Raw genomic sequence first — 223709 nt, 5'->3', positions numbered from 1 at the left:
GCGCGCTGGGCACGACCTCCGGGAAGACGAAGTACCAGAGGAACATCTGCACCAGGACAGGGATGTTCCGGAATATCTCGACATAGAGCCGGGCCGGGACGGAGAAGAAGCGATTCTGGACCGTGCGGCCTACGCCGACGACCACACCGATGCCGAAGGCGATCCACCAACCGAAGAAGGCCAGGGCCAACGTCCAACCGAGACCCGACAGAAGCCAGTCGATATAGCGCTGGCCGTCCGCCGTCTGTTCAAAAAGCACTCCGAACATCGCGAGCCCTCAGGTTGCAGGTGCGAACGAGGATTTCCGTGCGGGACGGTCAGCTCCGTCAATCAGTCGACAGCATCGCTGGGATGCGCGATCCGCGCCATCAACTCGTCCGTGAGCGGGAATGCGAGGTTCTCACCCTTGGGCGGAATCGGCTTGGTGAACCATTTCGCGTAGGTCTTCTCGAACTGGCCGGATGCCATTTGCTTGGAGAGGACGTCGTCGACGAGGCCCTTGAAGCCGGCATCACCCTTCGTGAACATCAATCCATAGTAGATCTTTGCGTAGCCCTCGGGAAGGAACAGGAGCGCGTCCGGATTTGGCGCGGCAGCCTTGAGCCCGGCGAGGAGGATATCGTCCTCCATGAAGGCGGCCGCACGGCCGGTGTTCAACATCAGGAAGGATTCCGCATGGTCCTTGGCCTGGACGATGTTGAGGCCGAGTTGCTCCCTAGCGTTGACGCTCTGCGCGAAGCCGACTGCGTTGGAGCCTTGGGTGACGACAATCGTCTTGCCTTTCAGGTCGCCGGCGGTCTTCACGCCGCTGGTGGCCTTGACGAGCCATCGCGGTTGGCTGACGAACGTCGCGACCGAAAACGAGACCTGTTCCTGCCGCTTCTTGTCGTTCGCGGTGCCGCCGCACTCGATGTCGACGGTCCCGCTCTGGATCAGCGGGATCCGGTTCGAGGAGTTCACTGGCGTGTAGTTGACTTTGAGGTTGGGCAACTTCAGCTCCTCCTTGATGCGATCGACGATCGCCGCGCAGAGATCGAGCGAGAAGCCGATGGGCTTCTGATCGGGCCCGAGGTACGAGAACGGTATGGAAGCCTCGCGGTGACCGATCGTGATTACGCCGCTGGATTTGATCTTATCGAGCGTCGGGCTGTCGGCTGCCGCGGAGGGACTTGGGCTGGCGGCCAGGAGTACGGCCAGGAGTCCTGAGAGGCGTCCGAGCATCTGAACAAGCGTCTTCATGGTTTTTCCCTTCCCATCGGTTCTCGAGGTCAAGCTGCGGCGGACGGGCGTCCGAGCCCTCGCCGGCGAATGACGTCGATCAGGCGATCGATGTCGGTTGCGGTGTTGAACATGCCGAGTGAGACGCGAATGCCATCCCGTTCGGGCGACACGCGCACACCGTTCTCCTCGAAATGGCCAAGCCAGTCCGATGCCGGCAGGGCGATGACGTAGATGTGCGGAGCGCGATGCTTGCGCTCGCGCGGGCCAACGAGGCCGACGCCCAGCTCGTCCAGGCGCGTGATCAGGTGATCGCCGAGGTCAAAGCAGTGGTTCTGGATGTTCTGGACCCCGATCTGCTCGATCATGTCGAGCGAAGCACTCAGCGCATGGACCGCGGGCAGATTGAAGTTGCCGAGCTCAAAGCGCCTGGCGGCGGGCGAGGGCGCCATTCTGTCGGCACGCGCGATGAGATCATCAGGGACCTCGGCGAGGCTCGCGGCCGCCAGATAGGCCGGCTCCAGCTCTTTGAGCGTCTTGTCCCAATAGAGAAGCCCGAGTCCTTGCGGAACCAGCAATCCCTTATGGCTGCCGGAGCCGATGAAGCTGGCGCCAATCGCCGCCGCGTTGACCGGCACCACGCCGATTGCCTGCATCACGTCAACCACGAAGTAGAGCTTCTTCCTGGTGCACATCGCGCCGACGCTCTCGATGTCAAAGCGGTGACCGGCGTGGAAGGTCACGTGCGACATCGAGATCGCACGCGTGTTTTCGTCGATGAAAGGCGCAAAGCTGTCGGCATCGACGACGTCAGTCATCGGGATGAAGCGGACCTCGACGCCCTTCCGTTGCAGATGGAGGAATGCGTAGGCGTTGTTCGGATGATCGCCGTGGATCATCAGGACATTGTCGCCGGCCCGGAGCGGCAGTGCGTTTGCCGCGACGTTCATGCTTTCCGACGTGTTTTTCGTGAAGGCGATTTCATCCGCCGTCACGCCGAGAAAGCGAGCGACCTTGGCGCGGGTCTGCTCCACCCGGTCGAGCCAGACGCTCTTCGGTCCGGCCGTCTCGAAGCCCTCGCGAAGGAAGAGCTCGATCGCGGCCTTCACCGGGCGTGCAAGCGGGGTTTGAAACCCGGAGTCCAGATAGACCATCCGCTCGACAGCGGGGAATTCCTTCCTCACGGCGTCCACGTCGTAGTGACGAGACATGCACATCTCCTGTTGGCGCCCCGCCAGCGACTTGGCTCTCGGCCAAGCGGCGGAGCGAGATTCTGGGAACGGCGAGACTGCGTTGCACAATTTCTGGTCAGTCACCGGCCGCGCCGAGAATATGAGCTTTAGGAGTTTCGACAAACTTATTTTTCGATTTTCAATATCTTTCATTCCGAAAAATGATAATATTATGCGAAATCTTGATTTCGCTAGCTAATTTGGCCGGGGGCAATGACGAAGCGCATTCAGAAGGACGGGCCATTGGATCGTGCTTTCGCGATCGTTCGGCACGTCGCCGACCAGCGCAAAGCCGTCTCGGCGGCCGAGATCGCAAAGGCTCTCTCGCTGCCGCTGCCGACGGCGCACAGGTTGATCGGAAATCTCGAGGACCGCGGACTGCTTCAGAAGGCGTTGGGGACCAAGCGTTACGTTGTCGGAAACCAGCTCGTCACACTGTCCGCGTCCGTCATCGGAGCGGCCTTCCGCACCGCGCGACGGCACGCGGTGCTTCGGGCGGTTGCGGGAGAGATCGGCGAACAGTGCGAGATTGGCGTCGTCCGCGACAATGTCGTTGCCTATGTCGACAGCGTTCGCGTTTCGGAGCCGCAAGGCCTTCAGTTCAATCCGGGAGAAGCGGCGCCGCTACACTGCACGTCGACCGGAAAGATCTACATGAGCAGACTGCCTGAGCGGACGAGGGCGAATTTGTGCCGCGCACTCCCTCTGACCAGATACACGGACACGACGATCGTCGATGTCCACGGACTGATGAAGACCCTCGAGGACACGCGGCAGAAGGGCTGGGCCAAGACAAACGAAGAATACGTCAAGGGCGTTGTGGGGTGCGCCGTCCCCATTCTGTCACCCGATCGAGAATTGATCGCTTGCCTGGGCGTCTCGGTGCCGGTGGCGCGCGTGAGCTTCGTCGAACTGGACCGGTTCATCGCGCCGCTTCAAAAGGCAGCCGCCCTGTTGTCGGAGACCATTCTGCAGGTTGAGGACGACGATGGCGCAAGTGCCCAATGATGGCATCAGCGGTCTCGCTGGCGCGCTGGTTCTCCTCATGATCTGGCTGGGCCAGCACGAACGGCCGCGCGCCAATCGACCGCCTCGAGCAACGGGAGATTCGGCCCCTGTCTGAGCGCTAAAGCATGAGCCGGAAAAGTGCGCAGCGGTTTTCCGAAAAGATCATGCTCAAACAACAACCTAAAGCGCGATGACGATTCATCCTAATCGCATCTCGCTTTAGCGGCGACATCACCACGGTCGAGCACGTCACCACCGCCGGTTTCAGCGGCGGCAGCGACGTGAGTATTGATGATCAACGCTTGGGGAGCGACGCCATCACCTCGCCCGCGTCTCCGTCCTCAAGGCAGGGCGTGACGGTCAACGGGAGCAGGTCAGACCATTGCGCGAGCCAACGATACATGGCTTTTGGATCACTCGATTCAGAGATCGCAAATCCCTGTCCGTTCATGCCATGCCAGCGACCCAGCATCTTGACGCCCTCGGGTGGTGCGCCACCGGTCTCGAGAAAGCGGGCGACGGCTGCATTGAAGGTGCCTTGAGGTACGCTCCAGGTGGTTATGAATTTCATGCGATTCTCCCATGACTAGAATTATCGGATGAATGTCGCGGCTGCGCCGCATGCGCACGATAGCGCCTGCATATCGAATGACAACGCCGAATGAACGCGCGTCGGTTTGATCCCTCCTGCTTCCTGCGCAAGCACTGGTTTGGAGGTAAGACGGCTACTTGCCGTCGTTCCAGATGTCGGTGGCGAGCTTCCAGTCGTCTCCGACCTTCTCCCAGACGACGACATACTTTCCGGTCACTTCCTGCGGTGTCGATCCCTTGGTCTTCAGGACGAACGTGCCGATCTCACGGGCCGCGGAAGAACCGAGTGACTTGACATCCACCGTTGTGAGCTTCGGATCGCTCACTTGTTCAGCCATGCTTTTCCACATGACCTCGATGGCTGGTCGGCCCTGCACCATCGCGGATCCGGGCGGGAGCGCGGTCGCATCGGCGCTGTAGAGGGACGCAATCCCGGAAAAATCTCCCTTGTTGAACATCTCTATCCATTTCGCGTTGTTTGCTTCGATCTCGGCCTTCTGAGCCAAAGCCGGCGCGCTCAACGAGATCACGATTGCAATCGCCGATGCAATGTTGCGCATGATCATCTCCAGACTCAATGTACGATACAGATACAGGGGCAGTCGTCTGTCTCGAAGTGGATGCATTGAATGGTCCATCCCAGACCGAGGAAGACGCAACGGCAATTCCGGAGAATTACCGTCAGCACCGTTGACGAAGCTGCGCAGTGGAAATTGACGGGCAACTGACCTGACGAGCACTCCATGTCGCGGCTCGAACGCTTGACCAGGCGCGCTCTTCGTCCCCGACGGGCTCGGCCCGAAGGGGAGCGACTTGCTCGAAACGATCTGCTGTTGCTCCATTCCGGTGATTACGGGCCCGAACGCCCATTACGCTGTTGCATCGAATATTCAGTCACGGTGACACTCGCCCGCCGCCCGTCGGGCAAAACACCCTGTCAATCCCTCGACGCAAAAACATTCCTATTTACCGAATTTCGGATATGTCGTATCGATGGCCCATCCCGCCCGCCACAAGGGGCGTTTCGCGATCGTCACGAGACGCGGGCCGGGAGGCGGTGGCCGCGACGGCGTCGGCGCGCTGGGCTGGCTGCAGGGCGGGAATCCCGTGAGCAGCAGCACGCGCGATACGACACGGCGCTGACGGCGTCCTCGGTCCGGCCTCGATGGTGAGCGCACGCAAGCCATCGGGGACAGGAACGGGGATGTGCGCGGACGGCAAAATCGTGTGGTCCTGACGCCCGGGGTCTGTGCGTCAAGTGTTGCGGTGATGTTGCGGCCCAACCGGGTTCGTACATCAGTCATCCGCAAGGCGACGGGGGCAATAGTGCATCGCTCCCCGGGGAGAGCGCGACATAAGCCGTAAAGCCATTCGCGCAGGGAAGGCCGGTGGCCCGGCTACACCTGTAGTCCACCCCGTGCGCGTCTTGCTTGCACACGGGACCGCGGGTGCCAGCCGGCGCCCGGCCTTCCCTGCGCCCTTTCTGAACAAGAAGGGCAACAAAGAGAGTCAAAACTCGGGCGAAATGAGCCGCGAGAATGCGACGGTGTGTCTTCTGAATGGATCATGTTTTATGGGCAGTCTCGTGCCCCGGACGTAGCGCGGCGTCCCCCTGGCGAGGCAAAGCATCGTCCAGAAGGACGATGCGGCTGCAGAGCCGAGGCCTATGTTGCGACGGACCGCGCAGTGTCTGGGTCCCGGCTCTGCGCAGCAATGCTACGCATTGCAGCGCGTCCGGGACACGAGCGCTCCTACGCGCTCTCCGTCTCCCGGTGCACGTCGTGCACCACGAGGCCCATGCCTTCCTCCGGCATCTTGATCCAGTCGCGGCGCTTCAGGGTGCGCTTGGTGTCCTCGTAGCCGCTGGTCCAGTGCTCTCGCATCGAGGTGCCCGAGAATTCGTGGTCCTTGGCGTCGCCCTCATAGGCCTTCTGCTGGTAGATCAGATGCAGGATCGCGATCTCCGGCATGTGGCACAGGCTCGCCTTCAGCTTGCGCTCCTCGTCGGACAGCTGCTCGTCCGGCAGCTTCGCCAGCGCCTTGTGGAGCAGGACCTTGAGATTGTGGGTGCGGCGATAGACGTCCGTGTTGTGGCGCGTGCGCGAGGAATACATGATGTCCTTGTGGCGGGCCATCACGTCCTGGATCGAGCGCGGCAGCACGCCGCGCGCGCTGAACAGGTCGACCTGGAACACCAGCGAGTTGAGCGCATCCTCCTGGTCGAGCAGATGCTGCAGCGGTGTGTTGGAGACGATGCCGCCGTCCCAGAAATGATCGGTGCCGATCCGCACCATCGGCAGCGCCGGGGGCAGGGCGCCGGAGGCCATGATGTGCTCCGGCTCGATCTCGTCATGGGAATTGTCGAAATAGATGAAATTGCCCGAGAGCACGTTGACTGCGCCGACCGCGAAGCGAACCCTTTTCTCGTTGATGAGATCGAAGTCGACCAGCTCAAGCAAGCTCTCCTTCAGCGGCATCGTGTCGTAATAGCTGGTCGCGGTGCGCGCGCCGACCGGACTGAACCAGGGATTGACCTGGTGCGGGGTGAAGAAGCCGGGCTGGCCCATCGCCGAGGTCATCCAGGCGCTCGTGAGATTGCGCCACTGGCGGAAGACGTCGCCGTCAGGGGTGTAGTGCCAGATCTTGCGGTTGGTGATGCGCTCCCAGAAGATGCGCAGCGCCTCGAGCCGCTTCTCCGGCTTGTTGCCGGCGATGATGGCGGAGTTGATCGCGCCGATCGAGACGCCGCAGACCCAGTCGGGCTCGATGCCCGCCTCGTGCAGCGCCTGATAGACGCCGGCCTGGTAGGCGCCGAGCGCGCCGCCGCCCTGCAGCACCAGCGCGACGCGATCGCAGCGCTCGGGCCGCCAGCCCCGCGAGGGCGCCTGATGTGTCTGATATGTCGGTTGCGACGTGCGGGCGTCCATGGTGATGCCTCCTGCTTGCGCCAGACGATTGCGTCCCGTGGTGACGGCGTGATGACAAGCCGGCACCGATGCAGCGCCGGCAACGCAGACCGACCACGCTGCAACGGCAGGGGTCGTGCGGCTGACGGAAAAGCTTCACATCGCAGTCAATGAGGATCGCTAGCAATTGCCGCCGATCAGGATCACAGGAGACCTGCGATGCGTAGCGAAGACGTGCTGAGACTTCCGTCAATGCCGGCGGCGGGGCCGAGCTATCCGGCCGGGCCGTATCGGTTCGTCAACCGCGAATTCCTTGTCATCACCTACGAGACCGATCCGGAGCTGATCCGCGCCGGCCTGCCCGAGCCGCTGCAGCCGATCGACCAGCCGATCGTGCATTACGAATGGATCAAAATGCCTGACTCCTCCGGCTTCGGCAGCTACACCGAATCCGGCCTCGTCATCCCCGCGCGCCTCAACGGCGAGGACGTCAACTTCGTCTCGCAGATGTATCTGGACGACGATCCGCCGATCGCCGCCGGCCGCGAGATCTGGGGCTTTCCCAAGAAGTACGCACATCCCAAGCTCGAGATCGTCAAGGACACGCTGACGGGCACGCTGGAATATGCCGGCCAGCTCGTCGCCATGGGCACCATGGGCTACAAGCACGAGAGCATGGCCGGCAACGGCGATCTCACCCGCGCCACGCTGTCGAAGACGCAGATCAATCTGAAGATGATCCCGGGCGTCGACGGCCGTCTCGAGGTCTGCCAGCTGGTCGCGATCAACCTCGTCGACATCGTGCCGAAGGGCTCCTGGATGGGGCCGGGCCGGCTGCATCTGGTGCCGCATGTCAACGCGCCGGTCGCGGATTTCCCGGTGCGCCGCTGCCTCGGCGCGCATCACTACATCGCCGATCTGACGCTGCCGTTCGGCCGCGTCGTGCACGACTACATCAGGCAAGCCGAGGCGGCCGCGACCGGGCTGGCGGCGGAATAGGGCGGCATCATCAAACTGTAACACTGGCGTAATTGAGTACCGCCTGGGTCCGGAAGATGCCGTCAGCCATCGTCCGGAATGGGGCAGTTGCTGATGGTTGGGGTTGGCCATGGCTGAGCCGGCAAAGCTTGTCAGCGCCTTATCGAGCACTGATCCCGCCATTCCCGGCCTGGTCTGGGCCTTTCGCCTGCACAGCGACGGCAGTGCCGAGGCGCTGCCGATCGACCAGCCGATCGAGTTCAGCCATGACGGCCGGCTCTGGCTGCATTTCAACCTGACTGACGCGCGGGCACGGCCCTGGATCGGAGCGTCGCAGCTGCCGCCGCTGGCGCGCGAGCTGCTGCTGTCGAGCGACACCTTCCAGCAGCTTCACGTCATCGACCACTGCGTCTACGGCGTGTTCTCCGATCTCGTGCGCGAGATCGACAGCGCGACGGAGGAGACCGCGTTCCTCCGCTTTGCCATGACCGAGCGGCTGCTGGTCTCCGGCCGCCACCAGGCGCTGTGCTCGGCGGACGCCACGCGGCGGGTGCTCGAAGGCGGCTACCGCGTCGACAACGTCGCCCATCTGCTCGAAAAGATCGTCGACGAGGTCGCCGACACGCTGGACCGGATGGCCGACAAGCTCGGCCAGGAGATCGACGATATCGAGGAGCGCATCCTCGCCGATGACGCCAGGCCCGAGATGCGCCGCAACCTCGGCCGGCTCCGCCGCACCTGCGTGCGGCTGCATCGGCAGCTCACGGGATTGCGCACGCTGTTTCACCGTCTCGATCAGAAGAACACCGATCATTTGTCGCCGGCATTGCGGATCCAGGCCGGCAAGCTGGCGCAGCGGCTCGATGGCCTCGATCACGACATCGTCGAGCTCCGCGAGCGCAGCCGCCTGCTGGAGGAGGAGCTGCGGTTCAAGAACGAGGAGGAGAGCAATCGCCATCTCCACACCCTCTCGATCGTGACCTCGCTGTTGCTGCCGCCGACGCTGATCACCGGCATCTTCGGCATGAACACCAAGGGCCTGCCGTTGACCGACGTCGAGAGCGGATTCATCTGGGCAGCGGTGCTGATGGCCTCCTCGGTGGCAGCGGCCTATCTCTTCATGCGGCGCACCGGTATCTTCAAGTAGCGTGTGTCGATCGTGAGTTGGGCGACCCAAATATCCGTAGCGGCCGCGATTGCGATGGCCTGCACGGCGACGAGCGCGCGCGCCGGCGCCAAGGACGAGAGCGCGGCCGCATGGCTGTTTCCCAAATGGTTCAACGCGTGGCATGACGGCCTTGCCGGCAAGGGCCTGAATTTCGGCGCCACCTATATCGCAGACAATATCGCCAATGCCGCCGGCGGCGTGAAGCGCGGCGCCATCCATTTCGGCCGGCTCGATCTGTCGGTCGATGCCGACCTCGGCAAGCTGGTCGGCTGGACCGGCGGCCGCTTTTACGCCAATGCCTTCATCATCTACGGCCAGGGCCTTTCCCGCAACTACGTGATGAACCTCGCCACCATCAGCGAGATCGAGGCGCTGCCGGACCAGCGGCTCTACAATGCCTATTTCGAGCAGAGCTTTTTCAATGACCGCCTGAACATCCGGGCCGGCCAGCAGGCCGCCGATGTCGAGTTCTTCGACAGCCAGACCGACGACCTCTTCGTCAACGGCACCTTCGGCTGGCCCGCGATCAAGGCCAGCAACCTTCCGGCCGGCGGCCCGGCGCCGCCGATCGCCGTACCCGGCATTCGCATCAAGGCTGCGCTAACCGACAAGATCACCGCGTATGGTGCGGTGTTCAACGGCGATCCGTCAGGGCCCGGTGATGTCGATCCGCAACTGCGCGATCATCATGGCCTGGCATTCCGCATCAACGATCCGCCGTGGGTGATCGGGCAGGTTCGCTTCAACTACGCCATCGATATCGGCGGCCGCCCGCTCGCCGGCAATTTCACGCCGGGCGCGTGGAAGCATTATGGCTCGTTCGACAGCCAGCGCTTGACGGCGGAGGGGATGTCGATCGCCGATCCCGGCGGCAGCGGTATTCCTGCAAGGCTCAAAGGCAATTACGGCATCTTCGCCGTGATCGAACAGGTGCTCTATCGCCCGCCCGAGGTCACCGAGACCAGCACGTCGGCCTCGCTCCCCGGCATCACCGCGTTCGGCCGCATCGCCTACAGCCCGCCGGATCGCAATCTGATCGATCTCTATATGGACGGCGGTATCGGCTTCGTCGGCTTCACGCCGGGCCGTCCGCTCGACCGCTTCGGCGTGGCGATGGCCTACATGCGGATCTCTAACACCGCGCGCAATCTCGACGTCGATACGCAGGCCTTCACCGGCATCCGCAGTCCGGTGCGCAGCAACGAAACGCTGATCGAGATGATCTACGAGGCGCATATCAAGCCGGGCTGGCTGATCGCGCCATATTTCCAATATGTGTTCCGCCCCTCGGGCGGAATTCAGAACCCGAACGATTCCAGCGGCGTTTCGCGGATCGGTGACGCCGCGGTGTTCGGCGTCACCTCCACGATCCGGTACTAGGCCGAGGCCGCCGCCGGCTGTAGTTTCGGCTGCCGCGACAGCGCCAGCACGATCAGCGCGGCGAACACGCAGAGCGCGCCGGCGATGAAGAACGCGGGCAGGTAGCTCTCATAGACCGTCCGCGAGAGACCAGCGCCGAAGGCGGCGGTCCCGGCGCCGAGCTGGTGGCCTGCAAAGATCCAGCCGAACACCAGATTGGCGCGCTCGGGCCCGAACTTTTGCGCGGTGAGGCGCACCGTCGGCGGCACGGTTGCGATCCAGTCGAGACCGTAGAACATCGCGAAGATTGACAGGCCGTAGAACGAGAAATCGCTGAAGGGCAGGAAGATCAGCGAGAGCCCGCGCAGGCCGTAATACCAGAACAGAAGATAGCGATTGTCATAGCGGTCCGACAGCCAGCCCGACATGATGGTGCCGAAGAAGTCGAAGATGCCCATGGCCGCAAGCAGGCTCGCGGCCTGCACCTGCGGGATGCCGAAATCGAGGCACATCGGGATCAGGTGCACCTGGACGAGGCCATTGGTCGAGGCGCCGCAGACGAAGAAGGTCGCAAACAGGATCCAGAATGCAGTCGACTTCGAGGCGTCGCGCAGCGTGCCGAGCGCCACGCCCGTGATCGAGCCGTGGCTCACGGGCGGGGCGGGCAGGGGCTCGGTGCCCTCATCGCCGAACGGACGCAGACCGACATCGCTCGGCCGGTCGCGCATCGCGAGCAGGACGGCCAGCGCGGAGACGGCGAGCATGATGCAGACGAACCCGAGCGCGAGCCGCCAGCCATAGCGTTCGGTGAGGCTTGCGAGCAGCGGCAGGAACACGAGCTGGCCGGTGGCGACGCTCGCGGTCATGATGCCGACGACGAGGCCGCGTCTTGCTGCGAACCAGCGCGTGGCAATGGTTGCGCCGAGCACCAGCGCGGTCATGCCGGTGCCGATGCCGATCACCACGCCCCACAGCGCGACGAGCTGCCAGACCTCGGTCATGCCGAGCGAGAGCACGAGCGCCGAGACAACGATGAGCTGTGCCGCCAGCGTGACGTTGCGCAGGCCGTAGCGGTTGAGCAGGGCGGCCGCGAATGGCGCCATCAGTCCGAACAGAATGAAACGGATCGACAGTGCGGAGGAGATCTGCGCCGTGCTCCAGCCGAACTCCTTTTGAAGCGGAACGATGAACACCCCGGGCGCGCCGACTGTGCCGGCGCTGATCAGCGCGGCGAGGAAGGTCACGCCGACCATCACCCAGCCGTAATGAATGTTGCGGCGGGACAATGCTGCCGCGAGCCAGTTCGAGATCATTGGGCCTCAATGTGGTTTGGCGAGCCCGGTGGGACTCGCGTCATGGTTCCAGTCTGGCACGGGGAAGGGAAGTCTGAAATGACAGACTTCCCTCTATTTCGGACACCCGCGCGTCAGCGCGCCAGCCGCTCCACCGCGATCGCCGTGGCTTCGCCGCCGCCGATGCAGAGCGCGGCGATACCGCGCTTGAGGTTGTTCGCCTCGAGCGCATGCAGCAGGGTCACGATCAGCCGCGCGCCGGTGGCGCCGATGGGATGCCCGAGCGCGCAGGCGCCGCCATTGATGTTCAGCTTATCTCGGGGAATGCCGAGATCGCGCTGTGCCGCCATCGCCACCACGGCAAAGGCCTCGTTGATCTCGAACAGATCGACGTCGGAGGCAGCCCAGCCGACCTTGTCGAGCAGCTTGCGGATCGCGGGGATCGGCGCCGTGGTGAACCATTGCGGCTCCTGGCTGTGGGTGGCGTGGCCCTTGATCTCCGCGAGAACAGGCAGGCCGCCCCGATCGGCGAGCGAGCGCTTCGTCAGCACCAGCGCCGCGGCGCCGTCGGCATTGGCGGAGGAGGCGGCCGGCGTGATGGTGCCGTTGGCACGGAATGCCGGCTTCAGGCCTGGGATCTTGGCCGGATCGACCTTCAGCGGATGCTCATCATTGGCGACGATGCGGGGACCGGCCTTTTCCGCGAGCGTGATCGGCGCAATCTCAGCCTTGAACGCGCCGCCCTCGACCGCCTTGCGGGCGCGGCTCAGCGTCTCCATCGCATAGGCGTCCTGGTCCTTGCGGGTGAACTGGTACGTCTCCGCGGTGGCCTCGCCGAAATCGCCCATGGAACGGCCGGTTTCGTAGGCGTCCTCAAGGCCATCCATCATCATGTGGTCGATGATGCGGTCATGGCCGACGCGATAGCCGCCCCGTGCCTTGGCCAGCAGATAGGGCGCGTTGCTCATGCTCTCCATGCCGCCGGAGATGACGATATCGGCCGAGCCGGCGCGAATGATGTCGTGCGCCAGCATGGTTGCCTTCATGCCGGAACCGCAGACCTTGTTGACCGTGGTCGCGCCGGTGGCGTCGGGCAGCCCGGCCGCGCGCGCCGCCTGCCGCGCGGGTGCCTGGCCCTGGCCGGCCGGCAGCACGCAGCCCATGAAGACCTCGTCGACTTTCTCGGGCGCGAGTCTTGCGCGCTCCAGCGCCGCGCCGATCACGTGTGACCCGAGCTTGTGCGCGGGAAGAGGCGAGAGCTCGCCCATGAAGCGGCCGAGCGGGGTGCGGGCGGCGGAGACGATGACGACGGGATCGGCGGCTTCGGCCATGATGGGACTCCCTGGCGATGATGTGTAGGATTATGATCATCATATGATGCGCCGCAAAAAATGCAACCGCGACAGGGATGAGAAAATCTTGCGGTTCGCATGAGATTTGGTCGTGTGAGACGGGCAGGGAGGTTGGGCCGGGTGGGGATGAAGCTTGGTCGTTCCACACACACCGCTGTCATCGCCCGGCTTGACCGGGCGATCCAGTATTCCACAGGCGGCTATGATTGAGCCGAGAGGCTGCGGCGTACTGGATGCCCCGGTCAAGCCGGGGCATGACGCCTTTAAAATGGAGAGAGTCTAACCCATCACAGCGCGCCTACCGCTTCCTGTTGACGAACGCCTGCATCAGCCGCGTCGGCTCGTCCGTGAGGAACGACTCGCCGAACACCTTCACGCTCAAATTCACCGACTCCGTTAGCGGCAGCTCCTCCCGTTGCCGAAGCAGCGCCTTCTGCGACCGCAGTGCCTCGGGGCCGCATGCGAGCAGTGCGTTCACGAGATGCTCGATCTCGGCATCCAGTCCGCCCTCAAGTGCCACCTTGTCGACCAGCCCCCAGGCGAGCGCGGTGGCTGCGTCGATGTTCTCCGCCGTCATCACCAGCCAGCGCGCCCGGGCCCAGCCGATCAGGCGCGGCAAGAGCGCTGCGTGGATCACCGAGGGGATGCCGACGCGCACCTCCGGCATGCCGAAATGCGCATCATGCGCGGCAATCCGGAAATCGCAGGCGGCCGCCACTTCGAGGCCGCCGCCCAGGCACCAGCCGGGCATGCGGGCGATCACCGGTGCCGGGAATTGGCGCACCGCTTCGCAGAGATCGCGCAGGCGGCTGATGAAAGCCTCCGCCGATTTCTGCTCGAGCTTGGCCATCTCCTTGATGTCGGCGCCGCCGATCATGCTCTTCTCGCTCTGGCCGCGCAGCACCACGACGCGGATGCTGCGGTCGGATGCAAGCCGCTGCAGGCCTTCGCGCACGGCGTCGGTCACCGGCGAGCCGAGAATATTGAGCGGGCCGGCGTTGCAGATCGTGACATGAACGACCCCGCGCGTATCGCGCGTCACGCCGCAGTGGTGGTTGAGCATTTCCATCGTGGCATCTCGAAGGTTTCGTGGACCGGCGCGAGGCGCGCGGGTCGGTGCCACTTCCGGGCCGAAACGTCCTTGTTGTCAAGCGGGGGTGGGGGCGAGTTGCAAGTGCGAAGTCCGTCGCATAGTATGACATATATCATACAAAAGGGATCCCATGACTGAAGCCGACCAACTCGAACTGTTTTCGCCCGCGCAGCGGCGCGAGCGCGTGGTGGACTGGCAAGTGCCGGCGCCGGTCGCGAAAGTCGCGATGGGCCTGTCGGGCATGGACGCCATGCTGGGCATTCGCGACGGCCGGCTGCCGCCGCCGCCTTTTGCAAAACTGATCGGCTTCAATGTGGGGGTGGTCGAGCCGGGTCGGATCGTCATGGAACTGGAGCCGCGCGAGGATCTCGAAAACACCATCGGCCTCATTCACGGCGCGACCGCAGCTGCTCTGCTCGATACCGCGATGGGATGCGCGATCTCGACCCGGTTGGAAGCCGGGCAGAGCTCCGTGACGCTCGACCTGAAAATGACCTTCCTGCGTCCGCTCTCGGTTCGCTCGGGCCTGATCTCGGCCGAAGGCAGGGTGATCAAGCTGGGGCGGCAGACTAGCTACACCGAAGGCTTCGTCCGGGACGGCAAGGGCGCCCTTGCGGTGCACGCAACTGCAACGTTTTCCATGATCGGAAGCAACTTAACATGAATTAATGCACCCTTTTCGTCATTTGCGTGTTATGAGATGACCATCGACATTCAATGAGAACCGCATGCGCTACTCCCGGGAACACAAGCAGGAAACCCACGACCGCATCGTGAGGAAGGCCTCCGTGCGACTGCGCGAAAAGGGCGCCCATGGCATCGGCGTCGCCGACCTCATGAAGGAGGCGGGCCTGACCCATGGCGGCTTCTACGCGCATTTCGATTCCCGCGAGGCGCTGGTGATCGAGGCGTTCGGTTATGCGATGGACCGCTCGATGGAGCACTGGCGCAAGATCACCGACGAGGTTTCGCCGGACAAGCAGCTGGCGATAATCGCGGAGGCCTACCTGTCGGCGCTGCATCGCGACAATCCCGGCCATGGCTGCTCGATTCCCGCTCTCGGTGCCGAGATCGCCCGCGAGAGCCCGAAGGCGCGAAAGGCATTTGCCGGCAAGCTTGACGAGATGATCGAGCAGCTGGCGGACAACATCCCGAACGTGCCGCGCAAGGCCGCACGCAAGCAGGCGGTCGCGACGCTGGCGACGATGGCCGGCACCATGCTGCTGGCCCGCATTGCCGGGTCGAGCGAGCTGTCCGACGAGGTGTTGAAGGTGGGCCGGGACAGTGCGCTGGAGGGCACGAAGCGCGAGCCGAAGGCGGCGGCGGTGAAGAAGGTGAAGACCTAGGCGAGGTGCCGTAGGGTGGGCAAAGCGAAGCGTGCCCACGACTTCGTCGCTATCGAAGAGAGATGATGGGCACGGCGCTTTGCGCCTTTGCCCACCCTACGGGATCGTCGCTACCGCCCCGCAAACAGCGCCCGTTCGCGCTCGACGATCTCGCCGATGTAATCCGCCACCGCTCTGATCCGCGCCAGATCCTTGCTGTCGGCGTGCATCAGCATCCAGAACGTCCGCGTGATCGAGATCTCCTCGGGCAGCACCGGCACGAGTTGCGGATAATCGCTCGCCATGAAATGCGGCAGCACTGCGATGCCGAAGCCAGAGAGCGTGGCGTTGAGCTGCGCGATCAGATTGGCGCTGCGGAAGCGCGCGGAGATCCGTGGCGACACCTGCGGCAGATAATCGAGTTCCGGCGTGAACAAGAGCTCTTCGATGTAGCCGACGAAGCGGTGCTGCGGCAGATCCTGCCGCGAGGTGATCGCGGGGAAGCGGTCGAGATAGGCGGGTGCGGCGTAGAGGCCGAGGCGGTAGTCGAGCAGCTTGCGGCCGACGATGCGGCCTTCCTTCGGCATCGTCAGGCTGATGGCGATGTCGGCCTCGCGCTTGGAGAGACTGAACAGCCGCGCGGTGGCCACAAGTTGCAGATCGAGATCGGGATACCGGTCGGCGAAGGGGGCCAGCCGCGGTGCCAGGAAGGCCGTGCCGAACCCGTCGGGCGCGCCGATCCGCACCGTCCCCGTCAGACGCGCCACGGAGCCGCCGACCTGCTCCTGGTTGGCGACGATGGTCGATTCCATCGCTTCCGCGCTGTCGGCGACGCGCTGGCCGGCCTCGGTGAGGAGGTAGCCGGTCTTGCGCCGGTCGAACAGCTTAGCCGAGAGGTGCTTTTCCAGCCGGTCGACGCGGCGGATCACCGTGGCGTGGTCCACTCCGAGCTGTTTTGCCGCAGCCGAGACCGAGCCGCCCCGCACGATGGCCAGCACGAAGCGAAAGTCGTCCCAATCGATAGCGCCTTGATCCAGCATTTTCGCACATCTATGGTGCATTATCTCAGACTTGAATCCTATAAAATGCAGGTCGATAGGATTTGTCAAAGCGTTCAAGCTCGGCCTCAAGGAGATCATTCCATGCGTTCAGTCGGACATTTCATCGGTGGCAAGGAAGTAAAGGGCACCTCTGGCCGCACCGCCGACGTTTTCGAGCCGATGACCGGTGACGTCCAGGCCAAGGTGTCGCTGGCGTCCAAGGCGGAGGTCCGCGCCGCCGTCGAGAACGCCCGCGCGGCACAGCCCGAATGGGCTGCGACCAACCCGCAGCGCCGCGCCCGCGTCATGATGAGATTCGTCGAGCTGGTGCAGCGCGACTACGACAAGCTGGCCGAGCTGCTGGCCCGCGAGCACGGCAAGACCGTTCCCGATGCGAAGGGCGATATCCAGCGCGGCCTCGAGGTCGCCGAGTTCGCCTGCGGCATCCCGCATCTGATGAAGGGCGAATACACCGAAGGCGCCGGCCCCGGCATCGACATCTATTCGATGCGCCAGGCACTCGGTGTCGTCGCCGGTATCACGCCGTTCAATTTCCCGGCGATGATCCCGATGTGGAAGTTCGCGCCCGCGATCGCCTGCGGCAACGCCTTCATCCTCAAGCCGTCGGAGCGCGATCCCGGCGTGCCGATGCTGCTTGCCGAACTCATGATCGAGGCAGGCCTGCCGGCCGGCATCCTCAACGTCGTCAACGGCGACAAGGAGGCGGTCGACGCCATCCTCGACGATCCCGATATCAAAGCCGTCGGCTTCGTCGGCTCCACGCCGATCGCGCAGTACATCTACGAGCGTGCCGCCCAAACCGGCAAGCGCTGCCAGTGCTTTGGCGGCGCCAAGAACCACGCCATCATCATGCCGGATGCCGACATGGACCAGGCGGTCGACGCGCTGATCGGTGCGGGCTATGGCTCGGCGGGCGAGCGCTGCATGGCCGTCTCGGTCGCGGTCCCCGTCGGCAAGTCCACCGCCGACCGTCTCATGGAAAAGCTGATCCCGCGGGTCGAGAGCCTCAAGATCGGCACCTCGATCGATCCGTCCGCCGATTACGGCCCGCTGGTCACGCGTGAGGCGGTCGAGAAGGTCAAGGGCTACATCGACATCGGCATCAAGGAAGGCGCGACGCTCGCAGTCGATGGCCGCGGCTTCAAGATGCAGGGCTACGAGAACGGCTTTTATCTCGGCGGCTCGCTGTTCGACAACGTCACCAAGGACATGCGGATCTACAAGGAAGAGATCTTCGGCCCCGTGCTCTCGGTCGTGCGTGCGCACGACTACAAGGAGGCGCTGGCGCTGCCTTCGGATCACGACTACGGCAACGGCGTTGCGATCTTCACCCGCGACGGCGACGCCGCCCGCGACTTCGCGGCCAAGGTCAATGTCGGCATGGTCGGCATCAACGTGCCGATCCCGGTGCCGATCGCCTATTACACCTTTGGTGGCTGGAAGAAGTCGGGTTTTGGCGATCTCAACCAGCACGGTCCGGACTCGGTCCGCTTCTACACCAAGACCAAGACGGTGACCTCGCGCTGGCCGTCCGGCGTCAAGGAAGGCGCGGAGTTCTCGATCCCGCTGATGAAGTGATCCCCTTGAGAGCGAGGCTCATATGCAGTTCGCTCTGAACGAGGATCAGATCGCGGTTCGCGACATGGCGTTGGCGTTTGCGGCGGAGAAGATCGCGCCGCACGCGCTGCGCTGGGACGAGGAGAAGCATTTCCCCGTCGACGTGATGCGCGAGGCCGCGACGCTGGGCATGGGCGGCATCTACATCCGCGAGGATGTCGGGGGATCCGCGATGACACGGTTCGACGCGGCGCTGATCTTCGAGGCGCTGGCGACGGGCTGTCCGACCACCTCCGCCTTCATCTCGATCCACAACATGGCGAGCTGGATGATCGATGCCTTCGGCAGCGACACCCAGCGCCACACATGGCTGCCAAAACTCTGCACCATGGAGCTGATCGCCAGCTACTGCCTGACCGAGCCGGGCGCGGGCTCGGATGCCGCGGCGCTGCGTACGCGCGCCGTGCGCGATGGCGATCATTACGTTCTCAACGGCCAGAAGCAGTTCATCTCCGGCGCCGGCGGCACCGATCTCCTGGTCGCGATGGTGCGCACCGGCGGCGATGGCCCGGGCGGCATCTCGACCCTCGTCATCGACGGCAAGACGCCGGGCGTCTCCTTCGGCGCCAATGAGCGCAAGATGGGGTGGAACGCGCAGCCGACCCGCGCCGTGATGTTCGAGGACGCGCGCGTGCCAGTCGCCAATCGCCTCGGCGAGGAGGGCATCGGCTTCAAGATCGCGATGGCGGGCCTCGATGGCGGCCGCCTCAACATCACCGCGTGCTCGCTGGGTGGTGCGCAGACCGCGCTCGACAAGGCGCGGGCCTACATGAAGGAGCGCAAGGCGTTCGGAAAGCGTCTCGACGAATTCCAGGCGCTGCAGTTTCGCCTCGCCGACATGGCGATCGAACTGGAAGCCGCGCGTACCTTCCTGTGGCGCGCCGCTGCGGCGCTGGACCGCAAGGACCCTGATGCCACGATGCTGTGTGCGATGGCAAAACGCTTCGGCACCGACGTCGGCTTCGAGGTCGCCAACCATGCGCTGCAGCTTCACGGCGGCTACGGGTACTTGAGCGAATATGGGATCGAGAAGATCGTGCGCGATCTGCGTGTGCATCAGATCCTCGAAGGCACCAATGAAATCATGCGGCTCATCGTGGCGCGCAAACTGATCGAGGGCGCGCGATGAGTTCAGTGGAAGAGGGCGATCTCGTTGCCCGCGTCGAGGGCGCAGCCGGCGTGATTAGGCTCAATCGTCCGAAGGCCATCAACGCCGTCACGCTGGAGATGTTTCGCGACATCGACAAGGCGCTCGACCGCTTCGAGGCCGATCCGGCCGTCGCGGTGATCGTGCTGGAAGGCTCCGGCGAGCGCGGCCTCTGTGCCGGCGGCGACATCCGCACGCTCTGGGAGAGCTCGAAGGTCAACGGCGACCTCGGCAAGATCCTCTGGCGCGAGGAATACATCCTCAACGCCCGGATCAAGAAATTCCCAAAACCATATATCGCCTTCATGGACGGCATCGTGATGGGCGGCGGTGTCGGGCTCTCCGCCCATGCCAGCCATCGCATCGTCACCGATCGCACGAAGCTGGCGATGCCCGAAGTCGGGCTCGGCTTCTTCCCCGACGTTGGCGGCACCTATCTGTTGTCGCGCTCGCCGGGCGAGGTCGGCACTTACTTCGGCCTGACCGGCCAGACCATGAACGGGCCCGACGCGATCCACGCGAAATTCGCCGACGCCGTGGTGCCGGCGGCCAAATGGCCGGCGCTGCGCGAGACGCTGACCATGCTCCGTCAGGGCGTGACCGCGGCTGAGGTGACCAAGCTCATCAACAGTTTTGCGACCGGTGAGAGTGCGGGCCCGGTCGCTGCAAAAGAGCCTGCTATCGACGCATTGTTCGGTTTCGACCGGATGGAAGATATCTTTGCTGCCCTGAAACGCGACGGCTCCGAATTCGCGCTGGCGACGCTGAAGACGCTCAACGAGAAATCGCCGCGCGGCATGGTGGTGACGCTGAAACTGTTGCGACTGGCGCGCACCGCGTCGAGCCTGGAGGAATGCCTGGTGCGTGAATACCGCGCCGCGCTGGAGGTGTTCCGCAGCGATGATTTTCGCGAGGGCGTGCGCGCGGCCGTGATCGACAAAGACCGCAATCCGATCTGGTCGCCGCCACGAATTGAGGATGTGACGCCGCAAATGCTTGCACCGTATCTCGCCGAGATCGGCGCCGACGAGCTGAAGTTCAACTAATCAACGATTGAAGCGGAGGAAACGACAATGGCCACGATCGCATTCATCGGTCTCGGCAACATGGGCGGCCCTATGGCGGCCAACCTCGTCAAGGCCGGCCACAAGGTCGTCGCGTTCGACCTCGTCGAAGCCTCGCGCAATCAGGCCAAGGCCGACGGCGCCGGCATCGCCGACAGCGCCGCGGGCGCGGTGAAGGGCGCCGATGTCGTCGTCACCATGCTGCCGGCCGGCAAGCATGTGCTCGGCGTCTGGAACGAAGTCCTTCCCGCGATGACCAAGGGCGCGCTGGTCATCGACAGCTCCACCATCGACGTCGAGAGTGCGCGGCAGGCGCATGCGCTCGCCGGCAGGCACGGCGTGCTCTCGGTGGATGCGCCGGTCTCCGGCGGCACCGGCGGCGCCAAGGGCGCGACGCTCACCTTCATGTGCGGCGGCGAGGAGAGCGCATTCGCGGCGGCAAAGCCCGTGCTGGAGAACATGGGCAAGAAGATCGTGCATTGCGGCGGCGCCGGCGCAGGGCAGGCGGCCAAGATCTGCAACAACATGATCCTCGGCATTTCCATGATCGCGGTGAGCGAAGCTTTCGCGCTCGGCGAGAAGCTCGGCCTCTCGCACCAGGCGCTGTTCGACGTCGCCTCGACCTCGTCGGGCCAGTGCTGGTCGCTGACGACCTATTGCCCGGTGCCGGGTCCGGTGCCGACCTCGCCGGCCAACAACGACTACAAGCCGGGATTCGCCTCGGCGCTGATGGTGAAGGATCTGACGCTGGCGCAGGACGCCGCGAAGGCTGCGGGCGCGGCCACCCCGCTCGGCAAGCATGCACAGGAGATCTATCAGTCTTTCGACGCAGCCGGGCAAGGCGGGGTGGATTTTTCCGGAATTATCAAGCACGTTCGCAGCCTCGCTGGAAAATAGCGAGGCTTCGTAGCCCGGATGGAGCGAAGCGAAATCCGGGACAGCTGCTTCCAATGGCGTAGCCGGCCCCCGATTGCGCTTCGCTCCATCCGGGCTACGTTCGAAGATCAATTCGACGGGCCCGGAACATGACGACATTTCAGGACGCGCGCGCGTTTCTGCTCAAGCACCGCACGGATTACGAGGCCGCGGTCAAAGGATTCCGCTGGCCGGATCCGGTTCCCTTCAACTGGGCGCTCGACTGGTTCGACGAGCTGGCAAAGGACGCCGAAGCCAAGGACCGGCCCGCGCTCTGGATCGTCGATGCCGCGCAGGATCGCCAGACAAAACTGTCCTTTGCGGCGCTCTCGAAGCGCTCGAACCAGGTCGCGAATTTCCTCCGCGCGCAGGGCCTGAAGCGCGGCGATCATCTCCTGTTGCTGCTCGGCAATGTGGTTCCGCTGTGGGAGACGATGCTGGCGGCGATGAAGCTCGGCGTCGTCGTAATCCCCGCGACCACACTGCTCACCGCAGATGAGCTGCGCGATCGCCTCGATCGCGGCAAGGCGAGGGCGGTGGTGGCCGCCGAGGACCAGGTCGCGAAGTTCGCAAGTCTTGGTGCCGAGAACATCGTTCGCATCGTGGTCGGCACGGCTCACGACGGATGGCTCTCCTATGATGAGGCCGCAAAGGCCCCGGAGAGTTTTAGCGCCGATGGGCCGACTAATGCCGACGACCCGATGCTGCTCTATTTCACCTCGGGGACCACTGCAAAACCAAAACTTGTCCGGCACAGCCAGCGCAGCTATCCGGTCGGGCATCTGTCGACCATGTACTGGATCGGGCTGCAGCCCGGTGACGTCCATCTCAACATCTCCTCGCCCGGCTGGGCCAAGCATGCCTGGAGCTGTTTCTTCGCGCCGTGGAACGCGGGCGCCACCGTGTTCGTGGTCAACCAGCCGCGCTTCGACGCCAAGAGCCTGCTTGCCACCATCGGCCGCTGCGGCGTCACCACGCTGTGCGCGCCGCCGACGGTGTGGCGGCTGTTCATCCAGGAGGACCTGGCGTCCTTCAAGGTGAGCTTGCGCGAGGTCTGCGGCGCCGGCGAGCCGCTCAATCCTGAAGTGATCGACCAGGTGCGGGCGGCCTGGGGTCTCACCATCCGTGACGGATACGGCCAGACCGAAACCACGGCGCTCGCCGGCAACTCGCCGGGCCAGAACATCAAGATCGGCTCGATGGGCCGGCCGCTGCCTGGCTATCGCGTGCAGATCAGCGATGCCGACGGCAACAAGGCGAAGGAAGGCGAGGTCACGCTGGTGCTCGGCGCCGAGCGGCCCGCCGGCCTGATGCAGGGTTATCAGAGCGACGACGGCAAGCTCGCCGGTGCCGAAGGCGAGCTCTATCGCAGCGGCGATGTCGTGTTCGAAGACGACGAGGGCTACCTTACCTTTGTCGGCCGCTCCGACGACGTGTTCAAGTCGTCGGATTACCGCATCAGCCCGTTCGAGCTGGAGAGCGTGCTGCTCGAGCACGAGCTGGTGGCCGAAGCCGCGGTGGTGCCGAGCCCGGACCCGATCCGGCTCGCGATCCCCAAGGCGTTCGTCCTGCTGACCTCGGGCGCGGAGCGGACGCCTGAGACCGCGCTGTCGATCTTCCAGCACCTGCACACGCGGCTCGCCCCGTTCAAGCGCATCCGTCGCCTCGAAATCGTCACCGAGCTGCCGAAGACGATCTCTGGCAAAATCCGCCGGGTGCAGCTACGCAGGCTGGAGCGGGACGATGATCGCAACGATCCGCTGCGCGGCCGGGAATTCCGTGAGGAGGATTTTCCGGAACTGCCGAAAACACGGAGTGAGACCTAAGTGAACGAAGTCTGGAAGAAGCCGCCGATTTCCTTGGAAGCTTATCAGGCCATGGTCGGCAAGGAGATCGGCGTGTCGTCGTGGCACCTGATCGATCAGCCGCGCATCGACACCTACGCCGACGTGATCGAGGATCACCAGTTTATCCACGTCGATCCTGAACGTGCCAAGAAGGAGACCGCCTTCGGCACCACCATCGCGCACGGCTTCCTGACGATGTCGCTGCTGTCGATCATGTCCTATGAGGTGATGCCCGTGATCTCGGGGACCACGATGGGCGTCAATTATGGCTTCGACAAGCTGCGCTTCATCTCGCCGGTCCGCTCGGGCAAGCGCGTCCGCGGCCGTTTCGTGCTGGCCGAAGCCAAGCTCCGTAAGGCCAATGAATTGCAGTCCCGCACCAATGTCACCGTGGAGATCGAGGGCGAGGACAAGCCGGCGCTGGTCGCGGAGTGGCTGGGTCTGATCTATTTCGCGTAGGCCGGGCCGGGCTTGACCCGGCCAGCCATCGCTGCTCAAAAAGGCAACCCAGAGCGGGGTTTTACCCTCTCCCCTTGTGGGAGAGGGTGCCTCGCGGAACGCGAGGCGGGTGAGGGGTCTCTCTCCGCGAGCGCATATGTCGAGAGAGACCCCTCATCCGGCGCTGCGCGCCACCTTCTCCCACAAGGGGAGAAGGGAAGAAGAAATAGAGACCTTCACTCATGGCAATCAGGTTCGACGGACGCGTCGCCATCGTCACCGGCGCGGGCAATGGTCTGGGGCGCGCGCATGCGCTGGGGCTGGCCAGCCGCGGCGCCAAGGTCGTGGTCAACGATTTCGGCGGCGCGCGTGACGGCACCGGTGGCTCGCTGTCGCCGGCCGAGACCGTGGTCGAGGAAATCCGCAAGGCCGGCGGCACCGCGATGGCGGATGGCGCCGACGTCTCCAATTTCGAACAGGTCACCGCCATGGTCGAGCGCGCCACCAAGGAGTGGGGTAGCGTCGACCTCTTGTGCGCCAATGCGGGCATTTTGCGCGACAAGTCGTTCGGCAAGATGGAAGCGGCCGACTTCCAGAAGGTGCTCGACGTGCATCTCGTCGGCACCTTCTATTGCTGCAAGGCGGCCTGGGCCGGCATGCGCGACCGCAACTATGGCCGCATCGTGCTGACGACGTCGTCCTCCGGCCTCTACGGCAATTTCGGCCAGGCCAATTACGGCGCGGCCAAGTCCGGCATGGTCGGCCTGATGAACGTGCTCGCCGAAGAAGGCCGCAAGTCCGACATCCGCGTCAACATCATCTCGCCGACGGCCGCTACCCGCATGACGGAAGAGCTGTTGCCGCCGCAGGCGCTGCAACTGATGAAGCCGAACGCGATCACGCCCGCGGTCGAGTACATGCTCAGCGAGGACGCGCCGACCCGCACCATCATGGGCGCCGGTGCAGGATCGTTCGCCGTGATCAAGATCGTGGAGAGCGAGGGCATCAACCTGCCGGAATCCGAATGGACGCCGGACGCGGTCGCCGCGCATTTCGCCGAGATCAGCGACATGTCGAAAGCCAAGGCGCTGACCGGGGCGTTCGAGCAGACGCAGAAATACGTGGCGCAGGCCGCGGCGCGGGCGGGGATCAAGCTCTGACCGATGTCGCCGTCATCGGGGCCGGTCCCGCCGGGTTGATGGCGGCGGAGATGCTGGCGCGGGGCGGCGCGCGCGTCACCGTGTACGACGCGATGCCGTCCGCGGGCCGAAAATTCCTGATGGCCGGCCGCGGCGGACTCAACCTCACCCACAGTGAGCCGCTACCGCAATTCATGGCGCGCTATCGCGAGGCGGCCCCGAAGCTGCAGGCGGCGATCGAAGCGTTTTCGCCGGACGCGCTCCGTGCGTGGAGCGACGCGCTGGGCGAGCCGACCTTCGTCGGCACCAGCGGGCGCGTCTTTCCGAAGGCCTTCAAGGCCTCGCCCTTGCTGCGCGCGTGGCTCCGGCGGCTCGATGCCAGCGGCGTGCGATTTGCGTTTCGTCATCGCTGGACCGGCTGGGACGGCGAGGGGCTGCTGCTGTTTCGAGCGCGCGATGGCGCAGCGGCCGTCACTGCCAGCGCCACCGTGCTCGCGCTTGGCGGCGCCAGCTGGCCGCGGCTGGGGTCGGATGGCAGCTGGGCCGACATCCTTGCCGCGAAGGGCGTTGCCATCTCAAAGCTGCGGCCAGCCAATTCCGGCTTCACGGTCGCTTGGTCCGATGTGTTCCGCGATCGTTTCGAGGGCCAGCCGCTCAAGGGCGTGGCGCTGACGATCGGCGCGCATACGGTGCGCGGCGAAGCCATGATCACGCGTATCGGCATCGAAGGCGGCGCGATCTACGCGCTGTCGGCGGAGTTACGAGAGGCGGTGCTCAGTCTCGGGCAGGCGACGCTTTCGATCGCATTGCGGCCCGACCTCGACGCCGCCGCTCTGACCACGCGGCTGTCAGGGACACGCGGCAAGCAATCGCTCGCGAACTTCCTGCGCAAGGCGGCGCAATTGTCGCCGGTCGGAATCGGCCTGATGCAGGAGGCCGCCATCGTGTCCGGCCGGCCACTGGCCTCGTTCTCGCCGGCCGAGCTTGCGCATCTGATCAACGCCATTCCGGTTCAGCTCACCGGCGTTGCCCCGATCGATCGCGCGATCTCGACTGCGGGCGGTATCACCTTCGACGAGATCGACGACCACTTCATGCTGCGCAAGCTGCCGGGCGTGTTTGCCGCCGGCGAGATGCTGGACTGGGAGGCGCCCACGGGCGGATATCTGCTGCAGGCGTCGTTCGCCACCGGCGCTGCGGCGGGCAGGGGCGTGCTTAGCTGGCTCAAGAAATCGTAGGGTGGGCAAAGGCGCGAAGCGCCGTGCCCACGATCTTTCGCAGTTACGACGAGAAGTCGTGGGCACGCTTCGCTTTGCCCACCCTACGGCAGTTCGCCTACCGCAGCTTGCCCCGCGCCGCCACCGGCAGTGTGCCGATGATCTCCTCGCCGCGGACCATCACCACTTCGTCCATCATGTTGACGACGACGCAGACATGGTTCGGCACGATGCGGACGACGTCGCCGACATTGGGCCGCGTGTTGCTGCGGGAGAGATCGAGGAAGCCGTGCTCCTCGGCGAATTTTGCGATCTTGGCTTCGGGATGCTCCAGGATCAGGCCGTGACCGTCGAGACCGCCGGTATCAGTGGTCAGCGTCTTCGAGCCGGCATCGAGGATGCCGCGCTCGGGCGCGGCGCGGCTCACCACGGTCGAATAGATGTGCAGCGCGCAGTCGTCCCAGGTGGCGGAGCCCGCCGCGACCTGCATGCGGTCGTTGTAGATGTAGGTGCCGAAGCGATGCTCGGTGCCGCCCTTGAGCTTGCCGATATTCTTCAGGTTCGGCGTGCCGCCGGTCGAGACGATTTTTGCGTCCAGCCCGTGCGCGCGCACGCCGACCAGCGCCTCGTCGTAGAATTTCTGCGCGTCCGCCCAGCCGGTCTCGGTCGGATACAGCATGAAGCCGGCGAACTGCAGCCCCTTGGATGCGGCGATCTCGCGCGCCAGCGCGATCGCCTCCGCCGGGGTCTCGACGCCGGCGCGCTTGCGCCCCGTATCGCATTCGACCACGACCGAGAGCGGACGGCCCGACGCCGCAGCAGCCTTGGGCAGGCCGGCGACGACGGTCGAATTGTCGGCGGCCACCGTCATGTTGGCCTTCGCCTGCAGCGCGCCGAGCCGCGCCATCTTCTCTTCGCCGAGGAGGTTGTAGCTGATCAGGATGTCGTCGATGCCGGCGTTGGCCATGATCTCGGCTTCGCCGAGCTTCTGGCAGGTGATGCCTTTGGCGCCGGCCGCAACCTGCATCTTGGCGATGGTCGGGTTCTTGTGGGTCTTGATGTGCGGACGGTTGGCGACACCGGCCTCGTCGCAGGCTTTCTGGATCCGCGCGATGTTGCGCTCGACCCTGTCCATGTCGATGACGGCGCAGGGCGTGCCGTATTCGCGGGCGATTTTTGCAGCGAGGGGAGTTGTCATGGGAGTCGTCTCTTAGTTGGCGCGCATTCTGGTCGCAAAACTGGTGCCCACTTTTGCGGAATGCGCGCTAGGCCTGCTCAATTTCTTCCCGAAGCATTTCAAGTTCGAGCCAGCGCTCTTCAGCGGCAGACAGTTCATCATGCGCCTTGGCGATAGCGGCGGAGGTGTCGTCGAATTTCTTGCGATCTTTCGCATAGAGATTTGGATCGTCGAGCACGCGCTGCAGTTTTGCAATGTCGGCCTGCAGCGTCTCCATTTTCTTCGGCAGCGTTTCCAGCGCATGCTTCTCGTTGAAGCTCAGCTTGCGCTTCGGTGCGGAGGCGGGAGCAGCGGCGCGCTCCTCTCTCTTCTCCGCAACCGGCTGGGCCTTCGCCGTCTCGCGCTTCAGGTCCGCACCGCGCTGGGTCAGCATGTCGCTGTAGCCACCGGCATATTCGGTCCACTTGCCGTTGCCCTCAGGTGCGATCACGGAGGTGACGACGCGGTCGAGGAAGTCGCGGTCATGGCTGATCAGGATGACGGTGCCCTCGTAGTCGCCGAGCATGTCTTCGAGGACGTCGAGCGTTTCGAGATCGAGGTCGTTGGTCGGCTCGTCCAGCACCAGGAGGTTCGAGGGTTTTGCCAGCGCGCGCGCCAGCATCAGCCGACCGCGCTCACCGCCCGAGAGCACTTCCACCGGCGTGCCGCGCTGCTCCTGCGCGAACAGAAAGTCCTTCATGTAGCCGACGACGTGCTTCGGCTTGCCGCCGACCATGATCTGGTCGCCACGACCGCCGGTCAGTGCTTCGGCCAGCGTCGATTTGGGATCGAGGCTTTCGCGGTGCTGATCGAGCGTCGCTATCTCCAAATTGGCCCCGAGGCGCACCGTTCCGGAATCCGGCTCTGCGCCGCCGGTGAGCAGATTGACCAGCGTGGTCTTGCCGGCGCCATTGGGGCCGATGATGCCGAGCCGGTCGCCGCGCTGGATGCGGGTCGAGAAATTCTCGACGATCTTGCGCTCGCCATAGGCCTTGGTGACGCCCTTGGCCTCGATCACCAGCTTGCCCGACTGCTCCGCTTCGGCCGCCGCGAGGCTGGCGGTGCCGGCCGTGCCGCGGTAGTTGCGGCGCTGGTCGCGCAGCGTGTGCAGATTGGCGAGGCGCTTGACGTTGCGCTTGCGGCGGCCGGAGACGCCGTGGCGCAGCCAGTGCTCTTCGTCGACGATCTTGCGGTCGAGCTTGTGCTGGTCGCGCTCTTCTTCCGCCAGCACCTCGTCGCGCCAGCTCTCGAACGAGGCAAAGCCGCGGTCGATCTGCTTGATCTTGCCGCGGTCGAGCCACGCGGTGGCGCGCGAGAGATTGGTGAGGAAGCGGCGGTCGTGGCTGATGATCACCAGTGCGCCGCGCCTGGAGTCGAGCTCCTGCTCCAGCCATTCGATGGTGGCGAGATCGAGATGGTTGGTCGGCTCGTCCAGCAGCAAAATGTCCGGCGAGGGCGCCAGCACATACGCCAGCGCCGCGCGGCGGGCCTCGCCGCCGGAGAGATTGTGCGGGTTGTCGTCACCGGTCAGTCCGAGCTGCTCCAGCAGGTAGCGCGCCTGGTGCTGATCGTCGCCGGGCGCGAGACCGGACTCGACATAGGCAAGCGTGGTCTTGTGCTCGCCGAAGTCGGGCTCCTGCGGCAGGTAACGCACGGTCGCGCCCGGCTGCACGAAGCGCGTGCCGCCATCGGGTTCGACAAGGCCGGCCGCGATCTTCAGCAGCGTCGATTTGCCCGAGCCGTTGCGGCCGATCAGGCAGACGCGCTCGGATGGCGCGACGTTGAGCTCGACGCCTGACAACAGTGGCGTGCCGCCAAAGGTCAGCCTGATGTCTTTCAGTTGGATCAGCGGCGGCGCCATGTCAGCCCTGACTCAAATTCTGGCTCGTTGCGGCCTGATCGGCGCGGCGGCGCTGGATCCGGCGCAGCGTCTGGTCGAGCGCCGAGAGGAAGGCGGAGCGGTCGCGGGGCGCGAATGATCGCGGGCCGCCGGTGACTTCGCCGGCCGAGCGCAGATCCGTCATCAGGTTGCGCACCGCCAGCGTCATCCCGATCGACTCCTCCGTGAACGGCTTGCCGTTCGGCGCGATCACGTCGGCGCCGGCCTTGACGCCGCGGCTCGCGAGCGGAATGTCCGATGTCACGACGACGTCGCCGGGCTTGACGCGTTCGACGATCCAGTCGTCTGCGGCGTCCATGCCGGCGCCTGCGGCGATGCGCTCGATCAGCGGATCGTGCGGCACGCGGATGAAATTGCCGGCGACCACGCTCACGGGCACGCCGTGCCGGAGCGCGACGCGATAGATCTCGTCCTTTACCGGGCAGGCGTCGGCGTCGACATAGATGCGGGTGGGGGTGTCAGTCATTCGCCGCGTGGTACCCCATTCGGGCCGCAAAGGCGAGGGGATTGACCGGTGTTCCCTGGGGCCTACGATCCGTCCGAAACAACAAGAACGGGGAAGATGACCCCATGCCGAACCGGCTCGAAACCTGGCGCGTCGAGGCCTACAACACCGCCAAGCAATCCGAAAACAAGATGCATGACGACACGGTGGCGCGCCGCTTCGGCTTTTCCGGCGGGCTGGTCCCGGGCGTCGATGTCTTCGCCTACATGATGCACGTGCCGGTGGCGCGCTGGGGCCGCGATTTCCTGTCCCGCGGGCTGGTCGAGGCCCGCTTCATCAAGCCGGTCTATGATGGCGAGACCGCCGATGTCGATGCGACCGAGCACAACGGCTTGCTGACGATCGAGGTGTTCAGCCGCACCGAGCTCTGCGCGACAGGCACGGCCTGGCTGCCGGCGGCCGCGCCTGTGGTGTTGCTGAGCGACTATGTCGCCGTGCCCGCGGTGGCCGAGCGCAAGCCGGTCAGTCCCGCGACGTTCGAGATGGGCAAATGGCTGGGCACCACGCCCCGGCGCTGGGCCGGGCAGGATGCGGCTGACTATCTCGCCGACATCAGGGAAACCGATCCGATCTTTGCGCGCGAAGGACTCGGCCATCCCGGGCTGATCCAGCGCGTCATGAACCGCGTGCTGGTCGACAACACCATTCTCGGCCCGTGGATCCATGTCGGCAGCCGCATGCAATTGCTGTCGGCGGTACGCACCGGCGACGAGATCACCGCGCGGGCGAAGGTCACGGCCAATTACGAGAAGAAGGGCCACCGCTTCGTCGAGCTCGACGCGCTCGTCGTCGCCAACGGCACCACGCCGCTCGCCCACTGCCAGCACATTGCGATCTACCAGCCGCGCGAGCAGGCGGTGTAGGGCGGGAAGGGCGAAGCTGCCGCTCCGAAAATGCTGTCATGCCCCGCGGAGGCGGGGCATCCAGTACGCCGCGGCCTCTCGGTCGACAACTACTGTCTCGGAGTACTGGATCACCCGCTTTCGCGGGTGATGACAGTTGTATGTGGAGAAGCAGTGTGTACCCCTTACGCCGCCTTCGCCTTACCATCCTGGATTGCCCGCCACACGCGCTCCGGCGTCAGCGGCATGTCGATGTGCTTGACGCCGTAATCCGAGAGCGCGTCGAGCACCGCGTTCACCACCGTCGACAGGCTGCCGGCGCATCCCGCTTCGCCGCAGCCCTTGCTGCCGAGCGGATTGGTCGTGGCAGGCACCGGGTGATCGCCAACCGTCATGTTGGGAACGTCCTCGGCGCGGGGCAGGGCGTAGTCCATCAGCGAGCCCGTGATCGGCTGGCCGCTCTCGTCGTAGCGGATGTGCTCCATCAGGGCTTGCCCGATGCCCTGGACGACGCCGCCATGGAGCTGGCCTGCGACCAGCAGCGGGTTGATCACCGTGCCGAAATCGTTGACCGCGCTGTAGCGCACGATCTGCACCACGCCAGTCTCAGGATCGATCTCGACCTCGGCGACGTGACAGCCGTTCGGAAACGCCGAGGCGACCGGTTCGCTGGTGTGATCGACGTCGAGGCTATCGGGCACGCCTTCCGGCGTCTTGCCGTCGTGCAGCTTCTTGGCGAGCTCCATGATGTCGATGCTGCGGTCGGTGCCGGCGATGGTGAAGCTGCCGCCTTCGAATTCGATGTCAGCTTCGGACGCCTCCAGCATATGCGCCGCTGCGCGCTTGCCTTTCTCGATGACGAGCTTGGCAGCCCCCACGATGGCCTGGCCGGTTGCCGTGATCGAGCGCGAGCCGCCGGTGCCGTTGCCGGTATGGACGATGTCGCTGTCGCCCTGCACCAGCTTGATGCTCTCGAAGGGAACCCCAAGCTGCTCGCTCAGCACCTGCGCGAATGGCGTGGCATGGCCCTGGCCGTAATCGAGCGTGCCGGTGATGAGCTGCACGGTGCCGTCAGCGTCGAACACGATCTTGCCGAGCTCGGGGCTCGGCGGCGCGGTGACCTCGAGATAGGAGCCGACCGCGATGCCGCGCAGCTTGCCGGCCTTCTTGCTCTCCTTCTTGCGCTTGGCGAAATTCTCGTGGTCGGAGATCTCGAGCGCCTTGTTGAACACGGCCTGGAAGTCGCCGCTGTCATAGGTGACGCCGGAGGAGGCCGCGAACGGGATCTGGTTCGGCTTAATGAAGTTGCGCTTGCGCAAGGTCAGCCGGTTGACGCCCATCTCGTCGGCGGCGCGGTCGATCAACCGCTCCATGTAATAGTTTGCCTCGGGCCGGCCGGCGCCGCGATAGGCGCCCATCAGCGTGGTGTTGGTCAGCACCACCTTGATGTCGACGGCCATCAGCGGCGTGCGGTAGACGCTGGAAAAATTCTTGCCGGTGTTGAGCGAGAGCGGCCCCGGCGCGACGCCGGTGATGTAGGCGCCGAGATTGCCGTAGCCGGACAGCTTGGCCGCGAGGAAATGCCCCTCGGCATCGAGCGCGAGCTCGGCATGGATCTTTTGCGCGCGGCCGTGGCTGTCGGAGAGGAAGGCGGTCGAGCGCTCGTCGAGCCATTTCACTGGGCGGCCCAGCACTTTCGCCGCGTACAGGATGCACATGTACTCGGGATAGTTGATGTTCTTCATGCCGAAGGAGCCGCCGACATTGGCGGTGAGGATGCGCACCTTCTCGTTCGGCACTTTCAGGTTCTTGGCGAGGTTGGCGCGGTTGCCGGCGACGCCTTGCGTCGGTACCTGAAGCGTGTAGCGCTCGGTTGTCTTGTCGTAGGAGGCAAGGCCGACGCGCGGCTCCATCGAGACCACGGCGACGCGGGTGTTCTCGATGTCCATCCTGGTGACATGGGCGGCGCTGGCAAAGGCCGCGTTGACCTTGTCCATGTCGCCGTAATGGTAGTCGAGCGCGACGTTGTGGGGAATGTGCTCATAGAGCTGCGGTGCGCCGGGCTTGGCAGCTTCTTCAGGGTCGGTCACAGCCGGCAGCGGCTCGATGTCGAGCTCGACCGCCTCAGCGGCATCGCGCGCCTGCGCCAGCGTCTCGGCCACGACGAAGGCGACGGGATCGCCGACGAAGCGGACCTTGTCGGTCGCCAGCGGCTGGCGGTTGGTCTGGAGCAAAGGCGAGCCGTCGCGGCTCTTCAGCGGCAGGCCGCAGGTGAAGGGGCCATAGCCGGCGGCATCGAGATCCCTGCCGGTCCACACGCCGAGCACGCCCGGCATCGCCTTGGCGGCATCAATGCCGATGCCGCGGATGGTGCCATGGGCGTGGGTGGAACGGATGACCACGGCATAGGCCTGGCCGGGCAGGTTGAAATCGTCGGTATAGCGGCCCTTGCCGCGCACAAGCGTGTCGTCCTCCTTGCGGCGGACGGGCTGTCCGACGCCATATTTTTGCAGTGCAATAGCGTTTTCGAGCGTGGACGATTTGGTGTGTTCTTGCATGGGAAATGACCTGAAAAGCCGGCATTTGCGCATTTTCGCGGCAGCGGGGCACCGGACCCCATTGAGATAACCCACCACCCCGTTCACGACAACGCACGAATGGGCATGGTCCCATGTGATGCGTTGTTGCGCAGGCCGGCTGCGCTGCTAATGTTTCAGGCGAAAAATCAATTCCAGACCGGCCCGACCGGCCGCGGAAAGACAGTTTGTATGAATGACCACACGCGGCTCCGCGACGGCCATGCGCTGCACGGTGAGCTGGAGGGGTCGATGGCGGCGGTGGCGTTGGCCACCGAACCGGCTGTCGGCGCGCAGGCGTCGGGAACCGGCGTCTATGCGGCGCTGGACCTCGGCACCAACAATTGCAGGCTGCTGATCGCCTGTCCGACCCAGGACGGCTTTCGCGTCGTCGATTCCTTCTCGCGCATCATCCGGCTCGGGGAGGGGGTCTCGGCGACCGGCTGTATCAGCGAGGCCGCGATCGAGCGCGCCATCGCCGCGCTCAGCATCTGCCGTGACAAGATCAATTTGCGCAAGGCGCGCCGGTTGCGGCTGATCGCGACCGAAGCCTGCCGCGCGGCTTCGAATGCGGAGGGGTTCCGCAGCCGCGTCGCGGCTGAGACCGGCATCGAGCTCGAAGTGATCGACCGCGAGACCGAGGCCGCGCTCGCCGTGCTCGGCTGCTCGCCGCTGGTCGACCCGCGGGGACGCGGCGCGATCCTGTTCGACATCGGTGGCGGCTCGACCGAGCTGGTGCGGATCGAGCGCGACGCGGACAATCCGGAGCCGCGGATCAAAGCCTGGATGTCGATCCCCTACGGGGTGGTCACGCTCGCCGAGCAGTTCGGCGGCCGTGACGTGACGCCGGAGATCTACGCCGCCATGGAGCAGGAGGTCGCGAACCACGTCGCGCCGTTCGCCGAGGTCCACGGCGGCGATCTCGCCGACATGCACCTGCTCGGCACGTCAGGCACGGTGACGACGCTCGCCGGCATCCATCTCAACCTCGCGCGCTATGACCGCCGCCGCATCGACAGCATCTGGATGAACGATTCCGACATCACCGCGACGATCAACAAGCTGCTCGGCATGAGCTATGAGGAGCGCGCCGGCAACAGCTGCATCAGCGTCGAGCGCGCCGATCTCGTGCTCGCCGGCTGCGCCATCCTCGATGCTATCAGGCGCGCCTTTCCGCTGCCGCGCCTGCGCGTCGCCGACCGGGGCCTGCGCGAGGGCATGCTGGTCGAGATGATGCGCGAGGACGGCGCGCTCAGGAGCTGGTGAGATGGCCAAGGACACCACCGGCCGCTTGCACGTCCAGGTCAAGACCGGCGGCAAGCGTAAATTGTCGTCGAAGCTGTGGCTGGAGCGGCAGCTCAACGATCCCTATGTGGCGAAAGCCAAGGCGGCGGGCTATCGCTCGCGCGCGGCGTTCAAGCTGCTCGAGATCGACGACAAATTCCGGCTCTTGAAGCCCGGCATGGCCGTGGTCGACCTTGGCGCGGCGCCCGGCGGCTGGAGCCAGATCGCGGCCAAGCGCGTCGGATCGGTAGAGGGCAAGGGCAAGGTCGTCGCCATCGATCTGTTGGAAATGCCCGAGATTCCCGGCGTCGATTTCGCGCAGCTCGACTTCATGGCCAACGATGCGCCGGACAAGCTGACCGCGATGCTGGGCGGCGGCGCCGATTTCGTGATGTCCGACATGGCCGCCAACACCACCGGCCACCGCAAGACTGACCAGCTCCGTATCGTCGGCCTGGTCGAGACCGCAGCCGCGTTTGCCTGCGACGTGCTCAAGCCCGGCGGCGCGTTTCTCGCAAAAACGTTCCAGAGCGGCGCCGACGCCGATCTGCTCGCCCAGCTCAAGCGCGATTTCGCGACGGTGCGCCATGTGAAGCCCGCGGCGAGCCGGCAGGATTCCTCGGAGCGCTACGTGCTGGCGACGGGATTTCGGGGCGGGGCTGCCTGAGCCAATCTCCACTGTCGTCCCGGACAAGCGAAGCTCCCGACAACGCGTAGCGTTGTCTGGAGCGGAGCGCCGATCCGGGACCCATACCCACAGGGAGAAGTTTGGCGAAGACTCTGGGTGAGAGCTTCACGCAACGTCTCCTCCCTGTGGTTATGGGTCCCTGCGTTCGCAGGGACGACAGCGAGTGCGTTCAGTCCGCTCGCCCAGCTCACCCCAGCCTTTGATCCCGCACGTCCTGCGTATCTTCCGTTGCCGCCTTGACCGCCGCCTTCTCCGCACCCTTGCCGGCGCCCTTGCGGCTTGCGATCTCAACCGCCTTGCGGCCGGAGATCTCGTGGCCGGCGTCAACGGGCATCTGCCAGAAGAACCAGCTCGATGCCGCCGAGGTCAGCGCGACCACGAGGAAGGCGGGGGCGAACACGGTGGCGTCGATTTCGCTGACATGGTTGAACCACATCGTCGTTTCCACGCAGGCCGCGCCGACGGCGACGCCGGCGGAGACCGCGAGCTGCTGGTTGACGCTGACGAGGGTGGTGGCGCGGCTCATCTGCGCGGTCTCGACGTCGGCATAGGCGACGGTGTTGATCGCGGTGAACTCGAGCGAGCGGAAGAAGCCGCCGACGACCAGGATGACCATGATGATGAGCAGCGGCGTCGTCACCGTGAACAGCGCGCAGACGGCCAGGAAGAACGCGCTGACGATCGCGTTCACCGTCATCAGGTTGCGAAAGCCGAAGGTGCGGATGATGCGCGCGGCAAGCGTCTTCATGCCCATGGCGCCGAGCGAGGAGGCGAAGGTGACGAGGCCGGAATGGAACGGCGACAGGCCGAAGCCGATCTGCATCAAGAGGGGTAGCAGGAACGGCAGCGCGCCGATGCCGAGCCGGAACAGGAAGCCGCCGAACACGGCCGCGCGCAGCGTCGGCAGCTTCAGGAGCGAGAAATCGAGCACCGGCGAGCCCGTGCGCCGGGCGTGAATGACGTAGAGCGACATCGAGATCGCGCCGCCCGCGATCAGTGCGGCGACGGTGCTCCACGGCAGGAGGTTGAGACCGGCAACCGACAGGCCGAAGGCGATGCCGGCAAGGCCAATGCCCGCCAGCACCATGCCGTAGAGGTCGAACGGCTCGCGTTCCTCGCTCTTGATCGGGTCAATGAACTTCAGCGCCATGAAGATGCCGAGCAGCCCGATCGGAATGTTGATCAGGAAGATCCAGTGCCACGACGCGTAGGTGGTGATGAAGCCGCCGAGCGGTGGTCCGATCACAGGACCTATGAGGGCAGGGACCGTTACCCACGCCATGGCGTTGACCAGAGCGCTCTTGTCCACTGACCGCAGCAGCACGAGGCGCCCGACCGGTGTCATCATCGCCCCGCCCATGCCTTGCAGGATGCGCGCGAACACGAAATCGGTGACCGAGGAGGAGAGCGCGCAGCCGACCGAGCCCACCATGAACACGCCGACCGCGATCGCAAACACCATTCGCGCGCCGAACCGGTCAGCGGTCCAGCCGCTCGCCGGGATGAACACCGCCAGCGACAGCAGGTAGGACGTGATCGCGAGCTTCAGCGTCAGCGGGCTGGTGCCGATGTCGGCCGCGATCGCCGGCAGCGAGGTGGCGATCACCGTCGAGTCCATGTTCTCCATGAAGAGAGCAGTGGCCACGATCAGCGGAATGATGCGTTGCTTGTCGACCATGACGGATTGGTAATGAAAATCGGAAGTGGGTGGAGTTGCGGCTTATCATCGCCACTGGTCCCCGACCATTGCGGATCGACGCATAGCACCTAAGTCCCGCGTAACAACGGTGTGACCCTCCGCCACCGTCATTCCGCGGCGCGCCCCTTGGCGCGAACCCGGAAACCATTGGGCCGCAGGGCCCGCCGCGCGATGGATTCCGGGTTCGCGACTTCGTCGCGCCCCGGGAATGACAGTGGGTGGGTGGGCTGCCGCTCGGCTGAATCGGCCAAAAAAGCCTGTGCATGGCTGGCCAGCGGTCCGAATTGCTTTGATTCGTCACGCGGCCGTGCTATCGACCCGCGTCAACCCCACCGATGGGCTCCGATTCTCAAGGCGATGCCGCAAGGTACGCCGAGGGCGGCGCTCATCCATTAGCATTTGCGGCAAGGCCGCAGGAAGGAGTTGGCAAATGGCCACGGTGCAACTTCAGGGCATCCGCGAAGCCTTTACGTTCGACGACGTGTTGCTGAAGCCGGGCCTGTCGGACGTCATGCCGGGCGAGGTCGACATCCGCTCGCGCGTCACCCGCGCCATTCCGCTCAACATCCCGATCATGGCCTCCGCCATGGACACCGTCACCGAGGCCCGCATGGCGATCGCCATGGCGCAGGCCGGCGGCCTCGGCGTCATCCACCGTAATTTCGACCCCGAAGGGCAGGCCGCCCAGGTGCGGCAGGTCAAGCGCTACGAGTCGGGCATGGTGGTGAACCCGCTCACCATCAGCCCCGAGGCCACGCTCGACGACGCGCTCAAGCTGATGAGCGATCACGGCATCTCCGGCATTCCCGTCGTCACCGGCGCCGGCAAGAATACACCGGGCAAGCTGGTCGGCATCCTCACCAACCGCGACGTGCGCTTTGCCACCGACCGCCGGCAAAAAGTCTCCGAGCTGATGACGCATGAAGGCCTCGTCACGGTGCGCGAGAATGTCAGCCAGGACGAGGCGCGGCGGATGCTGCATCAGCATCGCATCGAGAAGCTGCTCGTGGTCGACGAGCAATATCGCTGCGTCGGCCTCATCACCGTCAAGGACATGGAGAAGGCGGTCGCCCATCCGCTCGCCTGCAAGGATGCGCAGGGGCGCCTGCGCGTTGCCGCCGCCACCACGGTCGGCGACACCGGCTTCGAGCGCACCGAGCGGCTGATCGATGCTGGCGTCGATCTCGTCGTCGTCGATACCGCGCACGGCCATTCCCGTCACGTGCTGCACGCCGTCAACCGCATCAAGCGACTGTCCAACTCCGTGCAGGTCGTCGCGGGCAACGTCGCCACCACCGAGGGCACGCAGGCTTTGATCGACGCGGGCGCGGACTGCATCAAGGTCGGCATTGGCCCGGGCTCGATCTGCACCACGCGCATCGTCGCCGGCGTCGGCGTGCCCCAGCTCACCGCGATCATGGATGCGGTGGAAGCTGCAAAGAAGGCCGACATCCCCGTCATCGCCGACGGCGGCATCAAGTTCTCCGGCGACCTCGCCAAGGCGCTCGCCGCCGGCGCCGACATCGCGATGGTCGGCTCGCTGCTCGCCGGCACCGACGAGACACCAGGCGAAGTGTTCCTGTGGCAGGGCCGTTCCTACAAGGCCTATCGCGGCATGGGCTCGGTCGGCGCGATGGCGCGCGGCTCGGCCGATCGCTACTTCCAGCAGGACATCAAGGATACGCTCAAGCTCGTGCCTGAGGGCATCGAGGGCCAGGTGCCCTACAAGGGCCCGGTCGGCAACGTCATGCACCAGCTCGCCGGCGGCCTTCGCGCCGCGATGGGCTATGTCGGCGCACGCGACATGAAGGAACTGCACGACAAGGCCCAGTTCGTCCGCATCACCGGTGCAGGCCTGCGCGAAAGCCACGTCCACGACGTCACCATTACGCGCGAGAGCCCGAACTATCCGGGCGGAGGTTAGTCTCGCTCCGATCTCGCGAGCGCGTGAGTTTCGACGCGCTTGCCTCAACGACGGTGTCATGCCCCGGCTTGACCGGGGCATCCAGTACGCCGCGGCTTCTCGGCTCAATTACGACCGTCTCTGGAATACTGGATCGCCCGATCAAGTCGGGCGATGACAGCGAGTGTGTGGCTCCGCCGCTTTTGTATTGACGCGCCTCGCTCCCTCCGCTTCCGTTCATGTCGAAAAACAATCGGAGGAAGCCATGTCCCAAGCCAAGCGCATCGTTCTCGCCGCGCGTCCCGTCGGCGAACCCAAAGCATCTGATTTTCGCCTGGAGGAATTCGCGGTCCCGACGCCTGCGGCAGGCGAGGTCCTGCTGCGCACGATCTGGCTGTCGCTCGATCCCTATATGCGCGGGCGCATGAGTGATGGTCCGTCTTATGCCGCGCCGGTACCGGTTGGCGGCGTGATGGAAGGCGAGGCGGTCAGCGAGGTCGCGGTCTCCAACAATCCGGATTTCGCCAAGGGCGACATCGTCCGTGCACGAACCGGTTGGCAGTCTCACGCGATCTCGAACGGCAAGGGCCTGATCAAGGTCGATCCGAAGCTCGGTCCGATCTCGACCTCGATCGGCGTGCTCGGCATGCCCGGCATGACGGCGTATACGGGCCTCCTCGACATCGGCAAGCCGCAAGCAGGCGAGACCGTCGTCGTTGCCGGCGCCTCCGGTGCGGTCGGCTCGGCGGTGGGGCAGATCGCCAAGATCAAGGGCGCACGCGCGGTCGGCATCGCCGGAGGCAAGGACAAGTGCGCCTACGTGGTGAAGGAGCTCGGCTTTGACGAGTGTCTCGATCATCGCGAAACTGATTTTCCGGCCAAGCTAAAATTCGCCTGCCCGAAGGGAATCGACGTGTATTTCGAGAATGTCGGCGGCGCCGTGTTCGAGGCGGTGTTCCCGCTACTCAACCCGTTCGCGCGCGTGCCGGTCTGCGGCCTGATCGCGCACTACAACGACACCGAAGCCAAGGCGCCGAAATGGGCGGCCAGCATGATGCGCGCGACCCTGACCAAGCGGCTGACCTTCCGCGGCTTCATCGTCTCCGACTTCGCCTCCCGCCATGGCGACTTCCTGCGCGACATGTCGGGATGGGTCCGCGACGGCAAGGTCAAATACAAGGAGTTCGTTACCGAAGGGCTGGACAGCGCGCCCGGCGCCTTCATGGGCCTCTTGAAGGGCGCCAATTTCGGCAAGCAGCTGGTCCGCGTCGGGCCGGACAAGGCCTAGCGCGACAGAGACTTGGACTCACGTGGTTACAGAGCCACAGGCCTCGTGGGGATAGTTAAGAAAGAGTCACCAAATGGTCACACCTGCCCGCAAAAGCCGCAGGTGTGACCGGCTGTTCATTGACGGGATCGCGAAGGCATTGAATCATCGGGCATATTTTAGGTGCTGCGATGTTAGAGATCAGTGTTTTCTGCGTTATCCTGCTTGCTGCCGGCTATTGGCTGGCCATGTTCGTCATGGGCCGCCACGACGACGTCATCCATGGCAAGTTCGTCCATGTCGACGAGGAGGGCGATCTTGCTCGCCCCTCGATGCCGGCGCCGCCCCCGCCGTTCCCGAAGCGCCCGGTCAAGGCCGCGCAGCCTGTCAGGCAGCCGCCTGCCAATGATCTCGCGGCCAAGCCGGTGAACAGCGAGGCGCTGCAATCCTTGCTCGCCGCGATCCAGCAGGACCTCAAGAGCGTCGCCTGATCGGCGCGCCTTAATGCTCGCCGCCCATCTGGGCGAGCAACTCCTCAATGTCGACATCGACCTGGCCCGCGGCCCTGACGTGGCGGACTTCAAAACTGTCGGGCCGGAAGCGGTATTCCACCAGCCCGACCTCCTTGATCGCGATCCGGTCCTGGCGCTGATCGTTGATGACGAAGCCGGCCGACGGCGCCCAGACATGGCGGGTATGGCAATAGGTGAAGTCGCGCCGCTGGTGCACGTGGCCACTGGCGATGAGGCGCAGATCGATCGTCCCGAGCATCTCGATCAGCCGGGCCCGGGCCGGCTGCGGCACGTAGCGGATCGCGGTCTCCGGCGTTTCGGGATCGTCAGGCAGGTTGAGAAATAGCGGCTTGTGCAGGAACAGCGCGACCGGCCTGCCCTTCGTGCGCGATATCTCCTGCGACAGCCAGTCGAACTGCTCGGCCTCGAAGGCGAGCCCCGAGTTCATCACCAGCGAGTTGAGGCCAATGAAGCGCCAGCCGGCAGCCTCGAACGCCCAATGGTCTTCGCCGATCAGGTCGCAGAATTGCCGGCGATGCGCTTCCGTGACCGGCGGCTTCGGCGCCGGGCCGACCGCGGTCGGATTATCGCCGATGTCGTGATTGCCGGGGAGGTAACGGCAGGCGACGGGCAGGGCGTCGTGCAGGTCTTTTGCGAAGACGACATCGTCGCGGCCGGTCGGCCCGTCGAAGGCGACATCGCCGGTGTTGATCACGAGATCGGGCCGGTTGCCGGCGATATGTTCGCTGATTGCCTGGAAGTTGGCGATCAGGCCGGGGAAGCGCCGGCCGAGATGGGTGTCGGAAATCTGTGTCAGGCGAAATTCGGGCATGCGATCATCGTACCCGTGCTCGCGCGTCGGAACGATGACGGCGCGGTCATGGATCGCAACGAACAAAGTTTAAAGCACGCGGTAGCGGATCGTGTAGGCGTCCTGCGGCGCGACGGTGTCGGCGAGCGGCGAGGCGATGCGGTCGGCGAGGTGCCAGGGGCCGAACTCTTGGGAGCGATGCGGCTCGGCGGGCAGACGGAGGCGGAACTCGAAAATGCCCTTGCCGGGCAGGTTCACGACCAGCACGCGATCCGCGGTGCGGTGGTTGAGCGCGACCGCGCCGCGCAGCAGCGCGCGGCCGTCCGAGAGGTCGCGCACGCCCTCGACCAGCGCCAGCGTCTGGTTGCGGTCGGTATGCAGCTCGATCTGGCTGTCGGTCACCGCCGTCAGCATCGCCCGGGGCATGCGGATTTCGAACTCGACGGCGGGCTTGGACGGGTTGAGACCGAGATAGGCGAGCGCGGCGTGGCGCATGTCGTAGGCGGCAAAGGCGAACAAGGCCGTCGCGGCCAGAGCGGCGAGGCCATGCCTGACGACATCGTGCCAGGTTCGGTAGCTCAGGCGAAAGTAAACCGTCATCGCCAGCGCGACCGCAAGCGCCATCGCGATACCTGAGAGGGCCGACATCAGGATACCGAGCCGGCCGTCGGCGGATTCGCTCCAAAGGCTGGACAGGGTGGTCATGGCGCCATCTCGCCTCGATCTCGCCTTGGGCCCGAAAAGGGGCCGAAATCGCTTTAACTATCGGTGGTTGGTCGCGAGAGCGGGAACGCCGGTTCAACTCGTTGATTGTCAGGACGAGGTGCGGCAGCTAATGGACGGTCCGGCGCCGCCCGCCGGATGGGAAAGTTCCGATGTCCGTTCAAATGGTCTTGCTGCCGGTCTTCGTCCAGATCGGCCTCACCTTCGCGCTGCTGATCGGCATGGTTTTCGCGCGCCGCAAGACGCTGATCTCCGGCGAGACCAAGATCCGCGACATTGCGCTCGGCGAGCCGAACTGGCCGAAGGGCGCCACGCAGATCGCCAATTGCTACCGCAACCAGTTCGAGCTGCCGGTCCTGCTCTACGTCCTGATCGCGCTGGCGCTGCCCCTGCGCCATGCCGATCTCTTCATCGTGCTGATGTCCTGGGTGTTCGTGGTGACGCGCTTTGTCCATGCCGGCGTGTTCGTCTCCTCGAACGATCTCGGCCGGCGCTCCACGGTCTGGCTCGCCGGCGTGCTGGTGCTCTTGGCGATGTGGATCTACTTCGCGCTGAAGATGCTGTTGCTGATCTAGGCGCGCCCGCCAATGCCATCTGAAAGATTCAAATGACCCCCGCTGCCCGGCTCTCCGCAGCCATCGAATTGATCGACACCATCGAGAAAGACCGCGTGCCCGCGGCCAAGGCGCTGAAGGAGTGGGGTACCGCGCACCGCTTTGCCGGCTCGGGCGACCGCGCCGCCATCGCCGGCCTCGTCTGGGACGTGCTGCGCCGCTACGCCTCGAGCGCGTTCCTGATGGATTCCGATACCGCGCGTGCCAGGCTGATCGGCATGCTCCGGCTCGAGCGCGACATGGACGCGGCCACTATGGGCGCCTTGTTCGACGGCAGCCGCTTTGCGCCGGCGCCGCTGACCGAGGCTGAGCAGGCGGCGCTCAGCCAGCGGTCCCTGAAGGACGGGCCGGCCGCGATCGCGGGCGACTATCCCGAATGGCTGGATCCGCACCTGGCCAAAGTGTTCGGCGAGGACCGCGCCGCGGAGGCCGCCGCAATGGCGAGCCGGGCGCCGCTCGACCTGCGCGTCAACACGCTAAAGTCCAATCGCGACAAGGCGCTGCAGTCGCTTGCTCATCTTCATGCGAAACCGACGCCTTGGTCGGCAACCGGCCTGCGCATCGCGCTTTCGGCCGATGCGCGCAACCCCGGGATCCAGGCCGAAGAAGACTTCATCAAGGGCGGGATTGAAGTGCAGGATGAGGGTTCGCAGCTTGCGGCCCAATTCACCGCGGCAAAACCCGGCGAGCAGGTGATCGACCTCTGCGCCGGCGCCGGCGGCAAGACCCTGGCGCTCGCCGCCCTGATGCAGGGCAAGGGCCGGCTGATCGCGACCGACAGCGACAAGCGCCAGCTCGCGCCGATCCACGAACGGCTGTCGCGCGCGGGCGTGCACAATGCCGATGTCCGCACGCCCAAGGGCGAGGCCGATCCGCTGGCCGATATCCGCAACACCGCCGACCTCGTCGTGATCGATGCGCCCTGCACGGGAACCGGAACCTGGCGCCGCAACCCCGACGCCAAATGGCGGATGCGGCCGGGCGCGCTGGAGATTCGCCTGCGCGACCAGGCCGAGGTGCTGGAGCGCGCGGTGCCGCTGGTGAAGCCGGGCGGCCGCATCGCCTACATCACCTGCTCGGTGCTGTCGGAAGAAAACGGCGAACAGGTGAGGGCGTTCGTCGCGCGCCACCCCGAGTTCGCGCCCGTGCCACCCGAGCAGACCGCGAGCGTGCTGTGGGACAAGGCGGAGGCGTTTGGCGAGGCCGCGCTGCAATCGCCCGAGGGCTTGCTGATGACGCCGCGGCGGACCGGGACGGATGGGTTCTTCGTCTCGATCCTGAAAAAGGTCTCGTAGGGTGGGCAAAGGCGCGAAAGCGCCGTGCCCACGACCTCTCCGTGGTTGCGATTGAAATGGTGGGCACGCTTCGCTTTGCCCACCCTACGGCATCATGCTAGCCGACGGGGTTCCACCCCCAAAACAAAAACCCCGCAGACCGGATCCCGGTCGCGGGGTTTTCTAACTTGACGTTCTGCCGGTACGTCCGTGGTCAGAACGGTGCGCGGGCGTTAGCCGACGCGGAGATTGTCAGCCGAGGACTTGCCGCTGCGACGATCGGCGACGATGTCGAACGAGACCTTCTGACCCTCGTTGAGGGAAGAGAGGCCAGCGCGCTCGACGGCGCTGATGTGCACGAACACGTCCTTCTGGCCGTCATCCGGCTGGATGAAACCATAACCCTTTTGGGTGTTGAACCACTTCACGGTGCCCATAGCCATGGGAATTTCCTTTAGTTAGTTAGATTGAGTACGCACGCGGACCGGTACGCAGCATTGCGCCCATAGTCCCTGATGAGTCGATGTTTGGAGAATTCATCTGAAGCGTGCGCGCCCGTCAGCAACGAAGCGAAGCGGCCCAGTCGTTCGGCCAAGTATCGATGATCACAATATAGCGAGAATTTGGGGCCAGTTCAAGGCACCACCCGTGACCCGGCGCGTCGCGCGACTTTGCTATTTTGCGGTGCAAATTAACCGCCCGGCCGATCTCAGTCCACGATGAAAAGCGTCGCCCCGGTCGCGGTCGAGGACCGGTGCGCGGCGTCGCCGTAGTCCGAGACCTGGTAGCTCATCCCTGCCGTGAGCTTGAATTTGCGCCCGTCGCGCAGCTCGCTGTCGAGCTCGCCCTTGAGCACGTAGAGCACGTGGCCGCGATCGCACCAATGGTCGGCCAAATAGCCCGGCGAATACTCGACCATCCGCACCCGGAGCTCGCCGATATCGAGCGTGCGCCACTTGGCTTGGCCGGTCTCGCCGGGATGCGTGGTGGCCTCGACCTTGCTCCAGTCGGTGACGGTAAAGGGGGAGGCGGGGAGTTTCATGGGGGAGGTCCTGTTTCAGAGCCGGCAGTCTCGTAGGCTGGGCAAAGCTTCCGTTTCGCTCGAAGAGCGAAGCGGATGCGTGCCCACCATATCTCGCGATCTTGAAAGAGATCGTGGGCACGGCGCAAGCGCGCCTTTGCCCACCCTACGAGAGCTGCGCTCGCAATGACGAGGATGGGCTAGTGGGGCAAATGGTTCGCCGAGCCCTGCACGATCAGGCCCGCGTCATTCACCCGCAGATATTCGCAGATCTTCTTGCCGCGCTCGTTCGCGTAGAACACCACGACGCTATCAGGGCTGACGAACAATTCGATCAGCGAAAAATGCAGCTCCGGCACCAGCCCGAGCGCCTTCCCCCAATAGGCGCGCAAAGCGTCCTTGCCGCGCACGGTGCCGCTGGCATCGAACCCCAGCGCCGGAATGCGGTCCGAGGTCATCAATGCGGCCTCGTCATAGAGCGCGAGCACGCGCTCGAGATCGCGCGCGTTCCAGGCCTCGACCCAGGTCCGGCCGAGGGCGGCAAGCGTTGATGGCTGATGATGCTGTGACATGGCGTTCTCCCTGATCGGGCCCCGTTTGAGGACTGGGGCAAATTAGGTCAATGATACTTACCTATATCGGTCTTGTCCATGCCCAAAGAAGAATGTGGGCGCGCGGCCCGCGTGGTTGCGGGAAAAGCCCCCGTCGCGTATCTGCTGGCCATGACAGCAGCACAGAACGACCGCTCCGCGTCGACGCCCTCGGTGGCCTCGGCGCACGACAAGATTCTCATCGTCGACTTCGGCAGCCAGGTGACGCAGCTGATCGCGCGTCGCGTGCGCGAGGACGGCGTCTATTGCGAGATCGTCCCGTTCAACAAGGCCGAAGCCGCCTTCAATGAGATGAAGCCGAAGGCGGTGATCCTCTCGGGCGGCCCCGAGTCGGTCCACGAGGCCGGCTCGCCTCGCGCCCCGCAAGCGATCTTCGATTCCGGCGTGCCCGTGATGGGCATCTGCTACGGCCAGATGACCATGGCGGCGCAGCTCGGGGGTGAGGTCGAGGGCGGCCATCACCGCGAATTCGGCCGCGCCGATGTCGAGGTGAAGGCGCCGAGCAAGCTGTTCGAGGACGTCTGGTCATCAGGCGGCAAGAACCAAGTCTGGATGAGCCATGGCGACCGCATCACCAAGATGCCGCCGGGCTTCTCGGTCGCGGGCACCTCGCCGAACGCGCCGTTCGCGATCATCCAGGACGAGAAGCGTAAATATTACGGCCTGATGTTCCACCCCGAAGTGGTGCACACGCCCGACGGCGCAAAACTCATCCGCAACTTCGTGCGCAAGATCGCCGGGCTCACCGGCGACTGGACCATGCGCGCCTTCCGCGAGGAGGAGATTGCCAAGATCCGCCAGCAGGTCGGCAAGGGCAAGGTGATCTGCGGCCTCTCCGGCGGCGTCGATTCCGCCGTCGCGGCCGTGCTGATCCACGAAGCCATCGGCGACCAGCTGACCTGCGTCTTCGTCGATCACGGCCTGCTCCGCCTCGACGAAGCCAAGACCGTGGTCGACCTGTTCCGCCACCACTACAACATCCCGCTCGTGCACGTGGATGCCTCGAAGCAATTCCTCGGCGAGCTCGAAGGCGTCACCGATCCCGAAACCAAGCGCAAGACCATCGGCCGCCTCTTCATCGAGGTGTTCGAGCAGGAAGCCAAGAAGATCGGCGGCGCCGACTTCCTCGCGCAAGGCACGCTCTATCCTGATGTGATCGAAAGCGTCTCCTTCACCGGCGGACCTTCAGTCACCATCAAGTCGCACCACAATGTCGGCGGTCTGCCCGAGCGCATGAACATGAAGCTCGTCGAGCCGCTGCGTGAGCTTTTCAAGGACGAGGTGCGCAAGCTCGGCCGCGAGCTCGGCCTGCCCGAAATCTTCGTCGGCCGCCACCCGTTCCCGGGTCCGGGCCTCGCCATCCGCTGCCCCGGCGACATCACCCGCGACAAGCTCGACATCCTGCGCAAGGCCGACGCCGTCTACATCGACCAGATCCGCAAGCACGGCCTCTACGACGAAATCTGGCAGGCCTTTGCCGTGCTGCTCCCGGTGAAGACGGTCGGCGTCATGGGCGACGGCCGCACCTACGACTACGTCGTGGGCCTCCGCGCCGTCACATCCACCGACGGCATGACCGCGGACTTCTACCAGTTCGACATGAAGTTTTTGGGCGAGACCGCGACGCGCATCATCAACGAGGTGAAGGGCGTGAATAGGGTGGTGTATGATGTGACGAGCAAACCGCCTGGGACGATTGAGTGGGAGTAGGAAGGGTCATCTGCGCTCGTGAATTTGTCCTCGTATCTCTAGCTAGTTATTTCCTTCCCGCCCTGAGCCTGTCGCCAGCATTGAATGAGCACCACTATGGATCAATTTCTATTGGTCGGTTTGGGAGCTGTTGTGGGGGCAGTTCTGAGCAGTGGGGGGTACGTGTTAAAAAGATGGTGGGAAGGGCAGTCAACTAGAGACGATATTCAGGACTTCGAGCGGCTTGCTAAGCTTCAGAAGGATATGAAAGGTGACAATATTTCTCTGCAAGCATTGCAGAATTTGAAGAACCAGATTTCGGATAGAAGCGCTCGCCGAGCGAAGGACGAGGCTGAGGTAATTGATAGCATCGAAGGAAGTGCACTCAGAGGGGATGGTGACGAATTTCGTATTGAGGACACGCTTCTTAATCAGCGCGAGATGAATCGTTACGCTTTCCACTTGACTGACCTTGCGGAAAAGGAGTTGGAGTTCCTTGTTGGCGCGCTTGAGGGGGTGCTCGACGAAAAGGAGATAAATCGCTTCGAAAAAGCACAGCGAGCATGGCGCCTCTATTCAAAGCGGCAAGCCGATTTTTCAGCGGGGATGTTCGAGGGAGGGTCAATGAGGCCGTTGGTATATTCCTCGGAGCTTCGTGCCTTGACGATCGAGCGCGCGGCTAAAATCAAAGCGGAGATCCGCGACCGGCATAGGTTGAATTCCAACTGATCAACTGGGCGGTCGTTAGCATCCAAATTCTAGGGCCCGTAGGATGGGTAGAGCGCAGCGAAACCCATCTCCCGTCATCTACTCCGTCTCCTTGAACTGTAAGCCGTCTTCCTATATGACCACAGTAGTCACATAGGTGTCCCATGCGCGAAATCCAGCTTCGTGATGCTAAGGCCAATCTCTCCGCGGTCGTCGATGAAGCCATTGACGGCAAGCCTGCGGTGATCACGCGTCACGGCAAGAAGCAGGCGGTGGTCGTGAGCTACGAAGAGTGGCAGCGGCTGTCGCAGGTGCCGAGCTTCGGTCGTCTGCTGATGGCGGCTCCCGTGATGGCGGGCGATTTGCCGGCGCGAAATCGGTCCAAGCTGCGCAAGACTGATTTCTGAGACGTGTACCTCGTCGACACTAACGTCATCTCCGCCGCATCACCGAACCGGCCGGTGTCCGCGGCGGTCGTCGCGTGGATGGATGCGCAATCCGGTTCCCTATTCTTGTCCGCTGTGACCGTCGCAGAAATCGAGGACGGAATAGCCAAACTCCGGCGCGAGAAGGCGACGCGCAAGAGCAGGGACCTATCCCATTGGCTCGACGCCGTGCTGCATCTCTATGGAGATCGAATCCTGGCATTCGATGTACCAACGGCGCGGATCGCCGGGCAGCTGTCAGACCGCGCACGTGGGCAGGGTCACTCGCCGGGCTTTGCCGACATCATCATTGCTGCCACCGCGCGTCAGCACGCGTTGACGGTCCTCTCACGCAACGCGAGGCATTTTTTGCCGCTCGGCGTGCCCGTGCTTGATCCCTTCGGCGAGTTGCCGCCGTCCTGATTATTGCGCTGCTCGCAGGACGGACATCGCTTCGCTCCACCGATCCCGACGGACTGTGCCAGCTTTTCTCAAACAGGTCTCAAGCGTCGCACCTATCTTGGCGCCAACCCCGCGCCGTTCTGGAACGCCAGCAGCCCGACACAGAAAATCGCTGCACCGACCAACAGCACCACCGGGACCAGGTATGGCGACGAGATGACTTCGAGCGCCGGAAATGCCTTGTCCGAAACGAACCGCCTGTAAGCCACCCATGCGGTTGCGATGAGGGGCGTCAGGGCGACGATGATGTAGAGAGCCCCGAGGATCCAGCCGAAGGCCGTCAGGTCCCTGGATCGGGTGGCCTCTCCTGCAAAGCCAAGCGCGGCAATTGAGATGAAGGCACTCAGCGCGCTGACGACAAGCTCGGCAGCCACGACGACGATCGAGACAGTTACATTCATTCCTGGATTCCGTCGAGAATGGACTTCCTTGAGAAGTCATCCATGATTCATCCTGTGCGTGCAGCCTCGTAGCATCGGTGCTGGGGGTAACGCCAGCGCAAGCGCGTCCGGCCGGCCGGCGGCCGCATCAACGCCGGTTGAACTCCTTGAGATCGACGATGACGCGCGCGAAGTCCGGCGGGCGCTCGTGCGCTCAAAGTGTCGGCGGAACCCATCGTGCTCAACGGCGAGTGAGGGTCGCACGCTATAATATAAGTATTGACTTATATAAGCCTATGCCGATATTCCGTCCCGAAACCAAACGGGAGGTCCGGGATGGAGATCGACGTTGCCAGGGTGTTGGGACTTGTCACGCGTTCGGTGCGCAATTTCGAGAAGGACGGGAAGGCGGCCAGTACGGTCACCTTGACGCGGCTCTACGACACCAGCGTCGACGACCTCTGGGATGCGGTGACGAGCAGGGAACGCATCCCGCGCTGGTTTCTGCCGGTGGAGGGAGATCTCCAGCTCGGCGGAAGATATCAGCTCAAGGGAAATGCGGGCGGCACCATCACGGCCTGCGCGCCGCCGACTCATTTCGCGGCGACGTGGGAATTTGCAGGCGCGGTCAGCTGGATCGACGTCACGCTGGCGGCAGAACGGAGCCAGGCGCGCTTGACGCTTGAGCACAGCGCGATCATCGAGGATCATTGGAATCAGTTCGGTCCGGGTGCGGTCGGCATCGGTTGGGACCTCGCCATTGCCGGGCTCGAGCGATACGTTGCGACGGGGGCATCGGTCGACCACGAGACGGCCGAGGCGTGGATGGGCTCGGCCGAGGGCAAGGAATTCATGACCGGGAGCGGTGAGTTGTGGCGCGCTGCGCATGTCGCGAGCGGGGTGGATGCGGCCTCGGCGAAGCAGCGCTCGGACCGCACCATTGCCTTTTATCGCGGCGAGATGCCGCCTGACACCGCTCACCCCGGCACAGGAAGCTGATGCACGTCTTCGAAGTCCTCGCCGATCCCGTGCGCCGACGCATCCTCGAACTGCTCGCCCCGGGAGAGATGGCCTCCGGGGAAGTCGTGGAGGCGATCGGCGCCGAATTCGGCATCACGCAAGCCGCCGTGTCGCAGCATCTGAAGGTGCTGCGCGAGAGCGGCTTTGCGATCGTTCGGGCGGAAGCGCAACGACGCCTCTACTCGGTCGACGTCGCCGGACTTCAGGCGGTGGATGCGTGGGTCGGTCGGTTCAGGACTTTCTGGGAGCCGAAGCTGGACGCGCTGGCGACGGAGATCGCGCGCGGCAAGCGGGAGCGGCGCAATGCACCGCTGACAAAGCGGAGCGGCAAGAGGGCCTGAGAGCTGTGCCGAACCCGAAGCGCCTCACTCATGCGCCTCCTGCCAATGTGGATAGGTGACATAGGCCGTGACGGCGCCTTGCTCATGCGAGCGGATGGTGACCTTCTCGCCCTTGGGCATGTAGATGATCTCGCCGGGTCCGGCCGTGACGGTGCCGGCTGCGCTCGACACCGACAGCTTGCCCTTCAGCACGAGCATGACGTCGTCTACGGCGAGCTTTTCATCGAGGCTCTGGTTCGGCGCATAGCGGCCGAATCCGATGGTGATCGGGCCGCCGTGGCGCTGGTCGATCACATTGCCTGCGAAAATGTCTCCGTCCTGCCCGGGCGAGCGTTCGAACGACGCATCCGCCGCGGCAAACTTGCGAACCTTCATGGGATCCTTCCGTTCTGCGCCTGACTTGACAGGGTGGGACGGTAGACGCCTGAAGCCGGTGTTTGTTCAACATCGCCGCGGGGCGGTTTGACGCAGCGCCATGCATCAGGAGATCCTTGCCGCACCTCTGGCGGTGAACGATTGCCTGATCGGCGCGCAGGGACCCGGCGGAAACGTCGGATCTCCGTCACGTTCTGCCGTGATACGACATCCGCATCGTCCTCTCCGGAGCCAGCTTGCATGTCCCCTGCGATCGCCCCCAGCCAACAGCCCGCAACCGCCGCCGAGACCGACCCCGAGATCGTCGGCTGGATGAAGGGTTTCCCGCCAGCGCCGGACCGCACCATTACCTTCCAGAACGGCTCGTTCCGCAGTTTTCCCGAGCTGCGCTGGGCGTGGAGCAATGTCCGGCAGCTGGTACCGACGGTGAACGTCTGGCGCGGGGCGGGGCCGGCCTCGCCGCTGCCGCGTGAGGATCACGACATCGGCGCGGTCGCCTCGACCACGATGGACGGCCGGCCCATGACCTTCGCAAAGATGCTGGAGGAGACCTATGCGGACGGCATCGCCGTGCTGCATCGGGGCAAGCTGATCTATGAGCGCTATTTCGGCGCGTTGAAGCCGCACAAGCCGCATATTGGAATGTCGGTAACGAAGTCCTTCACCGGCGTGCTCGCCGGCATCCTGGTCGCCGAGGGCAGGATCGATCCACAGGCGCAGGTCACGGACTACGTGCCGGAGCTGAAGGCCAGCGCGTTCGGAGATGCGCGCGTGCACGAGGTCATGGATATGACCACGGGGCTCGCCTACACCGAAGTCTACACCGACAAGAATTCCGCCGTGTGGGGATTGCGGCGGGCCAACGGCATGGCGCCGATCGAGCCTGGTTATGATGGCCCGACCACCATTTTCGATTTCCTCATGGCGCAGAATAAGCAGGGCGAGCACGGCAAGGTCTTTGCGTACAAGACCGTCAACACCGACGTGCTGGCCTGGATCATCAGGCGCGCCAGCGGCATGACGCTGTCCGATTTTCTGTCCGAGCGCATCTGGCAGCCGATGGGTGCGGAGGAGGATGCATATTATCACGTCGACCGCATCGGCACCGAAAGCGGCGGCGGCGGTCTTTCCACGACACTGCGCGATCTTGCCCGCTTCGGCGAGACCATGCGCAACCATGGCCGCTTCAACGGTCGCCAAATCGTGCCTTCATCCGTGGTCGAGGACATCGCTCGCGGCGGCGACCCCGAAAAGTTCAAGCCCGCCGCCTACACCACGCTGCCCGGCGCCTCCTATCGCAACCAATGGTGGGTCAGCCACAACGCCCACGGCGCCTACATGGCACGCGGCGTTTACGGCCAGGGCATCTATGTCGATCCCAAGGCCGAGATGGTGATCGCGCGTTACGCCTCGCACCCCGTTGCGGGCAACGCCGCTAACGATCCCGTGACGCTGCCGGCCTATATGGCGCTGGCGAAGGCGCTGATGGCGGGATAGGTGGTAGGGCGGATTAGCCGCAAGGCGTAATCCGCCGCTCTCGTTCAGATGGCGGATTACGCTTCGCTAATCCGCCCTACGGGGCCGGCGAATGCCGCGATATCCTCTCAAACCGCAAGATCGGTCGAGCGCGTTATCGCCGTCTGCGACCAGATGGAGCCGCCACGGAGGAGGGACGATGAAGGCGGCGCTGCAAAACTATCAGGACCGGATGCGACGGGTGCTGGATCATATCGACCGGCATCTCGACGATGATCTGGACCTCGACGGGTTAAGCGCTGTTGCCGCGTTCTCGAAGTTTCATTTCCACCGGCAATTCACCGCGACCTTCGGGTTGTCAGTGCATCGCTATGTCCAGTTGGCCCGCATGAAGCGCGCTTCGCATCAACTGGCCTACGGCAACGCCCAAAGCGTCACTGATATTGCGATGGATGCCGGTTACGACACGCCAGACGCCTTCGCCCGCGCCTTTCGGCAACGGTTCGGGCAATCGCCGTCGTCGTTCCGGAAGTCTCCCGACTGGGAGCCGTGGCTTGCGGCCTTCGGGCCTCTCGATAACGCGAGGAACAAGCTCATGAAGACTTTTAGCAGTGACGATGTGACGATACGCGACGTGCCCACCACGCGGGTGGCGATCATGGAGCATCGGGGCGACCCGGCGACGCTCGGCGCCACCATCCAGCGCTTCATCGCTTGGCGCAGGGCCGCCGGCCTGCACCCCAGGACAAGCCCGACCTTCAACGTCTGGCGATCCGAGCGGCGTCCTGCGTCGTCGGCCGACTATAGCACGGACCTTTGTGTCGGGACCGATCAGCCGATTGAGGCGAATGGCGAAGAGATCAAGGCTGGCGAGATCCCCGGCGGACGCTGCGCCGTGCTGCGGATCGTCGGCTACACCGACAATCTGGAGCCCGCCGCGCTCTATCTCTATCGCGACTGGCTTCCGGCCAGCGGCGAGGAGGCACGCGACTTCCCGATCTATTGCCAGCGGCTGAGCTTCTTCCCGGAAGTGCCCGAGCATGAAACGGTCGCGGATTTGTTTTTGCCGCTGAAATAGCGCTGCTAGGACCCCAGCGTGCCGCGACAGCCGCTGGATCCAGCAACGACCGTCAGTCGTCGCCTTCGTGATCCAGATCAGAAGACCACGCCGGCGGAGGAGGTCACGCAGGATGCGGAGCGGGCTCACAATACTCGATCAGCAATTCTGTGAGCACCCGTATCTTCCGTGCGGGATGCTGGCCCGGCGGGCGGATCACATATGCACCCGCGGGAGGCGGGGGATATCGTGGCATCACGGGCACGAGCGCTCCGGAAGCGACATATTCATGGGTGAGACTGTCGGGAAGATAGGCGATCCCGAGTCCTGCCGTTGCTGCGAAGAGGAGAGCTGTGCCGTTGTCGGCCTTGAAGCGCCCCTGCGGACGAACCGTGATGATCTTGTCGCCATCCATGAGCTGCCACGCTTCGGTACTTTGCATGAGGGCCTCGTGGGCGAGGAGTTCCTCCGGCGACTTGGGCGACCCATGGGCCTTGATGTAGTCCGGGCTCGCGACAAGCTTTCCATAGACGGCGCCGACGCGTCTTGCGATCAAATTGGAGTCCTGAAGATAACCAACCCGTATCGCACAATCATATCCTTCTGCGATGAGATCGACGAAGCGATCACTATAGCAGGTGTGGATCTGGAGCTGGGGATGGCGCCGAGCCATTTCCGCCAGGATGGGAGCGAAGTGGGTCGGGCCGAAGGAAAACGGCACTGCAACCCGCAAGCGGCCGCGCAGCTCTCCAGCGGGTAGGATCGCCTCCCTCGCTGCATCGATCTCGGCGCTGACTCTGGCTGCATAATCGCGGAAGGTAACGCCAGCTTCCGTGAGCGCAGCCCCACGGGTCGTTCGTGCAAGGAGCTGGACGCCAAGTTCCTCTTCAAGCCGGAGGAGCCGACGACTGACGATCGATTTGGCGACGCCCAGCCGAAGCGCGGCGGATGAAATTCCCCCGGCATCAGCGACTTCGACGAACGTCTGTATCTCTTCGATATCCAATTCAGCGTTCCTCATTCGGCGACACAGCGTTCCGCAATGCGACACTACCGCATCGCATTCGGGAACACCAATCTCGGCGTTGGCTACGTCGCTGCTGGCGTACGTCTTTAAAAACCAGTGCCGCTCACAACGGCAATAGGGGATGCAACGATGAACTTTCGTAACGGCCTTGCTTCGCTTCTTCGTCCCGAAGACTCGGTACTCGTTCTGATTGACCACCAGCCTTACCAGCTCGCGAACGTGAACAGCCACGAACCGCAGATGGTGATCAACAATACGACGGGTCTGGCCAAGGCCGCGAAGGCCTTCGGTGTCCCCACGATCCTGACCACGGTGATCGCTGAGCGGGGTGGTCTTCTGTTCCCTCAGATCACGGATGTCTTTCCTGGCCAGGACGTGATCGACCGGACGTTCATCAACACCTGGCAGGACCGAAAGGTGGTGGACGCGGTCAAGGCCACGGGCCGCAAGCAGCTCATCATCGCCGGCCTGTGGACCGAAATTTGCGTTGCGATGCCGGCGATTCAGGCCCTCGGCGAAGGTTGGGATGTAACGGTGATCACTGATGCCTCTGGCGCCGTGTCAGTGGAGGCCCACGAGGTCGCAATCCAGCGGATGATTGCGGCGGGGGCGAATATGATGACCTGGTTGGCGCTGGCTGCCGAATGGCAGCGCGACTGGGCTCGGACCGATCAAGCTGCCGCGCTGACGGAGGTGATCACGCAGCATGCCGGCGGTAGCGGCATTGCGTACCTGTGGGAGCAGCAGCTGCTCAACACGCCGGTACCCGGCAACGCAGGATGATCTGAGCGAGGGTGCGAAGGACTCGCCAGCGGCTGCGCGAAAGCAAAGGCCGCTGGCGTCATCCAGCAGCTCTTGCCCGTCACGGCGGGGCGGGTGGATTGCACTTCCGCCAGTCCTCTACGAGCCGCGCGACATCTTCTCGAACTTCTTCACCAGCCGCTCGCGCTTCAGCCGCGACAGCCGCTGGATCCAGAACATGCCGTCGAGCTGGTCGATCTCGTGCTGGTGGCACACGGCGCGCAAGGCTTCCGACTCCTCGCTCTGCAATTGGCCGTCGAGATCGTGGTAGCTGATCCGCACCCGGGCGTGGCGCTGTACCTCGTCATTGACGCCGGGCATCGAGACGCTGCCTTCGCGGTGCAGGATCATCTCGGGTGACGTCCATTCAATGACTGGATTGACGTAGGTGAGGGGGCCATCCTTGGCGTCGAGCTCGAGCACGACGACGCGCAAGGGCACGCCGATATGCGGCGCGGTGATGCCGATGCCGGGCGCGGCGCGCATGGTGTCGAGCAGGTCCTGCGCGAGCTCACGCAAACCGTCGTCGAATGCGGTAACCGGTCGTGCCGGCATCGCGAGCCGGCGATCGGGGTAGCGGACGATGGGGCGGATGGTCATGCAGGGCTCCTACCACTCACGGAGGGTTGAAGCACGCCGTTCTTGACGACCTACCAACTGGAAGGTAGCTAACTGCCATGACCAAGATTTCCTCGACCGCCGACGACATTCTGGACTGCGCCCGTACGCTGATCATTGCAGGCGGCTACAACGGCTTCAGTTACGCCGATGTGGCCGAGATCGTCGGCATCCGCAAACCGAGCATTCATCACCATTTCGCCAGCAAGGTCGATCTGGTCCGCACCCTCGTGTCGCGATATCGCGAGGAGGCCCAGGCGGGGCTGGCGGCCATGGAGCGCAACGTCCCGGACCCCGGCGAGCAGCTCAAGAGCTACGTCGCGTATTGGGAAGCGTGCATCAAGGACGCGACGGCTCCGTTCTGCGTTTGCGCGCTGCTCGCCAGCGAGCTTCCGATCCTGCCTGAGGAGGTCGCGCTCGAGGTCCGGGCTCACTTCCGCTCGCTGGCGTCGTGGCTGACATCGGTGATGGAGCGCGGCAAGCGGCAGGGGCGGCTCCAGCTCTCCGGTACGGCTCGGGTCGAGGCTGAAGGCTTCATGGCGACGGTTCACGGCGCGATGCTGTCGGCGCGGGCCTATGGCGATCCGAAGATGTTCGGGATCATCTCCCGGCCGCTGCTGGATCGGCTTTCCCCCAGGCACTGACGCAACCGGCACCGCTGCAATCGACCTAATGGCGAGGCGATCTCGTTTCGCAAGTAAACTACCAACTAGTTGGTAAGGAAGGGAAAATGAGAGATCTTGAGATGGCTTCCGATACGTCCGAGCGTGCGCAATGGCTGAAGCAATACTATTTCCTTCGCGCCGCGTTTTCCGTGGCCTGGGTCGTTGCCGCCTTTGCCGTCGCGCCGTCGTCTGCGGCAATCGCGGCAACTTTGCTCGTCGCCTATCCGGCATGGGACGCCGCGGCCAATTATCTCGACGCGTTCTGCAGCGGCGGATTGAACCAAAACCGCACCCAAGTCCTGAACGTGCTGGTCAGCCTGGCGACCACCCTTGCGGTCATCCTCGCCTTGCGTGTGAGCATGAACTGGGTGCTCGGGATCTTCGGTGCGTGGGCGATCCTTGCCGGATTGCTTCAGCTCGGCACGGCGGTCCGGCGCTGGAGGAGCTACGGCGCGCAATGGGCCATGGTGCTCAGCGGAGGCCAGTCGGCGCTGGCGGGCGGCTTCTTCATCTTTCAGGCTACGATGCCCGCAATCCCGTCGATCGCGAACGTCGCGGGCTACGCTGCGGTCGGCGCACTGTACTTCCTTGTCTCGGCGGTCTGGCTCACCGTCAGCACGTGGCGCCGTGGCGTGGCGCTGTGAGACGTCACGCCGGATAGGGCGTGCCGTCCTCGTGCAGGAAGCGGCCGTCGGACGCCGGGCTCATCATGTCGATGTCGGAGCAGGTGATGAGGTCGTCGGGTGAGCGCGAGCCGATTTCGAGATAGACGGCCGTTGCATCCGACCGGTTGACCATGTGATGGCCGTTGCCGCTAGCCTTGGGGAAGGCGGCGCAGTCGCCCGCACGCAGCACGGTTTCGCCGCCGTCCTCGATCAGCGTCAGTTCGCCTTCGAGCACATAGACGAACTCGTCCTCGTGCGAATGCCAGTGCCGCTGGCTCGACCAATTGCCCGGCGGCAGGCGCATCAGGTTGATCCCGAAATCCCTCAGGCCCCCGGCATCGCCGAGCCGCTGGCGGATGCGATCAGTGCAAGGCGCATTGAAGGGCGCCGGATAACCGGAGCCTTTTCGCGTTGGCACGGCGGCGATGTCGATCTTCGGCATGGATGCGTCCCTGGAGTTGGCGATATGGGATGGGGCGTGCGCGCTGCGATGAAGAGGGAATACGGCCGCAGACCTCGCCGCTATCGCGCGGCGAACCCTGGATCGCGACGTCACGATCGCGGGGGTAGGCGGGATCTGGAAGAGCGGGATGATGGCATGGTGCCGGTGTTTTGCCCGACGAGTCAAATGGCGGCATGGTTGTCGCAAATCATCTGCCTCGTAAGTCATTGATTCGACAGCCGCCGGCTACTGTGCATGGGGTTGTTTTTCGACTTTTCTGTTGGCAGCTCACAAAAGCGTGCGGCAAAAATGACGTTCCATTGTCGGCCGGCACTGTTCCCATTCGTCTTCCACGTGAGACAGACCTGACGGGAGACCGAAATGACTTCTTCCCACTATCGCTGGGTGATCGTCGCCGCCGGCGGCCTGCTCGGCTGCGTCGCGATCGGCGGCATGTTCTCGCTGCCGGTGTTCCTGCAGCCGATCGCCAAGGACACCGGCTGGTCGGTGACCGGCATCTCCAGCGCGATGACGATCGGCTTTCTGGCAATGGCCTTCACCAGCATGGTCTGGGGCACGCTGTCCGACAGGTTCGGGCCGCTGCCGGTGGTGCTGACGGGATCGACGGTGCTGGCGCTCAGCCTGTTCGCGGCGAGCCATGCGACCTCCCTGATCGTGTTCCAGTTCGTGTTCGGCCTTCTGGTCGGCGCCTCCTGTGCGGCGATCTTCGCGCCGATGATGGCGACCGTCACCGGCTGGTTCGATACCCATCGCAGCCTTGCCGTCTCGTTGGTGTCGGCCGGCATGGGCGTGGCGCCGATGACGATGGCGCCGCTCGCCGCCTGGCTCGTCTCGAACCATGACTGGCGCACCTCGATGCAGATCATCGCGCTCGTCGTCGCCGCCATCATGATTCCGGTCTCGTTCCTGGTGCGCCGCCCGCCAGCGCTCACCAATGCGGCGGTCGCGCCAACGGGCGAGGGGACCGCTCAGAGCGAGATGTCGATGGGCGAGGCGCTGCGCTCGCCGCAATTCCTGATCCTGCTCGCGACCAACTTCTTCTGCTGCGCCACCCATTCCGGTCCGATCATCCACACCGTCAGCTATGCCGTGAGCTGCGGCATCCCGCTGGTCGCGGCTGTGACGATCTACAGCATCGAGGGTTTTGCCGGTCTCGGCGGGCGCATCGCCTTCGGCCTGATGGGCGACCGCTTCGGGGCCAAGCGCGTGCTGGTCTCGGGGCTGCTGCTCCAGTCGTTCGGCGCGCTCGCCTACGTCTTCGCCCATCAGCTCGCGACCTTCTACGCCGTCGGCGCCGTGTTCGGCTTCATCTATGCCGGCACCATGCCGCTCTATGCCGTGCTGATCCGCGAAAACTTTCCGCTGCGGATGATGGGCACGGTGATCGGCGGCACGGCGATGGCCGGCAGCCTCGGCATGGCGACGGGCCCGCTCGCCGGCGGCCTGATCTACGACGCCTTCTCCAGCTACGCCTGGCTCTACATCGCTTCCTGGGCGATGGGCCTGGGTGCCTTCCTGATGGCGATGAATTTCAGGCCGTTTGCGAAGCCGCAAGGGGAGGTGGCGCCGGCGGCAGCGTAGGTTCGACATCGAGGCGCAAGGTCAGAGCTGCGCCTCGATCGCGGTCTTGTCGATCACCGACCAGACCTGCCGGATCTTGTCGTTGCCGAATTCGTAGAACACGTTCTCGCAAAACGACACGCGCCTTCCGTTGACGGCAAGCCCAAGGAACGTCCCGACCGGCGTGCAATCGAACTTCAGTCGTGTCGCGATGCGGGGTGGATCGATGATGAGCATCTCGATGTGGAATTGCAGGTCGGGTATCTCCCGAAAATCCTGCTCCAGCATCGCGCGATAGCCGGAGAGCCCGAGCGGCCACGCATTGTGGGCGACCTCATCATGCACGAACTGGCCGAGCGCCGGCCAATCCTGCCGGTTCAGGCAGGCGATGTAGGCACGGTAGATGCCGGCGAGCTCTTCTCTCTCCATGCGGGCTCCTTCCAGTTCACGCGCGCCGCCGCAGATGCTCGATCAGCGCGCGCAGCTTCGGTGCGACGTTGCGGCGGCTCGGGTAGTAGAGATAGAATCCGGCGAAGCGGGGGCAATAGTCCTCCAGGATCGGCACCAGCTCGCCGCGCGCGATCGCGGGGCGAAAGCTCGCCTCCATGCCGAAGGTGATGCCGGCGCCGGCCACCGCCAGCTTGATCATCAGCGCCATGTCGTTGGTCGTCATCTCGGGCGCGACCGCGACGCTGAACTCCTTGCCGCCGTCGGCAAACTCCCAGCGATAGGGCGGGGCGTTTGGCGCCGGACGCCAGCCGATACAGCGAAAGGACGCCAACTCGGACGGATGCGCGGGCACGCCGAAGCGGTCGCGGAAGTCCGGCGCGCAGACGGCGAGCTGGCGTTCCTCGCCGGCGATCGGCACCGCAATCATGTCCTGCTCGATGACCTCGCCAAGGCGGACGCCGGCGTCATAGCCGGCGGCGACGATGTCGAATTCCGCATCCGTCACGGTGATGTCGAGCTGCACTTCCGGGTTGGCCTCGGTGAAGGTCGCAAGGAAGTGCCCCGAGAGAAAATGCTCGGCGATCGAGGAGACGGCGAGGCGCAGCAATCCGCGCGGCCGCCCGCGCAGCGCCTCGGTACCGTCGAGCGCGGCGCGCATGTCCGCGATCGCGGGCGCGACCTCCGCATGCAGCCGCTCGCCGGCTTCGGTCAGGCTGACGCTGCGCGTGGTGCGCTGGACCAGCGCGATGCCGAGCGTTTCCTCCAGCCGCCGGATCGTCTGGCTCACCGCCGAGCGTGTCACGCCGAGACGGTCGGCGGCAGCGCGGAAATTCCGCTCTTCGGCGACCAGCGCGAAGACCGCCAGGGCGTTGAGGTCTGGTTCCATCGGTTAGCATAGCTTGTCAGTGTGGTTAGGGATCGTCGTCTTATCACAGCGATGGCGCCGGTCCATCTTCCCGCAATCACTCCGAAAGCAACGGGAAGAATCTCATGCCAATCGACAAAGTCATTCTCATCACCGGTGCCTCCAGCGGTATCGGCGCAGGCATTGCCCGCGAGCTGGCCGCGGCCGGCGCGAAGGTTCTGCTCGGCGCGCGGCGCACCGACCATTTGAACGCGCTCGCGGCCGAGTTGAACGGTCGGGGCGGAACGGCGCTCGCGCATCCGCTCGACGTCACCGACCGCGCCAGCGTTGCCGCCTTTGCGGATGCCGCGCGCGGGGTCTGGGGCCGTGTCGACGTCATCGTCAACAATGCCGGCGTGATGCCGCTGTCGCTGATGGCCTCGCTCAAGGTCGAGGAGTGGGACCGGATGGTCGACGTCAACATCAAGGGCGTGCTCTACGGCATCGCCGCCGTGCTGCCGGAGATGGTGGCGCGCGGCTCCGGCCAGATCATCAACATCGCCTCGATCGGTGCGCTGAGCGTGTCGCCGACGGCTGCGGTCTACTGCGCCACCAAATATGCTGTGCGGGCGATCTCGGATGGCCTGCGCCAGGAGCACGACAATATCCGCGTCACCTGCATCCATCCCGGCGTGGTCGAAAGCGAGCTTGCCGGCACTATCACCGATCCCGTGGCCGCCGAGGCGATGAAGACGTATCGGGCGATTGCGCTTCAGCCAGACGCCATCGCCCGCGCGGTGCGCTTCGCCATCGAGCAGCCCGATGACGTCGACGTCAACGAGATCGTCGTGCGCCCGACGCGGACGAGGTGACGATACCCGTCCGCATCAGATGCGCTTCTCGAAAAACAGGTCCGGGTAGGGATCGTCATTGTAGCGTGGGATCTCGCGCCAGCCCGTGGTGCGGTAGAGCTGGCCGGCCTCGGGCAGCGCGCTGTTGGTGTCGAGCCGCAGCAGCGTGATGCCGAGCTCGCGCGCGGCGCTCTCGGCCGCGTCCATCAGGCGCCGGCCGAGCCGCAACCCGCGCGCGGCGGGCGCCACCCACAGCCGCTTGATCTCGGCGTAACCGTGATCGGTTCCCTTCAGGCCCACGCAGCCGATCGGCAGCGTGTCCGACATCGCGACGATGAAGCTGCCGCGCGGGCGGCGCATGTCCTTGGCGTCAGGGTCGCGCGACAGCGAGACGTCGAAGCCTTGGCTGAAGCGGCGGCCGAGCTCGGCATAATACTCGCCGAGGCAGTAACGCGCTTGCTCGCTTCGCGGATCCATCTCCTCCAGCGCAACGCGCTCGCGCGTCAATGCGGACGCGATCAGGTCCATCGCCGCCAGCAGGACGTCAGCCTGCGAATGCTGCGCGAGCAAGCCCTCGGCCTGCGTGTTCGACAGCGCCTCATAGGCCGCGAACTCGCGCCGGCCCGCACGCGTCAATGTCGCGACCCGGCGGCGGGCATCGTCCTCATGCGCGGCGGTCTCGACCAGACCGTCCTCTTCCAGGCTGCGCAGCAGCCGGCTCATCAGACCGGAATCCAGGCCGAGATAGTCGCGGATATCGGCCACGTCCGAACGCCCGTGCCCGATCGCATTGAGCACACGCGCCGCGCCGAGCGGGCGGCCGCGCCCAAGAAACGAGGTATCGAGCGCGCCGACGGCGGAGGTGACGGCACGGTTGAAGCGGCGAACGCGGGAAACGGGGTCGAGCATGATGTCTGACTTTAGTCAGATATCATGCTCTGTCAATCGGGCGGGGAGCTGATAGGGCTTGGATGCTAGGTTTCCGGCCGGATCAGCTTGATGTCCTGGTCGGCGGCCCAACCGGCAACATCCTCGCGCTTCAGCGCGGTTGCCATTAGATCCGGAAACTGATCCGGCGTGCAGGCGAACACGGGAATGCCGAGACTTGCGACCTTCGCAGACAGCGCGGGATTGTATGAGGGGTGGCCGGTGTCGGTCAGCGCCAGCAGCACGATCACGTTGATGCCGCGCGTTGCGAGCCGCGCCAGCCGGTCGACCAGCGCGTCCGCATCGCCGCCCTCATAGAGGTCGGTGATCAGGATCAGATGCGCTTTCGCCGGCCGTTCGATGCGCTCCTCGCAATAGGCGACGGCGCGGTTGATGTCGGTGCCACCGCCGAGCTGGACGCCGAACAGCACCTCGACGGGATCGGCGAGCTCTTCGGTGAGGTCGACGATCGCGGTGTCGAAACAGACGAGCTTGGTCGCGACCACCGGCAGCGAGGCCATCACCGCCGCGAAGATCGAGGCATAGACGACCGAGGTTGCCATCGAGCCCGACTGGTCGACGCACAGGGTGACCTCGTCGAGATCAACGATGCGACGCTGATGGCGCAGGAAGCCGATCAGTCGCTCGGGCACGACCGTGCGATGTTCCGCCTGATAATGGCGCAGATTGGCCTTGATGGTGCGGGGCCAGTCGATGTCGGCAAAGCGCGGGCGGTGGGTGCGCAGCGAGCGATTCAACGCGCCGCGGACCGCGTCCGCGGTGCGCCGCTCCAGCCGCTCCATCAGCTCGGCCACCACCTTGGCGATCACGATGCGGGCGGTATCCTTGGTCTTCTCCGGCATCACGCCGCGCAGCGCGACCAGATCGGCGATCAGGCCCACATCCGCCTCGACGGTCGCGAGGAATTCGGGCTCGAGCAGCATCTGGCGCAGGCCCTTGCGCTCGAAGGCGTCTTTCTGGATCACCTGCACCACGGGTGCGGGGAAGAACTCCCTGATGTCGCCGAGCCATTTTGCGACACGCGGCGCCGAGCCTCCGAGCCCGCCGCGGCCCTTCTTCGGTGCCTCCTCGCCGTTGCCATAGAGCGCCGTCAACGCCTCGGACATGCGGCGGTCGCTGGCGGACAGGGCAGGGCCGCCCTCGGCGCCTTCGGCGTCAACGCCGAGGGCGAGCGTCCAGCGGCGGCTGCGTTCATCGGCTTCACTCATCGCGCAGCTCCCGGGATAAGAAGCTCGAGCACGCGGGCCTGATGCGCGGGCCAGATATCGCCTGCGCCGGCGAGCAGCCGATATCCCTTGGCGGCATCAGTGCGGCGCGCGAACAGCGCGTCCATCAATCGCCTGCGCTCGGTCCGGTCCAGCACCGAGAAGACGCGGCGGAACAGCGGCAGGCTGGCGGCGAAGGCTTCCTCGTCCAGCGTCATCAACCAGGCGTCGACGGCGCCGCGCAGCGTGGCATCGTGGATCAATCGCTGGCCGGCACCCTCGAAAAAGCCCTCGAAGAAGCCGGCGGCTTCCGCGACGGGCGTGCCGGGCGAGAGCATCCGCGTCAGCAGGTCGGCCGCGTGATCGGCCGTCAAGAGCTCGGCCTCGTAGAGCAACCGCGCCGCGGTGCCGGCGATCAACCGCGTCGCCAGATCATCGTCCAGCAGCGCGCTCAACGCGTCGCGCCAGTTGGCTACGATTTCGGGCTCGATCTGGGCAAGCTGGATCGCGGCGTCGGCTGCGAGCAGCGCGCCGCGCAGCTTGGCCGCCGCGGGCCCGTCCAGATTGCGCGCGGCATAAGGCAAGGCCAGTGCGGCCTGCACCACGATGCGCGGCATCAGCGCCGCCAGATGCTCCACCGTGCCGGCGCGTGCCTCGCCATAGCGCAGGATGTCGGCCATCGGCGGCAGCGCACCGAGCAGAGACTGTCCGTCGCTGGTCAGCGCCGCCTTGGTCTCCAGGGCCGCGATGCCGAACGCGGTGGCACGGGACAGGTCGGCGATCATGGCGTTGCGCACCAGCGTCGCGAGCGGAGCAAGCTCGGCCTCCTTGCCCATCGCTTCGATCAGGCGTCCCCCGGCAGCCTCGGCGATGGTCGATCCATAGAGCAGATTCTCCACGAGCCTGACTGCGAATTCCGGCTCCCAGCGCAGCTGCCAGTTCTCGCGAAACGTCCCGCGGCTGCGGCCCGCATCGGTCAGCCGTCCCCAGGGCACGTCGAGCGCGTTCAGCCGGTGCAGCAGCGTGGAGCGCATCAGCCCGCTTTCGCTGCGCAGATCGAGCGTCAGCGGTCGATCGAGCGCCTCCGGCTTGAGCCGCGTCGCCTTCTGCTGGCGCTGGAGATCTTCGAGCAGCGGCGCGAGCGGTGTCGCCGCCGGGATCGCGCCGACACCTGCGCCGATCAGCAACTCGGTCGAAATGTCGTCCCACATGGCGCGTTCGCCGTTGCACAGGCAGGCGATCGCCGCCTCGCGCAGCTCCGCGAAACCCGCTGCCGGGCGGCCGCGCAGCGCCGCAAGCGCCGTGCCCAGCCGCTGCGCCTCGATCACCGAAGCGGTCGAGACGAAGTGACCGCGATCGCGCAGCACGCGCGTCGCCTTGGCAAGCCACTCCGCGGCACGATCGCGCTCGCGCGTGTCCCAGACATGTGCGCACCATCCCGGCGCCACCACGCCCGCGCCATAGCCGCTCGCGCGCGCCAGGCGTGGCGCGGTCCAAGGCGCCCAGGTCGCCTTGATCTTCGTCTTGGGCCGGCCCTTGAGCAATTCGCGATCCGCGGCGAGGCTGCGACGTTCGGCGAGCGCCGGCACGTGCCAGGCGCCGCAGACGACCGCGATGGCGCCGTCGTATTCCTTTGCCGCCTTCGCGATCTCGATCCGCATATGCGCCTCGCGCGCGGCCTCGCGGGCCGACAGCGATTTTTCGTCCGCGCGCAGCGCCGTCATCGCGTCGGCGACGGCTGCGAACACCGGCCCCGTCGCGGGGTTCTCCTCGATGACGTCGGACCACCAGGACTCGCCGTCATCATAGCCTGCGGCGGTCGCGAGCGCCCCGATCGGGTCGTGGCTGATTGGATCGGCCTCGGCCCTTGCCGCAATTTCCTCCGCAATGTCACCGTCGGTGGTACCCAGCCGGTCCGACGCCGGCAGGTCGATGAAGCGCAGGGTCGCGCCGTGGCGCACTGCCCAGCGTGCGGCCTGGTATTCCGGTGAATAGTCGGCAAAGGGAAAGAAGCTGGCGTTGGCCGGATTGTCCTCGGCGTAGGTGAGCAAGGCCACCGGCGTCACCATGTCAGGGTCGGCGAGCATCGGCAGCAGCTCGGATGCATCCGCCGGGCCCTCGATCAGCACTGCGGCGGGCTTCAGCGCGTCGAGCGCTTCCACCAGCCGCCGCGCCGATCCGGGGCCGTGATGCCGGATGCCGAACAGAGAGACCTGGCCTGCCATCGGACGCGCCGTGCCGTCAGATCAGGTCGGTCAGCGAAGCATAATAGCCTTCGAAACCGCGCCGCTTCTTCAGCACGGTTTCGAGATATTCGCCGAGCACGGCCGTATCCTGCACCGGATCCTTCACGACCGCGCCGATCATGTTGCTGGCGAGCGTTTCCGGTGTCAGCTTGCCGTCGTTGAAGAAGGTCGCCTGGCTGATGCCGCCGACCATCACCGCGATCGCTTCGGCTGTCGACAGCCCGCCCGAGGGCGACTTCAGCGCGACCTTGCCGTCCTCGGTCGAACCCGAACGCAGCTCACGGAAGATCGAGACCACGCGCGCGACCTCGTCGGCGACGTTCTTCGGTGCCGGCAAATCGAGGTTCTGCGCCATCTCGCCGACCCGCTTGACGATGATCGCCACTTCCTCCTCGGCGCTGTCGGGCAGGGGCAGCACGACGACGTTGAAGCGGCGCTTGAGCGCGGAGGACAATTCGTTGACGCCCTTGTCGCGGTTGTTGGCGGTGGCGATAATGTTGAAGCCGCGCTGGGCGTAGATGGCGGTGTTGAGCTCCGGGACCGGCATCATCTTTTCGGACAGCACGGTGATCAGCGTGTCCTGCACGTCGCTGCCCATCCGCGTCAGTTCCTCGAAACGGCAGAGCTTGCCGCTCTCCATGGCACGCATCAGCGGGGTGGGGACCAGCGCCTCGCGGCTCGGCCCGTGTGCGAGCAATTGGGCATAGTTCCAGCCGTAGCGGATCTGGTTCTCGTCGGTCCCCGCCGTGCACTGGATCACGAGTGTGGAGTCGCCGGTGATGCCCGCGGCGAGATGCTCGGACACCCACGATTTGGCGGTGCCCGGCACGCCCAGCAGCAATAATGCGCGATCGGTCGCAAGGGTCGCAACCGCGGTCTCGATCAGCCGCTTGTCTCCGACATATTTCGGAGTGATCACCGTCCCGTCGGTTGCCTTGCCGCCCATGAGGTAGGTCACGACCTGCCGCGGCGAGAGTGCCCAGCCCGGCGGACGATGCCCGTCGCCCGCGGCAAGCGCCTTCAGCTCGGCAGCATAGCTGTCCTCGGCGGGCAAGCGCAGTTTCTCGCTCATGGTTTCGCTCCGTTGTCGTCCAACGCGGCGTTGAGCCGCAGCATGTCGAGGCGCGGGTCGCCCTGCAGCAGGCCCGCAGCCGTCAGTCGTTGCAGTGATCGTTGCGCGCCGTCGCGCGAGGCGATGAGGCCCAGCGCGTGAAGCTCCGAGACCTGATCGCCGGGCCTCGCGTCATCGCGCTGAAGCTCGGCGAGCAGGGTCTTGCCGGCGGGCGCGGAGAGCGGATCGTCCAGCCGTGCCGCTGCGCCTGCTAATTGTTGGGCCAGTTCGAAGCTGATGCCGTGGGTGCGCAGCGCCGCCTCGGCATGCCCTGTGCGTGCGGCGGGCGCAAGGCGCGGCGCGAGCGCGGTAACGAGGCCGGCGGCATCGCGTTCGCCGATGGTATCCGCCGCTTGCGTGACCAGCGCATCCGTCCCGGTTGCGACGATCAGGTTGATCAGTGACATGTCGGCGGCGTGGTCCACGGTCCAGTCCCAGGCGGCGATCAGATCCTGCGGCGCAAGCCCCAGCGCTGCGGAAAACGAGGCGAGGTCGGCGCCGTCGAACAGCGCCTTGCGGCGTTGCACTTGCGCTGGTGTCTTGAGTGGTTCGGCCTGGATCACGCGGGAGCGGCGCAGAATCCCCTTGGTCTTGACCGAAAAGAAGCGGGCAAGTTCGGCGACGTCCTCGCCGGCCGCAGGGCCTCGGCCAAGACGCGCGAGCAGCGAGGCCGCAAGCGCCTTGACCTTGGAGGCGCGATCATCAGTCGCGATGCGTTCGAGAAAGGCGACGTCGTCGTCGGATAGCCGCTCCGACAGCAGCAACAGCAGGCGCAAGCGAGCGTCGGCAGTCTCGCTCGCGAGCTTGGCCTCGAGCACCGCGCGTGCAGCGGACGGGTCGCGCCGCCTAAGTTCGGCCAGTGCCGCCTTTCGCGCAGCGGGCCAGAAATCGTCCCAGTTCTCGGCGGTGAGATCGTCGCCGGTTTGCTGCCGCGCGGCGCCGTCGGAGTTTGCAAGCGCTGCCCAGTCGCGCCAGGTGGCATAGATATCGGGTGCGTCATCGTCGTCAGCGGCGGGCATCCAGTCGGCTGGATGGGTTGTCCAGCCGCGCGCCGCGAGGAAGTGGACGAGTTCGGTCCCGGCCTGCGCCTGCTTCTTCGCCGCGAGGATCCGGCGCACGAGTGGACGCAGCTGTTCGGGCACCGTCGGCAATGCAAGCGTCGGGATATCGGGCAGGACGCGGAGCACCGAGGCCGGCTCCATTGTCACCGAGGTGCCGAGAAACTGGCCTGAAAGCGCAAGCAGTCGCAATTCCGCTTCGGCGGGATCATTGCCGAGTTCGGTACGCCAGAAATTGGCTGCGGGCGCGGCCGCCGATCCCATGGTCCAGCGCGTCAGGACTGCGCTCATGGCATCAAAGATTGCTTCGGCCCCTGTCGCCTCAGTCATGGCCGCCGATCCGCCCCCAAGGGGTCTGCGCGGCGAGGATCGCGAGCCGATTGCCCGACCAGATCGCAGCGGTGCGCGTGAGATCGGTGCCGCACAGAATGCCGTTGACTTCGGAGGCGACCGGCAGCGTCGCGAGGCCATCGGCCGATCGCCACCATGTGTGTCCGGCAGCGTCGCGCGCGATGCGCCCCTGCGGCAGCAGCAGCGGAATGTCGATCATCCAGGGCTCTGCCAGCAACGGTCGCGTCAACGCCTCGGAGAGTGTGTCATCCGGCGCGGGCCATGCCGGCGGCGGCATCTCGTGCGCGGCGTCGCGCCGGACGAGCAAAGCGCGAAGCGGCTGCGCCGACGGATAGAAGACGAGCTCGCCGTGAAAGCGCTCGCCGGGCGTGAAGACTGAACCGCGCCTTCCCGCGCTGGCCGGGAAAAAATCCAGCAGCATTGCGAAGCGTGGACCGGCCGCGGCGAGGTTGAGCAGCCATGTTGTCTGCGATACCAAGCTGTCGCGGCGCGTCTGCACCTGCTCGGCAAGAACCTCCCAATCCGCATCGACCCGCAGCGCATCTGGATCGACCAGCACCGTCTCGCGGGTCTCCGAGGCGGCGACCGCGCGCCGGATCTCTGTATTGCGCGGGGTGGCGCGGAAGGCGCGCGCGAGCAGAACAAGTTTGCCGAGCTCGACCACGGCGCCGCGCGGACGGTCGCCTGCGGAGAGCGCGAGGAGGCGGGACGGCAGCTCGTCGATCCGGCCGGCGAGCACCGCGGCCTTGCCATCGACAAGCCGCGCCGCGATCCGCCGGCATCGCGCCGTGGCATCATCGATGAAGCCTGACAATCCCATGCGAAGCTGGTCGCCGATCCATTGCTCGAGCGCATCCAGCGCATCGAAAATGGCGCGCTCGGTCTCTTCGTTACGTTTGGCTGCCTGGGCCTCGCGCCGCGCCACGTCCTTCGGGTCGTCTGCGACCCCAGGCTCGGCGGCGCGCGCGGCACCCAGATCCTTGTCGCCGCCGGGCGGCGCATTGGTCGCAGGCTTTGCCGTGGACGGGCCGCGCCGGCGGCCGAGCCAATCGCTGACCCAGGCCGGCGTGTCGGCGGGCGTGAATGGCACCACCGCTTCCGCATTCAGCCACAACAGGCCGAGCACGTGCTTGCAGGGGAATTTGCGTGAGGGGCAGGTGCACTTGTTGCCGAGGTCGCGCAGATCGGCCATCACGCGGTACGGATTGGCGCCGGAGCCCGCGCATTCGCCCCAGATCAGCGCGGCATCACGGCTCATGCCGACACCGGACCATTTGGCGGGCTTGGCGAGGCCGGCGGCGGCCTTAAGCGAGGATTGATCGGTAGCGAGTTGCTCGACCGCCTTCAGATCAATCGCCACGCCGATGCCCTAAATCGAATCCAGAACCGGCAGTATAACGGGGAACAATGAAAGCTCAATGTCGCCGCGAGCGATCCGTGTGCTGCACGCGGGAATGGTCATCATTGCCCTGGTGAGGCGAGGCCGAGTTCCTTGCGTGCCTTCCGCGTCAGCTTTGCCGCGATCAGCGCGTGCGCCTGCGCCAGATACAGAGTGAGCTCAGCATCGGGTAGGGCGTTGTTGCTGACGAGTTGCACCCATTTGGCGCGCGCCAAATACGGCGCAGGCCGGGCCAGGCCGTGCTCGATCAGCATGGCATAGGCCATGTTCGCGGTCTTGAACATGTAGCCGCCGGAGCGCGCGGCAAAGCCGCCGCCGAGCGCGAACATCTTGCCGCCGACCTTGAAGACGGAGGTGCCCTCCCACTGCACCACCTTGGTGACGGCGGGCAGGCGCAGGCAGCGGGTTTCGAAGGATTTGGGTGTCATTGCCGGAGCGATAGCAGGTTGCGCGCGGCTTGCAACGTGCATGCTGGCGGCCGCGCGGAAGAAGTTCGATTGTTTCGCTCGGTTCGCACGGTGATGGCGAAGTTGATGCCGTGTGCCGCCCTTTGTGAGTTGTGCCGGCGCCACAGGCCGCTACCATGTGCCAACTGCCGTGGAACACGGGAGCGAGCACAAGCGGAGGCGACATGAGCGGACAGGAGCGCAAGGTGAAGGGATCGGATCTGTTTGTCGCGGCGCTTGAGAACGAAGGCGTCGACCGCATCTTCGGCGTTCCCGGCGAGGAGAATCTCGATCTCGTGGAATCGCTCCGCACCTCCAAGATCGAGCTGGTCCTGACCCGTCACGAGCAGGCCGCCGCCTTCATGGCGGCCACGCATGGGCGGTTGACCGGCAAGCCCGGCGTTTGCCTCTCGACGCTCGGGCCCGGCGCGCTCAATCTGTCAACGGGCGCGGCCTATGCACATCTCGGCGCGATGCCGATGATCCTGATCACCGGCCAGAAGCCGATCATGAGCAGCCGCCAGGCGCGCTTCCAGATTGTGGACGTGGTCGCGACCATGAAGCCGCTGACCAAACTGTCGCGGCAGATCGTCAGCGCCTCCAGCATTCCGACCGTGGTGCGCGATGCCTTTCGCGTCGCGATGGAGGAGCGGCCGGGGCCGGTGCATCTCGAATTGCCCGAGGACATCGCGGGTGACGAAGTGCCTGATGTCCCCGTGATCCCGGTCCATCCGATCGAAATCCCGGTCGCCCATCGCGCCGCGCTCGACCGTGCCGCCGAGATGATTCTGTCGGCGAGACATCCGCTGGTCATGATGGGCGCTGCGACCAGCCGGCCGCGCGCGACCCACGGTATCGCGAGCTTCGTGCGGCGGACCGGCATTCCGTTCTTCACCACGCAGATGGGCAAGGGCACCGTGCCCGGTGGCACCAATCTCTACATGGGGACCGCCGCGCTGTCCGAACGCGACTACGTTCATGACGCGATCGATGCCGCCGACCTGATCATTGCGATCGGTCACGACCCGATCGAGAAGCCGCCCTTCATCATGGGGCCGGCAGGCCCGAAGGTCATTCACGTCAGCTATACGTCGGCCAGTGTCGAGCTGGTCTATTTTCCCGACGCGGAGGTCATTGGCGACGTCGGGCCGAGCCTGGAGCTGCTCGCTGACCGGCTCGAAGGCAAGCTGCCGCAGGCTGCGGCGCTGCTGCCGTTGCGCGAGAAGATTCTCGGCCACATCGCCGACCGCGCCACCGAGGCGCGCTGGCCGCCGACGCCGCAGCGGATCGTACACGACATCCGGCAGGTGATCCCGGAGAACGGCATCGTCGCGCTCGACAACGGCATGTACAAGATCTGGTTCGCGCGCAACTACCGGACCCGCGTCGCCAACACGCTGCTGCTCGACAATGCGTTGGCGACGATGGGCGCCGGCCTGCCGTCGGCGATGATGGCCGCGATGCTCTATCCCGATCGTCGCGTGCTCGCGGTCGCCGGCGACGGCGGCTTCATGATGAACAGCCAGGAGATGGAGACGGCTGTCCGCCTCAAGCTCAATCTGGTCGTGCTGGTGCTGGAGGACAAGGCCTACGGCATGATCCGCTGGAAGCAGGCCGTCGACCATTTCGCCGACTACGGCATGACCTTTGGCAATCCCGATTTCGTCCTCTACGCGAAGGCCTATGGCGCGAAGGGGCATCGGATCGAGAGCATCGACAGCTTTGGCCCGACGCTGAATACCGCTTTCAAAGAGGGCGGCGTGCATCTGGTCGTGATCCCGATCGACTATTCGGAGAACGTGCGGGTGCTCGTAGACGAGCTGCGGGCGCGCGAGAGGTAGCGCTCCGGCCGACATTTGCCCGGAGGATCATACCAGCCATTCCTTGATATATATCGTGACACGATATATTGGCAGGCGCCAAGAACCCTCCCGTCAAAATCTCCCGACAAGAGCTATCCATGCGCCAGACCCTGGACATCACCGGCGGCCTCCCGCGTCCTCGCGGCAAGCCCGGAGACTTCACCGCCGACCGCCGCGTATTGATCCTGATCGGCATGGCCCTGCTGGTCGGCAGCCTCGGGGCGGGCGCCGCATGGGTGCTGCTGAAGCTCATCGCGCTCGTCACCAATCTGGTCTGGTTCGGTCATTTCAGCACCGAGAACGTTTCGCTGGCGAATGCCCGTCCCGGGATCTGGATGGTGCTGGCGCCGGCGCTCGGTGGTCTCGTGATCGGGCTGATGGCGCGCTTCGGCTCGGAGAAGATCCGGGGACATGGCATCCCCGAGGCGATCGAGGCGATCATGATCGGCGGCAGCCGCATGCAGCCGAAGGTTGCGGTCCTGAAGCCGCTGTCCTCGGCGGTGTCGATCGGCAGCGGCGGTCCGTTCGGCGCCGAGGGGCCGATCATCATGACCGGCGGCGCGATCGGGTCGATCTTCGCCCAGTGCTTTCATCTCACCGCCGCCGAGCGCAAGACCCTGCTGGTCGCGGGTGCTGCGGCCGGCATGACCGCGATCTTCGGCACGCCGATCGCGGCCGTCCTGCTCGCGATCGAACTGCTGCTGTTCGAATGGAAACCGCGCAGCTTCCTGCCCGTGGTGACCGGGGCGGTGATCTCGGCGGCGTGGCGGCCGTTGCTGTTCGGGACCGGACCCTTGTTTCCGTTTGCCGAGCGGCCAGACCTGCCGTGGTGGGGGCTGGCGGCAGCGATCGGCGTCGGCATCGTCGCCGGCCTGCAATCCGGGCTGATGACGCGGCTGCTCTACGCGATCGAAGACCTGTTCGACCGCTTGCCGGTGCACTGGATGTGGTGGCCGATGCTTGGCGGTCTGATTGTCGGCCTCGGCGGCCTCGTCGATCCGCGCGCGCTTGGCGTCGGCTACGACGTCATCGCCGATCTCTTGTCCGGCCACATGGCGCGCGATGAGGCGATCCGGCTGCTGCTGGTGAAGTCCGCGGTCTGGGTGATTGCGCTCGGCTCAGGCACGTCGGGCGGCGTGCTGGCGCCGCTGCTGATCCTCGGCGGCACGGCTGGCTGGATGGAGGGGCTGGCGCTGCCCGGTGGCGCGTCATTCTGGGCGCTGGTCGGCATGGCCGCGATGATGGGCGGCACGATGCGCTCGCCGCTGACAGGCGTGATGTTCGCCATCGAGCTGACAGGCAATATCGATATGCTGCTGCCGCTGCTGGCGGCGACCGGCGCAGCGCATGCCGTCACGGTGCTGCTGCTGAAGCGCTCGATCCTGACCGAGAAGATCGCGCGCCGCGGCCAGCATATCACGCGCGAATACGCGATCGATCCGTTCGAGTTGCTCCGCGCCGCCGATGTCATGGTCACTGATGTCGACACGCTGCCGGTCGGAATGCCCATCGACGAAGCGGTCGCGTTCTTCACCTCGGACCAGCGCCGTCACAAATCCTATCCCGTCGTCACTGCCGATGGACGGCTGACCGGCATGGTCACGCGCGCCGATGTGCTGCGCTGGCGCACCGAGGGCGATCATCAGGCCGCAACGCTGGACGACGTGGTCTCGGACTCATCGGCCGTGATGGCGCATCCCGACGACGTGCTGGGGCGTGTCGCCGATCTCATGGTCGCCTCCGATCTCGGGCGCCTGCCGGTGGTCGAACGCAGCACTCATCGCGTGGTGGGCCTGGTTGCGCGCAAGGATTTGCTGCGAATTCGCGCGGTCGTGAACGCGCAGGAGGAAGACCGCAACGCATATTTCCTGCGCGAAAAGGCGCTTGTGCCGGAGGCGTAGATCGCGGAAGGTCGGGCCTCTAGAACTCCAGCACTGATGGGAATGAACATGACTCGTGTTCGCTGCGTCACCGAGATGGGTATGGGCGTCGATGTCCACGGCCGGGACGCCACCAAGGCGGCCAAGCGCGCCGTGTCGGATGCCATCAGGCATTCGAGCCTCGGCTTCTTCCGGATGATCGGCAAGACTGCGAACGACATGTTCGTCGATGTCACGATCGCGGTGCCCAATCCGGAAGCCGTCGACAAGGAGGCTGTGGCCAAGGAGCTTCCTTACGGCACCGTCACCGTCACCGCCGTCAAGGGGGGGCTGGAGATTCCCTCGGCAACCGAAGTGGCCAACGATCCCATCCTGATCGCCAATGCTGCCGTCATCGTCAGCTTCGACAAGGACTAGGCCGGTGTCAGACAGCGATGAGGCGCTGCTGGATCGTCCGATCTGGAGCGCGCTGACGACGAGCCACAAGCATCTGGCCGAAGGCGGCCCTCGGGCGCTGCGCTATCCCGTCGACATGACGCCGTTCGCCGACATGGTCGACATGTCCGCGGCGAGCTTTGCCGCGCTCGGTGATCTGCTGTCAGGCACGCAGGTCGCCGCGCTGTTCACGCCGGATCCGGTCGAGGTACCCGCCGGCTTCAAGGTCGTGATCGCCGGGCCTTGCGAGCAGATGATTGGCTCGCCCGCCGACAGTCCGCTCCGCGATGCCGAGATCGTCACTCTGGGTGCCGACGACGTTCCGGCGATGATGGCGCTGACGGAGCTGACGAAGCCCGGTCCGTTCGCGCGGCGGACCCATGAGCTCGGCACGTTCCTCGGCATCCGCGCCGGGGATCAATTGGTCGCGATGACGGGCGAGCGCATGAAGCCGGGTAAGTTCGTGGAGATGACGGCCGTGTGCGTGCATCCCGACTATCGCGGCCGCGGCTATGCGCAGGCGCTGCTTGCGGCCGTCGCCCGCGGGATCGAGGCGCGCGGGGAAATTCCGTTCCTGCACGTGTTTTCCAGCAACGTCTCGGCGATCGCGCTGTACCAACGGCAGGGCATGCGCATCCGTCGCTGCTTGCACGTCACCGCGTTCATGAAGCAGCAATAGGCGCTGCGGCCTTCATTTCCCGCGAAAGCGCGCTATATCCGTCCGAACCACAATTGGGGGAGACTCATGGACGCCAAGGTTACGGAATTTTCCGCCGCACGGACGGCGATGCAGCGCTACGTCGATCAGGAGATCATTCCGGGCGCATCCTGGGCCGTGCTGCGCGGGGGCGAGGTGGTCGACCAGCAATGCGTCGGCTTTGCCGACCGCGAAGCCAAGACCGCGCTTCGTCCCGACCATATCTTCCGCGCGTTCTCCAACACCAAGATCTTCGTCACCTGCGCGATCATGCTGCTGGTCGAGGAGGGCCGCATCGGGCTCGATGACCCGATCGAGAAATTCCTGCCGCAGCTCGCTGGTCGCAAGGTGCTGAAGCCGGACGCTTCGAGCCTTGCCGATGTCGAGCCGGCGAAGAACCCGATCACGATCCGCCAGCTCCTGACCCACACCTCCGGCCTCAGCTATGGCATCTTTGATCCCGGCACGGTGCTGTTCAAAGCCTACAACGAGGCGCGCGTGCTCAATCCGCTGACGCCACTGGCCGACATGATCGACCAGCTCGCCAGCCTGCCGCTGTCCTATCACCCGGGGACGTCCTGGGAATATTCGGTGGCCACCGACGTGCTCGGCCGTATCGTGGAGGTCGTCTCCGGCCAGGCGCTCGATACCTTCCTGAAGGCGCGCATCTTCGATCCGCTCGGCATGACCGATACCGGCTTCCATGTTCCGGAAGCGCAGCAGGGCAGGCTGGTTGCGCTCTACAATGGCGCTGATGTGCTCGATCCGATGAAGCCCGGCCTCACGCGGGCCGACAATCTGCCGTTTCCGCAAGCCTATCGGCGGCCGTTCCCGCGGCTCTCGGGCGGTGGTGGTCTGGTCTCGACCCTGCCAGACATGCTCGCACTGGTCCGCGCGCTGCTGCCCGGTTCGGATGCGCTGTTGAAGCCGGAGACGCTGCGGCAGATGATGACGAACCAGCTCCCGGCAGGGCAGACCATCCGCTTCGCCAATCTCGGCCCGATCCCCGGCAAGGGCTTTGGCCTCGGCGGCGCCGTCACCTTCGCGCCGACGCCGTTCGATCCGCCGAACTCCACCGGGGAATTCCAGTGGGGCGGGCTCGCCGGCACCCATTGGTGGATCTGCCCTGAGGCCAATACCGCGGGGGTCCTGATGGCCCAGCGTTACATGGGCTTCTGGAATCCATACTTCTTCGAGTTCAAGCGCCTGGCCTATCAGGCCGTCGGAGGCTGACCCGCGAAAAAATTGCACGCGCCCGCGAATCCTTTTCGGCCGGGGCGTCCTCTTAGTGGTCGAGGCATTTTGCCGCGGCCTAACTCGGAGGATGAGATGGCGTTTTACAGGAAGAACATCGGCGGCCTGCATCAGGCAGTGCGGATCGCCTTGGGCGTCGCGGTGATGGTCGCGGCATTCGTCTATCTGGCGGGTACGACGGCGTGGCTGGTCGCGCTGGGCGGCGCCGGCTTCGCGCTGACCGGCTTCGTCGGCTATTGCCCGATGTGCGCGATGGCGGGGATCGGGCGAAAGGGCGTCTCGTGAGTGCGGCTGCGATCTCGCCAAACCTGTTCGAAGCCGCGCGACTCGGCGATCCCCACGCGATCGCCTCGCTGCTCGAGACGGCGCAGCCGGATATCCGCCGCTACGCGCGCGCCACCTGTCGCAGCTCGGCGGATGCCGAGGATGCGACGCAGGAGGCGCTGTGGATCCTGTTCCGCCATGTCGGCACGATCCGCTCGCTGCTGGCGTTTTCGGCCTGGCTGTTCAGCGTCGTTCGCCGCGAATGCCTGCGGCTGGCGCGTCGGGCCGGTGTCGTCGCCGCCATCGACGACGGCGAGGCGGAGGCGCTGCTGCTGGCTCGCCCCGAAGCCGATCTGCGGCTCGATGTGGCCGCGGCGTTCGAGGCGCTGCCGCCGTACTACCGCGATGTCGCCCTGATGCGCGACGTCAAGGAAATGACCATCGACGAAATCTCCACGGCGCTCGGTGCATCCAGGCAGACCGTGAAGGCGCGACTGCACCGCGCCCGCGCCTTGATGCGCGAGTATCTGACGAGATGAGACATGAGTGAATACCGGAGGAGGAGAATCGAATGATGCGGGCGGGAGGTGGTGCCTCCCGCCCGCTGCTTGTGTCAGTCCTTCCACGGATCGAACTCGCCTTCGCCGGCCATGGCGACGGCGAACGGCCGCAGTGTGTGCAGCACCTTCACGGTGCCGGCGTGCTGCGCCAGCACGTCCGGCAGGCGACGATAGGCCATCGGGCTCTCGTCGAGGTCGGCACCGATCAAGGTGACGCAGCGCTCGTTGAGCCAATGGTCCATTTCCGCGCGCGAGAAGCGCCGCTTCGCCTCCTTGCGTCCGAACAGCCGGCCGGCGCCGTGCACGGTCGAATAGAGCGAAGCCTTGGCCTCCGGACTGTCGACGCCTTCGAGAATGACGGCGTCGTCGCCCATCGAGCCGCCGACGAATCCCTTCTGGCCGGGAAACGCCGGCGTCGCGCCCTTGCGCACCACCCACAGATCCTTGCCGTCGTGGGTCTCACGCCAGGCATAGTTGTGGTGGTTGTGCACGCTCTCAGTGACGCTGCCGCCGATGATCTGGCGGACGCGCTCGACGACCCACTCGCGGCCCGCATAGGCATAACGCCCGGCGAGCTGCATCGCCGCGATGTAGCGGCGGCCGAGCTCGGAATCCTCGTCGACGACCGCGGGCGGGACGTTCATACCGTCCTTGCCCCCGGCGGCCTTGAGGTAGCGCGTCGCGGAGGTGTGTCCGAGACCGCGGCTTCCGAAGTGGACGCCGATCCAGACAAAGCCTTCCTCGTCGCGCATGAGGTCGACATAGTGGTTGCCCGATCCGACCGTGCCGAGCTGGCTCACCGCCTTCTGACGGTAGGCCTCCATGTCGCTTTCGCGCCAGGCATCTGCGTCGTCGAACAGGTCGTGCTCGGCCCGCTCGGCATTGGCGCGGCCGACCCCGAACGAGATCACCTTGGCGACGTCGCGGATGATCGTGGGGACGAGGCCTGCAATGTCGTCGAAGCGCGTGTCGAGCCGGGCGGCCATGTTGCCGCAGCCGATGTCGAAGCCGACGCCGGAGATGCTGATCTGCTTCTCATAGGCGATGACCCCGCCGACCGGCTGGGCGTAGCCGAGATGGCCGTCGGCGCAAATCACGCCGGATACCACGTTGCCGACCGCCATGCAGTTGCGCATCTGCGCGATCGTCGCGTCCTCGTGCGGGCCGAAAACCTTCAGCGGCGCATTCTGGAAGCGGGCGTCCTGCATCCGGAACTCGGCGATCGAGTTCGCGGTCGCATTGGCCTCGCGGGCAAGATGCTCCTTGCGCGCGGCGTCCTTGTACAAGCACCAGGCCGGCTGGCCGCGTCCTTCGCCGACGCGCGAGTCGGGATCGATGCCGGCGGCGAGGCAGAGCTCGCGGGCGCGTTCCATGTAGGGATCGGATCGTCGCATGGTCGTGTGTCCTGCTTTGCATTCCGCACGCACCATAGCCGGGCGGACGGATCATTTCAGAGATTTTGAAAGCCCCGGGCGCAGTACCCTGCGTCCGGGGCCGTTGTCGTTGCGCATCAGTTCAACGCCGTTTCCGACGCCGCGATCCACGCGACCACGGCCTCAGAGAAGCCGTTGACGCGGGTCCAGGCGCCGTGGCCGACACCGTGCTGATACGAGGCCACGTTCACGATGGTGCCGCGCGCCCTGGGCTCGGGCACCTGGTCGTGGCTCTGCTCGTCGGTGAAGACGATGAGGCGATCGCCCTTGCGGTCGATCTCCGCCACCGCCTTGCCGAGCCAGGTTCCGCTATGCGGCTGCGAGTTGATGATCGCATCTCGAAGCGCGAAGCCGCGGCGGGGAGGGACCTTCACCACCCTGTCGGAGAAGGTGAAGATCTCGACCTCGTCGCAGATCTCGCGGGCGAGGATGGCCAGGCCACACGCCGCCTCCGCGCGCGTCATTTCCGACTGCGCGGAGAGCGTCGCGAACATCGAGCCCGACACGTCGATCAGGAGCCGGGAGCGGCCCGGGAGCCGCACATGATCCTTGACCGACTTGAGCATCGCAGCCTCGAGCTCGGGCTCGAAGTCCGGCGCATAGCGCGCCGCCGTGATGAAGCGATAGGGAAGGATACGATCCGTCCGCATCGCGTCGATCGCGCCTGCGATGGTCTCGCGCGGGACCTGCGCGTTCTGCATCAGCCGCAGATTGCGCATGAGCGCCAGCCCGCCGAGCTTGCGCTCGGCGATCAACCGCTCGAAGGTCTCGCGCTTGTTCTTGCCGGCCGAGAGCGAAACCTCCCAGGTGTCGGGGGAGGCGAGCTCGCCATCGACGAGCTGCTTCCACACCTTGGCCTGGTCGGCGTCCTTCGGCTTGGCGTGCACCAGGAACAGCACGTCCCTGATCCGCACCGCGCCGTCGCGGTCCCACTTGGCGAGCTGGTACGCGTCGAACTTGGTCAGCGCGCGGGCAAGGCCCTTCTTGACCTGCGCCGAGACCGGCTGACGCTTGCGCTGCTGCTGAGGGCCGAGCGCATCCGCCCAGTAGATCGCAAGCAGCTCCGTCATCTCGTCGGGACGCTGGATCACCCGGTGAAGTGTGTCGGCCACGAGGGCGCGGTGCTTCTCGCTCCGCGCCATCTCGCGGATGACGAGCAGCGGCGCGTGCCGCAGCTTCATCACCTCGCGCGCCTCGATCGCAAGCTGTGCCACGCGCGCCGGAGCAACCTTCGGCACCAGGGCCCTGATGCGATCGGCGATCGCGACGCCGTCCTCGTAGAACTGGTCCTCCCACAGGAGGCAGTTCATCAGCGCGCGCTTCAGCTCCATCTCGGGCGTGAAGCGCACGGCACGGGCGCCCTGACGCGTGAAGGCGCGAACGATCTTGTTGAGCCTGACCATGACGGCCTCCTCTTGGGTTGGTGATGGAATGGAAGCGGGTGCCGGGGAACAAGCGAGGCTGAACGTGCTCTACCAACTGAGCTACGGACTGATGTCCGGGAGGGCTCGAACCTCCGACCGCGAAGTAACAGCGCTCTTCACCACCGGCGGTGGCGACGAAGGGACACGATCCGGGAACAGGCGATTCTGTGACCCGGCGAGCGAAAGCCCGCCGGAAAGCGCTCTGGCCACTGAGCTACCGGTGCATCGTACACCGGGCGGGATTCGAACCCGCGACCTCTCGCGTGATAGGCGAAGTAACAGAAATCTTCACCACGGACCGTGATGGTTTGGCGGGGAACGAGCGATGCTGTTGCTGCCCTTGCGGGCGATCCGCCCCTTGCTCTTGCAGGAGTCGAACCTGCGCGGTCCGAAGTAACAGACATCTTCACCACCGCCAGGCCGACGCTCTCGCGTCGGCCGTTGATGGGTACGCTGGGGAACGGGCGATCTCGGCTTTCAGTGACGACAACACAGGACCCTTCTTGCGAACGGATCCTGCGCCGGGCCGCGTGCGAACCTTTTCCGAGGCCGCATCCCGGTGCGTGTGTCAAAGGCGGGAGGCATACCCGCTTTGCCGTGTGGAGAAGTATCCGAGATCTTCACCACCAGCGTCGGTTGAGCCGCGACGACAGCGGCAAACCGAACTACAAAAATTCTATCGCGGCGCTGTCGACGCGCCGCATGTTGCGAACCATCAGGGTTCGCTCTGCCATCGGTGTCCGGCTCATCGCCTCGTTCCCTCCGGCAGGCCCCGCGCGCTTGGGCACGCGCCTCTCCAGCGCGAGCCCCGAGATCCGGGTCTCTCGTTCCGGCGATTGCCGGGATGTTCGGTTGGGCCGCGCGGCGAGCAATAAAAAACCCTCCGGAGCGGCGGGCTCGGGAGGGTCCGTGAGAAGCGGACTGTCGATCTTGCGGTCAGGCAAGATCGCTCCCATGAGCCGGGCATGCGACGTCGAATAGCTTTGAGCTATTCGGCATGCGGACAATTCTTTCGTAGCGGTGTGACATCGCTCGGTTCATGGTGTGCTTGTCGCAAACGGAAGCGTCTGCGAGGGCGCGGGACATACGCCCGCAACTTGCGGATGTCAAGCGACGCGCGCGTGGAAAAACGAAAATGACGGACGCATGACGTGCCAAACTATCTCGGCCTCGACGGATTTCGTTTCGGCTGGGTCGCGGCCTGGATCGACGAGCGCGACAATCATGGCTTCGATTATTCGCCGGGCCTGATACGCTTGCTCGCGTTGCCGCATGCGCGCGCGATGATCGACATGCCGATCGGATTGAATCCGGCCGGCTATCGCCTGTGCGACCTGCATGCGCGCGAGCTGATTGGCCCCGCCGTGTTTCTCGGTGCGCGCCGCGATCTCTGGACATTTCCCGATATGGCGGCGGCCAATCGTCACTACTGGACGCATGAAGGCAAGGGCAGGGGCGTGTCGGCGCAGCTCTGGAATATCAGGGAGAAGATCAGGGACGTCGATGAGATCATGACTCCGGCACGGCAGTCGACGATCGGCGAAGCGCATCCGGAATTGGTGTTCTGGAATCTCGCAGGGCGAGTGCGGCTTGAACCGAAGACGTCGGCGCAAGGCCGCGAGCAGCGCGTCGCGCTGCTGAGAGCTCGGGGTTTCACCAAGGTCGAAAGATGGCTGACGCTTCGCCACGGTACCGGCATCGGTCGCGACGATCTCATCGACGCCTGTGCCTGCGCGGTGGCGGCGCGTGACAGCACGCAGCGTGTCGGGGGCGAAGAGGTCGATCCGCGCGGACTGCGGATGGAGATCAACTACTGACCAGATCAACTCTGCCGATCGCTTGTACCGGCAAGGTGACCACGATCACAACGGCTCGGCTTCAAGGAGCCACCCTCATCGCCCAGCCTTGCTGCTCGCGCGTCGTACACATCGGCCATTGCTCGCAGCCTTCGTGCGGCTTCGCGATGGGCGAGATCGTCCGCGACGCGGCGACAGCGCTGAGCGTGATCGAGCAGGGCGCGCTTCTCAATGTTCATCCCGTCACAACGCGCAAGTTGCTCGATGGTCCCTCGAAACAACGCAACGTCTCGTCTGAGAAAACGGGAAAAACCGGCAAAATTTTCCTGCCGAGTTGGAACACGGCATGTCAGCGGGCGTTTAAGCCACAGGAGTTGAGGGACAAATACCATGCACGATGTCTGCCAATGGGCGACCGCGACCCTCGCGATTGCCTTCACGGCTGCGCTGCTGATCACGGGTCAATGGTTCATCCAGTATCGACTGCAGCATGAAACCATGACGCCGGTCGTCAAGATCGCGACGCTGCCTCTCTAGTCGCTTCAAGGGCGTCAATTGCTAATCCACGCCTTCCCCTGATCTTCCAGATAATCGGCTGGCCTTGCGCCGTTCGCTTGCTCGCCTAGATTAGGCGGCATCTCACCAACGCAGCGGGAGTGCCGATGTCTGATCTGTCCGCCTTTCCCATCACCAAACGCTGGCCGGCCAAGCATCCCGAACTGCTTCAGCTCTATTCGCTGCCGACGCCGAACGGCGTCAAGGTCTCGATCATGCTGGAGGAGATCGGACTTCCCTACGAGGTCCATCTCGTCGATTTCGGCAAGGGCGATCAGAAGACGGCTGAATTCCTCTCGCTCAATCCGAACGGCAAGATCCCGGCGATCCTCGATCCCAATGGTCCGGGCGGCAGGCCGCTGCCACTGTTCGAGTCCGGGGCGATCCTGCAATACCTCGCCGAGAAGACCGGCAAGCTGCTGCCCGAGGATGCCGCGCGCCGCTACCAGACCATCCAGTGGGTGCACTTCCAGATGGGCGGCATCGGGCCGATGTTCGGCCAGGTCGGCTTCTTCCATAAATTCGCCGGCAAGGATTTTGAGGACAAGCGGCCACGTGACCGCTACGTCGCCGAGGCCAAGCGCCTGCTCGGCGTGATGGAGACGCATCTTTCGGGGCGGCAATGGTTCATGGATGACGACTACACCATCGCCGACATCTCGATGCTCGGCTGGGTGCGCAATCTCATCGGCTTCTACGGTGCCGGCGATCTCGTCGAATTCACCCAGTTCAAATCGGTCGGTGCCTGGCTCGAACGCGGCCTCGCGCGTCCGGCGGTGCAGCGCGGGCTGAACATTCCGCCGCGGCCGTAAGATCAGGTTAGCGCCTTGTGGGTCATGTAGAGCGCCATCAGGGAGACGAAGGCGATCATGACCCGGCGCAGCACCGATTTGCTGACGCCATTGGCCAGGCGTGCGCCGAGATCGGTGCCGATCCAGAGGCCGGCCAGAATGCCTGTGATGGCCGGCCAGCCGACCAGCAGGCCCTTGCTCCAGTAGATCCAGGCCGCCGGAAGGTTGGTCGGGAGGATCGAGAAGACGAGGCTGACAAGCTGCGCCTGATGCTGCGGCACGCGCAGGCCTGCAGCAAGGCCGACGGTGATCGCAAGGCCGCCGCCGATGCCCATGAAGCCGGAGGAAAATCCGGCAAGCAGGCCGATGAGCAGCAGCGGTAACCGGGGCAGTTGGTCCTGGTCGCCGGGCTCACGGCCGCCGTCCTTGCGATCGCGACGCAGGATCAGCAGGACGATCAGCGCGACGAGATAGACGACATAAGTCCATTGCAAGACCTGGTCGGAAACCGCCGCCGCGGCGTAACCGCCACCGGCGCCGCCGACGAGAAATCCGATGCCGATCCAGATAATCCACGGCAAGGGGCTGCGATTGCCGCTCTGCCAATAGCGGCGCGCGCCGGCAAGGCCCGTCGGCGGGACCTGTGTGATCAGTGACGTCCCTTGTGCGACGTGTTGTTCCGCGCCGAGCAGCAGCACGCTGAAGATCACGAGCCCGCCCCCCGGGCTCGTCCCCGTGAAGCCCGATGCCAGGCCGCTGATCAGGCCGACGCCGGCGCCAGCAAGCAGGTCGTGGATCCCTGACATCGCTTACGTCCTGGTTCGCCGCTTGATGTCGGGCCTGGTCGTGCGAAAGCCGTCGATCACCCCGGCCACGGCCGCCATGCAGGCCTCGACGTCGAATGCGTCGCCCCAGCATTTTTGCAGCACAAAACCCTGGAAGATCGCGATCAGCACGCGTGCGATCGCTTCCGCACCGAGGTCGCGTCTGATCAGGCCGTCATGCTGGCCGCGCTCGATCAGCGCCACGATCAAGGCGCGCGGCATGTCGATGCCCTCGACGACGCTGGCGCGGACGCGGCGGTTGCGCAGGGCTTCGGCCCAGCCGTGAATGCCGACACGGCGGCGCGCTTCGCCGGCGGGGTCGGTCAGCCATTGCGCGTAAACGCGGATCAGCGCGTGAAGCCCTTCGATCGGATCGCCGGATCCTTGCGCGACCGAATTGAGCACGGCTTCGCGGCGATGCCGGTCGTCGGCGAGCGCCTCGATCAGATCGTCCTTGCTCTGGAAGTAGAGATAGACCGCGCCGTGGCTCAGTCCGGACCGTTTCACGATGTCGGCCATGCCGGTCTGGTGAAAACCGTCTTCGGAGAAGCAGGCGAGGGCAGCTTCGAGAATTTGCTGCCGCCGGCTTTCGCGCTGCTTGTCGCTGATCTTGGGCATCTCGCCGTCCTTAAATAACTGACAGGTCGATCGTTTTATCCTCGATCCCTATTGGGCCGAGAACGAACCGATCGCGATAAAAAACGATCAGTCAGTCATTTTTATTGTAGAAGAGGATTTTGATCAAGTCTGGCCGGTCTCGGGCCGGGAAGGAGGAGATGATGTCCGTTGCGAATGCGTCGACAGAGGCGACGCTGCACTCGATCGCGCCCGGCTAGAACAGCCGTCCGCCGTTCGGCACTGGCCTGCTCGGCTGCACCAGCACGACCTTGCCGTCGGCATCGGGGAAGCCGAGCGTCAGCACCTCCGAGATGACGGGTCCGATCTGGCGCGGCGGGAAATTGACGACGGCCGCGACCTGTTGTCCCACCAAAGTCTCGAGCGGATGGTTTTCGGTGATCTGGGCCGAGCTCTTCCGCACGCCGATCACCGGGCCGAAGTCGATCCACAGTCGAAAGGCCGGCTTGCGCGCTTCCGGAAACGGTTTTGCCTCGACGATGGTCCCGACACGGATATCGACCGCGAGGAAGCTGTTGAAGTCGATGGCCGGCGTGGCGGTGGCTGCGGGATCGTGAGTGACGTGCATAAAGCGTCCGTTCGGAGAGTTGGCTTCGTTCGCAATATTGTCGCGCGAAGCGGAGTTTCGTACAACGCTGCGAACATCACGATACGCCATGCGCGAGGAACATCTTGCCCAACACCATCTACGGCATCAAGAACTGCGACACCATGAAGAAGGCGCGCGCCTGGCTCGATACCCATGGCGTCGCGTATGAATTCCACGACTACAAGGCGGCGGGCGTCGAGAAGGACAAGCTCAAGCAGTGGAGCGACAAGGTCGGCTGGGACACGCTGCTCAATCGCGCCGGCACGACCTTCAAGAAGCTGCCCGATTCCGACAAGGAAGGCGTCACCGAGAAGAAGGCGCTGGCGCTGATGCTAGCGCAACCATCGATGATCAAGCGGCCGGTGCTGGAAATCGGCGGCAAGCTGCTGGTCGGCTTCAAGCCGGACATCTATGCCAAGGAAGTCGGCGCCAAGACGCGTTAGAGATTAGTTCAGCTCGATGATCTCGTTGGTGACGCCGGGAGCCGGCTGGTCCGCGAATTCGACCACGTCGGCCGTCGCGATGCGGCCAGGCGCGCGATGGAAGAGATCGCGATCGATCACGGCGCGCAGTTTCGGGCGCGGCAGCGCGTCATTTCCGCGCATCAGATTCTTGATCTCGAAGCCGCCGTCCTCGCAGAAGGTCTTGACCGAGGCGATGACGTGGCAGACTTGGCCGCCGGTCTGGAAAGGCAGCAGCAGCCGTTCATACGCGACGATGCGTCCGTAGATGTCGTCGACATCGGCAACGCTGTAGACGGGCAGCCCGCGTGCCACGCATTCATAGTAAACCGGCATCACGAAGGGGGCGAGCCGCGGCCCGAGATAATCGTCGAGCAGAACACCCTTGCCGGTATGCCCATAAGCACGGGAGATGCGCGTGCCTTCGCTCTGGATGGTGAGGCGTGGCGCCGGCGTCGAAGCGTCCACCGTATAATAGATGAGATCGGACAGCTCTTCCTCGAGCCGCGCAGGCTGATATTCCCAAACCGCCGGCGCGATCTGCTGGCTCGCGTAAAGTCGCAGCCACGTGTTCAGGAGGTCACGCTGCCTGATCGACTTGACGACGGACGGAGCGGCGCTGGCGAAATCCAAAACGATAATCCCGGAACGTCAAAACCCGCACATGATGCCGTGTGCGGGAAAATTTTCTATGAAGGCTGGCGTGCCGGACGAAAGACCGTTAACGACGGCTTGATGACCGGTGCCTTGCGAACCGGGAGGCCGGGCAGGCACGACATCAAAACATCTCCGACTAAGGGAGCATTTGTATCCCAGCCGGAGACCTGATCTGCTCAGCTTTCCGCCTTGCCTAACCCCCGTCACCTCCGGCATATTCCGCGCCCGGAGGCGGCGTTCCGGATGGGCTCCAAGGATAGGCTCCAAGGCCCCCGGAAAGCCGAAGCAACAAGGATAGCCACGCGGCTCGCGCGGGCAGGGGGAAATCTGTTTGGCCGATGAGTTTATTCTCGAAACGGAAGGCTTGACCAAGGAGTTCGCGGGCTTCTTCGCCGTTCGCGACGTTGCGCTCAAGGTTCGCCGTGGGAGCATTCATGCGTTGATCGGCCCGAACGGGGCCGGCAAGACGACCTGCTTCAATCTTCTGACCAAGTTCCTGAAACCGTCCGCCGGAAAAATCCTCTACAAGGGGCAGGACATCACCGCGATGGCGCCGGCCGACGTGGCCCGCATGGGGCTGGTTCGCTCGTTCCAGATTTCGGCGGTGTTTCCGCATCTCACGGCGCTGGAAAACGTCCGTGTCGCGCTTCAACGCCAGCACGGCTCTTCGTTCGATTTCTGGCGCTCCAAGTCGGTGCTCAACCGTTTCAACGATCGCGCGCGCGAATTGTTGAACGATGTCGGCCTGAACGAGTTTGCCAACACGCCCGCGGTCGAGATGCCCTACGGGCGCAAGCGTGCACTGGAGATCGCAACCACGCTCGCGCTCGACCCGGAGATGATGCTGCTGGACGAGCCGATGGCCGGCATGGGCCACGAGGACATCGACAAGATCGCGGCGCTGATCAAGCGCATCTCGGCGAAATACACCATCCTGATGGTGGAGCATAATTTAAGCGTCGTGGCCAACCTGTCCGACATCATCACCGTGCTGACGCGCGGCCAGGTGCTCGCGCAGGGCCATTACTCGGAGCTCACCAAGGACGAGCGCGTCAAGGAAGCCTATCTGGGAGCCGGTCATGCCTGACACTGCGATCGCCGAGGCTCCGGCCAAGGCTGCGACCGGCGGAAACATCCTTCAAATCCGCAACCTGGAAGCCTGGTACGGCGAGTCTCACATCCTGCACGGGATCAACTTCGACGTGAACGCGGGCGAGGTCGTCACCCTGCTCGGGCGTAACGGCGCCGGCAAGACGACCACGCTGAAGTCGATCATGGGCATCATCGGCAAGCGTACCGGCTCGGTGAAGTTCAACAACCAGGAGATCATCCGCGCGACCTCCGACAAGATCGCGCGCATGGGCATCGCATTCTGCCCGGAAGAGCGGGGCATATTCTCCAGTCTCGACGTGCGGGAGAATTTGATGCTGCCGCCGGTGGTCCGCGAAGGCGGGCTGCCGCTCGATCAGATCTTCGAGCTGTTTCCGAACCTGAAGGAGCGGCTCAACAGCCAGGGCACCAAGCTGTCCGGTGGCGAGCAGCAAATGCTCGCGATCGCGCGCATCCTGCGCACCGGTGCGAGCTTCCTGATGCTGGACGAGCCGACCGAGGGCCTTGCGCCGGTCATCATCCAGCAGATCGGCCACACCATTGCGCGGCTCAAGAAGGAGGGTTTCACGATCCTCCTGGTCGAGCAGAATTTCCGCTTCGCATCCACCGTCGCCGACCGTTACTACGTGGTCGAGCACGGCAAGATCATTGACGGATTTTCCAATGCGGATCTTGCCGCCAACATGGACAAGCTCCACACCTATCTCGGTGTGTAGCCGAGCAGACCGGACGTGCAAGAGTAACTATCAAAGGAATATTGGGAGGCGGATTATGAAGCACAGCATTTCGGCAATGTTGCTCGGGACGGCCCTGGCGCTCGGCGCGGCAGGTGGCGCAGTCGCGCAGGACAAGAACATCAAGATCGGCGTGCTGACCGACAATTCGGGACTCTATGCCGATCTCGGTGGCTCTGGCTCGACCGTCGCCGCACAGATGGCGATCGAGGATTCCGGGCTCGCTGCCAAGGGCTGGAAGCTCGACCTGATCTCCGCCGACCATCAGAACAAGCCCGACATCGGCTCCACGATTGCTCGGCAATGGATCGACGTCGAGAAGGTCGACATCTTCATGGATGTCCTGAACTCCGGCGTTGCGCTGGCGGTCAACAATGTCGTCAAGGAGAAGAATTCGATCCTGATCGACACGGGTGCGGCGACGTCGGATCTCACCAACGCGCAATGCTCACCGAACACGATCCACTGGGTCTATGATACCTATATGCTGGCCAACAGTACCGGGCAGGCGCTGGTGAAGGCGGGCGGCGACACATGGTATTTTCTCACCGCGGACTACGCCTTTGGCCATGCCCTCGAGCGCGACACCGCCGCGGTTGTGGTGAAGTCGGGCGGCAAGGTGATCGGCAATGTCAAGCATCCCCTGAATACTGCCGACTTCTCGTCGTTCCTGCTTCAGGCGCAAGCCTCCAAAGCCAAGATCATCGGCATGGCGAATGCCGGCGGCGACACCACCAACACCATCAAGCAGGCGGCGGAGTTCGGCATCGTCTCGGGCGGCCAGAAGCTTGCGGGCCTGCTGCTCTTCATCACCGACGTGCACTCGCTCGGTCTGAAGGTGGCGCAGGGCCTGAATTTCACTGAGACCTTCTATTGGGACATGAACGACGGTACGCGCGCGTTCTCCAAGCGCTTCTCCGAGCGCATGAAGAACAAGGCGATGCCCTCGATGGTGCAGGCCGGCGTCTACTCGGGTCTGCTGCACTATTTCAAGGCGCTGGAGGCGATGGGCGGCAATCCGCATGACGGGGCCAAGGTGGTCGCCAAGATGAAGGAGATGCCGACGGACGATCCGCTGTTCGGCAAGGGAACGATCCGCGGGGACGGTCGCAAGCTGCATCCCGCCTATCTATTCGAGGTCAAGAAGCCCGAGGAATCCAAAGGGCCCTGGGACTATTACAAGCTGATCGGCACGACGGCCGCGGATCAGGCGTTCCGGCCGCTGTCCGAGAGCGTCTGTCCGCTCGTGAAGAAGTAAGTGTGATGATGCGAGCCGGCGCTACGGCGCCGGCTTGCTCTTGGGGAACGACGAGAAGGGACCGGGTGCGGGATCGATGCAGGCTCTATACGCTCAGCTACTGGTGGGACTGATCAACGGCTCGTTCTACGCGCTGCTCAGTCTCGGGCTTGCCGTGATTTTCGGCATGCTGAACATCATCAATTTCGCCCATGGCGCGCTCTACATGATGGGCGCCTTCGTTGCCTATTTCCTGTTGAGCCTCGGTGGCATCAACTACTGGTGGGCACTGCTGATCGCACCCGTGATCGTCGGCATCTTCGGCATGATCCTGGAAAGGACCATGCTGCAATGGCTGACCGGGCTCGACCATCTCTACGGCCTGCTCCTGACCTTCGGCATCGCGCTGATCGTGCAGGGCGTGTTCCAGAACTATTTCGGCTCCTCCGGTCTGCCTTACGCCATTCCGGACCAGCTCAAGGGCGGCATGAATCTGGGCTTCATGTTCTTGCCGATCTATCGCGGCTGGGTGGTCGTGTTCTCGCTGGTCGTATGTCTGGCGACATGGTTCCTGATCGAGAAGACCCAGCTCGGCGCTTACCTGCGCGCCGCCACCGAAAATCCGACGCTGGTGCGTGCCTTCGGCATCAACGTGCCGCGCATGATCACGCTGACCTATGGTCTCGGCGTCGGCCTTGCCGCGCTCGCGGGCGTGCTGTCGGCGCCGATCAATCAGGTGCGACCGCTGATGGGCGCCGACCTGATTATCGTGGTGTTCGCGGTGGTCGTGATCGGCGGCATGGGTTCGATCATGGGCTCCATCATCACCGGCTTCGCGCTCGGCGTGATCGAGGGTCTGACCAAGTATTTCTATCCCGAGGCCTCCAACACCGTCGTGTTCGTGCTGATGGTGCTGGTGCTCTTGGTGAAGCCAACGGGATTGACGGGAAGGGCGGCCTGATATGACAACCCTGACGGACGACACGCTGCCGGTGACCCCTCGCGCGATGCGCGACGAGATGATCGCTTTCGTAGTGATGGCGCTGCTGCTGGCGTCGGTACCATTCACGGGCGTCTACCCGTTCTTCGTGATGCAGGCGCTGTGCTTTGCGCTGCTCGCCTGCGCCTTCAATCTGCTGGTCGGCTATGGCGGCCTGCTGTCGTTCGGCCACGCCATGTTCCTGGGGACCGCCGGCTATTGCTGCGCGCATGCGCTGAAAGTGTGGGCGTTGCCGCCTGAGCTCGGCATCCTCGTCGGCATCGCCGCGGCTTTCGTGCTCTCGATCATCACCGGCTACATCTCGATCCGCCGCCAGGGCATCTATTTCTCGATGATCACCCTGGCTCTGTCACAACTCCTGTACTTCATCTACCTCCAGGCCCCGTTCACCCACGGTGAGGACGGCATCCAGGGCATCCCGCAGGGACGCATGTTCGGCGTCTTCGATCTCTCCAAGCCGACGGTGCTCTATTACGTCGTGCTGGTCGGGTTCCTTGCCGGCTTCCTGTTGATCTACCGCATCATCAACTCGCCGTTCGGCGAGGTGCTGAAGTCGATCCGGGAGAACGAGCAGCGCGCGATTTCGCTCGGCTACCGCACCGACCAGTACAAGTTCCTGGCCTTCGTGCTGTCGGGAACGCTGGCCGGTTTTGCCGGTGCGCTGAAGGTCTTTGTGGCGCAGAACGCCTCGCTCACCGACGTCCATTGGTCGATGTCGGGCGAGGTCGTGCTGATGACGCTGGTTGGCGGCCTCGGAACCATCTTCGGCCCCGTGGTCGGTGCTTTCGCGATCATCGCCATGCAGCAATATCTCGCCGGCTTCGGCCAATGGGTGACGGTGATCCAGGGCTCGATCTTCGTGGTCTGCGTGCTCACCTTCCGCCGCGGCGTCATCGGCGAAATCGCGCATTACTTCCGGAGATCGCTCTAACTGGTTGATTTGAAATCGGTTTGCCGGCCGCTTGAAAGCGGTGGATGATCCGGCTCCGCGGGCGTGAGATGACACGCGCGCGGATCGAAAATGGTCTATGACAGTTTCATGACGGCCTGACAGGGCCGGGCCATTTCCAACCGGTAGCCTACCCCCATGATGCGATGGTTTCGTGCTTTCCTTCCCAAGGAAGAACGGTTCTTTGACCTGTTCGACCGGCATGCCCAGACGGTGATCCAGGGCTCCATCGCGCTCCAGGGCATGCTGAACGGGGGCGAGGAGACGCCGGTCTATTGCCAGCGCGTCAACCAGTTCGAGAATGATGCCGACAACATCACCCGCGAGGTGCTGACGGCGGTGCGCCGCACCTTCATCACCCCGTTCGACCGCGGCGACATCAAGAACCTGATCACGTCGATGGACGACGCCATCGACCAGATGCAGCAGACCGCCAAGGCGGTGATGCTGTTCGAGGTCCGCACCTTCGAGCCGCCCATGCGCGAGATCGGCGGGCTATTGATCGAATGCGCCAATCTGGTCGGCCGCGCGCTGCCGCTCATGCAATCAATCGGCCCGAACGTCGCCATGCTGACCGCGATCACGGAGGAGCTCGGCAAGCTCGAGGGCCGCGTCGACGATCTCCACGACATCGGTCTGAAGGAGCTGTTCCTCAAGCATCGCGACGGCAATGCGATGGACTTCATCGTCGGCGTCGAGATCTACGACCACCTCGAGAAGGTGGCGGATCGCTTCGACGACGTCGCGAACGAGATCAACAGCATCGTCATCGAGCAAGTTTAGGGCAGGCCGCTGTGGATGCCGCGTTGGGTCTTCCCGTCCTGGTCGGCTTGATCGCCGTCGCGCTGCTGTTCGATTTCCTGAACGGCCTGCACGACGCCGCCAATTCGATCGCGACCATCGTCTCGACCCGCGTGCTGCGGCCGCAATTCGCGGTGTTCTGGGCCGCGTTCTTCAATTTCGTCGCCTTCATGGTGTTCGGACTGCACGTCGCCCAGACCATCGGCACCGGTATCATCGATCCCTCGATCGTCGATGCCCAGGTGATCTTCGCGGCCCTGGTCGGCGCCATCGTCTGGAACCTCGTGACCTGGGCGCTCGGCATCCCGTCCTCGTCGTCGCATGCGCTGATCGGCGGGCTCGTCGGCGGCGGCATGGCCAAAGCCGGGATCTCGGCTGCGGTGTGGAGCGGATTGAGCAAGACGGTGCTGGCGATCGTGCTGTCGCCGCTGATCGGCTTCCTGCTGGCGATGATGCTGGTGGCGATCGTGTCCTGGGCCTCGGTGCGCTCGACGCCGTTCGCGGTCGATCGCGCCTTCCGCATCCTGCAATTCGCCTCCGCCTCGCTCTATTCGCTCGGCCATGGCGGCAACGACGCGCAGAAGACCATGGGCATCATCGCGGTGTTGCTCTATTCGCAGGGCCATCTCGGCAGCGACTTCTCGGTGCCGTTCTGGGTGGTGCTGTCCTGCCAGGCGGCGATGGCGCTGGGCACGCTGATGGGCGGCTGGCGCATCGTCCGCACCATGGGCCTGCGCATCACCAAATTGACTCCCATGCAGGGCTTTTGCGCCGAGACCGGCGGGGCCGCGACTTTGTTCATGGCGACCTATCTCGGGGTTCCGGTCTCCACCACGCACACCATCACCGGCGCCATCGTCGGCGTCGGCGCCGCCCGCCGCGTCTCGGCGGTGCGCTGGAACGTTGCCAGCTCGATCGTCTACGCCTGGGTGATCACGATCCCGGCCTCGGCCATCGTGGCGGCGCTGACCTGGTGGGCGGTCAAGATCTTCGTCAAGTAACCAGCTTCAGCCCGACGATCCCGGCAACGATCAGGGCGATGCTGGCAAGACGAAGGGCGGTGGCCGGCTCCCCGAACAGGACAATGCCCAGCGTTGCGGTGCCGACCGCGCCGATGCCGGTCCATACCGCATAGGCGGTTCCGACGGGCAGCGATTTGAGGGCGAGGCCGAGCAGGATGACGCTGCCCGCCATGGCCGCGAGCGTGACGACGGACGGAACAAGTCTGCTAAAACCCTCGGTGTATTTCAGGCCGATCGCCCAGGTGATCTCGAGAAGACCCGCGACGAACAGGATGCTCCAGGCCATGACGACCCTCCCTTCAAGGCAGGGTCGTCCCCGCGGCTGATGGGCGGGGAGGCCGTCCTCCCCCCAAGGCCAGTATGGCCAAGGCCGATATGGGGCTGGCCGGAAGGCTCCGCAATCACCAAATGAGGCTTGATCAGGCCCGTTTTCCCTGCCACACGCTCCCGCCATGTCCGACATCGCCACCACCACAGCCGAATCGCCGGCCCGTTCCCCGCTTGCCGCCGAAGTGGCGCGGCGGCGCACGTTTGCGATCATCTCCCATCCCGACGCCGGCAAGACCACGCTGACCGAAAAGCTGCTGCTGTTCGGCGGCGCCATCAACCTGGCCGGCCAGGTCAAGGCCAAGGGCGAGCGGCGCAACACGCGCTCGGACTGGATGAAGATCGAGCGCGAGCGCGGTATCTCTGTCGTGACCTCGGTGATGACCTTCGAGTTCGAAGGGCTCGTGTTCAACCTGCTGGACACGCCGGGCCACGAGGACTTTTCGGAAGACACCTATCGCACGCTGACCGCGGTCGATTCCGCCGTGATGGTGATCGACGCCGCCAAGGGCATCGAGGCGCGCACTCGAAAGCTGTTCGAGGTGTGTCGTCTTCGGGATATCCCGATCATCACCTTCATCAACAAGATGGACCGCGAGAGCCGCGACGTGTTCGAGCTGCTCGACGAGATCGAGAAGACGCTGGCGCTCGACACCACGCCGATGACCTGGCCGGTCGGCCGCGGCCGCGACTTCCTCGGCACTTACGACGTCGCCAATGGCGGCGTGCGCCTGCTCGAAGGCGGCGGTGCCAAGACCGGCGCGGCGCAGCAGATCGACATCGCCGAACTCGCCAAGCTCAATGCCAATCTCGATGTCTCCGCGGTCAAGGACGAGCTCGAGCTCGTCACCGAAGCGTCAAAACCGTTCGAGCTCGACGCGTTCCGCGAGGGCCATCTGACGCCGGTCTATTTCGGCAGCGCGCTGCGCAATTTCGGCGTCGGCGACCTGCTGGAAGGCCTCGGCAAGTTCGCGCCCGAGCCGCGCGCGCAGGACAGCGACCAGCGCAAGGTCGAGGCCACCGATCCGCGCATGAGCGCCTTCGTGTTCAAGATCCAGGCCAACATGGATCCCAACCACCGCGACCGCATCGCGTTTGCGCGTCTCTGCTCGGGCAAGCTCAGCCGCGGCATGAAGGCCAAGCTGGTGCGCACCGGCAAGAGCATGCCGCTGTCGAGCCCGCAATTCTTCTTCGCCCAGGACCGTTCGGTCGCGGATGAAGCCTTCGCCGGCGACGTCGTCGGCATTCCCAATCACGGCACGCTGCGCATCGGCGACACGCTGACCGAGGGCGAGGATTTCAACTTCGTCGGCGTGCCGAGTTTCGCGCCGGAAATCGTCCGCCGCGTCCGTCTCACCGACGCGATGAAGGCCAAGAAGCTGAAGGAAGCGCTGCAGCAGATGTCGGAAGAGGGCGTGGTGCAGGTGTTCCGCCCGCGCGACGGAGCGCCGGCGCTGGTGGGTGTCGTCGGCGCGCTCCAGCTCGACGTGCTGAAGGCACGGCTGGAGGCGGAATATTCACTGCCGGTCGAGTTCGAGGTCAGCGAATTCCAGCTCGCGCGCTGGGTCTCCTCGGAGGACCGCAAGAAGCTCGACACCTTCATCGCCGCCAACACCTCCAGCATCGCCGACGACGTCGACGGCGATCCCGTGTATCTGGCGCGGAACGAATTCTATCTCGGCTACACCAAGGAACGCGCCGAGGGCATCGAATTCACCAACGTCAAGGACGTCAAGAAGAAGGGGTAGGGTGGGCGCTCCGCCAGCTTTGCAGGCGCCCTCCGCTGTCATTCCCCGCGAAGGCGGGGAATCCAGTACGCCGCAGCCTCTCGATTCCATCACCGCCGTCACGGAGTACTGGGTCGCCCGGTCAAGCCGGGCGACGACACCGGTGTTGAACGCGCGCATGTGAATGCGCTCGGACTTGACGCGTTGATGGGCAACGCCACTTTTATCGCATGGCATTGCGAGCTCACTCCATGTGGCGCGGCTTCCTTGTTTTTCTCCTGCTGACGATCTCGACGATCGCCGCCGACGCGCAGCGACGCCAGATCAATCCAATCCCGTTTGCGCACGAGCCGTGCAGCGTGCTCGACTATCGGCCCTGCACGCCGTCCTATTGCAGTCCCCTCGAGCCCGGCCCCTGCATTCCCGAGATCGACTATCCCTATGGGCAAAATCTTCAGCTGACGATCGAGAGCGTGCCCTCCGAAGCCGATCGCGCCAAGTATCGGAAGCCGGATCACGATCTCGACACGATCGGCGATCTCTTCGCCGAGCTACGCACCTGCTGGTCGCCGCCATCAGACGGTGCGCGCGCGGGCATGCAGATGTCGGTGCGCTTCAGTTTCAACAAGGCGGGCGGCCTGATCGGTCCGCCGCGCCTGACATTCGCAACCACCGGCGTTCCGGCCGACACCCGCGCGACCTATCTGAAGGCGATCAACGCCTCGCTGAACGCCTGCCTGCCGCTGAAATTCACTGGCGGACTCGCCGGTGCCCTGGCCGGGCGGCCGATCGCGATCCGATATGTCGACAATCGGCAGATCGGCCAGTAGCGCACGAGTTGCGAGCAGCCGCCAATCGATGATACCTCAGAGGCGGGGGCTGCATTGCGGGGAGGATGTCGTGGGTCTGCTGGTCATGATCCTGGGGCTGGTGCTGTTCTTCGCCACCCATGTTTTCACCACCAAACGTGAGGCGCGTGCGCAGGCAATCGCAAGGCTGGGCGAGGGGACCTACAAGATCCTCTATACCGTGGTCTCGCTCGCGGGTCTCGCGTTGATCATCTGGGGCTTTGCGCATTACCGCAGCTCCGGCTGGATCGACGTCTGGTATCCGCCGAAGGCGATGAAGCACATCACGCTCGCGCTGATGCTGCCCGCGGTCATCCTGGTGGTCGCCTCTTATCTGCGCGGCCGCATCTACGCGACGCTGAAGCATCCGATGCTGGCCGGCATCAAGCTGTGGGCGGCGGCGCATCTTTTGGCCAACGGCGATCTCGGCTCCATCATTCTGTTCGGCTCGTTCCTGGGCTGGGCGGTGTATGACCGCATTTCGCTCAAGCATCGCACCGACGCCGGCGGCCCCCCGATCCCGGTGGGCGGCGTCAGCAATGATCTGATTGCGGTCGTCGTCGGCGTCGTCGCCTATCTCGCGCTGGCCTTCGCGTTCCATCCGGTCGTGATCGGTGTTCCCGTGATCGGGGGCTAGCCGGTCAGCACAAGACGAAACCCCGATGTCCATGCGCGGAAGCTGATAAGAGCAACAAACCGAGGGCCCTTCGATGGACTGGTCGCAATCTCAGATCCCGCCGATGCGGTTCGAGGCGCGCTTCGGCGATCGGGTGGTGCCGGCATTTTCGGATCGGCCGGCGAGCGTGTGGGCGATGATCGCGGAGGCGCGCGATCGCAATGCCGAAGGCGAGGCACTGATCGCAGGCAATGTCCGGCTGAGCTGGCGGCAGGCCGTGGAGCAGGCTGCGCGGATCGCCGCGGGCTTCCGCAAGCTTGGCCTGCAACGGGGCGACCGCGTCGCGATCCTGCTCGGTAACCGCATCGAATTCCCGCTGCTGCTGTTTGCCGCCGCGCATGAGGGGCTGGTGACGGTGCTGCTCAGCACGCGCCAGCAGAAGCCGGAGATCGCCTATGTCCTCGCCGATTGCGGCGCCAAGATCCTGATCCACGAAGCAGGCCTCGCAGAGCGGCTGCCCGATGCGGAGGAGGTGCCCGATGTGATCCATCGCATCGCCGTCGACGACGATCCGGCTCGCTCGCGCTTCGCCGCGCTCGCCGACAACCCGCCGGCGCCTGCGCCGATCGAGGTGAGCGAAGAGGACACCGCGATGATCCTCTACACCTCGGGCACGACAGGCAGGCCGAAGGGCGCGATGCTGGCCCATTGCAACATCGTCCATTCCTCGATGGTGTTCGTGTCCTGCCTGCAATTGACGCAAACCGATCGCTCGATCGCGGCGGTGCCGCTCGGTCATGTCACGGGTGTCGTCGCCAACATCACGACGATGATCCGCTGCGGCGGGGCGCTGATCATCATGCCCGAGTTCAAGGCCGCCGATTACCTCAAGCTCGCCGCGCGCGAGCGCGTCACCTACACGGTGATGGTGCCGGCGATGTACAATCTCTGCCTGCTGCAGCCGGATTTCGACAGCTACGATCTGTCGAGCTGGCGCATCGGCGGCTTTGGCGGGGCGCCGATGCCGGTCGCGACCATCGAGAAGCTCAAGGCGACAATTCCCGGCCTGAAGCTGATGAACTGCTACGGCGCGACCGAGACGACGTCGCCCTCGACGATCATGCCGGGCGAGCTGACCGAGAGCCATATCGACAGCGTCGGCCTGCCGTGCCCCGGCGCGCGCATCGTCGCGATGGATCCGGACGGGCGCGAGCTGCCCCACGGGGAGATCGGCGAGCTCTGGATCCAGAGCGCCTCCGTCATCAAGGGCTATTGGAATAACCCCAAAGCCACCGCCGAGAGCTTCACCAGCGGGTTCTGGCACTCCGGCGATCTCGGCTCGGTCGATGCGGAAGGGTTCGTCCGCGTGTTCGACCGCCAGAAGGACATGATCAATCGCGGCGGCCTGAAGATCTATTCGGCCGAGGTGGAATCCGTGCTGGCCGGCCATCCCGCCGTGATCGAGAGCGCGATCATCGCCAAGGCGTGCCCGGTGCTGGGCGAGCGCGTCCACGCCGTGGTGGTGACGCGCGCGCCGGTCGCCGGCGAGGCCCTGCGCGCCTGGTGCGCGGAGCGTCTGTCCGACTACAAGGTTCCCGAGACCCTGGCGATCACACCTGAGCCGCTGCCGCGCAACGCCAACGGCAAGGTGCTGAAGCGGCAGCTCCGGGAGCTCCTGGGCGCTTGAGCCGGGCAGGGCCATCCGGGCTCTCCCGGGTGGTTAACGCCTTGATCGGGCTCGCTTTGCCTTGCCACCGCCATATCGTTAGGGTACCTCGCCGCCACGTGGGGGACGGGGATTCCTGACGCGAACGCTTCGGCGCGCGTACCCGGACGGGCATGGGATTAGCATAAGTGTCTGAATTATTTGACGAAGTCGACGAGGAAGTACGTCGCGAACAGCTCAAGAAGCTGTGGGATAGATATTCGGTTTACTTCATCGCCCTGATGGTGCTGGTCGTTGCCGGCGTCGGCGGCTGGCGCGGTTATCAATATCTGGAGGCCAAGAAGGCCGCCGAGGCCGGCGCCGCCTTCGAGAAGGCGGCGGAGCTGTCCGACCAGGACAAGCATGCCGAAGCCGAGGCCGCCTTCACCGAGCTCGCCGCCAAGGCGCCCTCGGGTTATCGCACCCTGGCGCGGCTGCGCGCCGCAGCCGAGGCGGCGCCCCGCGACGCCAAGGCTGCTGCCAAGATGTACGACGACATCGCTGCCGACCGCAGCGTCGGTGGTGAGTGGCAGGACCTGGCCAAGATCCGCGCCGCCGGTCTGCTGCTCGACAGCGCCAGCTATGCCGACATGCAGCAGCGGCTGGAGCCTTCCGCCGCCCCCAAATCGACCTTCCGCCATACCGCCCGCGAGATGCTGGCGCTGTCGGCCTGGCGCAACAACGACATGACGGCGGCCCGCAAATGGCTCGACGCGATTGGTGAAGACGGCGAAACGCCGCCCGGCCTGCGCTCGCGCGCCGAGGCGCTCCAGGCCCTGCTGCCGCCCGTCGCCAAGAGCTGAGCAAAAAGAGCTGAGCAAGAAGAGCTGACGACGGCTCCCTGACCTAGACGAGACACGATATGCGCCGCACGCCACGCTTGATCGCAGCCGCCGTCCTGATCGCCTTTACGGGCGTCCTGGGCGGCTGCTCCAGCTTCGATCCAAGCGACATGCTCGACTTCCTCGACACCAAGAAGAAGCTGCCGGGCGACCGCAAGCCAGTCTTCCCGGAGGGCGTGCCGGGTCTCGAGCAGGGCGTCCCGAAGGACCTGTACAAGGGCGCGCAGCAGCAGCCCGATCCGAACGCGCCTGCCGTCGCGGCCTTGCCCGCCGAGCCGCCGCCCGAGGCCAAGCCGGCGAAGGGAGCCAAGGCGAAGCACACGAGGCAGCCGGCCGCCGCAGCGGCAGCGCCGACTGAAGCGCCCGCCGGCGAAGTCGACGGCGAGGCTCAGCCGGAGGCGGCGCCGGCCACGGCCGCTCCGCCGCCCAAGCACAAGATTGTCCGCAAGCGCACCACTGCGCCGCCGCCGGATCAGCCGGTCCAGCAGGCGCAACCGACCCAGACCACGCAGCAGCAGACGCAGGGCGGCTTCCCGGCGCCGCTGCCGAGCGGCAGCTTCTCGCGCTAATTTTTTCCTTTGATTGACAGGCGCAGCCCCGGCAGCGCACGAATGACCGATGTCCTTCACGATCGCCATCATCGGCCGGCCCAATGTCGGCAAATCGACGCTGTTCAACCGCCTGGTCGGACAGAAGCTCGCGCTCGTCGACGATCTGCCGGGCGTCACCCGCGACCGCCGCGAGGGTGAGGCGAGGCTCGGCGATCTCGAATTCACCATCATCGATACCGCAGGCCTCGACGAGGGCGCCAAGGGCTCGCTGACAGCCCGCATGCAGGAGCAGACCGAGACTGCGATCGCGCAGGCGGATGCGCTGTTCTTCGTCATCGATGCCCGCGTCGGCCTCACGCCCACCGACCGCGCCTTCGCCGATTTCGCCCGCAAGGCCAACAAGCCCGTGCTGCTGGTCGCCAACAAGAGCGAGGGCAAGCACGGCGATGCCGGCGCGATGGAATCCTTTGCGCTCGGCCTTGGCGATCCCATCCAGATCTCGGCCGAGCATGGCGAGGGCATGGGCGAGCTCTACGATGAGCTCGCCAAGCTGATGCCGGAGCCCGTCGACGACGACGAGACCGAGGACGACGAGCCGCTCACCGAGGAAGAGGCCGCGACGCGCCCGATCCGGGTCGCCATCGTCGGCCGGCCCAATGCCGGCAAGTCGACGCTGATCAACCATCTGCTCGGCGAGGAACGCCTGCTGACGAGCCCGGAGGCCGGCACGACGCGCGATTCCATCGCGGTCGAGATCAACTGGAAGGGCCGCGAGTTTCGCGTGTTCGACACAGCAGGTCTCCGCCGGCGCTCCCGCATCGAGGAGAAGCTGGAAAAGCTCTCGGTCGCCGACGCCCTGCGCGCGGTCCGTTTTGCCGAAGTCGTCGTGATGATGATGGATTCGCAGAACCGCTTCGAGGAGCAGGATTTGCGCATCGCCGATCTGATCGAGCGCGAGGGCCGCGCGGTGGTGCTCGCCGTCAACAAATGGGACCTGATGGAGAGCAAGGGGGGCGGTGCGATCTCGGGTCTGCGTCGCGATGCCGACCATTGGCTGCCGCAGATCAAGGGCGTGCCGATCGTCGCGGTCTCGGGCCTGATGGGCGAGGGCATCGATCGGCTGATGCAGGCGATCCAGGACGCCTACGCGCTTTGGAACCGGCGCGTGTCGACGTCGGCATTGAACCGCTGGTTCGAGCAGGCGGTTCAGGCCAATCCGCCGCCGGCCGTGTCCGGCCGACGGCTCAAGCTCAATTACATCACGCAGACCAAGGCGCGCCCGCCGAGCTTCGTGCTGTTCTGCTCGCGTGCTGACGCGGTGCCGCAGTCTTATTTGCGCTACCTCATCAATTCCATGCGCGAGACCTTCGAGCTGCCGGGCACGCCGGTGCGCATCACCTTGCGCGAGAAGGCCAATCCCTTCGCGCACAAGCGCAAGCGCCCGTCGTGAGTGACGGCGCCGGCGAGGCGGCGGCGCAAGGCGCCGTGCCCGCGAGGCGCGGCGCGGTCGCCTTCATCTTCGTCACTATCCTCTTGGACATGCTCGCGCTCGGCGTCATCATGCCGATCCTGCCGAAGCTGATCGAGAGCTTCGTCGATAACGATACCGCGCACGCCGCCCGCATCTTCGGCCTGTTCGGTACCGCCTGGGCGCTGATGCAGTTCGTGTTCTCGCCGTTGCTCGGCGCGCTGTCGGATCGTTTCGGGCGGCGGCCGGTGGTATTGCTGTCGAATTTCGGGCTCGCGGCCGACTACGTGCTGATGGCGCTGGCGCCGTCCCTGGTGTGGTTGTTCGTCGGCCGCGTCATCTCGGGGATCACTTCGGCCAGCATCTCGACGGCGTTTGCCTATATCGCCGACATCACGCCGCCGGAGCGGCGCGCGGCGGTCTTCGGCCGGATTGGAGCGGCGTTCGGCGCCGGCTTCATCCTGGGGCCAGCGCTCGGCGGTCTGCTCGGCGACATCGATCCGCGCCTGCCGTTCTGGGCGTCGGCGGCCCTCAGCTTCGCCAATGCCCTCTACGGTCTGTTCGTCCTGCCGGAATCGCTCGCGCCCGACAAGCGCGCGCCGTTCCGCTGGCGAAGTGCCAGTCCGCTCGGCGCGCTCCGCCTGCTGCGCTCCAATGCGGTGCTCGCTGCGTTGTCCGTCGTCAATTTCATCGCGCAGGTCGCGCATGTCGTGCTGCCCTCGACCTTCGTGCTCTATGCGACCTATCGCTACGGCTGGGATTCCAAGACCGTGGGACTGACGCTGGCGATGGTCGGCATCTGCGCCATGGTGGTGCAGGGGCTTGCGATCGGCCCGATCGTGCGCGTGCTCGGCGAGCGGAACGCGCTGTTGCTGGGCCTGTGTTGTGGCGCGCTCGGCTTCGTCGTCCTGGGCGCTGCGCCGACCGGGCCGCTGTCCTGGATCGGGATTCCCATTCTGGCGCTGTGGGGCATCTCGGGTGCCGCGTCGCAAGGATTGATGACGCGGCTGGTCTCAGCCGATCAGCAGGGCCAGCTCCAGGGCGCGACCGCGAGCGTGCAGAGCGTGTCGCAGCTCGTCGGCCCGTTCCTGTTCACGCTGACCTTTTCCTATTTCATCAGCGCCGGCGCGCCGCTGCATCTGCCCGGCGCACCGTTCCTGCTCGCGGCAGCGCTCATGGTGGTCTGCGTAGCGATCGCGGTGCGGACGCTCGGGGCGGCGAAGACGGCATCGTAGGGTGGGCAAAGGCGCGCAGCGCCGTGCCCACCATCTGTTCGTGATAGCAAGAAGTCGTGGGCACGCTTCGCTTTGCCCACCCTACGGCAGCGGAGAATGCCGCGCGAGATCCCGGGTTCGATGCTTCGCATCGCCCCGGGATGACCGCTACACTCTTACTTTTTCACCAGCGGACAATCGCTGTCCTTGAGCGGCTTTGCTGCGTCTTCGGCGGAGATCGTGGCGATCTGCTTGTAATAGTCCCACGGCCCCTTCGACTCCTCGGGCTTCTTCACCTCGAACAGGTAGGCCGGGATGAGGCGGCGGCCGTCCTGGCGCAGCGGGCCGTTGCCGAACAGCGGATCGTCGGTCGGCAGCTCCTTCATCTTGGCGACGACCTTGGCGCCGTCATGCGGATTGCCGCCGAGCGCGTCCATCGCCTTGAGATAGTGCAGCACCATCGCGTAGTTGCCGGCCTGCGTCATCGACGGCATCGCGTTCTTGCTGGCCAGCGCCGAGAAGCGCTTGGACCATTCGCGGGTCTTGTCGTTCAGGTCCCAGTAGAACGATTCGGTGAAGGTCAGGCCCTGCGCGGTCTTGAGCCCCAGCGAGTGCACGTCGTTGATGAACAGCAGCAGCGCCGCGAGCTTCTGGCCGCCCTGGACGATGCCGAACTCGGCCGCCTGCTTGATGGCATTGGTGGTGTCGCCGCCGGCGTTGGCGAGGCCGATGATCTTGGCCTTCGACGATTGCGCCTGGAGCAGGAAGGAGGAGAAGTCCGCGGTGTTGAGCGGGTGCTTGACGCCGCCGAGCAGCTTGCCGCCATTGGCGGTGACGACGGCGCTGGTGTCGCGCTCCAGCGCGTGACCGAACGCGTAGTCGGCGGTGAGGAAGAACCAGCTGTCGCCGCCGGCCTTGGTCAGCGCCTTGCCGGTGCCGTTGGCGAGCATGTAGGTGTCATAGGTGTAGGAGACCGTGTTGGGCGTGCAGGCCTTGCCGGTGAGATCCGCGGTGGCAGCGCCCGAATTGAGCAGCACTGCATTCTTTTCCTTGACGAGGTTGCTGACCGCCAGCGCGACGCCGGAGCTCGGCGTGTCCGCGATCGCATCGACCTTGTCGTTGTCGATCCACTGCCGGGCGATGTTGACGCCGACGTCGGGCTTGTTCTGGTGATCGCCGCTCAGCACCTCGATCTTCCAGCCCTTCTTGAGCAAGCCGGAATCCTCGACCGCCATCTTGATCGCAACCACGGAGTTGGGGCCGCCGATGTCGGCATAGAGGCTCGACATGTCGTTGAGCACGCCGATCTTGACGGTCTTGTCCTGCGCGTAGGCGGATGTTGCAAAACCGAAGGCGGCACAGGCCAGAAGGGCGGCGGAGCGGCGCGCGAACGTCGTCGTCATAAAAGGTTTCCTCCATTGTCAAATATGCGGACGGCTCTCTTGCGGAGCCTTGTTCCGGCTGATTGGCTCTAGCCTGTCCCAGGGCCGGCGGCAATGCGCCTAAAGCCGGATGACGCTGCGTCGTAGCGTCATCCGTCGGTTAACTTTTTGGGAAAAATGCGTTGAGACGCTATTTGAGCGCGTCCGATGTCAGCTTGAATTTCTGGATGCGCTTTCCGGTATCGACCTCGGCGGTATAGACGTTACCCCCGGCGTCGATCGCCATGGCGTGCACCCAGTGGAATTGACCGGCGTTGCGGCCGTTATGCCCGAAGCTGCCGACCACGCTGCCGTCCTCGCGCTTGATGACCCGGATCTCGTTGTTCTCGCCGTCGGCGCTGAGCAGATAGGTTTGCTTCGGATCGGGCCAGATCGCGATGTCCCAAACCGCGCCGTTGCCGAGCGTGTTCTTCTCGAAGAAGAACTCTTTCACGAAGCTGCCGTCCTTCTTGAACACCTGGATACGGTTGTTGATGCGATCGCAGACATAGACGAGGCCGTCATTGGCGAGCTTCACGCAGTGGACGGGGTTGCCGAATTGCTGCGACGCCGGCGCCTTGGGATCGTAGGGCGCCTGCTTGTTGTCATCGGGCTTGTTGCCGTAGGCCCCCCAGTGCCGCTTGTAGGCGAGCGTCGTCGCATCGAACACGATGACGCGGCGGTTGCCATAGCCGTCGGCGATGTAGATTTCGTTGGCCTCCTTGTCGAGCGCGGTCTCGGCGGGTTTGCCGAGCTGCGTCGTATCGTTGCTGCCGAGGCTCGGGGCGAACTTGCCGATCTGGGCGACGAATTTGCCGTCGAGCGTGAACTTCACGATGGCGTTGTCGTTGTCGGCATTGCCGCCGACCCAGACGAAGCCGCGCTCGTCGACCTCGATGCCGTGCTCGCGGCCGACCCATTCATAGCCCTGCCCGGGACCGCCCCATGAGCGCAGCAGATTGCCGTCGACGTCGAACTCGAGCACGGGCGGCGCCGACACGCAGCATTTCGAGCGCGGCGGATTGAGGCTTGCGCCTTTCTCGTCGTCGGTAAGCGAGCGCGGGCGATGGATCACCCAGATATGGCCCTGCCAGTCGACGGTGATGCCGCCGACCTGGCCGAGGATCCAGTTGTTCGGCAGCTGCTTTGGCCAGGAGGGATCGACCGCAAAAGTCGGGACGTCGCCGGCATTCGACGCAACCGGAAGAGCGAAGGCGACGGCTGCGATCAGAATGGAGAGAGCGTGACGTGCGAGCGCGGACGCAGGGCCGGCGCGATCGTGCCATGGCGCCATGGCAACCTCCCTTTTGTTGGCGTGCGGCTTGCTGCCGCTTGCGCGCGGGCAGTCAATCGCGGGGAGGCAGTCGAGTCAATCAGGCTGGGGAGCGGAAGCTCATCAGGCTGCGGGTCTTGTAATCGTAGAACTTGCCGGTCTCGGTCCAGTCAGGCGCGCACATCGGCACGATGAATTCGGCGACCTGCTCGGCGGTGTCGAGCGTCGCCGGGTCTTCGCCCGGCATCAGCGTCGCGCGCATGCGGGTGCGGACCGGTCCCGGGTTGAACAGATTGACGCGCAGCTTCGTGTTGGCGGTCTCCTGCGCCCAGGCGCGAGCCAGCGTCTCCAGCGCGGCCTTGGACGCCGCGTAGGGGCTGACATAGGCGGTCGCCTTGTTGGCGGCGCCCGAGGTGATGAACACGGCGCGGCCGGCATCGGATTGCCTGAGCAGCGGCTCCATGCAGCGGATCAGCTGGAAGTTCGCGGAGACGTTGAGGGCCATCACGTCGGTGAAGGTCTTCAGCTCGATATGGCCGATCGGCGAGGAGGGGCCGAGCACGCCGGCATTGCCGACGAGGATGTCGAGCTTGCCGTAGCGTTCGTGCAGGCCGGCGCCCAGCCGCGCGATGCCGTCGGAATCGGTGAGGTTGAGCGGCACCAGCGTGGCGCTGCCGCCGATCTTGCGGATTTCATCGTCGAGCTCTTCGAGCCCGCCTTGCGTGCGCGCCACCGCCACGATATGCGCGCCGGCCTTAGCGAGCGCGATGGCGGTGGCATAGCCGATGCCGCGCGAGGCGCCGGTGACGAGAGCGATGCGGTCAGCGAGGGGATTTGTCATGGCGGGGTTTTACAGGGGTGGATGGCCGGGACAAGCCCCCATCACGCCGTCATTCCGGGGCGATGCGAAGCATCGAACCCGGAATCCAGAGCTTACAGGACTACGTCGAGATTCCGGGATCGCGCTGCGCACGCCCCGGAATGACAGCCGAGGGTCAGCTCGCCTCCGCCAGCAGAGACAGCTGCCGGGGCTGCTGCTCGGTCTGGGTCTGGTCGGTGAGGTGGGTCGGATAGGCCCCGGTAAAGCAGTGATCCGAGAATTTTGGATTGGCAGGATCGCGGCCGGGTTCGCCCATGGCGCGGTACATGCCGTCGATCGACAGGAAGGCGAGCGAGTCGGCGCCGATGATCTCGCGCATCTCCTCCAGCGAATGCGTCGCCGCGAGAAGACCGCCGCGATCGGGCAGGTCGATGCCGTAATAATCGGGATAGAGGATCGGCGGTGAGGCGAGACGGAAGTGCACTTCCTTGGCGCCGGCATCGCGCATCATGCGCACGATCTTCTTCGAGGTGGTGCCGCGCACCAGCGAGTCGTCGATCAGGATGATGCGCTTGCCTTCGATCGCGGCACGGTTGGCCGAATGCTTCATGCGCACGCCGGATTCGCGGATCGCCTGCGTCGGCTGGATGAAGGTGCGGCCGACATAGTGGTTGCGGATGATGCCGAGCTCGAACGGCACACCGGAATACTGGCTGTAGCCGACCGCGGCGGGGACGCCGGAATCCGGCACCGGCACGACGACGTCGATCGGCACGTGGCTCTCGCGCGCGAGCTGCGCACCGAAGGCCTTGCGCACCTCGTAGACCGAACGGCCGTGGACGATGGAATCCGGGCGGGCGAAATAGATGTATTCGAAGATGCAGGGACGCGGCGCCATCGGCGGGAACGGCTTGTGGATGTCCTGGCCGTTCTCGTCGAACACGATGACTTCACCCGGCTCGATGTCGCGGATGAAGCGCGCGCCGATGATGTCGAGCGCGCAGGTCTCCGAGGTCAGGATCGGGCAGCCGTCGAGCTCGCCGAGCACCAGGGGACGGATGCCGCGCGGATCGCGCGCGCCGACCAGCTTCTTGTTGGTGAGCGAGACCAGCGCATAGGCGCCCTCGATCTCGCGCAACGCGTCGATATAGCGCTCGATGAAGCGGGCGCGCCTGGAGCGCGCGACCAGGTGCAGGATCACCTCGGTGTCGGTGGTCGACTGCATCATCGCGCCGTGCTTCACGAGCTCGCGGCGCAGCGTCAGGCCGTTGGTGAGATTGCCGTTATGGGCGACCGCGAGACCGCCGGCATTGAGCTCGGCGAACAGCGGCTGCACGTTGCGCAGGATGGTGGCGCCGGTGGTGGAGTAGCGGACATGGCCGACGGCCATATTGCCGGGGAGGCGGTCGATCACCTCGCGGCGGGAGAAGGTGTCGCCGACGAGGCCGAGGCGGCGTTCACTGTGGAATCGGCTGCCGTCGTAGGAGACGATGCCGGCGGCTTCCTGGCCGCGGTGCTGAAGGGCGTGGAGACCGAGCGCGGTGATGGCGGCGGCGTCGGGGTGGCCATAGATGCCGAAGACGCCGCATTCCTCGCGCAGCGTATCTCCTTCCAGGTCGTCCTGAACCTCTAGTGCGGCCGGGCCGGGACCGGCGTTTGGATCGAGATCAAGTTGGGCGTCCTGGTCAGGGTGTCGCATCTCGTCCGCGCCTCTCTTTAAGGGCAATCAACGCGCCGCAGGTTTCTCGATCAGTTTCTTCAAACTGTCACGAGCAGGTTTACTGTATCCGTCACCACTGCCCGAAGGCTGCTGCTCGGATTCAGCTTGATCATCATCTGGTTTGTTTTTCTTGAATCTCTTCAAGATGGTGTTCTCGGGGTCGTCAGGCAAGAGGGCCATCAGCCAATCCCCGGTTCCCTGGAGCACGACGCGGGATTTGGCCCCCGTCACCCAGTCCGGGCGTTGCTTGTCCGGAACCAGCCAGGTGAAGAACAGGAAGGCGACCACGACGATCAAAAGCCCGCGAGCCAGGCCAAACAGGAAGCCGAGGGTGCGGTCCAGCGCGCCGATCCTGGAATCCAGGATCATGTCGGAGATCCGGACCGTGATCACGGAGACCACGACCAGGGTGCCCACGAACACGCCGGCGACCACGACCACGCTCGCGACGGTGTCGTTGTTGAAATAGGTCTTGGCGGTCGGCAGCAGCTTCGAGAAGGAGTACAGCGTCACGATCGCCGCGGCGCCCCAGGCCGCGATCGACAGGATTTCGCGCATGAAGCCGCGGACCATGGCAAGCAGGCCCGAGATCAGCATCACACCGAGCAGGATCAGGTCGAGGAGTGTTACTGGCATCGGCTGGTCTGGTCCGCTCGTACGTCGAAGGTGCTCTAGCGAATCGGTGTTTGGCCGCTGCCCTAAAAGAGGGGCAGACGGCGTTCCCGGCAAGGCCGCAACCACGCAATCCCATGCTGCTTTTGTGACGGCTGTATAGCGGCGGGGGCCTCCGACGTCACCTCCACCTAACCCTCTCCACGGCGGAATCTTGCCGGTGTGGCATTTTTCTCTGCCGGCGCGTTCGATTCGCCCCGGCGGGAGCCCTTGGCGGCAATCTCTGCGACCAATGTCGTCAGGCTGTTGACCGCATTCAGGGACAGTCCGGCGTCGCCGCCGGCATCCCCGCCTCGGGCCGATTCGGGCAGCACGGCGCGCTTGAAGCCCAGCTTGACCGCCTCCTTGAGCCGGGCCGGGGTCTGCGCCACCGGCCGGATCACGCCAGAAAGTGAAATCTCGCCGAAATAGACCGCATCGGTGGGTAACTGCGCATTAACCAGGGAGGACACCAGCGCGGCCGCGGCGGCCATGTCGGCCGCGGGCTCGTGGATGCGCAGGCCTCCCGCCACGTTCAGATAGACGTCGTGGCCCGACAGCTTGACCCCGCAATGGGCCTCCAGCACCGCCAGCACCATCGAGAGCCGACTCTGATCCCAGCCCACCACGGCCCGTCGCGGCGTGCCCAGCGAGGTCGGCGCCACCAGTGCCTGCAATTCGACCAGGACGGGCCGCGTGCCCTCGATTCCCGCGAACACTGCGGTGCCGGGCGTGCCGAGATCGCGCTCGGACAGGAACAACTCGGAGGGATTGGTGACCTCGCGCAGGCCAAGGCCCGTCATCTCGAACACGCCGATCTCGTCGGTCGGGCCGAAACGGTTCTTCACGGCGCGCAGGATGCGGAATTGCTGCGAGCCTTCGCCCTCGAACGACAGCACGGCATCGACCATGTGCTCGACCACGCGGGGGCCGGCGATCTGGCCGTCCTTGGTGACATGGCCAACCAGGATGATGGCAGCGCCCGTCTTCTTGGCGAAACGTATCAGCGCCTGTGCCGAGGCGCGCACCTGGGTCACCGTGCCGGGCGCGGATTCCACCGTGTCGGTCCACATCGTCTGGATCGAATCGATCACGATCAGCCGCGGGACCGCGCCCTCCGACAGCGTCGAGACGATGTCCTCGACCGAGGTTTCGGCGGCGAGCTGCACCGGCGCATCCGACAGCCCCAGCCGTTCGGCGCGCAGCCGCACCTGCGCGACCGCCTCTTCGCCGGAGATGTAGACGATGCGGTGGCCGGCGCGTGCCATCATGCTGGTGGCCTGCGTCAGCAATGTCGACTTGCCGATGCCGGGATCGCCGCCGACCAGCAGCACCGAGCCGCGGACGAAGCCGCCGCCGGTGACGCGGTCGAGCTCGGTCATCCCTGAGGACAGGCGAGGCGCATCCTGGGTTTTCCCCGACAGGCTCTCCAGCGCAAACGTTCGTCCCTTGCGCTTGGAGCGGATCGAGACCGGCACGCTGCCGCTGGTGTCTTCTTCCGCGAGCGTATTCCACTCGCCGCAGGATTCGCACTTGCCCTGCCAGCGGTTATAGGCCGCGCCGCAGTTCTGGCAGACGAAGGAAAGGGTGTTCTTGGCCATGGGGCGTCAATCGTGCTCAGGGAGATTGCGTCGCGTTCCATAGCATGGAGAGCCCGGCCGCGACCATGATCGCGTCCATCAGCAGGCGGAACACGTCCGGCTTCAGGTGCAGCACGAAGCGTTTTGCGATGAAGGCGCCCGACATCAGCGAGGCGCCCGCGATCAGCCCCTTGATGAAGACATCGCCGGTCAACGCGCCGAAGCGCTCGAAGGTCACGGATTTCGCGAAGTAGAGGCCGAGCGAGGAGGCCGCCTCGGTGGCGAGGAAAGCGCCCTTGCTGAGTCCGTAGAACAGGAACAGCGGCACGCTGAGCGGGCCGGTCGAGACCACGATGCCGGTGAGATAGCCGATCACGGCGCCGCCGACGGCGAGATGCCAGAGATTGGCCTTGAGGTCGTGCCGCGCCAGCCAGTGCCGCACCGGCACCATCGCGATCAGGAACATGCCGATGGCGAGGTCCACCGCATGCGAAGGCAGCGCCAGCAGCGTCCGTGCGCCGAGCACGGCCGCCGGAATGCCCGTGACCGAGTAGGCCGCACAGGCCCGCCAGTCGACCTCGCGCCACCAGGCCAGGATCCGCGAAAAGTTCGCCATCACGGACGCCACCGCCATGATCGGCACCGCCTCCTTCGGCCCATAGGCGTAGACCAGCACCGGCATCAGCATGATCGACGAGCCGGTGCCGACGATGCCTGAGATGGTGCCGGCGACGAGGCCGACGGTGAGGACGAAGAGGAAGGCCAAAACGCTCTCCACGAATCGGGAGAGTTTAGCCGCGGGCAGCGATATGGGCGATTCGTGCTAGGCGAGGGAACCTATTGCGCTGCGCATCGGCATGCCGGTCTGGGCGCCGGCTTTGAGGCATTTCAATGCGGCGGCTTCGCAGCTCACATCGAGCGCAATCTGCAGCGACACGCCTTCGCTCAGCATGGCCGCAAACGCGCCGACAAAGGTGTCGCCAGCGCCGGTCGTGTCCACCGGCGTGATGCGCGGGGCGGGCGCTCGCAGGCGGGTGCCGTCGGCCGTCACGGCCAGCGCGCCTTGCGCACCGGCGGTCACGATGCAGGTGAGGTCGCCGGCCCTGGCGAGGTCCGCGGCAGCGGCCTCGTAACTGGACGTAGCGAGGTCGATGGCTGCGGCGGCGTCCAGCGCCTCGTGCTCGTTGACGAGGAGATGGTCGGTCACGGCAAGAAGCTTTGTCACCATCTCGCGGGTCATCCTCTCCGGGACGGGCGCGAGATTCCAGACGACGGTGCCGGCGGCCAATGTCGTCCTGCGCGCAGCCTCGAGCGCCTGCGCGAAGGGCACTTCCATCTGAAGCACCAGCACCGTGTCGGGCGTGAAGAGTGCGGCACCAAGATCTCCGGCACTCGCGGCCATGTTGGCGCCGCTCGCCACCGTGATCGCATTCTCGCCGGCCTGATCGACCGTGATGAAGGCGCAGCCGGTCGGCTCGTCGGCCGCGACGACGAGACCGGTGTCGACACCGTTTGTCCGGAGGTTCTCGATCGCGCTGTCGCCAAACCCGTCCCGGCCGACGCGGCCCGCCATCCGGACTTGTCCCGGTCGCGCGATCCGCGCGGCGGCGACAGCCTGGTTGGCGCCCTTGCCGCCGAAATGAATCTGGTAGGACGGCGCGAGCACCGTCCGGCCGGGGCCGGGAATGATCGGGACCTTCGCGACGAGATCGATGTTGAGCGATCCGAACACCAGGATCATGGCGGAGAGGCCTTCAGCCTTGCTCGTCCATGACGCGCAGTTTCTCGACCCGGCGGCGGAAATCCTCGTCGGTCGAGAATTCCGCGGAGAGGTAGGACGAGACGAGATCCACGGCGAGCCAGGCGCCGACGATCTGCGCGCCGATGCACATCACGTTGACGTCGTCGTGCTCGACGCTCTGATGGGCGGAATGAACGTCGTGGCAGACCGCGGCGCGGATGCCCTTCATCTTGTTGGCCGCGATCGAGGCTCCGACCCCGGTGCCGCAGACCATGATGCCCCGCGCGGCTTCGCCCGACGTCACCTTCTGCGCCACGGCCCGCGCGATGTCGGGGAAGTCCACCGGCTTGTCGTCATGGGAGCCGACATCGACGATGTCGTGGCCGAGCTTGCGGATGTGGTCGATGACGGTCTGCTTGAGCGGCCAGCCGGCGTGGTCGGATCCGATGACGAGACGCATGTGGTGTCCTTCTTGATTTTGCATTGACCGTGACAGCCGGAAAGCGGCTGTCACGGCTTCTCTTCGTTCAGCTACGCATGTCGGGCGGCAGCTCGACCCCGTGGAATTTCTTGTAGATCGCGTTGAGCTTGCCGTTCTTGACGTTCTCGGTGATCCAGCCGTTGAGCTTGTCCATCAGGCGCTGCTCGCCCTTCTTCAGGCCGATGGCGAGGTCGAAGGTTGCGAGCGGAATCTTCGACTCGAAGATGCGGGCGGGATTCTTGACGCCGATCTGGTTGATGATCGTGGCCGATGTGCCGACGCAATCGACCTGACCGGAGACGGCCGCCGTGACTTCCGTGGCGTCGTCGTCATAGCGGGCGATCGTCAGCTCCTTGTCCTTCATGTTGGACAGGGTGGTATCCTGCGTGGTCCCGCGCGAAACGCCGATGGTCTTGCCTTTCAGGTCGGGCCAGTCCTTGACGTTCATCGACTTGAGGCAGCCGACGTCGGACTGCAGCGTCGCATAGCGCTTGGTGAAGTCGATGACCTTGGCGCGCTCGGGCGTCACCGACAGGGTCGAGATGATGATGTCGGCCTTGCCGGTCAGGACGTTCGGGATGCGGGTCGCGCCGGTGGTCTGGATGAATTCGAGCTCGAGGCCCCAGTCCTTGGCGAGCAGCTGAGCCACCTCGACGTCGGAGCCGGTCGGCTTCATGCCGGAATCCATCATGCCCGAGGGCGGAATCGCAAGGTCGGTTGAAATGCGAATCTTCTTGGCCTTCATCACGTCGTCGAGCAGGTCGGCCGATGCCGGCGTGGTGGACAAAATGACGAGGCCGAGCAGCGCGGCGGCGGTCCCAAGCAGTGTCTTGTTGGTCATTCCTAGTTCTCCTCTCCCTGTTATGATTTTAGATTTCCGGTGCCCACGAATTGCGTGAGTTCCGGCGTCGTCGGCGATGTCAGGATCGAGGCGGGGCCGGTCTCGTGAACCTTGCCGCGATGCATGAACACGATCCGGTCGGCGATCCCTTTGGCAAAGCCCATCTCGTGCGTGACCATCACCATGGTCATGCCGTCCGCCGCCAGCTGCTCGATCACCTTCAGCACTTCGGCGGTGAGCTCGGGGTCGAGCGCAGAGGTGACCTCGTCGAACAGCATCACCTTCGGCTGCATGGCGAGCGAGCGCGCGATCGCGGCGCGCTGCTGCTGGCCGCCCGACAATTGCTCGGGATAGGCGTGCAGCTTCTCTTCGAGCCCGACCTGCGCCAGCACCTTTCGTGCGAGGTCCTTGGCCTGCGAGTTCGCCAGGCTCTTCACGGCGCACGGCGCCAGCGTGATGTTCTGCTCGATTGTCAGGTGTGGAAACAGGTTATAGCTCTGGAACACGATGCCGACGTCCTGGCGTAGCGCGCGCAGATCGACGTCGGGACGGTCGACCCGATGCCCGCAAACGACGATCTCGCCGCCGTCGACCTTCTCGAAACGGTCGATGCAGCGCAGCGCTGTGCTTTTGCCGGAGCCTGAGCGGCCGATCAGCGCCAGCACTTCGCCGCGCTCGACTGCGAAGCTGACGCCATCGAGGACCCGGAGCGAGCCAAAGCTCTTTTGCACGTCGCGGAGCGACACGATTGAATCAGAGGAGGGGTTCTGTTGCATGTCAGGCTGGCGCGAGGTTGGATCTGCCACGCCCCATCCGCCGTTCCAGCCTCTGGCTGAACAGCGACAGCGGATAGCACATGGCGAAATAGATGACGGCGATGATGGCGTAGATGGCGAACGGCTCGAACAGCGAGTTGTTGACGATCTGGCCCGAGCGCATCAGCTCGACGAAGCCGACGACGGAGGCGAGCGAGGTGTTCTTGACGATCTGCACCATGAAGCCGACGGTGGGCGGCGTCGCGATGCGAATGGCTTGTGGCAGGATAACTTTCATCATGCGCTGGGTCCGGCTCAGCGCCAGGCCTTCGGCGGCCTCCCATTGCGGCTTCGGCACGGACTGGATGCAGCCGCGCCAGATCTCGCCGAGATAAGCGGCGACGTACAGCGTCAGCGAGGCGCCGGCCGCAGCGAGCGGCGACACCTTGAGGCCGATCGCGGCGAGACCGAAATAGCCCAGGAACAGGATGACGAGCAGCGGCGTGCCCTGAATGAGCTGGACATAGACGGCGCTGGCAATCCGCACCGATTTCAGCGGCGATATCCGCGCGAGCGCGATCACGAAGCCGACAATTCCGCCGCCGATCAGCGCGATCACCGATAGGCCAATGGTCCACAGCGCGCCCTGGCCAAGGAACATCAGATGATTGATGTTGAGATGTCCGCCCATGATCATCTCACAATGGCGTGCCGAGCCGGCGACGGCGCGGAAACAGCACGAGGCCGAGGCCCCAGAAGCCGGCGCGCATCACCAGCGACAGGATGACGTAGAGCACGGCGACGATGATGTAGGTCTCGAACGCGCGATAAGTATCCGACTGGATGTAGTTGGCGACCGCGGTGAGCTCCTCGGCCGAGATCTGCGAGCAGACCGAAGAGGCCAGCATCAGCAGCACGAACTGGCTGGTCAGCGCCGGATAGACCTTCTCGATCGCCGGCAACAGGATGATGTGCCAGTAGATCTGGAGGCGCGACAGCGCCAGGCCCTCGGCCGCCTCGATCTGTCCGCGCGGGATCGCCTCGAAGCCGGCGCGCATGATCTCGGCGGTGTAGGCACCGACATTGATCGTCAGCGCGGCCACGGCCACTGCGAAAGCGGAGAATTTCAGCCCCAGACTGGCAAGGCCGAAATAGACCAGGAAGATCTGCACCAAGAGCGGCGTGTTGCGGATGGTCTCGACATAGACCTTGCAGGCGCCTGATATCAGCGCGTTGTGCGTTCCGCGCCCGACCGCCGCGAGCGTGCCGAGGAGGGCGCCGAGCACCGTCGCGAAGGCGGCAAGCTCCAGCGTGAGGACGGCGCCGGCGAGAAAACTCGGCCAACGCTCCAGCACTGCGGGAAAGTCGAGTTGCAGGCTCATCGTATCAGGTTCAGCCGGTGGTCTGGTTGGTCATGCGGTCGTAGACGCGGAACAGCGCCTGGTTGCCGTTGCTTCCTTCGCCATGCGCGCGCGCATCGACATACTGGCTGGTCACGAGCGCGGTGCCGGGGAGCGGCACGCTGAGCGCCTGCGCATGCTCCTGGACCAGACGAAGGTCCTTGAGCTGGAGATCGATCCGGAAGCCGGCGGAGACGTCGCCGGCGATCATCTGGGGGCCGAGCTTGTCGAGCATCCAGGAGGCGGCGGAGCCACCGAGCAGCACCCGGCGCAGCAGATTGAGATCGAGGCCCGAGGCGCGGCCAAGCGCCAGCGCCTCGCAGATCGCCTGGATGTTGATGCCGCAGATCAGCTGGTTGCAGAGCTTGACGGTCTGGCCGGCGCCCGATGCGCCGACATGCGTGATGGTGGTGCCCATCGCACGAAAGAACGGCTCGGCCTTGGCGAACGCGTCGGCGTCGCCGCCGGCCATGATCGAGAGCGCGGCATTCTTGGCGCCCACCGGCCCGCCCGAGACCGGCGCGTCGACGAAGCTGACGCCGCCCTTTTGCAGGTCGGCGTGGATCTTGCGGACCGCGACCGGCGAAATCGTGCTCATATCGACGATGAGCTTGCCTGATGGCGGCGACTTCAGCAGGCCGTGCTCGCCGTAGATGGTCGCCTCGACATGGGGCGTGTCGGGCAGCATGGTGATGACGATGTCGGCGCCTTGCGCGGCATCGGCAGGGCTGTTGGCGCGAGTCGCGCCTTCCCTGGCGCTGTCGGCAAGTGCCGCCTCATTGAGATCGAACACGCGAACTGCGTGGCCGGCCCTCAGCAAGTTGCGCACCATCTCTCGGCCCATCGTGCCGATGCCGATGAAGCCGACATTGCCCTTGTCGTTCCGTCCCATGTGATCAGTCCGTTTCTTGGTTGATTGGCTTCTTGGTTGACCGCGCTGCCGCGATCATCCCGAGGCGCTGGTCTTGTCGATGTCGCCGACGATGGCGCGCCGCCGGTACTCGTCGCCGATGGCAAAATGCTTGCGCAAGGTCGCGTCCGCCCGCTCCGGGTCGCGCGCAATCACGGCCTCGAAGATGCGGCGGTGATCGTCGATCAGATAGGTCTTCATCGACGGGAAGGCCTGCACCAGCTCACGGCGGCTGCGATGCGAATGGGTCAACAGGCCGGCCAACGAACCATGCAGGACCGTCAGCGTCTCCGAATGCGAGGCGACGACGATGGCACGGTGGAAGTCGAAGTCGGCCATGCCGCCGGCATCGGCCTCGTCGATCGTCTCGCCGATCTTCGCGAGCGCGCGCTGCAGGCGTTCGAAATCGGCAATGTTGGCGCGCTCGCAGGCGAGGCGGATCGCCTGGCATTCGATCGCGACGCGCGCCTGCATGACGTCGTCGAGCATGTCGGCCTGCTGGGCCAGCGCGAAGGTGAAGAAGTCGTTCAGCACCGAGACATCCGGCCGGGTCACCACGGTGCCGATGCGGTCGCGGATCTCGACGATGCCGAGCACGGTGAGGGCGCGCAGCGCCTCGCGCACGATCGGCCGGCTGACGCCCAGGAGAGTTGCCAGCTCGCGTTCCGAGATGAGGCGGTCGCCGGGCTTGAGCGAGCCCGCAAGCAGGCGTTCGCGCAGGAAGGCGAACACCTTCTCGAACCCTTTTTCGCCTTCGGTGGCCCGCTTCAGCTCCATTTCCGTCCCACTGGTCTGATCTTGGTCAGACCAGTATGCTGACCAATGGGCTGAGGTCAAGAGGTTCAGCTCTCAAGCCGGCCTCGGTTCCGGCCTTGGTCCACCGGCGGAGCGGCTTTTGGCCGTCGATGTCGATATCGCCCAGTCCGTGATCGGGTCGTCGGGGCGGCATCGAGGCGGCGCTCGCGGCAAACTGGACGGCGAAGCTCGACTATCTCCACATCGACCTTGGCAGCACCTATTCGACGAAGACGTTCATTCTCGACAACGACGAGTTACCGATCCGAATCCGCAGCAATGTCGATCGCGTCGGCTTCAACTCAGCGGACGATCCTCGCAGCGATACTGACACCCATTGCGGGTCGGAGTTTCGGAAAACGCATCTTGAAGAAATGGTCATGGTCACGTTGCGGCGCGCTCTCCGGGTTGCCATCATCCGTGCGAACCGCGATCATGATGCCGTGACCCTCAATTCTCTCAGAAGCAATGTTCGTCGCCTCTACGAGGGCGCAACGCCGAGCGGTGTTCGCTTCCGCTACGCGCTGCTCGCCTTCGACATCGTGACGGTGCTGTTCATCATCGCAACCTCGTTCCTGCCTCCCAGTGAGATCGTTGAAACGCTCGACGTCCTGTTCGGCGTCACGTTACTTGCCGACTTCTCGGCGCGGCTTCTGGTCGATCGGCATCCGTTTCGAAAATTCAGTCAACTTGCGACTTGGGCTGACATGGTTGCGATCGTGTCGTTCCTGGCACCGCTTGCCGGCGAGGCGGGCGGCTTTTTCCGGATCCTGCGAACGTTGGGCCTGCTTCGCGACTACCAGATGCTGGTGAGATTGCGCATCGATTCTCCGTTCTTCCGTCGCAACGAAGACGTCATCTTCGCCGTCACGAACCTGGCCGTTTTCATCTTCGTCATGACCGGGATCGTTTACGAGACTCAGAAGTTTCGCAACGATGAGATCCGGAACTATGCCGATGCCCTGTATTTCACCGTCACGGCGCTGACAACGACCGGCTTTGGCGACATTACCCTGCCGGGCACGCTCGGTCGTCTCATCACCGTCGTGATCATGATCTTCGGCGTGACGCTGTTCTTCAATCTCGCACGCGCTCTCCTCAGTCCCCACAAGGTGCGATTTCCGTGCCCGGCTTGCGGGCTCCAGAGGCACGATGCCGACGCCGTGCATTGCAAGGCCTGTGGCGTTGTTCTCAATATTCCCGACGAAGGCGCCACCTGAATCCCCGACAGAGGCATCGTGCCGGTGTTTTGCCCGACGGCAGGCAGGTCGAATTGCGGAATCAGTAACTCATTGATCCGACAGCGGTCGGCTACTGTGCATGGGGTTGTTTTTCATATTTTGGTTGAGGCGTCCTGCTGCTGACAGCATGTTGGCAGCAGGAGCTGGCTATGTCCCAGCTCTGACACAACGGGGAGCGGGTCATGCCGATCGAGGCAAGTTGTCATTGCGGTGAGACGGTGTTCGAGGTGACGGAGGTGCCTTCGAGCGTGACGCGCTGCACCTGCTCGCTCTGTGCCAAGCGCGGCGCGCTGTGGGCCTATTACACGCCGGCGCAGTTTCGTCTGCTGTCACCGCCGGACAATGTCGCGACCTATCTCTGGGGTAGCCGCACCGTCAAACATCATTTCTGTGCAAGCTGCGGCTGCGGCACCTATTCGGAGTCGCCGGACTGGTCGACCGGCAAGCCGGATTTCGACAATCCCAAGGTCGCGGTGAACGCGCGCCTGTTCGACGATTTCGATCTGGAGGCGGTGCCGGTCAACATGATCGACGGCAAGAACTTGTGGTGAGCATGCATGCGCGCCGATGTCCGCAGCACGTTCGTGCTCTTGTCGACAGTTCCTACACCATGGGGCTGGATGCGGGGACGGCGCAGCTTCTGCAAAAGGCGGCGTGGGAGACGGTGCAGGACTATTACGGGCGCTGAACTCGCGTGATCTCGTAGGGTGGGCAAAGGCGCACTTGCGCCGTGTCCACCATCTGTCTCCGTAAGCCGGGATTGCGTGGGCACGCTTCCGCCTTCGTTCGTCGAGCTACGGCGGACAAGTCGCTTTGCCCACCATTGAGGTTACTTCAACACCACCCATGCCGGCGCGTGATCGCTGGCGCCATCCTCGCCGCGGATCTTCTTGTCGACGCCGGACTTGGCCAGGCGCGGGGCGAGGGCAGGGCTGAGCAGGAGATGATCGAGCCGCAGCCCGGCATCGCGCGGCCAGCGGTTCCGCTTGTAGTCCCAGAACGTGTAGATGCGCTGGTCCGGATGCAGCTCGCGGATCGCATCGCACCAGCCTTGCTCGACCAGCGAAGCAAAGGCTGCGCGGCTCTTTGGCTGGATCAGCGCATCCTTGTCCCATGAGCGCGTCGGATAGATGTCGATCTCTGTAGGCGCGACGTTGTAGTCGCCGGCGAGCACGACCGGCAGATCCTGCTTGATGAAGCTCTTGGCGTGGCGCCTGAGGCGCGCGAACCAGTCCAGCTTGTAGTCGAATTTCGGTCCCGGCTGCGGATTGCCGTTCGGCAGGTAGATGCTCGTGACGATGATCCCGCGCACGGCGGCTTCGATGTAGCGGGCTTCGAGATCGCTCGGTTTTCCCGGCAGGCGGTCACGGGTCAGAATGGGCTCTGCATTGCGGGCGAGGATGGCGACACCGTTCCAGGCCTTCTGTCCGCGCCACACTGCGCCATAGCCGGCCTTTTCGATCGCAGCCGCCGGAAATTCGCCATCACTTGCCTTCAATTCCTGAAGCGCGACGACATCGGGCTTTGCGGCGCGCAGCCATGCCAACAGATTGGGCAGGCGGCGGTTGACGTTGTTGATGTTGAATGTCGCGATCTTCATGTAGAGCTACCGGCTCCTGCCTTCCGTACCCGGAGATACAATGTCCAAGTTGAACTTTGCCGCCATCATCGTCGCCCTCGCGTTCTCCGGGGCCGCGTCGGCACAATCGTCCGACCCGCGCGGCGCGTGCAAGGCAGACTATGACAAATTCTGCGCCGGCATCGCGCCGGGTGGAGGGCGCGTCGTCGCCTGCCTCACCGACAAGCGCGACCAGCTCAGCGCGACCTGCAAGGCGGCGCTGGACAACAGGAAGAAGAAGTAAGCGATCCCTTCCGTGTCCCGGACGCGCGCAGCGCGAGCCGGGACCTAGAAGGCGACACGGTCAGATGTAGAGAGATAGGCCCCGGCTCTGCAGTGCATGTGAAGTGCGGCGCGCGCGCCGCGTCCGGGGCACGAGAGTTCAGCCCGGCAGCGGCGGCGGGGCCGCCGGCTGCTCTACCGGCGGCGGGGAGGGCGGCTGCTCGGCGGTCTGCGCGGCCGCCGGCTTCACCAGCGGCTCCTCCACATTGCCGCCCTTGTAGAGGCGGGCGTAGCGGTGGCCGAGGCTGGTCAGCACCTCATAACCGATGGTGCCGAAATGATGCGCGAGCTCGTCGACGGTGATGCCCTCGCCGAGCAGCGTCACCATGTGGCCGCGCCGCGCTGCATTCGGCGGCAGATCAGTGATGTCGATCGCGATCAGATCCATGGAGACGCGGCCTGCGACCGGGCAGCGCTTGCCGGCGACGATAACCTCGGCGCCGCGGGTGCCGTCATTGGAGCTGGCGGCGCGGAAATAGCCGTCGGCATAACCGACAGCGATGATCGCCAGTTTCGTCGGCCGCCGCGCGGTCCAGGTGCCGCCATACCCGACGGTCTCGCCGCGTTCGATGGTGCGGATCTGCACGATGCGCGCCTTGAGGTCGACCACCGGCTGCATCGGATTGTCGGCCTCCGGCGTCGGGTTGACGCCATAGAGCGCAGCGCCCGGCCGCACCATATCGAACTGGAAGGGCGCGCCGAGGAAGATGCCGGAGGAATTGGCGAGCGCCGCGGGCACGCCGGAGAATTCGCTGGCGATGCCGCGGAAGGCTGCCAGCTGCTTGGCGTTCACCGGGCTGTTGAGCTGCTCGGCCGAGACCAGATGGCTCATCACCAGCGTGATGCCGTGATCGCCGGCATTGATGCGGGGGATGATGGCCTGCGCTTCCGATAGCGTCAGGCCGAGCCGGTTCATGCCGGTGTCGATGTGAACGGCCGTACCCCCGGTCCAGCCGGTGCGGCGGCAGAACACGTCCCATTCGGCGAGCTCGTTGAGATCGCCGATGACAGGACGGCAATTGATCTTGGCGTAGTGCTCGCCGGTGTTCTGGAAATAGCCGCCGAGCACGTAGATCGTGGGTTCCGGCACGGCTGCGCGCACCTTGCGCGCTTCCTCGATGGTGGCGACGAAAAAGGTCTTGCAGCCGGCCTTGCTCAGCGCGCGCGCGACCTCGGCGGCGCCGCAGCCATAGGCATCGGCCTTGATCACCGCCGAGCATTCGGCCGGCACCGCTGTCTTCTCGAGCTTGCGCCAATTGGCAATGATGGCGTCGAGGTCGACGGTCAGCACGCCGCCATAGGCAGCGAGCGCGGCAGCCTGGTTGGCCTCCGCGGAGAGAAGGCCGGATTGTGAGATGGTTTTCGGGTCGGACGCCATTGTCATGACGCCGTTTTACGCAAGAGGCAGGTCCTGTTCAAGGAACTCAGTAGTCGTTGCCGCTGCGAACCGGAAGCTGACTGTCAGGGGCGAGGTCGCCAAACCGCGTGACCGAGGCTTCGAAGGCCAGGTCGACGGTGCCTGTCGGCCCGTGACGCTGCTTGCCGATGATGACCTCGGCCTTTCCGTGCGCAAGACTCATGTCAAGCTGCCACTTCTCGTGCTCAGGCGTGCCCGGGCGCGGCTCCTTCATGGCGAGGTAATATTCCTCACGATACACGAACAGCACGACGTCGGCGTCCTGCTCGATCGAGCCGGATTCACGAAGGTCCGAGAGTTGCGGCCGCTTGTCGTCGCGGGATTCGACCTGTCGTGAAAGCTGCGACAGCGCGATGACGGGAACGTTGAGTTCCTTCGCCAGCGCCTTCAGGCTGGTCGTGATCTCCGTGATTTCCTGCACGCGATTATCGCTCCGCTTGCCTGAGCCCGACAGCAGCTGGATGTAGTCGATCACGAGCAGGTCGAGGCCCTTCTGCCGTTTCAGCCGGCGCGCGCGCGCCATCAGCTGCGCGATCGAAAGGCCGCCGGTCGCGTCGACATAGAACGGCAGCGATTGCAGCTCGATCGAGACCTCCCGGATCTTTTCGAAATCGGCTTCCGAGATGCCGCCGCGGCGGATGTGCGAGGAGGGAACGCCGGTGCGCTCGGCCACGATACGGGTCGCGAGCTGGTCGGCCGACATTTCACAGGAGAAGAAGCCGATCACACCGCCATTGGCGGCCTTCGTGGTGCCGTCGGCCTGGAGTTCCGGCACATAGGCTTGCGCGACATTGTAGGCGATGTTGGTCGCCAGCGAAGTCTTGCCCATGCCGGGACGGCCCGCGACGATGATGAGGTCGGAGTGCTGCAGGCCGCCCATCTTGGTGTCGAGGTCGCGCATGCCCGTCGAGATGCCGGACAGCTTGCCGTCGCGCTGGAACGCCTTTGCAGCGAGATCGACAGCGACCGCCAGCGCCTGCGAGAATTTCTGGAATCCGCCGTCATAGCGGCCGGATTCGGCGAGTTCGTAGAGACGGCGCTCGGCGTCCTCGATCTGCGCTCGCGGCGCGAAATCGACCGGGGCGTCATAGGCGACATTGACCATGTCCTCGCCGATGCCGATGAGGTCGCGTCGCAGCGCGAGGTCATAGATGGTGCGGCCGTAGTCCTGGGCATTGATGATGGTGGTCGCTTCGGCCGCGAGGCGCGCCAGATACTGCCCGATGGTCATACCGCCGACATCGGTGTCGGCGGGCAGGAACGTCTTCAGCGTCACGGGCGTGGCGATCTTGCCCATCCGGATCAGGCTGCCGGCGGTCTCGTAGATGGTCTGGTGCAGCGGCTCGAAATAATGCTTCGGCTCGAGGAAGTCGGAGACACGGTAGAACGCATCGTTGTTGACCAGGATCGCGCCCAGAAGGCTCTGTTCCGCTTCGATATTATGCGGCGCGCTCCGATAGGCGGGAGTTCCGGGCTCGGGTGCGAGTTTGAGGACGTTCGAATCAGTCAGGGCCATGGTCGGACGTGCTTAGCAATTTTCTTGGGCGGATGCGGGGCCGGGATAAAGCGCCGCCTCGGTGCAAAGCGGAAGCGAAAGCTGACCGCTATCAACCGCTCAGTTAAAATGGTGGATGATTAGCGCTCGCAGCACGCGTCGCGCTTGACGGATTTTTGCGGAACTCGTCCCGGCCAGGATGCGGCCGCGACCGCGGGAAAAATCCTGAACCATGAACCTTATGGCGTGAACCTGATGGATTGGAGCGCAGACGAATCCAGAGGCGCGCGAAATGACGCACGCTGGCGGCCTTGGGCTCGCCTTCAGACCAGCAGGAGGTAGACCAGCGCAGCCAGAGCCGCCCCGACGCCGGTAACGATCAGGGCGTAATCGGTGCGGAGGTCGTCCTGCACGTCGAATGAGGTTTGGGTCTCTTTGCTCATGGCGACGGTCTAGGCCAGGCCCGACCAGACTTATGTGAATTGGATCACATCTCCCCGGAATCTTTCGGGGGTAAGACGGGAACAGGCAGGCGGGGGAGGGAATTGTCTCCCGCGATCCGTCAACAGGGAACGAGGCAGGCGATGCGGCCAGAACGGCAGCACCAGATTTGGCGGAGCGAGGCAGGTAGCCGGCTTTGGCTCTCAGGGCTGATTGCGGCCATGGAGCACGCGGAACGGCCGGAAATACGTCGCCAGCCTGTCGCCCCGGAAATCCTGGTTGAGCTGAAGGCGCAACTGGCGTTAACGGCCAGTTTCCGCTCCTCCCAAATTTCGACCCTGCGTCACTAGGACCTGTTCACCAGACCAGGACCTATTCACCAGCCAATTTCAGCCTGGGCTTGCTCGTGCGTTCGCGAGCTCGCAGCCGGGCTTCTTCACGCGGCATGTAGTCGCGGGTCATCGGCACCACGCCCTGGCGCCGGGTGAGCTGGATCTGGAAGTTCATCATGGCTTGCTTGCGGAACGTCATCTCGCAGGCCGCCAGATAGAATTCCCACATCAGCGCGAAGCGCTCGTCGTAGAGCTGCACGGCCTCCTCGCGCCGCGCCATGAAACGTTCCCGCCAGGCCTTCAGCGTCTCCGCGTAATGCAGGCGCAGGATCTCGATATCGCAGACCAGGAGGCCGGCGCGCTCGATCGCCGGCAGCACCTCCGACAGCGCCGGGATGTAGCCGCCAGGGAAGATGTATTTGGCGATCCAGGGATTGGTCGAGTCCGGGCCCTGTGAACGGCCGATCGCGTGTAGCAGCATGATGCCGTTTTCGCTCAACAGCTCGGCGCAGCGTTGGAAGTAGGTGTCGTAGAAGCGGGCGCCGACATGCTCGAGCATGCCGACCGAGACGATGCGGTCGAACGGGCCTTCGACGTCGCGATAGTCCTGGAGCAGGAATCTGGCCGAGCCGGTGAGGCGCTTTTCGGCCGCGCGCGCGTTGGCGAGCTGCAACTGCTCGCTCGACAGCGTCACGCCGGTGACGTCGGCGCCGGCGATCTCGGCGAGGTAGAGCCCGAGCCCGCCCCAGCCGGAGCCGATGTCGAGGACGCGCTGGCCGGGCCTGACCAGCAGCTTTGCGGCGATGTGCCGTTTCTTGGCGAGCTGCGCGTCGTCGAGCGTCGCGTCCTGCGTCTCGAAATAGGCGCAGCTATATTGCTTGTCGGCGTCCAGGAAGAGCGAATAGAGCCGGGCATCGAGATCATAGTGATGCGCGACGTTGTGGCGGGAGCGCGAGCGCGGATTGAATTGCTTCAGATGCCGCGTCAGGTAGCGCAGGCGCCACCAGGGTTTTGCCCACTGCGGCAATAGGTCGGGTTGATCGAGCAGGATCGCGAGGGCATCAGCTATGGTGCCGCGCTCGACGACGAACTCGCCGTCCATATAGGCCTCGCCAAGCCCGAGCTCGGGATTGACGAGGATCTTCCGCTCCGCCTCCGCGGTGACGAAGCGCACCGCGACCGGCTCGCCAGTGCCGTCGCCGACGGTGAACTTCGATCCGCGCGAGGCGGTCACCGTCATCGTGCCGCGGCGGATGAATTGAGACAGAAATCTACGCAACAAGAGGTCCATCGACACCTTCCTCTCGAGCGAACCCGAAGGGATGCGACTAACCCGGCCTTCACTTCTGACGCCCAGGTGACGCAGCGGTTCCTATGCGCTTGCATCCAAATTTAGGGAGGCAGGATCGGCTACGCTAATGCGCTGAGTTCACAGCCGATATTCGCAAACCGCTTAATCACATCCTTGCGCGTGGTGCCTGCTTCCATTCGTGGCTCAATCGGATAAAAGGTGACCGCTGCCGCGCCGGACGCCGGCTGCACCTCTCGGAATTCAATGGAGATGATGGGAATGTCGAGCCGAGCGCTCAGCCTCGCGACGGTATTGCTTCTGATCGGCTTCGGCGCGGCCGATACCGCTTTTGCGCAGGTGACCAACCTCGAGGCCGGCAAAACCCCGTCCCAGCTTTTCGCGCAGACCTGCAATGCGTGCCACAAGAGCCCGCGCGGACTTCTGAAGTCCGTCGCGCCGGGCTCGCTGCCGGGCTTCCTGCGCCAGCACTACACCACGAGCTCGGACATGGCGGGCATCCTCGCCTCCTATCTCGTCTCCAACGGTGCCACCGACACCCGCTACCAGGCCAAGGACGGCAAGAAGGACGGCGCCAGGGAGAAGGACGCCAGCACCAATCCCGAGCATCAGGGCCGCCGCCCGCGCGCCCAGGACGCGGCCAAGCCGGACGGCGAGGCTGCTGCTCCCGCAGCCGAGGGTGCGCGCCAGAAGCGCGCCGCACGCCCGGCCGAGGAGGGCACGAAGCCCGAGGGACAGGCTGCGCCCGAGGGACGCAAGAGCAAGCGCCGCGCCAAGCCCGGTACCGAGGAGGCGCCGAAGGTCGATGCCGCCGCGCCAGCCACTGACGAGAAGAAGAGCGAGCCCAAGCTTGAATCCAAGTCCGAATCCAAGCCTGAGTCCAAGCCCGACACGGCCAAGGTCGAGCCCGGTCGCGACGAGGCCAAGCCCGACAGCGGCAAGGCATCCGAGAAGCCCGTTGAGACCAGGCCCGATAGCGCCAGGGTCGAGCCCCGCGGCAGTGACGCTCCGGCGCTGCGGCCCGATCCGGTCCCGGCGGTAACGCCGGCTGCGAAGCCTGCCGAGCCAGTCGCGCCCAAACCGGCGGAAGAGGCCGCTCCCAAGCCGGCCCCGCCTGCGGCCAGCTCCGAACCGGCGACCAAGCCGCAGCAGCCGGCACCGCCCGCGACCGCTGCAGCCCCGCCTGCCGCGCCGGCCGAGCAGTCCGGTCCGCCAACGCCGCCCATCTCGCGCTAAGCCAGCGACGTTTTTGATCGACATGCGGCGGCCGCGTTCATCGCGGCCTCCGCATTGCATTGACCGCGCTTAGAGTATTGCTCTAGAGTGCTACTCTAGGAGGCGTCCATGACGGCGAGCGTGCGGAACGACCTGTTGGCAGCCGGGCTGATCGTGTTCGACCGCGTCGGCTTCGAAGCCGCGACGGTGGCCGCGATCCGCACCCGGGCGCGCGCCTCCAATGGCAGCTTCTTTCACGCCTTCGGCTCGAAGAAGGAGCTTGCCGGTGCGCTGTTTCTTGAGGTCTTGCGGCACTATCACGCCGCGGTGCTGGCGGCGCTCGATCCCGTGCCCGATGCGGAGCAGGGCATCGACCGACTGATCCGGGCACATCTTGAGTGGGTCGTGACCAGCCGGCGCGAGGCGCGCTACCTGTTCGAGATTTCGCGAAGCGAGTGGGGGGAGGAAGTTCGCGACGCCCAGCGCGCGCAGAATGCGCGGCTCGCCGACGGCATCGAGCGCTGGCGCGCGCCGCTGGTTGCAAATGGCGAGCTCTTGCCGATGACGCCGGTGATGTTCGTCAGCCAGCTCATCGGTCCCGCGCAGATCTTCTGCCGTGCGTTCCTGTCGGGACGCGACCGCGCCGATCCGCGCGTCGAGGCCGATACGCTGATCGCCTGCGCAATCCGCGCGCTGGTCCCGCCCGATCGCATCAACAAACAATAAGGAGAGGCTGCATGCGCAACGACGCAGATCCTGAATTTGCACCGATCGCCGAGCACATCCATGCCAATGTCGGCCGGCAGGGTTTCATGAACCTGGTCGGCGCCGAGCTCTCGGAATTGTCGCGCGGCACCTGCACGATCGCCGTGGACCGCCGGCCGGAGTTGCTGCAGCAGCACGGCTTCTTCCACGGCGGGGTCACCGCCTTCCTGGTCGACAACGCCACGACGATCGCAGCCGCGACCTCGCGCGGCCAGCCGGCGCTGACGGCGGAATACAAGCTCAACCTGCTGTCGCCCGCGGTCGGCGAGAAGCTGATCTGCCGCGCGAGGGTGATCAAGCCGGGCCGCCAGGTGTCGGTGGTCGCGGCCGACGTGTTCTGTGTCAGCGGCGGTGTCGAGAAGCACACGGCAACGGCGCTGGCCTCGATCGCGATGTTGAGCGAGGACGTCGCCGCCAAAACGAAAAGCCCGGCCGCCTGAGGCGACCGGGCCTTAGTCGTGCCCGTCATTCCGGGATGGGCGCAAGCGCCAGACCCGGAATCTCGAGATTCCGGGTCTAGTCCTTCGGACCATCCCGGAATGACGAGTTGAGCCGCTTACTTCTCTTCCGCGGCCGGCGCCGGCGCGACGTCGTCGTGCTCGGCTTCCGGATCGAAGAACTCGCCGGCGGCGGCGATCGCCTCGGCGGCTGCGTCGCGGTCCTCGTTGCGGGTCGAGATGTCCTCGCCGCGGTTGATGCGCTCGGCCTCGTCCTGGCTGCGCGCGACCGTCACGGTGATCTCGACCTCGACCTCGGGGTGGACGGCGACGGTGATCGCGTGCTTGCCGATGGTCTTGATCGGCGCGTCGAGCTGGATCTGCGGGCGGGCGAGCGAAACGCCATCGGCCTCGAACGCGATGACGATGTCACGCACGTTGACCGAGCCGAACAGCTGGCCGGCTTCCGAGGCCTGACGGATCACGATGATGTTCTTGCCTTCGATCTTCTCGGCGACCTTGGCAGCTTCGCCCTTCGAGGCGAGGTTGCGGGCCTCGAGCTCGGCCTTCATGCCGTCATACTTGGCACGGTTGTCGGCGGTGGCGCGCAACGCCTTGCCGCGCTTGAGCAGGAAATTGCGGGCATAGCCGTCGCGAACCTTCACGACTTCGCCCATCTGGCCGAGCTTGTTGACGCGTTCCAGCAAAATGACTTCCATATTCGTTCTCCTTTTGAAGTGCTCTGTAAGGTTTCGGTTTCGGGTTGAACTCAAGGGGTCGGCAACGGCGGCGGTTGCCGGCTGCGCAGGAAGCGTTCGCGGAAGCCGAACACGGCATCCGCAAGGCCGAGGATTACCATCGCGATCACGGGCCATCCGAACACGACCACGGCGGCATAGGCCGAGCCGAGCCAGAAGGTGCGGCTCTTCAGTGCCAGCGTGAGCGTATGCAGCACGGCAAAGCCGGTTACCGCATAGCCCATCATGAGCGCGGCCGCGGTGATCTGGGCGACGATCGCGAGCAGCCCGCCGGTGAAGCAGAAGGCGAGCGCGATGCACAGCGCCACCAACGTCATCGGCGGCAGCTCGGCCGTCCTCATATCCGGCCACGGGCGTCGCAACCGGCCCGACGTCGCCGTGACCTTGGCGCTGAGCCAGAGGTTGAGGGTCAGCGTCATCATCGCGATGATGGTAGCCCCGGCTGGTGCGATCCGCACCAGCGCGTCGACGAACTGTCCGGCTTCGCCGGAGGTTTGCGGGTCGGTGGCCCGGAGCAGGCGCATCAGGCCGCGTCTGAGCGTACCAATGATGGTCTCGGCGTCGGTCCCGAGCGTGAGCAGGGCGGCGATCGTGGTCAGCGTGGCGAAGCCCGCGAGCCACAGCAGGATGCGGCCGACCGGATACCATTCGAGCTCGGGCTCGGCGGGCGCGGTGGCGTCAGGCGCGACATGTCCCACGGCAACCTTTCCCACAGGACGGCTGAGCAGCACGAGATGGCCGAGCCACCACGCCGGCAGCGCGACGGTGAGGGCGAACGCGATGCAATAGGGCAGGCCGAACAGGGCACCGAGGCCGATCGCAGCAGCGATGCCGCCGAGGCTTGCGCAAAGCGGTCCCCAGCCGATCGCGGCGACCATCAGCGGCAGCGGTGCGAGATAGAACAGGACGAGCGAGATCAGCGCGCCCGAAATGATCGAGGCGAACATCAGGGCCGACGCAGCGCCGGCGATCAAGGCTATCAGCACAAAGGCCATCATCAGCTGTCCCGCTCCCTTCGAGCGGTTAGAGGCATCTCGCCCCAACCATCGGCGACCGGACGATCCGGAAGCCTTATGAGTTCAGAAAAGTCGCGACCGGCGGCTTGGCGCCGCCGGTCGAATTGGTCGTATCAGCGAATGACGTAGGGCAACAGGCCCAGGAACCGCGCGCGCTTGATGGCGCGGGCGAGCTCACGCTGCTTCTTCGCGGACACCGCGGTGATGCGGCTCGGCACGATCTTGCCGCGCTCGGAGACGTAACGCATCAAGAGCTTGGAGTCCTTGTAGTCGATCTTGGGAGCATTGGCGCCCGTGAACGGGCAGCTCTTGCGACGACGGAAAAACGGGCGGCGTGCACCAGCTTCAGCCATTGTTCTTACTCCCCATCCGTCGCGGTGGTTTCAGCTTCTTCGCGTGGACGGCGCGGGCCGCGGTCGCCACGGAAGCCACCGCCTTCACGATCGCCACCACGGAAACCACCCTCGCGGTCACCGCGGAAGCCGCCTTCACGCTCGCCGCGGAAGCCGCCGCCACGATCGTCACGCTCGCGGTCACGGTCGGCCTTGCGCATCATCGCAGACGGGCCTTCCTCGAGTTCCTCGACGCGGACGCTGAGATAGCGGATGACGTCTTCGCTGATGCGCTCCTGGCGCTCGATCTCGGCGATCGCCGCGGACGGCGCGTCGATGTTGAGCAGCACGAAGTGCGCCTTGCGGTTCTTGTTCATGCGGTAGGTGAGGGAGCGTACGCCCCAATTCTCGGTCTTGGTGACCTTGCCGCCGAGACCCTCGACGATACCGGTCATCTGCGCAGTCAGCTCTTCGACCTGCTGCGTGCTCGCGTCCTGACGCGCGAGAAAGACATGCTCATAAAGAGCCATGGTGGTCCTTTCCTCATGTTGGCGCATCGCCCGGCGTCAAGCCCTTAAGAGGCCTTCGGAAAGGACTCTGGGATTAAGCTCAGAAGGCGGAAACACGGGACGACGGGCCGACTGGCCCTGCCACACCAAAATCACGAATGACTTGCTGAGACCGTCCGTTCAGCTCCCGGCCGGGGTCTGCGGATGCGCGCCTTATACGGATTTTGGCTGACTTGGCAAGGAGCGCCTCGTTTTCGGCCAGACGGTGCTGACAGGCGCGTCCAAACCACCCTCCCGTACCAGCTTGACCTATTTGTTTGTATGTCATACAAATAATGGATCGGGAGGTGCTAATGGCGGGTGAATCGGTCCAGGCTCCGCTTGAGGCGTCGGCGGGTGATCCGAAGCACGCTGCGCGGGCCACACGGTCGGCCGGCCGCAAGATGCGCTCGCTGCTGCTGGATGCAGCAAGTCCGCTGTTCCGGGAGCGCGGGCTGTCGGGCACGGCGATCACCGACATCGCGGCCGCCGCGGACGCCTTCCCAAGCCAGATCACCTACTACTTCCGCACCAAGGAGGCGCTGTTCGTCGAATGCGCCTGCCGCGACCTCTTGTATCTGGCGCGTGCGACCGAGCAGGCGGCGCTGAAGGCGCGCACGCCACGCGAATACACGCATGCGCTGGCGGAGACCGTGACGGCGAGCGATTCAGTGGCTTTCTTCGCCGAGGCGCTGACATTGACGCGGCGCCGCCAGGATCTCGCACCGCTCGTCGAGCGCACGATCGAGCGCCTGCACGGCGAAGGCGCGCGCGCCTATGCGAGCCAGGTGGCGCGGCACGGCTGGCGCTCCCTGCGCGCGCCCGACGAAAGCTCGCGGCGGTTCTGGGCCGTCGCTATCGGCGTCATTCTCGAAGGCTACGCCATGGGCCGTTCGCCCGAGGCGCTCTGTGCCGAGATGCTGCGCGTGCTGGGCGAGCAAGCGAAATCTGATGACGCAGCGCGCCTGCGTCTTGTCGAGGGCCGCGAGGCATCAAGCAATTCGAACGAGGAAGGCTAGGCCATGACCGCTCTTCGCATGCGTGCCCGCGATTTCCTGACCGACGACCAGCTTGCCGACGTGCGAGAGCGTGTGACCTGGAAAGGTGTTGCTCTGATCGTGCACGCCTGGGCGCTGATCATTGGCGCGATCGCCCTGGTCGCGTGGTGGCCCAATCCGGTCACCTATGTCCTCGCCGTTGCAATCATCGGCTCGCGCCAGCTGGGCCTTGCGATCCTGATGCATGATGGCGCGCATGGCTGCCTGTCCGCCGACGAGAAAACCAATCTGGCCCTGAGCCAGTGGCTCTGTGCCTATCCGCTGTTTGCGGAGACGCGCAGCTACCGGCGTTACCACCTGCAGCACCATGCGCGCACGCAGCAGGAGGATGATCCCGATCTCGTGCTGTCGGCACCGTTTCCGATTACGAAGCTGAGCTATCGCCGCAAGTTCATTCGCGACATCACCGGACAGACCGGCTACCAGCAGCGCAAGGCGCAGCTGCTCAATGCGCTCGGTCCGAAGGACTGGCCGTGGCGGCAGCGTCTGGCGTATTTCTGGGACAAGCTCGGCCCGCAATGCCTCCTCAACGCCGCGATGTTCGCCGCGCTCGCGGCGGCCGGCATATGGTGGGCCTATCCGCTGCTCTGGCTGGTGCCGCTCCTGACCTGGATGATGGTCATCACCCGCATCCGCAACATTGCAGAGCATGCCGTCGTCCCCGACAGCAGCGATCCCCTGCGCAACACCCGCACCACGCATGCCAATGTTCTCGAGCGCCTGTTCATCGCGCCGTACTACGTCAATTTTCACCTCGAGCATCATCTGCTGTTCTACGTGCCCTGTTACAATCTGCCGAAGGTCCATCGCCTGCTGAGCGAGAGCCGGCATGCCGGCCGCATGGAGGTGCAGCCGAACTACGCGGCGGTGTTGCGGCTGGCGACGGGAAAGCCTGACAGGGAGGATCGGCCGGGGCAGTTGGCGAGCAGCGCGCGCCGTGCGCAGGCCGGAGCGGAGGTCGATGCCAACCAGACCGCCGGTGGGTTTTGAGGGGGCGCATCCCCAGTTGAGTGCTGCTCGAAGTTCCCATCTCGGCTTGACAGTCCGGCCCCGGACAGTGTCTACGGCCCCCTTTGGAGCACGATCCGGAACCATGGCCTAACGCCGTGCGTAATCGGCTGCCGGTTCTCGCGGGGATCGTGTCCGACAAGCAGGGAGCGCCGATGACGGCTGCATTCACATTTCCTGGGCAGGGTTCCCAGGCGGTCGGCATGGGCAAGGCCCTGGCCGATGCCTTTCCGGTGGCGCGCGCCGTGTTCGACGAGGTCGATGCCGCGCTCGGGGAGAAGCTGACGGCGATCATCTGGGATGGTCCGGCCGAAACCCTCCAGCTCACCGAAAACGCCCAGCCGGCGCTGATGGCGGTGTCCGTCGCCACCCTGCGCGTGCTGGAGGCTGAGGCTGGATTTTCCGTGGGACGAGATGCGGCCTTCGTCGCCGGCCACTCGCTCGGTGAATATTCGGCGCTGGCCGCGGCCGGCAGCCTGACGGTCTCGGATACCGCCCGCCTGCTTCGCACCCGCGGTCTCGCAATGCAAAAGGCCGTCCCGGTCGGCGCCGGCGCGATGGCCGCACTGCTCGGTCTCGACTACGAGGCCGCCATGGAGGTCGCCAAGGAGGCGGCGCAGGGGCAGGTCTGCCAGGCCGCCAACGACAATGGCGGCGGGCAGGTTGTCGTCTCGGGCGACAAGGCCGCGGTCGATCGCGCCGTCGAGATCGCCAAGACCAAGGGCGCCAAGCGCGCGATGCTGCTGCCGGTGTCCGCCCCGTTCCATTGCAAGCTGATGCAGCCCGCTGCCGACGCCATGGCCGAAGCGCTGTCGAAGGTCACGATCAAGGCCCCGGCTTCGCCGCTGGTGTCGAACGTGCTGGCGAGCGCCATCACCGATCCCGACGAGATCCGTCGCCGCCTGGTCGAGCAGGTCACCGGCACCGTGCGCTGGCGCGAGTCGGTTGCCTATATGGCGGGGCAGGGCGTCACCCGGTTCTTCGAGATCGGCGCCGGCAAGGTGCTATCCGGTCTCGTCAAGCGCATCGCGGACGGCGCCGTCGGCGTTTCGGTCGGTGGACCGAACGACATTGCCGCCGCCAAGGATGCATTGGCCGCTGCCAAGCAGGGCTAAAGCGCGATTTCTCGTCGCGCTTGAGTTTTTCAGTTTACGCACGATCTTCGGAAAACCGCTGCGCACTTTTCCGGATCGTGCTTTGGAGGAGTTTTCGATGTTCGATCTGACTGGCAAAAAGGCGCTCGTCACCGGCGCGACCGGCGGTATCGGCGGCGCGATCGCGCAGGCGCTGCATGCGCAGGGCGCGACCGTTGCGATATCAGGAACGCGCAAGGAGGTGCTGGACGAGCTTGCCGGCAAGCTCGGCGAGCGCACCCATGTGCTGCCCTGCAATCTCTCCAAGTCCGACGAGGTCGAGGCGCTGGTGCCCGCTGCGGAAGCGGCAATGGGCCAGGTCGACATCCTCATCGCCAATGCCGGCATCACCCGCGACAATCTCTTCGTGCAGCTCCGTGACGAGGATTGGGAGGAGGTCATCAACGTCAATCTGACCGCGACCTTCCGCCTGGCACGCGCCGCCACCAAGCTGATGATGCGCAAGCGCTTCGGCCGCATCATCGCCATCACCTCGGTGGTCGGCGTCACCGGCAATCCCGGGCAGGGCAATTACACGGCGTCGAAAGCGGGCCTGATCGGCATGATCAAGACGCTTGGTGCCGAATACGCCAAGCGCGGCGTCACCGCCAACTGCATCGCACCGGGCTTCATCAAGACGCCGATGACCGATGCGCTCAACGACAAGCAGCGCGAAACGATTCTGACCAAGGTTCCGGCCGCCCGCCTGGGGACGCCCGAGGATATCGCGGCGGCCGCCGTCTACCTGAGTTCGAACGAAGCAGCCTACGTCACCGGCCAGACCATTCACGTCAACGGCGGCATGGCCATGATCTGAAGCGCTCGTTCCGCACTGCCCACATGGGCTGTGCGGATGCGGCAAACGGCCGTTTCCGGAGGGAAATGAGGCTTATAGTCAAGGCAGTTGAAGTATGATAACCGGACGCTCAACGGATGGGCAAAGAACGCCATTGCAGGTTTTTGAAACCCTGTATATTGGCGATGCGGAGCCTTGGCCGTCGTTCGCCGGGCCCTGTATCGGTTAGGATGGGGCCAAATCAAAGTTCGTAAGCGAAGGCAAGTAACACGACCACGACGGCTCGTATCGTCCCGGGGGGTCGGGTCTACAGGGAACAACACGAGGTTATGCAATGAGTGACATTGGCGAACGGGTTAAGAAGATCGTGGTCGAACACCTTGGTGTTGAACCCGAGAAGGTTGTCGACGCCGCGAGCTTCATCGACGACCTCGGCGCCGACAGTCTGGACACCGTCGAGCTGGTGATGGCGTTCGAAGAAGAATTCGGTTGCGAGATTCCGGACGACGCTGCGGAAACGATTCTCACCGTCGGCGACGCCACGAAGTTTCTCGAGAAGAACGCGAAGAGCTAAGGCTCTTCATTTTCGCGGGGACAACATTGAAACCGGACGGGCCGCTTCCCAGCGGTCAGCCGGTTTCTTGTTATTGGCCGTGAATCTTTCGATGCGGAGTTTTCGGATATGAGGCGGGTTGTCGTCACTGGTCTCGGCATGGTGTCGCCACTCGGCTGCGGCGTCGAGCCAACCTGGAAGCGCATCCTCAACGGCGAGAGTGGTGCGCGCAGGATCGAGAGCTTTGATGTCTCCGATCTTCAGACCAAATACGCCTGCACGGTCGTGCGCGGCGACGGCAGCAACGACACCTTCAATCCCGACAAGTGGATGGAGCCGAAGGACCAGCGCAAGGTCGACGACTTCATCATCTTCGGCATGGCCGCCGCCGGCCAGGCGCTCGACGATGCCAACTGGCATCCCGAGACCGAAGAGGACAAATGCGCGACCGGCACCATGATCGGATCGGGCATCGGCGGCCTCAACGGCATTGCCGAGACCGCGATCCTGCTCAAGGAGCGCGGACCGCGCCGGGTGTCGCCGTTCTTCATTCCGGGCCGCCTGATCAACCTGGCTTCCGGCTACGTCTCGATCGCGCACGGGCTGAAGGGACCGAACCATTCGGTGGTCACGGCCTGCTCGACCGGTGCGCACGCCGTCGGCGATGCCGCCCGCCTGATCGCGCTGGGCGATGCCGACGTGATGGTCGCAGGCGGCGCCGAATCGCCGATCAGCCGCATCGGCATTGCCGGCTTCAACGCCGCGCGCGCGCTGTCGACCGGTTTCAACGAGACACCCGAAAAGGCCTCGCGTCCCTACGACAAGGACCGCGACGGTTTCGTGATGGGCGAGGGCGCCGGCGTCCTCGTGCTGGAAGAGCTCGAGCACGCCCGGCGCCGTGGCGCCAGGATCTACGCCGAGGTGATCGGTTACGGTCTTTCGGGTGATGCCTATCACATTACCTCGCCGTCGCCCGATGGCGATGGCGGCTTCCGCAGCATGTCGGCCGCGCTCAAGCGCGCTGGCCTCACCGCCTCCGATCTCGACTACATCAACGCGCACGGCACCTCGACGCCGCTCGGCGACGAGATCGAGCTCGGTGCCGTCGAACGTCTGCTCGGCAATGCTGCCTCCAAGGTTGCGATGTCCTCGACCAAATCGTCGACGGGCCATCTCCTGGGTGCGGCGGGTGCGATCGAGGCGATTTTCGCCATTCTCGCGATTCGCGATAATGTCGTGCCGCCGACGATCAACCTCGACAATCCGTCGGTGGAGACTGCGATCGATCTCGTGCCGCATACGGCGAAGAAGCGAGAGGTCAACGTCGCCTTGTCGAACTCGTTTGGTTTTGGCGGTACCAATGCGTCGGTGATCGTGCGGCGCCTCGCCAGTTAGTTTAAGTTTGAGACGAATCCACCGTTTTGCCGTATTCGGCGATAGTCATGGAAGTGGGCGCGTGTTTGGCAGGGCAAGCGATTGTCGGGCCGCGATTGAACCGGCAGGATTCAGGTTGTTTCGATGAGTGAAAGGCCGCCCATTTCGCCCCGGAGTCCGCGGGCAGCGCTCGAGCCCGAGCAGGTCCCGCCGCCGCCGAAGCGATCGGACCGTGCGCGCAATCCCTTCGTGATCGTCGGCAACGCCATCATCACCCTCCTGCTGATCGCCATGCTCGGCGCCGGCGGCGTCTATTATTACGGCCGGCAGGTGCTCGAGGCGCCCGGGCCGCTCAAGGATGACAAGATCGTCAACATCCCCCAGCGTGCGGGCAAGCGCGACATCGCCGAGACGCTGAACCGGGAAGGCGTGACCGACATCAACCCATGGGTGTTCATCGCCAGCGTTGCCGCGTTGAAGGCGAGCTCGGACCTCAAGCCGGGTGAATATTCGTTCCAGAAGAACGCCTCGCTCCGCGACGTCATCGCCACCATCGTCGAGGGCAAGGTGGTGCAGCACGCCGTCACGATTCCGGAAGGGCTCACCTCCGAGCAGATCGTGGCGCGCCTGTCCGACAACGACATCTTCACCGGCAGCGTGCGCGAGCTGCCGCGTGAGGGCACGCTGCTGCCCGAGACCTACAAATTCCCGCGCGGGACCCCGCGCGAGCAGGTGGTCCAGCGCATGCAGCAGGCGCACAAGCGCGTGCTCGCCGAGATCTGGGAACGCCGCAATCAGGACATTCCGGTCAAGTCGCCGGAGCAGCTGGTGACGCTCGCCTCCATCGTCGAGAAAGAAACCGGCAAGCCCGACGAGCGCAGCCGCGTCGCCGCCGTGTTCGTCAACCGCCTGAAGCAGCGGATCAAGCTGCAGTCGGATCCGACCATCATCTACGGCCTCGTCGGCGGCAAGGGCACGCTGGGCCGGCCGATCAAGCGCAGCGAGATCACGCAGCCATCGCCCTACAACACCTATGTGATCGAAGGCCTGCCGCCGGGCCCGATCTCCAACCCCGGCCGCGCCTCGCTGGAGGCCGCCGCCAATCCGGCCCGCACCCGCGACCTCTATTTCGTCGCCGACGGCACCGGCGGGCACGCCTTCACCGAGACTTACGACGCCCATCAGAAGAACGTCGCCAAGCTCCGCGCCATGGAAAAGCAGATCCAGAACGACACGGTGGAGCCGGCCGAGGATGCGCCGCCGCCCGCCGCCGTCGCGCCCGGAGCCGCCGATACGCCGACGGCGACCACGCCGGCCCGGCCCAACCAGCAGAAAAAGCCGCCGGCGGCACGCCCCGCCGCTCCAGCACCGGCGCGGCAGGGCGCGGTGCAACCCTCGCCGCCGGTGGTCCAGCGCTAGGCGCGTTGCAGACCTGCTTGCCGGCTTTGCGGATTCCACTTTCCTGCAAAATAGTCTTAAGATTCGCGTGGCTTGATGCCTCGCGAATCCCGTGTTTCTGGAGAATTTGACCTGATGGCGCTGTCGTCCATGACCGGCTTTGCGAGATGCCACGGCGCAAGCGGGCCGTATACGTTCGAATGGGAATTGAAATCGGTCAACGCCAAGGGCTTTGACCTCAGGGTGCGGCTGCCGCAGGGGTTTGACGAGCTCGAGGCCCACGCCAAGAAACGCGCCGGCGAGCTGCTGTCGCGCGGCACCGTCTATGCCAATCTCACCGTCAAGCGCGCCAACGCTGCGGCCACCGTTCGCGTCAACGAGGACGTGCTCAACGCCGTGCTCAAGGCCGCCGCGGTCATCGCCGGCAAGGTCGACGCGGTGGCGCCGAGCATCGACGGCCTGCTCGCCATCAAGGGCGTCGTCGAGGTCGCCGAGCCCGAGGGCGACGAGGAGGAGGACAAGGCCGCGCGCGCTGCCGCAGCCGAAGCCTTCGACAAGGCGCTCGCCGATCTCGTCGAGATGCGCAAGCGCGAGGGCACTTCGCTCGGGCAGATCCTGACCCAGCGGGTCGACGAGGTCGAGCAACTCGCGAAGAAAGCCGAAGTCGCACCGGGGCGCAAGCCGGAGGCGATCAAGGCGAGGCTCGCCGAGCAGATCGCGAGCCTGCTCGACACCTCCGACCGTTTCGATTCCGACCGCCTGATGCAGGAGGCGATCCTGATCGCCACCAGGGCCGACATCCGCGAGGAGCTCGACCGCATTGCTTCCCACATCGCGCAGGCGCGCGAGCTGATCGGCAAGGGCGGCCCGATCGGCCGCAAGCTCGACTTCCTGGCGCAGGAGTTTCACCGCGAGGTCAACACCTGCTGCTCGAAGTCGAACGACATCGAGCTGACCAATACGGGCCTCGCCATGAAGAACGTGGTCGAGCAGTTCCGCGAGCAGGTCCAGAATCTGGAGTGATCGATGACGAGCGGCGGTCACGGAACTGACGGTGTCGAGCGGCGCGGATTGATGTTCGTGCTGTCCTCGCCCTCGGGTGCGGGCAAGACGACGCTGTCGCGTCTTTTGATCGACCGGATGTCCGGCCTGAAAATGTCGGTATCCGCGACCACGCGGCCGATGCGGCCGGGCGAGGTCAACGGCAAGGATTATCTGTTCGTCGACAAGCCGCGCTTCGAGGCGATGGTGAAGGGTGACGAGCTGTTGGAATGGGCGACCGTGTTCGATAACAGTTATGGCACACCGCGCAGCCCCGTCGAAGCCGCGCTATCGTCCGGGCAGGACGTGCTGTTCGACATCGACTGGCAGGGCACGCAGCAGCTGCGCGAAAAAGCCCGCGCCGACGTCGTCAGCGTCTTTATCCTGCCGCCCTCGGCGGCGGATCTCGAAAAGCGTCTGCACTCGCGCGCGCAGGATTCCGACGAGGTGATCCGCAAGCGCATGAGCCGCGCCAGCCACGAGATGAGTCACTGGGCCGAGTACGACTACATCGTGATCAACCACGACGTCGACGAGGCGTTTGCCGAGGTGCAGTCGATCCTGAAAGCCGAGCGCCTCAAGCGCGAGCGGCGGATTGGCCTCGTTGGCTTCGTGCGAGGTTTGCAAGGGCAGCTGCAGGGCTAGGCTGCGGCAGCCGCGGCCCTTGCTTCGCCAGCCGTTCCAGCATCGCGGTGATCACGTCGACGTCGACGGCATCTCCGGCCTGCGCATCTACCGGCGCATCTTCATGGTGATCGACGGCCTTTTCGTCGCCGATGTCCTTGGCCGCGAGCCGCGGGGGCGATGCCTCGATCTCGAACTTTCCGTTGAAAATGTCGGCCTTGTCGAGTTCGGCGGCCTTGTTGCGAATGGACGCGGATTGCGCCGCGATCCTGCCGATCTCCCTGGTGAAGGCTGCGATTTGCGCGGTCTGCGGCGGCCGAACTTCATCGAAGTCGACGGGGCCCTGCTGTGCGCGCGGCGTGACGGCGGGCTCCGCACCGAGCCAGGGTGCGCGGCTTCCGTCCTGGTCCTGAGGCGCCCAATCGTCCCAATGCCCGCGACGGTCGGCGGCGGCCTGGACGCGTACGCGTCCGCCGGCGAAGCGGTAGATGACGCTGGCGAGGATGCCGGCGAGCGCCAGCGCGCCGCCGATCACGAGCAGCAGCATCTGCACCGAGCCGGCCGGCTTGTCGGCGGTGCCGTCTGCCCCGGCCAGCGCCATCGGCGCGGGAGGCTTTGCCGGCTTCGCGCTTGGTGGCGCGGTGGCCGCAACGGGAGCTGGCCGCGGGGCGGGCGCGGCGGACGCCGGGGAGGCCTCGGGCCAGCGCGCGGTCACGGCCGGCTGCTGCGCGTTGGTCTCGGGCGCGCCGCTTGGTGGTTGCTGGGCGACCGGCTGCGCATTGGTTGCGGCGGGCGCGGGCGCGCTCGTGTTAGGCATGCCTGGTGCGGCACTCGTCTGCGGAGCGATGTATTCGGCGCGCGCGTTCTGCATTGCTTGCGGCGCGGCTGAATCCGCCTCGGGTGCGTCGGTCGTCGCCTGCGCGGTCTGGGAGGATTTGCCGCCTGCGGCGCGCAGATACCAGCATTGCCGCTTGGTGGTGCGGTCGAGACGATAGTACCAGTGTTGCCCCTGCGGCGCGGCACCCTTCGGGGAGGCGAGGCAGTCGGCGGCCGCGTTGGCTGTGCTCGATGGCGCCGGCGCATTCTGCGACACGGCGGCCAGTGGCGCGCCGGCAATGATGCTGCCGACTAGCGCGGATACGAATTTTGCGGTGCGGTTGCCCATCCTGGTCTCCCGGTTACGCATGACGCAACTCTCAACCAGCCCTTTGTCATCAAAGACTTGGGTGGCAATGAGCCGCAAATCCGGAGAGGATGTGGCTTGAATTGGGCTTGCGGCGCGTTCGTTCCGCCGCGAGATCAGGTATTTCCCGGGCGTTACTGCTTCGCCGAGCTCCAGGTTCCGCCGCAACCATCGGAGCGCCCCCCGGTTCCGGAGCCGCTGCGGGCGCCGAGACAGCCGGAGCCGGTGAAGGTCACACCGTCGCCTTCACCGACCGTGCGAGCCGCTCGGGCTGACGGTTCCAGTGACGGGGCGAAAGGTGCGTGAGAGAGGGGCGGCGCAGACCGGGCGGTGGAGGGGCACGAGAGCCGACTTCGGTAGGATGGGTAGAGCGAAGCGAAACCCATCGTGCTCTTGCTTGCGCCGATACATGATGGGTTTCGCAAATGCTCTACCCATCTTACGGCTCTTCCTCATCAGCACACACGCCTTCCCGTTCTCGCGGCGCATCTCGCCCGAGGCTTGCTGTCGTCGCGCCCCATGAAGACCAAAGGGCGCAGGGAAGGCCGGGCGCCGGCGGCACCCGCAAGTCCGTGCGCGACGAAGATGCACACGGGGTGGACCACAGGTGATGCCGGTCGCCCGGCCTTCCCTGCGCGGATGGTTTTAACGGTGTCCTTCGTGCTCTCCTCGGGGAGCGATGCACTATTGCCCCCGTCGCCTTGCGGGAATGATCGATGCACGTGCCCGGTCGGGCCGCCGCATCACCGCAAGCCTTGACGCACAGACCCCGGGCGTCAGGACCACACGACTTCTCCGTCCGCGGACGATCCCGCCGGAATATCCGGAGGCTTGCGTGTGCTCGCCCCCAGGCATCGACGAAACCGCTGTGACCGCGCCGGGTCGTATCGCGTCCCCTGAAGACTCACGGTTGCCCGCCCTGTCATCAGGCTGATCGCGCCGGCGCTACCGCGTCCACCGCCACCCGGCCCGCATCTCGTGATGATCGCGAAGCGCCCCTTTGGCAGGGCCGGGATGAGGCGCTTATGCCACAAATCCGAAATTCGGGAAAGTGGAATATTTTTGCGCGGTGGGCTTGACCGGGTGTTTTGCCCGACGCCTCTCAAGGAACCGCCGTCAGCTCCGTTTGTCGTGTACATCGCGGAAACGCGCCCCATCACCGCAAATGACCCAAGCGGCCTAGCGGACCAGCGTTCCCTAGTTCCAAACCTTTACCTCTGCGACTGCCCAAGGGAAACCTGAATTTCAAGCCTTGCAGTCACCGACTGTTAGGAAGGCTAAGATAAACCGCAGGATGTGGGAATGGACCCCGGCAAGGCGTCAATCGTGATCGAGCGACTGACAGGGGAGTGTGATGGCTGTCGTCGATCAATGCGATTGCCCCGACAAGACAGGCAGGGCGTCGTCGGGACAATTGGGTGCCGATACCTGGATTCAACCCTCAACTGCAGCCATACTCGTTTGGCTGGGATTGCTTGCGATGGAGATCATCGCAGTCCTGGCGCTGTGCGACTTCAGGCTCTTCTTCACGCTCGACGATGCGTATATCCACCTTGCGGTCGCCGACCAGATCCTGTCCGGCGGATATGGGGTCAACGCCGGGGAATATTCATCGCCTAGCTCATCGATCATCTGGCCATATTGTCTGGCTCTGACCGAAGCGCTTCATCTCGGTGCATTTGGTCCATTGTTGATCAACGCTGCAGCCGCAGGTGCGACAATCTTGGCTATCATACGCCTCTTGGAGGCGAATGCCCTGTTCGATGGTGTGGGCGAGCTTCCGTTCGCTTGCGTGATCGCGCTGCTCCTCATCTTCAGTGTCAGCGCCGTCGCGCTGCCCATGACCGGCATGGAGCACAGTATTCACGTCTGGGCCTCAATCGTGACCTTTGCTGGTCTCGTGGCGGCTGCGCGCGGGTTCGCACCAACATCACTCCATTTCCTCGCCCTGGTGCTGCTTCCGCTCATCCGCTTCGAAGGGATCGCATTCGCCGGTGCCGCAATCGCGGCGTTCACGCTGCTGGACCAGCGCCGCTTCGCGGCCGGCGCAGCGCTAGTCATTGTCGTCACTCTATCGGGCTATGCCGTTCTCATGGCCTCGCGTGGCCTGCCGTTGCTGCCGAGCTCCGTCTTGTTGAAGGGCTATCTGACGACTCTTGATCAGCCCGCGAGCGAGCTACCCGCTATCGTCAGAAACATGCTGCGGAGCGTGATGACGTCGTATGGATTGCGGCTCATCGCACTCGGTCTCGCTGTTGCCTGGTGCGCCAGTCTGCTACGCGCCGATCGCAAGGTACTGATCGTTCTTCTGGCCGTTCTTGTTGCCGTCGGAGCCCATCTGGTGTGCGGTCAATACGGTTGGTTCAATCGGTATGAGGTATACATCATGGCTCTCGCGGCAGCCGCGCTGCTGTGGGGCATCGCACAACTCAAGCCACGGCTCTCTGCGCTGCAATGGTCTCGTGTGAAGGTCGGCGTGGTCTTCGGGCTCGGCACCGCGGCGATTCCCTACATGACAGCGGCAGTGGTCTCGCCGCTAGGCGCAAGCGATATCTACGAGCAGCAATACCAGATGGCTCGTTTCGCCCAATCGTTTTACAGAGATGCGGTTGGGGTCAACGATCTCGGCTTGGTTGCATATCGCAATACCAACTATACGCTCGATCTCTGGGGCCTTGGTTCGGAGCAGGTGCGCAAGGCGAGAATGGCGGGAGATTATGGGCCGGCAGAGATGGCGGCCCTTGCCCACGATCACGACGTCGGTCTCGTCATGATTTACGAGGGCTGGTTCGAGAAAGGCGTGCCATCGAGCTGGACGAAGGTCGCCGTGCTCCAAACGAGAAGCGTAACCTTGTCGCGGCAGAACGTCGATTTCTACCGCACGCCGCTGGCCGATGCGGCGGCGGTTGACACCGCGCTTCGGGCCTTCAAGGCAACGCTCCCGTCGCGGGACAGGCTGGATATCATCACGCCGTAGCGCGATCTCAGGAGGTGCGAGGCATCGCTAGAGAGATCAGAGTGGGGCCTGCTGCCGATCAAGCCCGTTCGCCTGGAAACTTCTCACCTCCGCCGTCGTTGAATCGTGGCTGAGGACAGGCCATGCCGATCAAGGACCAGATCAAGAATCTCGCCAAGAAGCTCGTGGAGGAGCATCCCGATGCGGCAACGCTGCGGGCGCTGGTGCGGGCCCGGAAGCCGGCAGCCATCCGTTTTCGCGACGATGGCATCGTGCCGAACAATCCGCGTTTTCCGGTGTTGCTCTATCGCGGCGCGGTCAATCTGAAGTCCAGGCGCTATCCCCCTGAGGTCATCATCGACACGCTGTTCGATACAAACGGCTGGGGCCGGTCGTGGCGGGACACCGTGTATTACTTCGTCCACTATCATTCGCAGGTCCACGAAGTGATGGGCGTGGCGCGCGGCACGGCCAGGCTCGAGTGCGGCGGCGTCAAGGGACGCGTCCTCCGCGTGAAAGCCGGCGACGTTCTGGTGCTGCCCGCCGGTACCGGACACAGGATGATCGAGTCCAGCCGGGACTTTGGGGTCGTCGGAGCGTATCCGCACGACGGAACGTACGACGAGTGCACCGACACGCGCGAGCGTCCCGATGCCGTCAAGCGCATCGCCAAGGTCCGCAGGCCGAAAACGGATCCCGTCCTCGGCCGCGGTGGTCCGCTGCTCACATCATGGCGGACCGCGCGGCCGCGATCGTGACGCGAGGGAGAGCGGTCCGCTCACCCATTCCTCTGCGCTCGCCCTCCGCGCTCAGGTCAGATAGTCGGGCGTGAAATCGGCAAGCCTGCGCAATTCTTCAGGCTGCAGCAGCTCGATCTCGCTGCCCTCCCATGCGATCAACCCGCGATGCCGTAGTTCCTGAATGGTGCGGTTGACGTGCACGATCGACAGGCCACAGGCATCGGCGACGTGCCGCTGCGTCATCGGCATCTGGAAGCAGGCGTCCTTGAGAAGGCCGACGATCTCCAGCCGCGCCGCGAGCTCGCAGATCAGATGCGCGACCTTCGGCAGGGCCGCCTGCGCGCCGAGGCGGGCGATCCATTGCCGCGAGATCGCCGCATCGATCAGCGTCTCGCGCCAGAACGCGCGGGTCAGATGGATCGAGCCGTCGAGCAGCTGGCGGAGCTGGCTGTGTGCGACGTAGCCGACGATGGTCGGGCCGAGGCCGACGAGATCCGCATCCATCGGCGTGACCAGGAGCGTGTGCAGGCAGGGCATGTCGCCGGGAACGTGGAACGCGAGGATCTGGCTGCGGTCGCCGACGATGCGGGCCTGGTAGAGAAAGCCGCTGACGACGAAGACGCAGCGCGAGGCGGCCTCGCCCTGACGCAGCACGATCTCGCCGTCCGCGACCTGGCGTAGCGTGGACGGCAGGCCCGCGATCTGCTGGCGTTCGTCCTCGGACAGGCCTTCGATGGCCTGGAGACGCGCGATGAACTTCGGATGCGGCATGAGTCTCGTGGCGCGCTTCAGCCCTCTCGCGGCGCGTCGATGAAGCGCCGCGAAAGCTTTGCGATGGTCCAGTCGGAGACCTCAGTGCTGCGGAACTCGCGGATGGCGTGGGCGAGTTCCTGATCCGACATCGGATGCGCCGGCTCGCGCAGCGTGCCGTTCTTGAAAGCATCGCTGATGCAGTCGAGGTGTTCGCTGGTATCGGATGCGAACAGGCCGCGGATGCGCTCCAGGATCGTCGTAGGACTCATGAGAAGGGCGGGCTCGGTTGGTGGTCGAGGTGATGGTGTGGGTGCGACCCGAATGATCGCAAACGGATTAGCAACCAGTGCGTCCGTCTCGCGTTCTAGTCCGCTGAACCAGGGCCAGAAGTATCATTTGATAGATCCGGCGCGATTTTTGGTGGTCTCATGGAAAAAGCCCACGACGTGCTGATCCGGAACCTGAGCGAGCACACCGCGCTCACCGGGGAGGATCTCGACGAGATCCGCGCGCTCACCTTCACGCAGCGCGATGTCGCGCCCAACGAGGATTTCATCCGCCAGGGCGAGGAGCCTGAACATTCGGCGCTGGTCGTCTCCGGCATGGTGGCGCGTTACCATCTGCTCGGCAGCGGGGGACGGCAATATCTCGCGTTCCATATCTCCGGTGACCTCCCGGACTCCCAGGGCCTGTTCATCGACCAGATGGACCATGGGCTCTCGGCGCTCGGGCACGCCTCGGTTGCCTTCATCCCGCATCGCGAATTGTTCATAGCCTTCCGGCGCCGTCCCACTTTCGCGCTCTCGGTCTGGCGCGAGACGTTGCTCGATGCCTCGATCTTTCGCGAGGCCATCACCAACAACAGCGCCCGGCCGATGCAGGCGCGCATGGCGCACCTGTTCTGCGAGCTGTTCTACCGCGCCCGCGCCGCGCAGCTCGTCCGCGGCAATCGCTTCCGCCTGCCCATCAGCCTGGTGCAGCTCGGCGAGACGCTCGGCATGGCGATCGCGACCGTGAACCGGACGCTCGCTGACCTCAGGCGGGGCGGCACCATGGATCTGCGCGACGGGGAGCTCATCGTCCTGAAATGGCGCGAGCTGCAGCGGCTCGGCGATTTCAGCCCGGCCTATCTGCATCTGAAACGCCAGTCGCCACCGGAGGGGTGAGGCCGCAAAGATGCTAAAGCATGATCCGGAAAAGTGCGCAGCGGTTTTCCGAAAAGATCATGCTTGAACAACAAGCTAAAGCGGGATGACGATGCATCCTGATCGCATCGCGCTTTAGCCATCGGCAGGTGACGCTCCGCCCAGCACCTCGTCAAAGTGCTTCCTCACCCAATCATTGCAGCAGCAGGCTCTGGCTTCGAGCGCTGTCCCGTCGAGGATCAGGATGGCGCCGCGGCGGGTCGCGAGGATGCGCCTTGCCTTGAACATCTGGATGACGCGGCTGGCATAGCTGCGGGAGACGCCGAGCATGCCGGCGAGCTGCTCGTGGGTGAGGGGGATCTCGGCGCCGCCGATACTCTCCTTCGCGGAGATGATCCATTTGGCGGCGCGCTGCTCGATCGAATGCGCCGCGTTGCAGGCCGCCGTCTGCAGCAGCTGCGCGAATTGGCAGTCGGCGTAGCGCGAAAAGACCTCGTGGAGCGTGGCTGATCGCTGCTGTGCCTGCTCGAGCGCGCGCAGCGGCAGACGGACGAGGCTGCCGCCCAGCTTCACGACGATGCGCGAATAAGCCAGCGAAGGGTTGCGGCCTGCGGCAATGCCCACCGCGCCCTCGCGGCCCACCAGCAGGCTTTCGACCTCGCGATCGTCCTCGACCGGCACGGCGAACGACACGAGTGCGGGACCGCAGGGAAAATGCACCGCCGCCACGTCGTCGCCGGCGTGATGCAGAACGTGGCTCGCCGCGAGTTCGACCGGCTGAAGGTGAGGCGCGAGCAGTTCGAAATCCTGGTGGGTGAGCTGCCGGAGCAGATCGTTCGGGGGCCGACCGGTCACAGTTGCGTCTCTGGGCTGGCCGGGAATCGGCGCCAACCCGACCCTACGTTTCCGTGGCGGAACCGACGGTTCCAAAGTGCACACAAGCGGCCGTTGCATAGTTGAGATGCTGGCGCGCGGGCTTTGCGGACTTCCGGAAAGTTGGGAGCGAGGCTGCATGCGTGCGCTGCCCGGCAGCGTTGATCTGGCGAGGTCTGTTCAGGAGTGAACATAGCGGGCTTGTGGATTGGCGTAGCGTGTGGCGCGGAGCGCCGTACTCCGTGCGCTTTGCCCGAGGACCGCCGGCCTCAATCCGCCAGAACGCCGCTGGGCCGGCGGCCCGAGGGGCGGCGAAGATCATCAGCCGAAGCGTGCTTCGCGATCCCACGAGGATCGGCGCAGCGCCGCGTGCGCGCGATAGGCGTCGATCGCCTTGTTGGCGAGCATCAGCTGCCGGCGTTCGCCGGTTTTGAGCTGACCTTCGATGGCGTCGAGAATGACGTTGGCGCTCTCGTCCGGCGGGCCGAGCTCGCCGCTCTGCTCCAGGCAGCTCCAGGCGATGAAGAATGCGCTTTCGACGGTGCAGCGAATGGACATGCGCTGCCAACGCGGCGGGGCCGCAGGCGTTCCGTCACGCGGGCCCAACTTGGGACCCGCGCGCGCGGCTCAGTTCTTCAGCACGATGCGGCCGACGACCTTGCCGGCGCGAAGCTCGTCGATCCATTTCTGGACGTCGCCCATCGGCTCCTCGCGCATCGGCGTCGGCTTGATCTTGCCGGCGCGCGCCAGCGCCATCAGCTCCTGCGCCTCGTTGAGCGTTCCGACCATGAAACCCTCGATGGTCATACGCTTGTAGACCCATTGCACCATCGGCAATGTGAACTGGCCGCCCATCAGGCCGGAGACCACGATCTTGCCGCCGCGCGCGGCGACCGCGACCGCAAAGGCCATCGACTTCTCGTTGCCGGCGAAATCGACGATCTCGTCGAAGCCGCCTTCGGTCTCCTTCAGGATGCGCTTGATCACGTCGGGCTCGGACGGATCATAGGCATTGGCGGCGCCGTTGTTCAGCGCGGTCTCGCGCGCGGCTGGCGACAGGTCGGCGACCGCGATCGGCTGCTTGAACATCGCCTGCGCGAACGACAGGCCCATCATGCCGACGCCGCCGAGACCGATCAGCAGCAGGTTGCGCTGGCGCGGGCGGTCGACCAGGCGCTTGAGCGCGCCATAGGCGGTGACGCCGGAGCACATCAAGGTCGCGGCCTGGTTGACGGGCAGGGGATCGTAGTCGAGCAGATATTTCGCGTCGGGCACCAGCACGTGGGTGGCGAAGCCGCCGTCGATGGAGACGCCGAGGAAGCGCTGCTTGACACAGAGATTCTCGTCGCCATTGGCGCAGTCGCGGCACTGGCCGCAGCCGATCCAGGGGAAGACGGCCTTCTTCGCGCCAATGAGGCCGGCCGGCACGTCGGGGCCGACTTCGTCGACGACGCCGGCGATCTCGTGGCCGAGCGTGAAGGGCAGCGTCATGCCGCGCGTGGTGTCGAGCTTCTTGCCGCCGCCGAGATCGGCATAGCCGTCCTGGATGTGCAGATCGGAATGGCAGAGGCCGCAGCGCTCGATGCGCACCAGGACTTCGCGTCCTTGCGGCTTGGGCGTGTCGACGATGGTCTCGCACAGCGGCGCATCGAACTTGACCAGGGACTGCCGACGCATCAACGCCATATTTCTTCCTCCGAAATTATCTCATTGTTTGAGCATGATCTCGTTCGGAAAACCGCTTCACACTTTTCCGGATCATGCTTCTTCGGTTCGTATATTGGCCAATTCACGGGCCATGGCAACAAAGCCGGATATCGGAATGGTCTCGGCGCGCCGCGTCGCATCGACGCCGGCGGCGGCGGCGAGCCGCGCCGGATCGACGCCGAGCGATTTCAGGCTCTGCCGCAACATTTTCCGGCGCTGACCGAAGGCGGCGGCGGCGACCTGTTCGAGCAGCCTGCGATCGCAAGGGAGAGGCTCGGCGCGCGGCGTGAGGCGCACGACGGAGGAGGTGACCTTCGGCGGCGGCACGAAGGCGGACGGCGCAATGTCGAACAGGATCTTGGTCTCGCAGCGCCAATTGGCGAGCACGCCGAGCCGGCCATAGGCTTCCTCGTCCTCGCGCGCGACGATGCGCTCGCCGACCTCGCGCTGGAACATCAGCACCATCATGTCGTACCAGGGCGGCCAGGGCTCGGTGGTGAGCCAGCCGATCAGGAGCTGGGTCGCGATATTGTAGGGCAGGTTGGCGACGATCTTCGCGCGTTCGCCATTGAGCAGCGGGCGGGGATCGAAGGTCATGGCATCGCCATGCACGATCTCGAGCCTGTCAGGATAGCGCGCGGAAATATCCTGCAAGGCCGGGATCGCCCGCTCGTCATGCTCGATGGCGATGACGCGCTTCGCGCCGAGCGCAAGCAGCGCGCGTGTCAGCCCGCCCGGGCCGGGGCCGATCTCGACGATGGTGGAATCGTCGAGCGGCGCTGCGGCGCGCGCGATGCGGGCGGTGAGATTGAGGTCGAGCAGGAAATTCTGGCCGAGCGATTTGCGCGCCGACAGCGCGTGCTGGCGAATGACCTCGCGGAGCGGCGGGAGGTCGTCGATCGCGCTCATCGGCTTTGCGAAGCCGCCATGCGGCTGGCCAGCTGAAGCGCCGCGATCAGGCTGGCCGGATTGGCCTTGCCGGTGCCGGCGATGTCGAAGGCGGTGCCGTGATCGGGTGAGGTGCGGATGAAGGGCAGGCCGAGCGTGACGTTGACGGCGTCGTCGAAGGCGACGGTCTTGATCGGGATCAGCGCCTGGTCGTGATACATGCAGATTGCGCAGTCATAGGTGCTGCGCGCGGCCTCGTGGAACATGGTGTCGGCGGGCAGCGGCCCCCTGGTCTCGATGCCGTCGCCACGCAACACCTTAAGCGCAGGGGCGATGATCGTCTGCTCCTCGTGGCCGAGCGAGCCGTCCTCGCCGGCATGCGGATTGAGGCCGGAGACCGCGATACGCGGCTGCGCGATGCCGAAGCGCGATTTCAGCTCGGCTGCGACGATGCGCACGGTCGAGACGATCAGCTCGCTGGTGAGCTCTGCCAGCGCATCGCGGATCGAGACGTGGATGGTCACGGGCACCACGGCAAGCCGGGGCGACCACAGCATCATCACCGGCTGCGGCACGCGGCCGGCTTCCGCGGCGAGCTCGGCGAGGAATTCGGTGTGGCCGGGATGACGGAAGCCTGAGCGGTAGAGCACGCTCTTGGCGATCGGATTGGTGACGACGGCGCCGGCGCGGCCCTCGCGGACATCGGTGACCGCCTGCCGGATCGAGGCGAGCGCGGCCGGCGCGCTCGATGCGTCGGGCTTGCCGGGCTCGGCGGTCGCGCGCTCGCCGGTGGCGACCACGGGGAGGGCATCAGCGAAGGCGGAAGCGGCCTCGCCCGGGCTCACCGCCGCGGTCCTGACGTCGGCCCCCAGCGCGGCGGCGAGCGCCTTGGCGCGCCGGGCGATCAGCGCCTCGTCGCCGAGCAGATAGAACGCGGGCAGGTTCAGTTCACGGCGCCGGAGCCAGGCTGCGATCGTGATGTCGGGGCCGATGCCGGCGGGCTCTCCCAGGGTCAGGGCAAGGGGAAGGCTATGCGGTTGGGCTGCGCGATTGGCCATCAGCGGTTGCGATATTCGATCATCGCCGCCTTGCGGAGCTCGTCGAGATAGGCCTTCTGGGTCTTCTCGTACTTCTCCTGATACATCTTCTCGCGGACCTCGCGCTTCTTCGGCGTGTCGATCATTGTCGGCTTGCGCGAGCACAGCACCACCATCTCGATGCCATTCTTGGTCATCTCGGGCGCGGTCAAATGGCCGATCGGGGTGTCGTCGAGCACCTTGCGCAGCGCTTCCGGCAGCTCCGCGGTGGTCTTGGTGACGCTGTCGCGGATGGTGGCGTTCGGCGTCGAGCGGAACAGCGAGTTGGCCTCCTCGCAGCTTCCGACGCGCGCGCGATAGCTCTCGGCTTCCTTCTTGCGTGTTTCCAGGAACGCCGCGGACGAGCCGCGCGGCACGATCAGCACGATCGGCTGCATCTTGTATTCGGTGCCCTCGATCTGGAGCTTGTCGCCGGTCTGGGCCTGCACGGCCTGCGCGACGTCGCGCTCGCCGACCAGCAGCTTCTCCTTGAAGCGGCCGCGCACCAGGCTGGTCCAGACCATCTCGGCCTTCATGCGGCCCTTCAGCGTTTCGGGGCGGACGCCTTTGGATTCGAGCGACTTGGTCAGCTGGTCCGGCGTGATGCGCATGCGCTGCGCCATGCCTTCGTAGGACTGGTTGATGTCGGAGATGCCGGGGTCGACCCCGTACTTCTTGCCCTCCTTCATCTTCACCTTGTCGTCGATCAGCTCGTTGATGACCTCCTGCCGGCTCGGGGTCTTCTGCGTCGTCAGCTGGTCGAGCTTGGAGCGCTGCTCGATGTCGAAATCGGTGATCGGGTCGCCGTTGACCATGACGACGATGTTCTGCGCGCGCGACGGCGAGGGCAGTCCGGTCAGGACCAGTCCGGCAGCGATGGCGAGGAGGAGGCGGAAGACGGGCAATGGGGTCGTCATGATTGTCGCTCGCATGTCAGCCGCGTCGAGCCTGTGATGGGGGCAAGCGCGGCCGGCACTTCAAACCGTTCACTGGAGGCCGGCGGAACTGCTGGTCGTCGACGAGGTCGCCAGCGTGCGCAGGCCGATCTGGAACATGAACGCATGGCTCAGCACGGGCGGCGCGGTGCCCGCCGAATAGCTATACGAAGTTACGTAGTTCGCCGCCAGCACGAAGCAATCGTCGACATAGCCGGCACCGAGCACATACTGGTTGATCTTGTTGGCTTCGAGGTCCCACCGCGCCGAGCCCGACACCACCCAGTTGGTCGCGACCTTTATGGAGCCCGAGGTCAGGATGCCCTCGCGGCGGGTCAGATAGCCAAGCTCCGGCTGCGCTGCGTAACTGCCGTACAGTACGCTGACCGCCCAGCGATTGAAGTTGGCGCGGCCTTCCGCCTCGAAGCGCTGCACGTTCCAGGTCTGCTCGTCCATGCGGGAGCGGACGCTGAACGTGTAGGTGCTGTTGGGCGAGTAGCTGGCGCTCGCGACGTAATCGGAACGCGGCTTGTCCAGGCCGGAATTGAGGCCGGTATTGATCGGGTCCTGGACCGCGAAGGAGTTCATGCCGAACAGCTGGTAGGACTGGCCGAACAGGGCCTTGACGGCGCCGCCCTTGTCGAACTGCGTGGTGGACTGCACGCCGACATTGGCGCGGCCGCCGCCCTCGACGCGGTCGTAGCCGGAGAACTTGTCGACGCTGAACAGGTTCGAGGCGTCGAACACCATGCTCTGGGCGTCCTCGTTCGGGAGCTTGCCGGCATAGGTCTCGTTCGGCCGGATGATGATCTGCGCGATCGGCTCGACGGTGGTCGAGCCCCAGGGCTGAACGTTGATGAAGGGGTAGCGGTATTCCAGGCCCACGGTCGGCATCAGGCGGAACGCCTGGGTGTCGCCGATGGGAAGATAGTTCGACACGCCCGGCTGGTTGGAGACCGAGGAGTTGATCGCGTCGGCGCGCAGGCTGGCGAACGGCGTCCAGATCTGGCCGAGCGGATCGGTAAAGGATTTGCGCCACTGCGCCTCGGCCGTGAGGCGGGTGTAGGTGCCGGGGAAGCCGCGCAGCAGGCACTGTGACGGCGTGCGGGCGAGCGGATCGGCCGACGCCGTCGTGCACAGGCTGTTGGTGTTCGCGATCGTGGTGATCGGATCGAACACCGCCTGGTCACGCGACAGGTTCACGAAATTGGTCTTGTAGCTGAACTCGCCGCCGAACACCGGATAGTTGAGCACGTTGGAGTAGTCGATCACCGGATAGACGATCGGCACCTGGCTCTGGTTACCCGAATAGCTCAGCCAGTACATCGTGCGCGCGTCGAAGAAGCTGCGGTTGCCGACGCCGGTCAGATAGAGCTGCGACAGCGCCTCCGTCGGCAGCAGCAGAAACGAGCCGAGCGGATCGCGGTACTGGTAGAGCCGGTAGTCCGAGAAGAAATAGTAGTCGGACATCAGGACGCCGTCCCAACCCCAGACCCATTTGTCGTTCAGCGCGAACTGACCCTTGGTGTCGACGGCGCCGCGGAACTGCTTGTCGCCGGGCTGCCCGGCAAACGCGCCGGGATCGAGCTGGTCGATGCCATAGGCGCGGATCTGGTAGGCGCCGTCGATCAGGCGCTGCCGGAATTCTCCCTGCAGCAGCACGCCTTGCCGCGACAAGAAGCGGGGGTTGATGGTCGCGTCCATGTCGGGCGCGATCGCCCAATAATAGGGAACCTCGACGCCGTAACCCGTGTTCGACGTGCCGGAAACATAGCCCGGCATCAGGAAGCCGCTCTTGCGCTTCACGGTCGGGTCGGGCGTCGAGAAATAGGGCATGTAGGCGAGCGGCACACCGAAGAATTCGATCTGCGCCGTCTCGAAATACAGCATCTTCTCCTGCTGGTCGTGGATGATGCGGGCACCCTTGACCTGCCACAGCGGCGGCTTCTTCGGATCGTCCTTACACGGCGCGCAGGCCGTGTAGACGCCGTTCTCGAACACCGTGTAATTGCCGCTGGAGCGGTCGGCGCGGCTCGCGGCCATGCGGGTCTGGTCGGCGGTGTCCACACGCAGCGAATCGACGAAGCCGTCGCGGTAATCGTCGGAGAGATCCATGATCTCGGCATAGGTGATCTTGCCGTCGGCATCCGTCATGCGGATGTTGCCTTCGGCATGCAGCCGCTTGGTCTTCTGGTCGTAGATGACCTTGTCGGCCTCGACGCTGGTGCCGTTGTAGAACAGCTGGACGTTACCGACCGCGGAGACGCGCGAATTGTTGTAGTCGTAGTCGACCTCGGTCGCCTGAACCAGCATCTGGTTGTCGTTGGCTGCTTTCGGCGGCTTCGGACGCGGCGGCAGCGGATTATAGGTGAAGCTCTGGGCCGAGGCGGGGGCCACGGCGGCAACATCGATCAGCGCGCCGAGCGATGCCACGGCAGCGACAGCCATCATGAGCCTGCGAAGAGACAAGCCGGACCCGTTCGCGCGCATCACGATGCGGCGCGTCAAACGAGACACGGGTCCTCGATGGACGGCAGTCACTAACCGTCCTCCTGGTACAACAAGGCCAAAAAGCCGGTGAGGCCGCCCACCACCACGGGCAACCACGCCGCAGCGATCGGATGCATCAACTCAGCCTTGCTCAAGTCTTCAGTCACTTTCGACAGAACGTAGAGCAGAAAGCCTGCGCCCACGCCACTCAAAACCATCTTCTGCACGCCGCCCATCCGGAAGAAGCGCAACGACACGGAGGCCGCGAGCATCACCATTGCCGCAAGCAAAAACGGCTGTGCCAGAAGCTTCTGATACTGGAGTCGGTATCCGGCTGTCGCGAAGCCTGAGCTTTCGGATGAGCGGATGTAGCTCGGTAGTTGCCAAAAGGACACAGTCTCGGGGGTGGAAAAGCTGTTGCGGACCTGCGCCTCGGTGAGCGTCGTTGGAATCTCCAAGGTGGCCTGGTCGATCGGCGGGGAGTCCAGCGAGAAGCGGCGAACGGATTTGAACAGCCAATGGCCGGACTCCAGTGTCGCCTCGCGCGCCTCGATCCGCTCCTTGAAGTGACTGTCTGTGTCAAAGCGGAAAAGCGTCAGGCCGGTGAGTCGGACGCCCTGCTGCTCGCTGCGCGCGGCGTTGATGATGGTCTGGCCGTCGCTGGTCACCTGATTGAGCCAGAAGCCGGAGGCGTCCTGGATGCCGCCGCCGGGCGCCGAGCCGAACAGCTCGGCTTCCATGCGCTTGGAGAGCTCACGCAGATTCGCCGACATCGGATTGTAGGCGACGGTTGCGATCACCCCGATCAGGAGCGCGCTGCCGAGCGCCGGTGAGATGAACTGCCATGCGGAGATGCCGGCGGCGCGCGCAACCACGAGCTCGAGCCGGCGGGAGAGGGCGAGATAGCAGGTCATGGCGCCGATCAGCATGCAGAACGGCGTCAGCTTCTCCAGCAGTTGTGGCACCCTGAACAGCGAGGTCTCGGCCACCATGAGCGCCGAGGCGGACGCCAGCCCCGAGGTCTTGCGCACCATCTCGATGTAGTCGACCAGCACCAGCAGCAGGAAAATGCCCAAGAACACGCCGAGCGCCGCGACCACGAAGCGGCCGGCGAAATAGCGTCCGAGTGTGTTGGTGAGCATGCTCATGCGGTGGCCGGCCGTCCGAACAGCCGCGCGATGCGCGCGTTCGACCTGTTGATGGCCTCCATGAGGCCAGGGGGCGGCTCGACCACAACGCCGCGGATGATCATCCACAGCCCGATGCCGATGGCGCCCATGACCATCGCATATTGCACCAGCACCGGGCTCGGCGATTTCACCGCCATCACCGAGCAGGCAAAGCCGGCCATGCGCAGGCCGAACACCGCAACGACCGAAGTGCCGATCGAGAAATTACGGCTCTGGCGGGTGGTGCGGGGCGCACCGAGGAAGGCGAAGGTCAGCACGGCAAAGGCGAAGGGATAGATCGGGGCGAGCAGGCTGTCATGCAGGGCCGAGCGGAACTGGCCGGGAATCTGCTTGTAGACGGGGTCGTTATCGGACGGCGCAAGCAGCTCCCAGAGATAGCGCTCGCGGATGCCGAGGGTGACGTCGCGGCCCTGGTTGGAGAACTTCGACATGTCGAAGCCGTAGCGGCCGAAGGCCACCAGCGCGGGATCGCGCTTGCCCGCCTCGAAGCGCTGAAGATTGCCGGTCTCCAGCACGAGGAACGAGCCGGTCTCGTTCTTAACGACCTCGCCGTGCTCGGCGACGATCGAGACGCGCTCGTTCGGATCGCGGCGGTCGTCGATGAAGATGCCGGCAAGGATGCCGCCGGGCTGGCGTTCGCGAATCCGGATCGTGAGGTTCTTGTCGAGCTGGGCGAAGCGGCCGGGCTGCAGGATGTTGGTGAGCACGTCCGCGGTGATCTCGGCATCCCACTGCTTGATCCGCCGCATGCCGTCGGGGGCGAGATAGGCCGCTATGAACGCAACCAGCAGCGCCACCACGCAGGTGGCATAAAAGAACGGATAGAACAGCCGGAACGGCGACAGGCCGGCGGCATTCATCACGATGATTTCGGAATCGGTCGCGAGCTTGTTCAGCGTGTGCGAGATCGCGATCATCAGCGCGATCGGCGAGATGATCAGGACCAGGGCCGGCACGACGAGGCTGGTGATGCCCAGGAAGGTGAGGATGGTCTGACCCTGGCTCGTCATCAGGTCGATGCCGCGCAACGCCTGCGTAATCCAGATCACGCCAGTGAGGCTGACCAGGATCAGCGCAAACGACGCCAGCGTCGTGCGGAAGATATACCTATCGATCGACCCCATGCGCTACCGCACGAATCCCACCAAGTCCCCAATGTCGGCCGAAACTCCGCTGTCCAACCAATCCCCGATCAGGGGATCCCCAAGGTTGGCCAGCGCCTCTTCCGCCAGCTCACTCTCTCACTACCATCCCTTTGATCCGTCAACAAAATGGCTGCCCCGTGGCACCCTCAATATATGGTTAATATTTCGCTCGTTGTGACCTTGAGGCCACGGGGGGTGCTTGGCATCTGCCGGGGCGCTGGCCCATAGTGCAGATGGCTCAGTGAATCGCCGTTCATGTCCGGCCCTGGCCAGGGACCGTGAGCAGCAAAAAGACCAAGTTTTTTGAAGGAGTTACCCATGTCCGATGCCATCAAGGTCGGCTTTGTCCCGTTGTCTGCCGCCGCCCGTGGCATCATGGTCGTGTTCTGCGACGATAGTCTGAAGGTTGGTCCGGCGACGGCCAAGGCGCTGGGCGGCGCTATCGAACTCGTGAAGCGAGCGGCCGCCGCCGCCGCCTTCAAGGGCAAGAGCGGGGCAGCGCTCGACATCCTGGCGCCGGAAGGGGTCAAGGCCACCCGTCTGCTCGTGATCGGCGCCGGCAAGGCGGCCGGCCTGAAGGCGAACGATTTCCTCAAATTCGGTGGTGTGGCGGCGGGCAAGCTTGCCGCCGGGGCGGCCGCCATGACGATCATGGCGGAACTGCCCAGTGGCGCGATGACGAGCGAGCAGGCGGTCGCGATCGCCTCGGGCCTGCGCCTGCGCGCCTACAAGTTCGACCGCTACAAGACGAAGAAGAAGGACGGCGAGGAGGGCGGCTCGCGCGCCGACATCTCGCTGGCGGTCGGCGATGCCGCTGCCGCGAAGAAGGCGTTTGCCTCGGCCGGCCACGTCGTCGACGGCGTGATCATCGCGCGCGACCTCGTCAACGAGCCGCCGAACGTGCTCTTCCCCGAGGAATTCGCTCGCCGCGCCAGTCAGCTCCGCAAGCTCGGCGTCAAGGTCGAGGTGCTCGACGTCAGGGCGATGCAGAAGCTCGGCATGGGCGCGCTGCTCGGCGTCGGCCAGGGCTCGGCGCGGCCGAGCCGCACCGTGATCATGCGCTGGGACGGCGGCAAGAAGGGCGAGGCGCCCGTGAGCTTCGTCGGCAAGGGCGTCTGCTTCGACACCGGCGGCATCTCGATCAAGCCAGCCGGCAGCATGGAGGACATGAAGGGCGACATGGGAGGGGCGGCCTGCGTCGTCGGCCTGATGCACGCGCTTGCCGCGCGCAAGGCCAAGGTCAATGTGGTCGGCGCCATCGGCCTCGTCGAGAACATGCCCGACGGCAATGCGCAGCGGCCGGGCGACATCGTCACCTCGATGTCGGGCCAGACCATCGAGATCATCAACACCGACGCGGAAGGCCGCCTCGTGCTGGCCGACGTGCTCTGGTACGTCGCCAAGAAGGTGAAGCCGAAATTCATGGTGGATCTGGCGACACTGACCGGCGCGATCGTGGTCGCGCTCGGCACCGAGCATGCCGGCATGTTCTCCAACAATGACGAGCTCGCCGAACGCCTGCTGGCGGCCGGCATCGAGAGCGGCGACAAGGTCTGGCGCATGCCGCTCGGTCCCGAATACGACAAGCTGATCGATTCCCAGTTCGCCGACATGAAGAACACCGGCGGTCGCCACGGCGGCTCGATCACCGCCGCGCAGTTCCTGCAGCGTTTCGTCGATGGCACGCCCTGGGCCCATCTCGACATCGCCGGCACCGCCATGGGCGCGCCGAAGACCGACATCAACCAGAGCTGGGCAAGCGGCTATGGCGTCCGCCTGCTCGACCGTCTCGTCGCCGACCATTACGAGCGTAAATGATCTGAGATGACCGAAGTCCTGTTCTATCATCTGCAAAACATGACGGTGGAGAACGTGTTGCCGCCGCTTCTCGAGAAATCGCTCGAGCGCGGATGGCGCGTCGTGGTGCAGTCGACCTCGGAAGAGCGCGCCGATGCGCTCGACGCGCATCTATGGACCTATCGCGACGATTCCTTCCTGCCGCACGCGACATGGCGCGTGAACGATGCCGCCGATCAGCCGATCGTGCTGGCGATCGAGGAGGGCAATCCCAACGGCGCCCATGTCCGATTCCTGGTCGACAATGCCGCCCTGCCGCAGGACGCGCAGGGCTATGCACGCATGGTGCTGCTGTTCAACGGCGACGATCCGGATGCACTCGCGCTCGCCCGTAGCGCCTGGACGGATTGCAAGGAGCGGGGATTTGATGTCACCTATTGGCAGGCCGACGAGCGGGGCCGGTGGCAGCGCCGGAATTAGGGGTCCTTCGCAATTAATGATAATTTGCACTTTTCGGGCGATGCTGGCTTTTGTCACCTTCGTGCCGCAAAGTGATGTTGGGACAATCGCTTAGGGCTGGTCCTTCACGCGGGGAATTTGGTTTATCGTGCGACATCAAAAGCTTCCCAGGTCGCTTCTTGTTGCTTTGGCTGCCGCGGCTCCGCTGCTCGCCGGCTGCTCGGGCGCGTCCGATCTGCTGTCGAAGGACGCACAATGGTTCAACACGCCGAGCCGGCTGTTCATCAAGAACATCTCGATCGAATCCCCGCCGCTGACCCCCGACAAGCCGGTCGGAGCTGAGGATCTCGTCAGCGCTGACGGCGCCTGTCCCGGCATGGCGCCGCCTCCCGGGCCGGCCGATGCCAACGCATCGACGACGGCTCCGGCGCCGATGGGCGGTACGGTCGCGCTGGGCCATACCGAATGCGACGTGGTGCGCGGCATCGGCGCGCCATCGAACATCAATCTCTCCAATGACGCCGCCGGTCGCCGCGTTGCCGTCGTCACTTGGGCCACGGGACCGCGCGCCGGCATCTACACCTTCACGGCTGGACGTCTGTCGTCAATCGAGGGCAATCCCGATCCGCAGCCAGCGCCGAGGGCGGTGAAGCCGAAGAAGAAGCACGCGTAGGCGGGACCGCCTGCGAGCGTGGCGGACCCAATCGAAAGCCGGGTTCGCGCGCGCCGTCAGAGCACCGGCAAGCGATCGGGCTGGCGAACGCGGAACCGGCTCTTCATCTTGAAGCCGTCGCGCATATTGAGGCCGAGAAGAGCGATGTTCATCGCGCCGGCCAACAATTCGAGAGTCTGTACCGCATAGAACGTGGTGCGAACTCCGCGGCCTTCGCCTTGAACGCAAGAAACAACGCGGCAGGAATGAGAAGCAGGATGCCGTTGCCGGCGATGAACGGCATGCGCTTGATCTTCGCGCCGATCACGCCACCACGTCGTCCCTTTGCCAGGAAAAATCCTGAGCCTCCCGTCACCGCCAACGCCGGAACCAGCAACAGGAAGCCCCAGGGTATGGCCATTTTCACCGTGGCTATGCTCGCGTGCGACGCAAATAGCTCGGTGAGAGCCGTGGAGAGCCAGAAGGTCGCAATCGTCGTCAGCGCGACCGCGCCCGCGACTGGGTGGATGATCCTGGTCATCGGGGTCCTGCCGTTTCGAAGCGCGCTACGCCACACAGATGCCGGGCACGGCGACCTTTTCGAACAGGTGCGGAGAGGCGACGGCAGATGAGGGATAGGCTGCGATCTTCGATCTGAACTCAGGATGCGTGAATGCAGCCCGGAAGTGGGCCGTCGATTCCCAGACGGCATAGTTCAGATATGTCGGGCTATCGCCGATCGCGCGGTGAAGCTGGGTGGCAATGAAGCCCGGCTGCCGCTTCATGAAGGCTGCATCGTCCTGCCAAACCTGGAGGAAGCTCTGCTCGTCGGTCTTGTCGAGCATGAACACATTCACCAGCACCGCAGGGCTGGTGTCGATGCCAAGCTGACGTTCGATGGGAAAGTTAGGGTCCAAAGGACGTAGGTGCGCCATGGCAGGCTCCATTCGATATGGCAATATGGTGTCAATGTGGTACTATACACACCTTAGATATTTGACATCATGATGTCAATAACAGTTTATGGTGACGGATGCCGAAATCCTTGCGAACGCCGGCCGGTGATGCGCTGTCGAACCTCGTGCTCGACCTGTTCCGGCTGAATAGCCTGCTCTTGACCGCAGGGGACCGCTTGGTCGCCCGGCTCGGGCTCACGAGCGCTCGCTGGCAGATTCTCGGCGCCATCGTGCACGCGGAGCGCCCCCAGCCGGTGGCTTGGCTTGCCCGCGATCTGGGGGCCAATCGCCAGAACGTGCAGCGGATCGTCAATGACCTGCACGCGGAAGGCCTCGTTGCTTTCGAGGCGAACCCGCATCACCGCCGGGCGCAGCTTGTCGTCCTGACCGACAAGGGGCGGCGCGCTTTCGAGGCCGCCATGGCTTTGCAGGCGCCGTGGGTCAACGGCCTTTCGGAGGGGCTTCTGGTCAAGGACCTGCAAACCGTTCATCGCGTCGTTGCAGACCTGCGGACGAAGCTCGAGAACGAGACAGAGAGCCAGACCTAGCGCAAGGCGAGCGGGCGGAATTGACGGCAGCTCTTAGCGACATGTTCCCGGAACGCCGCTGCGGCCGAACACTTGCAGCACGCTTCTGATGAGTCGCTTTCCTGATGGTCTTGCGGCCAGGAATGCGCTCATATGGAGCCATAAAAATCTGGAGGAGACTATGCGGTTCTCGATTGCCCTCGTATCGGCTCTGCTTCTGCCGCTCGGCGCGGCCGTTGCCCAGGATTATCCGACGAGGCCCATCACCATGCTGGTTCCATTCGCGGCGGGCGGGCCGACCGACACCATCGCGCGCCTGACGGCCGCAGGCATGGGGAAGTCGCTGGGACAGCAAATCGTTGTCGAGAACGCGACCGGCGCCGGCGGTACCATCGGCACGACCCGCGCCGCGCGCGCCCAGCCCGACGGCTACACGCTGCTGATCCATCACGTCGGCATCTCGACCGCAGCGACGCTGTACCGCAATCTCAGCTACGACACGAAGACGGCGTTTGCGCCGATCGGCCTCGTGACCAACGCGCCGATGACGATCATTGCGCGTCCGGATTTTCCGGCCAACACGCTCAAGGAACTGGTCGCCTACGCCCAGCAGCAGGGCGACAAGCTGACCTACGCCAATGCCGGGTTAGGTGCGGCATCGCATCTCTGCGGCATGCTGTTCATGACCGCGATCCAGAAGCAGCTCACCACGGTGCCCTATAAGGGCAACGGCCCGATCATGAACGATCTGCTCGGCAAGCAGATCGATCTCACCTGCGACCAGGCGACCAACACCACCGGGCCGATCACGGCCAAGCAGGTCAAGGCCTATGCGATCACCACCAAGGAGCGGCTGAAGAGTCTGCCCGATCTGCCGACGGCCGATGAGGCCGGCCTCAAAGGATTCGAGCTCGGCGTCTGGCACGGCCTCTATGCTCCCAAGGGCACTCCGCCCGCGGTCGTGCAGAAGCTGACGGCCGCGCTGCAGACGGCGCTCAAGGATCCGGCGCTGATCGCCCGGTTCAACGACATCAACACCGAGCCCGTGCCGCAGGACAAGGCGACGCCCGAGGCGCTGGGCGCGATGCTGACGAGCGAAGTCGACCGCTGGGCCCCGATCATCAAGGCGGCCGGGCAGTTCGCGGACTGAGCGGACAATCCCATGAAGAGTAGCTTGGCCAGCTACTTGATGCAGGGTGATTTATTACCGCTACTGTGCATGGGGTTGTTTTCCCAGATTCGGATTCAGCCCGCAGCCTCGTCGAACTGCGTGCTCGCCTCGAGCCACTGCTCCTCCGCGCGCGCCAGCGCGTCGGCGGCATTGGCGCGTGCCTTTGACAGCTGCGCGGCCTGCTTGGGATCGCGCGTAAAAATGTCGGGCAAGGCGAGGGCTGTGTCGATCTTGGTGATGATGTCGCTGACGCGGGCGATCTCGGCTTCGGCTTCGGTGATGCGTTTCTTCAGCGAGCCGCGATTGTCGGGCCGCGCGCGCTGCGGTTTCTCGCTCGCGACACTGCGCTCGCGTGGGGCGGGCTCGCCGTTGCGCGTTGACAGCACCAGGCGGCGATATTCGTCGAGGTCGCCGTCGTAATTGGTGACGGTGCGGTCGGCGACGATCCAGAGCCGGTCGGCGCAGGCCTCGATCAGATAGCGATCGTGCGAGACCATGATCACTGCGCCGGGAAACTCGTTGATTGCTTCGGCAAGCGCGGCACGGCTGTCGATGTCGAGATGGTTGGTCGGCTCGTCCAGGATGATCATGTTGGGGCCGAAGAAGGTCGCAAGGCCCAGCAGCAGCCGCGCCTTCTCGCCGCCCGACAATTTGCCGGCCTTGGTGTCGGCCGCCTTGCCGGAAAAACCGATTGCGCCGGCGCGGGCCCGCACTTTTGCTTCGGGCGCATCGCCCATCAGCTTGCGGACGTGGTCATAGGCCGAGGCGTCCTCGTTCAGCTCGTCGAGCTGATGCTGCGCGAAATAGGCGATCGAGAGCTTGTCCGCGCGCGTCACCTTGCCGGAGAACGGCGCGAGCCTTCCGGCGAGCAGCTTGACGAGCGTCGACTTGCCGTTGCCGTTGGCACCCAGCAGCGCGATGCGATCGTCATTGTCGATGCGCAGCGTGACGCGGCCGAGCACGGGCGCCGCGGGATCGTAGCCGACGGAAGCGTTGTCCACCGCGATGATCGGCGGGGACAGGATCTTCTCCGGCGCCGGAAAGCTGATTTCGCGCACGTCCTCGGTGACCAGCGCCGTGATCGGCTTCAGCCGCTCCAGCATTTTCACGCGAGACTGTGCCTGGCGGGCTTTCGAAGCCTTGGCCTTGAAGCGATCGACGAAAGCCTGCAGCCGGGCGCGCTCCGCTTCCTGGCGCTTGACCTGCTTGGCATCGAGCAGCTCGCGCGCGGCGCGCTGCTCCTCGAACGAGGAATAGGTGCCTTTGTAGAGCGTGAGCTTGCCGCGCTCCAGATGCAGGATCTGGTCGACCGAGCTTTCGAGGAGATCGCGGTCGTGGCTGATCACGATCACCGTGCGCGGATAATGCGCGAGATGATCCTCCAGCCACAACGTTCCCTCGAGGTCGAGATAGTTGGTGGGCTCGTCGAGCAGCAACAAATCGGGGGCTGCGAACAGCGTCGCGGCGAGCGCGACGCGCATGCGCCAGCCGCCGGAGAACTCGGCGCAGGGGCGGAGCTGATCGGCGGCGGAGAAGCCGAGGCCGGAGAGGATCGCGGCGGCGCGGCTCGGCGCCGAATGCGCGTCGATGTCGACCAGCCGGGTCTGGATCTCGGCGATCCGGTGCGGGTCGGTCGCGCTCTCGGCTTCCGCGAGCAGCGCGTCGCGTTCGAGGTCGGCCTTGAGCACGACGGAGATCAGGCTGTCGGGTCCGTTCGGGGCTTCCTGGGCGAGGCTGCCGACGCTCCAGCGCGGCGGCAGGGTCACCGAGCCGTGCTCGGCCGCGAGCTCACCGCGGATCACCTTGAACAGCGTCGACTTGCCGGTGCCGTTGCGTCCGACCAGGCCGACGCGCGATCCGGGCGTGATCTGCACGGAACTCTGGTCAATCAGAAGGCGTCCGGCGAGGCGGAGGGAGAGGTCGGTGATGACAAGCATGCGGCCTTGTCACCGCAAGGCGCGTCGAACGCAACCCGTTTTTCTTAGCCGCTCAATGCGAGTCGCGGTCGCGCTGCCTCAGCTCGTTCATGAGCTGCTCGAGGTGGGTCGGGAGCTGAGGTTCGGGACGCAGGCTCTGCTGAAGCCGTTCGCCCACCGCATCGCAAATCGAGCGGCTGGTCCGCCGATCGATCTGTTCGCTGTCATTGGCAAAAAGGCCAGCCATCGCGCAGGTTCCGTGTGCTCAAAGTAAGGACACGGTACCAAGTCATTGGCCCCCAAAATGGTTTCGCGGTTTTTGGGGGAATGCCGGCATTCTCGTCAAAATTGTATGAATCCCGCAATATCCGCCCAAAATGCGAAGCCCCGGCGGGGGGATCGCCGGGGCTTCTCTTGGAAGGCAACCGTGGGGGGCGGTAGCCTTTAAGTCAAGGTGCTGTCGGGCTCAGTAGCAGCGGTTGATCATCCGCCAGCGGGGTCCCCAGGGGGTCGGGACCAGCCGGCGCACATAGCAGCCGCCATAACCGTAGGAGACGGGGGCATAGAAGCGCGGTCCGCCCCAGCCGTGGCCGCGGTGCCAGCCTCCGCCGCCGCCGTGCCAGCCCGGGCCGCCACCGTGCCAGTGGGCGGAAGCCGAGGTCGGCGCCAGCGCGGCACCCAGCGCAACCGCAGCGACAGCGGCAAGCGAAAGTTTCCTCAACATGGTGATCTCCTCAAAACTGCCGGCGCGGGGGCATCCGCGTCGATGGAAAGGCCGCCGAAACGGTCCGCCCAGTGATCGGGCTCGGTTTCGATGGGGCCAACCCTACGCCGGCGAGGCTGAACCGAATCCTGACAGGGGCTTCAGATTGGGTTCATCTGGGTGAAATTGTTGTAATCCAGATTGAAACTGCAGGGGTCCGGTCCTGCGGCGAAGCGTCTGTGACGTCATACCGGCGGTCGCTTGCCGGATGGCAAAGGCGCCGATATAAGCCCCGCAACTCGACAACCACCGCTTTTCTTCCAAGGACAAGATTATGGCCATCGAACGCACTTTCTCGATCATCAAGCCCGACGCGACCGCGCGTAACCTGACCGGCGCCGTCAACGCCGTGATCGAAAAGGCGGGCCTGCGCATCGTCGCGCAGAAGCGCATCCGCATGACCAAGGAACAGGCCGAGACCTTCTATGCCGTCCACAAGGCGCGGCCGTTCTTCGGCGAGCTCGTCGAGTTCATGACCTCGGGCCCGGTCGTCGTCCAGGTGCTGGAAGCCGAGAACGCCATCGCCAAGTACCGCGACGCGATGGGCGCGACCGATCCGTCCAAGGCCGCCGACGGCACCATCCGCAAGCTCTACGCCAAGTCGATCGGCGAGAATTCCGCACACGGCTCGGATGCGCCGGAGACCGCCGCGATCGAGATCGCGCAGTTCTTCTCGGGCAACGAGATCGTCGGCTGATAAGCCGGCCGTAATTTAGAGACTGGGCGAGGGGACCTATTGTGAGCTGGCTCTGGCAGATCTTCGATCCCGCGACGATCGGGGCATTCTTCACCCAGTTTCGCAACGAGATGGCCGAACCGACCTTCTGGATTGCGGTCGGCAAGATCATCTGGATCAACATCCTTCTGTCCGGCGACAACGCGCTGGTGATCGCGCTGGCTTGCCGCGGCCTCTCGCCGCGACACCGGCTGTGGGGCATGATCTTCGGTGCCGGCGCAGCCGTGATGCTGCGGATCATCTTCACCGGCATCGTCGCGACACTGATGGAGTTGCCCTATCTCAAGCTGATCGGCGGTCTCGCCCTGATCGTGATCGCGGCCAAGCTCCTCGTGCCGGAGCACGACGAGGACGACGACGTCGACGCGGCCTCGCATCTGTGGCAGGCCATCCAGATCGTCGTGGTCGCCGACATCGTCATGTCGCTCGACAACGTCATTGCGGTCGCAGCCGCCGCCAATGGCAGCGTGCCGCTCCTGATCCTCGGCCTTGCCATCAGCGTGCCGCTGATCGTCGCCGGTGCGGCGCTGATCATGGCGCTGCTCGAAAAGCTGCCGGTGCTGGTCTGGGCCGGTGCTGCGCTGCTCGGCTGGATCGCGGGCGAGGTGATGGCGACCGATCCCGGTGTCGCGCCGAAGCTGCACACGCTGTTCGACGGTCCGTTCGGTGCCTCTCTCGACAGCATGCTCGGTGCCTTGCGCATCCCGCCGCAATTCGGCCATGGCGGGGCGGGCGGCGAATATTTCTGCGCCGCGCTCGGCGTCATCGTCGTGCTGGTGGTCGGCACCATCTGGCGCCGCCGCAAGCTGACCGCAGCGGCGCTGGAATCGTCCGAGCGCCACGCCCGGGCGTCGGCGGAGTAGGCCCGCTCAGTCGATCGTGCCGAGTTCCGTCACGGGTATCGTCCAGTAGACCAGCTTGGTTCCGGCGAACGAAACCCGCAGACGGTCGAGCAAGCGGCCGGCATCACTGCTCGACAGAACCACTTGCACGACGGCCTGATCGGCGTGGCCCTTCACGCGTTCGGCGGCCGTTTGCAAACGGATCTCAGTGCCGTGACCGGCTCCGTGCGATGCCGTGAATCCCGAAACCAGGTCGGTCTGCTCAGCGAGATAGTCGAGCACCTCCTCGCGCAGGAGATGCGGCACAATCAGCGTCAGACAGACCGGCTGCTCAATCATTTGGCCACCTTCGACGATCCGCCATAGCGGCGATACAGGATCGGCAGGAGAATCAGGGTGAGCAGGGTGGAGGACAGCAGTCCTCCGATTACGACGATTGCGAGCGGTCGCTGCACCTCGGATCCCGGGCCGGTGGCGAACAGCAGCGGGATCAAGCCGAGCGCCGTGATGCTCGCGGTCATCAGCACGGGGCGAAGCCTGCGCATGGCGCCCTCGACGACGATGCGATCCTCGGGAAGGCCGTGGGCGCGGAGTTGATTGAAGTAGGAGACCAGCACGACGCCGTTGAGCACGGCGATGCCGAGCAGCGCGATGAATCCGACCGAAGCCGGCACCGACAGGTACTCGCCCGTCACGACCAGGGCGAAGACGCCACCGATCAGGGCGAAGGGAATGTTGACGAGCACCAGCAGGGCCTGGCGGATGGCACCGAATGTTGTGAAGAGCAGCACGAAGATCAGGCCGATCGCGACGGGGACCACGACGGATAGGCGCGCGGCGGCGCGTTGCTGGTTCTCGAACTGCCCGCCCCAGGTCAGCCGGTAACCGCTGGGCAGCCGGAGTTCGGTCGCGACCTTCTGGCGGGCCGCTTCGACGAAGCCGACCATGTCGCGACCGCGGATGTTGGCGCGCACCACACTCATGCGGGCGCCGTCCTCGCGGTCGATCTTCACCGGGCCGTCCACGCGCTGGATGCGGGCGACCTGCGACAGCGCGACGTGCCGTCCGGAGGCGAGCGTGAGCGGCAGGCTCGCCAGCAGCGTCGGCGCTTCCCGCGTCGTCTCGCTGCCCCGGATGAGGATCGGCGTGCGGCGTCCGTCCTCGAGCGCGGTCCCGATGGTCCGGCCCTCGATCTGCGTCCGCAGCGAGTTGACGATGGAATCCACCGTCAGGCCGAGGCGGCCGGCCTCCATGCGGTTGACCGCAACCGTGTAGTATTGAGCGCCTTCGTTCAGCGTGGTGTAGACATCCTCGGCACCGTCGATGCTGGACAGGATCGCCGACAGCTTTGCCGCGGTTTCGTTCAGCTTGGCGATGTCGGGGCCGAAGATCTTGACGGCGACGTCACCGCGCACGCCGCTGATCATCTCCTGCACACGCATGTCGATGGGCTGGGTGAAGCTGAGCGAAATGCCGGGGAAGCCGGTGAGGACCTCGCGAAGCTTCTGCAGCAGGGCCTCGCGATTGTCGGTCGCGCGCTCGGCTGCCGGCTTGAGCACGAGGAACGTGTCGGTCTGGTTGGGGCCCATGGGGTCGAGGCCGAGCTCGTCCGACCCGGTTCGCGCGACGATGCCGGCAATATCAGGCACGGCCAGAAGCGCGGTCTGCAGCCTTGCATTCATCGCTAGCGACTCGTCGAGGTTGACGGACGGAAGCGTCTCCACGCTGACGATGACGTCGCCTTCGTCCATGGTCGGCATGAAGGTCTTGCCGAGCTTGGTATAGGCGAAGCCCGCCGCGACGAGGCCGATCAGTGCCACAGTCATCACCTTGCGCTCGTTGTTGAGCGCCCAGGTCAATGCCGGCGCGTAGACCCGTTGGGCCGCGCGTACCAGCAGGGGATCGCGATGCGATGCAGATTTGAGCACGAAGGAGGTCGCGACCGGGATCACTGTGAGCGCCAGAAGCAGCGACCCGCCCAGCGCGAAAATGATGGCCAGCGCGACGGGGATGAACAGCTTCCCCTCCAACCCCTGCAGCGTCAGCAGGGGGACGAACACGATGATGATGATGAGCACGCCCGAGGCGACCGGTTCCAGGACTTCGCAGACCGACCGGTAGATCAGGTGGATCAGCGGAGTGGCCTTGCCCGGCTCGTGCTTGCCGAGGTTCCCGACGATGTTCTCGACCACGACCACCAGCGCGTCGATCAGCATGCCGATCGCGATCGCAAGTCCGCCGAGGCTCATCAGGTTGGCCGACATTCCCACCACGCGCATGACGATCAAGGCGATGACGATGGCAAGCGGCAGGCTGAGAGCGATCACCAGCGAGGCCCGCCAGTTGCCGAGGAAGAGCAGCAGAAGGACGATGACGAGGGCGGTGGCCTCGCCGAGGGCCCGCACCACGGTGCCGACGGCGCGGTTGACCAGGCGGCTGCGGTCATAGAACACGTTGATCGACACGCTCTTCGGCAGCGAGGGTTGCAGTTCCGCGAGCCGAGCACGCACGTCACGGATGAGCTGACCCGCGTTGGCGCCGCGCAAGCCGAGGACCAGTCCCTCGACGGTTTCGCCGCGGCCGTCCGCCGTGACGGCGCCATAGCGGGTCAGCGTCCCGACTTTGACGCTCGCGACGTCGTTGACCAGGATCGGTACGCCCTCGCGGGTGTCGACGACGATCGCCTTGATGTCCTCGATCGAGCGGATGCTGCCTTCGATCCGGACCAGGGCGCTGTCCTCGCCTTGGTTCACCCGCCCGGCGCCGTCGTTGCGGCTGTTGGCTTCGATGGCCCGGCGAAACACATCGTAGGTGATGCCGCGCGCGGCCAGCGCGTCGTTGCGCGGCACGATCTCGAAGGCGCGGACATAGCCGCCGAGCGCATTGACGTCCGCAACGCCGGGGACGGTCCGCAAGGCCGGGCGGATCACCCAATCGAGCAGGGTGCGGCGTTCCGCGAGCGACAGCTCGGGACTGTCGATCGTGAACATGAACATCTCGCCGAGAGGGCTCGTGATCGGCGCCAGACCGCCGCTCACCCCGTCGGGGAAATCGCGCGAGATGTTCGACAGCCGCTCCGAGACCTGGTTGCGCGCCCAGTAGATGTCGGTGCCGTCCTCGAAATCGACGGTGATGTCTGCCAGCGCGTATTTCGTGGTCGAACGAAGCACCTTCTTGTTCGGCAATCCGAGCAGTTCGAGCTCGACGGGAACGGTGATGCGCTGCTCGACCTCTTCGGGAGTGAGGCCCGCCGCCTTCATGATGACCTTGACCTGAACCGGCGAAACGTCAGGAAAGGCATCGATCGGTAAGCCGGGCAGGAGGACAGCGCCGGCGCCGATCACCAGCAGCACGCCGAGCATGACGAACAGTCGCTGCGACAGTGCGAACGCAACCAGGCGCCGGGGCATTTACTGCCCCAGTCCGGAGAGGATGCCGCGAAGCGCCGAGATGCCGCCGATCGCGATCTCATCCCGGTCCGAGACGGCGCCCGCTACGACCACATGGTCCTGATCTTCCGCAAGCAGCTTGACCGGCACCAGCCGGAAGCCGCCGTCAAAGCCGACGAAGACCGACGTTTGCTCGCCCCGCCGGACCAGCCCGCTGTAAGGGATCTCCCAGGCGCTTTCGCCGGTCGAGAGAAATCCGATGCGGGCCGCGGTGGTCTGGCCGGGATGCAGCTCGCCGTCGTTGGGGACTTCCGCGCGAACCAGAATAGTCTGGGTGGCAGGATCGATGGTCTCTGAGACCAACACCACCTTGCCCGGGGTGGAATAGCCCTCGATCTCGACTTTCGCGCCGATACGGATCGCTCGAATATTGGCGGCAGGGACCGCGATTTCCGCCCATAGCGGCGAGAGCCGCGCCAACTTGACAAGCGGTGCGGATTGTTCGAGCCGCTGCCCTGGTGACACCGCGAGCTCGACCACGGACGCGGCTTGCGGGGCATTGACCGTGAGCGTCCCGCTGATCGCCGCTTGCTGGGCCAGCCGGGAGATTGCATCGTCGGACATCCCGCTCAGATGCAGCATCTGACGCCGTTCGGCGACGACGAGGGCGGCCTGGCGCGCTTCGGCCTGGCTGGCTTCGAGCACGCGTTGCGGCACGGCCTTGCCTTCGAACAGATCCACGTTGCGATTGAGCTGCTGGCTGGCGAGGTGCTCCTGCGCGATCGCGTGCAGATAGTCGCGCTGCTGGGAGACGAAGCTCGGACTCTCCAGCGTGACCAGCGGCTGACCGGCCGTGACGCGGTCACCGCGCCCCACCAGGAGCTTGGCGACCATGCCGGCCACCGGCGCGCTGACGACCCACAATTGCTGCGTCGGGATGACGATCTGGACGGGATAGGGCAGCGTCAGATCGGTCCGGCTCGCGACAGGATGGGTGACGCGGACGCCGAGATTGCGCGCCTGCGCATCGCTGAGCTTCACCTCGTCCTGTGCATTCGGCGCGGAGGGCCAAAGACTCAATACAAGCGCTAGGAGAGCACGGGCAGTCGCGCTCCGAGCGGGGCTCAGACGGAAAATCCCATGGGGCAGTTGCATGGCGGAAGTCGTCCGGAGCGCAGCATTTGTATCTCGCTAACGCCGGCGCGACGGTGGTGGGTTGATGTGCATCAAGCGCGCTTGGCCTGCGCAGGATATTTTTGCACGAGGCGCGCCGGAGATGGCATCGATCCGGCTGTGGGCCGAGGTGGGCTCCGGGTGGTTTGCTTATCGCGGGGCGCAACAGCCAAGGCTGTTCTGAACTACGCAGGAGCAAAGTCGTGAAATTGAGCAGACTCTTGTGCACACTGCTGGGCAGTGTCATTGCGGCGCTTGCTCTCGTGCAGCCCGCGCTTTCCCACAGTGGAACGGCGCAGGATCCTTGGAGTCCCGCGCACATTGACATGCTCCCGGACGAAATCCGCGCAGACGTGCAGAAATGGAACGCTACGTGCGGGGGCTCGATAGCGGCCGCCCAACATTTTGCGCTCTATCTGACCGTGCCAGGCGCCGAGTTCGTGGCCCTTCACTTCGACGATTTTCAATGCCGCAGCAGAGCCGTTCTTTGCAATTCCGCGGGATGTCTTCACGAAGTGTATGTCGCGACGGCCGGCCGATACCGCCGCGTGCTCACGGTGCGCACCTATGACATCCGACTATCATCCGTCAACAACCAGGCCTTCGTCGAGCTCCTCGACCGCAACGGAACCAGCCGGAAGCTGCGCTGGAATGGCAGCCGATTCGTCGCGAAGTAGATGTCGGTGCAGATGCCTGTCGCTTGCACCTGTCTCGTTGCGCTTTAGTCTATGGTTAGAGCATGATCTTTTCGGAGAACCGCTACGCACTTTTCCGGATCATGCGCTAGCGCCGCACGATCGAGCCGGCGCGGCTGACCAGGCGGGCGAGTGCGCGGAAGCGGCTGCCGACGCGGTCGGCGACGAGGTCGCCGAGGCGATGCTCGAACACCAGCATCAGCTTGCGGCCCTGGCTGCGGAAATGCGTGGCCGGCAGCACGCCCGGGCGCGCCGCCGAGATCAGATGCGCGACGCGGAACGCAGCGCCCAAGAGGCGCGCGCGTTCGAGCTGCGCCGGCGTCAGCAGCTCCTGCATGGTAACCGGCGGCTGGTTTTCCTCGCTCAGGCCCGCATAGCGATAGAACACCGACAGGCCGACGAAGGCGCGCTCGGTGTGGGTGATCGCGCCGAAATTGCCGTTGACGACAAGGCTCAGCGTCTGCTCGCCGCGGTGATCGGGATGCACGCGCCAGCCGATATCGGACAGCAGGCACGCGGTGTGGCGCAAGCGGCGGTCCTCCTCGGTCTCGCGCAGCTTCACCACGCGCGCGAGGCGGTCGGTCCAGGCGATCAGCTCGTGGGCGTGCTTGGCCGAGCGCGACAGCAGCTGGTTCAGCTCTTCCGCGGCGCAGATCAGGCCGTCCTTGTTGCGTTCCGGCTCCGACAGCTTCTCGTGCAGCAGGCCCTCGCGCACGCCGAAGGTCGAGAACACGATGGTCTTGGGTTTTGCGACGCGGATGATGTGCTCGAGCACCAACGCCGCATAGGTGAGGAGCGGGCGCCGCGCATCGGCGACGATCTCGATGTCGGCGAGCATGTCCGCGGCCGCAAGCCGACGCAGACGGCGCGAAAAGTCGAGCGCTTCAGCCGCGGACAGCGAATAGCCGTGCATCACCTGGAGCGGATAGCCGCTCTGGATGATGTGGATGCGCGCCAGCGCACGCCAGGTGCCGCCGACCGCATAGAAAGTGCGGCCGCGGCCCGCAGTGAGCTGTGGCACCTCGTCGATCGCCTCGCGCACGATGCGGTCGGCGCGCTTGAGCGATTTGTGCGCGAGGTCCTGGAGCGCGAGCCCGCCGAGCGGCAGCGTCACGCCGCTACGCACGCTGTTCCTGCGCACGTCGATCAGTTCGAGCGAGCCGCCGCCGAGATCGCCGACGATGCCGTCGGGATGATGGATGCCGGAGATCACGCCGAGCGCCGACAGCCGCGCCTCGCGCGGGCCCGACAGGATCTCGATCTTCACCGCGCAAATGCGCTCGGCCTTCGCGATGAAGTCGGGGCCGTTGGAGGCGTCGCGGCAGGCCGCGGTCGCGATCGCGAACACGCGCCCGACCTGCATCACGCGGCACAACGCGCGAAAGCGCCTCAACGAGGTCAGCGCCTTGTCGACGGCGTCGGGCGCGAGCAGGCCGGTGCTCTGCACCTCGCGTCCGAGGCCGCACAGCGTCTTCTCGTTGAAGATCGGAATGAGGCTCCGCGTCAGCCCCTCGTAGACGACGAGACGGACCGAGTTGGAACCGATATCGATGACCGCGACGCTCGAGCCGCGCTTGCGCGGCCGCTTCACGCCGAACATCCCCGATCAGGATTGATGGCGTTCGTTCCGGCGCGTGAGACGACGCGGCGAGGATTCCTTGAGCGACTTTCCACGGCCAGACAGACTCGGATTTGTCATGAAGTAGTTGTGGACGTTGAAAGGCTCTTCGCCCTTCGCGGTCTTCATACGCGTTGAGGACCCGTCCGGCAACAATTGCCAGCTCTGCTCATTGTCCTTGAGATTCGCGACCATGATCTGTTCGAGAACCTGCTGATGCACCGTGGGATTCTGCAGCGGACACAGCACCTCGACGCGGCGGTCGAGGTTGCGCGGCATCATGTCGGCGGAGGAGATATACACAGCCGCTTTGGCGCTCGGCAGACCCTGGCCCATGCCGAAGCAGTAGATTCGGCCGTGTTCCAGGAAGCGTCCGATGATCGACTTGACGCGGATGTTCTCGGACAGGCCGGGAATGCCGGGGCGCAGGCAACAGATACCGCGCACCACGAGCTCGACCTGCACGCCGGCCTGGGAGGCCTCGTAGAGCGCGTCGATGATGTCGGGGTCGACCAGCGCATTCATCTTCATCCAGACCGCGCCGTGGCGGCCGTGGCGCGCATGCGCGGTCTCGCCCTGGATGTGCTCGATGATGCGCTTGCGCAAGGTCAGCGGCGACACCGCCATTTTTTCCAGATCGCTCGGCGCGGCGTAGCCGGTGATGAAATTGAACACGCGCGCGGCATCGCGGCCGATGGTCGGATCGGAGGTGAAGTAGGAGAGGTCGGTGTAGATGCGCGCGGTGACCGGATGATAATTGCCGGTGCCGGTATGGACGTAAGTCGTGAGGCTGCCGCCCTCGCGACGCACCACCATCGAGAGTTTTGCGTGCGTCTTCAGTTCGAGGAAGCCGTAGACGACCTGCACGCCGGCGCGTTCGAGATCGCGTGCCCAGCGGATGTTGGCTTCCTCGTCGAAGCGCGCCTTCAGCTCGATCAGCGCGGTGACGGATTTGCCGGCCTCGGCGGCTTCCGCCAGCGCGCGCACGATCGGCGAGTTGTTGGAGGTGCGGTAGAGCGTCTGCTTGATCGCGACGACATCGGGGTCGCGCGTCGCCTGCTGCAGGAACTGCACCACCACGTCGAAGGATTCGTAGGGGTGATGGACGACGAGGTCCTTCTGCCGGATCGCGGCGAAGATGTCGCCGCCATGCTCGCGCACGCGCTCGGGATGACGCGGCACGTAAGGGGTGAATTCGAGGTCGGGCCGATCGAGGCGCGTGAGCTGCGAGAGCTCGTTCATCGCCTGCACGCCGTCGACCAGGAACACCTCGTCGTCGGCGGCCGACAGCGCGTGCTGCACGAAGCTGCGCAGCTCCTCCGGCATCTTGGCATCGATCTCGAGTCGGATCACCGACCCGCGGCGGCGGCGCTTCAGCGCGGTCTCGAACAGGCGGACGAGGTCTTCGGCCTCTTCCTCGATTTCGAGCTCGGAGTCGCGGATGATGCGGAAGGCGCCTTGGCCGTGCAGATTGTAGCCGGGGAACAGGCGGTTGATGAACAGGGCGGTCGCCTGCTCCAGCGAGATCAGCCGGACCACCTTGCCGTCGGCCGGCAGGCGGATGAAGCGGTCGATCTTGCCGGGCATGCGGATCAACGCGTTCATCTGCTTGCCGTCGGCGGCGCGCGTGAGCTGGAGCGCGATGGTGAAGCCGAGGCTCGGGATGAACGGGAAGGGGTGGGCCGGGTCGATCGCCAGCGGCGTCAGCAGCGGGAACACGTTGCTGAGGAAATAGTCCTCGATCCAGGTCCGTTCCGCCTTGGTGACGTCCTTGCCGTCGACCAGGACGATGCCGACATCGGCCAGAGTGCCGCGCAAATCGCGCCAGATCGCCTGCTGGTCGGAGGCGAGTTCGGAGACGGTGCGGTTGATCAGGGCGAGCTGCTCGGATGGCGTCAGGCCGTCGGGGCTGCGTTCGGCAATGCCCTCGCGCACCTGCGCCTTGATTCCGGCGACGCGAACCATGAAGAACTCGTCGAGGTTATTTGCGGAAATCGACAGGAATCGCACCCGCTCCAGCATGGGATGGCTGGGATTGACCGATTCCTCCAGGACGCGGCGGTTGAAATGCAGCCAGGAAAGCTCGCGGTTGATGAATCGCTCGGGACTCGATGCGATCGCCGGCAGGCTTTCGGTCTCTGGGGCTTTTTCTTTAGTTTCAACAGCTTGCGCAGAGTCCATCAGAAGTCGGTCCATCCAGTTCGCCCCAATTTGCGACTTATGCGCAAAACCGGCCGGAGCATGTGTTAGAGCGATGACGTTTCGATGACATTGATGTTCCGCCGCTTCGCCGCGTCAAGCGGGCTCGCGTAGGCCTTGGGCGCGGCCGCGCGACCGATCAAGCGTCCCGCAGCAGCTCGGCGGCCAGCGCCCGGGTGACCGGGCGGCCAAGTCGCAGGGCTTCGCTGTCGAGCAATTCCACGGCTTGGCGGGCGGCGGCCGAGGACCGCTCCAGGCGCGTGGCGAGGTAGCCGACTACGCTCTCGTCCACGGTGAGCTGGCGGTCGGCGCAGAATTTGACGATCAGGCCGCGGAAGAGCTGGTCGTCGGGCGGCAGCAGCGCGACCACCGGAACGGCGCGCAGACGCGAGCGCAGGTCGCGAAGCTCTATCTCCAGCGAGGCCGGCACCTCGCGTCCGGTGAACAGAATGTAGGCGCCATCCTCGCGGGCGAGGTTCATCAGGTGGAAGAGGGCGCGTTCGTCAAATTCCCTGGCCTTGAGATCCTCGACCACGAGCGCACCGGTGGCGAGCGTGCCCGGAACGCCCGCAGCGGTCAGCGCATTGGCCGTGGTGGAGCGGGCGCCGGCCTCCTCGGCCCAGATCGCGGCGAGATGGCTCTTGCCGCTTCCTTCCGGGCCGGCCAGCCACATGATCCGGTTCGGCCATTCCGGCCAGCTGTCGATCAGGCCGAGGCCGGCTGCATTGGCCGGTCCCTCAAGGAAATTGTCCCGGCTGAGGCTCTCCGCATGCGGAAGTGAAAACGCCAATTGTCGGGGGTGAACGCGGCCTGGCACGCTTGCTTTGCTCCATGCCGGCGCGCCGGCGTCATTTGAAGAGGTCGGACGTATCGAGCGGGAGTTGGCCTTTTACGGGGCCGCATCCCCTCTCATTTGGCCTCGATCGTACTCATGTGCCGCAGCCACTCGACCAGATAGAGCGACACGGAGGAGAGCGTGAAGACCGTGACGAGGCCCATCAGGATGATATCATACGGGGCCGGCTTGAAGCCGAAGGCAAGCGCCGCCAGCACGAGCGCCGCGAACGCCACTTGTGCCACCGTATTGAGCTTGGACACTTTCGACGGCTTCATCTCGACGGGCCGGTCGAACAGCCAGGACACGATCACGGCGGCGACGATCATGATGTCGCGCGAGACCACCAGGATCACGATCCAGCGCGGAATTGCGCCCCAGATGCCGAGCGCCATGTAGATCGAGACGAGCAGCGCCTTGTCTGCGAGCGGGTCGAGCAGGGCGCCGAGCTCGCTCGTCATGTTGAAGCGCTTGGCAAGGAAGCCGTCCACGGCGTCGCTGATACCGGCGATCAGGAAGACGGCGAACGCGACCTCCATTTGGCTCGACACGATGGCCCAGACGATGATCGGGACCAACATGATGCGGCCCAGGGTAATGATGTTCGGAATACTCACGAAAGCGCTTCCCGGCACCCGGTCTGACCTCGAATCCGGCCTCTCGGGAGGCTGAACCGGTTGATATCTCTACATAGTATACGGCGGTGCGCCATGCGAGCCATTGCGCGTCCCCGGAATTCGACGTAACCAGCCGCGAACCCACTGGAAATCGGGCATGACCGACCGCAAAAACGGCCTCACTTACGCCGATTCAGGCGTCGATATCGATGCGGGCAACCGCCTGGTCGACCTGATCAAGCCGATGGTGCGCGCCACCGCACGGCCGGGCGCCGACGCCGAGATCGGCGGTTTCGGCGGCCTGTTCGACCTCAAGGCGGCCGGTTTCAAGGACCCGGTCCTCGTGGCCGCGACCGACGGCGTCGGCACCAAGGTCAAGATCGCGATCGAGACCGGCCTGCATGGCGGGATCGGCATCGACCTCGTCGCCATGAGCGTCAACGACCTCGTGGTGCAGGGCGCCGAGCCGCTGTTCTTCCTGGACTATTTCGCTTGCGGCAAGCTCGATCCGGAGGCGACGGCTTCGATCGTCGCGGGCGTCGCGGAGGGCTGCCGCGAATCCGGCTGCGCCCTGATCGGCGGCGAGACCGCCGAGATGCCCGGCCTCTACAAGGACGGCGATTACGACCTCGGCGGGTTTGCCGTCGGTGCCGCGGAGCGAGGGACGTTGCTGCCGCGCAAGGACATCGCGGCCGGCGACGCCGTCATTGGCCTCGCCTCATCAGGGGTGCATTCGAACGGCTTCTCGCTGGTGCGCAAGATCGTGGAACAATCGGGCCTCGGCTTCGAGGCGCCAGCGCCGTTCGCCCCGGTCATGACCCTTGGCGGCGCGCTGCTGACGCCGACGAAGCTCTACGTCAAATCCTGCCTGCGCGCGATCCGCGAGACCGGCGCGGTGAAGGGCCTTGCCCACATCACCGGCGGCGGCTTCACCGACAACATTCCGCGCGTGCTGCCGAGCAACCTCGGCGTCGGCATCGATCTGGCCCGCCTGCCGGTGCTGCCGGTGTTCAAATGGCTGGCGGCGCAGGCCGGCATCGCCGAGCTGGAGATGCTGCGCACCTTCAACTGCGGCATCGGCATGATCGCGATCGTCGAGCCCGACAAGGTCGACCAGGTCATGCAGGTCTTCACCGACGCCGGCGAGACCGTGGCGCAGCTCGGCACGGTGATCCCGGCCGAGGGCGAGCACCGCGTCGTCTATAACGGCCATCTCGACATGGCGCTGTGATGACTGGCGCTGCGATGAAGCGCCGCGTCGCCATCCTGATCTCCGGCCGCGGCTCCAACATGTCCGCGCTGATCAGGGCCGCCACTGCTGCGGATTTCCCGGCGGAGATCTCGCTCGTCATTTCGAACAAGGCCGATGCGCTCGGGCTCGAGCGGGCCAAGGCAGCCGGCGTGAACACGCTGGTGATCGAGAGCAAGCCGTTCGGCAAGGACCGCGCCGGCTTCGAAAAGGTGCTGCAGGCGGCGCTCGACCAGCATGGTATCGAGCTGATTTGTCTCGGCGGCTTCATGCGCCTGTTCACGGCCGAGTTCACCAGGGCCTGGTACGGGCGGATGCTCAACATCCATCCCTCGCTGCTGCCGTCCTTCCCCGGCCTCGACCCGCACGGCCAGGCCTTGCGCGCCGGCGTCAAGCTATCGGGCGCGACAGTGCACTTCGTCATCCCCGAGACCGATGCCGGTCCGATCGTGATGCAGGGCGCGGTTCCCGTCAGCGATCACGACACGGGGGATACGCTGTCGGAGCGCATCCTCGAAGTCGAGCACCGCATCTATCCCGAAGCGCTGCGGCTGCTCGCGACCGGCAAGGTCCGGATCGAGGGCGATGTGTGCAAGACGGACGGAAGCTCCGCGTCGGAGAATTTTTTGGTTGCGCCGGTGGTGAGCTGAAGACAGTCTAGGGCTCACGAACCACGAAACGACAAATTGACTGGATCGCAAATCTGCCGTGGCTGATCGAAGACACCTTGGAATGCCTCGTCCGGAAGCTCCGAGCCGAAAACATCGAAAGACGTCGTCACCCCGACGTCTGGGCGTGCAGCGTCGCTCTTCGAAGCTGGGCGCTGGTGCTCGACACTCGTCATCTGTGGTCGTTTGACGGTGATATTCGTTGCTCCAGTTAAGGTAGCTTATCCGCTGGGTCACCTATTTTAAACAAAATCCCCCGGCAGAGCCGGGGGCAACGTCATGGTCTCTCGCGTGAAGCCTTGAGAGAATTCAGGAGACCTTGAGGTTCTCCGCGGATGCCTTGCCGCGGTTCTCCACGAGGTCGTATTCAACCACCTGGTTCTCGTTGAGGGTCGAAAGTCCGGCACGCTCGACGGCGGAGATGTGGACGAACACGTCCTTGTCGCTGCCGTTCGGCTTGATGAACCCATAGCCCTTGGTCGGGTTGAACCATTTGACGGTGCCCTTTTGCGGCATCCTCAGTCTCCTCCACTAGATATAAAAAAGACGCGGCCGCTTTTCGCGTGCCACGCCACAAACGGGCTTCCGGGAGTCTGTTCGAGTCTTGAATCTCAATGTCGCGAAACGCACAGCAGAGCGGCCAATTCCGATTGTGTCCAACATTGCAACATGAAAATCGCCCGTTAGCAAGCTGCGGTTAAATTTCAAGGGCAGACGGATTGTGCCGTTCTGCAATTTCCGACCTGTGGCCGCGGAACCACAATCGAGGGCAATAGCCTTGGTGACCGCAGGCTAAGCGGTTGACCCTCCGTGGCAGTTCGGCACAAATCGCGACATGCGTGCGCCGCGCGTGTTGCATTTTTGCGCGCCGCCATTTGCTTCGGGATTTGTCGTCATGTGCTGCACATCGCAGCCCTCCGGGACACGGCAGACGATCGGGCTGGACCGCGTCCGCAGGGTCGCGGCAGCGATCGCGGCGGCGTTTGCGATCGTCGTGATGATGTCGGCCACGTCGCCGGTCTTCGCGCAAAGCCCGACGCCTACGCCGACCCCGACCCCGACGCCCACGCCGTCACCCACCCCGATCCCGTCCCCGTCGGCCGGCAACGCTGCGCTCGATCTCGGCTCGAACTTCCTGGAGCGGCTCGGCAACCAGGCGTCGAACGGTTTCAACCGGACATTCCGCACCAATCCCGGCGGCGGCGGCGCGTCCGCCAGTACTGAAGATCCGCGCTACCGCACCTGGTTCGAGGGCTACGGCATCTCGGTCCGGACCGATGCGCAAGGCGACTTCGTCGGCGACCGGCGCAAGACGGTTGGCGGCGTCGCCGGCTTCGGCGCGCGCGTGGCCCCGGGCGTCAATCTCGGCTTTTCCGTCGACCAGAGCCATACCGACATCGACGTGCCGCTGGCGCTGCAATCGGCCACGCTCGACCTGACGCAAATCGGCTTCAACGGCTCGGTCGACAAGGGGCCATGGACCTGGGCTTTTGCCGTGGTGCACGGTTTCGGCAAGGTCCGTTCCAGCCGCGACACCGGCCTTGGCCTTGCGACCGCGGGCTATCGCGCCGCGGTCGACGGCGCGCTGACCGAGATCAGCTATTACTGGACCAAGGACCAGATGCGCATCGTGCCCAAAGGCGCACTGGAATATGTGCGCGCCACCAGTGCGGCGTTCCAGGAGGTCGGCGGCCTCGATCCGCTCAACGTCGGCTCGACGGCGCTCTCACGCGCACGCATCATGATCGGGGCCGAGATCGGCCGCTACTTCATCATCGACCAGAAGATCCTGGACCTGTCCGGCTACGGCAAGTTCGTCGACAATTTCCACCAGGATCTGGGATCGGTCCAGGTCAGCCTCGGCGCTCAGAACATCGTCGTTCCCGGCATCGGCGAGAGCCGTTACGGCGTGGATGCCGGTGCCTCGGCTTCGCTCAGCTTGACCAGCGTGGCGCGGCTTTACATCAATTACGACGGCAAGTTCCGCAACGAGCTGACCTCGCACCAGGGCACGGTCGGCTTCGAATATCGCTGGTAGGCGCAGCCTCCTAAAGCGCGATGCGATTAGGATGAATCGCCATCGCGCTTTAGGTTGTTGTTTGAGCATGATCTTTTCGGAAAACCGCTGCGCACTTTTCCGGATCATGCTTTAGGTCGGCGTCGCCGCGACATATCCCGTCAATCCAAAACCCTCGCGCGCCGCCGTCATCATCGGCACCAGCGCGTTCGGATGGATGAACTCGTCGCGGAAGCAGGGATAGGTCTTGGGATCGAAGATCTTCTTCAGCCAGTCGACCACGATCTTGTGGCGCTCGGAGGTGCGGAATTCCCGGTGATAGGTGAGCCAGAGATCGGCGTGGTGGCTGACGCCGAGATCGACGGCGATCAGCGGCGCGCCGAGCGCGGTCGAGACCGTTGGCAGGAAGCCGATGCCGGCGCCGCGCTCGACTGCATAGAGCACGCCGACCGAGGAATTGGTCTTGATCCCAACGATGCCCTCGAGCGACTTCAGTCCGAGCACGCGCGCGTAGGCGCCGTCGTCGACCTGCGGCGCGCTCTGCTTGATGATGCGGTGGTTCTTCAGGTCGGCCAGGGTCGCCGGCACGCCGTAGAGATTTTCGTACTCCTTGGAGACGAAGGGATAGATGTGCAGACGGCCTAGCTTGGCGACGATCAGATCCGGATTGGTCGGCGGCTCGAGCTGGATCGCGATGTCCGATTCAAGCCGTGCGACGTCGGCCTGCTCCATCGCGCAGCGCAGATCGACGGTGATCCTGCGGTAGGTCTTCTGGAAGTCGATCAGTCGCGGCAGGATCCAGAAATTGCCCGGGCCTTCCGTCACCGCGACGCGCACTGTGCCTGAGGTGTCGTTCGACGATCGCGCGGCGCGCCGGAAGACGTTGAAGGCATGACGCTCCATATGCGCAACGTCGGCGATCATCGCGGTGCCTTCATCGCTGAGCGTGAGCCCGCTCTGGTCGCGCAGGAACAGCTTGCAGCCGATGCTCTCTTCCAGCCGGTCGACGCGGCGCATCAGCGTGGTCGAGGTGAGCCCGAGCTCCTCGGCGGCATTGCGAAAACTTTTATACTTTGCGCACGCTAAAAACAGTTTCAAATCGTCCCAGGACGCGCCCAGGACTTCTTCACGGTGCTGCGTCATCGCAGCACCCCGGTGCAATAACTGCTGCATACTCCTGATCCCCAGCCGCTAAGCTCGTCGGCGTAGCGGGGCACGAAAGTCTCGAACGATAGAGGCGTGACATGGGTATGGAAAGGGGCTCGTTTGCCGCAAGGCATGATTTCGACGCCTTGCCGCTGAGCCCGGATGTGGATGTCCGCTGCGCGCAATTGTCCGAAATTGCACCGCTTTCGCAGATGGCGCACCGGCTGGTGCCGGGCGTGCGGATCGGGACAGCCGAGCTTGCGCATTACTTCACGTTCGATCCCCAGAGCATCCTGACGTTCAGCCGGAAGGGCGATCTCGTCGGCGGCATGGCCTTCCTGTTTCTCAATGACCGCGGGCACGATGCGTTGCTCCTCGACGAGATCTGCCTCACCGCGCCCGAGACGCGCTATCTCGCTTCCGCGAACGAAGAGGTCGCTGCCATCTATATTTGGGCGATCGCGGCGACGGGACGCGGTATCGCCGGTCTCGGCAAGGCTGCAGCACATCTACGACAGCTAAGGTTCCGCAGCGCCGATTGCTATGCGCAGCCGTCAACCGTGGCCGGACGCGATATCATGAAGGCGACCGGCTTTGCGCCGGTCCCGAGCTTCCAGCCCGACCTCTGGTGCTACGAGCGGCCCTGGCATCGCCAGCCGCTGCGCATGCCGGGCGCGATCATCCAAGCAAGGAGTTTTGCAGATGCACGGTACTAGGATCCCTGTCGCCCAGCCCTGTTCCCGCGCCATCACCATCCGCCTTGCGCGCGATCCAAGCGATCTCATGCTGGTCACCGCCATTCGCTCGGCAGTCTATCTCGCCGAGCAGGATTGTCCGTTCGAGGAGGAGTTCGACGGCAACGACATGGTCGCGGCCCATTTCATCGGCTTCGTGGGCAACGAGCCCGCAGGCTGCCTGCGGGTGCGCTTCTTCGGCGATTTCGCCAAGGTGGAGCGGCTCGCGGTCCGTCACCAATACCGGCGCTCGCGCGTCTCGTTCAAGCTGGTGCAGGCCAGCGTCGACTATGTGAAGCGCAAGGGCTTTCGCAAGATCTACGGCCAGGCACAGGACAGGCTGGTCGATTTCTGGGCCCATTTCGGCGCCAAGCCGCTCGGCCACAATCGCAAGATCACATTCTCGGATTTTTCCTACACGGAAATGCTGCTGGAGATCGAGCCGGGCCCGGACGCGATCACGCTGGACAGCGATCCGTACGTGATCATCCGCCCCGAAGGCGATTGGGACCGGCCGGGCGTGCTCGACGCCTCGGCGGGGCGGGCGGTGACCTCACCGCTGCGGGATCTCGCGCTCGCCGACCGTTGAAACTGGTGCAGCTCTGCGCAAGACAATGCTGGCTTCCATCCACGATGATCCGCCGATCCTGATTTGCGCGGATCTCCAGGTCGAGTATCTGACCCCTGGGCGCCGCCACGTCGTCCTCGACGGCGACGCCGTCACGACGCGCTGCCTGGAACTGCTGACCTTGTGGCGGGGCAATCTCTGGCCGGTGATGCATCTGAAGCGCATCGCGCAGGCGGCGTGGTTCAATCCGGCATCGAGGCTGACCGATTGGATCGCGGAGACCAAGCCGCGGCCGGGAGAGATGACGTTCGATCATCCGCTGCCGTCGGCCTACAGCTCGTCGCGGTTTGTGGACTACATGTCCAATATCCGGACCGTGCGCTGCATTCTGATCGGTTTTTCCCTGGACGAGACCATCCTGGCCACCGCAGCCGAAGGGTTTCACCGCAGCCATCGCTACCAGGTCGTCGCTGACGCCGTGGCTTGCCGGCAGCCGGGTACGGGCGATTCCGCCGCCTATAAGCATGCGGTAGTGAATGTCATCGGGAATTTTGCTACAATCCAGTCCAGCGCCGAACTGATCAGAACCAGCGGCGCCGTTGCGGTGTAGGCGGCCGCGGCCGGCGGATGGGGTGAGAGATTGTCACGGGGAGACGAGCTCAAGGAGCTGACGAGCGATCTGTCGCGTGCGGCCGAGAGGGCGCGCGGGCTTGGTTTGCCGACGACGGTCTATCTGCTCTCGATGGCGCTGGTGGAGGTGAGGGAGGCCGCTGCCGGCACTGACGACGGGCATGACGACGACGCGGCATGAGAGATGCTCCGCATGTTGTTTCGTCATGAGCGGATTTGTCACGTGCGGCAATGTCACGTGCAGCTTTGTCGCGTGCATTTTTGTGCATCGCTGCTGAGCGCTTGCTGCCGACGAATTGGCGTTGCAAGTTCTGCGCTGTCGCAATAGCCAAGGTACTTGATCATCGAGTGATGACGCCGGCTATGCCTGCGACGTGACGCTTTCAAGGATCTCCGCAAATGTCCATACTGCCCAATTCGCAAGAGGCCCGGGATGTAGCCTATCAGCTCCATCCCTACACCAACGCGCGCACCCATCAGCAGGCAGGTCCCCTGGTGATCGAGCGCGGCGAGGGTCCTTACGTCTTCGATGCGTCGGGCAAGCGCTATTTCGAGGCGATGGCCGGCCTGTGGAGCGTTGGGCTGGGCTTCAACGAGAAGCGGCTGGTCGAGGCCGCGCACAAGCAGATGCAGGCGCTGCCGTTCTATCACACGTTCTCCGCCAAATCGCACGGGCCCTCGATCGACCTCGCCGAGAAGCTGGTCGCGCTCGCGCCTGTGCCGATGAGCAAGGTGTTCTTCACCAATTCCGGCTCGGAAGCCAACGACACCGTCCTCAAGCTGATCGCCTATCGCTCCAACGCGCTCGGCCAGCCGCAGCGCAAGAAGGTGATCAGCCGGATGCGCGCTTATCACGGCGTCACCATTGCCTCGGCGAGCCTCACCGGCCTGCCGAACAACCACCGCTCGTTCGACCTACCGCTGCCGAACATCCTGCACACGGGCTCGCCGCATTTCTACAAGGACGGCGCGCCCGGCGAGAGCGAGGAAGCCTTTGCGACGCGCCGGGCCGAGGAGCTCGACGCGCTGATCCAGAAGGAAGGGCCCGATACGATCGCGGCGTTCTTCGGCGAGCCGGTGATGGGCGCGGGCGGCGTCATCGTGCCGCCGGCGACTTATTGGGACAAGATCCAGGCGGTCCTGAACAAGTACGACATCCTGCTGGTCGCCGACGAAGTGATCTGCGGCTTCGGCCGCACCGGCAAGATGTTCGGCTGCGAGACCTACGGCATCAAGCCCGACGTGCTCGTGGTCTCCAAGCAGATCACCTCGAGCTATTTCCCGTTCTCGGCGATCATCATGAACGACCGCATGTTCGAGCCGATCGCGGACGAGAGCAACAAGATCGGCGTGCTCGGCCACGGCTTCACTGCGGGCGGTCATCCGGTCGGTTCGGCGGTTGCGCTGGAAAACCTCAAGATCATCGAGGAGCGCGGCCTGGTCGCACATGCCGCCGAGCTCGGCGCTTACATGCAGGGCAGACTGCGCGAGCTCACCAGCCATCCGCTGGTCGGCGAGGTTCGCGGCGTCGGCATGATCGCGGCGATCGAGCTCGTGCTCGACAAGGGCCGCAAGACCGCAGCGGCGACGCCGGGCGCCGTCGGCGGCATCGCCAGCCGCATGCTCCAGGAGCGCGGCGTGATCTCGCGCAACATGCTGGACGCCATCGCCATCTGCCCGCCGCTGATCGTCACCAAGGCGGACATCGACGGGCTGGTGGACGCGATCTCCGGCGTGTTGAACGACATGAAGGCGGAAGTGGCCAAGCTGACGCCGGCGTAACTGCTGGGCCCAACTCTATCACCGTCACCCTCGCGCAACGGCGTAGCCGTTGTCGCTGGAGGTGCTCGCCTCTTTGGCGAGCCTCGAAGGGCGACGGCCCGGCTGCTACTGCGCGGGCGTTCATCCTTCGTGCGGTGCGTTGCACCGCCCGCCTCGCACCTCAGGATGACGAGCTAACAGTTGATCCGCTCAGCTGAACATTACGCCCGCTGAACCCCGATCACGCGGCCTTTCTCGACCGCCAGTGCCAGCTCGCCGCGCTTGAGCTTCAAGGCAGCGTCGCCGAACAGCTCGCGACGCCAGCCGCGCAGTGCCGGCACGTCGGCTTCGTCGTCGGCCGCGATCTCCTCGAGATCGTCGACGGTCGCGATCACCTTGCTGGCGACCGCATGCTTCTCGGCGGTCATGCGCAGCAACACCTTCAAGAGCTCGACGATGGCGGCGCCGTTGTTGTTGTTGCGCGGCTTCTCCAGCTTCGGGAGCGTCGAAAAATCCCGCGCCAGCCCGCGCTCGACCGCGGCGACGATGTCCGCGCCCCATTTGGATTTCTCAAAACCCTTCGGCACCGAGCGCAGATGGGCGAGCTTTTCCAGAGTGTTCGGCGCGTGGGTCGCGATATCGCTGATGGCCTCGTCGCGCAGCACGCGGCCGCGCGGCACGTCGCGGCTCTGCGCCTCCTGCTCGCGCCAGGCGGCGACCTCCATCAGGACCGCGAGATCCTTCGGCTTGCGCACGCGCGTCTTGAGCCGCTCCCAGGCCCGCTCGGGGTGGAAGTCGTAGGTCCGGGGGGAGGTCAGGACCTCCATCTCGATGGAGACCCATTCGCTGCGGCGGCGCTTCTTGAGGTCGGCATCGAGCGCTGCGAACACGTCGCGCAAATGCGTGACGTCGGACACGGCGTAGTGCATCTGCTCCTTGGTCAGCGGCCGGCGCGACCAGTCGGTGAAGCGGTGGGTCTTGTCCGGGCGGTGGCCGGTGACTTTCTCGACCAGCGCGTCGTAGGCGATGCTGTCGCCGTATCCGAGCACCATCGCAGCAACCTGGGTGTCGAACACCGGATGCGGGATGATGTTGGCCTGGTGCCAGATGATCTCGATGTCCTGACGGGCGGCGTGGAAGACCTTCAGCACGCTCTCATTGGCCATCAGCTCGAAGAACGGCTTGAGGTCGATCCCCTCGGCCAGAGTATCGACGACGATGGCTTCCTCGGCGCTGGCCATCTGCACCACGCATAGCAGCGGGTAGTAGGTGGTCTCGCGCAGGAACTCGGTATCGACGGTAATGACGGGGTGCTTAGCCAGCCGGCTGCAGGCAGCCGCGAGGTCAGCGGTGGTGGTAATCAAATCCATGAACGGCCCATGACACTTGATATCAGCCGTTCTGCCGAAAGCGCTGTGATGTCAAGGGGCTCGATGCGAATTCGAGCCTTGTATTTGAACGGAAATCGCTTTTTCCGACGAAATTCCTATTCGTAGCGGACCCGGTGCGAGGATTTGCGGGCGCAGGGCAACGCCACCACGACCACGCACATGGCGACCAGCGCCAGCCCCAGGAACTCGAAAACCAACAGATCCACGGCGAAATCTCCAGAAACATTGATAGATTTGTCGGGGGTGCGTTGACGGTCTGTTAATTGCGATGGTTACCGGCGGCCGGGGCGGGCTGGATGGTGGACGGCGGGTTAACGGCGGAAATCGCCCTTCATGTCATCAGCTTCGGCAGGGCTGCGGCCAAGGTATCCACGGCCACCCGGACCTTTGGCGGCAGCCGGGGTGAGCGCGGCCATAGCGCGTGGCATTCGTAGAGGAATTCCGGTTGGCCGCTGAGGAGCCTGATGAGCGCTCCGGTGGCGAGGCGCTCGCGGACCAGCCAGTACGGTAGCCAGGCGAGCCCCATGCCCTGCGTGGCGGCATCGGCAATCGCCTCGAGATCGTCGAGCCGTAGCCTGCCGGACGGCATGATCTCGCGCACGGGCCCGCTGCCTTGTGGAAATAGCCACGGACGGATGCGCCCCGAGCGGCGATAAATGATCGCCTGATGCGCGGTGAGATCGTCGATCGATTTCGGCTTGCCGCTCGCCCGCAAGTACGAGCGCGCGCCGCACACCACCATGCGCTGGCTTGCGATACGGCGTGCGATCAGGCCGGACTGGTTGATGAGATCGCCGGTCCGGATCGCAAGGTCGTAGCCGGCCTCGATGATGTCGGTGATCGGATCGCCGAAGGAAAGGTCGAGTTCGAGCCGCGGATGTTTTCGCGCAAGTTTCATCAGCAAGGGGGCAATGCAGTGCCGGCCCAGCAGGGCTGGCATGGTCACGCGGAGCCTGCCGCGTGGCTCGGACAGTTCGTCGGTAACGACGGCATCGGCGGCGTCCGCTTCGAGCAGTACCGCGCGGCAGCGCTCGTAATAGGCCTGGCCCGCGTCAGTCAGGCTCTGTCGCCGTGTGGTGCGGTTGAGGAGGCGGACGCCGAGGCGCTCTTCGAGGAACCGCACATGCTTGCCGACCATCGGCCCCGACATCTCCAGGGCGTCGGCCGCGGCTGCGAACGAGCCGAGATCGACAGCCCGGACGAACGCGGCCATGCTGGTCAGGCGGTCCATGATTGAAAACTCCTGGTTTCGACTGTTCGCTTACTTTGCCGATTTATTCACTTCCTTGGGATCGGCATAGCTCCATTCAGTTCAATTGTTTTGGAGTGTATCCATGGCCCGCGTCGTTCGCTTTCATCGGCATGGCGGTCCCGAAGTGCTCGGTATCGAGACCGTCAACGTTCTGCCGCCGGCGAAGGGCGAGGTTCAGATTCGGATCAGGGCGCTCGGCCTCAACCGTGCGGAAGCCCTGTTCCGGTCAGGGACCTATATCGAGACCGCCCAATTTCCGTCCGGTCTTGGTCTCGAGGCGGCGGGTCTCGTCGAGGCTGTCGGCGAAGGCGTGGCCGGCTTTGCGCCGGGCGATGCCGTCAGTATCGTGCCGCCGACATCCATGGTGCGATGGCCGGCTTATGCGGAGCTCGCAACTTTTCCGGCCGAACTCGTCGTAAAGCATCCACCCGATCTAAGCTTCGAGACAGCGGCAGCGCTATGGATGCAGTATCTGACGGCCTACGGCGCGCTGGTTGACATCGCCGGACTCTTGCGAGGGGACGTGGTCGCCATCACGGCGGCATCGAGCAGTGTCGGGCTTGCAGCAATCCAGATCGCGAACCGGATCGGGGCTGTCCCGGTCGCCCTGACCCGGACATCGGCCAAGCGGCGAGCCTTGCTCGATGCCGGTGCCGCTTACGTCGTGGCCTCAGACGAGGAGGACATCGCAGCGCGGCTGGCGGAGATCGCCGGTTCAAACGGCGTCCGCGTGGTGCTTGATGCCGTCGGCGGTCCGGCGTTCGAGCCGCTGACTGCGGCGATGGCGCCGGGCGGCATCCTGATCGAATATGGTGGGCTGAGTCATGAGCCGACGCCGTTCCCACTCTTCAATGTGTTGACCAAGAGCCTGGTCCTGCGCGGCTACCTCGTGCACGAGATCGTCCGCGATCCGACGCGACTTGGGCAGGCCAAGACTTTCATCCTCGATGGGGTGGCGGACGACACGTTGAAGCCGATCATCGCGCGAACGTTCAAGTTCGAGGATATTGTCGAGGCGCATCGCTTCCTGGAGTCGAACACGCAGTTCGGCAAGATTATCGTGACGATCTGAGGTCGCGCCTTTCGAGGTGTAGTTTCGTAGGGTGGGCAAAGCGAAGCGTGCCCACCATCGCTCAATAGATAGAAAGGTGGGCACGGCGCTGTGCGCCTTTGCCCACCCTACGAGATCGCGTTCGTGGCTCGCAGGATGGATTAGGCCCGCGACGGCGTTTCACGCGGTCGCGGGCTAATCCACCCTACAAGGCAGCCTTACGGCAGCTTCAACGACGTCTCCGCATTGTACGGCTTCAGCGTCTCATCCGCGGCCTTCTGGGCGGCGGCGAGGGCTTCCTTCGGCTGCTTCTTGCCGTTGAGGACCAGCATCACCTCGTCCTCGAGGTTCTTGCGCACCGGCACGGTCTTGTAGGTCGCGAACCAGGGCTTTGCGACGTCGAGTTGCTCGACGGCAGTCTTGGCGTCGGGGTTCTTGTTGAGGAAGTCGACCATCTCGGGCGTTTTGTAGGCGGCCATGTTGGGCGCGAAATAGCCGGTGGCGCGGCTCCACCAGCCGCTCTTCTCGGGCGAGGTCATCCACTTGATCAGCGTCCAGGCGGCCTTCTGCTTGTCGGCCTCGAGCCCGGCCGGAACGATCAGCGAGGCGCCGCCGATCGGCACGGCGTTGCGGACGTTGCGCGGGATGAAGGCGACCTTGTAGGCGAACTTGGCGTTGTCGCGCACGTAAGTGAGCGAGCCCGTCGACAGCATCATCATCGCGGCGTTGCCGGAGATGAAGGAAGTGCTGACGGCAGGGCCAGGCGTGGCGCCGGGGGCGTGGACCTTGTGCTTGTAGACGAGATCATTCCACCAGGTCAGTGCGCCGAGCATCGAAGGCGTGTCGTAATAGACCTCGCCGCCGAACTCCTCGTTGTAGTAGCGCCCGCCATTGCTCATGGTGAGCGTTTCCATCATCCAGCCGCAATAGTCATACGCGCAGGGGATCGCGATGCCCCATTGGGTCACCTTGTCGCCCTCGCGCTTGGTGAGCTTCTTGGCCCAGTCGGTGAGCTCGGCCCAGGTCTGCGGCGGCTTGCTCGGATCGAGGCCGGCTTCCTTGGCCTTGTCGGCGTTGATGTAGAGCAGCGGTGTCGAATTGTGGAAGGGCACGCCGTAGACCGAGCGGTTGATCACCGCGTTGCCCTGCAGCGCCGGGAAGAACTGGCCGAGGAACTGCTCCTTGGTGGTGCCGTCGGCCTTGATCAGGGCATCGAGATTGGTGAGCTCGTTCTCGATCTGCATGTCGAGCAGGAAGTTGGCCGACATGATCACGGCGGACGGCGGCTTGCCGGCCTTGATCGCGGCGCGCGTCTTGATCAGCGTGTCGTCATAGGAGCCGGTGTAGACCGCGGTCGCCTTGACGTCCGGATGGGTCTCGTTGAACTCCTTGATCAAGGTGCCCATGTCGCGGGCGAGCTTGCCGTCGACGGGGACGGGGAAAAACAGATCGATCTCGGTCGGGCCTTCGCCGGCGAGCGCCGGAAGGGCGAGGGCACTTGCCATGGAGCCTGCCATGGCAAGGCCGAGCATGAGCCTGCGGGAAAACAGCATTGAAGAATCTCCTATTTGATGCCTGAGGTGACGAAAGAGCTGATGAAACGCTTCTGGAAGATCAGGAAGGTGATGAGCAGCGGGCCGATCACCATCAGCGTGCCGGCGGCGATGGTGCCCCAGGCCTGCGTGCCTTCGGCGGTCTTGGTGAAGACGGAGAGCCCGACCGTGAGCGGCCGCTTGTCCGGCGAGTTGATCACCATCAGCGGCCACAGGAAGTCGTTCCAGTGGCTGGTCACGGAGATGATGGCGAAGGCGGAGAAGCTCGGCATCGACAGCGGCACGTAGATGTGGCGGATGCGCTGGAGCAGGCTGGCGCCGTCGATCAGGGCTGCGTCTTCCAGCTCGGTCGGAATCGCCTCGAACGCCTGGCGCATCAGGAAGGTGCCGAAGGCGGAGGCGAAGAACGGCATCATCACGCCGGTGAGCGTGTCGTAGAGGCCGAGTTGCGCCACGAGGCTGAGGTTGGGCACGATCAGCAGCACCGGCACCAGCATGAGCTGCATCAGGAACAGATAGAAGATCGGCGTCTTGCCGACGAAGTCGAGGCGCGCAAAGGCAAAGCCCGCCAGCGTGATCGTGACGAACTGCACCAGCAAAATGCCGGCACAGATGATCGTGGTGTTGAGCGTGTAGCGCGGGAAATCGCCGATCTCCCAGGCATCCCTGACATTGTCGAGCGTCGGCTTCAGGCTCGGCATCAGCTCGGCCATGGCATTGATGCCGTCGGAGGCCGGGCGCAGCGTCGCCACGACCATCCACAGGAACGGAATGAGCCAGACGATCGCGAGCAGCACGGTCAGCAGGAAGCCGAGCTTGGGCGTGATCTCGCCCCGTGTGGCGAGCGGGGCGTCCTTGTAGAGCCTGTCGATCAGCTTCATGGCCCGCCCTCGCGGTTGGCCATGGTGCGGAAGGAGAGCGCGGTGAGGCCCATCAGCGCAGCGAGCGTCAGCAGCGTCGCGGCCGAGGCCTTGCCGACGTCGTAATGCTCCACCGCCTGCTGGTAGATGTAGAACAGCACGAGGTTGGTCGAATTGGACGGCCCGCCCTGGGTCATGACGAAGACGTGGTCGACCTGCGTCACCGCGTTGAGCGTGGCGATCACGATGACGAACAGGAAGGTGGGCTTGAGCTCGGGCAAGATGATGTGGCGGAAGCGCATGTAAGGCCCGGCGCCATCGAGATGCGCGGCCTCCATGACGTCCTCAGGCACGGCCTGAAGGCCGGCAAGGAAGAACAGCATGTAATAGCCGGCGTTTTTCCAGATCGTGATGATCATGATCGCATACAGCGCGATGTCGGGATCGCCGAGCCAGTTCGGCAGCACCGGAAGCAGGCGGCCGATATAGAAGTCGAGCAGGCCGACATTGGGCAGGAAGATGAACATGAACAGCGCCGAGGCCGCGACCATCGGGATTAGCACCGGCAGGAACAGCGCCGCCCGCAGCGCGCTGCTGACGGCGTTGGTGCGCGACAGCGCGAGCGCAAACAGCAGCGCGAGGCCGATGCTCGGGATCGTCGTGCCGATGGCATAGACGAGATTGTTGACGACGGCGCCGGTGAAGGCGGGGTCGGCCAGCACCGCGCTGATATTGTCGAGGCCGACGAAGTGGACCGGCGCCTTCGGCGTGGCGCGCTGGTAGAGCGCATCGATGAACACGCGGCCCATCGCGCCATAGGTGAACAGCGCGAGAAAGACCAGCGAGGGCAGCAACAGGAGATAGGCGGGCAGCGAAGCTTTGAAGCGCGTGCCGAGGCGCTTCAGCACGTCCAGGCGCGGCGCCGCCGAGGTCGCGACCGGAAGAGCCGCGGGTTCGGCGAGGCTCATCTCACCGCGCCGGGAAATTGAGCGCATAGTCGCGGCCGTCCGTTCCCACGGGTGGTTCGAAGGGAAAGCGCAGACTGGTGTCGAGGAAGTCGTGGCTGTGCACGACGAGGTTCTCGTCGTCGATCAAGCCGACGCCATAGGCGGGCGGTTCGTGGCTTGCGAGGTGCGGCGCGTCAGCGTCGAGCTCGAACCAGACCTGGTGGTTGGTGCCGCGCAAGGTGGAGAACGGGATCTTGCCGTAGCTGCCGAAGATCGGGCGGTGGACGTGGCCAAAGAAGAGGTGACGGATGCGCGCGCGATAGGGCGCGATCACCTCGGCGAACTCCGCGCTCTGTTTCAGCCCGATCTCGTCCATCGCGTGGACGCCGATCGGGAAAGGCGGATGGTGCATGAACACGACGAACGGCTGGTCGGCGGGCGCGGCCGCCAGCGTGTTGGCAAGCCAGTCGAGGCGCTTGGCGCACATCTCGCCGGCGTGGCTGGTTTCGTCCAGCGTGTCGAGGAAGACGAACAGGCCGTGCTCGGTGGTCTTCGTGCCCTGCACGAAGCCGTTTGAATCGCGCGGCGCGGACTTGAGACCGTCGAGGCAGGCGACGCGCTTGTCGTGATTGCCGACCATGGCGATATACGGGATTTTCAGCGCGGCCATCGCGTCGGCGAAATTGGCGTAGGATTCAGCCTCGCCCCAATGGGTGAGATCGCCGGTCACGACTGCGAAGGCGGCATCGGACTGGTGCTTGTTGATGTCGGCGATCGCCGCATCCAGCCGGGCGCGCGGATCGAGCCCATAGAGCTTCAGCCCGGGGTTCGCGAGATGCGTGTCGGTGAGGTGGATGAATTTGAACGGCATGGCACGCTTTGTCGGGACGGTTGGAGGATGGGTGCCTCCGGCAGGACGACCCTGACAGGCGGTTAGAGCGCGTGTGTTTCAGTTTGATGACAGCGGTTCCCGTGTCCACAGCAGCGCGCTGCGCACGGTGGATTAGCCGAAGGGGTAATTCAAAGTTCCGGCTTACCTTGAGTTGCGGTGCTGCGCGGAGCAGAGCTAATCTAAGCGCGCAAACTTGGTTCTTGTCCCGCGGATCGAGCTAACGGTCGATCGCGCGCAGGCGCTTGATCTCGGCGATCAATCTCGGAATGTCCTGTCGCGCGTTGGCGATGAATTCCTGATCGGCGAGCGTCGCGCCAGTGAGGTAGATGTCTTCGCCTCCGGTCTGGACGAAGTCCGATCCGCTTAGTTCATCGCGCTTCTCGATGAACGATTTCCAAGGACCCGCGGTCGCCTGCTCGCAGCGCGCCTTGATCGCTTCGATCTCGTCATCTTTCAGGGCCGAGAGCTGCGTCATCTTGCAATCCAGAACAGGTTTACGTCCCACAAAACGTCCGCAACACCCGCTGGTCCGGCAGCGGCGGATCGGCGTAGGCGGCAAACTCCGGCTGGTCCTCGAACGGCTTGGCCAGCACTTGCACCAGCTCCTCGAACGGGGCGTAGTCGTCGTCGTTGACCGCAGCCTGGATCACAGCCTCGACGCGGTGGTTGCGCGGGGTGAAGGCCGGATTGACGGCGTGCATCGCGGCTTGCCGCTCGGCTGCGCTCTGCGGCTCCAGCGCGATGCGTGCGCGCCAGCGGCCGGACCACTCGTCGAAGGCTGCGGGCTCCATGAACTGCGCACGCGCATCCGCGCTGTCATCAACGGCGGAATCGCCGAGCTTGCGGAAGGTGAGGGTGAAGTCGGCCTGGTTCTTGGCCATGGCTTCGAGCAGGTCCTGGATCAGGGCGTCGTCGCCTTCACGCTCCGTGAACAGGCCGACCTTTTTGCGCAAGCCGGCTTGATAAGCCGTGCTGAAAATCTCGGAGAAGGCGCCGAGAATGTCCTGGGCTTCGGCCACCGCCTTCTCCTGCTCGTCGGAGAACAACGGCAGCAGGCACTCGGCGAGGCGGGTCAAATTCCACAGCGCGATGCGCGGCTGATTGGCATAGGCATAGCGGCCCATCTCGTCGATCGAGGAGAACACCTGTGCGGGGTTGTAGGCGTCCATGAAGGCGCAGGGGCCGTAGTCGATGGTCTCGCCCGAGATGGAGCTGTTGTCGGTGTTCATCACGCCGTGGATGAAGCCGACCAGCAGCCAGCGCGCGATGAGCTCGGCCTGGCGGGCGACGACGCCGGCGAGCAGTTCGTGATAGGACCGCTCCGCTTCGCGCAGCTCCGGATAGTGCCTGGCGATGACGTGATCGGCGAGCCGGCGGATCGCCTCGGTGTCACGCCGCACGGCGAAGAACTGGAAGGTGCCGACGCGGATATGGCTGGAGGCGATACGCGTCAGCACGGCGCCCGGCAGCGCGGTCTCGCGGATGACGTGCTCGCCGGTGACGACGGCGGCAAGCGAGCGGGTGGTCGGGATGCCCAGTGCATACATCGCTTCGCTGACGATGTATTCGCGCAGGACCGGTCCGAGTGCGGCGCGGCCGTCGCCGCGGCGGGAGAACGGGGTGGGGCCGCTGCCCTTGAGCTGGATGTCCCGGCGAACGCCGTCTTTGTCGATGACCTCGCCGAGCAGGATGGCGCGGCCGTCGCCGAGCTGCGGGACGAACTGCCCGAACTGGTGGCCGGCATAGGCCATGGCGATCGGATCGGCGCCGTCGGGAACCGTCTTCCCCGCCAGGATCGCCGCGCCTTCCGCCGTCTCCAGCAGGTCAGGATCGAGCCCGAGCTGGACCGCCAGCGGCCGGTTCAGCTTGATCAGCCGGGGGGCGGCGACAGGGGTCGGCGCGACGCGGGCAAAGAAGCTGTCGGGCAGCGCCGAATAGGAGTTCTGGAAGGGGAAATGCACCGTCATGCCCTCAAGATAGGGCTGGAACGCCTGATGGCAAAGGGATGGGCCCAGATCGGGCAAAAATGGGCGCTTCCGGCCCAAAACAGGCCGTTCCCTTGGTTGCCGCCCCCGGCCTCGTCGGGTAAACCCTGCCGCAATCTCGGACCGGCCGTGACAGGCGGTCCGATTCGCTTCCACCGACATCATTTTTGGGACGACCATGCATCGCTACCGGTCACATACATGCGGCGCGCTCCGCGAGAGCAACATCGGCGAGACGGTCCGCCTGTCAGGCTGGGTCCATCGCGTCCGCGACCATGGCGGCGTGCTGTTCATCGACCTGCGCGACCATTACGGCCTGACCCAGTGCGTGGTCGACCCGGACTCGCCGGCGTTCTCGCTGGCCGAAAAGCTGCGCTCGGAATTCGTGGTGCGGATGGACGGCAAGGCCCGCCGCCGCCCCGAAGGCACCGACAATGACGATCTGCCGACCGGCAAGATCGAGATCTATGTCACCGAGATCGAGGTGCTGGGTCCGGCCGGCGATCTGCCGCTGCCTGTGTTCGGCGACCAGGAATATCCTGAAGACATCCGCCTGAAGTACCGCTTCCTCGACCTGCGTCGCGAAAAGCTGCACCAGAACATCATGACGCGCGTCGAGATCATCAAGTCGATGCGCCGGCGCATGGAGGGGCAGGGCTTCTTCGAGTTCAACACCCCGATCCTGACCGCGTCCTCGCCGGAAGGCGCGCGCGACTTCCTGGTGCCCTCGCGCATCCATCCCGGCAAGTTCTACGCGTTGCCGCAGGCGCCGCAGCAGTACAAGCAGCTGCTGATGATGTCGGGCTTCGACCGCTACTTCCAGATCGCGCCGTGCTTCCGCGACGAGGACCCGCGTGCCGACCGTCTGCCGGGCGAGTTCTACCAGCTCGACGTCGAGATGAGCTTTGTGACGCAGGAAGACGTGTTTGCGGCGATGGAGCCCGTGATCACGGGCGTGTTCGAGGAGTTCGCCAAGGGCAAGCCGGTCACCAAAGGCTGGCGCCGGATTCCGTTCGCCGAGGCGCTGCGCAAATACGGCAGCGACAAGCCGGATCTGCGCAATCCCATCGAGATGCAGGACGTCTCCGAGCATTTCCGCGGCTCCGGCTTCAAGGTCTTTGCGCGCATGCTCGAAGACCCCAAGAACCAGGTCTGGGCGATCCCCGCGCCGGGGGGCGGCAGCCGCGCCTTCTGCGACCGCATGAATTCGTGGGCGCAGGGCGAAGGCCAGCCCGGACTCGGCTACATCATGTGGCGCGAGGGCGGCGAGGGTGCAGGTCCCCTTGCGAACAATATCGGTCCCGAGCGCACCGCTGCGATCCGCGCGCAGATCGGCACCAAGGAAGGCGATGCCGCCTTCTTCGTCGCCGGTGATCCCGACAAATTCTGGAAGTTCTCAGGCCTTGCCCGCAACAAGGTCGGCGAGGAATTGAACCTCACCGACAAGGAGCGGTTCGAGCTCGCCTGGATCGTCGACTTCCCGATGTACGAGTACAACGAGGACGACAAGAAGGTCGATTTCTCGCACAACCCGTTCTCGATGCCGCAGGGCGGCCTCGATGCGCTGAAGGGTCAGGACCCGCTCACCATCAAGGCGTTCCAGTATGACATCACCTGCAACGGCTACGAGATCGCCTCGGGCGGCATCCGCAACCACGTGCCGGAAGCGATGGTGAAGGCGTTCGAGATCGCAGGCTACGGCGAGCAGGAAGTGGTCGACCGCTTCGGCGGCATGTACCGCGCCTTCCAGTACGGCGCGCCGCCGCACGGCGGCATGGCCGCCGGCGTCGACCGCATCGTGATGCTGCTGTGTGGCACCACGAATTTGCGCGAGATCTCGCTGTTCCCGATGAACCAGCAGGCCATGGACCTCCTGATGGGCGCCCCGTCGGAAGCGACGACCAAGCAGCTTCGCGAGCTGCATGTGCGGGTGAACCTGCCGCAGAAGTGAGTGTGCCTTGCCTCTCCCCGCATGCGGGGAGAGGCCGCCTCGCATCGAAGATGCGAGGCGGGTGAGGGGGACTCTCAGCGAGTCTAACTCTCACCGTGATTGCGGAGGCGGCCCTTCACCCCAACCCTCTCTCCGTAAGAACGGGGCGAGGGAGCGCGCACCGCCGTCACCTACAACCCCGTCGACGCCTCGATCCTGAACTGCGCCAGCGCGATGATCGGCTCGTTGTCGAGGACGTCCATGAGCTGAAGTACCGGCAGCTTGCCGAGCGGCGTCAGCTTGATGGTCAGTGTCTGGCCTGATGCCTCGACGAAGCCGGCCAGCGCATCGACCGCGGCCTTGGCATCGAGATTTGAGGCGGCGATCTTCTCGCCCTGCGCCCGGATCATCGCAACGAGGGCGCTGCGCGCGGCATCACGGCTGACATTCTGCACGCGCGCAAACTGGGCCACGACAAGATCGACAACGCCGCGATCGCGCAACGACAGCTCGATTGCGCCGGTCTCGACCTGCGCCAACTGGCCCATGGCCTCGAGCGGGTCCGTCGTGGTGAAGAGGTCGCGCGGCACCTTGGCGAGCGCCACGCTTACCTGCGCTTTGGCGAGGTTGCCGAGATCGAGCGTGGCCGGCGCCAGCGCGAATGCGCCTGACGCTTCCGTCCAGGCCGCGCCGAGATCGAGGTCGATCGCGAGCTTGTCCACGCCTGCCACGATCAGCGGCTGCAGCGCCGGATTGCCGGGATCGGTCGGCGTGACCATCTTCACGACCAGACTGGCCTTGCTCGGGATCGATCCCACCAGCTGGCCCCAGTTCAGGCTGATCGTGTCGACGGTGATCGGCTGCCGCGAGTTGTTATGAGGCGCAACCACGCCCTTGATCTCGGCGCCTTCGAGCACGCGGAACAGTCCGAGCATCTGATCGGGCGAGGGCGGTTGCCCGGGATTGGTGAGACCCGAAGCCCAGCGCATCAGGTTCGGCATGCTGAAGGATTTGAGCGCGAAGCGCTCCATCTTGAACTGACCCTGCGGCGAAGGTGCATCGACGCCCTCGATCGCGAATTCGCCCTGCCGGTAGCGGATCGCGTTGATCTTCCCTGTTCCCTGCGGTGTGCCAATCGAGGCCTTGCCGATCTCGGCTTTGCCGATGCGAATAGCGTCGTAGAATCCGGCGACCTTCTCCATCAGCTCGCGCGTTTGCGTCGGCGTTGGCGAGGCCGACTTATCCTGCGGCAGCATGGCAAACATCTCGAACAAATGGAGCTTCGACGGCTGCACGTCGATGTCTTCCATGGCGAAGCCGTCGATATCCATACGCAGGCCCAGCGCGGACTTGAGTGCATAAGGGCCGGTGGAGATTTGCCGGTAGACCCGGCGGTAGCTGTCGTCACCGCTCGTCTGCGGATCGAGTGCGGCGAGGATCGGGGTCGAGTCGAAATCATTGACGATCATGCCGGAGATCTCGCCAGTCAGCTTGTCCGCCTTGCCCGGCTGCGTAACGTTGATCGTGAAGGTGGCGCGGTCCATCTTCATTGCATCGACTTTGCCGCGGCCGAGGTTTTGGAGCGCGAGGCCCGAATAGACCACTTCACCGCTGCCGCCGCTGCTGCCGGCGTCGAAACTGATGTTGATGGACGGGATCATCACGGACGTTGCCGTCAGGCTCGCGAACTGGTCGAGCACGAACCGGTACATGTCGCTCAAGGAGCTCGATGCCGGCACGTTTTGAACGCGCAGGGGGCCCGCATAGTCGCGCAGCGTCAACTGCGGGATCTTGTAGGCCAATTTCAGCTTGCCGGGGCCGACTTCATCCAACGCAATCTCGACACCCGAGATGTCGATGCCGTCAGCGGCAAAGCGAGTCTCGCCGATCTGGCGGACGCCCGAGCTCTTGAAGGCGCCGATCTTGACGTGCCCCTGCAACGGGTTGCCGGGGTCGATTGCAATGTCCTCGATCGTCAGCGTCCGGCTCGACTGCTCGAAGGCGATCTTGCCGTGGCTGGCTTTGCTGCCGCCGGCGCGAAGCCGCTCGAACGCCGCCTCGACCTCGCTGGTCATCCGATGCTGGACATAGAGGTTGAAGCCGAACCATCCGCCCGCGCCGAGCACGGCTGCCACGATCAGGCCGATCAGGATTCGCTTCATTCCCAGCTCCAGTTGCTCGTTTTGCACCGCGCAACCTGCCATATTCGCGAAACGCCGCGCGGTCCAGGGAAAGCTATGATTTTCAAATATTTGACCGCGCGCCCTGTTGATGGGCGCGCAATCGGATGTTGCCACCGGGGCGCCCGGCGTGCTTCATCCCGTTTCCATGACCCGGAAATACGGTCCGCTTGGACCGCGGCTTCGGATCGTGCATTTTTGAGGCCGGTAACGCGAGGCGAGACACCGCATGTCGTCCTATTCTGATGATCTCCACCAGGCGGCGCTCGCCTACCATCGTCTGCCGCGCCCTGGGAAGCTCGAGATCCAGGCAAGCAAGCCGCTTGCCAACCAGCGTGACCTCGCGCTGGCCTATTCGCCGGGCGTCGCCGCGGCCTGCACCGAGATCGCCAAGAACCCGGCGGAAGCCGCCACGCTGACCACCCGCGCCAATCTGGTCGCCGTGGTCTCCAACGGCACCGCCGTGCTCGGCCTCGGCAATATCGGACCGCTGGCCTCCAAGCCGGTGATGGAGGGCAAGGCCGTCCTGTTCAAGAAATTCGCCGGCATCGACGTGTTCGACATCGAGATCGCCGCAGACACCATCGACCGCGTGGTCGAGACTGTGGCGGCGCTCGAGCCGACCTTCGGCGGTATCAATCTGGAAGACATCCGGGGACCCGAATGCTTCGAGATCGAGGCGCAGCTCAAGGAGCGCATGAAGATCCCGGTCTTCCATGACGACCAGCACGGCACCGCGATCATCGTCGCCGCCGCCATCACCAACGGTCTCAGGCTGAACGGCAAGACGCTGTCGGACGTCAAGATCGTCGCCTCCGGCGCAGGGGCCGCGGCCATCGCGACACTGAATCTGCTGGTGTCGATGGGCGCACAGCGCAAGAACATCTGGGTTTGCGACATCGACGGCCTCGTGCATGAGGGCCGCAACACCACGATGGACCGCTGGAAGGCGGTCTATGCGCAGAAGACCGACAAGCGCACGCTCGGCGACGTCATCGGCGGCGCCGACATCTTCATCGGTCTCTCGGCGCCGGGCGTGCTCAAGCCCGAGATGGCCAAGGCGATGGCCGACAAGCCGCTGATCATGGCGCTCGCCAACCCGACCCCGGAGATCATGCCGGAGGAGGCGCGCAAGGTGCGCCCTGACGCCATGATCTGCACCGGCCGCTCCGACTATCCGAACCAGGTCAACAACGTCCTGTGCTTTCCGTTCATCTTCCGCGGCGCGCTCGATGTCGGCGCCAGCGCCATCAACGAGGAGATGAAGCACGCTGCCGTCGAGGCCATCGCGCAGCTCGCGCGCGAGGCGCCCTCGGATGCGGTCGCGCAGGGTTTTGACACCGGCGAGACGCAGGGGTTCGGCCCGGGCTCGCTGATCCCGAGTCCCTTTGATCCCCGGTTGATTCTACGCATCGCGCCGGCGGTGGCGAAGGCGGCGATGGAGTCGGGCGTGGCGACGCGGCCCATCACCAATTTCGACGAATACACCGCGCTGCTCGAGCGCTTCGCCTTCCGCTCCGGCCTCGTCATGAAGCCGATGTTCGCCAAGGCCAAGACCCAGCCGGTGCGCGTGATCTATGCCGAAGGCGAGGACGAGCGCGTGCTGCGCGCCACGCAGGTGGTGCTGGAGGAGAATTTGGCGCGGCCGATCCTGGTCGGCCGTCCTTCGGTCGTCGAGGCGCGCATCAAGCGCTTCGGTCTTTCGATCCGCGCCGGCAAGGATTTCGACCTGGTCAATCCCGAGGACGATCCGCGCTATCGCTCCTATGTGCAGTCCTATGTCGAGGTCGCCGGTCGCCGCGGCGTGACGCCGGATGCGGCGCGCACGGTGGTGCGCACCAACAACACGGTGATCGCTGCGCTCGCGGTGACGCGCGGGGAGGCGGATGCCATGCTCTGCGGCGTCGAGGGCCGCTACATGAGCCATCTGCGCCATGTCCGCGAGATCGTCGGTTTTTGCCCGGGCATCAGCGACTACGCGGCGCTGGCGCTGCTGATCACCAGCAAGGGCGCCTTCTTCATCGCCGACACGCAGGTTCGCCCCAATCCGAGCGCGGAGGAGCTCGCCGAGATCGCATCGCTCGCCGCGGTCCACGTCCAGCGCTTCAACATCAAGCCGAAGATCGCCTTCGTCTCGCACTCGGATTTCGGCAGCTACGACACCGATTCCTCGCGCAAGATGCGCCGCGCGACCCAGCTGTTGAAGGATAAGCATCCGGAGATCGAGGCCGACGGCGAGATGCAGGGTGACACGGCACTTTCGGCTGCGGCGCGAAAAATGGTGCTGCCGCACTCCAATCTCGAGGGCGAGGCCAACATCCTGATCATGCCGACGCTGGACACCGCCAACGTCGCCTATCAGATGATCAAGTCGCTTGCGGACGCGCTGCCCGTCGGCCCGATCCTGGTCGGCCCGGCGCGCCCGGCGCATATCCTCACCCCCTCGGTGACGGCGCGCGGCATCCTCAACATGACGGCCGTCGCGGTCGTCGAAGCGCAGGAGCGCGCCGCACGGCAGCCGACGTTGTTCACGTAGGCTTCTAGCGTCATCGGCGCTGCCATCCCTTCTCCCCTTGTTGTGGGAGAAGGGATGGCAGCGCCGGATGAGGGGTTGTTTCCGCGCCTCGGGATCTCGCGAGTTTCCGCGCCGATAGATACCCCTCATCCGTCTCGCCGCTTTGCGGCGAGCCACCTTCTCCCACGAGGGGAGAAGGGAAGAGGCCGCAAATCTTGAATTACTTTCAGTTCGCCATTTCCCCGTTTGTAAAGCGGCGCGCGACTCTTCATAATCCTCACGCGTTCCGTGCTTAGCGCTTTGCCAAGAGGCCGATCATGCCAGCGTTCGTGACTTTCGGGCGAATCCTGTTCGCCGTTCTGTTCATCTACACGGGCGCGACCAAGCTCTTTGCCATTCAGGCGACCGCCGACTTCATCGCCACCAAGGTCGTGGTGCCCGACATCGTCGCGCCCTACGCCAAGCAGGTGGAGACGGCCACCGCCATGACCACGCCGCAGCTGCTGGCGATCGCCGTCGGCGCGCTCGAGATCATCGCGGGGCTGATGATCGCACTGAATTTCGGCGCGCGGTTCTTCGCGATGCTGCTGATCATCTACGTCGCGGTCGCGACCGTGCTGTTCGACGATTTCTGGAACCAGGCGCCGCCCGACAACGCGAAGATGGTGGTCGACGCGCTGAAGAATCTCTCGATCATCGGCGCCTTGTTCATGATCATGGGATACGGCCGCACCACGCGTCCGGCCGAAGCGGCGTACGGGGACGTCTGAGGGCCTACGTTCGGCGCCAGGGTGTCACGGTCACCTCATGCGCCGCATCGAGCAGATACGGTGTGCCCGGCTTCAGGCCGTGCGACGCCAGCACCTGCTGCGGCGTCCGTGCCGGCACGCCGACGAAACAGCCTTCGCCGCCGGGCAGGCGCACATGCGGGGCTTCCGACAGCCAGAACGTATCGTAGCGGCCCATGAACATCTCGAACACGGCTGGGCCGCCGATGATGGCGACCATGCCGGAGGCGACATCGGCAAAGGCACAGGCCTCCTCGAAGCTCGCCTGTTCCGGATTCCACAGCGTCGCGTTCGGCATCTCCGGATCGACGGTGAGCGCCTTGATCTTGCGGGTCAGGATCAGCCGCTTGCGCTTCGGCGAGTTCGGCTGCTGCTCGTGCGAGTGGCGGCCATGCACGGTCAGCGCGGCGCGATCGAGCGCCTGCTCGAAGAACAGCTTGTCGCCGTCGAACTTCAGGCTGTCGGGCATGACGTGGCCGGCGTCGGCGAGCATGCCGTCCGCTGAGACGATGACGTAGCCTTCGATACGGAAAGACAATGGCCGTCTATTCGGAAACGGTCGTCACCACGGAATTGACCGGGCGCTGGCTCACGGTCGGCAGCTTGGCGTCCTTGAGCAGCTCCTGGTCGTATTCGGGCAGCGACGAGGCCGGGAATTTGGCGCGCATCGCCACCACCTTGTAGCCGCCGGCCTTCAGGCGCTTGAGCAACTCGGGCAGGGCTTCCGCGGTGTGCTTCTGGAAGTCGTGCATCAGAATGATGCCCTTGCCCTTGGTGTCGAGCTTCTTCATCACGGTCTCGACCACCTTCTCGGGCTTTGAAGCCTTGAAGTCGAAGGAGTCGATATCGCAGGAGAAGATCGCCGTGTTGCGGTTGCCGAGATAGGTGACCATCTCCGGCGGATGCTGAAGCGCCGGGAAGCGGAAGAACGGCGAGGGCGAGATGCCGCCGAGCGCCCACTTCACCGCGGACAGGCCCTTCTCGATCTCTTCCTTGCGCTGCGCTTCGGTGAGCTTCTTGTTGTTGAGATTGGCGTGCGACCAGGTGTGAGTGCCGACGGTGTGGCCGGCCGCGTAGACCTGCTTCAGGATCTCCGGCTCATAGGTCGCGTGCTTACCGATCGAGAAGAAGATGCCGGTGGTGCATTCGTCGGCGAGCGCCTTCAGCACGGCGGGCGTGTTCTTCGGCCAGGGGCCATCGTCGAAGGTCAGCACCACCTCCTTGTCGCGCAGGAAGTCGAGGTCCTTGAAGTGCTCGAAGCCGAAGCCGGGACCGCCCGTGGTGTCGATCTCGACGGTTCGGGCGACACCGAGCGCGCCCGGCGTGTTGCAGGCCGCGCGGGCCGGCTGCGGCGCCTGCTTGGGCGGAGGCGGATTGACGAAGCCTGCCGGCGCGGCGGCTGCCGCGGGAGCTGCTGGCGGAGCCGCAGCAGGCGCGGCCGCGGCCGGCGTCGCCGCGGGTGCGGCTTGCGTCGCAGCCGCGGGCTTTGCGGCCGGGGTCTGCGACCATGCTGCGCCGGTCATCGCAACCGACATTGCGCTTGCCAAAATCAGTCCTGCCGCCACACGCATGGTGTTGTCCTCGAGATTGATCCCGTTGTTCCGCCGCGGCTTTTTCGCCGCGAGCAAAACCCATCCTGCCCCAAACGATCCTAGCCTAGATGGTGGGCCATCGCCATTGCAACGGCTGTTTGGCATCCCGCCACAATTGTGCCCAGCCGGATTGGGGCGTCGCGCGTCAACTGTCGGCCAGCGTCCTGGCAATGGCGGTCTTGATCCGCGTGTCAGCGGGTTCGACCGCGGACGGAAAGACCTCGGCGATATAACCGTCGCGGCCGATCAGGTATTTGTGGAAGTTCCAGCGCGGAACTTCCCGCGGCCGTGCGTCGGCGGCCCATTTGTAGAAGGGATGCGCCTTCGCGCCGACGACATTCGCCTTGGCCGCGACGGGGAAGGTAACACCATATTGGTGGTGCGCGGTCTCCGTGATCTCGCTAGTGCCGCCCGGCTCCTGGCCGCCGAAATCGTTGGAGGGCACGCCGATCACGGTGAGCCCGCGCGCGCGAAACTCGTTCCAGATCTCCTGCAGGCCGGCATATTGCGGCGTGTAGCCACAGAGCGAGGCGGTGTTGACCACCAGCAGTGGCTTGCCGGTGAAAGCGGCAAGGCGGATGTCGTCACCGGACAAAGCGGGGAAGGAGAAGGCATAGGCCGAGATCCGGCTCATGCCGCCATCGGCGAGCGCGCGTGTTGCCGGCGCGAGCATGCCTGCAAGCGCCGCGGTGAGCATGGTTCTGCGATTCATCATGACGGCGTCCCCCGAAATGATCCGGGCCGCATGTTACTCTGCCGGTGCGACCTGCCTCGTCAACACCGCGTTATCGGGGCGCCGTGAAACAGGTCAGTACAGGCGGACGATGAAATCGGTGCCTTCGCCGGTCTCGCCCTGGTTGATGCCCTGGTCCGAGATGATGATCGAGCCGCCTGATGTCAGCATCTCGTTGATCTTCGCCATGGTGTCGGCGGGGATCGAGATGCGGTCGAGGGCCGCGGCCGGGCTGTCCGGCGTGACCACGGGCTTGGCAGGCACAGGCTTGGCGGCGACGGGGATCACCGCAGCGCCACCCTTGCGGCGCGTGAGGCGGCTGTCGTCCTCGCGGGCCGCGGAACGGGCGGAGACCGGCAGCGACACCACCGACCAACGCAGCGCATTGGAATCGGTCTTGTCGAGCTCGGCGGTGAATATGTGCGTGCCGAGCGGACGGTCGCTCGTGGCGATCGTGACCGGGACCTCGAACAGCGGCGCAAAATTCTGCCGCACGTAGAGCTTGGAATCCTTGCGGCTGATGAAGACGGCGATCTGGCCGGCCCGCTTGGGCGCTTCCGGCTTGACGGCCGGCGCCGGTTCGGCAACGCGGCCGTCATCCTTCTTCGCGTCGGGCGAGGCGGCGAGCGCAGCTGCAGTGGCCGGCGCATCGGGTGTCTTCGCGGAGTCCGCGGCTTCCGTCTTGACCGGCTCGGTCTTGATAGCTTCGACCTTGTCGGCAGCCGGCTTGTCGTCGCTAGCCGGCTTGGCGGCTTCCTCCGATTGAGGCTTGGCCGCGTCGGATGCCTCGGCCGTCTTGGTCTTGTCGGCCGGTACGGCGGCTTCCTCGCGGGCTGACGCATTGCCCGTGGTCACATCCGACATCACGACGTGTCCGACGGACGTGCGCAGCTCAAGCACGCTGTCGGCGCTGGCAGTTTTGGTTTCGGTTTTGGTCAGCGCGGCGCCCTTGTCGGCCTCGTCGCCGACATTGGTCTGCGGCTCGAGGCTGGCCGCAGGCTGCGGCGGCACGCGCACGGAGGCGAGCAGGGGATGGGAGAAGCTGTGCGGCGTCATCTCGCCGGGCGCGACGATGACGCGCGCGCCCATCCTGGTCCAGTTCCACATCTTCACCGCGAACGCCATCGGCATCCGGATGCAGCCATGCGAAGCCGGATAGCCCGGCAGCACGCCGGCATGCATGGCAACGCCGGACCAGGTGATCCGCTGCATGTACGGCATCGGCGCGCCGCTATAGATGTTGGAGTGGTGGAATTTGTGCTTCTGGATGACGCTGAACACACCCATCGGCGTCGAATGGCCCTTCATGCCTGTCGACACCGGAGATTCCGCGAACACGCCCTTGGTGTCGTAGACCGTGACCTTCTGCCGGTCGATCGAGACGACGATGACCAGCGGCCCTTGTGGCTTGGTCCCGGCTTCCTTCCCGGCGACAGCTTCCTTCTTGACCGCAGCGCCGCGCTTCTGCGGCTTCTGGCGCGGTATTTCGGGATGCCGGTCGGGCCGGGCGTAATAGGACCCGTCGGAATAATCCGTCCAATAATAATATGCTGCGTCTGCCTGGCTGGTCGCGCCGATCACACCCGCCGCCGTCAAAATGGCGACCTGCCACAGTCGCGCCGGCTTGGCAGAAAAACCCGACCCGTTCACGCTGTTCATCCTCGAATCCATAATCCAAATCAGACGTTAGTCTCGCAGAGGGGATACGCGTTCACCAGCAAGGCGGTTCTGCCATCAGCTACATTTGTCCAAGCCGTAGCAAAAAAGCCTCACGGAGCGGTAAACGGCGGCCGCGCCCGTCTGTCCGTCGTCTTCCTGAGCGGCTGCCACATGCCTACATTGTGGCGACTTGTTACCGGAGAACTTCATGTCATCTCGTTTCCTCGGTCTTTCCAGCATCCACTTGAAAGGCTTTGCTTTCTTCCTCCTGGCCCTGGTCGTGCCGGCGGCGTCCGTTTCGGCCGCCGACGAGCCCGATCTGATCTTTCGCCGGTCCACCGTGTTCAAATGGATGAGCCCGAACGACAAGCTTGCGACCTATGGTCTCGACGATCCCGAAGTCGAGGGCGTCGCCTGTCATTTCACCGTGCCGGAAAAGGGCGGCTTCAAGGGCTGGCTGGGCCTTGCCGAGGAGGTCTCGGATATCTCACTGGCGTGCCGCCAGGTCGGCCCGATCAAGTTCAAGAGCAAGATGGAGCAGGGCGACGACATGTTCCGCCAGCGCCGCTCGCTGTTTTTCAAGAAGATGCAGATCGTGCGCGGCTGTGACACCAAGCGCAACGTGCTGGTCTACATGGTCTATTCGGACAGGCTGATCGAGGGCTCGCCGAAGAACTCGACCTCGACCGTGCCGATCATGCCGTGGGGACCGGCGGACGCAAATGTCCAGAAGTGCGGCGAGTTCTTCACTCAGTGACGCGCTTGCGTTCACTCCGTGACGCGTCAGCGTTTCACTCAGCGCGACTGGCCCGCGGTTTGACAAGGTGCGAGCCGGTCAGCCGCACGAACGCTTGTGGCGCGGCTTCAAAGCCGCGGCCAGACTGCAACGACATTGCGCCGGCTGCGGCGACGCGATTCGACTGTTGATCTCCGCGGTCCGTCCGTTGGTCCGCCTCGCGCGGCATTGCGCGATCTTGCGCCGCCATAATGGCCATCCCTCAAGTGAACGCGCCCGGTGATCCGGGCGTCCTGGCTTCGATGGCTTGGGTCGCAGCCGATGTGACCTCGGTTCGACCCAGCCCTCGTTTGCCGCTCCATTCAGCAGAAAAACGTAAAATGCGTGTGAAGCGGGTGAGGCGGGAGCATGACGGCGGTAGCGTCCGGTGTGTTCGCGCACCGCAAACGGAACTTGGCAGGCGACTTTGAGCTGCGGCGAGACCTACCTGAAATGATTGGTCTTTTTGGAGAATTGTGTCGTCGTCCCGGATCGGACGAAACAATTCTCACGCAAGATGAAACCATTTTGCGCTTTTGGCGCATCACGCGCGAAACCGCCCATGGTTATCAGCTTCACAACGACGAACGGCGCACCGCCGGCCACGAATTCGGAGACAAGACCATGCGCGCGCTGAGCTTCATCCTTGCCTTCGGTTTCGTGATCGCCGGCTCTTCGTTCGCGGGCGCGCCGGACGGCAATCTCCCCGGTGTCGGCACCTTCCAGTACAGCGGTTCGCCGATCACCCCCACGACGTCGCAGTCGATCGTGGTTGCCGCGCGCTTCTAATCGATAACAAGAAAATCAGCCGATAAAGGCCATCATGATCGTTCGATTTTGCGCCGCTGCCTTCGTGTCCGTTCTGACGATCAATGCCGCCCAGGCGCAGGTGCGTGCGCCCTCAAGGTTACCGGATCCCCGCACTGAGTTCGTGCGCCAATGCGCGCCGCGGATGCTCGGGCGGTGGGAACATCCCGAGGAAGTCTGCGGCTGCCTGCACGATCACGCCGCAGCCGCCGTCGAGGACCGCGATCTGCGCGAAGCGCTGTTGCGCGGCATCAGCGAGACCGGCGTGCCCACCATCGAGACCGACTGGGTGCCGGCGTCCAAGCAGGGCGAGATCGGCCCGACCTTCACCAAGATCGCCAAGCCGACCTTGCAGTGCATGTTCGATCCGGCCAAGCAGTAACTATTTCGTCTTCGGACCGTAGCGCGGCACGCAGGCGGCGGTGCGCGCGACGCCCTTGTCGGTCATCTTTGTTCCGCGGACTTCCTTGACCTGTCCGGCAGGACAGGTTCCGTCATCCACCTGCACGCGCTGGCCCAGCTTGAGATCGGTAATGTCCTGCTCGCGTCCGACCGTGACGGCGTGCGCCGTCGTCACGAGCGCGGCGGAGATCAGGAGCGAGAGGCAAGCTGCACGGCGGAAAAGCATGGTGAAAGATCCCGGCATTGATACCGCAATGTAAGGACGGGCTCGCGATTCTGATAGTGAACCTTTGTCAGGGCCGCCGGGCCGATCTCTTCCTCGTGCGCAGCGCGGCGCGCGATTCCCGCGCGAGCCGTTCGGCGGAGGCAACGAGCTGTGGAACCGCATGGCCGGAAAATCCCAGCACGAAGCCGGGCAGAGGGCGCGCGCGCGAATAGGTGTCGGCCAATAGCCAGCCTTCCGCGCCGGCCGCCTGCTTGGCCCGCGCTGCCACCGACAGGTCGACCGAGGGATCGAACCGGGCGACGAGATGCAGGCCTTGCGATGGCACCGGTACCGATAGCGCGCCATCGGATGCGGCTTCCAGCGTTTCGGCCAGCACGTCGCGGGCCTCGCGATAGAGTTTTCGTACGCGCTTGAGGTTTGCGGCGAACGCGCCCGAGTTGAGCATGTCGGCCACCGCGCCTTCCATCAGCGTGCCGGGGAATCGGTCGAGCGCCGCGCGCGCAGCCGTCACGTCCTCGATCAGGCGTTCGGGCAGGGCGCAATAGCCGATGCGCAGGCCGGGAAACAGCGTCTTGGCGAACGTGCCGAGGTAGATCACGCGCTGGAGGCGATCGATGCCGGCGAGCGACATCAGCGGTGCGCCGTCATAGCGAAACTCGCTGTCGTAATCGTCCTCCAGCACGAAAGCGCCGGCCTGCTTGGCCCAGTCAAGAAGCTCGAGCCGCCGCGGCATAGACATCTGCACGCCCAGCGGAAACTGGTGCGACGGCGTGACATAGGCCGCGCGCGCGTTGGGGCCGGCAGAGCGTCCCTTGGCGACCTGCATCCCGTGCTCGTCGACCGGAACAGGCACGGCGCGATAGCCGCAATGCGCGATGGTTTTTCGCGCGGCGGGGTAGCCAGGGTCCTCGCACCAGACCTGGTCGTTCGGCTTCAGGATCGCGCTCAGCACGATGCGCAGCGCATGCAGCGTGCCTGATGTGAGCATGATCTGATCGGGGTCGCAGCGCAGGCCTCGCGCCGACAACAGGTGATCGGCGATTGCCGCGCGCAGCTCGCGGCTGCCGCGGGGGTCGCCATAATGCAAATGCTCAGGCCCGAAGGCGCGCATGCGCCGGCCGACGAAGGCGCGGAAGCGCTGCACCGCGCGCTCGTCGATATGGGTGCAGCCGAGCGCGAACGCGCCTTGCCCCGGCGTTTCGACAATGACCTTCGGCTTGTTCGGCTCGGCCGTGCGCGCAGGAATGCGCGCGGCGACGAACGTTCCGGAGCCAACGGTCGCCTCGGCGAAGCCGTCGGTGATCAGGCGCTCATAGGCGATGACGACGGCGTTGCGCCGAAAGCCGGTCTGCTTGGCCAGCGTGCGCGACGGCGGCAGCGGCTCGCCGGGCTTGACGAGGCCGGAGACGATCATCTCGCACAGCGCCTGGTAGAGCCGGTGTGCGGCGGAGGCGCCTGGCGTGACATGCGGTCCGGTGAGGTCGAGCGGCAGCTCGGCCTTTGTCGGCAAGGAAGGCTTGGCCGGTGCGGGGAGAGAATTGGTCGGAATATTTCGCATGGAATTGGAACTATCGCAGACCAAATGCGCCGCTACAACTGCTTCCAGATTTCTTCCAATCCGAGCAGGAGCGGCCGTGAGCCAGACCGAGACCTCGAATTCCTATCCGACCTCAGTGCGCAACCAGGTGAAGCGCCGGCACGACCGCGGCTTCTACGACCACGCCACGGTTCATCGCATCCTGGATTCCTCGATGCTGTGCCACGTCTCCTACGTGATCGACGGCCAGCCCTATTGCACACCGACGTTCTTCTGGCGCGAGGGCACGAAGCTGTACTGGCACGGATCGAGCGCGAGCCGGATGCTGCGCAGCCAGACCAAAGGCGAGCGCGTGTGTCTCACGGTCGCCCATCTCGACAGCCTCGTGCTGGCGCGCTGTGGCTTCAATCACTCCGCAGACTACCGTGCGGTGATGGCGTTCGGCACCGCCTATCTCGTCACCGACCCCGAGGAGAAGGAGCGCGCGGTGATCGCGATGGTCGACCGCTTCTTCCCGGACCGCACGGCGAGCCTGCGGGCCAGTAATACGCAGGAGATCAAGGCGACGTCTTTCATTGCGATGGAGATCGAGGAAGCCTCGGCCAAGGTCCGCGCCAAGGGTGTTGCTGACGACGACGAGGACTATGCGCTGCCGATCTATGCCGAGCGCATCCCGGTGCGCACCGTGCTCGGCGCGCCGGAGCCATGCCCGCGCCTGCTCGACGGCGTCAGCCGGCCTGCGACGCTGAATGGCTATTCGGAAGGCCGCCTGCTCGAAGATGCATTGCGGGATGCTTATTTTGTGGAGTACCCGAACGGCTGAAATCGGCTAGCTTGCGCGCTCCTTGGGAACCATTGGAATGCCGGGAGTTGCCTGATGAATGCCGAAACGCAGCAGAGGATTCTTGACGCCGTCGATGCCGGCTTCGAGGCCCAGCTCGCCACCACACGCGATTTTGTCGCAATCCCTTCGACCCGCGGGGCGGAGGGGCCGTGCCAGGACATGATCGGCGACCTCCTGCGCGCGCGCGGCTACGAGGTCGACGACTGGCACATCGATGTCGACGACCTCAAGGATCTGCGCGGCTTCGGTCCGATCGAGCACGACTTCTCCAAGGCGCGTTCGGTGGTGGGCACCTACCGTCCGCAAACGAATGGCGGCAAATCGCTGATCCTGCAGGGCCACTGCGACGTGGTGCCCGCCGGCCCCCTGGAACTGTGGGACACGCCGCCGTTCTCGCCCGTCATCAAGGACGGCAAGATGTTCGGCCGCGGAGCCTGCGACATGAAGTCGGGCACCATCGGCGCGCTCTATGCGCTCGATGCGATCAAGGCCGCCGGTCTCAAGCCGACGGCACGGATCCACTTCCAGTCAGTGATCGAGGAGGAGAGCACGGGGGTCGGTGCGCTGTCGACGCTGCAGCGCGGCTATCGCGCGGACGCCTGCTTCATTCCGGAGCCGACCGGCGGCAAGATGGTGCGCTCGCAGGTCGGCGTGATCTGGTTTCGCCTGCGGGTGAAGGGGCACCCGACCCATGTCGCCTTTGCCGGCTCCGGCGCGAACGCGATCATGGCCGCCTATCATTTGATCCAGGCGCTGCAAAAGCTCGAGATCGAGTGGAACGAGCGGGCCAAGGCTGACAGGCACTTCAAGACGCTGAACCATCCCATCAACTTCAACCCCGGCATCATCAAGGGTGGTGATTGGGCCTCCAGCGTGCCGGCCTGGTGCGATGTCGATTGCCGGATCGCGGTGCTGCCGGGCTGGTCGATTGCCGATCACCAGAAGGAGATCACGGCCTGCGTCGCCGCTGCCGCGCGCAACCACCGCTTCCTCGCCAACAATCCGCCGGAGATTGAATGGTCGGGCTTCCTGTCGGAGGGCTATGAGCTGACCGACGCGGCGGCACCGGAAGCCGCGTTCGGCAAGGCGTTCGGCAAAGTCTACGGCGGCACGCCTGAGGATCTGGTCTTCACCGCGCTCACCGACACCCGATTTTATGGCCTCAACCACGGCATCCCCAGCCTGTGCTTTGGCGCCAGCGGCGGCGAGATGCACGGCTTCAACGAATATGTCGAGCTGGAGTCGCTGAAGAAGACCACCAAGGCGATGGCGTTGTTCATCGCGGAATGGTGCGGGGTGGAGAAGGGGTAGTCGTCGCCCCATCGCTGCTTTCGTAGGGTGGGCAAAGGCGCCCTTGCGCCGTGCCCACCAGTTTTCCCCGACATGATAAAGATCGTGGGCACGCTCCGCTTTGCCCACCCTACGGCGTCTCGGCTGGAGCGCGATCTGCCCGAAACACTGACTCTCAAATCCTTTAAGCTTAAAAGAAAGACTAGGCTGCCGGGCCTCCCGGTGGCAGACTGGCGTCCGGTTCGGTGGACGAGTCCGTGGGAGCGACAATGCGCGATTGGGATGATGCCTACGCCAATTCGGCCCATATCCCCGGCTCGGAAAAGATGCCTGGACAATGGGCGGAGCGGGCGGCGGCTTACCGCGCCGGGCTGAAGAACTTTCGCGCCGACATCGCCTATGGGGCCGGCGAGCGTCAGCGCCTCGACCTGATCCCGCCCGACGGCGACAGCAAGGGCCTCGTCGTCTTTGTCCACGGCGGCTACTGGATGCGCTTCGACAAATCGACCTGGACCGATCTCGCCGAAGGCGCGCGCCACCATGGCTGGGCGGTGGCGTTGCCGAGCTACACGCTGACGCCGGCCGCACGGATCTGCGACATCACCGCCGAGATCGCTGCGGCGATCGCCAAAGCGGCCTCGCTCGTCCCCGGGCCGATCCGGCTCGCCGGCCACTCCGCTGGCGGCCATCTCGTCACGCGCATGCTGTGCGACGACAGCCGGCTGGAGCCCGTTGTCTATAACCGCATCGCCGGCACGCTCTCGATCAGCGGCCTGCATGATTTGCGTCCGCTGCTCAAGACGAAGATGAACGAGACGCTGCGCATGACGATGGAGGAGGCGACGCTCGAAAGCGCCGCCCTGCATCTGCCACGCGGGCATTCACCCGTCACCGCCTGGGTCGGCGGCAGCGAGCGGCCGGAATTCATCCGCCAGTCCGATCTGATGGCCAATGTCTGGACCGGCTTCGACGTGCCGACCCGCCTCGTCGTCGATCCCGGACTGAACCATTTTACCGTGATCGACGGACTGAAGGATCCGTCATCGCCGATCACCGCGCGCCTGATCGGGCTCGACTGAGCAAAGCCGGGGAAGATCGATCGAAAGGGCCTGTCCATGACGTCCAGCGATTACGATCCCACGAGAGAAGGCGCCGAGACCGATTTCGCCCGGCGGATGTCGTACGGCGACTACCTGGCGCTGGATGCGATCCTGGGCGCGCAGCATCCGTTGTCGGAAGCGCATGACGAGATGCTGTTCATCATCCAGCATCAGACCACGGAGCTGTGGATGCGCCTGGCCATCCACGAACTGAGCGCCGCACGCCGTGCCATCGCCGGAGACGAGGTGCAGCCCGCCATGAAGATGCTGGCGCGGATGTCGCGGATCTTCGAGCAGCTCAACAACGCCTGGGACGTTCTGCGCACGATGACGCCGAGCGAGTACACGCGCTTCCGCTCGCAGCTCGGACAGTCCTCCGGTTTCCAGTCGCGCCAATACCGGCTGATCGAATTCCTGCTCGGCAACCGCAACCACGCCATGCTCAAGCCGCACGCGCACGACGTGGAGACGACGAAGCTGCTCGAAGCCGAGCTTGCGACCCCAAGCCTCTATGATGAAGTGCTCAGGCTCGCCGACCGCAACGGGCTGAAGATGCCGGCGGCGGTGCTCGCGCGCGATGTTCGCGAGACCCACAGCTTCAACGAAGGCGTGCTGCAGGCGTGGCGCGTCGTCTACGAGGCGCCGGAGACGCATTGGATGCTCTACGAACTCGCCGAGAAGCTGGTCGATTTCGAGGATTACTTCCGCCGCTGGCGCTTCAACCACGTGACGACGGTCGAGCGCGTCATCGGCTTCAAGCGCGGCACCGGCGGCACTGGGGGCGTCAGCTATCTCAAGCGCATGCTGGAGGTCGAGCTATTCCCCGAACTCTGGCGCGTCCGCACCATTCTGTAGAAACGCCCAAAGAAATGTCTATGACCAGATATCGCGTCTATGACGACACCAAAGCGCTGTTCCATCTGCCTGACGGCGTGATCTATCTCGACGGCAATTCGCTCGGCGCGCTGCCGGCGGGCGTGGCCGAGCGCGTCAACCGCGTCATCACGACCGAGTGGGGCAATGAGTTGATCCGGGCCTGGAACACCGCCGGCTGGTACGCCCAGCCGCGCCACGTCGGCGATCGCATCGCGCGGCTGATCGGTGCGGAAGCCGGCTCGGTGATGGTGGGTGATACGCTGTCGCTCAAGGTCTATCAGGCGCTGGCTGCTGCGCTCGACATGAACGCGTCCCGCAAGGTCGTCCTGTCCGACACCGGCAATTTCCCGACCGACCTCTACATGGCCGAAGGCCTGATCACGACGCTCGGGCGCGGCCATCAATTGCGTCTGGTGGCGCCGGAGGAGATCGACGCCGCACTCTCGGACGAGATCGCGGTGCTCTACATCACAGAGGTCGATTACCGCACCGGCCGGCGTCACGACATGGCGAAGCTCACCGCAAAGGCGCATGCGCTCGGCATCGTCACGGTCTGGGATCTCGCGCATTCCGCCGGCGCGCTGCCGGTCGATCTTGCCGGCTGCGGCGCCGATTTCGCGGCGGGGTGCACCTACAAATATCTCAACGCCGGCCCCGGCGCGCCAGCGTTCCTCTACGTTGCCCCGCGCCATGCCGACAGCGCGCGCGCCGCGCTGTCGGGTTGGATGGGCCACGCAAAGCCGTTCGCATTCGAGCTTGGCTATGCGGCCGCAGGTGGCGTCGAGCGTATGCGCGTCGGGACACCGCCGGTGCTGGCAATGGCGGCGCTGGAGGCCTCGCTCGACATCTGGGATCGCGTCGAAATGGCAGAGGTCCGTGCGCGTTCGTTGGCGCTCGGTGATCGCCTCATTGCGGAGGTCGAACGCCGTTGTCCGCAGCTCAAGCTCGTTACCCCGCTCGCCCATGAACGCCGCGGCTCGCAAGTTTCCTTCGCCTTCGATGGCGGCTACGCAGCGATGCAAGCCCTGATCGCTCGCGGCGTCATCGGCGACTTCCGCGCGCCTGACATCATGCGGTTCGGGATTACGCCGCTGTACATTGGCGAGAGCGAGATCGTCCGGGCGGCCGCGATCATCGAGGAGGTGATCGCGGGCGAGATCTGGCGGCGGCCGGAATATCAGGTGGTGAATGCGGTGACGTGAAAATCCATGCCGCCTTCTATCACCGTCACCCTGAGGTGCGAGCCTGTCGGCGCGAAGCGTCCCATGCCTCGCACCTCAAGATGACGGGGTAGGCAGTTTCGAGTCCTGTCCCCACAACGTCGTCACGATCGCATCAAGCCCATCCGTGAGTGCGGCCGGTCCAGGCTGGAGGATGATCGGCGACTTGATCTCGACGATGCGGTTGTTGCGGACGGCCGGAATTTCACTCCAACCCTCACGCTGCTTGATGCGGGCCGGCACGACCTTCTTGCCGCACCATGATGCGAGAATGACATCGGGCGCGGTCTTGCGTACTGCCTCCGCCGAGACGATGCGATCCTTCGCGGCCTGCCGATGGCGCAGCTCCGGAAACACATCCTCACCACCGGCGATCTCGATCAACTCGGACACCCAGCCGATCCCGGAGATCAGCGGGTTATCCCATTCCTCGAAATAAACTCTCGGCCGCGGCGAGGGGCGGGGTGTCGCGGCAATCGCGGCCAAGCGCCGCTCAAGACCTTGCGCAAGTTCCGCCGCGCGTTCCGCCGCGCGTTCCGTCGCGCCGACCAGCGCACCGAGCGTGCGGATCATCGCCAAGATCCCGGCGACGCCGCGCTGGTTGAAGACGTGGACGTCGATGCCCTCGCGGACCAGATCGGCGACGATGCCGGCCTGGAGATCGGAGAAGGCCAGCACGAGGTCCGGTTCCAGCGTCAGAATTTTCGGGATGTCCGCGGAGACAAAGGCTGACACCCGTGGCTTCTCGCGCCGCACCTGCGGCGGACGAACCGCGTAGCCGGAGACGCCGACGATGCGGTCCTGCTCGCCAAGCAGGTAGAGCGTTTCGACCGTCTCTTCGGTCAGGCAGACGATGCGGCGGGGCGGGAAGTGGCGCATGGCGTTTCATATGCGCACATGCCGCGGCGATGTCACGGCCGCCATTACCTCCGACGTCATTGCTTTGCCGCCCGAAGCAATTCACGCTGGGAGAACAATCGATTGGGAGGACTTTTGATGACGCCGCTCGAGAAACTTAAAGCGATGAAGATGCCGTTCGCCGAGCTCAAGGGCGTCGAGTTCATCGAGGCCGGGAAGGACCGCGTGGTGGCGCGGATGATGGTCCGCCCCGATCTCTGCACGCTGCACCACACTATCCATGGCGGCGCGGTGATGGCACTGGCCGATTCCGTCGGTGCGGCCGCGACCGTGATCAATCTGCCTGAAGACGCCAAGGGCACGACCACGCTGGAGAGCAAGACCAATTTCATCGGCGGGGCCAAGGAGGGAACCACGGTGATTGCCACGGCGACCCCGGTCCATCGGGGCCGAAAGACCCAGGTCTGGACCACGCGGCTGGAAACCGAGGATGGCAAGCTAGTGGCGGTGGTGACCCAGACTCAGCTGGTTCTGTAAGACTACGGCGCCTTGATTTTGTTAACGAATTAGTTGTTCCCGATGCCGCGAAGTTAGGCAGGTTCCCTCCTTGAAAAGAATGGTGCGATGCACAATATAGGGGGCCTAGGGATTCGAACGCCTCCTCGAGGGACACCAAGAGGAGTTTTGACGTGGTACTTGAAGACACCGTTCGCGCGCCGTCCGTTCCGGGCTATGTGCGGACCTTGAGCCAGCAGGAAGAATTGCCGCTCCTGCGCGATCATCTGCTCAGACTCGATGCCGGAAGCCGGCACGACCGTTTCAACGGCTTTCTCGACGACTCATTTATCGAGCGTTACGCCGCCCGCTGCGCCGAGGACGGCACCGTGATCGTCGCCTATATCGTCGACGGCGTGGTCCGTGGTGCTGCCGAGCTGTATCCGCCGGAAGATGGTTCGCTGCCTGAAGTTGCCTTCAGTGTGGAAGCCTCCGCGCGCCGCCAGGGCGTCGGCACGGTCTTGTTCAGCCGCCTGATCGCTGAAGCGCGCTGGAAAGGCTATAAGAGCCTGCGCATCACCACGGGCGCCGAGAATCACGCCATGCGGGCGCTCGCCAGGAAGTTCGGCGCGCATCTGGCTTTCCGTCACGGCGAATCGACTGGCACTATCGACCTCGCCAAGACGCCTGAGGCCGAACTTGCCGATCTCGCGGCCTCGCCGTTCAGGGCCGGCCGCGCTTTGCTCAGCCTCAACTCGACCTGCTGGAAGATCATCTCCAGCATGTACGACAACCGCGCCGCCTGACCGCAAATAGCGGATTGAATCAAAAAGCGGACCGGCGTGGCCGGTCCGCTTTCGTATTCTGGGGGCGCGAAATGAACGCTCAGGTGCCGGTGCGCTTGTCGTTGCCGAAACGGCGGACGACGCGGCGTTCGACCACCACGGAGCGCTGTGCGCCCTGTTCGCCGGCGATCACGCGGGTGGCGGTGATGCGGCTATTGGTGCGCGCCTGCTTCTTCACTTCGGCCTGCACGACATCGAGCGGCATCCCCATCAAGGCTGCGGCGATCTCGGCCTGCTGCTCATGATCGTCGGTAATGCCGATGGCGGCGAAGATCGCCTCGTCCAGGGTGGGCGGATCGTGGCGGACGCGCCGCGTGCCATATTTGGTATTCCAGTCTGCGCTCATAACGGCCTCGTTTTGATGCCGGGATACCTAGTGCCCCAAATGTTGCATTGCAATATGCAATTGGTATGGCATCTCAGCTATGCACCGGTCGGGTGTCAGGGCGGTGACGCGACACCGGCATCGGTCTCGATCCGTTGTTGCGGCCAGCGCTTCAGGGCGGCATGTCCGGCCTCGGTGAGCCCGTAGATTCCCCGGTCGGCCCGTTCGAACCAGCCATACACATTGTTAAGCAAGATCTTGCCGGCGTCAGGGCAGCGCTCGCGCAATTCGCGCACGGGCCGCGGCCCGTTGGCGAGCGCTGAGGCGCAGGCCAGAGCCTGCTGCCGATAGGCCGTCATGATCGGGGCGCGCGTGCTGCCGCCGAGCACGGGATCGCCCTGGCGGCGCTGGTGTTCGGCAACGAGGCGCGACCGCACTTTCGGCTCGCGGCGGGGCGCTGCGGTCGGCGGCTTCACCAGCACCTCGACCTGGCCGCGGTCGGTCACGCCGAGCATGCCGAAGCCGAGACGGCGGCAGAGATTGCGATAGCGCGCGTCGCTCTCGCGCCCCTTGCCCCGGATCGACATCTTGGCCGCGATCCAGACCTCGTCGCCGGCCGGCGCGCGGTCGACCGCCTGTAGGATCAGCTCGAGATTGAAGGCGAGCTTGAGCTCGCCAATCACCACCACGGGCGGATCGCCGGCGCTGAGGCCCACGAGATCGCAGCCGCCGATCTCGCCCTTGACGGTGAAGCCGAGCTCTTCGAGGAAGCGTTTGACGGGCAGGTAGAGCGTAGTTTCCAAGGGGACGTCCGGTCGGAGAATCAGTTGCGGGCAGTCTAGAGCGTTCTGGGGTCCGATTGAATCAGAGCTCCCGCGCAGGAGGATCCGAACGCAACGCGTTTACACCCGTCCTCCGACCGGGATCAGCGCGCCGGTGATGCCGCTGGCCGCGTCGCCGGCCAGGAACAGGATGACCTCGGCGAGTTCCCGCGGCGTCACCCATTTGGAGAAATCCGCCTTCGGCATATCGGCGCGGTTGGCGGCGGTGTCGATGATCGACGGCAGCACGGCATTCACCGTGACCTTGCCTTTCCACTCGCTGGCCAGCGACTCGGTAAGCCGATGCACACCCGCTTTCGAGGCCGCATAGGGACCCATGCCGGAGCCTGCCTGGAGCGCGCCCATGGCGCCGATATTGACGATGCGGCCGGCCCTGGACGCTGCGAGATGCGGCAGCGCCGCGCGCGAGGTGTTGAGCGCGGTGAGCACGTTCAGCGCGTACATGCGCTGCCAGGTCTTGACGTCGCCATCGCCCACGGTTTCAAAGGCGAAGCCGCCTGCGATGTTGATCAGCGCATCGAGCCGGCCGAAATGCTTGGCCGCCGCGTCAACTGCCGTCTTCGCCTGGGCCGCGTCGGAGAGGTCGACGCCGCCGATCTCGATGCTCTCGGGCGTTGCGGGAATCTGCGATGGCGCGTGATCGATGCCGGCCACGCGCGCGCCGCGCGATCGTGCGATCTCCGCAACCACCTTGCCGAGCGCGCCGAGTGCGCCTGTCACGATCAGGATCCTGTCTTGCATCATCACTCTCCGGGCGCGGCCTATGCTTGCAGATAGCGCGCCTGCAGCGCGGTCCGCTCCGCCGTGCCAAGCTTGAGGGCGTCGCGCAGATAGGTTTCGAGATCGCCATATTCACTGCCGATGGCTTCGAATGCAGCGGCAAGGTACGAGGCTTCGACGCTGCCGATGGCATTGCGTACGTCCTCCGGCAGGTCGAAGGCGGCCGTCGCATCGCGCTTGTAATGCTGGTTGGTGAGCAGGTAGTCCTCGGCGATGATTTCATCGGGTACGCCGAGCGCATGCAGGATCAGCGCGCTGGCAAAGCCGGTGCGGTCCTTGCCCGCCGTGCAGTGAATCACCAGCGGCGCGCGATCTTCGAGGAGATGGCCGAACAGGTTGCGAAAGCTGTTCGTGTGGTAGCGAACGTAGTTGCGATAGGATTCGCGCATGAGCTCCAGCGCGACCGGTGCCGTCAGCGTGCCGCTCGCGAGTTCAGTCCGCAGCGCAGCCACGACGCTCGGCTCGATCGGCAGCGAATGCACCGTGATCTCGCTGACAACGCAGACGCCGGCCGCGCGCTCCTCAACCCCACGGAAATCGAAAGCGCTCCGCACCCCCAGCGCCCTGACGATCTCGATATCGGCAGCGGTGAGCTGGCCGAGATGGTTGGAGCGGAAGATGTGCCGCCAGCGCGTGGTGCGGCCATCGATGGTCGGGTAGCCGCCGAGATCGCGAAAATTGCTGGCGCCTTGCAAGGCGAGGTGACGGGCGGGGGAATCTGACATGGGATCGGCTTCGGTTATGGTTCCATTGGACGCACGAGGGGCGTCCTTGAAAGCTATTACAGGGGGCGATCATGGGCCGGCACAAGGCCATTCTTTTGACGACCGCCATGCTGGCGGCTGGAATGACCAGTGCGCGGCAGACTGAAGCGCAGACGTTCCAGACCTATCGCTGCGCCGATGGTACTCAGTTCATCGTTGCATTTTATGACGCCGACAAGCGGGCCTTTCTCCAGATCGACGGCGAGCCGGTCACGCTCGCCAAGCGGCTGTCGGTCGCCGGAAAACGCTATTCGGGCGCGGGTATCACGCTGACCATCGGCAAGACCGGGGCCACCACGGTCAAGCATCTGAAGCGGCCGGTGACGGCCTGCGCGGTGATCTGAACGGCGTAGTTCACCCGAGAATCAAAAAGGGCCGAAACATCGCTGTTTCGACCCTTTTCGAACGGCCGCCGGGCGCCTGCGAGCGCGCGGCGGTTTCAAACCAACCACAGGCATCAGCGATCCCATTTCGGCTTGGCGTCGTCGACCGCCTCTTGGTGGTACCAGCTGTCGCTGCAGATCGAGACATTCGCAGGAAGCGAAGCGTGATCGGCAGGAAGGCGGGTCTCGCCATAGCGGCGTCCCGCGAGAGCCGCTCGGCCCCCGACCGGGAATTGGTAGATCGTTGCCGATCCGTGACTCAGACCATTGTTCATCATTGCGATTTCTCCTTGGTCGAAGCGCCTTGGCCTCCATGGTGCGCCCGACTCGTTCGATTGTGGTTACTGGAATCCCCATATCGGCCGCGCGTCCCGAATTGCAAAGTGCTGAAAACGAAATCAGTTTCCGCCCAATTTGTAGGCATGTGGCCTACTGCATCCCCTAAGGCATGGTGTCGGTGGCTAACGGCTGGGCCATTCCAAAGGTTGCTAGGCAGGGGCGTGAAGCTTTGCGAAAATTGCTGGACGTTGATGCGCGTTTCATCGGCAACCTCCGGCGCGGGCCGGCCTGCTTCAGAATCGGGCGTTTTTCGCGGGATTTTTGCGGTGCAGCTACACGCAATGGTGCGCCGCTATGACGCACGACGCCGTCGACATCGCGTGGACACCGGGCAGGGGACAGGCGCGGTGGACAACCTCCCGCGCTGCGGCCTTTTGGCACGTTAAATGCTTGTAAGGGGCCGGCCGATGATGGCCGGGTACAAAACGTTCGGGGGCCGCCAGGCCCCCAACCTTTCGCATCATCTACAGAGAGGCTCAATGACCAAGTATAAGCTCGAGTACATCTGGCTCGACGGATATACGCCGACTCCGAACCTGCGCGGCAAAACTCAGATCAAGGAATTCGCGTCGTTCCCGACGCTCGAGCAGCTTCCGCTCTGGGGCTTCGATGGCTCCTCCACCCAGCAGGCCGAAGGCCACAGCTCCGATTGCGTGCTGAAGCCGGTCGCCGTCTTCCCGGACGCTGCGCGCACCAACGGCGTGCTCGTGATGTGCGAAGTCATGATGCCCGATGGCAAGACCCCGCACGCCTCCAACAAGCGCGCCACCATTCTCGACGATGCCGGCGCCTGGTTCGGCTTCGAGCAGGAATACTTCTTCTACAAGGACGGCCGTCCGCTCGGCTTCCCGACCTCGGGTTATCCGGCGCCGCAGGGCCCGTACTACACCGGCGTCGGCTTTTCGAACGTCGGCGACGTCGCCCGCAAGATCGTCGAAGAGCATCTCGACCTTTGCCTCGCTGCCGGCATCAACCATGAAGGCATCAACGCGGAAGTTGCCAAGGGCCAGTGGGAATTCCAGATCTTCGGCAAGGGCTCCAAGAAGGCCGCTGACGAAATGTGGATGGCCCGCTATCTGATGCTGCGCCTCACCGAGAAGTACGGCATCGACATCGAATTCCACTGCAAGCCGCTCGGCGACACCGACTGGAACGGCTCCGGCATGCACGCCAACTTCTCGACCGAGTACATGCGCACGGTCGGCGGCAAGGAGTATTTCGAGGCCCTGATGGCCGCCTTCGACAAGAACCTGATGGACCACATCGCCGTCTACGGCCCGGACAACGACAAGCGTCTGACCGGCAAGCACGAGACCGCGCCGTGGAACAAGTTCAGCTACGGCGTTGCCGACCGCGGCGCTTCGATCCGCGTGCCGCACTCCTTCGTCAACAACGGCTACAAGGGCTATCTGGAAGACCGTCGTCCGAATTCGCAAGGCGACCCATACCAGATCGCTTCGCAGATCCTGAAGACGATCGCCTCCGTGCCGGCCGACAAGAAGGCCGCAGCCTAAGATCCTCCCGGCCCGGGCTGGGGGGCTGGCCCGGGTTGGCTTTCAATCCGCCGGAGCTGAAAGGCGCCGGCGGATTTTTAGCATCTTGATGACAGCCATTCCCGTGATGCAGCAGGGTTGCGTTGCGTGAAGCCTGTCCATGTCGGCCCAAAGCGGGATAGAGTGCCCGCAGGATGCGCGCAGGGCCGGGGACGGCTGGTGTTTGAAGGCTTCTACAAGGTGAAATTTCAGCTCGGCGACGCCGTCGGCCGGAGCGTGATGCATGCCGGCAACGGCAAGATGCTCGGCGGCAATTCGGCCTTCGCCCATATCGGCACCTACGAGAAGACCGACAGCGGCGTCGACGTCGTGATCAGCACCGTCCGCCATAACCCCGATCCGAACTATCGCGCCATGGCGGGCACCGATGATGCGACCTTGCTCGCCAAGGGCTGGGCGGATGGCGACCTCTATCGCTTCAAGGGCGAACTGAAGGAGTTGCCCGGCATTCCCTTCCAGTCGGTGATGACGCCGATCACGGAAGACGAGGTGCCGATCGCCGGCGGCATCGGCGAAGGGGGCATCGCCGACGGTCTCTACTCCATCCATCTGCGCATGCTCGACGGTCTCGACGGCGGCCTCACCGGCGTGATGCTGCTGAACCGGGGCCGCATCCTCGGCGGCGATGCGGCATTCTACTATCTCGGCAGCTACACCGCCGCGAACGGGCGCTGGAAGGGCCAGATTCTCAACCAGGAGCACACGCCGGCCAAGGACGACCCGATCTTCGGCGGCCACGAGGTCGGTATCGGCTTCTCGGGCCGCTACGACGCGGAAGAGGCGGTACTGGAGGCGACCGCGCTTGCCGGCAAGCGCAGCCTGCGCCTGACCGCGGCGCTCAAGCTGATGCATCGCGCCTGATCGCGACGGAAATCGCTCATGGAAAACCTTCGCATGCTCTCGACGCTCGGCCTGATGGGCGCGATGCGCAGCCTGTCGTCCGCGTATGCAGCCGCAACCGGCGTCCGCATCGACGCCGACTTCGCGCCGACCCTCGCTTTGCTGAAGCGCCTGCGCGA

At 64.8% G+C, this 223709-nt stretch carries 224 protein-coding genes and 2 pseudogenes (2 of these 226 only partly in view); 114 read left to right on the top strand and 112 right to left on the bottom strand.

Going from position 1 to position 223709, the window contains the following annotated elements; translation table 11 throughout:
* From GGD67_RS03010 to GGD67_RS03000, 3 genes are all read right to left on the bottom strand, one after another.
* Positions 1-268: the beginning of an amino acid ABC transporter permease gene (locus GGD67_RS03010; protein ID WP_179730803.1), read on the bottom strand. It extends 527 nt beyond the left edge of the window; only the first 268 of its 795 coding nucleotides appear in the window; its start codon is at positions 266-268; its stop codon lies off the left edge, out of view.
* Positions 269-330: 62 nt separating this feature from the next.
* Complete coding sequence (locus GGD67_RS03005; protein WP_179730801.1) at positions 331-1239, bottom strand: amino acid ABC transporter substrate-binding protein; 909 nt, start codon at positions 1237-1239, stop codon at positions 331-333.
* Positions 1240-1268: 29 nt separating this feature from the next.
* On the bottom strand, positions 1269-2429 hold the full coding sequence (locus GGD67_RS03000) for an aminotransferase class V-fold PLP-dependent enzyme (protein WP_179730799.1): 1161 nt from the start codon (positions 2427-2429) through the stop codon (positions 1269-1271).
* Between the two features lie 234 nt (positions 2430-2663).
* Here GGD67_RS03000 and GGD67_RS02995 point away from each other — a divergent pair, with 234 nt between their 5' ends.
* Positions 2664-3458, top strand: coding sequence for an IclR family transcriptional regulator (locus GGD67_RS02995; protein WP_179730797.1), 795 nt, complete (start codon positions 2664-2666; stop codon positions 3456-3458).
* A gap of 295 nt (positions 3459-3753) precedes the next feature.
* On the opposite strand, the gene GGD67_RS02990 is transcribed toward GGD67_RS02995, so the two are convergent.
* The 3 genes from GGD67_RS02990 to GGD67_RS02980 form a co-directional block, all read right to left on the bottom strand.
* A complete protein-coding gene (locus GGD67_RS02990) occupies positions 3754-4029 on the bottom strand; it encodes a DUF3303 domain-containing protein (protein ID WP_018319867.1) in 276 nt (91 codons plus the stop codon).
* Positions 4030-4183: 154 nt separating this feature from the next.
* The gene (locus tag GGD67_RS02985; RefSeq protein ID WP_246784227.1) at positions 4184-4609 is read right to left on the bottom strand and encodes a DUF4440 domain-containing protein; all 426 of its coding nucleotides are present in this window, start codon (positions 4607-4609) and stop codon (positions 4184-4186) included.
* 1191 nt (positions 4610-5800) lie between these two features.
* The gene (locus GGD67_RS02980; RefSeq protein WP_018319870.1) at positions 5801-6976 is read right to left on the bottom strand and encodes a patatin-like phospholipase family protein; all 1176 of its coding nucleotides are present in this window, start codon (positions 6974-6976) and stop codon (positions 5801-5803) included.
* A 198-nt stretch (positions 6977-7174) separates the two neighbouring features.
* On the opposite strand from GGD67_RS02980, the gene GGD67_RS02975 reads away from it, so the two are divergent.
* From GGD67_RS02975 to GGD67_RS02965, 3 genes are all read left to right on the top strand, one after another.
* Positions 7175-7954, top strand: a complete 780-nt coding sequence (locus tag GGD67_RS02975) for an acetoacetate decarboxylase (protein WP_018319871.1) — start codon at positions 7175-7177, stop codon at positions 7952-7954.
* 109 nt (positions 7955-8063) lie between these two features.
* Positions 8064-9080: a transporter gene (locus GGD67_RS02970; protein ID WP_020508724.1), complete on the top strand. Its 1017-nt coding sequence runs from the start codon at positions 8064-8066 to the stop codon at positions 9078-9080.
* 54 nt (positions 9081-9134) lie between these two features.
* A complete protein-coding gene (locus tag GGD67_RS02965; protein WP_179731406.1) occupies positions 9135-10481 on the top strand; it encodes a carbohydrate porin in 1347 nt (448 codons plus the stop codon).
* On the opposite strand, the gene GGD67_RS02960 is transcribed toward GGD67_RS02965, so the two are convergent.
* The 3 genes from GGD67_RS02960 to GGD67_RS02950 all read right to left on the bottom strand — a co-directional run bounded on the left by GGD67_RS02960 (position 10478) and on the right by GGD67_RS02950 (position 14173).
* Positions 10478-11773 carry an MFS transporter gene (locus GGD67_RS02960; protein WP_179730793.1) on the bottom strand — a complete coding sequence of 432 codons (1296 nt, stop codon included), beginning with the start codon at positions 11771-11773 and terminating at the stop codon, positions 10478-10480. The two genes, GGD67_RS02965 and GGD67_RS02960, sit on opposite strands and share 4 nt — an antisense overlap.
* A gap of 113 nt (positions 11774-11886) precedes the next feature.
* Positions 11887-13083, bottom strand: a complete 1197-nt coding sequence (locus tag GGD67_RS02955) for an acetyl-CoA C-acyltransferase (RefSeq protein WP_179730791.1) — start codon at positions 13081-13083, stop codon at positions 11887-11889.
* Positions 13084-13402: 319 nt separating this feature from the next.
* On the bottom strand, positions 13403-14173 hold the full coding sequence (locus GGD67_RS02950) for an enoyl-CoA hydratase (protein ID WP_179730789.1): 771 nt from the start codon (positions 14171-14173) through the stop codon (positions 13403-13405).
* Positions 14174-14327: 154 nt separating this feature from the next.
* On the opposite strand from GGD67_RS02950, the gene GGD67_RS02945 reads away from it, so the two are divergent.
* Positions 14328-14861, top strand: a complete 534-nt coding sequence (locus GGD67_RS02945; protein ID WP_018319877.1) for a PaaI family thioesterase — start codon at positions 14328-14330, stop codon at positions 14859-14861.
* A 64-nt stretch (positions 14862-14925) separates the two neighbouring features.
* A complete protein-coding gene (locus GGD67_RS02940; RefSeq protein WP_179730787.1) occupies positions 14926-15543 on the top strand; it encodes a TetR/AcrR family transcriptional regulator in 618 nt (205 codons plus the stop codon).
* Positions 15544-15653: 110 nt separating this feature from the next.
* Here GGD67_RS02940 and GGD67_RS02935 read toward each other — a convergent pair whose 3' ends face one another.
* Entirely contained in the window at positions 15654-16562 is a 909-nt protein-coding gene (locus tag GGD67_RS02935; RefSeq protein ID WP_018319879.1) for a LysR family transcriptional regulator, read from the bottom strand.
* A gap of 102 nt (positions 16563-16664) precedes the next feature.
* On the opposite strand from GGD67_RS02935, the gene GGD67_RS02930 reads away from it, so the two are divergent.
* The 8 genes from GGD67_RS02930 to GGD67_RS02895 all read left to right on the top strand — a co-directional run bounded on the left by GGD67_RS02930 (position 16665) and on the right by GGD67_RS02895 (position 25988).
* On the top strand, positions 16665-18161 hold the full coding sequence (locus GGD67_RS02930) for a CoA-acylating methylmalonate-semialdehyde dehydrogenase (protein ID WP_179730785.1): 1497 nt from the start codon (positions 16665-16667) through the stop codon (positions 18159-18161).
* Positions 18162-18183: 22 nt separating this feature from the next.
* Positions 18184-19329 (top strand): isobutyryl-CoA dehydrogenase, encoded by a 1146-nt coding sequence (locus GGD67_RS02925; protein WP_179730784.1) that lies wholly within the window; start codon positions 18184-18186, stop codon positions 19327-19329.
* Positions 19326-20393 carry an enoyl-CoA hydratase/isomerase family protein gene (locus GGD67_RS02920; protein ID WP_179730781.1) on the top strand — a complete coding sequence of 356 codons (1068 nt, stop codon included), beginning with the start codon at positions 19326-19328 and terminating at the stop codon, positions 20391-20393. Before GGD67_RS02925 ends, GGD67_RS02920 begins: the two co-directional genes overlap by 4 nt.
* 6 nt (positions 20394-20399) lie before the next feature.
* Positions 20400-21308 (top strand): 3-hydroxyisobutyrate dehydrogenase, encoded by a 909-nt coding sequence (mmsB, locus tag GGD67_RS02915; protein ID WP_312009912.1) that lies wholly within the window; start codon positions 20400-20402, stop codon positions 21306-21308.
* A 128-nt stretch (positions 21309-21436) separates the two neighbouring features.
* Positions 21437-23152 carry an AMP-binding protein gene (locus GGD67_RS02910; protein WP_018319884.1) on the top strand — a complete coding sequence of 572 codons (1716 nt, stop codon included), beginning with the start codon at positions 21437-21439 and terminating at the stop codon, positions 23150-23152.
* Complete coding sequence (locus GGD67_RS02905) at positions 23153-23632, top strand: MaoC family dehydratase (protein ID WP_018319885.1); 480 nt, start codon at positions 23153-23155, stop codon at positions 23630-23632.
* Between the two features lie 221 nt (positions 23633-23853).
* The gene (locus GGD67_RS02900) at positions 23854-24771 is read left to right on the top strand and encodes an SDR family NAD(P)-dependent oxidoreductase (RefSeq protein WP_018319886.1); all 918 of its coding nucleotides are present in this window, start codon (positions 23854-23856) and stop codon (positions 24769-24771) included.
* Positions 24768-25988, top strand: a complete 1221-nt coding sequence (locus GGD67_RS02895; RefSeq protein WP_179731404.1) for a TIGR03862 family flavoprotein — start codon at positions 24768-24770, stop codon at positions 25986-25988. The genes GGD67_RS02900 and GGD67_RS02895 overlap by 4 nt, the downstream gene beginning before the upstream one ends.
* 97 nt (positions 25989-26085) lie before the next feature.
* Here the strand turns inward: GGD67_RS02895 and GGD67_RS02890 are convergent, their stop codons facing one another.
* The 3 genes from GGD67_RS02890 to GGD67_RS02880 form a co-directional block, all read right to left on the bottom strand.
* On the bottom strand, positions 26086-27165 hold the full coding sequence (locus tag GGD67_RS02890) for a D-TA family PLP-dependent enzyme (protein ID WP_018319888.1): 1080 nt from the start codon (positions 27163-27165) through the stop codon (positions 26086-26088).
* 67 nt (positions 27166-27232) lie between these two features.
* Positions 27233-29044, bottom strand: coding sequence for an ABC-F family ATP-binding cassette domain-containing protein (locus tag GGD67_RS02885; RefSeq protein WP_179730777.1), 1812 nt, complete (start codon positions 29042-29044; stop codon positions 27233-27235).
* A 1-nt stretch (position 29045) separates the two neighbouring features.
* Positions 29046-29549, bottom strand: a complete 504-nt coding sequence (locus GGD67_RS02880) for a YaiI/YqxD family protein (RefSeq protein WP_179730775.1) — start codon at positions 29547-29549, stop codon at positions 29046-29048.
* Positions 29550-29653: 104 nt separating this feature from the next.
* On the opposite strand from GGD67_RS02880, the gene GGD67_RS02875 reads away from it, so the two are divergent.
* Complete coding sequence (locus GGD67_RS02875) at positions 29654-30451, top strand: hypothetical protein (RefSeq protein ID WP_179730773.1); 798 nt, start codon at positions 29654-29656, stop codon at positions 30449-30451.
* 164 nt (positions 30452-30615) lie between these two features.
* Here the strand turns inward: GGD67_RS02875 and GGD67_RS02870 are convergent, their stop codons facing one another.
* Entirely contained in the window at positions 30616-32988 is a 2373-nt protein-coding gene (locus tag GGD67_RS02870; RefSeq protein ID WP_179730771.1) for a xanthine dehydrogenase family protein molybdopterin-binding subunit, read from the bottom strand.
* 210 nt (positions 32989-33198) lie between these two features.
* Between GGD67_RS02870 and GGD67_RS02865 the strand changes: the two genes are divergently transcribed.
* Positions 33199-34272 (top strand): Ppx/GppA phosphatase family protein, encoded by a 1074-nt coding sequence (locus GGD67_RS02865; protein ID WP_179730769.1) that lies wholly within the window; start codon positions 33199-33201, stop codon positions 34270-34272.
* Position 34273: 1 nt separating this feature from the next.
* Complete coding sequence (locus GGD67_RS02860; RefSeq protein ID WP_179730767.1) at positions 34274-34957, top strand: RlmE family RNA methyltransferase; 684 nt, start codon at positions 34274-34276, stop codon at positions 34955-34957.
* A gap of 208 nt (positions 34958-35165) precedes the next feature.
* On the opposite strand, the gene GGD67_RS02855 is transcribed toward GGD67_RS02860, so the two are convergent.
* Positions 35166-36656: a DHA2 family efflux MFS transporter permease subunit gene (locus GGD67_RS02855; protein ID WP_179730765.1), complete on the bottom strand. Its 1491-nt coding sequence runs from the start codon at positions 36654-36656 to the stop codon at positions 35166-35168.
* Positions 36657-37107: 451 nt separating this feature from the next.
* On the opposite strand from GGD67_RS02855, the gene guaB reads away from it, so the two are divergent.
* The 3 genes from guaB (at position 37108) to GGD67_RS02840 (ending at position 40338) form a co-directional block, all read left to right on the top strand.
* Entirely contained in the window at positions 37108-38601 is a 1494-nt protein-coding gene (gene guaB, locus GGD67_RS02850; protein WP_018317668.1) for an IMP dehydrogenase, read from the top strand.
* A gap of 244 nt (positions 38602-38845) precedes the next feature.
* Positions 38846-39868: an NADP-dependent oxidoreductase gene (locus tag GGD67_RS02845; protein ID WP_179730763.1), complete on the top strand. Its 1023-nt coding sequence runs from the start codon at positions 38846-38848 to the stop codon at positions 39866-39868.
* Positions 39869-40038: 170 nt separating this feature from the next.
* Positions 40039-40338, top strand: coding sequence for a hypothetical protein (locus GGD67_RS02840; protein WP_092252700.1), 300 nt, complete (start codon positions 40039-40041; stop codon positions 40336-40338).
* A 10-nt stretch (positions 40339-40348) separates the two neighbouring features.
* Here the strand turns inward: GGD67_RS02840 and GGD67_RS02835 are convergent, their stop codons facing one another.
* Together GGD67_RS02835 and GGD67_RS02830 are read right to left on the bottom strand one after the other, a co-directional pair.
* Complete coding sequence (locus GGD67_RS02835; RefSeq protein ID WP_179730761.1) at positions 40349-41191, bottom strand: metallophosphoesterase; 843 nt, start codon at positions 41189-41191, stop codon at positions 40349-40351.
* Positions 41192-41260: 69 nt separating this feature from the next.
* Complete coding sequence (locus GGD67_RS02830; protein ID WP_179730760.1) at positions 41261-41875, bottom strand: acriflavin resistance protein; 615 nt, start codon at positions 41873-41875, stop codon at positions 41261-41263.
* Positions 41876-42045: 170 nt separating this feature from the next.
* Here GGD67_RS02830 and GGD67_RS02825 point away from each other — a divergent pair, with 170 nt between their 5' ends.
* Together GGD67_RS02825 and GGD67_RS02820 are read left to right on the top strand one after the other, a co-directional pair.
* Positions 42046-42468, top strand: a complete 423-nt coding sequence (locus tag GGD67_RS02825; protein ID WP_179730758.1) for an MAPEG family protein — start codon at positions 42046-42048, stop codon at positions 42466-42468.
* Positions 42469-42500: 32 nt separating this feature from the next.
* Positions 42501-43802 carry an RsmB/NOP family class I SAM-dependent RNA methyltransferase gene (locus GGD67_RS02820; protein ID WP_179730757.1) on the top strand — a complete coding sequence of 434 codons (1302 nt, stop codon included), beginning with the start codon at positions 42501-42503 and terminating at the stop codon, positions 43800-43802.
* 212 nt (positions 43803-44014) lie between these two features.
* On the opposite strand, the gene GGD67_RS02815 is transcribed toward GGD67_RS02820, so the two are convergent.
* The 3 genes from GGD67_RS02815 to GGD67_RS02805 form a co-directional block, all read right to left on the bottom strand.
* Positions 44015-44224, bottom strand: coding sequence for a cold-shock protein (locus GGD67_RS02815; RefSeq protein ID WP_008141931.1), 210 nt, complete (start codon positions 44222-44224; stop codon positions 44015-44017).
* A 266-nt stretch (positions 44225-44490) separates the two neighbouring features.
* The gene (locus tag GGD67_RS02810) at positions 44491-44823 is read right to left on the bottom strand and encodes a DHCW motif cupin fold protein (RefSeq protein ID WP_179730756.1); all 333 of its coding nucleotides are present in this window, start codon (positions 44821-44823) and stop codon (positions 44491-44493) included.
* A 179-nt stretch (positions 44824-45002) separates the two neighbouring features.
* Positions 45003-45374 carry a nuclear transport factor 2 family protein gene (locus GGD67_RS02805; protein ID WP_018317660.1) on the bottom strand — a complete coding sequence of 124 codons (372 nt, stop codon included), beginning with the start codon at positions 45372-45374 and terminating at the stop codon, positions 45003-45005.
* A gap of 150 nt (positions 45375-45524) precedes the next feature.
* Here GGD67_RS02805 and guaA point away from each other — a divergent pair, with 150 nt between their 5' ends.
* The 4 genes from guaA (at position 45525) to GGD67_RS02785 (ending at position 48658) form a co-directional block, all read left to right on the top strand.
* Entirely contained in the window at positions 45525-47123 is a 1599-nt protein-coding gene (gene guaA / locus GGD67_RS02800) for a glutamine-hydrolyzing GMP synthase (protein ID WP_179730755.1), read from the top strand.
* A gap of 84 nt (positions 47124-47207) precedes the next feature.
* On the top strand, positions 47208-47831 hold the full coding sequence (locus GGD67_RS02795) for a lysozyme inhibitor LprI family protein (protein WP_179730754.1): 624 nt from the start codon (positions 47208-47210) through the stop codon (positions 47829-47831).
* Between the two features lie 143 nt (positions 47832-47974).
* Positions 47975-48217, top strand: a complete 243-nt coding sequence (locus GGD67_RS02790; protein WP_179730753.1) for a type II toxin-antitoxin system Phd/YefM family antitoxin — start codon at positions 47975-47977, stop codon at positions 48215-48217.
* Between the two features lie 3 nt (positions 48218-48220).
* Complete coding sequence (locus tag GGD67_RS02785) at positions 48221-48658, top strand: type II toxin-antitoxin system VapC family toxin (protein ID WP_179730752.1); 438 nt, start codon at positions 48221-48223, stop codon at positions 48656-48658.
* A 92-nt stretch (positions 48659-48750) separates the two neighbouring features.
* On the opposite strand, the gene GGD67_RS02780 is transcribed toward GGD67_RS02785, so the two are convergent.
* Positions 48751-49098, bottom strand: a complete 348-nt coding sequence (locus GGD67_RS02780) for a hypothetical protein (RefSeq protein ID WP_179730751.1) — start codon at positions 49096-49098, stop codon at positions 48751-48753.
* A gap of 315 nt (positions 49099-49413) precedes the next feature.
* On the opposite strand from GGD67_RS02780, the gene GGD67_RS02775 reads away from it, so the two are divergent.
* Both GGD67_RS02775 and GGD67_RS02770 read left to right on the top strand, forming a co-directional pair.
* A complete protein-coding gene (locus GGD67_RS02775) occupies positions 49414-50076 on the top strand; it encodes an SRPBCC family protein (protein WP_179730750.1) in 663 nt (220 codons plus the stop codon).
* Positions 50076-50438, top strand: a complete 363-nt coding sequence (locus tag GGD67_RS02770) for a helix-turn-helix transcriptional regulator (RefSeq protein ID WP_179730749.1) — start codon at positions 50076-50078, stop codon at positions 50436-50438. The genes GGD67_RS02775 and GGD67_RS02770 overlap by 1 nt, the downstream gene beginning before the upstream one ends.
* A gap of 24 nt (positions 50439-50462) precedes the next feature.
* On the opposite strand, the gene GGD67_RS02765 is transcribed toward GGD67_RS02770, so the two are convergent.
* The gene (locus GGD67_RS02765; RefSeq protein WP_179730748.1) at positions 50463-50813 is read right to left on the bottom strand and encodes an AraC family ligand binding domain-containing protein; all 351 of its coding nucleotides are present in this window, start codon (positions 50811-50813) and stop codon (positions 50463-50465) included.
* 240 nt (positions 50814-51053) lie between these two features.
* On the opposite strand from GGD67_RS02765, the gene GGD67_RS02760 reads away from it, so the two are divergent.
* Entirely contained in the window at positions 51054-52310 is a 1257-nt protein-coding gene (locus tag GGD67_RS02760) for a serine hydrolase (protein ID WP_179730747.1), read from the top strand.
* A 178-nt stretch (positions 52311-52488) separates the two neighbouring features.
* On the top strand, positions 52489-53367 hold the full coding sequence (locus tag GGD67_RS02755) for a GyrI-like domain-containing protein (RefSeq protein ID WP_179730746.1): 879 nt from the start codon (positions 52489-52491) through the stop codon (positions 53365-53367).
* A 103-nt stretch (positions 53368-53470) separates the two neighbouring features.
* Here the strand turns inward: GGD67_RS02755 and GGD67_RS02750 are convergent, their stop codons facing one another.
* Positions 53471-54352: a LysR family transcriptional regulator gene (locus GGD67_RS02750; RefSeq protein WP_026201889.1), complete on the bottom strand. Its 882-nt coding sequence runs from the start codon at positions 54350-54352 to the stop codon at positions 53471-53473.
* Positions 54353-54502: 150 nt separating this feature from the next.
* Here GGD67_RS02750 and GGD67_RS02745 point away from each other — a divergent pair, with 150 nt between their 5' ends.
* Positions 54503-55156 (top strand): hydrolase, encoded by a 654-nt coding sequence (locus GGD67_RS02745; protein WP_179730745.1) that lies wholly within the window; start codon positions 54503-54505, stop codon positions 55154-55156.
* Between the two features lie 117 nt (positions 55157-55273).
* Here GGD67_RS02745 and GGD67_RS02740 read toward each other — a convergent pair whose 3' ends face one another.
* Positions 55274-55774, bottom strand: coding sequence for a peptide deformylase (locus tag GGD67_RS02740; RefSeq protein WP_018317649.1), 501 nt, complete (start codon positions 55772-55774; stop codon positions 55274-55276).
* A 77-nt stretch (positions 55775-55851) separates the two neighbouring features.
* On the opposite strand from GGD67_RS02740, the gene GGD67_RS02735 reads away from it, so the two are divergent.
* A complete protein-coding gene (locus GGD67_RS02735) occupies positions 55852-56436 on the top strand; it encodes a TetR/AcrR family transcriptional regulator (protein WP_179730744.1) in 585 nt (194 codons plus the stop codon).
* A gap of 86 nt (positions 56437-56522) precedes the next feature.
* Complete coding sequence (locus tag GGD67_RS02730) at positions 56523-57101, top strand: DUF308 domain-containing protein (protein WP_246784229.1); 579 nt, start codon at positions 56523-56525, stop codon at positions 57099-57101.
* A 4-nt stretch (positions 57102-57105) separates the two neighbouring features.
* Here the strand turns inward: GGD67_RS02730 and GGD67_RS02725 are convergent, their stop codons facing one another.
* Positions 57106-57564 (bottom strand): cupin domain-containing protein, encoded by a 459-nt coding sequence (locus GGD67_RS02725; protein WP_179730743.1) that lies wholly within the window; start codon positions 57562-57564, stop codon positions 57106-57108.
* Between the two features lie 381 nt (positions 57565-57945).
* Here GGD67_RS02725 and GGD67_RS02720 point away from each other — a divergent pair, with 381 nt between their 5' ends.
* The gene (locus tag GGD67_RS02720) at positions 57946-59166 is read left to right on the top strand and encodes an MFS transporter (RefSeq protein WP_179730742.1); all 1221 of its coding nucleotides are present in this window, start codon (positions 57946-57948) and stop codon (positions 59164-59166) included.
* A gap of 21 nt (positions 59167-59187) precedes the next feature.
* On the opposite strand, the gene GGD67_RS02715 is transcribed toward GGD67_RS02720, so the two are convergent.
* Positions 59188-59574 (bottom strand): ester cyclase, encoded by a 387-nt coding sequence (locus GGD67_RS02715; protein WP_179730741.1) that lies wholly within the window; start codon positions 59572-59574, stop codon positions 59188-59190.
* A gap of 16 nt (positions 59575-59590) precedes the next feature.
* Complete coding sequence (locus tag GGD67_RS02710; RefSeq protein ID WP_179730740.1) at positions 59591-60481, bottom strand: LysR family transcriptional regulator; 891 nt, start codon at positions 60479-60481, stop codon at positions 59591-59593.
* 104 nt (positions 60482-60585) lie between these two features.
* Between GGD67_RS02710 and GGD67_RS02705 the strand changes: the two genes are divergently transcribed.
* Positions 60586-61311 (top strand): SDR family oxidoreductase, encoded by a 726-nt coding sequence (locus GGD67_RS02705; RefSeq protein WP_179730739.1) that lies wholly within the window; start codon positions 60586-60588, stop codon positions 61309-61311.
* A gap of 15 nt (positions 61312-61326) precedes the next feature.
* On the opposite strand, the gene GGD67_RS02700 is transcribed toward GGD67_RS02705, so the two are convergent.
* From GGD67_RS02700 to GGD67_RS02670, 7 genes are all read right to left on the bottom strand, one after another.
* Entirely contained in the window at positions 61327-62199 is an 873-nt protein-coding gene (locus tag GGD67_RS02700) for a bifunctional helix-turn-helix transcriptional regulator/GNAT family N-acetyltransferase (protein ID WP_018317641.1), read from the bottom strand.
* A 65-nt stretch (positions 62200-62264) separates the two neighbouring features.
* Complete coding sequence (locus GGD67_RS02695) at positions 62265-63446, bottom strand: VWA domain-containing protein (RefSeq protein ID WP_179730738.1); 1182 nt, start codon at positions 63444-63446, stop codon at positions 62265-62267.
* Positions 63443-65668 (bottom strand): DUF5682 family protein, encoded by a 2226-nt coding sequence (locus GGD67_RS02690; protein ID WP_179730737.1) that lies wholly within the window; start codon positions 65666-65668, stop codon positions 63443-63445. The genes GGD67_RS02695 and GGD67_RS02690 overlap by 4 nt, the downstream gene beginning before the upstream one ends.
* A 16-nt stretch (positions 65669-65684) precedes the next feature.
* Positions 65685-66761 (bottom strand): AAA family ATPase, encoded by a 1077-nt coding sequence (locus tag GGD67_RS02685; RefSeq protein ID WP_179730736.1) that lies wholly within the window; start codon positions 66759-66761, stop codon positions 65685-65687.
* A complete protein-coding gene (locus GGD67_RS02680) occupies positions 66758-68122 on the bottom strand; it encodes a DUF5691 domain-containing protein (RefSeq protein ID WP_246790723.1) in 1365 nt (454 codons plus the stop codon). The genes GGD67_RS02685 and GGD67_RS02680 overlap by 4 nt, the downstream gene beginning before the upstream one ends.
* Before the next feature lie 58 nt (positions 68123-68180).
* Positions 68181-69569 carry an SWIM zinc finger family protein gene (locus GGD67_RS02675; RefSeq protein WP_179730735.1) on the bottom strand — a complete coding sequence of 463 codons (1389 nt, stop codon included), beginning with the start codon at positions 69567-69569 and terminating at the stop codon, positions 68181-68183.
* Positions 69570-69670: 101 nt separating this feature from the next.
* The gene (locus tag GGD67_RS02670) at positions 69671-70036 is read right to left on the bottom strand and encodes an MmcQ/YjbR family DNA-binding protein (protein ID WP_018317635.1); all 366 of its coding nucleotides are present in this window, start codon (positions 70034-70036) and stop codon (positions 69671-69673) included.
* A 203-nt stretch (positions 70037-70239) separates the two neighbouring features.
* Between GGD67_RS02670 and GGD67_RS02665 the strand changes: the two genes are divergently transcribed.
* The 7 genes from GGD67_RS02665 (at position 70240) to GGD67_RS02635 (ending at position 76985) form a co-directional block, all read left to right on the top strand.
* Positions 70240-71895, top strand: coding sequence for an acetolactate synthase large subunit (locus tag GGD67_RS02665; RefSeq protein WP_179730734.1), 1656 nt, complete (start codon positions 70240-70242; stop codon positions 71893-71895).
* Between the two features lie 119 nt (positions 71896-72014).
* Positions 72015-73817 carry a chloride channel protein gene (locus tag GGD67_RS02660; protein ID WP_179730733.1) on the top strand — a complete coding sequence of 601 codons (1803 nt, stop codon included), beginning with the start codon at positions 72015-72017 and terminating at the stop codon, positions 73815-73817.
* Positions 73818-73865: 48 nt separating this feature from the next.
* Positions 73866-74213, top strand: a complete 348-nt coding sequence (locus tag GGD67_RS02655) for a Lin0512 family protein (protein ID WP_026201886.1) — start codon at positions 73866-73868, stop codon at positions 74211-74213.
* A gap of 4 nt (positions 74214-74217) precedes the next feature.
* Complete coding sequence (locus GGD67_RS02650) at positions 74218-74910, top strand: GNAT family N-acetyltransferase (RefSeq protein WP_018317633.1); 693 nt, start codon at positions 74218-74220, stop codon at positions 74908-74910.
* Positions 74911-74976: 66 nt separating this feature from the next.
* Positions 74977-76161: a serine hydrolase gene (locus GGD67_RS02645; protein WP_179730732.1), complete on the top strand. Its 1185-nt coding sequence runs from the start codon at positions 74977-74979 to the stop codon at positions 76159-76161.
* Positions 76162-76257: 96 nt separating this feature from the next.
* On the top strand, positions 76258-76467 hold the full coding sequence (locus GGD67_RS02640) for a DUF2892 domain-containing protein (RefSeq protein ID WP_179730731.1): 210 nt from the start codon (positions 76258-76260) through the stop codon (positions 76465-76467).
* Complete coding sequence (locus GGD67_RS02635) at positions 76464-76985, top strand: RNA polymerase sigma factor (RefSeq protein ID WP_179730730.1); 522 nt, start codon at positions 76464-76466, stop codon at positions 76983-76985. Before GGD67_RS02640 ends, GGD67_RS02635 begins: the two co-directional genes overlap by 4 nt.
* Positions 76986-77059: 74 nt before the next feature.
* Here GGD67_RS02635 and GGD67_RS02630 read toward each other — a convergent pair whose 3' ends face one another.
* From GGD67_RS02630 to GGD67_RS02620, 3 genes are all read right to left on the bottom strand, one after another.
* Positions 77060-78400: an RtcB family protein gene (locus GGD67_RS02630; RefSeq protein ID WP_179730729.1), complete on the bottom strand. Its 1341-nt coding sequence runs from the start codon at positions 78398-78400 to the stop codon at positions 77060-77062.
* A gap of 116 nt (positions 78401-78516) precedes the next feature.
* Positions 78517-79842: a TROVE domain-containing protein gene (locus GGD67_RS02625; protein ID WP_179730728.1), complete on the bottom strand. Its 1326-nt coding sequence runs from the start codon at positions 79840-79842 to the stop codon at positions 78517-78519.
* A gap of 686 nt (positions 79843-80528) precedes the next feature.
* On the bottom strand, positions 80529-80807 hold the full coding sequence (locus GGD67_RS02620; RefSeq protein WP_157644254.1) for a hypothetical protein: 279 nt from the start codon (positions 80805-80807) through the stop codon (positions 80529-80531).
* Positions 80808-81014: 207 nt separating this feature from the next.
* On the opposite strand from GGD67_RS02620, the gene GGD67_RS02615 reads away from it, so the two are divergent.
* The 3 genes from GGD67_RS02615 (at position 81015) to GGD67_RS02605 (ending at position 83026) form a co-directional block, all read left to right on the top strand.
* On the top strand, positions 81015-81680 hold the full coding sequence (locus tag GGD67_RS02615; protein ID WP_179730727.1) for a DUF429 domain-containing protein: 666 nt from the start codon (positions 81015-81017) through the stop codon (positions 81678-81680).
* 369 nt (positions 81681-82049) lie between these two features.
* Complete coding sequence (locus tag GGD67_RS02610; RefSeq protein WP_018317626.1) at positions 82050-82196, top strand: hypothetical protein; 147 nt, start codon at positions 82050-82052, stop codon at positions 82194-82196.
* A 125-nt stretch (positions 82197-82321) separates the two neighbouring features.
* A complete protein-coding gene (locus tag GGD67_RS02605) occupies positions 82322-83026 on the top strand; it encodes a glutathione S-transferase family protein (RefSeq protein ID WP_179730726.1) in 705 nt (234 codons plus the stop codon).
* 2 nt (positions 83027-83028) lie between these two features.
* On the opposite strand, the gene GGD67_RS02600 is transcribed toward GGD67_RS02605, so the two are convergent.
* The 3 genes from GGD67_RS02600 to GGD67_RS02590 all read right to left on the bottom strand — a co-directional run bounded on the left by GGD67_RS02600 (position 83029) and on the right by GGD67_RS02590 (position 85033).
* Positions 83029-83811, bottom strand: coding sequence for a sulfite exporter TauE/SafE family protein (locus tag GGD67_RS02600; protein ID WP_179730725.1), 783 nt, complete (start codon positions 83809-83811; stop codon positions 83029-83031).
* A 3-nt stretch (positions 83812-83814) separates the two neighbouring features.
* Positions 83815-84447 carry a TetR/AcrR family transcriptional regulator gene (locus GGD67_RS02595; protein WP_179730724.1) on the bottom strand — a complete coding sequence of 211 codons (633 nt, stop codon included), beginning with the start codon at positions 84445-84447 and terminating at the stop codon, positions 83815-83817.
* 214 nt (positions 84448-84661) lie between these two features.
* Complete coding sequence (locus tag GGD67_RS02590; RefSeq protein WP_179730723.1) at positions 84662-85033, bottom strand: tRNA-binding protein; 372 nt, start codon at positions 85031-85033, stop codon at positions 84662-84664.
* Positions 85034-85137: 104 nt separating this feature from the next.
* Here GGD67_RS02590 and GGD67_RS02585 point away from each other — a divergent pair, with 104 nt between their 5' ends.
* Positions 85138-85497, top strand: a complete 360-nt coding sequence (locus GGD67_RS02585) for an ArsC family reductase (RefSeq protein WP_179730722.1) — start codon at positions 85138-85140, stop codon at positions 85495-85497.
* Between the two features lie 3 nt (positions 85498-85500).
* On the opposite strand, the gene GGD67_RS02580 is transcribed toward GGD67_RS02585, so the two are convergent.
* Entirely contained in the window at positions 85501-86148 is a 648-nt protein-coding gene (locus GGD67_RS02580; protein ID WP_179730721.1) for a hypothetical protein, read from the bottom strand.
* Positions 86149-86503: 355 nt separating this feature from the next.
* On the opposite strand from GGD67_RS02580, the gene GGD67_RS02575 reads away from it, so the two are divergent.
* The 7 genes from GGD67_RS02575 to GGD67_RS02545 all read left to right on the top strand — a co-directional run bounded on the left by GGD67_RS02575 (position 86504) and on the right by GGD67_RS02545 (position 93004).
* Positions 86504-87259 (top strand): ABC transporter ATP-binding protein, encoded by a 756-nt coding sequence (locus GGD67_RS02575; protein ID WP_018317619.1) that lies wholly within the window; start codon positions 86504-86506, stop codon positions 87257-87259.
* Positions 87252-87998 carry an ABC transporter ATP-binding protein gene (locus tag GGD67_RS02570; protein ID WP_018317618.1) on the top strand — a complete coding sequence of 249 codons (747 nt, stop codon included), beginning with the start codon at positions 87252-87254 and terminating at the stop codon, positions 87996-87998. Before GGD67_RS02575 ends, GGD67_RS02570 begins: the two co-directional genes overlap by 8 nt.
* A gap of 55 nt (positions 87999-88053) precedes the next feature.
* Entirely contained in the window at positions 88054-89274 is a 1221-nt protein-coding gene (locus tag GGD67_RS02565; RefSeq protein WP_179730720.1) for an ABC transporter substrate-binding protein, read from the top strand.
* Positions 89275-89350: 76 nt separating this feature from the next.
* Positions 89351-90214, top strand: coding sequence for a branched-chain amino acid ABC transporter permease (locus tag GGD67_RS02560; protein ID WP_018317616.1), 864 nt, complete (start codon positions 89351-89353; stop codon positions 90212-90214).
* A 1-nt stretch (position 90215) separates the two neighbouring features.
* The gene (locus GGD67_RS02555) at positions 90216-91184 is read left to right on the top strand and encodes a branched-chain amino acid ABC transporter permease (protein WP_092252768.1); all 969 of its coding nucleotides are present in this window, start codon (positions 90216-90218) and stop codon (positions 91182-91184) included.
* A gap of 156 nt (positions 91185-91340) precedes the next feature.
* Positions 91341-91985, top strand: coding sequence for a DUF47 domain-containing protein (locus GGD67_RS02550; protein WP_018317614.1), 645 nt, complete (start codon positions 91341-91343; stop codon positions 91983-91985).
* A gap of 11 nt (positions 91986-91996) precedes the next feature.
* The gene (locus GGD67_RS02545) at positions 91997-93004 is read left to right on the top strand and encodes an inorganic phosphate transporter (RefSeq protein WP_092252770.1); all 1008 of its coding nucleotides are present in this window, start codon (positions 91997-91999) and stop codon (positions 93002-93004) included.
* Here GGD67_RS02545 and sugE read toward each other — a convergent pair.
* Positions 92997-93311, bottom strand: a complete 315-nt coding sequence (gene sugE / locus GGD67_RS02540) for a quaternary ammonium compound efflux SMR transporter SugE (protein ID WP_018317612.1) — start codon at positions 93309-93311, stop codon at positions 92997-92999. The genes GGD67_RS02545 and sugE overlap by 8 nt on opposite strands.
* Before the next feature lie 166 nt (positions 93312-93477).
* On the opposite strand from sugE, the gene GGD67_RS02535 reads away from it, so the two are divergent.
* The 8 genes from GGD67_RS02535 (at position 93478) to GGD67_RS02500 (ending at position 102344) form a co-directional block, all read left to right on the top strand.
* Entirely contained in the window at positions 93478-95100 is a 1623-nt protein-coding gene (locus GGD67_RS02535) for a peptide chain release factor 3 (RefSeq protein WP_179730719.1), read from the top strand.
* Positions 95101-95330: 230 nt separating this feature from the next.
* Positions 95331-95909, top strand: a complete 579-nt coding sequence (locus GGD67_RS02530; protein ID WP_177236929.1) for a hypothetical protein — start codon at positions 95331-95333, stop codon at positions 95907-95909.
* A gap of 70 nt (positions 95910-95979) precedes the next feature.
* A complete protein-coding gene (locus GGD67_RS02525; RefSeq protein WP_179730718.1) occupies positions 95980-96564 on the top strand; it encodes an NnrU family protein in 585 nt (194 codons plus the stop codon).
* Between the two features lie 73 nt (positions 96565-96637).
* Positions 96638-98230 carry a class I adenylate-forming enzyme family protein gene (locus GGD67_RS02520; protein WP_179730717.1) on the top strand — a complete coding sequence of 531 codons (1593 nt, stop codon included), beginning with the start codon at positions 96638-96640 and terminating at the stop codon, positions 98228-98230.
* A 167-nt stretch (positions 98231-98397) separates the two neighbouring features.
* Positions 98398-99051 (top strand): tetratricopeptide repeat protein, encoded by a 654-nt coding sequence (locus GGD67_RS02515; RefSeq protein WP_179730716.1) that lies wholly within the window; start codon positions 98398-98400, stop codon positions 99049-99051.
* A gap of 59 nt (positions 99052-99110) precedes the next feature.
* Positions 99111-99659 (top strand): hypothetical protein, encoded by a 549-nt coding sequence (locus tag GGD67_RS02510; RefSeq protein ID WP_179730715.1) that lies wholly within the window; start codon positions 99111-99113, stop codon positions 99657-99659.
* A gap of 49 nt (positions 99660-99708) precedes the next feature.
* Complete coding sequence (gene der / locus GGD67_RS02505) at positions 99709-101091, top strand: ribosome biogenesis GTPase Der (protein WP_018317605.1); 1383 nt, start codon at positions 99709-99711, stop codon at positions 101089-101091.
* Complete coding sequence (locus GGD67_RS02500) at positions 101088-102344, top strand: TCR/Tet family MFS transporter (protein ID WP_179730714.1); 1257 nt, start codon at positions 101088-101090, stop codon at positions 102342-102344. Before der ends, GGD67_RS02500 begins: the two co-directional genes overlap by 4 nt.
* Before the next feature lie 155 nt (positions 102345-102499).
* On the opposite strand, the gene GGD67_RS02495 is transcribed toward GGD67_RS02500, so the two are convergent.
* The 15 genes and pseudogenes from GGD67_RS02495 to GGD67_RS02425 form a co-directional block, all read right to left on the bottom strand.
* Entirely contained in the window at positions 102500-103726 is a 1227-nt protein-coding gene (locus tag GGD67_RS02495) for an ABC transporter substrate-binding protein (RefSeq protein WP_018317603.1), read from the bottom strand.
* A gap of 169 nt (positions 103727-103895) precedes the next feature.
* The gene (locus GGD67_RS02490; RefSeq protein ID WP_179730713.1) at positions 103896-105038 is read right to left on the bottom strand and encodes a hypothetical protein; all 1143 of its coding nucleotides are present in this window, start codon (positions 105036-105038) and stop codon (positions 103896-103898) included.
* A 79-nt stretch (positions 105039-105117) separates the two neighbouring features.
* Positions 105118-105858, bottom strand: a complete 741-nt coding sequence (locus tag GGD67_RS02485; RefSeq protein WP_179730712.1) for an SDR family NAD(P)-dependent oxidoreductase — start codon at positions 105856-105858, stop codon at positions 105118-105120.
* A gap of 154 nt (positions 105859-106012) precedes the next feature.
* Complete coding sequence (purF, locus tag GGD67_RS02480) at positions 106013-107536, bottom strand: amidophosphoribosyltransferase (protein WP_018317600.1); 1524 nt, start codon at positions 107534-107536, stop codon at positions 106013-106015.
* Between the two features lie 27 nt (positions 107537-107563).
* A complete protein-coding gene (locus tag GGD67_RS02475; protein WP_018317599.1) occupies positions 107564-108193 on the bottom strand; it encodes a CvpA family protein in 630 nt (209 codons plus the stop codon).
* 167 nt (positions 108194-108360) lie between these two features.
* On the bottom strand, positions 108361-109809 hold the full coding sequence (gene radA / locus GGD67_RS02470) for a DNA repair protein RadA (RefSeq protein ID WP_018317598.1): 1449 nt from the start codon (positions 109807-109809) through the stop codon (positions 108361-108363).
* Between the two features lie 16 nt (positions 109810-109825).
* On the bottom strand, positions 109826-110554 hold the full coding sequence (locus GGD67_RS02465) for a sulfite exporter TauE/SafE family protein (RefSeq protein ID WP_179730711.1): 729 nt from the start codon (positions 110552-110554) through the stop codon (positions 109826-109828).
* A 57-nt stretch (positions 110555-110611) separates the two neighbouring features.
* Positions 110612-111529, bottom strand: a complete 918-nt coding sequence (locus GGD67_RS02460; RefSeq protein ID WP_179730710.1) for a ribokinase — start codon at positions 111527-111529, stop codon at positions 110612-110614.
* Positions 111530-111542: 13 nt separating this feature from the next.
* Positions 111543-111989, bottom strand: a complete 447-nt coding sequence (rpiB, locus tag GGD67_RS02455) for a ribose 5-phosphate isomerase B (protein ID WP_018317596.1) — start codon at positions 111987-111989, stop codon at positions 111543-111545.
* Positions 111990-112056: 67 nt separating this feature from the next.
* Entirely contained in the window at positions 112057-112851 is a 795-nt protein-coding gene (locus GGD67_RS02450; RefSeq protein ID WP_018317595.1) for a transporter substrate-binding domain-containing protein, read from the bottom strand.
* Between the two features lie 20 nt (positions 112852-112871).
* Complete coding sequence (locus GGD67_RS02445; RefSeq protein ID WP_179731399.1) at positions 112872-113627, bottom strand: amino acid ABC transporter ATP-binding protein; 756 nt, start codon at positions 113625-113627, stop codon at positions 112872-112874.
* 1 nt (position 113628) lies between these two features.
* Positions 113629-114297 carry an amino acid ABC transporter permease gene (locus GGD67_RS02440; protein ID WP_026201880.1) on the bottom strand — a complete coding sequence of 223 codons (669 nt, stop codon included), beginning with the start codon at positions 114295-114297 and terminating at the stop codon, positions 113629-113631.
* A gap of 7 nt (positions 114298-114304) precedes the next feature.
* Positions 114305-114988 carry an amino acid ABC transporter permease gene (locus GGD67_RS02435; protein WP_018317592.1) on the bottom strand — a complete coding sequence of 228 codons (684 nt, stop codon included), beginning with the start codon at positions 114986-114988 and terminating at the stop codon, positions 114305-114307.
* A 10-nt stretch (positions 114989-114998) separates the two neighbouring features.
* Positions 114999-115901 (bottom strand): annotated as a pseudogene (locus tag GGD67_RS02430) (NAD(P)-dependent oxidoreductase); the annotation flags it as partial.
* Between the two features lie 51 nt (positions 115902-115952).
* Positions 115953-116693, bottom strand: coding sequence for a FadR/GntR family transcriptional regulator (locus tag GGD67_RS02425; RefSeq protein WP_018317590.1), 741 nt, complete (start codon positions 116691-116693; stop codon positions 115953-115955).
* 398 nt (positions 116694-117091) lie between these two features.
* Here GGD67_RS02425 and GGD67_RS02420 point away from each other — a divergent pair, with 398 nt between their 5' ends.
* From GGD67_RS02420 to GGD67_RS02410, 3 genes are all read left to right on the top strand, one after another.
* On the top strand, positions 117092-117931 hold the full coding sequence (locus GGD67_RS02420) for a potassium channel family protein (RefSeq protein ID WP_246784230.1): 840 nt from the start codon (positions 117092-117094) through the stop codon (positions 117929-117931).
* Between the two features lie 203 nt (positions 117932-118134).
* The gene (locus GGD67_RS02415; RefSeq protein WP_038946492.1) at positions 118135-118503 is read left to right on the top strand and encodes a GFA family protein; all 369 of its coding nucleotides are present in this window, start codon (positions 118135-118137) and stop codon (positions 118501-118503) included.
* Complete coding sequence (locus tag GGD67_RS02410; RefSeq protein WP_157644253.1) at positions 118500-118640, top strand: hypothetical protein; 141 nt, start codon at positions 118500-118502, stop codon at positions 118638-118640. The genes GGD67_RS02415 and GGD67_RS02410 overlap by 4 nt, the downstream gene beginning before the upstream one ends.
* A gap of 141 nt (positions 118641-118781) precedes the next feature.
* Here the strand turns inward: GGD67_RS02410 and GGD67_RS02405 are convergent, their stop codons facing one another.
* Positions 118782-119552 (bottom strand): exodeoxyribonuclease III, encoded by a 771-nt coding sequence (locus tag GGD67_RS02405; RefSeq protein WP_092252806.1) that lies wholly within the window; start codon positions 119550-119552, stop codon positions 118782-118784.
* Between the two features lie 40 nt (positions 119553-119592).
* Here GGD67_RS02405 and GGD67_RS02400 point away from each other — a divergent pair, with 40 nt between their 5' ends.
* Positions 119593-119814 (top strand): cysteine rich repeat-containing protein, encoded by a 222-nt coding sequence (locus GGD67_RS02400; RefSeq protein ID WP_018317585.1) that lies wholly within the window; start codon positions 119593-119595, stop codon positions 119812-119814.
* A gap of 138 nt (positions 119815-119952) precedes the next feature.
* On the opposite strand, the gene alr is transcribed toward GGD67_RS02400, so the two are convergent.
* The 3 genes from alr to GGD67_RS02385 all read right to left on the bottom strand — a co-directional run bounded on the left by alr (position 119953) and on the right by GGD67_RS02385 (position 124828).
* Positions 119953-121230, bottom strand: coding sequence for an alanine racemase (gene alr / locus GGD67_RS02395; protein WP_179731397.1), 1278 nt, complete (start codon positions 121228-121230; stop codon positions 119953-119955).
* A 46-nt stretch (positions 121231-121276) separates the two neighbouring features.
* Positions 121277-122785 carry a replicative DNA helicase gene (locus GGD67_RS02390; protein ID WP_018317583.1) on the bottom strand — a complete coding sequence of 503 codons (1509 nt, stop codon included), beginning with the start codon at positions 122783-122785 and terminating at the stop codon, positions 121277-121279.
* A gap of 792 nt (positions 122786-123577) precedes the next feature.
* Entirely contained in the window at positions 123578-124828 is a 1251-nt protein-coding gene (locus GGD67_RS02385; protein ID WP_179730708.1) for a cyclopropane-fatty-acyl-phospholipid synthase family protein, read from the bottom strand.
* 279 nt (positions 124829-125107) lie between these two features.
* On the opposite strand from GGD67_RS02385, the gene GGD67_RS02380 reads away from it, so the two are divergent.
* The 3 genes from GGD67_RS02380 to GGD67_RS02370 all read left to right on the top strand — a co-directional run bounded on the left by GGD67_RS02380 (position 125108) and on the right by GGD67_RS02370 (position 127266).
* On the top strand, positions 125108-126082 hold the full coding sequence (locus GGD67_RS02380) for a hypothetical protein (RefSeq protein WP_179730707.1): 975 nt from the start codon (positions 125108-125110) through the stop codon (positions 126080-126082).
* A 108-nt stretch (positions 126083-126190) separates the two neighbouring features.
* On the top strand, positions 126191-126787 hold the full coding sequence (locus GGD67_RS02375; protein WP_179730706.1) for a TetR/AcrR family transcriptional regulator: 597 nt from the start codon (positions 126191-126193) through the stop codon (positions 126785-126787).
* An 11-nt stretch (positions 126788-126798) separates the two neighbouring features.
* The gene (locus GGD67_RS02370; protein ID WP_018317578.1) at positions 126799-127266 is read left to right on the top strand and encodes a PaaI family thioesterase; all 468 of its coding nucleotides are present in this window, start codon (positions 126799-126801) and stop codon (positions 127264-127266) included.
* Positions 127267-127382: 116 nt separating this feature from the next.
* Here the strand turns inward: GGD67_RS02370 and rplI are convergent, their stop codons facing one another.
* The 4 genes from rplI to rpsF all read right to left on the bottom strand — a co-directional run bounded on the left by rplI (position 127383) and on the right by rpsF (position 129899).
* Complete coding sequence (gene rplI / locus GGD67_RS02365; protein WP_018317577.1) at positions 127383-127982, bottom strand: 50S ribosomal protein L9; 600 nt, start codon at positions 127980-127982, stop codon at positions 127383-127385.
* 50 nt (positions 127983-128032) lie between these two features.
* Entirely contained in the window at positions 128033-129019 is a 987-nt protein-coding gene (locus GGD67_RS02360) for a hypothetical protein (RefSeq protein ID WP_018317576.1), read from the bottom strand.
* A gap of 131 nt (positions 129020-129150) precedes the next feature.
* Positions 129151-129390 carry a 30S ribosomal protein S18 gene (rpsR, locus tag GGD67_RS02355; RefSeq protein ID WP_007592020.1) on the bottom strand — a complete coding sequence of 80 codons (240 nt, stop codon included), beginning with the start codon at positions 129388-129390 and terminating at the stop codon, positions 129151-129153.
* Between the two features lie 5 nt (positions 129391-129395).
* Positions 129396-129899 (bottom strand): 30S ribosomal protein S6, encoded by a 504-nt coding sequence (gene rpsF / locus GGD67_RS02350; RefSeq protein WP_179730705.1) that lies wholly within the window; start codon positions 129897-129899, stop codon positions 129396-129398.
* 332 nt (positions 129900-130231) lie between these two features.
* Between rpsF and GGD67_RS02345 the strand changes: the two genes are divergently transcribed.
* The 9 genes from GGD67_RS02345 (at position 130232) to gmk (ending at position 138923) form a co-directional block, all read left to right on the top strand.
* Positions 130232-130936: a TetR/AcrR family transcriptional regulator C-terminal domain-containing protein gene (locus tag GGD67_RS02345; RefSeq protein ID WP_092253091.1), complete on the top strand. Its 705-nt coding sequence runs from the start codon at positions 130232-130234 to the stop codon at positions 130934-130936.
* Between the two features lie 3 nt (positions 130937-130939).
* The gene (locus GGD67_RS02340; RefSeq protein ID WP_179730704.1) at positions 130940-131965 is read left to right on the top strand and encodes a fatty acid desaturase family protein; all 1026 of its coding nucleotides are present in this window, start codon (positions 130940-130942) and stop codon (positions 131963-131965) included.
* A 173-nt stretch (positions 131966-132138) separates the two neighbouring features.
* Positions 132139-133098 (top strand): ACP S-malonyltransferase, encoded by a 960-nt coding sequence (gene fabD / locus GGD67_RS02335; RefSeq protein ID WP_026201874.1) that lies wholly within the window; start codon positions 132139-132141, stop codon positions 133096-133098.
* A 97-nt stretch (positions 133099-133195) separates the two neighbouring features.
* Positions 133196-133933 carry a 3-oxoacyl-[acyl-carrier-protein] reductase gene (fabG, locus tag GGD67_RS02330; protein ID WP_026201873.1) on the top strand — a complete coding sequence of 246 codons (738 nt, stop codon included), beginning with the start codon at positions 133196-133198 and terminating at the stop codon, positions 133931-133933.
* A gap of 313 nt (positions 133934-134246) precedes the next feature.
* On the top strand, positions 134247-134486 hold the full coding sequence (locus GGD67_RS02325; protein WP_008130699.1) for an acyl carrier protein: 240 nt from the start codon (positions 134247-134249) through the stop codon (positions 134484-134486).
* A gap of 108 nt (positions 134487-134594) precedes the next feature.
* Positions 134595-135860, top strand: coding sequence for a beta-ketoacyl-ACP synthase II (fabF, locus tag GGD67_RS02320; RefSeq protein ID WP_092252899.1), 1266 nt, complete (start codon positions 134595-134597; stop codon positions 135858-135860).
* A 123-nt stretch (positions 135861-135983) separates the two neighbouring features.
* Complete coding sequence (mltG, locus tag GGD67_RS02315; RefSeq protein WP_018317569.1) at positions 135984-137258, top strand: endolytic transglycosylase MltG; 1275 nt, start codon at positions 135984-135986, stop codon at positions 137256-137258.
* A 114-nt stretch (positions 137259-137372) separates the two neighbouring features.
* Entirely contained in the window at positions 137373-138260 is an 888-nt protein-coding gene (locus GGD67_RS02310; RefSeq protein WP_018317568.1) for a YicC/YloC family endoribonuclease, read from the top strand.
* 3 nt (positions 138261-138263) lie between these two features.
* Complete coding sequence (gene gmk, locus GGD67_RS02305; RefSeq protein WP_179730703.1) at positions 138264-138923, top strand: guanylate kinase; 660 nt, start codon at positions 138264-138266, stop codon at positions 138921-138923.
* Here gmk and GGD67_RS02300 read toward each other — a convergent pair.
* Positions 138856-140088 (bottom strand): hypothetical protein, encoded by a 1233-nt coding sequence (locus GGD67_RS02300; protein ID WP_179730702.1) that lies wholly within the window; start codon positions 140086-140088, stop codon positions 138856-138858. The genes gmk and GGD67_RS02300 overlap by 68 nt on opposite strands.
* Before the next feature lie 1351 nt (positions 140089-141439).
* On the opposite strand from GGD67_RS02300, the gene GGD67_RS02295 reads away from it, so the two are divergent.
* A complete protein-coding gene (locus tag GGD67_RS02295; protein WP_246784231.1) occupies positions 141440-143062 on the top strand; it encodes a hypothetical protein in 1623 nt (540 codons plus the stop codon).
* A gap of 122 nt (positions 143063-143184) precedes the next feature.
* A complete protein-coding gene (locus GGD67_RS02290) occupies positions 143185-143799 on the top strand; it encodes a cupin domain-containing protein (protein ID WP_179730701.1) in 615 nt (204 codons plus the stop codon).
* Positions 143800-143850: 51 nt separating this feature from the next.
* Here the strand turns inward: GGD67_RS02290 and GGD67_RS02285 are convergent, their stop codons facing one another.
* Positions 143851-144552, bottom strand: a complete 702-nt coding sequence (locus GGD67_RS02285; RefSeq protein ID WP_018317563.1) for a Crp/Fnr family transcriptional regulator — start codon at positions 144550-144552, stop codon at positions 143851-143853.
* A 17-nt stretch (positions 144553-144569) separates the two neighbouring features.
* Entirely contained in the window at positions 144570-144803 is a 234-nt protein-coding gene (locus GGD67_RS02280) for a hypothetical protein (protein WP_092252911.1), read from the bottom strand.
* Between the two features lie 159 nt (positions 144804-144962).
* Between GGD67_RS02280 and GGD67_RS02275 the strand changes: the two genes are divergently transcribed.
* The gene (locus tag GGD67_RS02275) at positions 144963-145700 is read left to right on the top strand and encodes a Crp/Fnr family transcriptional regulator (RefSeq protein WP_018317561.1); all 738 of its coding nucleotides are present in this window, start codon (positions 144963-144965) and stop codon (positions 145698-145700) included.
* Between the two features lie 114 nt (positions 145701-145814).
* On the opposite strand, the gene GGD67_RS02270 is transcribed toward GGD67_RS02275, so the two are convergent.
* From GGD67_RS02270 to lptF, 9 genes are all read right to left on the bottom strand, one after another.
* Positions 145815-146534, bottom strand: coding sequence for a Crp/Fnr family transcriptional regulator (locus GGD67_RS02270; RefSeq protein ID WP_092252913.1), 720 nt, complete (start codon positions 146532-146534; stop codon positions 145815-145817).
* Between the two features lie 339 nt (positions 146535-146873).
* On the bottom strand, positions 146874-147110 hold the full coding sequence (locus GGD67_RS02265; protein WP_018317559.1) for a hypothetical protein: 237 nt from the start codon (positions 147108-147110) through the stop codon (positions 146874-146876).
* Between the two features lie 69 nt (positions 147111-147179).
* Complete coding sequence (locus GGD67_RS02260) at positions 147180-148238, bottom strand: alcohol dehydrogenase (protein ID WP_179730700.1); 1059 nt, start codon at positions 148236-148238, stop codon at positions 147180-147182.
* Positions 148239-148310: 72 nt separating this feature from the next.
* On the bottom strand, positions 148311-149168 hold the full coding sequence (gene rsmA / locus GGD67_RS02255; RefSeq protein ID WP_179730699.1) for a 16S rRNA (adenine(1518)-N(6)/adenine(1519)-N(6))-dimethyltransferase RsmA: 858 nt from the start codon (positions 149166-149168) through the stop codon (positions 148311-148313).
* Positions 149165-150205, bottom strand: a complete 1041-nt coding sequence (gene pdxA, locus GGD67_RS02250) for a 4-hydroxythreonine-4-phosphate dehydrogenase PdxA (protein WP_179730698.1) — start codon at positions 150203-150205, stop codon at positions 149165-149167. Before pdxA ends, rsmA begins: the two co-directional genes overlap by 4 nt.
* Positions 150205-151140 carry a SurA N-terminal domain-containing protein gene (locus tag GGD67_RS02245; protein WP_177236934.1) on the bottom strand — a complete coding sequence of 312 codons (936 nt, stop codon included), beginning with the start codon at positions 151138-151140 and terminating at the stop codon, positions 150205-150207. The genes pdxA and GGD67_RS02245 overlap by 1 nt, the downstream gene beginning before the upstream one ends.
* Positions 151141-151209: 69 nt before the next feature.
* Positions 151210-153699, bottom strand: a complete 2490-nt coding sequence (locus GGD67_RS02240) for an LPS-assembly protein LptD (RefSeq protein WP_026201870.1) — start codon at positions 153697-153699, stop codon at positions 151210-151212.
* Positions 153699-154796 (bottom strand): LPS export ABC transporter permease LptG, encoded by a 1098-nt coding sequence (gene lptG, locus GGD67_RS02235; RefSeq protein ID WP_018317553.1) that lies wholly within the window; start codon positions 154794-154796, stop codon positions 153699-153701. The genes GGD67_RS02240 and lptG overlap by 1 nt, the downstream gene beginning before the upstream one ends.
* Positions 154793-155962 carry an LPS export ABC transporter permease LptF gene (gene lptF / locus GGD67_RS02230; RefSeq protein WP_018317552.1) on the bottom strand — a complete coding sequence of 390 codons (1170 nt, stop codon included), beginning with the start codon at positions 155960-155962 and terminating at the stop codon, positions 154793-154795. The genes lptG and lptF overlap by 4 nt, the downstream gene beginning before the upstream one ends.
* Positions 155963-156301: 339 nt before the next feature.
* On the opposite strand from lptF, the gene GGD67_RS02225 reads away from it, so the two are divergent.
* The 3 genes from GGD67_RS02225 (at position 156302) to GGD67_RS02215 (ending at position 158912) form a co-directional block, all read left to right on the top strand.
* Complete coding sequence (locus GGD67_RS02225) at positions 156302-157801, top strand: leucyl aminopeptidase (protein ID WP_092252928.1); 1500 nt, start codon at positions 156302-156304, stop codon at positions 157799-157801.
* Between the two features lie 6 nt (positions 157802-157807).
* On the top strand, positions 157808-158260 hold the full coding sequence (locus GGD67_RS02220; protein ID WP_018317550.1) for a DNA polymerase III subunit chi: 453 nt from the start codon (positions 157808-157810) through the stop codon (positions 158258-158260).
* Positions 158261-158426: 166 nt separating this feature from the next.
* Positions 158427-158912 (top strand): hypothetical protein, encoded by a 486-nt coding sequence (locus GGD67_RS02215; protein WP_018317549.1) that lies wholly within the window; start codon positions 158427-158429, stop codon positions 158910-158912.
* Positions 158913-158968: 56 nt separating this feature from the next.
* On the opposite strand, the pseudogene GGD67_RS02210 reads toward GGD67_RS02215, so the two are convergent.
* Positions 158969-159432, bottom strand: a pseudogene (locus GGD67_RS02210) (hypothetical protein).
* Positions 159433-159457: 25 nt separating this feature from the next.
* Positions 159458-159838, bottom strand: a complete 381-nt coding sequence (locus GGD67_RS02205) for an antibiotic biosynthesis monooxygenase (protein ID WP_179730697.1) — start codon at positions 159836-159838, stop codon at positions 159458-159460.
* A gap of 86 nt (positions 159839-159924) precedes the next feature.
* Between GGD67_RS02205 and GGD67_RS02200 the strand changes: the two genes are divergently transcribed.
* Together GGD67_RS02200 and GGD67_RS02195 are read left to right on the top strand one after the other, a co-directional pair.
* The gene (locus tag GGD67_RS02200; RefSeq protein ID WP_179730696.1) at positions 159925-160395 is read left to right on the top strand and encodes a MarR family winged helix-turn-helix transcriptional regulator; all 471 of its coding nucleotides are present in this window, start codon (positions 159925-159927) and stop codon (positions 160393-160395) included.
* Positions 160396-160555: 160 nt separating this feature from the next.
* Complete coding sequence (locus GGD67_RS02195; RefSeq protein ID WP_018317545.1) at positions 160556-161524, top strand: tripartite tricarboxylate transporter substrate-binding protein; 969 nt, start codon at positions 160556-160558, stop codon at positions 161522-161524.
* A gap of 95 nt (positions 161525-161619) precedes the next feature.
* On the opposite strand, the gene GGD67_RS02190 is transcribed toward GGD67_RS02195, so the two are convergent.
* The 3 genes from GGD67_RS02190 to GGD67_RS02180 all read right to left on the bottom strand — a co-directional run bounded on the left by GGD67_RS02190 (position 161620) and on the right by GGD67_RS02180 (position 164185).
* Positions 161620-163482, bottom strand: a complete 1863-nt coding sequence (locus GGD67_RS02190) for an ABC-F family ATP-binding cassette domain-containing protein (protein WP_179730695.1) — start codon at positions 163480-163482, stop codon at positions 161620-161622.
* A gap of 52 nt (positions 163483-163534) precedes the next feature.
* Positions 163535-163708 (bottom strand): hypothetical protein, encoded by a 174-nt coding sequence (locus GGD67_RS02185; protein ID WP_018317543.1) that lies wholly within the window; start codon positions 163706-163708, stop codon positions 163535-163537.
* Positions 163709-163927: 219 nt separating this feature from the next.
* A complete protein-coding gene (locus tag GGD67_RS02180; RefSeq protein WP_018317542.1) occupies positions 163928-164185 on the bottom strand; it encodes a hypothetical protein in 258 nt (85 codons plus the stop codon).
* 313 nt (positions 164186-164498) lie between these two features.
* Here GGD67_RS02180 and ndk point away from each other — a divergent pair, with 313 nt between their 5' ends.
* Both ndk and GGD67_RS02170 read left to right on the top strand, forming a co-directional pair.
* Complete coding sequence (ndk, locus tag GGD67_RS02175; protein WP_018317541.1) at positions 164499-164921, top strand: nucleoside-diphosphate kinase; 423 nt, start codon at positions 164499-164501, stop codon at positions 164919-164921.
* Positions 164922-164962: 41 nt separating this feature from the next.
* Positions 164963-165823, top strand: a complete 861-nt coding sequence (locus GGD67_RS02170) for a TerC family protein (protein ID WP_018317540.1) — start codon at positions 164963-164965, stop codon at positions 165821-165823.
* Between the two features lie 6 nt (positions 165824-165829).
* On the opposite strand, the gene GGD67_RS02165 is transcribed toward GGD67_RS02170, so the two are convergent.
* Genes GGD67_RS02165 through GGD67_RS02155 form a run of 3 tightly spaced genes read right to left on the bottom strand, consistent with a single transcriptional unit; the run spans position 165830 to position 170346 of the window.
* The gene (locus GGD67_RS02165) at positions 165830-166141 is read right to left on the bottom strand and encodes a DUF3240 family protein (protein WP_179730694.1); all 312 of its coding nucleotides are present in this window, start codon (positions 166139-166141) and stop codon (positions 165830-165832) included.
* Positions 166138-169212, bottom strand: coding sequence for an efflux RND transporter permease subunit (locus GGD67_RS02160; RefSeq protein WP_179730693.1), 3075 nt, complete (start codon positions 169210-169212; stop codon positions 166138-166140). The genes GGD67_RS02165 and GGD67_RS02160 overlap by 4 nt, the downstream gene beginning before the upstream one ends.
* A complete protein-coding gene (locus GGD67_RS02155) occupies positions 169213-170346 on the bottom strand; it encodes an efflux RND transporter periplasmic adaptor subunit (RefSeq protein WP_409411100.1) in 1134 nt (377 codons plus the stop codon).
* 221 nt (positions 170347-170567) lie between these two features.
* Here GGD67_RS02155 and GGD67_RS02150 point away from each other — a divergent pair, with 221 nt between their 5' ends.
* Positions 170568-171041 (top strand): hypothetical protein, encoded by a 474-nt coding sequence (locus GGD67_RS02150; RefSeq protein WP_179730691.1) that lies wholly within the window; start codon positions 170568-170570, stop codon positions 171039-171041.
* 106 nt (positions 171042-171147) lie between these two features.
* On the opposite strand, the gene ppx is transcribed toward GGD67_RS02150, so the two are convergent.
* The 4 genes from ppx to GGD67_RS02130 form a co-directional block, all read right to left on the bottom strand.
* The gene (ppx, locus tag GGD67_RS02145; protein ID WP_179730690.1) at positions 171148-172650 is read right to left on the bottom strand and encodes an exopolyphosphatase; all 1503 of its coding nucleotides are present in this window, start codon (positions 172648-172650) and stop codon (positions 171148-171150) included.
* A gap of 15 nt (positions 172651-172665) precedes the next feature.
* Positions 172666-174858, bottom strand: a complete 2193-nt coding sequence (locus GGD67_RS02140) for an RNA degradosome polyphosphate kinase (RefSeq protein ID WP_018317534.1) — start codon at positions 174856-174858, stop codon at positions 172666-172668.
* Positions 174859-175015: 157 nt separating this feature from the next.
* The gene (locus tag GGD67_RS02135) at positions 175016-175693 is read right to left on the bottom strand and encodes a DnaA ATPase domain-containing protein (RefSeq protein WP_179730689.1); all 678 of its coding nucleotides are present in this window, start codon (positions 175691-175693) and stop codon (positions 175016-175018) included.
* A 92-nt stretch (positions 175694-175785) separates the two neighbouring features.
* A complete protein-coding gene (locus GGD67_RS02130) occupies positions 175786-176328 on the bottom strand; it encodes a CDP-alcohol phosphatidyltransferase family protein (protein ID WP_025035876.1) in 543 nt (180 codons plus the stop codon).
* A 157-nt stretch (positions 176329-176485) separates the two neighbouring features.
* Between GGD67_RS02130 and purM the strand changes: the two genes are divergently transcribed.
* Both purM and purN read left to right on the top strand, forming a co-directional pair.
* Positions 176486-177559 carry a phosphoribosylformylglycinamidine cyclo-ligase gene (purM, locus tag GGD67_RS02125; RefSeq protein ID WP_179730688.1) on the top strand — a complete coding sequence of 358 codons (1074 nt, stop codon included), beginning with the start codon at positions 176486-176488 and terminating at the stop codon, positions 177557-177559.
* A gap of 14 nt (positions 177560-177573) precedes the next feature.
* On the top strand, positions 177574-178227 hold the full coding sequence (purN, locus tag GGD67_RS02120; RefSeq protein ID WP_177236945.1) for a phosphoribosylglycinamide formyltransferase: 654 nt from the start codon (positions 177574-177576) through the stop codon (positions 178225-178227).
* A gap of 327 nt (positions 178228-178554) precedes the next feature.
* Here purN and GGD67_RS02115 read toward each other — a convergent pair whose 3' ends face one another.
* Positions 178555-178761 carry a cold-shock protein gene (locus GGD67_RS02115; protein WP_007591938.1) on the bottom strand — a complete coding sequence of 69 codons (207 nt, stop codon included), beginning with the start codon at positions 178759-178761 and terminating at the stop codon, positions 178555-178557.
* A 379-nt stretch (positions 178762-179140) separates the two neighbouring features.
* On the opposite strand from GGD67_RS02115, the gene GGD67_RS02110 reads away from it, so the two are divergent.
* On the top strand, positions 179141-180283 hold the full coding sequence (locus GGD67_RS02110) for an autotransporter outer membrane beta-barrel domain-containing protein (RefSeq protein ID WP_179730687.1): 1143 nt from the start codon (positions 179141-179143) through the stop codon (positions 180281-180283).
* A gap of 111 nt (positions 180284-180394) precedes the next feature.
* On the opposite strand, the gene GGD67_RS02105 is transcribed toward GGD67_RS02110, so the two are convergent.
* Entirely contained in the window at positions 180395-181435 is a 1041-nt protein-coding gene (locus GGD67_RS02105) for a LysR family transcriptional regulator (RefSeq protein ID WP_179730686.1), read from the bottom strand.
* A gap of 71 nt (positions 181436-181506) precedes the next feature.
* On the opposite strand from GGD67_RS02105, the gene GGD67_RS02100 reads away from it, so the two are divergent.
* The 5 genes from GGD67_RS02100 (at position 181507) to GGD67_RS02080 (ending at position 185122) form a co-directional block, all read left to right on the top strand.
* The gene (locus tag GGD67_RS02100; protein WP_018317523.1) at positions 181507-182124 is read left to right on the top strand and encodes a hypothetical protein; all 618 of its coding nucleotides are present in this window, start codon (positions 181507-181509) and stop codon (positions 182122-182124) included.
* Positions 182111-182731: a GNAT family N-acetyltransferase gene (locus GGD67_RS02095; RefSeq protein ID WP_018317522.1), complete on the top strand. Its 621-nt coding sequence runs from the start codon at positions 182111-182113 to the stop codon at positions 182729-182731. The genes GGD67_RS02100 and GGD67_RS02095 overlap by 14 nt, the downstream gene beginning before the upstream one ends.
* A 25-nt stretch (positions 182732-182756) precedes the next feature.
* Entirely contained in the window at positions 182757-183320 is a 564-nt protein-coding gene (locus tag GGD67_RS02090; RefSeq protein WP_018317521.1) for an isochorismatase family protein, read from the top strand.
* A 30-nt stretch (positions 183321-183350) separates the two neighbouring features.
* On the top strand, positions 183351-183521 hold the full coding sequence (locus tag GGD67_RS02085) for a hypothetical protein (protein ID WP_179730685.1): 171 nt from the start codon (positions 183351-183353) through the stop codon (positions 183519-183521).
* A gap of 218 nt (positions 183522-183739) precedes the next feature.
* Complete coding sequence (locus tag GGD67_RS02080; RefSeq protein WP_179730684.1) at positions 183740-185122, top strand: aspartate aminotransferase family protein; 1383 nt, start codon at positions 183740-183742, stop codon at positions 185120-185122.
* 200 nt (positions 185123-185322) lie between these two features.
* On the opposite strand, the gene rnd is transcribed toward GGD67_RS02080, so the two are convergent.
* Positions 185323-186471, bottom strand: a complete 1149-nt coding sequence (gene rnd, locus GGD67_RS02075) for a ribonuclease D (RefSeq protein ID WP_179730683.1) — start codon at positions 186469-186471, stop codon at positions 185323-185325.
* A 352-nt stretch (positions 186472-186823) separates the two neighbouring features.
* On the bottom strand, positions 186824-187723 hold the full coding sequence (locus tag GGD67_RS02070) for a LysR family transcriptional regulator (protein WP_179730682.1): 900 nt from the start codon (positions 187721-187723) through the stop codon (positions 186824-186826).
* Positions 187724-187826: 103 nt separating this feature from the next.
* On the opposite strand from GGD67_RS02070, the gene GGD67_RS02065 reads away from it, so the two are divergent.
* Positions 187827-188816, top strand: a complete 990-nt coding sequence (locus tag GGD67_RS02065; protein WP_179730681.1) for a zinc-dependent alcohol dehydrogenase family protein — start codon at positions 187827-187829, stop codon at positions 188814-188816.
* 197 nt (positions 188817-189013) lie between these two features.
* Here GGD67_RS02065 and GGD67_RS02060 read toward each other — a convergent pair whose 3' ends face one another.
* The 6 genes from GGD67_RS02060 to GGD67_RS02035 all read right to left on the bottom strand — a co-directional run bounded on the left by GGD67_RS02060 (position 189014) and on the right by GGD67_RS02035 (position 195014).
* Positions 189014-190348 (bottom strand): ABC transporter substrate-binding protein, encoded by a 1335-nt coding sequence (locus tag GGD67_RS02060; protein WP_092252963.1) that lies wholly within the window; start codon positions 190346-190348, stop codon positions 189014-189016.
* A gap of 11 nt (positions 190349-190359) precedes the next feature.
* Positions 190360-191229: a carbohydrate ABC transporter permease gene (locus tag GGD67_RS02055; protein WP_179730680.1), complete on the bottom strand. Its 870-nt coding sequence runs from the start codon at positions 191227-191229 to the stop codon at positions 190360-190362.
* Positions 191226-192176, bottom strand: a complete 951-nt coding sequence (locus tag GGD67_RS02050) for a carbohydrate ABC transporter permease (protein ID WP_179730679.1) — start codon at positions 192174-192176, stop codon at positions 191226-191228. The genes GGD67_RS02055 and GGD67_RS02050 overlap by 4 nt, the downstream gene beginning before the upstream one ends.
* A 1-nt stretch (position 192177) precedes the next feature.
* The gene (locus GGD67_RS02045) at positions 192178-193026 is read right to left on the bottom strand and encodes a phosphodiesterase (protein WP_179730678.1); all 849 of its coding nucleotides are present in this window, start codon (positions 193024-193026) and stop codon (positions 192178-192180) included.
* Positions 193027-193264: 238 nt separating this feature from the next.
* A complete protein-coding gene (locus GGD67_RS02040) occupies positions 193265-193522 on the bottom strand; it encodes a hypothetical protein (protein WP_018317510.1) in 258 nt (85 codons plus the stop codon).
* A 19-nt stretch (positions 193523-193541) separates the two neighbouring features.
* A complete protein-coding gene (locus GGD67_RS02035) occupies positions 193542-195014 on the bottom strand; it encodes a YdiU family protein (protein ID WP_179731393.1) in 1473 nt (490 codons plus the stop codon).
* Positions 195015-195210: 196 nt separating this feature from the next.
* Here GGD67_RS02035 and aspS point away from each other — a divergent pair, with 196 nt between their 5' ends.
* On the top strand, positions 195211-196983 hold the full coding sequence (gene aspS, locus GGD67_RS02030) for an aspartate--tRNA ligase (RefSeq protein WP_018317508.1): 1773 nt from the start codon (positions 195211-195213) through the stop codon (positions 196981-196983).
* Between the two features lie 170 nt (positions 196984-197153).
* Here aspS and GGD67_RS02025 read toward each other — a convergent pair whose 3' ends face one another.
* Positions 197154-199124, bottom strand: a complete 1971-nt coding sequence (locus GGD67_RS02025) for a hypothetical protein (RefSeq protein ID WP_179730677.1) — start codon at positions 199122-199124, stop codon at positions 197154-197156.
* 247 nt (positions 199125-199371) lie between these two features.
* Here GGD67_RS02025 and GGD67_RS02020 point away from each other — a divergent pair, with 247 nt between their 5' ends.
* Together GGD67_RS02020 and GGD67_RS02015 are read left to right on the top strand one after the other, a co-directional pair.
* Positions 199372-201678: an NADP-dependent malic enzyme gene (locus GGD67_RS02020; RefSeq protein ID WP_179730676.1), complete on the top strand. Its 2307-nt coding sequence runs from the start codon at positions 199372-199374 to the stop codon at positions 201676-201678.
* Between the two features lie 296 nt (positions 201679-201974).
* Complete coding sequence (locus tag GGD67_RS02015; protein WP_018317505.1) at positions 201975-202427, top strand: DoxX family protein; 453 nt, start codon at positions 201975-201977, stop codon at positions 202425-202427.
* A gap of 4 nt (positions 202428-202431) precedes the next feature.
* Here GGD67_RS02015 and GGD67_RS02010 read toward each other — a convergent pair whose 3' ends face one another.
* The 4 genes from GGD67_RS02010 to GGD67_RS01995 all read right to left on the bottom strand — a co-directional run bounded on the left by GGD67_RS02010 (position 202432) and on the right by GGD67_RS01995 (position 206429).
* On the bottom strand, positions 202432-202983 hold the full coding sequence (locus GGD67_RS02010; protein ID WP_018317504.1) for a dihydrofolate reductase: 552 nt from the start codon (positions 202981-202983) through the stop codon (positions 202432-202434).
* Between the two features lie 7 nt (positions 202984-202990).
* Complete coding sequence (locus tag GGD67_RS02005; RefSeq protein WP_179730675.1) at positions 202991-204016, bottom strand: polysaccharide deacetylase family protein; 1026 nt, start codon at positions 204014-204016, stop codon at positions 202991-202993.
* Positions 204017-204182: 166 nt separating this feature from the next.
* Positions 204183-204752, bottom strand: a complete 570-nt coding sequence (locus tag GGD67_RS02000; protein WP_179730674.1) for a glutathione peroxidase — start codon at positions 204750-204752, stop codon at positions 204183-204185.
* A gap of 93 nt (positions 204753-204845) precedes the next feature.
* Complete coding sequence (locus tag GGD67_RS01995; RefSeq protein ID WP_179730673.1) at positions 204846-206429, bottom strand: L,D-transpeptidase family protein; 1584 nt, start codon at positions 206427-206429, stop codon at positions 204846-204848.
* Between the two features lie 208 nt (positions 206430-206637).
* On the opposite strand from GGD67_RS01995, the gene GGD67_RS01990 reads away from it, so the two are divergent.
* From GGD67_RS01990 to GGD67_RS01980, 3 genes are all read left to right on the top strand, one after another.
* Positions 206638-207186, top strand: coding sequence for a CreA family protein (locus GGD67_RS01990; protein WP_179730672.1), 549 nt, complete (start codon positions 206638-206640; stop codon positions 207184-207186).
* A gap of 387 nt (positions 207187-207573) precedes the next feature.
* Positions 207574-207993, top strand: coding sequence for a hypothetical protein (locus GGD67_RS01985; RefSeq protein ID WP_179730455.1), 420 nt, complete (start codon positions 207574-207576; stop codon positions 207991-207993).
* Between the two features lie 34 nt (positions 207994-208027).
* On the top strand, positions 208028-208393 hold the full coding sequence (locus GGD67_RS01980; protein WP_018317498.1) for a hypothetical protein: 366 nt from the start codon (positions 208028-208030) through the stop codon (positions 208391-208393).
* Here GGD67_RS01980 and GGD67_RS01975 read toward each other — a convergent pair whose 3' ends face one another.
* Positions 208394-208639 carry a DUF6719 family protein gene (locus GGD67_RS01975; RefSeq protein ID WP_018317497.1) on the bottom strand — a complete coding sequence of 82 codons (246 nt, stop codon included), beginning with the start codon at positions 208637-208639 and terminating at the stop codon, positions 208394-208396.
* A 67-nt stretch (positions 208640-208706) separates the two neighbouring features.
* Entirely contained in the window at positions 208707-210197 is a 1491-nt protein-coding gene (locus GGD67_RS01970; protein ID WP_179730671.1) for a PLP-dependent aminotransferase family protein, read from the bottom strand.
* A 76-nt stretch (positions 210198-210273) separates the two neighbouring features.
* Between GGD67_RS01970 and GGD67_RS01965 the strand changes: the two genes are divergently transcribed.
* From GGD67_RS01965 to kynU, 5 genes are all read left to right on the top strand, one after another.
* Positions 210274-210999, top strand: a complete 726-nt coding sequence (locus GGD67_RS01965; protein WP_028144959.1) for a pyridoxamine 5'-phosphate oxidase family protein — start codon at positions 210274-210276, stop codon at positions 210997-210999.
* 54 nt (positions 211000-211053) lie between these two features.
* The gene (locus GGD67_RS01960; protein ID WP_092262999.1) at positions 211054-212331 is read left to right on the top strand and encodes an ArgE/DapE family deacylase; all 1278 of its coding nucleotides are present in this window, start codon (positions 211054-211056) and stop codon (positions 212329-212331) included.
* A gap of 248 nt (positions 212332-212579) precedes the next feature.
* Positions 212580-213389: an alpha/beta hydrolase gene (locus GGD67_RS01955; protein ID WP_179730670.1), complete on the top strand. Its 810-nt coding sequence runs from the start codon at positions 212580-212582 to the stop codon at positions 213387-213389.
* A 36-nt stretch (positions 213390-213425) separates the two neighbouring features.
* Positions 213426-214265, top strand: coding sequence for a tryptophan 2,3-dioxygenase (gene kynA / locus GGD67_RS01950; RefSeq protein ID WP_018317492.1), 840 nt, complete (start codon positions 213426-213428; stop codon positions 214263-214265).
* Between the two features lie 20 nt (positions 214266-214285).
* The gene (gene kynU, locus GGD67_RS01945) at positions 214286-215488 is read left to right on the top strand and encodes a kynureninase (protein WP_179730669.1); all 1203 of its coding nucleotides are present in this window, start codon (positions 214286-214288) and stop codon (positions 215486-215488) included.
* A 75-nt stretch (positions 215489-215563) separates the two neighbouring features.
* Here kynU and GGD67_RS01940 read toward each other — a convergent pair whose 3' ends face one another.
* A complete protein-coding gene (locus GGD67_RS01940; protein ID WP_179730668.1) occupies positions 215564-216385 on the bottom strand; it encodes a cobalamin-binding protein in 822 nt (273 codons plus the stop codon).
* Positions 216386-216502: 117 nt separating this feature from the next.
* On the opposite strand from GGD67_RS01940, the gene GGD67_RS01935 reads away from it, so the two are divergent.
* Both GGD67_RS01935 and GGD67_RS01930 read left to right on the top strand, forming a co-directional pair.
* Entirely contained in the window at positions 216503-216901 is a 399-nt protein-coding gene (locus GGD67_RS01935) for a PaaI family thioesterase (RefSeq protein ID WP_179730667.1), read from the top strand.
* Between the two features lie 152 nt (positions 216902-217053).
* Positions 217054-217665, top strand: a complete 612-nt coding sequence (locus tag GGD67_RS01930; RefSeq protein ID WP_179730666.1) for a GNAT family N-acetyltransferase — start codon at positions 217054-217056, stop codon at positions 217663-217665.
* Between the two features lie 79 nt (positions 217666-217744).
* Here GGD67_RS01930 and GGD67_RS01925 read toward each other — a convergent pair whose 3' ends face one another.
* The 4 genes from GGD67_RS01925 to GGD67_RS01910 all read right to left on the bottom strand — a co-directional run bounded on the left by GGD67_RS01925 (position 217745) and on the right by GGD67_RS01910 (position 220376).
* Positions 217745-218050 carry a hypothetical protein gene (locus GGD67_RS01925; RefSeq protein WP_018317488.1) on the bottom strand — a complete coding sequence of 102 codons (306 nt, stop codon included), beginning with the start codon at positions 218048-218050 and terminating at the stop codon, positions 217745-217747.
* Between the two features lie 95 nt (positions 218051-218145).
* The gene (locus tag GGD67_RS01920) at positions 218146-218832 is read right to left on the bottom strand and encodes a DUF2161 domain-containing phosphodiesterase (RefSeq protein WP_179730665.1); all 687 of its coding nucleotides are present in this window, start codon (positions 218830-218832) and stop codon (positions 218146-218148) included.
* 99 nt (positions 218833-218931) lie between these two features.
* Positions 218932-219612, bottom strand: coding sequence for an SDR family oxidoreductase (locus tag GGD67_RS01915; protein WP_026201859.1), 681 nt, complete (start codon positions 219610-219612; stop codon positions 218932-218934).
* Positions 219613-219632: 20 nt separating this feature from the next.
* The gene (locus GGD67_RS01910; protein WP_179730664.1) at positions 219633-220376 is read right to left on the bottom strand and encodes a tyrosine-protein phosphatase; all 744 of its coding nucleotides are present in this window, start codon (positions 220374-220376) and stop codon (positions 219633-219635) included.
* 71 nt (positions 220377-220447) lie between these two features.
* On the opposite strand from GGD67_RS01910, the gene GGD67_RS01905 reads away from it, so the two are divergent.
* Entirely contained in the window at positions 220448-220759 is a 312-nt protein-coding gene (locus GGD67_RS01905; RefSeq protein WP_092263016.1) for an MliC family protein, read from the top strand.
* Positions 220760-220872: 113 nt separating this feature from the next.
* On the opposite strand, the gene GGD67_RS01900 is transcribed toward GGD67_RS01905, so the two are convergent.
* On the bottom strand, positions 220873-221076 hold the full coding sequence (locus GGD67_RS01900; protein ID WP_018317483.1) for a DUF2735 domain-containing protein: 204 nt from the start codon (positions 221074-221076) through the stop codon (positions 220873-220875).
* 540 nt (positions 221077-221616) lie between these two features.
* Between GGD67_RS01900 and GGD67_RS01895 the strand changes: the two genes are divergently transcribed.
* From GGD67_RS01895 to GGD67_RS01885, 3 genes are all read left to right on the top strand, one after another.
* The gene (locus GGD67_RS01895; protein ID WP_179730663.1) at positions 221617-222651 is read left to right on the top strand and encodes a glutamine synthetase beta-grasp domain-containing protein; all 1035 of its coding nucleotides are present in this window, start codon (positions 221617-221619) and stop codon (positions 222649-222651) included.
* Between the two features lie 198 nt (positions 222652-222849).
* A complete protein-coding gene (locus tag GGD67_RS01890) occupies positions 222850-223551 on the top strand; it encodes a GrlR family regulatory protein (protein ID WP_092263019.1) in 702 nt (233 codons plus the stop codon).
* Between the two features lie 18 nt (positions 223552-223569).
* On the top strand, positions 223570-223709 hold the beginning of the coding sequence (locus GGD67_RS01885) for a substrate-binding domain-containing protein (RefSeq protein ID WP_179730662.1). 544 nt of this gene lie beyond the right edge of the window; only the first 140 of its 684 coding nucleotides appear in the window; the start codon lies at positions 223570-223572; its stop codon lies beyond the right edge, outside the window.

This window comes from Bradyrhizobium sp. IAR9, from assembly GCF_013408065.1.
In the GTDB taxonomy this organism is placed as follows: domain Bacteria; phylum Pseudomonadota; class Alphaproteobacteria; order Rhizobiales; family Xanthobacteraceae; genus Bradyrhizobium.
This window is presented reverse-complemented; position numbering and strand designations above follow the sequence as displayed.

Excerpts from the sequence above, each read along its gene's own strand:
- GGD67_RS03005 (WP_179730801.1), bottom strand. The coding sequence starts at position 1,239 with ATGAAGACGCTTGTTCAGATGCTCGGACGCCTCTCAGGACTCCTGGCC.
- GGD67_RS03000 (WP_179730799.1), bottom strand. The coding sequence starts at position 2,429 with ATGTCTCGTCACTACGACGTGGACGCCGTGAGGAAGGAATTCCCCGCT.
- GGD67_RS02995 (WP_179730797.1), top strand. The coding sequence starts at position 2,664 with ATGACGAAGCGCATTCAGAAGGACGGGCCATTGGATCGTGCTTTCGCG.
- GGD67_RS02990 (WP_018319867.1), bottom strand. The coding sequence starts at position 4,029 with ATGAAATTCATAACCACCTGGAGCGTACCTCAAGGCACCTTCAATGCA.
- GGD67_RS02985 (WP_246784227.1), bottom strand. The coding sequence starts at position 4,609 with ATGCGCAACATTGCATCGGCGATTGCAATCGTGATCTCGTTGAGCGCG.
- GGD67_RS02980 (WP_018319870.1), bottom strand. The coding sequence starts at position 6,976 with ATGGACGCCCGCACGTCGCAACCGACATATCAGACACATCAGGCGCCC.
- GGD67_RS02975 (WP_018319871.1), top strand. The coding sequence starts at position 7,175 with ATGCGTAGCGAAGACGTGCTGAGACTTCCGTCAATGCCGGCGGCGGGG.
- GGD67_RS02970 (WP_020508724.1), top strand. The coding sequence starts at position 8,064 with ATGGCTGAGCCGGCAAAGCTTGTCAGCGCCTTATCGAGCACTGATCCC.
- GGD67_RS02965 (WP_179731406.1), top strand. The coding sequence starts at position 9,135 with ATGGCCTGCACGGCGACGAGCGCGCGCGCCGGCGCCAAGGACGAGAGC.
- GGD67_RS02960 (WP_179730793.1), bottom strand. The coding sequence starts at position 11,773 with ATGATCTCGAACTGGCTCGCGGCAGCATTGTCCCGCCGCAACATTCAT.
- GGD67_RS02955 (WP_179730791.1), bottom strand. The coding sequence starts at position 13,083 with ATGGCCGAAGCCGCCGATCCCGTCGTCATCGTCTCCGCCGCCCGCACC.
- GGD67_RS02950 (WP_179730789.1), bottom strand. The coding sequence starts at position 14,173 with ATGGAAATGCTCAACCACCACTGCGGCGTGACGCGCGATACGCGCGGG.
- GGD67_RS02945 (WP_018319877.1), top strand. The coding sequence starts at position 14,328 with ATGACTGAAGCCGACCAACTCGAACTGTTTTCGCCCGCGCAGCGGCGC.
- GGD67_RS02940 (WP_179730787.1), top strand. The coding sequence starts at position 14,926 with ATGCGCTACTCCCGGGAACACAAGCAGGAAACCCACGACCGCATCGTG.
- GGD67_RS02935 (WP_018319879.1), bottom strand. The coding sequence starts at position 16,562 with ATGCTGGATCAAGGCGCTATCGATTGGGACGACTTTCGCTTCGTGCTG.
- GGD67_RS02930 (WP_179730785.1), top strand. The coding sequence starts at position 16,665 with ATGCGTTCAGTCGGACATTTCATCGGTGGCAAGGAAGTAAAGGGCACC.
- GGD67_RS02925 (WP_179730784.1), top strand. The coding sequence starts at position 18,184 with ATGCAGTTCGCTCTGAACGAGGATCAGATCGCGGTTCGCGACATGGCG.
- GGD67_RS02920 (WP_179730781.1), top strand. The coding sequence starts at position 19,326 with ATGAGTTCAGTGGAAGAGGGCGATCTCGTTGCCCGCGTCGAGGGCGCA.
- GGD67_RS02910 (WP_018319884.1), top strand. The coding sequence starts at position 21,437 with ATGACGACATTTCAGGACGCGCGCGCGTTTCTGCTCAAGCACCGCACG.
- GGD67_RS02900 (WP_018319886.1), top strand. The coding sequence starts at position 23,854 with ATGGCAATCAGGTTCGACGGACGCGTCGCCATCGTCACCGGCGCGGGC.
- GGD67_RS02890 (WP_018319888.1), bottom strand. The coding sequence starts at position 27,165 with ATGACAACTCCCCTCGCTGCAAAAATCGCCCGCGAATACGGCACGCCC.
- GGD67_RS02885 (WP_179730777.1), bottom strand. The coding sequence starts at position 29,044 with ATGGCGCCGCCGCTGATCCAACTGAAAGACATCAGGCTGACCTTTGGC.
- GGD67_RS02880 (WP_179730775.1), bottom strand. The coding sequence starts at position 29,549 with ATGACTGACACCCCCACCCGCATCTATGTCGACGCCGACGCCTGCCCG.
- GGD67_RS02875 (WP_179730773.1), top strand. The coding sequence starts at position 29,654 with ATGCCGAACCGGCTCGAAACCTGGCGCGTCGAGGCCTACAACACCGCC.
- GGD67_RS02870 (WP_179730771.1), bottom strand. The coding sequence starts at position 32,988 with ATGCAAGAACACACCAAATCGTCCACGCTCGAAAACGCTATTGCACTG.
- GGD67_RS02865 (WP_179730769.1), top strand. The coding sequence starts at position 33,199 with ATGAATGACCACACGCGGCTCCGCGACGGCCATGCGCTGCACGGTGAG.
- GGD67_RS02860 (WP_179730767.1), top strand. The coding sequence starts at position 34,274 with ATGGCCAAGGACACCACCGGCCGCTTGCACGTCCAGGTCAAGACCGGC.
- GGD67_RS02855 (WP_179730765.1), bottom strand. The coding sequence starts at position 36,656 with ATGGTCGACAAGCAACGCATCATTCCGCTGATCGTGGCCACTGCTCTC.
- guaB (WP_018317668.1), top strand. The coding sequence starts at position 37,108 with ATGGCCACGGTGCAACTTCAGGGCATCCGCGAAGCCTTTACGTTCGAC.
- GGD67_RS02845 (WP_179730763.1), top strand. The coding sequence starts at position 38,846 with ATGTCCCAAGCCAAGCGCATCGTTCTCGCCGCGCGTCCCGTCGGCGAA.
- GGD67_RS02840 (WP_092252700.1), top strand. The coding sequence starts at position 40,039 with ATGTTAGAGATCAGTGTTTTCTGCGTTATCCTGCTTGCTGCCGGCTAT.
- GGD67_RS02835 (WP_179730761.1), bottom strand. The coding sequence starts at position 41,191 with ATGCCCGAATTTCGCCTGACACAGATTTCCGACACCCATCTCGGCCGG.
- GGD67_RS02830 (WP_179730760.1), bottom strand. The coding sequence starts at position 41,875 with ATGACCACCCTGTCCAGCCTTTGGAGCGAATCCGCCGACGGCCGGCTC.
- GGD67_RS02825 (WP_179730758.1), top strand. The coding sequence starts at position 42,046 with ATGTCCGTTCAAATGGTCTTGCTGCCGGTCTTCGTCCAGATCGGCCTC.
- GGD67_RS02820 (WP_179730757.1), top strand. The coding sequence starts at position 42,501 with ATGACCCCCGCTGCCCGGCTCTCCGCAGCCATCGAATTGATCGACACC.
- GGD67_RS02815 (WP_008141931.1), bottom strand. The coding sequence starts at position 44,224 with ATGGCTATGGGCACCGTGAAGTGGTTCAACACCCAAAAGGGTTATGGT.
- GGD67_RS02810 (WP_179730756.1), bottom strand. The coding sequence starts at position 44,823 with ATGAAACTCCCCGCCTCCCCCTTTACCGTCACCGACTGGAGCAAGGTC.
- GGD67_RS02805 (WP_018317660.1), bottom strand. The coding sequence starts at position 45,374 with ATGTCACAGCATCATCAGCCATCAACGCTTGCCGCCCTCGGCCGGACC.
- guaA (WP_179730755.1), top strand. The coding sequence starts at position 45,525 with ATGACAGCAGCACAGAACGACCGCTCCGCGTCGACGCCCTCGGTGGCC.
- GGD67_RS02795 (WP_179730754.1), top strand. The coding sequence starts at position 47,208 with ATGAGCACCACTATGGATCAATTTCTATTGGTCGGTTTGGGAGCTGTT.
- GGD67_RS02790 (WP_179730753.1), top strand. The coding sequence starts at position 47,975 with ATGCGCGAAATCCAGCTTCGTGATGCTAAGGCCAATCTCTCCGCGGTC.
- GGD67_RS02780 (WP_179730751.1), bottom strand. The coding sequence starts at position 49,098 with ATGAATGTAACTGTCTCGATCGTCGTCGTGGCTGCCGAGCTTGTCGTC.
- GGD67_RS02775 (WP_179730750.1), top strand. The coding sequence starts at position 49,414 with ATGGAGATCGACGTTGCCAGGGTGTTGGGACTTGTCACGCGTTCGGTG.
- GGD67_RS02770 (WP_179730749.1), top strand. The coding sequence starts at position 50,076 with ATGCACGTCTTCGAAGTCCTCGCCGATCCCGTGCGCCGACGCATCCTC.
- GGD67_RS02765 (WP_179730748.1), bottom strand. The coding sequence starts at position 50,813 with ATGAAGGTTCGCAAGTTTGCCGCGGCGGATGCGTCGTTCGAACGCTCG.
- GGD67_RS02760 (WP_179730747.1), top strand. The coding sequence starts at position 51,054 with ATGTCCCCTGCGATCGCCCCCAGCCAACAGCCCGCAACCGCCGCCGAG.
- GGD67_RS02755 (WP_179730746.1), top strand. The coding sequence starts at position 52,489 with ATGAAGGCGGCGCTGCAAAACTATCAGGACCGGATGCGACGGGTGCTG.
- GGD67_RS02745 (WP_179730745.1), top strand. The coding sequence starts at position 54,503 with ATGAACTTTCGTAACGGCCTTGCTTCGCTTCTTCGTCCCGAAGACTCG.
- GGD67_RS02740 (WP_018317649.1), bottom strand. The coding sequence starts at position 55,774 with ATGACCATCCGCCCCATCGTCCGCTACCCCGATCGCCGGCTCGCGATG.
- GGD67_RS02735 (WP_179730744.1), top strand. The coding sequence starts at position 55,852 with ATGACCAAGATTTCCTCGACCGCCGACGACATTCTGGACTGCGCCCGT.
- GGD67_RS02730 (WP_246784229.1), top strand. The coding sequence starts at position 56,523 with ATGAGAGATCTTGAGATGGCTTCCGATACGTCCGAGCGTGCGCAATGG.
- GGD67_RS02725 (WP_179730743.1), bottom strand. The coding sequence starts at position 57,564 with ATGCCGAAGATCGACATCGCCGCCGTGCCAACGCGAAAAGGCTCCGGT.
- GGD67_RS02720 (WP_179730742.1), top strand. The coding sequence starts at position 57,946 with ATGACTTCTTCCCACTATCGCTGGGTGATCGTCGCCGCCGGCGGCCTG.
- GGD67_RS02715 (WP_179730741.1), bottom strand. The coding sequence starts at position 59,574 with ATGGAGAGAGAAGAGCTCGCCGGCATCTACCGTGCCTACATCGCCTGC.
- GGD67_RS02710 (WP_179730740.1), bottom strand. The coding sequence starts at position 60,481 with ATGGAACCAGACCTCAACGCCCTGGCGGTCTTCGCGCTGGTCGCCGAA.
- GGD67_RS02705 (WP_179730739.1), top strand. The coding sequence starts at position 60,586 with ATGCCAATCGACAAAGTCATTCTCATCACCGGTGCCTCCAGCGGTATC.
- GGD67_RS02700 (WP_018317641.1), bottom strand. The coding sequence starts at position 62,199 with ATGCTCGACCCCGTTTCCCGCGTTCGCCGCTTCAACCGTGCCGTCACC.
- GGD67_RS02695 (WP_179730738.1), bottom strand. The coding sequence starts at position 63,446 with ATGAGTGAAGCCGATGAACGCAGCCGCCGCTGGACGCTCGCCCTCGGC.
- GGD67_RS02690 (WP_179730737.1), bottom strand. The coding sequence starts at position 65,668 with ATGGCAGGCCAGGTCTCTCTGTTCGGCATCCGGCATCACGGCCCCGGA.
- GGD67_RS02685 (WP_179730736.1), bottom strand. The coding sequence starts at position 66,761 with ATGAGCGAGAAACTGCGCTTGCCCGCCGAGGACAGCTATGCTGCCGAG.
- GGD67_RS02680 (WP_246790723.1), bottom strand. The coding sequence starts at position 68,122 with ATGGGATCGGCGGCCGCGCCCGCAGCCAATTTCTGGCGTACCGAACTC.
- GGD67_RS02670 (WP_018317635.1), bottom strand. The coding sequence starts at position 70,036 with ATGACACCCAAATCCTTCGAAACCCGCTGCCTGCGCCTGCCCGCCGTC.
- GGD67_RS02665 (WP_179730734.1), top strand. The coding sequence starts at position 70,240 with ATGAGCGGACAGGAGCGCAAGGTGAAGGGATCGGATCTGTTTGTCGCG.
- GGD67_RS02660 (WP_179730733.1), top strand. The coding sequence starts at position 72,015 with ATGCGCCAGACCCTGGACATCACCGGCGGCCTCCCGCGTCCTCGCGGC.
- GGD67_RS02655 (WP_026201886.1), top strand. The coding sequence starts at position 73,866 with ATGACTCGTGTTCGCTGCGTCACCGAGATGGGTATGGGCGTCGATGTC.
- GGD67_RS02645 (WP_179730732.1), top strand. The coding sequence starts at position 74,977 with ATGGACGCCAAGGTTACGGAATTTTCCGCCGCACGGACGGCGATGCAG.
- GGD67_RS02640 (WP_179730731.1), top strand. The coding sequence starts at position 76,258 with ATGGCGTTTTACAGGAAGAACATCGGCGGCCTGCATCAGGCAGTGCGG.
- GGD67_RS02630 (WP_179730729.1), bottom strand. The coding sequence starts at position 78,400 with ATGCGACGATCCGATCCCTACATGGAACGCGCCCGCGAGCTCTGCCTC.
- GGD67_RS02625 (WP_179730728.1), bottom strand. The coding sequence starts at position 79,842 with ATGGTCAGGCTCAACAAGATCGTTCGCGCCTTCACGCGTCAGGGCGCC.
- GGD67_RS02610 (WP_018317626.1), top strand. The coding sequence starts at position 82,050 with ATGCACGATGTCTGCCAATGGGCGACCGCGACCCTCGCGATTGCCTTC.
- GGD67_RS02605 (WP_179730726.1), top strand. The coding sequence starts at position 82,322 with ATGTCTGATCTGTCCGCCTTTCCCATCACCAAACGCTGGCCGGCCAAG.
- GGD67_RS02600 (WP_179730725.1), bottom strand. The coding sequence starts at position 83,811 with ATGTCAGGGATCCACGACCTGCTTGCTGGCGCCGGCGTCGGCCTGATC.
- GGD67_RS02595 (WP_179730724.1), bottom strand. The coding sequence starts at position 84,447 with ATGCCCAAGATCAGCGACAAGCAGCGCGAAAGCCGGCGGCAGCAAATT.
- GGD67_RS02590 (WP_179730723.1), bottom strand. The coding sequence starts at position 85,033 with ATGCACGTCACTCACGATCCCGCAGCCACCGCCACGCCGGCCATCGAC.
- GGD67_RS02570 (WP_018317618.1), top strand. The coding sequence starts at position 87,252 with ATGCCTGACACTGCGATCGCCGAGGCTCCGGCCAAGGCTGCGACCGGC.
- GGD67_RS02565 (WP_179730720.1), top strand. The coding sequence starts at position 88,054 with ATGAAGCACAGCATTTCGGCAATGTTGCTCGGGACGGCCCTGGCGCTC.
- GGD67_RS02560 (WP_018317616.1), top strand. The coding sequence starts at position 89,351 with ATGCAGGCTCTATACGCTCAGCTACTGGTGGGACTGATCAACGGCTCG.
- GGD67_RS02555 (WP_092252768.1), top strand. The coding sequence starts at position 90,216 with ATGACAACCCTGACGGACGACACGCTGCCGGTGACCCCTCGCGCGATG.
- GGD67_RS02550 (WP_018317614.1), top strand. The coding sequence starts at position 91,341 with ATGATGCGATGGTTTCGTGCTTTCCTTCCCAAGGAAGAACGGTTCTTT.
- sugE (WP_018317612.1), bottom strand. The coding sequence starts at position 93,311 with ATGGCCTGGAGCATCCTGTTCGTCGCGGGTCTTCTCGAGATCACCTGG.
- GGD67_RS02535 (WP_179730719.1), top strand. The coding sequence starts at position 93,478 with ATGTCCGACATCGCCACCACCACAGCCGAATCGCCGGCCCGTTCCCCG.
- GGD67_RS02530 (WP_177236929.1), top strand. The coding sequence starts at position 95,331 with ATGTGGCGCGGCTTCCTTGTTTTTCTCCTGCTGACGATCTCGACGATC.
- GGD67_RS02520 (WP_179730717.1), top strand. The coding sequence starts at position 96,638 with ATGGACTGGTCGCAATCTCAGATCCCGCCGATGCGGTTCGAGGCGCGC.
- GGD67_RS02510 (WP_179730715.1), top strand. The coding sequence starts at position 99,111 with ATGCGCCGCACGCCACGCTTGATCGCAGCCGCCGTCCTGATCGCCTTT.
- der (WP_018317605.1), top strand. The coding sequence starts at position 99,709 with ATGTCCTTCACGATCGCCATCATCGGCCGGCCCAATGTCGGCAAATCG.
- GGD67_RS02495 (WP_018317603.1), bottom strand. The coding sequence starts at position 103,726 with ATGACGACGACGTTCGCGCGCCGCTCCGCCGCCCTTCTGGCCTGTGCC.
- GGD67_RS02490 (WP_179730713.1), bottom strand. The coding sequence starts at position 105,038 with ATGGCGCCATGGCACGATCGCGCCGGCCCTGCGTCCGCGCTCGCACGT.
- GGD67_RS02485 (WP_179730712.1), bottom strand. The coding sequence starts at position 105,858 with ATGACAAATCCCCTCGCTGACCGCATCGCTCTCGTCACCGGCGCCTCG.
- purF (WP_018317600.1), bottom strand. The coding sequence starts at position 107,536 with ATGCGACACCCTGACCAGGACGCCCAACTTGATCTCGATCCAAACGCC.
- GGD67_RS02475 (WP_018317599.1), bottom strand. The coding sequence starts at position 108,193 with ATGCCAGTAACACTCCTCGACCTGATCCTGCTCGGTGTGATGCTGATC.
- radA (WP_018317598.1), bottom strand. The coding sequence starts at position 109,809 with ATGGCCAAGAACACCCTTTCCTTCGTCTGCCAGAACTGCGGCGCGGCC.
- GGD67_RS02460 (WP_179730710.1), bottom strand. The coding sequence starts at position 111,529 with ATGATCCTGGTGTTCGGATCGCTCAACATCGATCTCGTCGCGAAGGTC.
- rpiB (WP_018317596.1), bottom strand. The coding sequence starts at position 111,989 with ATGCGTCTCGTCATCGGATCCGACCACGCCGGCTGGCCGCTCAAGCAG.
- GGD67_RS02450 (WP_018317595.1), bottom strand. The coding sequence starts at position 112,851 with ATGACCAACAAGACACTGCTTGGGACCGCCGCCGCGCTGCTCGGCCTC.
- GGD67_RS02445 (WP_179731399.1), bottom strand. The coding sequence starts at position 113,627 with ATGCAACAGAACCCCTCCTCTGATTCAATCGTGTCGCTCCGCGACGTG.
- GGD67_RS02440 (WP_026201880.1), bottom strand. The coding sequence starts at position 114,297 with ATGGGCGGACATCTCAACATCAATCATCTGATGTTCCTTGGCCAGGGC.
- GGD67_RS02435 (WP_018317592.1), bottom strand. The coding sequence starts at position 114,988 with ATGAGCCTGCAACTCGACTTTCCCGCAGTGCTGGAGCGTTGGCCGAGT.
- GGD67_RS02425 (WP_018317590.1), bottom strand. The coding sequence starts at position 116,693 with ATGGAGCTGAAGCGGGCCACCGAAGGCGAAAAAGGGTTCGAGAAGGTG.
- GGD67_RS02420 (WP_246784230.1), top strand. The coding sequence starts at position 117,092 with ATGGTCACGTTGCGGCGCGCTCTCCGGGTTGCCATCATCCGTGCGAAC.
- GGD67_RS02415 (WP_038946492.1), top strand. The coding sequence starts at position 118,135 with ATGCCGATCGAGGCAAGTTGTCATTGCGGTGAGACGGTGTTCGAGGTG.
- GGD67_RS02405 (WP_092252806.1), bottom strand. The coding sequence starts at position 119,552 with ATGAAGATCGCGACATTCAACATCAACAACGTCAACCGCCGCCTGCCC.
- GGD67_RS02400 (WP_018317585.1), top strand. The coding sequence starts at position 119,593 with ATGTCCAAGTTGAACTTTGCCGCCATCATCGTCGCCCTCGCGTTCTCC.
- alr (WP_179731397.1), bottom strand. The coding sequence starts at position 121,230 with ATGGCGTCCGACCCGAAAACCATCTCACAATCCGGCCTTCTCTCCGCG.
- GGD67_RS02390 (WP_018317583.1), bottom strand. The coding sequence starts at position 122,785 with ATGGCCCTGACTGATTCGAACGTCCTCAAACTCGCACCCGAGCCCGGA.
- GGD67_RS02385 (WP_179730708.1), bottom strand. The coding sequence starts at position 124,828 with ATGGACCTCTTGTTGCGTAGATTTCTGTCTCAATTCATCCGCCGCGGC.
- GGD67_RS02380 (WP_179730707.1), top strand. The coding sequence starts at position 125,108 with ATGTCGAGCCGAGCGCTCAGCCTCGCGACGGTATTGCTTCTGATCGGC.
- GGD67_RS02375 (WP_179730706.1), top strand. The coding sequence starts at position 126,191 with ATGACGGCGAGCGTGCGGAACGACCTGTTGGCAGCCGGGCTGATCGTG.
- GGD67_RS02370 (WP_018317578.1), top strand. The coding sequence starts at position 126,799 with ATGCGCAACGACGCAGATCCTGAATTTGCACCGATCGCCGAGCACATC.
- rplI (WP_018317577.1), bottom strand. The coding sequence starts at position 127,982 with ATGGAAGTCATTTTGCTGGAACGCGTCAACAAGCTCGGCCAGATGGGC.
- GGD67_RS02360 (WP_018317576.1), bottom strand. The coding sequence starts at position 129,019 with ATGATGGCCTTTGTGCTGATAGCCTTGATCGCCGGCGCTGCGTCGGCC.
- rpsR (WP_007592020.1), bottom strand. The coding sequence starts at position 129,390 with ATGGCTGAAGCTGGTGCACGCCGCCCGTTTTTCCGTCGTCGCAAGAGC.
- rpsF (WP_179730705.1), bottom strand. The coding sequence starts at position 129,899 with ATGGCTCTTTATGAGCATGTCTTTCTCGCGCGTCAGGACGCGAGCACG.
- GGD67_RS02345 (WP_092253091.1), top strand. The coding sequence starts at position 130,232 with ATGGCGGGTGAATCGGTCCAGGCTCCGCTTGAGGCGTCGGCGGGTGAT.
- GGD67_RS02340 (WP_179730704.1), top strand. The coding sequence starts at position 130,940 with ATGACCGCTCTTCGCATGCGTGCCCGCGATTTCCTGACCGACGACCAG.
- fabD (WP_026201874.1), top strand. The coding sequence starts at position 132,139 with ATGACGGCTGCATTCACATTTCCTGGGCAGGGTTCCCAGGCGGTCGGC.
- fabG (WP_026201873.1), top strand. The coding sequence starts at position 133,196 with ATGTTCGATCTGACTGGCAAAAAGGCGCTCGTCACCGGCGCGACCGGC.
- GGD67_RS02325 (WP_008130699.1), top strand. The coding sequence starts at position 134,247 with ATGAGTGACATTGGCGAACGGGTTAAGAAGATCGTGGTCGAACACCTT.
- fabF (WP_092252899.1), top strand. The coding sequence starts at position 134,595 with ATGAGGCGGGTTGTCGTCACTGGTCTCGGCATGGTGTCGCCACTCGGC.
- mltG (WP_018317569.1), top strand. The coding sequence starts at position 135,984 with ATGAGTGAAAGGCCGCCCATTTCGCCCCGGAGTCCGCGGGCAGCGCTC.
- GGD67_RS02310 (WP_018317568.1), top strand. The coding sequence starts at position 137,373 with ATGGCGCTGTCGTCCATGACCGGCTTTGCGAGATGCCACGGCGCAAGC.
- gmk (WP_179730703.1), top strand. The coding sequence starts at position 138,264 with ATGACGAGCGGCGGTCACGGAACTGACGGTGTCGAGCGGCGCGGATTG.
- GGD67_RS02300 (WP_179730702.1), bottom strand. The coding sequence starts at position 140,088 with ATGCGTAACCGGGAGACCAGGATGGGCAACCGCACCGCAAAATTCGTA.
- GGD67_RS02295 (WP_246784231.1), top strand. The coding sequence starts at position 141,440 with ATGGCTGTCGTCGATCAATGCGATTGCCCCGACAAGACAGGCAGGGCG.
- GGD67_RS02290 (WP_179730701.1), top strand. The coding sequence starts at position 143,185 with ATGCCGATCAAGGACCAGATCAAGAATCTCGCCAAGAAGCTCGTGGAG.
- GGD67_RS02285 (WP_018317563.1), bottom strand. The coding sequence starts at position 144,552 with ATGCCGCATCCGAAGTTCATCGCGCGTCTCCAGGCCATCGAAGGCCTG.
- GGD67_RS02280 (WP_092252911.1), bottom strand. The coding sequence starts at position 144,803 with ATGAGTCCTACGACGATCCTGGAGCGCATCCGCGGCCTGTTCGCATCC.
- GGD67_RS02275 (WP_018317561.1), top strand. The coding sequence starts at position 144,963 with ATGGAAAAAGCCCACGACGTGCTGATCCGGAACCTGAGCGAGCACACC.
- GGD67_RS02265 (WP_018317559.1), bottom strand. The coding sequence starts at position 147,110 with ATGTCCATTCGCTGCACCGTCGAAAGCGCATTCTTCATCGCCTGGAGC.
- GGD67_RS02260 (WP_179730700.1), bottom strand. The coding sequence starts at position 148,238 with ATGGCGTTGATGCGTCGGCAGTCCCTGGTCAAGTTCGATGCGCCGCTG.
- rsmA (WP_179730699.1), bottom strand. The coding sequence starts at position 149,168 with ATGAGCGCGATCGACGACCTCCCGCCGCTCCGCGAGGTCATTCGCCAG.
- pdxA (WP_179730698.1), bottom strand. The coding sequence starts at position 150,205 with ATGGCCAATCGCGCAGCCCAACCGCATAGCCTTCCCCTTGCCCTGACC.
- GGD67_RS02245 (WP_177236934.1), bottom strand. The coding sequence starts at position 151,140 with ATGACGACCCCATTGCCCGTCTTCCGCCTCCTCCTCGCCATCGCTGCC.
- lptG (WP_018317553.1), bottom strand. The coding sequence starts at position 154,796 with ATGAGCATGCTCACCAACACACTCGGACGCTATTTCGCCGGCCGCTTC.
- lptF (WP_018317552.1), bottom strand. The coding sequence starts at position 155,962 with ATGGGGTCGATCGATAGGTATATCTTCCGCACGACGCTGGCGTCGTTT.
- GGD67_RS02225 (WP_092252928.1), top strand. The coding sequence starts at position 156,302 with ATGTCCGATGCCATCAAGGTCGGCTTTGTCCCGTTGTCTGCCGCCGCC.
- GGD67_RS02220 (WP_018317550.1), top strand. The coding sequence starts at position 157,808 with ATGACCGAAGTCCTGTTCTATCATCTGCAAAACATGACGGTGGAGAAC.
- GGD67_RS02205 (WP_179730697.1), bottom strand. The coding sequence starts at position 159,838 with ATGGAGCCTGCCATGGCGCACCTACGTCCTTTGGACCCTAACTTTCCC.
- GGD67_RS02200 (WP_179730696.1), top strand. The coding sequence starts at position 159,925 with ATGCCGAAATCCTTGCGAACGCCGGCCGGTGATGCGCTGTCGAACCTC.
- GGD67_RS02195 (WP_018317545.1), top strand. The coding sequence starts at position 160,556 with ATGCGGTTCTCGATTGCCCTCGTATCGGCTCTGCTTCTGCCGCTCGGC.
- GGD67_RS02190 (WP_179730695.1), bottom strand. The coding sequence starts at position 163,482 with ATGCTTGTCATCACCGACCTCTCCCTCCGCCTCGCCGGACGCCTTCTG.
- GGD67_RS02185 (WP_018317543.1), bottom strand. The coding sequence starts at position 163,708 with ATGGCTGGCCTTTTTGCCAATGACAGCGAACAGATCGATCGGCGGACC.
- GGD67_RS02180 (WP_018317542.1), bottom strand. The coding sequence starts at position 164,185 with ATGTTGAGGAAACTTTCGCTTGCCGCTGTCGCTGCGGTTGCGCTGGGT.
- ndk (WP_018317541.1), top strand. The coding sequence starts at position 164,499 with ATGGCCATCGAACGCACTTTCTCGATCATCAAGCCCGACGCGACCGCG.
- GGD67_RS02165 (WP_179730694.1), bottom strand. The coding sequence starts at position 166,141 with ATGATTGAGCAGCCGGTCTGTCTGACGCTGATTGTGCCGCATCTCCTG.
- GGD67_RS02160 (WP_179730693.1), bottom strand. The coding sequence starts at position 169,212 with ATGCCCCGGCGCCTGGTTGCGTTCGCACTGTCGCAGCGACTGTTCGTC.
- GGD67_RS02155 (WP_409411100.1), bottom strand. The coding sequence starts at position 170,346 with ATGCAACTGCCCCATGGGATTTTCCGTCTGAGCCCCGCTCGGAGCGCG.
- GGD67_RS02140 (WP_018317534.1), bottom strand. The coding sequence starts at position 174,858 with ATGGACTCTGCGCAAGCTGTTGAAACTAAAGAAAAAGCCCCAGAGACC.
- purM (WP_179730688.1), top strand. The coding sequence starts at position 176,486 with ATGACCGACCGCAAAAACGGCCTCACTTACGCCGATTCAGGCGTCGAT.
- purN (WP_177236945.1), top strand. The coding sequence starts at position 177,574 with ATGAAGCGCCGCGTCGCCATCCTGATCTCCGGCCGCGGCTCCAACATG.
- GGD67_RS02115 (WP_007591938.1), bottom strand. The coding sequence starts at position 178,761 with ATGCCGCAAAAGGGCACCGTCAAATGGTTCAACCCGACCAAGGGCTAT.
- GGD67_RS02110 (WP_179730687.1), top strand. The coding sequence starts at position 179,141 with ATGTGCTGCACATCGCAGCCCTCCGGGACACGGCAGACGATCGGGCTG.
- GGD67_RS02105 (WP_179730686.1), bottom strand. The coding sequence starts at position 181,435 with ATGCAGCAGTTATTGCACCGGGGTGCTGCGATGACGCAGCACCGTGAA.
- GGD67_RS02100 (WP_018317523.1), top strand. The coding sequence starts at position 181,507 with ATGGGTATGGAAAGGGGCTCGTTTGCCGCAAGGCATGATTTCGACGCC.
- GGD67_RS02095 (WP_018317522.1), top strand. The coding sequence starts at position 182,111 with ATGCACGGTACTAGGATCCCTGTCGCCCAGCCCTGTTCCCGCGCCATC.
- GGD67_RS02090 (WP_018317521.1), top strand. The coding sequence starts at position 182,757 with ATGCTGGCTTCCATCCACGATGATCCGCCGATCCTGATTTGCGCGGAT.
- GGD67_RS02080 (WP_179730684.1), top strand. The coding sequence starts at position 183,740 with ATGTCCATACTGCCCAATTCGCAAGAGGCCCGGGATGTAGCCTATCAG.
- rnd (WP_179730683.1), bottom strand. The coding sequence starts at position 186,471 with ATGGATTTGATTACCACCACCGCTGACCTCGCGGCTGCCTGCAGCCGG.
- GGD67_RS02070 (WP_179730682.1), bottom strand. The coding sequence starts at position 187,723 with ATGGACCGCCTGACCAGCATGGCCGCGTTCGTCCGGGCTGTCGATCTC.
- GGD67_RS02065 (WP_179730681.1), top strand. The coding sequence starts at position 187,827 with ATGGCCCGCGTCGTTCGCTTTCATCGGCATGGCGGTCCCGAAGTGCTC.
- GGD67_RS02060 (WP_092252963.1), bottom strand. The coding sequence starts at position 190,348 with ATGCTGTTTTCCCGCAGGCTCATGCTCGGCCTTGCCATGGCAGGCTCC.
- GGD67_RS02055 (WP_179730680.1), bottom strand. The coding sequence starts at position 191,229 with ATGAAGCTGATCGACAGGCTCTACAAGGACGCCCCGCTCGCCACACGG.
- GGD67_RS02050 (WP_179730679.1), bottom strand. The coding sequence starts at position 192,176 with ATGAGCCTCGCCGAACCCGCGGCTCTTCCGGTCGCGACCTCGGCGGCG.
- GGD67_RS02045 (WP_179730678.1), bottom strand. The coding sequence starts at position 193,026 with ATGCCGTTCAAATTCATCCACCTCACCGACACGCATCTCGCGAACCCC.
- GGD67_RS02040 (WP_018317510.1), bottom strand. The coding sequence starts at position 193,522 with ATGACGCAGCTCTCGGCCCTGAAAGATGACGAGATCGAAGCGATCAAG.
- GGD67_RS02035 (WP_179731393.1), bottom strand. The coding sequence starts at position 195,014 with ATGACGGTGCATTTCCCCTTCCAGAACTCCTATTCGGCGCTGCCCGAC.
- aspS (WP_018317508.1), top strand. The coding sequence starts at position 195,211 with ATGCATCGCTACCGGTCACATACATGCGGCGCGCTCCGCGAGAGCAAC.
- GGD67_RS02025 (WP_179730677.1), bottom strand. The coding sequence starts at position 199,124 with ATGAAGCGAATCCTGATCGGCCTGATCGTGGCAGCCGTGCTCGGCGCG.
- GGD67_RS02020 (WP_179730676.1), top strand. The coding sequence starts at position 199,372 with ATGTCGTCCTATTCTGATGATCTCCACCAGGCGGCGCTCGCCTACCAT.
- GGD67_RS02015 (WP_018317505.1), top strand. The coding sequence starts at position 201,975 with ATGCCAGCGTTCGTGACTTTCGGGCGAATCCTGTTCGCCGTTCTGTTC.
- GGD67_RS02005 (WP_179730675.1), bottom strand. The coding sequence starts at position 204,016 with ATGCGTGTGGCGGCAGGACTGATTTTGGCAAGCGCAATGTCGGTTGCG.
- GGD67_RS02000 (WP_179730674.1), bottom strand. The coding sequence starts at position 204,752 with ATGATGAATCGCAGAACCATGCTCACCGCGGCGCTTGCAGGCATGCTC.
- GGD67_RS01995 (WP_179730673.1), bottom strand. The coding sequence starts at position 206,429 with ATGAACAGCGTGAACGGGTCGGGTTTTTCTGCCAAGCCGGCGCGACTG.
- GGD67_RS01990 (WP_179730672.1), top strand. The coding sequence starts at position 206,638 with ATGTCATCTCGTTTCCTCGGTCTTTCCAGCATCCACTTGAAAGGCTTT.
- GGD67_RS01985 (WP_179730455.1), top strand. The coding sequence starts at position 207,574 with ATGACGGCGGTAGCGTCCGGTGTGTTCGCGCACCGCAAACGGAACTTG.
- GGD67_RS01980 (WP_018317498.1), top strand. The coding sequence starts at position 208,028 with ATGATCGTTCGATTTTGCGCCGCTGCCTTCGTGTCCGTTCTGACGATC.
- GGD67_RS01975 (WP_018317497.1), bottom strand. The coding sequence starts at position 208,639 with ATGCTTTTCCGCCGTGCAGCTTGCCTCTCGCTCCTGATCTCCGCCGCG.
- GGD67_RS01970 (WP_179730671.1), bottom strand. The coding sequence starts at position 210,197 with ATGCGAAATATTCCGACCAATTCTCTCCCCGCACCGGCCAAGCCTTCC.
- GGD67_RS01960 (WP_092262999.1), top strand. The coding sequence starts at position 211,054 with ATGAATGCCGAAACGCAGCAGAGGATTCTTGACGCCGTCGATGCCGGC.
- GGD67_RS01955 (WP_179730670.1), top strand. The coding sequence starts at position 212,580 with ATGCGCGATTGGGATGATGCCTACGCCAATTCGGCCCATATCCCCGGC.
- kynA (WP_018317492.1), top strand. The coding sequence starts at position 213,426 with ATGACGTCCAGCGATTACGATCCCACGAGAGAAGGCGCCGAGACCGAT.
- kynU (WP_179730669.1), top strand. The coding sequence starts at position 214,286 with ATGACCAGATATCGCGTCTATGACGACACCAAAGCGCTGTTCCATCTG.
- GGD67_RS01940 (WP_179730668.1), bottom strand. The coding sequence starts at position 216,385 with ATGCGCCACTTCCCGCCCCGCCGCATCGTCTGCCTGACCGAAGAGACG.
- GGD67_RS01935 (WP_179730667.1), top strand. The coding sequence starts at position 216,503 with ATGACGCCGCTCGAGAAACTTAAAGCGATGAAGATGCCGTTCGCCGAG.
- GGD67_RS01925 (WP_018317488.1), bottom strand. The coding sequence starts at position 218,050 with ATGAGCGCAGACTGGAATACCAAATATGGCACGCGGCGCGTCCGCCAC.
- GGD67_RS01915 (WP_026201859.1), bottom strand. The coding sequence starts at position 219,612 with ATGCAAGACAGGATCCTGATCGTGACAGGCGCACTCGGCGCGCTCGGC.
- GGD67_RS01910 (WP_179730664.1), bottom strand. The coding sequence starts at position 220,376 with ATGTCAGATTCCCCCGCCCGTCACCTCGCCTTGCAAGGCGCCAGCAAT.
- GGD67_RS01905 (WP_092263016.1), top strand. The coding sequence starts at position 220,448 with ATGGGCCGGCACAAGGCCATTCTTTTGACGACCGCCATGCTGGCGGCT.
- GGD67_RS01900 (WP_018317483.1), bottom strand. The coding sequence starts at position 221,076 with ATGATGAACAATGGTCTGAGTCACGGATCGGCAACGATCTACCAATTC.
- GGD67_RS01895 (WP_179730663.1), top strand. The coding sequence starts at position 221,617 with ATGACCAAGTATAAGCTCGAGTACATCTGGCTCGACGGATATACGCCG.